The organism is Streptosporangium sp. NPDC049376, assembly GCF_044466505.1.
GTDB lineage: Bacteria > Actinomycetota > Actinomycetes > Streptosporangiales > Streptosporangiaceae > Streptosporangium.
Map to the genome: position 1 here is coordinate 448,608 of NZ_JBITMT010000003.1, position 200,225 is coordinate 648,832.

General features: G+C 69.8%; 205 protein-coding genes, 2 tRNA genes and 4 pseudogenes (1 of these 211 only partly in view). 109 read left to right on the top strand and 102 right to left on the bottom strand.

Going from position 1 to position 200,225, the window contains the following annotated elements:
• The 6 genes from ACIBVQ_RS11910 to ACIBVQ_RS11935 all read right to left on the bottom strand — a co-directional run.
• A protein-coding gene (locus ACIBVQ_RS11910) for a hypothetical protein (protein WP_399177194.1) crosses the window boundary here: on the bottom strand, positions 1–35 show its 5' portion. It extends 439 nt beyond the left edge of the window; the window shows 35 of its 474 coding nt (coding positions 1–35); its start codon is at positions 33–35; its stop codon lies off the left edge, out of view.
• A gap of 168 nt (positions 36–203) precedes the next feature.
• Positions 204–482, bottom strand: coding sequence for a hypothetical protein (locus ACIBVQ_RS11915; protein WP_399177196.1), 279 nt, complete (start codon positions 480–482; stop codon positions 204–206).
• Between the two features lies 1 nt (position 483).
• The gene (locus tag ACIBVQ_RS11920) at positions 484–1,035 is read right to left on the bottom strand and encodes a WhiB family transcriptional regulator (RefSeq protein ID WP_399177198.1); all 552 of its coding nucleotides are present in this window, start codon (positions 1,033–1,035) and stop codon (positions 484–486) included.
• Positions 1,036–1,139: 104 nt separating this feature from the next.
• Positions 1,140–1,310: a hypothetical protein gene (locus tag ACIBVQ_RS11925; protein ID WP_362774792.1), complete on the bottom strand. Its 171-nt coding sequence runs from the start codon at positions 1,308–1,310 to the stop codon at positions 1,140–1,142.
• A gap of 17 nt (positions 1,311–1,327) precedes the next feature.
• Positions 1,328–1,915 (bottom strand): hypothetical protein, encoded by a 588-nt coding sequence (locus ACIBVQ_RS11930; protein WP_399177200.1) that lies wholly within the window; start codon positions 1,913–1,915, stop codon positions 1,328–1,330.
• Positions 1,916–2,195: 280 nt separating this feature from the next.
• Positions 2,196–2,597, bottom strand: coding sequence for an ATPase (locus ACIBVQ_RS11935; RefSeq protein ID WP_399177202.1), 402 nt, complete (start codon positions 2,595–2,597; stop codon positions 2,196–2,198).
• A gap of 219 nt (positions 2,598–2,816) precedes the next feature.
• Between ACIBVQ_RS11935 and ACIBVQ_RS11940 the strand changes: the two genes are divergently transcribed.
• The 3 genes from ACIBVQ_RS11940 to ACIBVQ_RS11950 all read left to right on the top strand — a co-directional run bounded on the left by ACIBVQ_RS11940 (position 2,817) and on the right by ACIBVQ_RS11950 (position 9,504).
• On the top strand, positions 2,817–3,650 hold the full coding sequence (locus tag ACIBVQ_RS11940) for a sigma factor-like helix-turn-helix DNA-binding protein (RefSeq protein ID WP_399177204.1): 834 nt from the start codon (positions 2,817–2,819) through the stop codon (positions 3,648–3,650).
• Entirely contained in the window at positions 3,650–4,492 is an 843-nt protein-coding gene (locus ACIBVQ_RS11945; RefSeq protein ID WP_399177206.1) for an integrase, read from the top strand. The genes ACIBVQ_RS11940 and ACIBVQ_RS11945 overlap by 1 nt, the downstream gene beginning before the upstream one ends.
• A 1,163-nt stretch (positions 4,493–5,655) precedes the next feature.
• Entirely contained in the window at positions 5,656–9,504 is a 3,849-nt protein-coding gene (locus ACIBVQ_RS11950; protein ID WP_399177208.1) for an NACHT domain-containing protein, read from the top strand.
• 150 nt (positions 9,505–9,654) lie between these two features.
• Here the strand turns inward: ACIBVQ_RS11950 and ACIBVQ_RS11955 are convergent, their stop codons facing one another.
• Positions 9,655–10,185: a transposase gene (locus ACIBVQ_RS11955; RefSeq protein ID WP_399177210.1), complete on the bottom strand. Its 531-nt coding sequence runs from the start codon at positions 10,183–10,185 to the stop codon at positions 9,655–9,657.
• Between the two features lie 507 nt (positions 10,186–10,692).
• Positions 10,693–11,112: a hypothetical protein gene (locus ACIBVQ_RS11960; RefSeq protein WP_399177212.1), complete on the bottom strand. Its 420-nt coding sequence runs from the start codon at positions 11,110–11,112 to the stop codon at positions 10,693–10,695.
• 513 nt (positions 11,113–11,625) lie between these two features.
• Between ACIBVQ_RS11960 and ACIBVQ_RS11965 the strand changes: the two are divergent.
• Positions 11,626–11,838 (top strand): annotated as a pseudogene (locus ACIBVQ_RS11965) (IS5/IS1182 family transposase); the annotation flags it as partial.
• Between the two features lie 272 nt (positions 11,839–12,110).
• On the opposite strand, the gene ACIBVQ_RS11970 reads toward ACIBVQ_RS11965, so the two are convergent.
• Positions 12,111–12,422, bottom strand: a complete 312-nt coding sequence (locus ACIBVQ_RS11970; protein ID WP_386192202.1) for a DUF6355 family natural product biosynthesis protein — start codon at positions 12,420–12,422, stop codon at positions 12,111–12,113.
• A 113-nt stretch (positions 12,423–12,535) separates the two neighbouring features.
• A complete protein-coding gene (locus ACIBVQ_RS11975) occupies positions 12,536–12,820 on the bottom strand; it encodes a hypothetical protein (RefSeq protein ID WP_399177214.1) in 285 nt (94 codons plus the stop codon).
• Between ACIBVQ_RS11975 and ACIBVQ_RS11980 the strand changes: the two genes are divergently transcribed.
• A complete protein-coding gene (locus ACIBVQ_RS11980; protein ID WP_399177460.1) occupies positions 12,754–12,924 on the top strand; it encodes a hypothetical protein in 171 nt (56 codons plus the stop codon). The two genes, ACIBVQ_RS11975 and ACIBVQ_RS11980, sit on opposite strands and share 67 nt — an antisense overlap.
• Before the next feature lie 282 nt (positions 12,925–13,206).
• Positions 13,207–14,253, top strand: a complete 1,047-nt coding sequence (locus tag ACIBVQ_RS11985) for a methyltransferase (RefSeq protein ID WP_399177216.1) — start codon at positions 13,207–13,209, stop codon at positions 14,251–14,253.
• 266 nt (positions 14,254–14,519) lie between these two features.
• Here ACIBVQ_RS11985 and ACIBVQ_RS11990 read toward each other — a convergent pair whose 3' ends face one another.
• Positions 14,520–15,281, bottom strand: coding sequence for a class I SAM-dependent methyltransferase (locus tag ACIBVQ_RS11990; protein ID WP_399177218.1), 762 nt, complete (start codon positions 15,279–15,281; stop codon positions 14,520–14,522).
• Between the two features lie 114 nt (positions 15,282–15,395).
• Positions 15,396–16,091, bottom strand: a complete 696-nt coding sequence (locus ACIBVQ_RS11995) for a hypothetical protein (protein WP_399177220.1) — start codon at positions 16,089–16,091, stop codon at positions 15,396–15,398.
• A gap of 115 nt (positions 16,092–16,206) precedes the next feature.
• Between ACIBVQ_RS11995 and ACIBVQ_RS12000 the strand changes: the two are divergent.
• Positions 16,207–16,416, top strand: a pseudogene (locus tag ACIBVQ_RS12000) (transposase); the annotation flags it as partial.
• A gap of 78 nt (positions 16,417–16,494) precedes the next feature.
• Positions 16,495–16,653 carry a hypothetical protein gene (locus ACIBVQ_RS12005; protein ID WP_399177468.1) on the top strand — a complete coding sequence of 53 codons (159 nt, stop codon included), beginning with the start codon at positions 16,495–16,497 and terminating at the stop codon, positions 16,651–16,653.
• 201 nt (positions 16,654–16,854) lie between these two features.
• On the opposite strand, the gene ACIBVQ_RS12010 is transcribed toward ACIBVQ_RS12005, so the two are convergent.
• The 3 genes from ACIBVQ_RS12010 to ACIBVQ_RS12020 form a co-directional block, all read right to left on the bottom strand.
• Positions 16,855–20,001: an amidase domain-containing protein gene (locus tag ACIBVQ_RS12010; protein ID WP_399177222.1), complete on the bottom strand. Its 3,147-nt coding sequence runs from the start codon at positions 19,999–20,001 to the stop codon at positions 16,855–16,857.
• A 793-nt stretch (positions 20,002–20,794) separates the two neighbouring features.
• Positions 20,795–21,106: a hypothetical protein gene (locus tag ACIBVQ_RS12015; RefSeq protein WP_352010794.1), complete on the bottom strand. Its 312-nt coding sequence runs from the start codon at positions 21,104–21,106 to the stop codon at positions 20,795–20,797.
• Positions 21,107–21,601: 495 nt separating this feature from the next.
• On the bottom strand, positions 21,602–22,513 hold the full coding sequence (locus tag ACIBVQ_RS12020; protein ID WP_399177225.1) for a hypothetical protein: 912 nt from the start codon (positions 22,511–22,513) through the stop codon (positions 21,602–21,604).
• 146 nt (positions 22,514–22,659) lie between these two features.
• On the opposite strand from ACIBVQ_RS12020, the gene ACIBVQ_RS12025 reads away from it, so the two are divergent.
• The 4 genes from ACIBVQ_RS12025 to ACIBVQ_RS12040 all read left to right on the top strand — a co-directional run bounded on the left by ACIBVQ_RS12025 (position 22,660) and on the right by ACIBVQ_RS12040 (position 26,164).
• Positions 22,660–23,244, top strand: coding sequence for a hypothetical protein (locus tag ACIBVQ_RS12025; RefSeq protein WP_399177227.1), 585 nt, complete (start codon positions 22,660–22,662; stop codon positions 23,242–23,244).
• A gap of 140 nt (positions 23,245–23,384) precedes the next feature.
• A complete protein-coding gene (locus ACIBVQ_RS12030; protein ID WP_352010791.1) occupies positions 23,385–23,681 on the top strand; it encodes a heavy-metal-associated domain-containing protein in 297 nt (98 codons plus the stop codon).
• A 250-nt stretch (positions 23,682–23,931) separates the two neighbouring features.
• Positions 23,932–25,371: an MFS transporter gene (locus ACIBVQ_RS12035; RefSeq protein WP_399177230.1), complete on the top strand. Its 1,440-nt coding sequence runs from the start codon at positions 23,932–23,934 to the stop codon at positions 25,369–25,371.
• 133 nt (positions 25,372–25,504) lie between these two features.
• The gene (locus ACIBVQ_RS12040) at positions 25,505–26,164 is read left to right on the top strand and encodes a hypothetical protein (protein ID WP_399177232.1); all 660 of its coding nucleotides are present in this window, start codon (positions 25,505–25,507) and stop codon (positions 26,162–26,164) included.
• 12 nt (positions 26,165–26,176) lie between these two features.
• Here the strand turns inward: ACIBVQ_RS12040 and ACIBVQ_RS12045 are convergent, their stop codons facing one another.
• The gene (locus ACIBVQ_RS12045; RefSeq protein WP_352010788.1) at positions 26,177–26,542 is read right to left on the bottom strand and encodes a nuclear transport factor 2 family protein; all 366 of its coding nucleotides are present in this window, start codon (positions 26,540–26,542) and stop codon (positions 26,177–26,179) included.
• Between the two features lie 78 nt (positions 26,543–26,620).
• Positions 26,621–27,406, bottom strand: a complete 786-nt coding sequence (locus tag ACIBVQ_RS12050; protein ID WP_399177234.1) for an alpha/beta fold hydrolase — start codon at positions 27,404–27,406, stop codon at positions 26,621–26,623.
• A gap of 250 nt (positions 27,407–27,656) precedes the next feature.
• Here ACIBVQ_RS12050 and ACIBVQ_RS12055 point away from each other — a divergent pair, with 250 nt between their 5' ends.
• Both ACIBVQ_RS12055 and ACIBVQ_RS12060 read left to right on the top strand, forming a co-directional pair.
• Positions 27,657–28,601 carry a ribose-phosphate pyrophosphokinase gene (locus ACIBVQ_RS12055; RefSeq protein WP_352010786.1) on the top strand — a complete coding sequence of 315 codons (945 nt, stop codon included), beginning with the start codon at positions 27,657–27,659 and terminating at the stop codon, positions 28,599–28,601.
• A 279-nt stretch (positions 28,602–28,880) separates the two neighbouring features.
• The gene (locus ACIBVQ_RS12060) at positions 28,881–29,453 is read left to right on the top strand and encodes a YceI family protein (RefSeq protein WP_399177237.1); all 573 of its coding nucleotides are present in this window, start codon (positions 28,881–28,883) and stop codon (positions 29,451–29,453) included.
• 7 nt (positions 29,454–29,460) lie between these two features.
• Here the strand turns inward: ACIBVQ_RS12060 and ACIBVQ_RS12065 are convergent, their stop codons facing one another.
• Positions 29,461–29,772 (bottom strand): hypothetical protein, encoded by a 312-nt coding sequence (locus ACIBVQ_RS12065; protein WP_352010784.1) that lies wholly within the window; start codon positions 29,770–29,772, stop codon positions 29,461–29,463.
• 40 nt (positions 29,773–29,812) lie between these two features.
• Here ACIBVQ_RS12065 and ACIBVQ_RS12070 point away from each other — a divergent pair, with 40 nt between their 5' ends.
• Positions 29,813–33,061 (top strand): BTAD domain-containing putative transcriptional regulator, encoded by a 3,249-nt coding sequence (locus tag ACIBVQ_RS12070; protein WP_399177239.1) that lies wholly within the window; start codon positions 29,813–29,815, stop codon positions 33,059–33,061.
• 6 nt (positions 33,062–33,067) lie between these two features.
• On the opposite strand, the gene ACIBVQ_RS12075 is transcribed toward ACIBVQ_RS12070, so the two are convergent.
• The gene (locus ACIBVQ_RS12075) at positions 33,068–33,721 is read right to left on the bottom strand and encodes a hemerythrin domain-containing protein (RefSeq protein WP_399177241.1); all 654 of its coding nucleotides are present in this window, start codon (positions 33,719–33,721) and stop codon (positions 33,068–33,070) included.
• 203 nt (positions 33,722–33,924) lie between these two features.
• Here ACIBVQ_RS12075 and ACIBVQ_RS12080 point away from each other — a divergent pair.
• From ACIBVQ_RS12080 to ACIBVQ_RS12115, 8 genes are all read left to right on the top strand, one after another.
• A tRNA-Thr gene (locus ACIBVQ_RS12080) sits at positions 33,925–33,997 on the top strand.
• A 200-nt stretch (positions 33,998–34,197) separates the two neighbouring features.
• Positions 34,198–34,271, top strand: a tRNA-Met gene (locus ACIBVQ_RS12085).
• 73 nt (positions 34,272–34,344) lie between these two features.
• Positions 34,345–34,509, top strand: a complete 165-nt coding sequence (gene rpmG / locus ACIBVQ_RS12090) for a 50S ribosomal protein L33 (protein WP_036325591.1) — start codon at positions 34,345–34,347, stop codon at positions 34,507–34,509.
• Between the two features lie 231 nt (positions 34,510–34,740).
• Positions 34,741–35,187, top strand: a complete 447-nt coding sequence (locus ACIBVQ_RS12095) for a MaoC family dehydratase N-terminal domain-containing protein (protein WP_352010781.1) — start codon at positions 34,741–34,743, stop codon at positions 35,185–35,187.
• Complete coding sequence (locus tag ACIBVQ_RS12100; RefSeq protein WP_352010780.1) at positions 35,187–35,615, top strand: MaoC family dehydratase; 429 nt, start codon at positions 35,187–35,189, stop codon at positions 35,613–35,615. Before ACIBVQ_RS12095 ends, ACIBVQ_RS12100 begins: the two co-directional genes overlap by 1 nt.
• A 102-nt stretch (positions 35,616–35,717) precedes the next feature.
• On the top strand, positions 35,718–37,007 hold the full coding sequence (locus ACIBVQ_RS12105) for a hypothetical protein (protein WP_352010779.1): 1,290 nt from the start codon (positions 35,718–35,720) through the stop codon (positions 37,005–37,007).
• 52 nt (positions 37,008–37,059) lie between these two features.
• Positions 37,060–38,109: a UDP-N-acetylmuramate dehydrogenase gene (locus tag ACIBVQ_RS12110; protein WP_352010778.1), complete on the top strand. Its 1,050-nt coding sequence runs from the start codon at positions 37,060–37,062 to the stop codon at positions 38,107–38,109.
• A gap of 236 nt (positions 38,110–38,345) precedes the next feature.
• Positions 38,346–38,915 (top strand): TMEM165/GDT1 family protein, encoded by a 570-nt coding sequence (locus ACIBVQ_RS12115; protein WP_352010777.1) that lies wholly within the window; start codon positions 38,346–38,348, stop codon positions 38,913–38,915.
• Between the two features lie 8 nt (positions 38,916–38,923).
• On the opposite strand, the gene ACIBVQ_RS12120 is transcribed toward ACIBVQ_RS12115, so the two are convergent.
• Positions 38,924–39,190, bottom strand: a complete 267-nt coding sequence (locus ACIBVQ_RS12120) for a glutaredoxin domain-containing protein (protein ID WP_362912690.1) — start codon at positions 39,188–39,190, stop codon at positions 38,924–38,926.
• A 126-nt stretch (positions 39,191–39,316) separates the two neighbouring features.
• On the opposite strand from ACIBVQ_RS12120, the gene ACIBVQ_RS12125 reads away from it, so the two are divergent.
• The 7 genes from ACIBVQ_RS12125 (at position 39,317) to ACIBVQ_RS12155 (ending at position 48,033) form a co-directional block, all read left to right on the top strand.
• The gene (locus ACIBVQ_RS12125) at positions 39,317–40,936 is read left to right on the top strand and encodes an ABC transporter substrate-binding protein (RefSeq protein WP_399177245.1); all 1,620 of its coding nucleotides are present in this window, start codon (positions 39,317–39,319) and stop codon (positions 40,934–40,936) included.
• Entirely contained in the window at positions 40,933–42,849 is a 1,917-nt protein-coding gene (locus ACIBVQ_RS12130; protein WP_352010774.1) for a prolyl oligopeptidase family serine peptidase, read from the top strand. Before ACIBVQ_RS12125 ends, ACIBVQ_RS12130 begins: the two co-directional genes overlap by 4 nt.
• Complete coding sequence (locus ACIBVQ_RS12135) at positions 42,849–44,006, top strand: ABC transporter permease (protein WP_399177247.1); 1,158 nt, start codon at positions 42,849–42,851, stop codon at positions 44,004–44,006. The genes ACIBVQ_RS12130 and ACIBVQ_RS12135 overlap by 1 nt, the downstream gene beginning before the upstream one ends.
• Positions 44,003–44,890, top strand: a complete 888-nt coding sequence (locus ACIBVQ_RS12140; RefSeq protein ID WP_399177249.1) for an ABC transporter permease — start codon at positions 44,003–44,005, stop codon at positions 44,888–44,890. Before ACIBVQ_RS12135 ends, ACIBVQ_RS12140 begins: the two co-directional genes overlap by 4 nt.
• A gap of 2 nt (positions 44,891–44,892) precedes the next feature.
• Positions 44,893–46,659: an ABC transporter ATP-binding protein gene (locus ACIBVQ_RS12145; protein WP_399177251.1), complete on the top strand. Its 1,767-nt coding sequence runs from the start codon at positions 44,893–44,895 to the stop codon at positions 46,657–46,659.
• A gap of 510 nt (positions 46,660–47,169) precedes the next feature.
• A complete protein-coding gene (locus ACIBVQ_RS12150) occupies positions 47,170–47,589 on the top strand; it encodes an SRPBCC family protein (protein ID WP_362912704.1) in 420 nt (139 codons plus the stop codon).
• Between the two features lie 3 nt (positions 47,590–47,592).
• Entirely contained in the window at positions 47,593–48,033 is a 441-nt protein-coding gene (locus ACIBVQ_RS12155) for a MarR family transcriptional regulator (RefSeq protein ID WP_352010768.1), read from the top strand.
• A 132-nt stretch (positions 48,034–48,165) separates the two neighbouring features.
• Here the strand turns inward: ACIBVQ_RS12155 and ACIBVQ_RS12160 are convergent, their stop codons facing one another.
• Complete coding sequence (locus ACIBVQ_RS12160; RefSeq protein ID WP_352010767.1) at positions 48,166–48,792, bottom strand: hypothetical protein; 627 nt, start codon at positions 48,790–48,792, stop codon at positions 48,166–48,168.
• 170 nt (positions 48,793–48,962) lie between these two features.
• Positions 48,963–49,577 (bottom strand): hypothetical protein, encoded by a 615-nt coding sequence (locus tag ACIBVQ_RS12165; RefSeq protein WP_399177254.1) that lies wholly within the window; start codon positions 49,575–49,577, stop codon positions 48,963–48,965.
• A gap of 172 nt (positions 49,578–49,749) precedes the next feature.
• Between ACIBVQ_RS12165 and ACIBVQ_RS12170 the strand changes: the two genes are divergently transcribed.
• Positions 49,750–50,154 carry a RidA family protein gene (locus tag ACIBVQ_RS12170; protein ID WP_352010765.1) on the top strand — a complete coding sequence of 135 codons (405 nt, stop codon included), beginning with the start codon at positions 49,750–49,752 and terminating at the stop codon, positions 50,152–50,154.
• A gap of 109 nt (positions 50,155–50,263) precedes the next feature.
• A complete protein-coding gene (locus tag ACIBVQ_RS12175) occupies positions 50,264–51,511 on the top strand; it encodes an MFS transporter (RefSeq protein ID WP_399177257.1) in 1,248 nt (415 codons plus the stop codon).
• A gap of 7 nt (positions 51,512–51,518) precedes the next feature.
• Here ACIBVQ_RS12175 and ACIBVQ_RS12180 read toward each other — a convergent pair whose 3' ends face one another.
• From ACIBVQ_RS12180 to ACIBVQ_RS12195, 4 genes are all read right to left on the bottom strand, one after another.
• Positions 51,519–52,157 (bottom strand): XRE family transcriptional regulator, encoded by a 639-nt coding sequence (locus tag ACIBVQ_RS12180; RefSeq protein WP_352010763.1) that lies wholly within the window; start codon positions 52,155–52,157, stop codon positions 51,519–51,521.
• 47 nt (positions 52,158–52,204) lie between these two features.
• The gene (locus tag ACIBVQ_RS12185) at positions 52,205–55,129 is read right to left on the bottom strand and encodes an AAA family ATPase (protein ID WP_399177259.1); all 2,925 of its coding nucleotides are present in this window, start codon (positions 55,127–55,129) and stop codon (positions 52,205–52,207) included.
• Between the two features lie 86 nt (positions 55,130–55,215).
• On the bottom strand, positions 55,216–55,389 hold the full coding sequence (locus tag ACIBVQ_RS12190) for a hypothetical protein (RefSeq protein WP_352010761.1): 174 nt from the start codon (positions 55,387–55,389) through the stop codon (positions 55,216–55,218).
• A 186-nt stretch (positions 55,390–55,575) separates the two neighbouring features.
• Positions 55,576–56,718, bottom strand: coding sequence for an FAD-dependent monooxygenase (locus tag ACIBVQ_RS12195; RefSeq protein ID WP_399177261.1), 1,143 nt, complete (start codon positions 56,716–56,718; stop codon positions 55,576–55,578).
• A 222-nt stretch (positions 56,719–56,940) separates the two neighbouring features.
• On the opposite strand from ACIBVQ_RS12195, the gene ACIBVQ_RS12200 reads away from it, so the two are divergent.
• From ACIBVQ_RS12200 to ACIBVQ_RS12220, 5 genes are all read left to right on the top strand, one after another.
• Entirely contained in the window at positions 56,941–58,488 is a 1,548-nt protein-coding gene (locus ACIBVQ_RS12200; RefSeq protein ID WP_399177263.1) for a M4 family metallopeptidase, read from the top strand.
• A gap of 167 nt (positions 58,489–58,655) precedes the next feature.
• The gene (deoC, locus tag ACIBVQ_RS12205; RefSeq protein ID WP_352010758.1) at positions 58,656–59,594 is read left to right on the top strand and encodes a deoxyribose-phosphate aldolase; all 939 of its coding nucleotides are present in this window, start codon (positions 58,656–58,658) and stop codon (positions 59,592–59,594) included.
• Between the two features lie 3 nt (positions 59,595–59,597).
• Positions 59,598–61,025, top strand: a complete 1,428-nt coding sequence (locus ACIBVQ_RS12210; protein ID WP_352010757.1) for an aldehyde dehydrogenase family protein — start codon at positions 59,598–59,600, stop codon at positions 61,023–61,025.
• Positions 61,018–61,215 (top strand): hypothetical protein, encoded by a 198-nt coding sequence (locus ACIBVQ_RS12215; RefSeq protein ID WP_352010756.1) that lies wholly within the window; start codon positions 61,018–61,020, stop codon positions 61,213–61,215. The genes ACIBVQ_RS12210 and ACIBVQ_RS12215 overlap by 8 nt, the downstream gene beginning before the upstream one ends.
• On the top strand, positions 61,208–62,080 hold the full coding sequence (locus ACIBVQ_RS12220) for an aldehyde dehydrogenase family protein (RefSeq protein WP_362912724.1): 873 nt from the start codon (positions 61,208–61,210) through the stop codon (positions 62,078–62,080). The genes ACIBVQ_RS12215 and ACIBVQ_RS12220 overlap by 8 nt, the downstream gene beginning before the upstream one ends.
• A 48-nt stretch (positions 62,081–62,128) precedes the next feature.
• On the opposite strand, the gene ACIBVQ_RS12225 is transcribed toward ACIBVQ_RS12220, so the two are convergent.
• From ACIBVQ_RS12225 to ACIBVQ_RS12245, 5 genes are all read right to left on the bottom strand, one after another.
• Positions 62,129–63,568 carry an amidase gene (locus ACIBVQ_RS12225; RefSeq protein ID WP_399177267.1) on the bottom strand — a complete coding sequence of 480 codons (1,440 nt, stop codon included), beginning with the start codon at positions 63,566–63,568 and terminating at the stop codon, positions 62,129–62,131.
• 47 nt (positions 63,569–63,615) lie between these two features.
• Positions 63,616–63,813: a hypothetical protein gene (locus ACIBVQ_RS12230; RefSeq protein ID WP_352010753.1), complete on the bottom strand. Its 198-nt coding sequence runs from the start codon at positions 63,811–63,813 to the stop codon at positions 63,616–63,618.
• Complete coding sequence (locus ACIBVQ_RS12235) at positions 63,806–64,657, bottom strand: SPFH domain-containing protein (protein ID WP_399177269.1); 852 nt, start codon at positions 64,655–64,657, stop codon at positions 63,806–63,808. The genes ACIBVQ_RS12230 and ACIBVQ_RS12235 overlap by 8 nt, the downstream gene beginning before the upstream one ends.
• Positions 64,658–64,847: 190 nt before the next feature.
• The gene (hrpB, locus tag ACIBVQ_RS12240; protein WP_399177270.1) at positions 64,848–67,346 is read right to left on the bottom strand and encodes an ATP-dependent helicase HrpB; all 2,499 of its coding nucleotides are present in this window, start codon (positions 67,344–67,346) and stop codon (positions 64,848–64,850) included.
• 84 nt (positions 67,347–67,430) lie between these two features.
• Positions 67,431–68,270: an undecaprenyl-diphosphate phosphatase gene (locus tag ACIBVQ_RS12245; RefSeq protein ID WP_362912730.1), complete on the bottom strand. Its 840-nt coding sequence runs from the start codon at positions 68,268–68,270 to the stop codon at positions 67,431–67,433.
• Positions 68,271–68,419: 149 nt separating this feature from the next.
• On the opposite strand from ACIBVQ_RS12245, the gene ACIBVQ_RS12250 reads away from it, so the two are divergent.
• From ACIBVQ_RS12250 to ACIBVQ_RS12280, 7 genes are all read left to right on the top strand, one after another.
• Positions 68,420–68,911: a SigE family RNA polymerase sigma factor gene (locus ACIBVQ_RS12250; protein WP_352010749.1), complete on the top strand. Its 492-nt coding sequence runs from the start codon at positions 68,420–68,422 to the stop codon at positions 68,909–68,911.
• A complete protein-coding gene (locus tag ACIBVQ_RS12255) occupies positions 68,908–70,011 on the top strand; it encodes a hypothetical protein (RefSeq protein WP_399177273.1) in 1,104 nt (367 codons plus the stop codon). Before ACIBVQ_RS12250 ends, ACIBVQ_RS12255 begins: the two co-directional genes overlap by 4 nt.
• Before the next feature lie 184 nt (positions 70,012–70,195).
• A complete protein-coding gene (locus ACIBVQ_RS12260; protein WP_352010747.1) occupies positions 70,196–71,170 on the top strand; it encodes an alpha/beta hydrolase in 975 nt (324 codons plus the stop codon).
• A gap of 270 nt (positions 71,171–71,440) precedes the next feature.
• Complete coding sequence (locus tag ACIBVQ_RS12265; RefSeq protein ID WP_352010746.1) at positions 71,441–71,626, top strand: PspC domain-containing protein; 186 nt, start codon at positions 71,441–71,443, stop codon at positions 71,624–71,626.
• Positions 71,627–71,642: 16 nt separating this feature from the next.
• Positions 71,643–72,284 carry a lipoyl(octanoyl) transferase LipB gene (lipB, locus tag ACIBVQ_RS12270; protein WP_399177276.1) on the top strand — a complete coding sequence of 214 codons (642 nt, stop codon included), beginning with the start codon at positions 71,643–71,645 and terminating at the stop codon, positions 72,282–72,284.
• Positions 72,285–72,587: 303 nt separating this feature from the next.
• The gene (locus ACIBVQ_RS12275) at positions 72,588–73,409 is read left to right on the top strand and encodes an MEDS domain-containing protein (RefSeq protein WP_352010744.1); all 822 of its coding nucleotides are present in this window, start codon (positions 72,588–72,590) and stop codon (positions 73,407–73,409) included.
• The gene (locus tag ACIBVQ_RS12280) at positions 73,406–74,365 is read left to right on the top strand and encodes a sensor histidine kinase (protein ID WP_362782780.1); all 960 of its coding nucleotides are present in this window, start codon (positions 73,406–73,408) and stop codon (positions 74,363–74,365) included. Before ACIBVQ_RS12275 ends, ACIBVQ_RS12280 begins: the two co-directional genes overlap by 4 nt.
• Here ACIBVQ_RS12280 and ACIBVQ_RS12285 read toward each other — a convergent pair.
• Positions 74,362–74,721: an STAS domain-containing protein gene (locus ACIBVQ_RS12285; RefSeq protein ID WP_352015499.1), complete on the bottom strand. Its 360-nt coding sequence runs from the start codon at positions 74,719–74,721 to the stop codon at positions 74,362–74,364. The two genes, ACIBVQ_RS12280 and ACIBVQ_RS12285, sit on opposite strands and share 4 nt — an antisense overlap.
• A 170-nt stretch (positions 74,722–74,891) precedes the next feature.
• On the opposite strand from ACIBVQ_RS12285, the gene ACIBVQ_RS12290 reads away from it, so the two are divergent.
• Positions 74,892–75,599 (top strand): SDR family NAD(P)-dependent oxidoreductase, encoded by a 708-nt coding sequence (locus ACIBVQ_RS12290; protein WP_352015498.1) that lies wholly within the window; start codon positions 74,892–74,894, stop codon positions 75,597–75,599.
• Between the two features lie 382 nt (positions 75,600–75,981).
• On the opposite strand, the gene ACIBVQ_RS12295 is transcribed toward ACIBVQ_RS12290, so the two are convergent.
• On the bottom strand, positions 75,982–76,602 hold the full coding sequence (locus tag ACIBVQ_RS12295; protein WP_399177279.1) for a DJ-1/PfpI family protein: 621 nt from the start codon (positions 76,600–76,602) through the stop codon (positions 75,982–75,984).
• Between the two features lie 216 nt (positions 76,603–76,818).
• Between ACIBVQ_RS12295 and ACIBVQ_RS12300 the strand changes: the two genes are divergently transcribed.
• The gene (locus ACIBVQ_RS12300) at positions 76,819–78,276 is read left to right on the top strand and encodes an alpha/beta fold hydrolase (RefSeq protein ID WP_399177282.1); all 1,458 of its coding nucleotides are present in this window, start codon (positions 76,819–76,821) and stop codon (positions 78,274–78,276) included.
• Between the two features lie 7 nt (positions 78,277–78,283).
• On the opposite strand, the gene ACIBVQ_RS12305 is transcribed toward ACIBVQ_RS12300, so the two are convergent.
• From ACIBVQ_RS12305 to ACIBVQ_RS12315, 3 genes are all read right to left on the bottom strand, one after another.
• Positions 78,284–78,667: a hypothetical protein gene (locus tag ACIBVQ_RS12305; RefSeq protein ID WP_352015495.1), complete on the bottom strand. Its 384-nt coding sequence runs from the start codon at positions 78,665–78,667 to the stop codon at positions 78,284–78,286.
• Between the two features lie 2 nt (positions 78,668–78,669).
• Complete coding sequence (locus tag ACIBVQ_RS12310) at positions 78,670–79,293, bottom strand: TetR/AcrR family transcriptional regulator (RefSeq protein WP_399177285.1); 624 nt, start codon at positions 79,291–79,293, stop codon at positions 78,670–78,672.
• 104 nt (positions 79,294–79,397) lie between these two features.
• Positions 79,398–79,967, bottom strand: coding sequence for a DsbA family protein (locus ACIBVQ_RS12315; protein ID WP_399177286.1), 570 nt, complete (start codon positions 79,965–79,967; stop codon positions 79,398–79,400).
• A gap of 71 nt (positions 79,968–80,038) precedes the next feature.
• Here ACIBVQ_RS12315 and ACIBVQ_RS12320 point away from each other — a divergent pair, with 71 nt between their 5' ends.
• Together ACIBVQ_RS12320 and ACIBVQ_RS12325 are read left to right on the top strand one after the other, a co-directional pair.
• Positions 80,039–80,953 (top strand): LysR family transcriptional regulator, encoded by a 915-nt coding sequence (locus ACIBVQ_RS12320; protein ID WP_399177288.1) that lies wholly within the window; start codon positions 80,039–80,041, stop codon positions 80,951–80,953.
• Positions 80,954–81,021: 68 nt separating this feature from the next.
• Complete coding sequence (locus ACIBVQ_RS12325; protein ID WP_362782800.1) at positions 81,022–81,489, top strand: VOC family protein; 468 nt, start codon at positions 81,022–81,024, stop codon at positions 81,487–81,489.
• Between the two features lie 192 nt (positions 81,490–81,681).
• On the opposite strand, the gene ACIBVQ_RS12330 is transcribed toward ACIBVQ_RS12325, so the two are convergent.
• A complete protein-coding gene (locus ACIBVQ_RS12330) occupies positions 81,682–82,833 on the bottom strand; it encodes a sensor histidine kinase (protein ID WP_399177290.1) in 1,152 nt (383 codons plus the stop codon).
• Entirely contained in the window at positions 82,830–83,486 is a 657-nt protein-coding gene (locus ACIBVQ_RS12335) for a response regulator transcription factor (RefSeq protein ID WP_399177293.1), read from the bottom strand. Before ACIBVQ_RS12335 ends, ACIBVQ_RS12330 begins: the two co-directional genes overlap by 4 nt.
• A 333-nt stretch (positions 83,487–83,819) precedes the next feature.
• On the opposite strand from ACIBVQ_RS12335, the gene ACIBVQ_RS12340 reads away from it, so the two are divergent.
• The gene (locus tag ACIBVQ_RS12340) at positions 83,820–85,316 is read left to right on the top strand and encodes a hypothetical protein (protein WP_399177296.1); all 1,497 of its coding nucleotides are present in this window, start codon (positions 83,820–83,822) and stop codon (positions 85,314–85,316) included.
• Here the strand turns inward: ACIBVQ_RS12340 and ACIBVQ_RS12345 are convergent.
• Together ACIBVQ_RS12345 and ACIBVQ_RS12350 are read right to left on the bottom strand one after the other, a co-directional pair.
• Positions 85,296–85,889 (bottom strand): cysteine hydrolase family protein, encoded by a 594-nt coding sequence (locus ACIBVQ_RS12345; RefSeq protein WP_399177298.1) that lies wholly within the window; start codon positions 85,887–85,889, stop codon positions 85,296–85,298. The genes ACIBVQ_RS12340 and ACIBVQ_RS12345 overlap by 21 nt on opposite strands.
• 45 nt (positions 85,890–85,934) lie before the next feature.
• A complete protein-coding gene (locus tag ACIBVQ_RS12350; RefSeq protein ID WP_399177300.1) occupies positions 85,935–87,353 on the bottom strand; it encodes an MFS transporter in 1,419 nt (472 codons plus the stop codon).
• Between the two features lie 148 nt (positions 87,354–87,501).
• On the opposite strand from ACIBVQ_RS12350, the gene ACIBVQ_RS12355 reads away from it, so the two are divergent.
• Both ACIBVQ_RS12355 and ACIBVQ_RS12360 read left to right on the top strand, forming a co-directional pair.
• Positions 87,502–88,437, top strand: a complete 936-nt coding sequence (locus ACIBVQ_RS12355) for a LysR family transcriptional regulator (RefSeq protein ID WP_399177302.1) — start codon at positions 87,502–87,504, stop codon at positions 88,435–88,437.
• A gap of 34 nt (positions 88,438–88,471) precedes the next feature.
• Positions 88,472–88,873, top strand: a complete 402-nt coding sequence (locus ACIBVQ_RS12360; protein WP_352015484.1) for a YchJ family metal-binding protein — start codon at positions 88,472–88,474, stop codon at positions 88,871–88,873.
• Between the two features lie 4 nt (positions 88,874–88,877).
• Here the strand turns inward: ACIBVQ_RS12360 and ACIBVQ_RS12365 are convergent, their stop codons facing one another.
• Complete coding sequence (locus ACIBVQ_RS12365) at positions 88,878–89,774, bottom strand: DUF4429 domain-containing protein (protein WP_352015483.1); 897 nt, start codon at positions 89,772–89,774, stop codon at positions 88,878–88,880.
• Between the two features lie 91 nt (positions 89,775–89,865).
• On the opposite strand from ACIBVQ_RS12365, the gene ACIBVQ_RS12370 reads away from it, so the two are divergent.
• On the top strand, positions 89,866–90,402 hold the full coding sequence (locus ACIBVQ_RS12370) for a GNAT family N-acetyltransferase (RefSeq protein WP_399177304.1): 537 nt from the start codon (positions 89,866–89,868) through the stop codon (positions 90,400–90,402).
• Here the strand turns inward: ACIBVQ_RS12370 and ACIBVQ_RS12375 are convergent.
• The 3 genes from ACIBVQ_RS12375 to ACIBVQ_RS12385 form a co-directional block, all read right to left on the bottom strand.
• Positions 90,399–90,812: a VOC family protein gene (locus ACIBVQ_RS12375; protein ID WP_352015481.1), complete on the bottom strand. Its 414-nt coding sequence runs from the start codon at positions 90,810–90,812 to the stop codon at positions 90,399–90,401. The genes ACIBVQ_RS12370 and ACIBVQ_RS12375 overlap by 4 nt on opposite strands.
• A gap of 14 nt (positions 90,813–90,826) precedes the next feature.
• Positions 90,827–91,198: a helix-turn-helix transcriptional regulator gene (locus ACIBVQ_RS12380; RefSeq protein WP_352015505.1), complete on the bottom strand. Its 372-nt coding sequence runs from the start codon at positions 91,196–91,198 to the stop codon at positions 90,827–90,829.
• Positions 91,199–91,302: 104 nt separating this feature from the next.
• Positions 91,303–92,142 carry an SAM-dependent methyltransferase gene (locus ACIBVQ_RS12385; RefSeq protein ID WP_362782838.1) on the bottom strand — a complete coding sequence of 280 codons (840 nt, stop codon included), beginning with the start codon at positions 92,140–92,142 and terminating at the stop codon, positions 91,303–91,305.
• Between the two features lie 347 nt (positions 92,143–92,489).
• Here ACIBVQ_RS12385 and ACIBVQ_RS12390 point away from each other — a divergent pair, with 347 nt between their 5' ends.
• Both ACIBVQ_RS12390 and ACIBVQ_RS12395 read left to right on the top strand, forming a co-directional pair.
• Positions 92,490–93,629 (top strand): SGNH/GDSL hydrolase family protein, encoded by a 1,140-nt coding sequence (locus ACIBVQ_RS12390; protein ID WP_399177307.1) that lies wholly within the window; start codon positions 92,490–92,492, stop codon positions 93,627–93,629.
• A 133-nt stretch (positions 93,630–93,762) separates the two neighbouring features.
• Positions 93,763–94,263: a MarR family transcriptional regulator gene (locus ACIBVQ_RS12395; protein ID WP_352015478.1), complete on the top strand. Its 501-nt coding sequence runs from the start codon at positions 93,763–93,765 to the stop codon at positions 94,261–94,263.
• A gap of 100 nt (positions 94,264–94,363) precedes the next feature.
• Here ACIBVQ_RS12395 and ACIBVQ_RS12400 read toward each other — a convergent pair whose 3' ends face one another.
• The 3 genes from ACIBVQ_RS12400 to ACIBVQ_RS12410 all read right to left on the bottom strand — a co-directional run bounded on the left by ACIBVQ_RS12400 (position 94,364) and on the right by ACIBVQ_RS12410 (position 98,286).
• Entirely contained in the window at positions 94,364–95,929 is a 1,566-nt protein-coding gene (locus tag ACIBVQ_RS12400; protein ID WP_399177309.1) for a M28 family metallopeptidase, read from the bottom strand.
• Between the two features lie 165 nt (positions 95,930–96,094).
• The gene (locus ACIBVQ_RS12405; protein WP_399177311.1) at positions 96,095–97,318 is read right to left on the bottom strand and encodes a hypothetical protein; all 1,224 of its coding nucleotides are present in this window, start codon (positions 97,316–97,318) and stop codon (positions 96,095–96,097) included.
• Between the two features lie 158 nt (positions 97,319–97,476).
• On the bottom strand, positions 97,477–98,286 hold the full coding sequence (locus tag ACIBVQ_RS12410; protein ID WP_399177313.1) for an alpha/beta fold hydrolase: 810 nt from the start codon (positions 98,284–98,286) through the stop codon (positions 97,477–97,479).
• 151 nt (positions 98,287–98,437) lie between these two features.
• On the opposite strand from ACIBVQ_RS12410, the gene ACIBVQ_RS12415 reads away from it, so the two are divergent.
• Positions 98,438–99,136 carry a pentapeptide repeat-containing protein gene (locus ACIBVQ_RS12415; RefSeq protein ID WP_352015474.1) on the top strand — a complete coding sequence of 233 codons (699 nt, stop codon included), beginning with the start codon at positions 98,438–98,440 and terminating at the stop codon, positions 99,134–99,136.
• 2 nt (positions 99,137–99,138) lie between these two features.
• Here ACIBVQ_RS12415 and ACIBVQ_RS12420 read toward each other — a convergent pair whose 3' ends face one another.
• The 3 genes from ACIBVQ_RS12420 to ACIBVQ_RS12430 form a co-directional block, all read right to left on the bottom strand.
• Entirely contained in the window at positions 99,139–99,384 is a 246-nt protein-coding gene (locus ACIBVQ_RS12420) for a twin-arginine translocase TatA/TatE family subunit (RefSeq protein WP_386192363.1), read from the bottom strand.
• A 61-nt stretch (positions 99,385–99,445) separates the two neighbouring features.
• Positions 99,446–100,921 (bottom strand): FG-GAP and VCBS repeat-containing protein, encoded by a 1,476-nt coding sequence (locus tag ACIBVQ_RS12425; RefSeq protein ID WP_399177315.1) that lies wholly within the window; start codon positions 100,919–100,921, stop codon positions 99,446–99,448.
• A 104-nt stretch (positions 100,922–101,025) separates the two neighbouring features.
• Positions 101,026–101,469, bottom strand: a complete 444-nt coding sequence (locus ACIBVQ_RS12430; RefSeq protein WP_352015468.1) for a nitroreductase family deazaflavin-dependent oxidoreductase — start codon at positions 101,467–101,469, stop codon at positions 101,026–101,028.
• Positions 101,470–102,326: 857 nt separating this feature from the next.
• Between ACIBVQ_RS12430 and ACIBVQ_RS12435 the strand changes: the two genes are divergently transcribed.
• Positions 102,327–102,782 (top strand): hypothetical protein, encoded by a 456-nt coding sequence (locus tag ACIBVQ_RS12435; RefSeq protein ID WP_390039583.1) that lies wholly within the window; start codon positions 102,327–102,329, stop codon positions 102,780–102,782.
• Between the two features lie 42 nt (positions 102,783–102,824).
• Here the strand turns inward: ACIBVQ_RS12435 and ACIBVQ_RS12440 are convergent, their stop codons facing one another.
• Complete coding sequence (locus tag ACIBVQ_RS12440) at positions 102,825–103,814, bottom strand: helix-turn-helix transcriptional regulator (RefSeq protein WP_399177318.1); 990 nt, start codon at positions 103,812–103,814, stop codon at positions 102,825–102,827.
• A 65-nt stretch (positions 103,815–103,879) separates the two neighbouring features.
• On the opposite strand from ACIBVQ_RS12440, the gene ACIBVQ_RS12445 reads away from it, so the two are divergent.
• Positions 103,880–105,346: an MFS transporter gene (locus tag ACIBVQ_RS12445; RefSeq protein ID WP_399177320.1), complete on the top strand. Its 1,467-nt coding sequence runs from the start codon at positions 103,880–103,882 to the stop codon at positions 105,344–105,346.
• A 32-nt stretch (positions 105,347–105,378) separates the two neighbouring features.
• On the opposite strand, the gene ACIBVQ_RS12450 is transcribed toward ACIBVQ_RS12445, so the two are convergent.
• Positions 105,379–106,788, bottom strand: coding sequence for an FAD-dependent oxidoreductase (locus ACIBVQ_RS12450; RefSeq protein WP_399177322.1), 1,410 nt, complete (start codon positions 106,786–106,788; stop codon positions 105,379–105,381).
• Positions 106,789–106,938: 150 nt separating this feature from the next.
• A complete protein-coding gene (locus ACIBVQ_RS12455) occupies positions 106,939–108,021 on the bottom strand; it encodes a flavin-containing monooxygenase (protein ID WP_399177324.1) in 1,083 nt (360 codons plus the stop codon).
• A gap of 78 nt (positions 108,022–108,099) precedes the next feature.
• On the opposite strand from ACIBVQ_RS12455, the gene ACIBVQ_RS12460 reads away from it, so the two are divergent.
• Positions 108,100–108,459 carry an ArsR/SmtB family transcription factor gene (locus ACIBVQ_RS12460; RefSeq protein ID WP_399177326.1) on the top strand — a complete coding sequence of 120 codons (360 nt, stop codon included), beginning with the start codon at positions 108,100–108,102 and terminating at the stop codon, positions 108,457–108,459.
• A gap of 124 nt (positions 108,460–108,583) precedes the next feature.
• Here the strand turns inward: ACIBVQ_RS12460 and ACIBVQ_RS12465 are convergent, their stop codons facing one another.
• From ACIBVQ_RS12465 to ACIBVQ_RS12480, 4 genes are all read right to left on the bottom strand, one after another.
• The gene (locus ACIBVQ_RS12465; RefSeq protein WP_399177328.1) at positions 108,584–108,793 is read right to left on the bottom strand and encodes a DUF397 domain-containing protein; all 210 of its coding nucleotides are present in this window, start codon (positions 108,791–108,793) and stop codon (positions 108,584–108,586) included.
• A gap of 173 nt (positions 108,794–108,966) precedes the next feature.
• Positions 108,967–109,173 carry a DUF397 domain-containing protein gene (locus ACIBVQ_RS12470; protein WP_399177330.1) on the bottom strand — a complete coding sequence of 69 codons (207 nt, stop codon included), beginning with the start codon at positions 109,171–109,173 and terminating at the stop codon, positions 108,967–108,969.
• Positions 109,166–110,008: a helix-turn-helix domain-containing protein gene (locus ACIBVQ_RS12475; RefSeq protein ID WP_399177332.1), complete on the bottom strand. Its 843-nt coding sequence runs from the start codon at positions 110,006–110,008 to the stop codon at positions 109,166–109,168. Before ACIBVQ_RS12475 ends, ACIBVQ_RS12470 begins: the two co-directional genes overlap by 8 nt.
• A 215-nt stretch (positions 110,009–110,223) precedes the next feature.
• Positions 110,224–110,469 carry a winged helix-turn-helix domain-containing protein gene (locus ACIBVQ_RS12480; RefSeq protein ID WP_352015458.1) on the bottom strand — a complete coding sequence of 82 codons (246 nt, stop codon included), beginning with the start codon at positions 110,467–110,469 and terminating at the stop codon, positions 110,224–110,226.
• Positions 110,470–111,396: 927 nt separating this feature from the next.
• On the opposite strand from ACIBVQ_RS12480, the gene ACIBVQ_RS12485 reads away from it, so the two are divergent.
• The 6 genes from ACIBVQ_RS12485 to ACIBVQ_RS12510 all read left to right on the top strand — a co-directional run bounded on the left by ACIBVQ_RS12485 (position 111,397) and on the right by ACIBVQ_RS12510 (position 114,307).
• Entirely contained in the window at positions 111,397–111,615 is a 219-nt protein-coding gene (locus ACIBVQ_RS12485; protein ID WP_386196261.1) for a hypothetical protein, read from the top strand.
• Positions 111,612–111,992, top strand: a complete 381-nt coding sequence (locus ACIBVQ_RS12490; protein WP_399177335.1) for a hypothetical protein — start codon at positions 111,612–111,614, stop codon at positions 111,990–111,992. Before ACIBVQ_RS12485 ends, ACIBVQ_RS12490 begins: the two co-directional genes overlap by 4 nt.
• 59 nt (positions 111,993–112,051) lie before the next feature.
• Positions 112,052–112,363 (top strand): hypothetical protein, encoded by a 312-nt coding sequence (locus ACIBVQ_RS12495; RefSeq protein ID WP_399177337.1) that lies wholly within the window; start codon positions 112,052–112,054, stop codon positions 112,361–112,363.
• Positions 112,364–112,660: 297 nt separating this feature from the next.
• Positions 112,661–112,894 carry a hypothetical protein gene (locus ACIBVQ_RS12500; RefSeq protein WP_399177338.1) on the top strand — a complete coding sequence of 78 codons (234 nt, stop codon included), beginning with the start codon at positions 112,661–112,663 and terminating at the stop codon, positions 112,892–112,894.
• 18 nt (positions 112,895–112,912) lie between these two features.
• The gene (locus ACIBVQ_RS12505; protein ID WP_352015453.1) at positions 112,913–113,131 is read left to right on the top strand and encodes a BldC family transcriptional regulator; all 219 of its coding nucleotides are present in this window, start codon (positions 112,913–112,915) and stop codon (positions 113,129–113,131) included.
• Positions 113,132–113,398: 267 nt separating this feature from the next.
• On the top strand, positions 113,399–114,307 hold the full coding sequence (locus ACIBVQ_RS12510; protein WP_352015452.1) for a neutral zinc metallopeptidase: 909 nt from the start codon (positions 113,399–113,401) through the stop codon (positions 114,305–114,307).
• A gap of 6 nt (positions 114,308–114,313) precedes the next feature.
• On the opposite strand, the gene ACIBVQ_RS12515 is transcribed toward ACIBVQ_RS12510, so the two are convergent.
• On the bottom strand, positions 114,314–115,195 hold the full coding sequence (locus ACIBVQ_RS12515) for a LysR family transcriptional regulator (RefSeq protein WP_399177341.1): 882 nt from the start codon (positions 115,193–115,195) through the stop codon (positions 114,314–114,316).
• Positions 115,196–115,313: 118 nt separating this feature from the next.
• Here ACIBVQ_RS12515 and ACIBVQ_RS12520 point away from each other — a divergent pair, with 118 nt between their 5' ends.
• Positions 115,314–116,483 carry an alpha/beta hydrolase gene (locus ACIBVQ_RS12520; RefSeq protein ID WP_399177343.1) on the top strand — a complete coding sequence of 390 codons (1,170 nt, stop codon included), beginning with the start codon at positions 115,314–115,316 and terminating at the stop codon, positions 116,481–116,483.
• A gap of 83 nt (positions 116,484–116,566) precedes the next feature.
• Here the strand turns inward: ACIBVQ_RS12520 and ACIBVQ_RS12525 are convergent, their stop codons facing one another.
• The 5 genes from ACIBVQ_RS12525 to ACIBVQ_RS12545 all read right to left on the bottom strand — a co-directional run bounded on the left by ACIBVQ_RS12525 (position 116,567) and on the right by ACIBVQ_RS12545 (position 123,291).
• A complete protein-coding gene (locus tag ACIBVQ_RS12525; protein WP_362917929.1) occupies positions 116,567–118,054 on the bottom strand; it encodes an aldehyde dehydrogenase family protein in 1,488 nt (495 codons plus the stop codon).
• A gap of 162 nt (positions 118,055–118,216) precedes the next feature.
• Entirely contained in the window at positions 118,217–119,593 is a 1,377-nt protein-coding gene (locus ACIBVQ_RS12530; RefSeq protein ID WP_399177345.1) for an FAD/NAD(P)-binding protein, read from the bottom strand.
• 107 nt (positions 119,594–119,700) lie between these two features.
• Positions 119,701–120,687: a helix-turn-helix domain-containing protein gene (locus ACIBVQ_RS12535; RefSeq protein WP_362917925.1), complete on the bottom strand. Its 987-nt coding sequence runs from the start codon at positions 120,685–120,687 to the stop codon at positions 119,701–119,703.
• A gap of 499 nt (positions 120,688–121,186) precedes the next feature.
• Positions 121,187–121,672: a hypothetical protein gene (locus tag ACIBVQ_RS12540; RefSeq protein WP_399177347.1), complete on the bottom strand. Its 486-nt coding sequence runs from the start codon at positions 121,670–121,672 to the stop codon at positions 121,187–121,189.
• 164 nt (positions 121,673–121,836) lie between these two features.
• A complete protein-coding gene (locus tag ACIBVQ_RS12545) occupies positions 121,837–123,291 on the bottom strand; it encodes a S1 family peptidase (RefSeq protein ID WP_399177349.1) in 1,455 nt (484 codons plus the stop codon).
• A gap of 795 nt (positions 123,292–124,086) precedes the next feature.
• On the opposite strand from ACIBVQ_RS12545, the gene ACIBVQ_RS12550 reads away from it, so the two are divergent.
• The 3 genes from ACIBVQ_RS12550 to ACIBVQ_RS12560 all read left to right on the top strand — a co-directional run bounded on the left by ACIBVQ_RS12550 (position 124,087) and on the right by ACIBVQ_RS12560 (position 126,798).
• Complete coding sequence (locus ACIBVQ_RS12550; RefSeq protein WP_362917923.1) at positions 124,087–124,491, top strand: ribonuclease domain-containing protein; 405 nt, start codon at positions 124,087–124,089, stop codon at positions 124,489–124,491.
• A 164-nt stretch (positions 124,492–124,655) separates the two neighbouring features.
• Positions 124,656–125,183, top strand: coding sequence for a hypothetical protein (locus ACIBVQ_RS12555; protein ID WP_399177351.1), 528 nt, complete (start codon positions 124,656–124,658; stop codon positions 125,181–125,183).
• Between the two features lie 448 nt (positions 125,184–125,631).
• Entirely contained in the window at positions 125,632–126,798 is a 1,167-nt protein-coding gene (locus ACIBVQ_RS12560) for a peptidyl-alpha-hydroxyglycine alpha-amidating lyase family protein (protein WP_399177353.1), read from the top strand.
• Positions 126,799–126,937: 139 nt separating this feature from the next.
• Here ACIBVQ_RS12560 and ACIBVQ_RS12565 read toward each other — a convergent pair whose 3' ends face one another.
• On the bottom strand, positions 126,938–128,725 hold the full coding sequence (locus tag ACIBVQ_RS12565) for a PucR family transcriptional regulator (protein ID WP_399177355.1): 1,788 nt from the start codon (positions 128,723–128,725) through the stop codon (positions 126,938–126,940).
• An 84-nt stretch (positions 128,726–128,809) separates the two neighbouring features.
• Between ACIBVQ_RS12565 and ACIBVQ_RS12570 the strand changes: the two genes are divergently transcribed.
• The 3 genes from ACIBVQ_RS12570 to ACIBVQ_RS12580 are packed head-to-tail and all read left to right on the top strand — an operon-like array spanning position 128,810 to position 132,684.
• Positions 128,810–130,627 carry a penicillin acylase family protein gene (locus ACIBVQ_RS12570; RefSeq protein ID WP_399177357.1) on the top strand — a complete coding sequence of 606 codons (1,818 nt, stop codon included), beginning with the start codon at positions 128,810–128,812 and terminating at the stop codon, positions 130,625–130,627.
• A gap of 7 nt (positions 130,628–130,634) precedes the next feature.
• Complete coding sequence (locus ACIBVQ_RS12575) at positions 130,635–131,840, top strand: MFS transporter (protein ID WP_399177359.1); 1,206 nt, start codon at positions 130,635–130,637, stop codon at positions 131,838–131,840.
• Positions 131,833–132,684 (top strand): alpha/beta fold hydrolase, encoded by an 852-nt coding sequence (locus ACIBVQ_RS12580; RefSeq protein ID WP_399177361.1) that lies wholly within the window; start codon positions 131,833–131,835, stop codon positions 132,682–132,684. Before ACIBVQ_RS12575 ends, ACIBVQ_RS12580 begins: the two co-directional genes overlap by 8 nt.
• Positions 132,685–132,696: 12 nt before the next feature.
• On the opposite strand, the gene ACIBVQ_RS12585 is transcribed toward ACIBVQ_RS12580, so the two are convergent.
• A complete protein-coding gene (locus ACIBVQ_RS12585; RefSeq protein ID WP_399177462.1) occupies positions 132,697–133,125 on the bottom strand; it encodes a VOC family protein in 429 nt (142 codons plus the stop codon).
• 481 nt (positions 133,126–133,606) lie between these two features.
• Between ACIBVQ_RS12585 and ACIBVQ_RS12590 the strand changes: the two genes are divergently transcribed.
• A complete protein-coding gene (locus ACIBVQ_RS12590; RefSeq protein ID WP_399177363.1) occupies positions 133,607–134,215 on the top strand; it encodes a response regulator transcription factor in 609 nt (202 codons plus the stop codon).
• 9 nt (positions 134,216–134,224) lie between these two features.
• On the opposite strand, the gene ACIBVQ_RS12595 is transcribed toward ACIBVQ_RS12590, so the two are convergent.
• The 3 genes from ACIBVQ_RS12595 to ACIBVQ_RS12605 all read right to left on the bottom strand — a co-directional run bounded on the left by ACIBVQ_RS12595 (position 134,225) and on the right by ACIBVQ_RS12605 (position 138,684).
• Positions 134,225–136,315 carry a tetratricopeptide repeat protein gene (locus ACIBVQ_RS12595; RefSeq protein ID WP_399177365.1) on the bottom strand — a complete coding sequence of 697 codons (2,091 nt, stop codon included), beginning with the start codon at positions 136,313–136,315 and terminating at the stop codon, positions 134,225–134,227.
• 2 nt (positions 136,316–136,317) lie between these two features.
• Entirely contained in the window at positions 136,318–137,577 is a 1,260-nt protein-coding gene (locus tag ACIBVQ_RS12600; protein WP_399177367.1) for a hypothetical protein, read from the bottom strand.
• A gap of 450 nt (positions 137,578–138,027) precedes the next feature.
• Positions 138,028–138,684, bottom strand: a complete 657-nt coding sequence (locus ACIBVQ_RS12605) for a DUF998 domain-containing protein (RefSeq protein ID WP_399177369.1) — start codon at positions 138,682–138,684, stop codon at positions 138,028–138,030.
• Positions 138,685–138,824: 140 nt separating this feature from the next.
• Here ACIBVQ_RS12605 and ACIBVQ_RS12610 point away from each other — a divergent pair, with 140 nt between their 5' ends.
• Positions 138,825–139,145, top strand: a complete 321-nt coding sequence (locus ACIBVQ_RS12610; RefSeq protein ID WP_352015435.1) for a YciI family protein — start codon at positions 138,825–138,827, stop codon at positions 139,143–139,145.
• Positions 139,146–139,367: 222 nt separating this feature from the next.
• Complete coding sequence (locus ACIBVQ_RS12615; protein WP_399177371.1) at positions 139,368–140,621, top strand: oxygenase MpaB family protein; 1,254 nt, start codon at positions 139,368–139,370, stop codon at positions 140,619–140,621.
• A 4-nt stretch (positions 140,622–140,625) separates the two neighbouring features.
• Here ACIBVQ_RS12615 and ACIBVQ_RS12620 read toward each other — a convergent pair whose 3' ends face one another.
• The 3 genes from ACIBVQ_RS12620 to ACIBVQ_RS12630 all read right to left on the bottom strand — a co-directional run bounded on the left by ACIBVQ_RS12620 (position 140,626) and on the right by ACIBVQ_RS12630 (position 143,446).
• Complete coding sequence (locus ACIBVQ_RS12620) at positions 140,626–140,880, bottom strand: hypothetical protein (RefSeq protein WP_399177373.1); 255 nt, start codon at positions 140,878–140,880, stop codon at positions 140,626–140,628.
• Positions 140,881–140,924: 44 nt separating this feature from the next.
• Positions 140,925–142,304, bottom strand: a complete 1,380-nt coding sequence (locus ACIBVQ_RS12625; RefSeq protein ID WP_399177374.1) for a xylan 1,4-beta-xylosidase — start codon at positions 142,302–142,304, stop codon at positions 140,925–140,927.
• 365 nt (positions 142,305–142,669) lie between these two features.
• A complete protein-coding gene (locus tag ACIBVQ_RS12630) occupies positions 142,670–143,446 on the bottom strand; it encodes a GNAT family N-acetyltransferase (protein WP_362784203.1) in 777 nt (258 codons plus the stop codon).
• 412 nt (positions 143,447–143,858) lie between these two features.
• On the opposite strand from ACIBVQ_RS12630, the gene ACIBVQ_RS12635 reads away from it, so the two are divergent.
• Complete coding sequence (locus ACIBVQ_RS12635) at positions 143,859–144,128, top strand: GlsB/YeaQ/YmgE family stress response membrane protein (RefSeq protein WP_362917896.1); 270 nt, start codon at positions 143,859–143,861, stop codon at positions 144,126–144,128.
• Between the two features lie 157 nt (positions 144,129–144,285).
• Here ACIBVQ_RS12635 and ACIBVQ_RS12640 read toward each other — a convergent pair whose 3' ends face one another.
• The gene (locus ACIBVQ_RS12640) at positions 144,286–145,284 is read right to left on the bottom strand and encodes a sporulation protein (RefSeq protein ID WP_386196222.1); all 999 of its coding nucleotides are present in this window, start codon (positions 145,282–145,284) and stop codon (positions 144,286–144,288) included.
• A 385-nt stretch (positions 145,285–145,669) separates the two neighbouring features.
• Between ACIBVQ_RS12640 and ACIBVQ_RS12645 the strand changes: the two genes are divergently transcribed.
• Together ACIBVQ_RS12645 and ACIBVQ_RS12650 are read left to right on the top strand one after the other, a co-directional pair.
• A complete protein-coding gene (locus tag ACIBVQ_RS12645) occupies positions 145,670–146,353 on the top strand; it encodes a YoaK family protein (RefSeq protein ID WP_386196220.1) in 684 nt (227 codons plus the stop codon).
• Between the two features lie 100 nt (positions 146,354–146,453).
• A pseudogene (locus tag ACIBVQ_RS12650) lies at positions 146,454–146,831 on the top strand (SDR family NAD(P)-dependent oxidoreductase); the annotation flags it as partial.
• 72 nt (positions 146,832–146,903) lie between these two features.
• On the opposite strand, the gene ACIBVQ_RS12655 reads toward ACIBVQ_RS12650, so the two are convergent.
• Entirely contained in the window at positions 146,904–148,409 is a 1,506-nt protein-coding gene (locus tag ACIBVQ_RS12655) for an alpha/beta fold hydrolase (RefSeq protein ID WP_399177378.1), read from the bottom strand.
• A 174-nt stretch (positions 148,410–148,583) separates the two neighbouring features.
• On the opposite strand from ACIBVQ_RS12655, the gene ACIBVQ_RS12660 reads away from it, so the two are divergent.
• Positions 148,584–148,991 (top strand): hypothetical protein, encoded by a 408-nt coding sequence (locus ACIBVQ_RS12660; protein WP_386196214.1) that lies wholly within the window; start codon positions 148,584–148,586, stop codon positions 148,989–148,991.
• Positions 148,992–149,136: 145 nt separating this feature from the next.
• Here ACIBVQ_RS12660 and ACIBVQ_RS12665 read toward each other — a convergent pair whose 3' ends face one another.
• Positions 149,137–149,895 carry a class I SAM-dependent methyltransferase gene (locus ACIBVQ_RS12665; protein WP_399177380.1) on the bottom strand — a complete coding sequence of 253 codons (759 nt, stop codon included), beginning with the start codon at positions 149,893–149,895 and terminating at the stop codon, positions 149,137–149,139.
• Positions 149,896–150,049: 154 nt separating this feature from the next.
• Between ACIBVQ_RS12665 and ACIBVQ_RS12670 the strand changes: the two genes are divergently transcribed.
• Both ACIBVQ_RS12670 and ACIBVQ_RS12675 read left to right on the top strand, forming a co-directional pair.
• Entirely contained in the window at positions 150,050–150,652 is a 603-nt protein-coding gene (locus ACIBVQ_RS12670) for a TetR/AcrR family transcriptional regulator (protein WP_399177382.1), read from the top strand.
• Between the two features lie 66 nt (positions 150,653–150,718).
• A complete protein-coding gene (locus ACIBVQ_RS12675; RefSeq protein WP_399177384.1) occupies positions 150,719–151,360 on the top strand; it encodes a nucleotidyltransferase domain-containing protein in 642 nt (213 codons plus the stop codon).
• Between the two features lie 41 nt (positions 151,361–151,401).
• Here ACIBVQ_RS12675 and ACIBVQ_RS12680 read toward each other — a convergent pair whose 3' ends face one another.
• The 3 genes from ACIBVQ_RS12680 to ACIBVQ_RS12690 form a co-directional block, all read right to left on the bottom strand.
• Positions 151,402–151,614: a DUF397 domain-containing protein gene (locus ACIBVQ_RS12680; RefSeq protein ID WP_399177385.1), complete on the bottom strand. Its 213-nt coding sequence runs from the start codon at positions 151,612–151,614 to the stop codon at positions 151,402–151,404.
• Positions 151,615–151,977: 363 nt separating this feature from the next.
• The gene (locus ACIBVQ_RS12685) at positions 151,978–152,193 is read right to left on the bottom strand and encodes a DUF397 domain-containing protein (RefSeq protein ID WP_399177387.1); all 216 of its coding nucleotides are present in this window, start codon (positions 152,191–152,193) and stop codon (positions 151,978–151,980) included.
• Positions 152,181–152,996 carry a Scr1 family TA system antitoxin-like transcriptional regulator gene (locus ACIBVQ_RS12690; protein WP_399177389.1) on the bottom strand — a complete coding sequence of 272 codons (816 nt, stop codon included), beginning with the start codon at positions 152,994–152,996 and terminating at the stop codon, positions 152,181–152,183. Before ACIBVQ_RS12690 ends, ACIBVQ_RS12685 begins: the two co-directional genes overlap by 13 nt.
• A gap of 214 nt (positions 152,997–153,210) precedes the next feature.
• On the opposite strand from ACIBVQ_RS12690, the gene ACIBVQ_RS12695 reads away from it, so the two are divergent.
• Both ACIBVQ_RS12695 and ACIBVQ_RS12700 read left to right on the top strand, forming a co-directional pair.
• Positions 153,211–153,678 carry an ATP-binding protein gene (locus tag ACIBVQ_RS12695; protein WP_362784170.1) on the top strand — a complete coding sequence of 156 codons (468 nt, stop codon included), beginning with the start codon at positions 153,211–153,213 and terminating at the stop codon, positions 153,676–153,678.
• Between the two features lie 167 nt (positions 153,679–153,845).
• On the top strand, positions 153,846–154,040 hold the full coding sequence (locus ACIBVQ_RS12700; protein WP_362784167.1) for a hypothetical protein: 195 nt from the start codon (positions 153,846–153,848) through the stop codon (positions 154,038–154,040).
• Positions 154,041–154,217: 177 nt separating this feature from the next.
• Here ACIBVQ_RS12700 and ACIBVQ_RS12705 read toward each other — a convergent pair whose 3' ends face one another.
• A complete protein-coding gene (locus tag ACIBVQ_RS12705; RefSeq protein WP_399177392.1) occupies positions 154,218–154,814 on the bottom strand; it encodes a dihydrofolate reductase family protein in 597 nt (198 codons plus the stop codon).
• 170 nt (positions 154,815–154,984) lie between these two features.
• Here ACIBVQ_RS12705 and ACIBVQ_RS12710 point away from each other — a divergent pair, with 170 nt between their 5' ends.
• The 3 genes from ACIBVQ_RS12710 to ACIBVQ_RS12720 are packed head-to-tail and all read left to right on the top strand — an operon-like array spanning position 154,985 to position 156,848.
• Entirely contained in the window at positions 154,985–155,728 is a 744-nt protein-coding gene (locus ACIBVQ_RS12710; protein ID WP_399177394.1) for a CPBP family intramembrane glutamic endopeptidase, read from the top strand.
• A 14-nt stretch (positions 155,729–155,742) separates the two neighbouring features.
• Positions 155,743–156,093 carry a PadR family transcriptional regulator gene (locus ACIBVQ_RS12715; protein WP_352015415.1) on the top strand — a complete coding sequence of 117 codons (351 nt, stop codon included), beginning with the start codon at positions 155,743–155,745 and terminating at the stop codon, positions 156,091–156,093.
• On the top strand, positions 156,090–156,848 hold the full coding sequence (locus ACIBVQ_RS12720; RefSeq protein ID WP_399177396.1) for a hypothetical protein: 759 nt from the start codon (positions 156,090–156,092) through the stop codon (positions 156,846–156,848). The genes ACIBVQ_RS12715 and ACIBVQ_RS12720 overlap by 4 nt, the downstream gene beginning before the upstream one ends.
• A 6-nt stretch (positions 156,849–156,854) precedes the next feature.
• Here the strand turns inward: ACIBVQ_RS12720 and ACIBVQ_RS12725 are convergent, their stop codons facing one another.
• From ACIBVQ_RS12725 to ACIBVQ_RS12740, 4 genes are all read right to left on the bottom strand, one after another.
• The gene (locus ACIBVQ_RS12725; RefSeq protein WP_399177398.1) at positions 156,855–157,718 is read right to left on the bottom strand and encodes a class I SAM-dependent methyltransferase; all 864 of its coding nucleotides are present in this window, start codon (positions 157,716–157,718) and stop codon (positions 156,855–156,857) included.
• 311 nt (positions 157,719–158,029) lie between these two features.
• Entirely contained in the window at positions 158,030–158,215 is a 186-nt protein-coding gene (locus ACIBVQ_RS12730; protein WP_362784152.1) for a hypothetical protein, read from the bottom strand.
• Between the two features lie 344 nt (positions 158,216–158,559).
• Positions 158,560–158,757 carry a ferredoxin gene (locus ACIBVQ_RS12735; protein WP_352015502.1) on the bottom strand — a complete coding sequence of 66 codons (198 nt, stop codon included), beginning with the start codon at positions 158,755–158,757 and terminating at the stop codon, positions 158,560–158,562.
• A gap of 75 nt (positions 158,758–158,832) precedes the next feature.
• Positions 158,833–160,044 carry a cytochrome P450 gene (locus ACIBVQ_RS12740; RefSeq protein ID WP_399177400.1) on the bottom strand — a complete coding sequence of 404 codons (1,212 nt, stop codon included), beginning with the start codon at positions 160,042–160,044 and terminating at the stop codon, positions 158,833–158,835.
• 148 nt (positions 160,045–160,192) lie between these two features.
• Here ACIBVQ_RS12740 and ACIBVQ_RS12745 point away from each other — a divergent pair, with 148 nt between their 5' ends.
• Entirely contained in the window at positions 160,193–160,837 is a 645-nt protein-coding gene (locus ACIBVQ_RS12745; RefSeq protein ID WP_399177402.1) for a TetR/AcrR family transcriptional regulator, read from the top strand.
• A gap of 5 nt (positions 160,838–160,842) precedes the next feature.
• Here ACIBVQ_RS12745 and ACIBVQ_RS12750 read toward each other — a convergent pair whose 3' ends face one another.
• Positions 160,843–161,316 carry an Rrf2 family transcriptional regulator gene (locus ACIBVQ_RS12750; protein ID WP_352015409.1) on the bottom strand — a complete coding sequence of 158 codons (474 nt, stop codon included), beginning with the start codon at positions 161,314–161,316 and terminating at the stop codon, positions 160,843–160,845.
• 80 nt (positions 161,317–161,396) lie between these two features.
• Between ACIBVQ_RS12750 and ACIBVQ_RS12755 the strand changes: the two genes are divergently transcribed.
• Positions 161,397–162,158, top strand: a complete 762-nt coding sequence (locus tag ACIBVQ_RS12755) for an SDR family oxidoreductase (RefSeq protein WP_399177404.1) — start codon at positions 161,397–161,399, stop codon at positions 162,156–162,158.
• Here the strand turns inward: ACIBVQ_RS12755 and ACIBVQ_RS12760 are convergent.
• Positions 162,143–162,727 carry a hypothetical protein gene (locus tag ACIBVQ_RS12760; RefSeq protein ID WP_352015407.1) on the bottom strand — a complete coding sequence of 195 codons (585 nt, stop codon included), beginning with the start codon at positions 162,725–162,727 and terminating at the stop codon, positions 162,143–162,145. The two genes, ACIBVQ_RS12755 and ACIBVQ_RS12760, sit on opposite strands and share 16 nt — an antisense overlap.
• 435 nt (positions 162,728–163,162) lie before the next feature.
• Here ACIBVQ_RS12760 and ACIBVQ_RS12765 point away from each other — a divergent pair, with 435 nt between their 5' ends.
• On the top strand, positions 163,163–164,818 hold the full coding sequence (locus tag ACIBVQ_RS12765; protein ID WP_399177406.1) for a fibronectin type III domain-containing protein: 1,656 nt from the start codon (positions 163,163–163,165) through the stop codon (positions 164,816–164,818).
• A 384-nt stretch (positions 164,819–165,202) separates the two neighbouring features.
• Here the strand turns inward: ACIBVQ_RS12765 and ACIBVQ_RS12770 are convergent, their stop codons facing one another.
• Positions 165,203–166,273 (bottom strand): GlxA family transcriptional regulator, encoded by a 1,071-nt coding sequence (locus ACIBVQ_RS12770; RefSeq protein WP_399177408.1) that lies wholly within the window; start codon positions 166,271–166,273, stop codon positions 165,203–165,205.
• A 72-nt stretch (positions 166,274–166,345) separates the two neighbouring features.
• Between ACIBVQ_RS12770 and ACIBVQ_RS12775 the strand changes: the two genes are divergently transcribed.
• Positions 166,346–167,083 (top strand): DJ-1/PfpI family protein, encoded by a 738-nt coding sequence (locus ACIBVQ_RS12775; RefSeq protein WP_386189679.1) that lies wholly within the window; start codon positions 166,346–166,348, stop codon positions 167,081–167,083.
• A gap of 77 nt (positions 167,084–167,160) precedes the next feature.
• On the opposite strand, the gene ACIBVQ_RS12780 is transcribed toward ACIBVQ_RS12775, so the two are convergent.
• Positions 167,161–168,999 carry an SIP domain-containing protein gene (locus ACIBVQ_RS12780; protein WP_399177410.1) on the bottom strand — a complete coding sequence of 613 codons (1,839 nt, stop codon included), beginning with the start codon at positions 168,997–168,999 and terminating at the stop codon, positions 167,161–167,163.
• Positions 169,000–169,254: 255 nt separating this feature from the next.
• Here ACIBVQ_RS12780 and ACIBVQ_RS12785 point away from each other — a divergent pair, with 255 nt between their 5' ends.
• A complete protein-coding gene (locus tag ACIBVQ_RS12785) occupies positions 169,255–169,983 on the top strand; it encodes an AraC family transcriptional regulator (RefSeq protein WP_362917852.1) in 729 nt (242 codons plus the stop codon).
• 223 nt (positions 169,984–170,206) lie between these two features.
• On the opposite strand, the gene ACIBVQ_RS12790 is transcribed toward ACIBVQ_RS12785, so the two are convergent.
• Positions 170,207–171,265, bottom strand: a complete 1,059-nt coding sequence (locus tag ACIBVQ_RS12790; protein ID WP_399177412.1) for a hypothetical protein — start codon at positions 171,263–171,265, stop codon at positions 170,207–170,209.
• Positions 171,266–171,623: 358 nt separating this feature from the next.
• On the opposite strand from ACIBVQ_RS12790, the pseudogene ACIBVQ_RS12795 reads away from it, so the two are divergent.
• From ACIBVQ_RS12795 to ACIBVQ_RS12815, 5 genes and pseudogenes are all read left to right on the top strand, one after another.
• Positions 171,624–171,929, top strand: a pseudogene (locus ACIBVQ_RS12795) (GNAT family N-acetyltransferase); the annotation flags it as partial.
• 119 nt (positions 171,930–172,048) lie between these two features.
• Positions 172,049–172,636 (top strand): GNAT family N-acetyltransferase, encoded by a 588-nt coding sequence (locus tag ACIBVQ_RS12800; protein WP_399177414.1) that lies wholly within the window; start codon positions 172,049–172,051, stop codon positions 172,634–172,636.
• A 366-nt stretch (positions 172,637–173,002) separates the two neighbouring features.
• Positions 173,003–174,262, top strand: a complete 1,260-nt coding sequence (locus ACIBVQ_RS12805) for a carotenoid oxygenase family protein (RefSeq protein WP_399177417.1) — start codon at positions 173,003–173,005, stop codon at positions 174,260–174,262.
• Between the two features lie 11 nt (positions 174,263–174,273).
• Positions 174,274–175,164 carry a TetR/AcrR family transcriptional regulator C-terminal domain-containing protein gene (locus tag ACIBVQ_RS12810; protein WP_386189688.1) on the top strand — a complete coding sequence of 297 codons (891 nt, stop codon included), beginning with the start codon at positions 174,274–174,276 and terminating at the stop codon, positions 175,162–175,164.
• Between the two features lie 41 nt (positions 175,165–175,205).
• Complete coding sequence (locus tag ACIBVQ_RS12815; RefSeq protein ID WP_399177420.1) at positions 175,206–175,844, top strand: HNH endonuclease family protein; 639 nt, start codon at positions 175,206–175,208, stop codon at positions 175,842–175,844.
• Positions 175,845–175,954: 110 nt separating this feature from the next.
• Here the strand turns inward: ACIBVQ_RS12815 and ACIBVQ_RS12820 are convergent, their stop codons facing one another.
• Together ACIBVQ_RS12820 and ACIBVQ_RS12825 are read right to left on the bottom strand one after the other, a co-directional pair.
• Positions 175,955–176,257 carry a hypothetical protein gene (locus ACIBVQ_RS12820; protein WP_399177422.1) on the bottom strand — a complete coding sequence of 101 codons (303 nt, stop codon included), beginning with the start codon at positions 176,255–176,257 and terminating at the stop codon, positions 175,955–175,957.
• Positions 176,258–176,444: 187 nt separating this feature from the next.
• Positions 176,445–177,020, bottom strand: coding sequence for a hypothetical protein (locus ACIBVQ_RS12825; RefSeq protein ID WP_399177424.1), 576 nt, complete (start codon positions 177,018–177,020; stop codon positions 176,445–176,447).
• 289 nt (positions 177,021–177,309) lie between these two features.
• Between ACIBVQ_RS12825 and ACIBVQ_RS12830 the strand changes: the two genes are divergently transcribed.
• Together ACIBVQ_RS12830 and ACIBVQ_RS12835 are read left to right on the top strand one after the other, a co-directional pair.
• Positions 177,310–177,504 carry a hypothetical protein gene (locus tag ACIBVQ_RS12830; RefSeq protein WP_352015393.1) on the top strand — a complete coding sequence of 65 codons (195 nt, stop codon included), beginning with the start codon at positions 177,310–177,312 and terminating at the stop codon, positions 177,502–177,504.
• A gap of 141 nt (positions 177,505–177,645) precedes the next feature.
• Positions 177,646–178,098: a hypothetical protein gene (locus ACIBVQ_RS12835; RefSeq protein WP_362784097.1), complete on the top strand. Its 453-nt coding sequence runs from the start codon at positions 177,646–177,648 to the stop codon at positions 178,096–178,098.
• Between the two features lie 58 nt (positions 178,099–178,156).
• Here ACIBVQ_RS12835 and ACIBVQ_RS12840 read toward each other — a convergent pair whose 3' ends face one another.
• The 3 genes from ACIBVQ_RS12840 to ACIBVQ_RS12850 are packed head-to-tail and all read right to left on the bottom strand — an operon-like array spanning position 178,157 to position 180,879.
• Positions 178,157–179,311, bottom strand: a complete 1,155-nt coding sequence (locus tag ACIBVQ_RS12840; protein WP_352015391.1) for a glycosyltransferase family 4 protein — start codon at positions 179,309–179,311, stop codon at positions 178,157–178,159.
• Complete coding sequence (locus ACIBVQ_RS12845; RefSeq protein ID WP_352015390.1) at positions 179,308–180,156, bottom strand: sulfotransferase; 849 nt, start codon at positions 180,154–180,156, stop codon at positions 179,308–179,310. The genes ACIBVQ_RS12840 and ACIBVQ_RS12845 overlap by 4 nt, the downstream gene beginning before the upstream one ends.
• A gap of 60 nt (positions 180,157–180,216) precedes the next feature.
• Entirely contained in the window at positions 180,217–180,879 is a 663-nt protein-coding gene (locus ACIBVQ_RS12850) for a macro domain-containing protein (protein ID WP_362784088.1), read from the bottom strand.
• A 179-nt stretch (positions 180,880–181,058) separates the two neighbouring features.
• Between ACIBVQ_RS12850 and ACIBVQ_RS12855 the strand changes: the two genes are divergently transcribed.
• Positions 181,059–182,639 carry an ADP-ribosyltransferase domain-containing protein gene (locus ACIBVQ_RS12855; protein WP_399177427.1) on the top strand — a complete coding sequence of 527 codons (1,581 nt, stop codon included), beginning with the start codon at positions 181,059–181,061 and terminating at the stop codon, positions 182,637–182,639.
• Positions 182,640–182,653: 14 nt separating this feature from the next.
• Complete coding sequence (locus ACIBVQ_RS12860; protein ID WP_352015387.1) at positions 182,654–183,019, top strand: helix-turn-helix domain-containing protein; 366 nt, start codon at positions 182,654–182,656, stop codon at positions 183,017–183,019.
• Positions 183,020–183,103: 84 nt separating this feature from the next.
• Here the strand turns inward: ACIBVQ_RS12860 and ACIBVQ_RS12865 are convergent, their stop codons facing one another.
• Both ACIBVQ_RS12865 and ACIBVQ_RS12870 read right to left on the bottom strand, forming a co-directional pair.
• A complete protein-coding gene (locus ACIBVQ_RS12865) occupies positions 183,104–183,748 on the bottom strand; it encodes an NAD(P)-dependent oxidoreductase (RefSeq protein ID WP_399177429.1) in 645 nt (214 codons plus the stop codon).
• A 111-nt stretch (positions 183,749–183,859) separates the two neighbouring features.
• Entirely contained in the window at positions 183,860–184,891 is a 1,032-nt protein-coding gene (locus tag ACIBVQ_RS12870) for a hypothetical protein (protein ID WP_399177431.1), read from the bottom strand.
• A 131-nt stretch (positions 184,892–185,022) separates the two neighbouring features.
• On the opposite strand from ACIBVQ_RS12870, the gene ACIBVQ_RS12875 reads away from it, so the two are divergent.
• From ACIBVQ_RS12875 to ACIBVQ_RS12885, 3 genes are all read left to right on the top strand, one after another.
• Positions 185,023–186,132: a sensor histidine kinase gene (locus ACIBVQ_RS12875; protein WP_399177464.1), complete on the top strand. Its 1,110-nt coding sequence runs from the start codon at positions 185,023–185,025 to the stop codon at positions 186,130–186,132.
• Positions 186,133–186,780: a response regulator gene (locus ACIBVQ_RS12880; RefSeq protein ID WP_399177433.1), complete on the top strand. Its 648-nt coding sequence runs from the start codon at positions 186,133–186,135 to the stop codon at positions 186,778–186,780.
• 85 nt (positions 186,781–186,865) lie between these two features.
• Positions 186,866–187,267, top strand: a complete 402-nt coding sequence (locus ACIBVQ_RS12885; RefSeq protein WP_399177435.1) for a hypothetical protein — start codon at positions 186,866–186,868, stop codon at positions 187,265–187,267.
• 195 nt (positions 187,268–187,462) lie between these two features.
• On the opposite strand, the gene ACIBVQ_RS12890 is transcribed toward ACIBVQ_RS12885, so the two are convergent.
• Entirely contained in the window at positions 187,463–187,816 is a 354-nt protein-coding gene (locus ACIBVQ_RS12890; protein ID WP_399177437.1) for a hypothetical protein, read from the bottom strand.
• A gap of 164 nt (positions 187,817–187,980) precedes the next feature.
• Positions 187,981–188,778, bottom strand: a complete 798-nt coding sequence (locus ACIBVQ_RS12895; RefSeq protein WP_399177439.1) for an aminotransferase class IV family protein — start codon at positions 188,776–188,778, stop codon at positions 187,981–187,983.
• A gap of 90 nt (positions 188,779–188,868) precedes the next feature.
• On the opposite strand from ACIBVQ_RS12895, the gene ACIBVQ_RS12900 reads away from it, so the two are divergent.
• The gene (locus ACIBVQ_RS12900; RefSeq protein WP_352015383.1) at positions 188,869–189,213 is read left to right on the top strand and encodes a MerR family transcriptional regulator; all 345 of its coding nucleotides are present in this window, start codon (positions 188,869–188,871) and stop codon (positions 189,211–189,213) included.
• A 527-nt stretch (positions 189,214–189,740) separates the two neighbouring features.
• Positions 189,741–190,091, top strand: a complete 351-nt coding sequence (locus ACIBVQ_RS12905; protein WP_399177441.1) for a hypothetical protein — start codon at positions 189,741–189,743, stop codon at positions 190,089–190,091.
• 63 nt (positions 190,092–190,154) lie between these two features.
• Here ACIBVQ_RS12905 and ACIBVQ_RS12910 read toward each other — a convergent pair whose 3' ends face one another.
• On the bottom strand, positions 190,155–190,817 hold the full coding sequence (locus tag ACIBVQ_RS12910; protein ID WP_399177443.1) for a response regulator: 663 nt from the start codon (positions 190,815–190,817) through the stop codon (positions 190,155–190,157).
• Complete coding sequence (locus tag ACIBVQ_RS12915) at positions 190,805–192,031, bottom strand: sensor histidine kinase (protein WP_399177466.1); 1,227 nt, start codon at positions 192,029–192,031, stop codon at positions 190,805–190,807. The genes ACIBVQ_RS12910 and ACIBVQ_RS12915 overlap by 13 nt, the downstream gene beginning before the upstream one ends.
• Positions 192,032–192,209: 178 nt before the next feature.
• Between ACIBVQ_RS12915 and ACIBVQ_RS12920 the strand changes: the two genes are divergently transcribed.
• A complete protein-coding gene (locus ACIBVQ_RS12920) occupies positions 192,210–193,352 on the top strand; it encodes a hypothetical protein (RefSeq protein ID WP_399177445.1) in 1,143 nt (380 codons plus the stop codon).
• Between the two features lies 1 nt (position 193,353).
• On the opposite strand, the gene ACIBVQ_RS12925 is transcribed toward ACIBVQ_RS12920, so the two are convergent.
• The gene (locus tag ACIBVQ_RS12925) at positions 193,354–194,292 is read right to left on the bottom strand and encodes an MBL fold metallo-hydrolase (RefSeq protein WP_399177447.1); all 939 of its coding nucleotides are present in this window, start codon (positions 194,290–194,292) and stop codon (positions 193,354–193,356) included.
• Between the two features lie 82 nt (positions 194,293–194,374).
• Between ACIBVQ_RS12925 and ACIBVQ_RS12930 the strand changes: the two genes are divergently transcribed.
• Positions 194,375–195,235, top strand: a complete 861-nt coding sequence (locus ACIBVQ_RS12930; RefSeq protein ID WP_386189720.1) for a LysR family transcriptional regulator — start codon at positions 194,375–194,377, stop codon at positions 195,233–195,235.
• Here ACIBVQ_RS12930 and ACIBVQ_RS12935 read toward each other — a convergent pair.
• The gene (locus ACIBVQ_RS12935; RefSeq protein ID WP_362918642.1) at positions 195,214–195,819 is read right to left on the bottom strand and encodes a TetR/AcrR family transcriptional regulator; all 606 of its coding nucleotides are present in this window, start codon (positions 195,817–195,819) and stop codon (positions 195,214–195,216) included. The genes ACIBVQ_RS12930 and ACIBVQ_RS12935 overlap by 22 nt on opposite strands.
• Positions 195,820–195,903: 84 nt before the next feature.
• Here ACIBVQ_RS12935 and ACIBVQ_RS12940 point away from each other — a divergent pair, with 84 nt between their 5' ends.
• Positions 195,904–196,920 (top strand): hypothetical protein, encoded by a 1,017-nt coding sequence (locus ACIBVQ_RS12940; RefSeq protein WP_399177449.1) that lies wholly within the window; start codon positions 195,904–195,906, stop codon positions 196,918–196,920.
• On the opposite strand, the gene ACIBVQ_RS12945 is transcribed toward ACIBVQ_RS12940, so the two are convergent.
• Both ACIBVQ_RS12945 and ACIBVQ_RS12950 read right to left on the bottom strand, forming a co-directional pair.
• Entirely contained in the window at positions 196,899–197,189 is a 291-nt protein-coding gene (locus ACIBVQ_RS12945) for a hypothetical protein (protein WP_399177451.1), read from the bottom strand. The genes ACIBVQ_RS12940 and ACIBVQ_RS12945 overlap by 22 nt on opposite strands.
• A gap of 25 nt (positions 197,190–197,214) precedes the next feature.
• Positions 197,215–197,667: a carboxymuconolactone decarboxylase family protein gene (locus ACIBVQ_RS12950; protein WP_352015374.1), complete on the bottom strand. Its 453-nt coding sequence runs from the start codon at positions 197,665–197,667 to the stop codon at positions 197,215–197,217.
• A gap of 102 nt (positions 197,668–197,769) precedes the next feature.
• Between ACIBVQ_RS12950 and ACIBVQ_RS12955 the strand changes: the two genes are divergently transcribed.
• Positions 197,770–199,953 (top strand): BTAD domain-containing putative transcriptional regulator, encoded by a 2,184-nt coding sequence (locus ACIBVQ_RS12955; protein ID WP_399177453.1) that lies wholly within the window; start codon positions 197,770–197,772, stop codon positions 199,951–199,953.
• 90 nt (positions 199,954–200,043) lie between these two features.
• Positions 200,044–200,225, top strand: a 182-nt coding sequence (locus ACIBVQ_RS12960; RefSeq protein ID WP_362918650.1) for an NAD-binding protein, incomplete at its 3' end; no start/stop codon positions are given.

Consider the following 200,225-nt stretch of genomic DNA (forward strand, 5'->3'; position numbering starts at 1 on the left):
AGCCCGGCCGGGTCGGTCAGCAGGGGCAGGAACATCTCAACCCCCCGAACGGGCCAGGCCGCGGCAGGTACGGCACTGATGCAGGCGGCGGGCGCCGTGTGTGTGGCAGCGCTGGATCTGCGGGCCGGTGGTGTGGCACCGCGTGCACCCGGTCAGCGCGCTGTGGCGGCGCGAGCAGGCCGAACACTGGAAGCGGGCCATGTTCACCCCTCCTCATGGTCGCTGGCCGGGGCGGAGGTGGTGGGGGTGGGCTTGCCGGTGACCTGCTGGGCGGCCCAGTCGGGGATGGGGCCGAAGGTGGTGGCCAGGGCGGTGCCCATCGCGGTCCACAGCGCCCACGCCTCGTCGGCGTTCAGGCCGAGCCGGGCGTTACCGACGCACAGGTACACCGCGTACGAGCCGCCGGTGCGCACCGTGACGCGGGTCGTGCCGGACTTGTTCCACGGCGCCGGGGCCAGGACGGAGAAGTAGCGCTGTTCCATGTCAGGCCACCCGCTGCTTGAACTCGGCCGCCTGGTCGACCTGCTCGGGCGTACGGCCCGCCCAGATCCCGGAGGAGGGATGAACCTCGGCGGCGTACAGGCCGCACAGCAGAAGCGCGGGGCAGGTGGCGCAGACCTCGCGGGCGATCTCCTCGCGAGTGGCCTGCTCGCCGGGCGCCTCGGCGCCCTGCTCGGAGCCGGGACCGGTGTGCATCTCGGGGTCGTAGGCGCACTCGGGGACCGGCGGCTCGCCCTCGATGCGCCAAGCGGCGGCGAGCTGCTCATCCGTCATCCGGGACGGGTGCAGGGGCAGCGCGAGTCGGGCACCGTAGGCGTCGGCGTAGACACGGGCGACGGCGCCCAGGTCGGCGCCGCTGCGGTTGGTCACGTCGGTGGTGCACACCGTGCCGAACCGGCCATCGGTGCGCTCGACCACGGCCAGACGCGCGTTCGCGGGCAGGGACGGGTCCCGCAGACGAAGTCCGTCGGTGATGGGCTCAACCCCCACCATGTGGTTCGAGTCGGTGGTGTGCAGGCGAACGAGATTTGCCATGATGGCGAGAACTCCTGACTACTGAAGAGTGGAAAGGGAGACCGGGGCGGCGTGGGTCTTGGCGGATGTGCGCCGCCCCGGGTTGGTTCTGAGGGCCTGGACGGTCAGCTGGCCATCACGGTGGAGGAGTGGCCGTTGGCGCACTCGCCGGTGAACAGGCCCTTGAGATCGTCGCTGTAGCCGATGGTCGGCTGACCGCACACGCAGGTGTAGGCCATCGTGAACTGGGCGTCGTGGTTGGTCCGGTACACGGCGAAGTCGACTTTCTTGCCCATGACGTGCTCCTTCGCGGTTACGGGCGGGTGGTCTGAGCGGTGATGGTGGCGGCGATCCAGCGGGCCGCAGCTGTCCGGGAGGGCAGGCCGTGCCGGGTGACGGTGGGCGGGTCGTAGCCGACGCCCGCTCCCCACACCGTTCCGCCTCGCGGGCCGCGGCGGCGGGTGATGAACCCGGTGACGTCGGCGGCGGTGCGGGGGGTGGCGGGGGCGGTGGTGACCAGGTAGCCGACCGGGTCCGGCGGGGTGTCGATGCGGCGCAGGACGGCCGGGCCGGGGTGCAGCCACAGCCCAGCCGACCGCAGGGCGGGCTGGCCGTAGCCGGTGACCCAGGTCGCGGTCAGCCGCAGGTGTGCCTCCGACCGCATCTCGTCGACATCGGGATTGGGGTCGGTGTCGGTGTCGGGAGCGATGTGGGCGGTGAGGTCGTGGACGGTGCCACACGACCAGCACACCGCCCGCATCCCCAGCTCACTCATCCCGCCGGGCCGCTCCAGGCGCAGAGTCTGCACGTCCCAGGCGAGACGGCGGCAGCCGGGAAGGTGACCGACGGGCCGCCAGTTGAGGTAAGCGTGCCGCAGGTTGCTCACCGCTGCCTGCCGCACTGGCCGGTGCCTTCGCACACCCCGCACTTCTGGGTGGAGGTCATCCACCCCTCACCGCCGCAGCAGTGACAGGGGCCCCGGAGCGGGTTGGGCGGAGTCGTTCGATGGGACATGATTGATGTGCTCCTTGTCGAGGAGTAGGGGGGCGGCCTTGTGTCTTGGCGGATAGGGGCCGCCCCTGAGAACGGAATCGTGTGATGCGCCAGCCGGTTTGGCCGGAGCGCCCCGGTAGGGAGTCGAACCCTGCCTTACGACCATCGGGGCTAAGACCGTTGTTGATTTAGCGGTGCACCACGGGTTTGCTGAAGTCACGGTGGGCAAGAGCGACGGTCATGCCGTCCTGCTGCAGACGCCGGGTCAGGGCCGTGGCGAAGACGGGAGCGCGGTGACGGCCACCAGCGCATCCGGCAGCGATGACCACTACTCCGGAACTGGGGCCACGAGTGAACGCGGTCGCTGCAGCTACGGTGGCCTCGACCAACGCGGCGATGCCTGGCGTGGCCAAAACAGCGACATACACCGGTTCGTCGTGAGCGGTCATGTGGCGCAGTTCGGGGCTGACGTGCGGGTCCCGGAAGTGCTGACGCAGGTCGATGATCAGATGCGCCATCGGTGGCTTCTTGTGAAGGTAGCCGAACGATTCAACGCGAACTTGCACGTCGTCGAGTGAAGTTCTTGTCATGGCGGTCGTGCTCCTGTCGAGAAGTAGAGGGCAGTCCTGTGTCTTGGCGGATAGGGACTACCTCAGCGGTACGGCTTCCCTCGGGCGCAGACGGCTTAGGGGGCGCGCCTGGCCTTGTTAAGGGGGCTTGCAGTCACGAAGGTAAGACGGCTTGCTCGCCTTCGTCAAGGGGAATCGCTAGAGTTGTGCTAGCCCTCTTAACAATCCGGGTGGTGCAAGATGCTTGAGGACCTGAAGCGACTCCATGAGGTCGACGACCCCGTGGACAGGGGGAGGCGCGCGACGGCGCTTCTGACGGAGTGCCAGTCAGCGATAACTGAGCTCGCTCGCGTCCGGCGAGAAGTGATCGACGAGCTTCGTCAGCGCGGCATGACCCAGGCCGACATAGCCAAGGCGCTCGGTCTGACGCGGGCGCGCGTGAGCCAGCTCGCCAAAGCGGGGCCGCCACCGGAGCGCGCCTTCCTCGGCATCGGACCGCTCACTGTCGCCGTCGCCCTCAAGAAAGAGTCCGAGTTTGGAAGGCCGGCTGTTGCCCAGGAGACAGTCGAGGCCGCCAACCGTCTGCAGGCCTTCGCTCGCGGGATGGACCTCGACTCCTCGTTGGAGTACGTCGCTCCGCCGGGGATCTTTGATCTCAACCGGGACAACCTCGTGGTGATGCTTGGACCACGGCTTTCACCGCTGGTCGCACAGCTACTTGAGGCGGATCACGCTCTCAAGTTCCGCAAGGACGACCAGGGGTGGCATCTGGTGGATCAGCGGGCTGACAAGGTGTACCGATCACCGATGGACTCGGGGAAGAACTCCTGCGTCGGTTACCTGGCACGCCTCCCACGCCCCGACCAGCACGGAACATTCCTGTACGCCTGCGGTATTCACGCGATGGGCCTTCAAGGAGTGATCCACTTTGTGGAGAACAACCTCGCGAAGCTCTACGAAGAGGTGCGCACGCGTCGTTTCTCCATGGCCATCGAGTGTGACTTCGCTCCCGAAGGGCACCAAGTCACCGCCAGCAGAGGCTTGACTTCGCTCTACCGTCATGACGAGGCCTGATGCGCATCACGTTTGCCACAGCTCCCGGAACAGAGAGCCGTCCCAATGAAGATTTCGTGCTGGCCACGACCCGGGCTGCCCTCGTGCTCGATGGTGCTGGCGGCCCGCCCGAGCTTGGCTCAGGGTGCATCCACGGAACACCGTGGTACGTAGAAACCTTGGGAGTGCGCGTGATGGACCTTCTCATCACCAATCGAGAAATTCCGCTCGCTGACGCGCTAGCGGAAGGGATCTCTCACGTTACCGCACTTCACGCAGGAACCTGCGACCTCCAGAACCCAGGATCCCCATCAGCGACAGCCGTCCTGATCCGAGAGAACGAGCAGCGCCTCGACTACCTCGTGCTCTCTGACGCCGTTCTCGTACTTGACGGCCACGACGGTATTTGCCACCTAGCTGATCGTCGCATCGACGAGATCGGCTCCGAGACCCGCAAACGAATGAATAAATTTCGTCCCGGCACGCCAGAACACCAGGCCGAGCGGCTTCAACTCGTCGCGGAGCAGCGTAGGCTTCGCAACCGTCCAGGCGGCCATTGGGTCGCAGCCACAATGCCGGAGGCGGCATATCAGGCGCTCAATGGCTCCCTGGCTCTTCATGACTTACGGCGAGTAGCGTTGCTCAGTGATGGAGCGGCGCGCTACGTAGATTTTGCGCTCGGCGACTGGTCGGAACTCATGGTGATGCTCGCTGAACAAGGACCCGAAAGCCTCATCGCATGCGTTCGGCGGGCGGAGAATGACGATGCGAATGGCATGCGCTTCCCACGAACGAAGCGCTATGACGACGCTACCGCCCTTCTGGCAGTAACCCGAGATGCCGTGCTTGGCGAAGACACGTAAAGGTCAGGCATCCTTACCTCTCCGGCTGAATGAAAATTTATATACGGCTAATAGAGGCAGTTCTCTGCTTGATCCGTTGGAGGCACTAGCTGGCCAGCTTGCTTGTCTGCAGATCTTCAGCTCGGGCAGGCACTCACCGACCACACGCCTGGGTCTGAGCAGCAGCCGCTAGAAGGCTTCTGAAAAATATCAGATCTGTGCTCGGACGAGGTGGTGGAGCAGGGCGAATGCCATCAACTAAGTTGATGGCATTCTCGGAGGTGTAGGTGTCCGTAGTCCTTGGCTAGGCGGACGCAGCGGCCCAAGGCGAAGATATCCTCCATGACTCAGCGACGTGTGACCATGGCGAACCGGCGCACTGTCCAGGCTAGTGCGCCCACCAGCGTCCAGTGCCCGAATACCTCCATCACGTCGAACAACCACACTTGCAAATGTGCTCGACCCACTACAGGAACAAACCTCGATAGCCTGGTCCACTCAGCCGTAGGCTAAGCAGGGGGGCTGCTGAGGTTAGTCAGTGGTGACCTGCTCCCCGTAGCCCTCGTCCCATCGCGGGCGCCAGCAGAGGTAGGCCGTCTGCAGGATGGTAGATCGTGGGCAGCAGCCGTCAGGTATAGCTGCCTACAGCCAATAGGCCAGAGCGTTAACGATCTATACATCGAGAGATGCTCCCTTGGCTTGGCCAGCGGGATCAGCGGGGTCATTCGGGGCTGGACGTGTCTATGGGCATGAAGCTTCCTTCCTCGGCGCCAGCGGTCTCCGTCACCCCAGGAAAGGGAAATATGCCATCATCATGTCCAATCGCGGACTTTTCGGACACTTTCATGTGTCGCCTTCTGGCAAGCCCCCATTATCAAGGCCGAACTGTTAGACGGATCTCACATCGATACAGGTCACAGCCGCATCGAAGCGGGTTACCGGTTGGGCTGAGGCTGATCGATTTGAAAGGTCCGTAGAGCAGGAGCAAGGGTGACGGGACGCACGGAGCCTGAAGGACCGTACGCAAGTAGCTGGCGGTATAGCTACAGCTCGCGTAGCGGAGAGGGCCACACGAGAGATGGCACCATTTCTGCTTCAACTACACCACACAGGGTCACGAAATACTCTATGATAGCTCTTCCGGCAGTGTCTTCTCCGAGCCCCTCACCCCTTGGAGTGGCCTAATGAATTACGAGCTCCAGCGCCTTAGCTCGGCAGATTTCGAAGATCTAGCACAAGCTTTGGCTCTAAAGGTACTAGGAAATGGTCTAAGCATATTTGGCAGTGGTCCAGACGGGGGTAGAGAAGCAACATTTGATGGCCCGGTCCCAATTGATACTGATTCTGGCCCATGGAATGGTTATGGAATCATACAGGTTAAGGCCAAGGAGGAAATAACCACCCCAGCCGCAGACGCAAAATGGCTGATTGGTGAACTGAAAAAAGAGTTTTCGCGATGGCTAGAGAAGCCCAGCAAGTCGCGCGCGCCACAATATTACATCATTGTTACCAATGTTAAGCTAAGTGGCGTGGAAGACACGGGAGGAATGGATAAGGTAGGAAAAGAGTTAGGTCAGTTGGGTGATCAAATCAATTTAAAAGGTTTTCGGGTTTGGCATCATGAACACATCTGCCGCATGTTGGATGATGCGCACGCTATTCGCCGCAATTATCGCGCCTGGATAACTCCCGGAGACGTACTCGCTAACGTGCTCGATGAGCTCGAAGGTAAGGATAAAGACTTCATGGTAACAATGGAGTCTTATCTGGCGCGAGAGTTTTCAGAAGAGAAAAACGTTAATATGCGTGAGTCGGGATCGGCCAGCGATGACCCGACCAATCTGGCTGACGTTATGATAGATCTCCCCTTAAAGAAAGGTATGCGTGTACAGGATGATGCTACTGTGCTGCACACCTTAATTTCAGTAGCAGATGCTTGCCAAAGCGCACCATCCAGCATAGAAAGCGAAAATGTTGCAGGCGCACAGAGAAATCGATTTGTACTAGTTGGAGGACCAGGGCAAGGAAAAAGCACGGTAAGTCAGTGGCTCTGCCAGGTATATAGGTGCGCTCTATTAGAAAGCCGGCCTCCTAATGGAGCATCTGAGCTCAAAAAGCTAAGTGCCAGAGTGCGCTCCCAGGTAGCCGCGGAAAGGCTTCCGTTCCCCACCGCTAGGCGTTGGCCGTTCCGAATCAACCTTACACAGATTGCCGATGCTATATCAGAAGGAAAAGCTGTATCCGTTCTTGACTTCCTTGCACAGCGTATCAACAAGCGTATGGCCACATCTTACACAGCTTCCGACCTTCGTCGTTGGTTGGGCGAATATCCTTGGTTTGTTGTCCTGGATGGTCTTGATGAGGTCCCAGTAACTAGCAATCGAGCGGCGATCCTTAGGTGCGTAGAAGATTTTTGGATCGATGCTGCTGCTGTTAATGGTGATGTGATCTTAGTCGCGACTACAAGGCCTCAAGGATATACGGAAGAATTCTCTCCAGACTTCTATATACATCTAGAACTAAGCCCTCTAGGGCAGGACGAAGCATCGTATTATTTTCGACGCTTAATCGATAATAAGATCTCCGATCCAGATCGCCGGGAACTGGTAACACGTCGGTTCGATCGGGCCCTATCTGAACCTAATACTGCTCATCTTATGCGTTCACCACTACAGGTGACGATTATGAGCGTCCTTCTAGAGCGGATTGGCGAACCTCCGCGAGAGAGATATTCCCTTTTCAAGGAATATTACAGAGTTATTTATCAGCGAGAGCTCGAAAAAGATACGCTGGCAAGTCACGCTTTGAGAGATTATCAAACCGAAGTTGATGCGATCCATGCTTACTTCGGACTGCAACTACAGATTCGTGGTCAAGAGGACGGTGGCGCCGAATCCGTAATGTCGGAAGATGATTTCCGTAATCTCGTCCTTAAGCGTCTCGAAAGCGAAGAATACGATAATACTGAAGCCCTTGATCTCGCGAATATTCTGATTAATTCCGCATTGGAAAGACTAGTTTTTATTGTACCAGTCGGTATTGATAACTTTGGATTTGAGATCCGTTCACTTCAAGAGTTTATGGCGGCGGAAGCCATCTTGGATGGGACAGACGATGAGATTGCTGGACGCCTTCTCGATATAGGGTCCAGTTCATATTGGAGAAATGTATGCCTGTTCGCCGCGGGCAAAATACTGTCCAGCCGGCAAGCCCTGCGACCAAGGCTGCTAGAAGTTTGTGCAGAGCTGAATGCTGGCATATCTGACGAGTATGATTTTTCGCGAGTGACGTACGCGGGTTCTCGACTAGCCATAGATATTCTTAGAGATGGATCAGCAAATAGGCAACCTAGGCCGAAAAGGCTACTGACAGATCTAGCTGCTCAAGCACTGGCCCTTCCACCAAATGAAGCACAAAATTCACTTAGCTTGGCCAGGGATAATAGTGCCTTACCCTTGATAGACGCGAAAGTGCGAGAAGTTCTTGACCAGAAGGACGGGATAAGCCGACTCGGTACATGGAACTACCTAGGGTTCTGCGCTGACTCTGGCGACGAAGCGAGTTACCGAATTCTCAGCGAGGAATATAAACAACTAGATGACGTACTGCGCCTAGAGTTCGCAACTTTAGGACTCGTCACTGGATCTGTCAGTCTAGTTTTGCAAGCGCTTCCAACTATACAGTCGCAACCGCTAGAAGACGTCCTTCGTAGAATCCGCTCACCCCGTTCTAACTTTAGATCTTTCTCCTCTAGTAGTCGGAGAGATAGAAGTTCGACTCTCGAATGGTTAAAGTTCTTAACGTCGGAAGAATTAAACGATGGCCAAGATAGCAACTTTAACGTAGTAACAAGTGGTGGCCGGTTGACCAACTTTTCTTTTCGGCTATGCGCTGTAAAGGATGAATCGCAACAGCTTGAAGGCCTGATATCCGAGGGAATTCCAAATCGCTGGATTCCCTTCAGGGATGTTATTTCTTTCTCGGCTGAACCTTCATCTAAGGGGCTTGAGCATGCCCTTTCCAGACTTAAGCAGTCGAAGGACAGCTGGGAGGGATTAAAAGGATTTTTCCCTTGGGTTGTAAATCTAGGCTATTTCGAAATGCTTCAGAACCCAGACCTCACACCAGCTGAAATTGTCGAACGGCTGGGAGGTCCGACTAAATGGGAACTGTTGGAAACCAAGTGGCGTAAAGGGGTCAAGGCGGGTGACTTAATTCGACCGGACTCTTCAAAGAGCTCTATCGATTACGTGATAAATGAGGGTAAATTTCCACTAGAGGCAGTTAACGGCATCGCTTATGGCGGTGATGACGAATCCGGGAAAAAGGAGATCGGTCGAGCACTGGAGAATAATCAAATAAATAAGCATATTCTTGCGATTTCATATCTTTTCATAGCCGAGTGCAGGGCGAATGAGCTTATACCTTTGGGCTCAATAAGAAATGCGATCAAAAGCGCGGATATGGAGGAGAGTTGGAAGTTGGCCCCTGGAGGCGCCACACATCGTCTCCTCTCCGAGAAGTCGCTAGATGTGCCCGTTCTTAACGAAATAGGAAATAAGTGTAACCATTATCCACACTTTGGATCCGCCGTGAGGGCGGCAATAGACATTAGTAGGATATTTGCTGCCTGGATAGAGGCGCCCGAGCATTCCGGGTTGCTTCGCCTAGCTTTCTCGCTCTATGGTCACGGGGTGGATGCTCCCATTCCAGTCGAGCAACTCAGGGCTCACGAACAAGAAATGGGTCGTCAAGTCAGGGTCATCTCCATACTTCTTAGGCTTTTGGCAGGCGATTTATCAGCTTTTGATGACCTGGTGAGGCACATCGAAAAAGATGAAGATGACGACCTTCTAAGGTCGTTCGTCGTCAGGCTACCATTGCCAAATGGGACTGCGGGAAAAATGATATGGTGGCGGCTTTGTAATAGCCAAGCGATCTCTTGGCAGGCCAGGGCTATTCTTATGGATAGAGCTGTAGATGCTAGCTCTGCATCCATGGTCTCAAAAAATAGATTGCGTACCCTCTTATAGGGCCTCCAGCCCAGAAACCCTCTCCAGGCTCTGCCATAGCAGGCCAATCAGCCTCTTCCCCTGGCAGGGTGAAGCACCGAAGGTTTTCAGAAACCTCCTAGGGATTCTGCACTATCGGAGGTTGAGTCTGTTGGTTAACTCAGTTTGGGGTTAGGCGGCTGGGGCGGGTTTGAGCTGATTGAGGTGACTGGTTCGGGTGCGTTCGAGTGGGTGGCCGTTCCACCAGGCGTTCAGGTGGATTAGGTTGAGTGCGATGGCCGCGTAGATGTGCTGTAGGTGGACTTTTTCTTTGCCTTGGTAGCGGGCGCGGCGGATGCCGATGGTGGCGACGGCCTGGTGGATGGTGGATCCGATTCCGGAGCGGATGGCGTAGTCGTTCTTCCAGGCGGTGGTGGTTTGCCGGATGCGGGCCTGGTCGAGGATTTCCTGGATGAGGCGTGGGCGCACGCTGATCTGACGGTCGTTGTTCGTGGAGTCGGTGCACTGCTGGCGGACGGGGCAGGGCTGGCAGGTGCGTTGGTGGAATCTGATGACGGTCGCTGCCGCGTTGGGTGATGGGGGTCCAGGAGGTGCTGTGGTGGCCTTGTGGGCAGGTGGCCTGGTGGTTGTCCCAGTCGATGGTAAAGGCTTCGCGGGTGAAGCCGGCTGCTGCGCTGGCTTGGGGGAGTTGTTGGACAGCATGAGGGTGATCAGGGTAATGCCCCAAGTGGTGTGAGCTTTGGCGGGTCCTCGTCAGCTCTACGAGGGTTCGCAACACTAAGAAGTCGGGGTCGGCAACGCCAGCTGATGCCGGTCTTTGGGAAGGGCTGTGTCGTATGCGCGTCGCCGTAAGTGCTTGGCCGCTCGTCGCTGCTGCGTTTTAGCACATCAGGTGCTGTGCAGCGCCTCATTAGACAGGGCTCTGTAAAACCGTCGGCTCAGCCTACGCAGGTTCAAGTCCTGCACCTGCCACCAGCCAAAACGGCAGCTCAGAGCCCCGCGAGGGGCTCTTTTGCTTTTCCGGGACATGCAGTCGTACGCGGCCAGGAGCAGCCGTGTGTCACCGCTCCACCGACATACGTGCAATGATCTTGAAGGCGTTTCCCCAGGTGGAGCCGGGGTTTCCGGGCGCTGCGGGGACGGGAACCGGCCTCCGGAAACGCCAAGGGCCCCCGGGATCTTCGGGGTCCTGGTCGTACGGCATGCGGCTCACGCGGCCAGCGCGTCGTCTATCCGCCGGTTGGCCACGTCCTTCTGCCCGCCGAGGCACTTGGCGTAGACCCGCAGCAGGACGTCCACGCTGTGCCCGGCCCGCTCGGCCACCTCGGGAGCGGGGACACCCGCGTTGAGCCACAGCGACACCGCCGCGTGCCGCAGGTCGTACGGCCTGCGCGCCAGGGGAGAGGCCACCTGGGCAGGAGCGAGAGCAAGCTTCCTGGCCTCCTGCCAGACCTCGGTGTAGGCCGTCGAGGCGACCACCCCGCCGCGCTCACTCCGGAAGAGCCGCCCGTCCTGGCCGGTGCCGTACTCGGCGATGTGCTCCCGGAGGATCTCGACCAGCGTCGGCGGGATCGGTACCGGCCGTACGTCGTCACGCCCTCGATGCTTGAGTCCCCGCTGTCGGTCCACCGCGTGTCGACCTCGGGCCGGGAGACGTCGACCGTCAGTCGCCTCCAGCCCTTGAGCGGAAGGTGGCAGTCCTGCACTCGCAGGCCGACCGCCTCGGCCGGGCGCAGGGCCGCGTAGTACATGCACGCGAACAGCGCCATGAGCCGCCGACCCCGACCGCGACCGCCCACGTAGGTGACCATGGTCAGGAGCTCCTGAGCCTGCCGCGGATTGACCGCCACGCGAGGGTCGACGGTCTCGGTGGGTGTTTGGTTCATAAATGCGGTGAAAGATGGCGGTTCTTCGCGTTCTCGGCGCTGATGGAGTTGGAGACTCTGGGACAGATGCGCGCCACTTGAGGTGAGTGAGACGCACACGGACACCTTCTGCGCCCAGGTTCCGTTTGATCCAAACATGCCCGCCATATGCCGTTATGGCAGATGGCTGCGGCGCCTCACCTGCCTGACCTGACCGATACGCCTCTGGCCGGCAGACCCGTACGGCGCTACGCCACGGTCATGACCGAACACCGCCGCTACCCTCGGCATCGACATGCAGATCGTCCGCCGCGACCCCGGCGACCGAGGCTTCACCGTCCTGCCTCGCTGCTGGATCGTCGAGCGCACCCTGGGCTGGCTCATGCTCCACCGACGCCTGGCCCGCGACTACGAGACCCTGCCGGCCAGCTCCGAAGCCATGAGCCGCCGCCTCACCGGAGAATCCACCCCGACCTGGCGAGACACCTGAGCCCAAATCAGACGGAATCCATGGGATCAAACACCCACTGATCGTCGCCCAGAGATACGGCATCGACGTGGACAAGGCGTACGAGTGGGGCCATGCGTTCCAAGGCCGTCATCAACCGGGCAGTAAGCCTTCCCTCCGTGAAGACGACTCTCTTCTGACTCGGGCTCCGTACCTGTTTCCGGCCTTCGGTAATATCTCTCGAAGGCCGGAAGTCCGCGTCCAATAAATCCAGTCGTTCGAGCTATTTCGCTGAGATCACCTCAATGACCGGTTCAGCAAAGAACGCCCTTGTACCACGCGAACTTGATCTCGTATGTAAGGCCAAGGAAGGTTGACCCCGGACGTACGCACTGGTCGTATCCGGGCAGGTCCCAGTGCCGTTCGACACGGATAAGGACATTGACATCTGAGTTGCAGTGGGTGTAGTAGGCACTCCCGCCGACCTCGTCGTAACCGCATTCGACGAGCGCCCTCGCGCCGCCCGGGTCGCCGGCGGTCGTGATGGCGTTGGCGTATACCGGAGCAGTGGTCAGCGCCAGGGCGGCTAGCGTGCCGCCAACCGTCTTGAGGATCCGGGTAAGCATTCGTATTTCACTTCCCTTCGCGTCGTGCGTAATTTCATCCACAGTATCCAGTGGGATTTGGGTTGCTCCATCATAATTCCTGCCAAACAGTCAAGGTTTTCTGCCAAAGTCCCTCAGTCGTGTTGCGCCTGCCCTGTGAGAACTAACGTCTTCGGAGCGGTGGTTCGCTTGACGGCGCCCCAGGCAATGAGGGCGTTCACCGGGTATCGGTGCCTGTTCCCGTCTCGGCGCCAACGGCGGAGCCGTCGCCGATGTGCGGTTTGCCGGTCGGTGCTGATCTTTAAGAAGACAAACCGGTTCGGCCACTCGGTTTTGATCGCGGTGAAGAACGATTCGGTCATCGCGTTGTCGTGGCGGACGCCGGTGCGGCCGGCCGAGGGGTGGATGGTTTTGTGCATGTTCACCCGGCTACCGAGGGCGGGTGGGGTTCATGCCGAGCTTGCGGGCCGCTGAGGCGACCGTGCGGGGCCGTCCAGCATCATGCGGGCGGCTTCCTCCTTGAACTCGGGCGAGAACCGCCTGCGACGTCGCGTCACGTGCCTATCTCTTCCAGGCTCTCTGTCAGGTTATGCGCCTGACTGTCTGGAAATCGTTGAGCACCCCACGGTGACTCGCGCGACACTATGCTCACTCGCGGTGCAGCCGTATATCGCCCCCCAGGCCAATGGTTGAAGATCCGGCAGGCCCATAGGCTCGAACGAGGTCCCACACCGCAGCGTCGGCGGACGGCGTGTTCCGTCGCGCCGGCGAAGGACACGCAGATCCCACCAGGGGAGGCACCTCGATGGAAGGCCGCCACGAACAGGACAGCGCGACCGCCGACGGCCGAACGTCGGCGTCCTTCCTGATCGACGAAGCGCTCATGTTCTATTACCCGGCCGCCCTGCGGGCCGTGGCCGCGACCGGCGTGGCGGACCATCTCGCGGACGGTCCGCGTACCGTCGAAGACCTGGCCCGGCGTACGGGTGTCAACGCGCGGAGCCTGTACCGGGCCCTGCGGGTGTCGGCGACCCGCGGGATCTTCGAGGAGCTGGACGACGGCCGGTTCCGCCTCACCCCTGCGGGGGACGCGCTGCGCACGGACGCGCCCCTGTCGGCGCGGTCGGCCGTACTGATGCTCACGGACCAGTCGATGTGGCGGCCCGCCGGCGAGATGGAACGCTGCCTGCAGCGGGGCGGTCCGGCGTTCGACGACATCTTCGGCATGCCGTTCTTCGACCATTTCGCACAAGATCAGGCGACGGCGGCCGTCTTCCACCATGGGATGGCGGCCATGTCCGCCCAGGAGAACGCGCCGATCGCCGCGGCCTGCGAATTCCCCGAATCGGGAGTCGTCGTCGACGTCGGGGGTGGCCAGGGCGGGCTGCTGCGGGAGGTGCTGGGCCGGAGGGACGGCCTGCGGGGCGTGCTCTTCGACGCCGAGCACGTCCTGCGAGACCACCTGCTGGACGTGGCGGAGACCCGTGGCCGTTGGGAGCTGGCCGTGGGGGACTTCTTCACCGAGGTCCCCAAAGGGGACGTCTACCTGCTGAAGCGCATCCTGCACGACTGGGAGGACGACCAGTGCGTGGCCATTCTGCGCAACTGCCGTACGGCGATGCGGCCGGGCGGGCGGATCCTGGTCATCGACGCGGTCGTTCCCCCCGGCAACGCCCCGCACCAGGCGAAGCTCGTCGACCTTCTGCTGATGGCCTCTCTCGTCGGTCGTGAGCGCACGGCGCAGGAGTTCTCGCAGCTTTTCGAGGCGGCCGATCTGCGGCTGTCCCGCGTCGTCCCCACCGGTACCGTCCTGTCCGTCGTGGAGGCGACTCCGAAGGACCCGGACGGCTGATCCCGGCCCGCGCCGAGCCTCCGGCGAGCGGGTGAGAACTCCTGTGCGGCTGCCCGCCGCCACCGCCCCGCGGGGTCGAGCCGATCTGTCCGAGCGACGATGTCAACGGGCACCGGCGCGCGTTCAGGTGTCTCCGTCGTACGGACAGGGGGCGGTCGGTCCGTCTCCCGGATCCCGCACGTCGCGGGGAGAGGGTGGTGCTCGAAGCGCTCCGGGCCGTCCCAGGTTTCAACTCGTGCGGTCACAGGCGGCCCACCTTTGGGAGGTCACGGACGGGTGGCCACCAGTAGATCGACCACGTAGGTCTCCTCCAGGGTCTCGTCGGGGAAGACGTCGCGCAGGCGTCGACGCTCCTCGGTGAGGAAGGCGTGGGCCGTGGCCTGGTCGAGGACGAGGAACGCCGAGCGACTGCCGATGTTGGCGAGGTGCGTGTCGAAGGAGACCGTCCGCTGCCAGCGGAGCAGTCGGCGGACGACCCGTAGGCCGGTCAGACCGGTGAGCCGGATGGCCTCGCCGTCGTCGGGACGTGTCACAGGGTGCGGGGGCACTCCACAGTGATGCGCGATGCGCTCGTCCTGGGCGCGGATCCACGCAATGTCGAAGGCGTTGGTGTTCCACCACAGGGCGAGCGCGCCACCCGGGCGCAGGACACGCAGCGCTTCCGGGACGGAACGCTCGATATCGGTCCACTGCCAGGACTGCGCGTACGTGATGAGGTCGTGAGAGGAGTCGGCCAGCGGCAGGGCGTTGCCGTCGCCCCGGACGATCGGCACGTCAGGGAGCATCCGGCGGAACTCGGTGACCATCGCCTCACCGGGTTCGACGGCGATCACGTCGGCGCCCCGTTCACTCAGAAGTCTGGTCGCGATTCCAGTCCCTGCGCCGATGTCCGCGACACGGGCACCCGCCAGTGAACGGCCCAGTGATTCCTCAATGAAGTCAAAGAGCGCGGGAGGGTACGAAGGACGGCTCGCCTCGTACTGGGCGGCTGCCGCGTTGAACGAATGGGCGCGGGATCCGGCGGTCATCTCCTCGTTATCTTTATCCGGTTCATGTTGACGATCGCTTCCGGTATCGGTCGGACCGTGGACATTGGAAAGCGACGGAGAAAAGCCACTCGTCGGGAAGCCGCGGCGGCACGTTCACGACGCGCTCCCCGAACCGACGGGCACACGTCTCAGCCGGGCCGCGCCGACGGCGTTGAGACCTACGCCCCAGATGAGGAGGACGGTGCCCCATTGCAGCCATGCCAGGGGGGTCATCTGGCCGGAAAGCAGGTTCCGGGCGGTGGCGTACGGCGCCAGCCAACCTTGGACGGGACTGGCGCGCAGCACCAGCCACAGGCCCATCGGCAACACGATGGTGCCGAGGCAGGCGACCACGGGTGACCGTAGCAGCAGGCCCAGCGCCGTACCCGTCAGCTGGGCCACGACCTGTACCAGCACGCCGCCCAGGACGAGAGTCTCCACGTTGAGCCAGGGGTTCACTCCGGGGACGGCCGGAGTGAGGGTGAGGGCCAGGGCGCAGGTCAGGGCCCCGAACACGCCGAAGGCGGCGGCCAGCAGGGTCGCCGCCAGCAGGGTCGGGGCGAGCCGTGCCGTACGAGGTGTTCTTCGCAGGTCGTGGGTGAGCAGTACGCCCAGGAACGGCACCGTGATCGACATCAGGCTCTGCGCCGCTTCCGTGAGCATGGCGAACGTCCGGCCTGCGGGCGGTGCCTTACTCATGCCCACGGCCGCCGCCACGCCCGCCAGCAGGGTGATCGTGACCAGTCGGCGGCGGGTGCGTGTTCCGACGGAGCGCCGGAGCGCGTCGCCCAAACCGTTGTCAGCGTTCACCGGACATTCCCTCCAAAGTTCGCCTCGTCCACTTCTTATGGCATATGTCGCGCGATTGTTGAAGGTATCGGCATTAAGACCGTGTCCTATGCGGTGATGGCTTGTTGGTTGGGGCATGGGGCGGGGTACGTGGAGTTGGATTGTTCCGGACGGGTTGTGGGAGATCGCGAAGCCGCTGATCCCGCCGGACCGGGTGCGGCTGCAGGACGGTGGGACGCGGAAAACGCCCGATGAGCCGCTGTTCGCGGCGATCGTTCACGTGCTGGTCAGCGGGTGCGCATGGCGTGCGTCGCCGCCCTGCTTCGGGGTCTCCAAGCCCACCGTTCACCGCCGCCTCCTCATCGAAGGCCGGTGTCTGGGGTCGGCACGCAACCGGTCCAGGGCCGGGCCCAGGTGCTCGACTGTGGTCGCTTCGGCGTCGGCCCGGTCGGGGAAGCGCACTCGCACGTCGTCCCCGCCCAACGGGACGGACGCCCCCCTGATCAACTTCCTGTTCGACGGCGGCGTGCTCAGCCCGGCCGAGGCCGCTCTCGCCTCCCGGCCGCCGCGCGGCGAGAGGTGAAGGGCTTCGTCGGCCCCGTCCCGGCTGTCCCGGTGATCCTCTACGCCGCTGCTGGCCCTGGAGAGGGTTCTCCGCCGCGCGTCGGCCGATTCGCCGTCGAACGCCACGCGAGCGACGTCCGGCGGCGAATCCTTGCACTCAAGTTCGTCCGACGAGCCACCGCGGAGGCCGCCGGTGAAGCTTGAGTAGTACCTCAGACCATCACCAATGGGGTCGGAGGATTATGTACTGGACGCCGCTGTCGGGCCTTTTCAAAGGGATGTCCCGCCCCTTGGTGTGGCCGTGCTGGGTGATGAAGACACCTCCCCAGGCGACATTGGGGCTCCCCTTTTTGGTGACAACGGCCGCGTGACGCCATGGGTCCTGGCCTGCGGACTTCTTGTGATGGTTGAACCAATAGATGATGTCACCGACCCGGACCTCGGGCCAGGTACCGTAAAGGCGGACTTCGGTGGCTCTTCTCCGCTTGCTGTAGAAGTGGTCAAAGTTATGCCGTACCGCCGCCCAGGAGTATGAATCGTGATCGAACCGTTCGTACCAGAGCCTGTTGTTTTTCCGATGCTTCCAGCCATCCCATTTGCCGAACATCCGTAGCCCTCCGCCGTGGTTGAGGACACGGGAAACGAAGTTGGTGCAGTCCTGGCCGTATTCCCAACGGTCATAGGCGTGCTTGTGGGCCCAACGAACCATTCCTCCGGTGTTCACGGCGCTCTGGGACACCACGCCGGCACGGGGTGTCCGGGCCTCTGAGACAGTGCTCACCGGCGGTTCGGGGATCTCCTCCCCGTCTGTCAGGCCGTTAAGTTCGAACGAGGAGGGTTCGACCTTGGCATCGACGTGGTCACCGCCGAGCTGCCGGGTCATCTCATAGCCCGATGTCTGCGCGGCCTGGGCCCGGAGGTGCAAGGACGCCGCCGGCGTTCGCTGCTCGAAGACGTAGTCGGTGGTCTCCTCCCAGTCACCACCGGTGGGTGTGTCCGCGTCCTGCGCGGGATAGACCAGGTCGGCGCTCACGGTCGCGCGAACAGTGATCTTGCCGGCCGAGGTGACCGACACGAGCGTGTCGCTCAGCCGGATGTTCCTCGTGGTCTGGCTGTTCTCCTGCGCGGGTGGGGGGATGTCGTCGGCCACCGTGCTCAGCACGGCGTTCACCGCCTCACCTTGCGGGCTCTCGGCCAGGGCGTCGTCAGCGGTCGTGTACTGACCGTCGGCGATCCCGGCACGCGCCTGGACGTAGGCGCGCACCGCATCGAGGTACTGCCCGGGGCCCCCGGGGACGGCGGCCGGGGTGGCCACCTCGCTGGTGACCCACGGCCCACTGCCGAACGTGGTCCGTGCGCGTACCCGGAAGCGATAGGCGGTGCCGTTGGTCAGTTCGCCGACCACGACGCGCTGCCCTTCGCTGTCGACGGTGCGTACGACACCGCCGTCCGCTCCGATCACCTGCAGGTCGTAGCCGTCGACAGGAACGGCCGCGCCGACGTCGTCGGGCTGGGACCAGTTCAGGAGCACCCCGCCGTCGCCGGGCCGGGTGTCGATCCTCGTGATCGCTCCCGGTGCCGTGGGCGCCACATACCGGATCTGGACGGTGGCGTTCTCCCCCAGCGAGGCCGCGGGCACGCCGTCATCCGCGATGAGGACCAGGCCAGGGTCACGGAACTCCGAGTCGGCCGGTGCCGCGTGCCAGTCCTGGACGAAGGGCGTGACGTCGAGCGCGGCATCGCCGAATCCGTACTCGGCCTCGGGTTCTTCCACCAGTCGCTGGACGACGTCGGCGCCTGTCGCGTTCTCGGGAAGTTGCTGCTTGAGCGCGTGGAGCTTGAGCTTCGCGTCGGCGGGGCACCCGGCGGCGCAGTGCGCGCTCCCCACGTTCACCGTGGCGGAGGTGATCTGCGCACCTGCGGGAATCGACGCCGGATCGATGGTGACCAGGGTCAGCTTCCGGGAGGCGCCCCCACCGCCCAGTTGCGCGTCATCCGTCACCGCCAGCTGACACGCCGCGCCGCCGCACGCGTCCGGCGCCGAATGCGCCACCCGGAAGGTGATCGTTTGCCTGCCCAGCGTCACGGTCCGCTCGGCCGGTGACTCCGGTTGCCGAGGCACGGTGAAGTCGATCGCACCGGAACGCGCGCTGCACGCGCCTCCGTCGGCGCATGACTCCATCTGCCAGCGGTAGGCGCCCCCTTGCTCGACAAGGCCCTCGGGGACGCGAAGGCTGACACGCCGGCCGCCTTCGGCCGTGGCCACGCCGAGCGGCGAGGCGCCGACAGGCTTGCCGTCGACGTCGAAGAGGTAGAACCGAGCGGTCATGGATCGGGTGGACACCCTGCTGACGACACCGGACAGCACCGGGCTGGTCGGTTCTTCAAGGCCTGTGGCAAGGTCAGTGGGCACGTTCGCGGCATCGGTGGTGAACTTGCGCCGGACGGACCAGAGACTGACGTCGCTGCCGGTGCTCACCTTCACCTTGAAGTCGTAAGACTTCGCATTCTCAAGGACACCCGCGGGGACCGTCCATGACGACGTGCCCCCTGAGGGAACGTCCGGAACGTCCCCACTGGCCACGACGTCGCTCCCGCCCTTGGGCATGACCACGAACGAGTGCTTCAGCGGACGCCCGTGAGGATCGACGGCCTTGGCGGTGAGCGTGGGAGTGGTGGTAGCGACGACATCCGCCCACGAGGTGTTCGACACGGCCGGTGTGGCCCTGAGGTCACCAGCCGGATCCGGGGTGGTTTCCTTGTCGACGGCGAAGAACACCGCGTCGAGCGAGCCGCGATACTGGTCGGCCGCCGAGTTCGGTATGCCGCCCAATGTCGGTCGGCCACTGCCGAGCTGGTCGACGAGACCGCCCGGAACAGGTTTGCTGCCCTTCAGCACGTTGCCGATGTAGAGGGCTAGGGTCGTGCCGGTCTTCCGGCATTCGACGTCGTGCCAGGCCGTGTCCACGATGGTCCCTGCCTGGACCCGGACTTCGGCACCACCGTCGATCTTGACGACGCAGCTGGCCACTCCGTCGTCGACGTCCAGCTTCCACTGGTCGGAGGCGCTGGGGAAACCCTGCTGGATCACAGTGTGCTTCCCCGCCACCGGCGCGGAGCCGAACCGGATCCTTGCCCCGAAGCGGAAGGTTCTCGCCCCGGCGGCAGGGACGGCGGCGCCGCCTACTTCGATGAGCGCCGAACCGGTGGACGGGAACTGGACGGCGAGCCGACCGTTTTCGCCTGGGACGAGCTGAAGCACGGTGGTGTCGGGTTTGACGGTGCCGTGGTGCTTCTGGCCGGTGACGTCGATTACGGGGGCGAGTTTACCGTCATTGAAGTCGTAGCGGAAAACCTCGTTCAGCATTTCGTTGGACGCTGCCGCCGGGACGGCGGGCACCATAATGACCAATGAAGCAAGTACATTGAATGCGAACGCCGTCGCCAAGACTCTTCGCCACACGGGACCACCTGTCGAAAGGTTGAATAGTGAATCGGGAGAAAACACCGAAGCATGTAAATTGGAATACCTTCGCCAAGAGTCTTCGCCGCACGAAACAAATTGTCAAGAGAGCGAATAAGGCCGGATAGGCACATCGATGACGGAGGCATGCCGCCCCGGCAGGTGGAGGCAGGATTCCACGCCTCCAGAGTGTGGTGAGACAGGATTTTTACCGACGGTTATCTTTCGTCCACATCCGCATGGGTCCTGAGGGGGATCCTCCGGCTGTGCATCGGCCGATGCTCCCTCAACCTCACCGCTCCGACGATTTTCACCCTGACCGGGCAGGACACAGTGACCGGATCGGCCGCCGTCCGCGCCGCCGGGCTGACCAAGGCGTACGCCCCGGGAAGACAGAGGCGATCGCGCTCGCCGGCGTCCATGTGGAGTCCCCGTGCGAGCACTTCTCCGCGATCACGAGCCCGCCGGATCGAAGGAGTCAACGCTGCCCTGCCGTCCTCCCCGGAGACGACCGGCGAGCAGCACACCAAGCCGGCCCAGTTGCGCGCGGACCGGATGGAGGCTTCAAGGCCGCTCAACGGCGACGAGTGGGGGCCGGCGCAGGCCAGCCGGGAGAAGGCGTTGAAGGAGGCGGCACGGGAGGAAGGCTGACAGGGAGGCGTGCCCCGCGCTGGTGGCCGGGGCGCGCCTGTCAGGTTCAGGGGATGTATATGAGGAAGTAGAAGCCCGCCCGGCGGTACTGGTCACCGGCGTAGTAGCGGCAGCCGGCCAGCCCGGTGAAATCGCCGTGCTCGGCGGCATCCTGCCAGCCGGCCCGGCAGTCGTCCATCGTCGCGTACCACTTGGACCAATACCAGTCCGGAGGCAGCGGAGCGAAGGCGTGGCTTCCGGCGCTCCCGACCGAGGCGGTCTGGTAGTTGACGGATGCGGATGCGGATGCGGCGCCGGCCAGAACGGCGGCGCCCAGCGCCGTCGCGAGTAACGCGGCAGGTAATCGGCGGATCTTCACGGTGACTCTCCTCGGTCGGGTGGGTGGGAGAACACCTTCAGATGAGCACCGATCGACGAGGTCGGGGAACTCTCGGATTTCCATATTTCGGCTGCATGGTCCCGCTTCGGCGCCTGCCGGCTCGGACCCGAATCAGCTGCTCGCCTGGTCGGCTGTCACGCCGCCCCTCATGCCCGGCCTCGGCGGCTTTCGGCACCGCCTGGGGCACCTGCTCGACGGTCCGGTCTTCGAGCTGGATGGGCGAACCGGCCAGGACATGCCATTACTGCATCCGCACCAGGGCCTGGTCACCGTCGGCTTCGGTGACCACCGTGACATCCCCCGTGATCACGCCCGCCTCATCGGTCGTCAGCCGCCCGGCCCTACGACTACTTCGTCCTCGTACTGTGCCGTCTCGCCCATCTCGCTCCTGCTTCCTGGCCGACCTGTCTACAGGTGTCCCGCATCTCAGTCAGTGCCGTCCGCTTGTCCGCCACCGCCGTCTCACCAAATGAGTCAGGTCTGATCCGGATAGCCCAGATCGAAGGCGGCGTCGGTCAGGTGGGCCGTTCTCACCTCCGGGTCGTCGAGGAGCTCGCGGAGGGCGGCGAGTTTCCAGCGGTCGAGGAGGAGGGCGTGCACGACGCCTTCCTCGGCGGCTCCGGTCAGCTGGTACGGGGTCAGCCCGAATTCTTGGAAGTCGTCCGTTTCGTGGAGCAGCCCGGTCCATCGGCGGAACTCGGCCAGTGCCGTCGCGGGTTCGGCCTCGCACTGGTAGGTGGGGCTGTTGCCGGGGAGCATGCCGCGGTTCCAGACGATCGCGTTCGTCCGGGGAACGAAGGAGGAGTCGTCGTAGAAGGACGGGTCGTAGACGTAGGAGACGTCCGCTTCCGCGCAGATCCGGTGTTTCCGGTTGAAGGCGATGAGCTGTTCGGTGGTCATCGCGTGGGTGAACTCCACGACCGCGACGGTTTCGAGCGCCTTCGGGAGGGCGTCCACGGTCTTGCGGGTCTTCTCGGCGAGCGCGTCGTCGGCACCGGGATTCGTCTCCACGGCGGTGATCGCGTCTCCCAGGGCGCCGGAGGGGCCGGAGAGGGAGGGGGCTCGTATGGTGCCGAACAGGTTCTCCGTGATCTCGTACTCCTGTTGGGGCTGGTCATGACCGGCCCGGCGCGGTTCCCCGGTCAACGTGTAGGTCGCACCCAGCAGCCTTCCACCGTCGCTGTAGCCGTCCGACAGGCGTTTGTCGGGGTTCGCGACGCGGGCGACCGTGCCGTACACCTGGGCCAGTCGTTCGTCGTCGAGGTCGACGTATCTCGCCAGGAGTCCTTCGGCCGCGTTGAGCGCCAGGAACAGCAGGACGCTGACGCTCAGGACCTTGAGGAGGGACTTGGCCGCGTACGCCCAGTCGGGCTCTCTCGTGTTCATCGCCACGCTCCGGTGATCTAGATCAAGGAGCACCATAGCCACCCAGGTATGGAAATATGGTGAAATTTCGGCGAAAGGTGCTCGTAACAGAGAGCCTCCGGCTGGAGCGGGAGATTTTCCGATCGGCACCTGGCCATGATTGTGGGATGAATTCCCTCAGGACCGTTGTCGCGGTTGTCATGGCCGGGGCGTTTCTCACCTCCTGTGGTTCGGCGCCGACCTTCTCCGCGCAGGTGAAGAGCGGTGCGACGGCCACGCCGACGGGAGGCGCCGGAGGCGAAGGCCTTTATCCCTCCGGTTTCGATCCCGGTGCCTACACGCCGCCGGACGACTGGCAGGAGGCCTGCAAAAAGAACTACACCGCTTTCACCGTCCCCCTGCTCGCCGGATGGAACGCGATCCGGGGACTTGTCGAGAATTCGGAGTATTCCTCCTACCACTCCGGATCACTCAAGGTGATCCACGAAATGCTCACCGAGCCCGCGCAGCAGAAGGTGCTGAAAGCCTGCCTGCGGGCCGATCCGGTGGTCGGGGGCCGGTTCGAGAACGGTGTGGCGGTCCTCGGGGAGGTCGTGGACATCGTCTGCCGGGGGGAGGAGGCGCGGTCGTGCGGGAGGTGGGAGCTGACGGCGGACGAGCGGGTCGTGCTGGGCAGGAGCATCCCGCAGGTGCTCGCCGCGCTCCCCCCGAAACGCCAGGAGGGAAGCGCGAGCGTCTCCGGGCAGAGCTGAGGCGACCGGGACCGCCGGTGCGCCCCGATCGGGTTCCGTCGCCCGGAAGATTTGTCGCCGCACTTGGAAATAGAACCCCTGGGGGGTATGTTGATGCCACACGACGACATACCCCCCGTGGGTAATGAGAGGAGAGGTTCATGTGCACTGCGTGTGCGTGCGGCACCCAGAACGGCGACTCCGCGCAGGCGGTGACCGGTGGCGCCGGGGCGGCTGAGGCGAACGTCTACACGGTCAGCGGCATGACCTGCGGCCACTGCGTCTCGTCGGTCTCCGCCGAGATCGGCAAGGTCGGCGGCGTGACCGACGTCCGGGTCGACCTGTCCAGTGGCGCGGTCACCGTCAGCGGAGCGGGCTTCTCCGACGAGGAGATCCGTGTGGCGGTCGAGCAGGCGGGTTACACGCTGGCCACCGCCTCGCCCGCCGGCGCCGCCTAGGCGATGCCCCCCGGGGGTAGCGAACGCGACCTGTGGGCGGTGCCGTACAGGGGGCGGCGTTCTCCCGGAAACAAGGTGCCGCCCAGGAACAGGCCGCCCAAGGACAAGAACCAGAACAAGCTGCCCGACAACAGGTGGTGGGCGTGCATTGGCGTGCACGCCCACCGCGGGGCCGGTCGAGTCGAATCACACCCAATCCCCACCCCCATCCTGCCTCGTCGGCAGGAATGCGAGAAATCAGGAGTGCGGCATGAATGCCGTCAATCCACGCAGGTGGCAGGCACTCGTCGTGCTCGCCGCCGCGCAGTTCATGGTCATCATGGACACCTCGATCATCGGTGTCGCCCTGCCCGACATGCAGCGCGACCTTGGCTTCTCCCCGGGCGGTCTGCAGTGGGTCTTCAACGCCTACGTCATCGCCTTCGGCGGTCTGCTGCTCCTCGGCGGGCGGCTGTCCGACCTGCTCGGCGCCCGTAAGGTCTTCACCACCGGCTGGGTCATCCTGATCGCCGGATCGGTCGTCGCCGCGGCGGCGAGCACCGCCTGGGTCGAGATCCTCGGCCGTGGCATCCAGGGAGTCGGCGGAGCGCTCATCGCCCCCGCCTCGATGACCCTGCTCATGATGCTCTTCGGGCACAACCCCCGCGAGCTGGGAAAGGCCATGGCCCTGTACGGCGCGGCCGCCCCGGCGGGAGGCACCGCAGGGGTGTTCCTCGGCGGCGTCATCACCGAGTACCTGAGCTGGCCGTGGGTCTTCATCGTCTACGTGCCCATCGGCCTGGCCACCCTGGCGGCCGTACCCGCGCTGCTTCCCTCCGTCCAGGGCAGGCGCGGTTCGGTCGACGTGCTGGGCGCGGTCTCCGTGACCGCGGGAATCGCCCTGGCGGTCTACGCCATCGTGCGGGCCCCTGAGCAGGGCTGGACCTCGGCGGCGACGGTGCTTGAGTTCGCCGGAGCGCTCGCGCTGCTGGCGCTGTTCCTGGTGGTCCAGCGCACCGTTCGCGAACCCCTCATGCCGCTCGCCGTCTGGCGCACCCCGGGCCTGGCCACCGCGAACCTCGCGATGACGCTGCTCGGCGCGGCCTGGATCCCGATGTGGTACTTCCTCAACCTCTACCTCCAGCAGGTCCTCGGCTACGGCGCGTTCCCCAGTGGCGCCGCGCTGCTGCCGATGACCGTAGCGATCATGATCTTCATGATCGGCATCACCGCCCGGCTGCTCGGCCGGTTCGGCGCCAAGCCGCTCATCGTCATCGGCCTCGCGGTCATGGCGGCGGGTGTCGGAGGCCTGTCCCTCGCCCGGCCGGACGGCGTGTTCGCCGTGGACGTCCTGCCCGCCTCCCTGATCGCGGCCGTGGGAATGTCCCTGGCGTACATCCCGGCGATGATGTCGGCCATGTCAGGGGTGGGGCCGCAGGAGAGCGGACTGGCCTCGGGCATCGTCAACACCACCTACCAGATCGGTTCGGCGATCGGCCTGGCGGCCATGACCGCGATCGCCACCTCCCGGCCGGTCGAACCGGGTGACCTCGCCGGTCTCACCGACGGTTTCCAGGGCGCCTTCGTCGGCGCGGGAACGGTGGCCGTCGTGGGAGCCGTCCTCGCCCTGCTGCTCATCCGCAGACCGAAGCGGGCGGCCGAGAGCACGGGTGGGGAAACAGATGGGGAAAAGGAGACGGCCCACGCGTGAGACGGTTTCGGGGGTCCGCTTCGGCGGGCCCCCGGATCGTCGGTTCAGCCGTGGACCGGTATTCCAGTGGATGATCCGGCATGTCAGGCCATATGCGGTAGAAGTAAGAAGCATGACCGCAGAACATTCGCCCGTGAGACTCGTGAAGCTCGGAGCGAGCGTCCGGATCGGGGTGCTGTTCGGGGCGGTTTTCGGGGCGGCGACCTCTCTGGTCAACGCGACCTCCAACCACTACGCGGACCTCGAAAGCCGGGTCGCCACGACCAGTGGGGCGTCGGCCATCGAGATCGTGAGCGTGATGATCGACTCCGGCTGGGCCTGGGCGGGGTTGGCGGTCGCCATGGGATGGCTGATGGCCCGCACCATGGGGGGCGACCCAGGGGAGAGGACTTCCAGGCCGCTCGTCCGGGGGGCCGTCGCCGGGGCCGCGGCGCTGCTCGCGGCCACGGCGGCCTACGCCTTCGTGGACACCGTCTGGAGAGGCGAACCGCTGCTCTCCTGGTATCTCTCCGAATCGCCCATATGGTGGGTGGCCGGTGTCGTCCTCGGGGCGCCCCTGGGGGCCGTGGGCGCCTGTGCCGTACGGCCGGGAGCGATCGGTCTTCTCGCGAGGATGGTCGTGCCGGTCGGCGCGGCCGTACAGATGGTCGTGCTTCCTCCGGGCAGGAACGAACGGATCACGACCATCGGTCAGACGGTCGTGTGGACGCTCGCCGCCCTGTTCGTCGGCTTCGTCGGCGCCCGCTTCCTCAGCGGACGCCGTTCCGCACCACCGGTCCCGGAGCCCGAGTGAACACCGAGGGCGTCACCGCCCCAGCAGGTCGGGCTGGTCGATCGTCCACAGCCACGTGCCGTCACTCTGACGACGAGCCACCTCGACGGTGACACCGCCGTCGGGCAGGAGCACAGAGGTGAGCGCCAGGTCGCCGTTGCGCAGCGCGGGCAGCCTCCGTCCGGGGGTGAAGACGGGCCGGTCGCCGACCAGCCGCGTGTAGGCCTGGCGGATCTCGTCGGCCCCCCGGGCGAGCAGGCCGCCGGGCAGCGCCAGCACCGCGTCCGGCTCGTAGAGCGCCACCAGCCCCTCGACGTCGCCCGCGTTGAGGCGCTCCACGACGAACCGGCTGAGATCCTCCGGTTGGACGGCACGCTCTCGGACATCGTCAACGCTCATCGCCCATGCTCCCCTCGAACGCGGCATGTCGCCTCGGACGACAGGGATCATGCCAGGGAGGTCCGACAGAACCGGGACTCAGCGAAGGAACTCCAGGAGCACCGGGGTGATGGCCTCGGGGGCGGGGCCGTGGCCCTGGCCGGGAAGGACGCGGCGGGTCGCGTTGGGCAGGGCCGCGGCCACCGCGTCGGCGGCCTCGGGAAGGCCGGGGAAGGTCTGGTCACCGGAGTAGACCACCGTCGGCACGGTGACCGAGGACCAGCGACCGGCCCAGTCGGGGTCGACGTTGATCTCGTGGACGCCGGCGAGGTCGTAGACGAGCGTCGGGGCGACGGAGACCATCTCCGCCCAGCCGGTAGACTGGGCCATCCCGTCGACGACCTCGGCCGGAACCCCGATGACCGAGGTCAGGTTGTAACGCATCGCCTCGTCGTTCTCGCCCTTGGCCAGCAGGGCGCGCAGCGCGGCCAGGTGCTCGGTGTGGTCGGCACCGGCGAACAGCGGCGGTTCGTAGAGCGCCAGTGCGGTGACGCCGATCCCGGCCTCCGCGGCGGCCAGGGCCACGGTGGCCCCTGAGGAACTGCTGTAGAGGGTGGCGGTCCCTCCGACGGCCTTGACCAGCGCGGCGAGATCCTCGACCTCGCGCTCAAGCGCCCACGGCGCGGTGTCGCCGGAGCGCCCACGGCCGCGCCGGTCGTAGTCGACGGCGGTGAAGCCCTCGGCGGCGAGCAGTCGCGCGACCTGGCCGGTGTTGTGGTCGATGGCACGGTGCTGGGTGGCGCCGCCGACGAAGACGACGGCGGGTCCGTCACCGTATCGGTCGTAGTCGACGACCGTGCCGTCCTGGGAGATGACTGTGCTCAAGATCCTGTCTCGATTCGTGAGGTCGGGTGAGGGACGCGTGGGCGCGCCGCCGTCGCGGCCAAGGGTAGGTCGCGGCCAAGGGTAGGGAGGGGGACCGACACTTTCGGTCCCTTCTTCGGCGATCAGGTCGACATCCGGGCGTTTCCACCTGGTGAAGGCGCCAACGGAGTGGGGGTAAGTCCGATTTGAGGGCACATGTAACATGCGTCTCGCCTGACCGATTCAGCACCAGTCCGAGCGAGGAGCGGCTGTGCGAGACATCACCGTGTTCAGTGGAAGCGCCCACCCTGAACTGGCGGAGGAGATCTGCTCCCACCTGGGGACACCGCTGCATCCGGTAAGGATCAAACGGTTCGCCAACGACTGTCTTGAGGTGCAGTTGCAGGCCAACTGCCGGGAACGGGACGTGTTCCTGATCCAGCCGCTCGTCCCGCCGGTTCAGGAGAACCTGGTCGAGCTGCTGCTGATGCTGGACGCCGCGCGAGGGGCGTCGGCGGCCAGGACGACCGTGGTGATGCCGCACTTCTCCTACGCGCGCTCCGACAAGAAGGACGCCCCGCGCATCTCGATCGGGGCGCGGCTGGTCGCCGACATCCTGGCGACCGCGGGCGCCGACCGGGTGCTCACCATGACCCTGCACTCCCCGCAGGTGCACGGCTTCTTCAGCGTGCCGGTCGACCACCTGCACGCCCTGCGCGAGCTGGCCGCCCACTTCCGGCAGTACGACCTGTCCAACACCGTCGTCGTCTCCCCCGACCTGGGCAACGCCAAGGAGGCCGCGGCCTTCGCCCGGTTGCTGGGCACCGAGGTCGCGATGGGGGCCAAACAGCGCTTCAGCGACGACCGGGTCACGATCGGCTCGGTGATCGGCGACGTCACCGGCAAGGACGTCATCGTCCTGGACGACGAGATCGCCAAGGGCACGACCGTGATCGAACTGCTCGACCGGCTCCGCGAGCGGGACGTCAGATCGGTGCGGATCGCCTGCACCCACGGGGTGTTCGCCGCAGGGGCCCTCGACAGGCTGGGGGAGCAGCCGGACGTCGAGGAGATCGTCTGCACCAACACCGTCCCGCTTCCCGATCTCAAGCCGGACTCCAAGCTCCGCGTCCTGTCGATCGCCCCCGTGCTCGCCGAGGCCATGCGCCGCATCCACGACGGCGAGTCGGTCAGCGCCCTGTTCGACGCCTCCTGAAACCCGGCACCGCCGTACGGGAAATCCGCCGTACGGAAATGCGCCGTACGGGAAAGGTGTCTTTCCCGTACGGGGAACCACTTCGAGAATGCGGTCTTTCCGATTTCCGGGCTTCTCAAAAACGGTTTTCACGAAGGGGCCGGAAAACAGAAAGCCCACGAAGGGCTCCATGGTCGTCTCCGGGTCACAGATTGGCGCCGAAGTGCGTTCTTGTGTCCTTCCTCCCGGCATTCCAGGATGAGGTCATGTAGCTCATCCGGCATACCAGAAGAGGCGACAGTGACACAGACCGTGGAAATTCCGGGATATGTGGCGGGGACGTGGACGATAGATCCGGCCCATTCCGAGGTCGGTTTCGTCGTACGGCACCTGCTGATCAGCAAGGTGCGCGGGCGGTTCACCGCGTTCGAGGGGCGGATCGTCACCGGGGCCGACCCGCTGGAGTCGAGCGTCACCGCGCGGGTCGACCTGGCCTCGGTGGACACCGGAAACCCGCAGCGGGACGACCACCTGCGCTCGGCGGACTTCCTGGAGATCGACAGGTATCCGACCCTGACCTACCACGCCGACGCGTTGCGGCGTGAGGGGGAGGAGTTCGTCCTGGACGGCGAACTCACGCTCAAGGGGGTCACCCGCCCGGTCCCGCTGAGGGTCGAGATCAACGGCTTCGGCCCCGACCCCTATCTTCCGGACCCCAGGGCCGGTGCCCGGGTCGGTTTCTCGGCGCGCGGCGAGATCGACCGCACGGATTTCGGGGTCAGTTTCAACAGCCCCATTCCCGGCGGTGAGGGACTGGCACTGGGGGAGAAGGTGCAGATCTTCCTGGAGATCCAGGCGGCGCTCGTCGTGTGAGAGGGGATCACCCGCCGAGCGCGTCCCACAGGGTGGCGAACTCCTCCTCGGTCAGCGGGTTCAGGCCGAAGTCGTCGGGATAGAGCGGGCCCTCGGCCAGGAAACCGTGTTCGTCGGAGATGTGCCGCCACGAGTACCGGCGGGCGACGCCGTCGGCGCCGAGTTCGGCGTGCCTGACGGGCCAGTACTCGCCGCCGTCGTCGATGACGGCCTCGAACAGCCACACGTGGCCGTCGCCGTCCCTGCCGTACCAGTACCAGTGCCGCCGGTCGCTCTCGTCGAGCGCCCGGATCGCCGCCCTGCGTGGTTCCTGGGACATCGCGCTCCTTTGCGTAATGTGAAATACGCTACTTTCCGTTATGTTGCGTGTTCTTGGTCCGCTCCAGGCGGAGGTCAACGGTCGTCCTGCGGACCTGGGCGCCTTCCGGCAGCGGGCCGTACTGGCCCGGCTGGTCGCCGCGGGCGGCCACATGGTCTCGACAGATCGTTTCATCGACGACCTCTGGCGTGGACAACCCCCGCCCAAGGCGCTGGCCGCGCTCCAGGTGTACGTGTCCAACCTGCGGCGGACCCTCGAACCCGACCGGCGGCCCCGTACCCCCGCGACCGTGCTGGTCAGCGCCGCGCCCGGCTACCGGCTGCGACTCGACCCCGAACTGGTCGACGCCTGGGCCTTCGCCGCGACGGTCGAGGAGGCCGCCACGGCGCTCGCCGGGGACGGGGCGGCGCGGGCGCTCGACCTGCTGGACCGGGCGCTGGCGCTGTGGCAGGGGCAGGCCTACGCCGAGTTCGCCGACCAGGAATGGGCCGTAGCCGAGGCCGCGCGCCTCGACGACCTGCGGCTGGCCGCCGTCGAACACCGCGCCGAGGCGCTGCTCGCCCTCGGCCGCAACGCCGAGGTACGGCTCGAACAGCACGTCCGCGCCCACCCGCTCAGGGAGAACGCCGTACGGCTGCTCGCCCTGGCCCACTACCGGGCGGGACGGCAGGCGGACGCGCTGGCCGCGATCAGGAGGGCCCGCGAGACCCTCGCCGAGGAGCTCGGCGTCGATCCCGGCCCCGAACTGCGCGCCCTGGAGAGCGACATCCTCACCCACGCGGCCCGGCTGCGCTCGGCCGTACCGGAACGTCCCCTGCCGTCCCCACGCCCGATGCCGTCCGAGGAACCGGCCGTCGAGATGGTCGGCCGTACGGCGGAGCTGGCCGCGCTCGACGCCGTCGCCGACGGCCGTGGGCCGCGCACGGTCTGGCTGGGCGGGGAGGCGGGCGCGGGCAAGAGCACGCTCGCCAACGCCTTCGCCCGGCGCCTGGCGGGGAGGGGATGGCTGACCGTCACCGGACGGTGCCCGGAGACCGACGGCGGGGCGCCGCCGGCCTGGGCGTGGAGCGAGGCCCTGCGCGCCCTGGCCGCCGTCCGCCCGCCCCAGGAGGGCCTCGCCGTACGGCTCGCGCCCCTGCTGGCCGACGAGACCCCGGCGACCGGCCGGTTCCGGCTCGCCATGGCGGCCGAGGACTACCTGACGCGCGTCGTGACCGGCGGGACCCGGCTGCTGGTCGTGCTTGAGGACGTCCACCGCGCCGACGCCGAGACACTGCGCCTGCTGCGCCACCTGGCCGTACGGCTCGCGACCGTGGAGATCATGGTGCTGGCCACCTACCGGAGCGCCGAGACGACCGACGACCTTGAGGCGACCTGGGCCGCCCTGGCCGGGCGGGAGACCCACCGGCTCGCCCTGGGCGGCCTGGACGTCGCGGACGTGGCCACACTGCTGCGGGAACGCTCGGGACACGACGTCGATCCGGAGACCGTCCGCGCGGTCGCCGAACGGACCGGGGGCAACCCGCTCTTCGTCTCCGAGACGGCCAGGCTGATCAGCACGGACGGCACGGGAGCCGCCCTGGCCCTGCCACCCGGGGTGCGGGACCTGATCAGGCGCAGGATCGCCAGGCTGCCCGCGACCGCGCGGACCACGCTGCGGGACGCGGCGGTCGTCGGCAGGGACGTGGACGTGGACGTGCTGCTCGCGCTCGAAGGGTGCGACGAGGACACCGTGCTCGAAGGGCTTGAGGCGGGCGTGATGACGGGGCTGCTGACCGAGCCGGCCCCCGGGCGGGTGCGCTTCGCCCACGTCCTGGTCCGCGAGACCCTCTACGAGGACACGCCGGGGCTGCGCCGTACCCGGTTGCACGGCAGGGTCCTCGGGGCGCTCGAACGGGCCAGGCCGGGTGACGTCCTGGCCCTGGGACACCACGCGCTGGCCGCCGCGACCCCGGCCACGGCCGGGCGGGCGGTGCCGTACGTGGTGGCGGCGGCGCGGCGGGCGGCGGACCTGCACGCCCACCGGGAGGCGGGGGCCCTCTACCGGGGCGCGCTCGGCCTCGTCGAGGACGACAGGGAACGACTCGACCTGCTGTGCGGCCTGGTGGGCGCCGAGGCGCACGTGGGCGACGTGCTGGCCGCCAGGGCGGACCGGCGGCGGGCCATCGAGGTGGCGCGGCGGCTCGGAACGGGGCTCACCCGGGCGCTGACCGCCTACGACGCCCCGGTGACCTGGTCCATCCAGCCGGCCCGGCGGGTGGACGAGGAGTTCGTCGCCGCCGTCGAGGAGGCCCTGACCGGCGAGAACGACGACGAGACCCGCTGCAGGCTGCTGGCCACGCTCACCTTCGAGCTCGAAGGGCACCGGGAGGAGGAGTGCGAGGTCCACAGCGCCGAGGCGCTGCGCCTGGCCAGGGAGTCGGGCCGCGCCGAACTGGTCTGCCTGGCGCTCAACGCGCGCTACTTCGTCCTGCTGACGCCGCACCGGCGGGCCGAGCTCGAAGCGGTGGGGCGGGAGCTGGTCGAGCTCGGCGGGCGCGCCGGGCTGCCCGGATACCGGATGCAGGGCCACCACGCGCTCTTCATGGTGAGCCTGGGCCGCAACGACCTGGCCGCCGCCCGTCACCACGCCGACCGGGCGCTCGAACACTCGACCACCGGCCAGCTGGGGCTGGCGCTGAGCGTGCTGGCGATGCTGGACGCCCTGGTCCTGCTGGTCAGGGGCGACTTCGCCGCCGCCGAGCGCTCCTACACGCGTACGGCGGAGCGGATGGCGGCGGCCGGGGGGCCGCAGGCCCTGGCCGTCGGTGTCTTCGGCCGGTTCGTGACCCGCCTGGCCGGTGGGCTGCCCCAGGACGTCGAGGAGATCAGGGACGTCTACGAGCTGCTCCCGCCCGACACCTCGGAACTGCTGGTCGCGGCGCTGGCCGCCGAGGGGAGGCACGAGGAGGCCAGGGCGGTCTGGGAGCCGTACTGGCGGGCCAGGCAGGACTACTACTGGCTGATCCGGCTGACGCTGCGGGCCCGTAACGCCGTGACCCTGGGCGATCGGGAGGTCGCCCAGCGGTGTTACGAGGACCTGCTGCCGTGGGACGACGAGCTGGCCGGGCTGTCGTCGGGCTCGGTGACCCTGGGGCCGGTCGCACACGTCCTCGGGGACCTCGCGGAGCTCCTCGGCGAGGACGGGGCAGGCCATTACGCCAGGGCCGTACGGGTCGCGGAACGGATCGGTTCCCCGCACTGGGCGCGTGAGGCGGCCCGAGCCCTGGCCTCGGCGCGCGAGACCTGAGAGCGCTCAGCCGTCCGCGAGGGGGCCGTAGATCATCCGCCTGCGGCGGCGGTGGCCGCCGCGCAGCAGGGAGAGCAGCACCGTCAGCACGGGACCCGCCATCCTGCGCAGCCGGACCAGCTCCTCGGGCCTGGCGTACTCCTCGATCCTGGGCAGCTCGGTCCTGATGTCACCGCCCTTGCGGACGGCCTTCTCGACCTTCGCCCAGTCGGCGACGGACACGTACTTCATGATGATCGGGAAGAGCAGCCGTTCCTCCTCCTCGATGTGCTCGTCGAGCATGTCGGCGAGCCTGGTGAGCAGGGCCGCGAGGCGGGAGGCGTTCCCGGTAGAGACGGTCGAGGCGAAGGCGGCGGCCTGGCCGACGACCTCCGCGAGCAGCGGGTCGAGTTCCGAGTGGTCGTCGCTCAGGTCCCGAAGGTCGACCTCGGCCCCCGCGGACCGTTCGATGACGGGCCAGAGCACCTCGTCCTCCGACACGTGATGGTGGTGGATGCCCGCGCACAGCCGGGTGACGTAGGCGCCGACGGCCGCCGCGCGGGCCACGTCGGCCGTCTGCCTTCCCTCGGCCAGCTCGGTGGCGAGTACGGCCAGGCGGCGGGTCTCCCCTCGCATGGCGCGATGGGTGATCTGGAAACCCAGAAGTTCGGGGGTCGTCACGGCTCTCTCCTCGGTGGTGTGTCTCGTGGTGAGACCACGATGCGAGAGGCCGCTTATGTGGCACTTGGTGACCACTTGGCGTGGGCGCGGGCCCCGGTCCCGTGATGATCCGGATTGATTTCGCATCACGCCGCCGAGCCGTGTATGGTTACACCTGTCCGCAGCGACAAGGCGAAGAAAAGACGCCAAGTCAGAGCGGGCAGGCCCCTTTAGCTCAGTCGGCAGAGCGTCTCCATGGTAAGGAGAAGGTCTACGGTTCGATTCCGTAAAGGGGCTCGACAGCCTCCAGGCCCTGACCAATCGGTTGGGGCTTTCGGCTTGGGTGGACGTTGAGGCCCACCGCAAGACGCTCAAGGACCCGGCGAGTGGACGGGGCATAACCGGGGGAACCCGGAAGATGGCCCTGACCTGCGCAAGTACGCAGTCAGTCCACAGGTCGGGTATCCTTGCGGGGGCCGTCACTCAGATGGCTCCAAGGCGGAGTAGCTCAGTCAGGCAGAGCAAACGGCTCATAATCGTTGTGTCGCCGGTTCAAGTCCGGCCTCCGCTACTACCCTCCCGGTCTCCCTTACGGGGCACCGGTGCGGGTTGTCCCAGTCCCGAACGTAGAAAGGCACTCCCAAGTGGCTGCCACCGACGTTAGGCCGAAGATCACGCTGGCCTGCCAGGAGTGCAAGCACCGCAACTACATCACGCGGAAGAACCGGCGCAACGACCCGGATCGGCTTGAGCTGAAGAAGTACTGCCCCAACTGCAAGACGCACCGGGCGCACCGCGAGACCCGCTAGTTCTCGCGAGGACTCCCGCATCTCTTCGGGAGACGGCTGCCTCGGTAGCACCCGCAAACTCAACGCGAACCGGCGTCCTCTTCGAGAGGGCGCCGGTTTGTCGCGTTCGCACAGCTTTCCTGTCCGGGTGTTGACCATGACCGACAGCCGCGCGGGGGCCGGGGAGGGCTACGGTTTCCTGGTGGCCGTACCGGCGGCCCCCAACCAGCTCGATATCCGTAAAGGAGCACGATGGCTCTGAACCGCGATTTCGTCGGGCGGGCGTCCACGCCCTCTCCGCCCTACGAGGTCAGCCGTGTGAAGATCAGGGAGTTCGCGGCGGCGATCGGGGACGACAACCCGGTCTACCGGGACGCCGAGGCCGCGCGGGCCGTCGGTCACCCGGACGTGATCGCCCCTCCGACCTTCCCCATCGTGTTCAGCCTGGCGGGCGGCTCGATCCTGGCCGACCCGGAGCTGGGGCTCAACTTCGCCATGGTCGTCCACGGTGAGCAGCGTTTCGAGTACCAGCGGCCGATCCACGCCGGCGACGAGCTGGTCACCGTCTCGACGGTGACCGACATCCGCAGCGTGGGCCGCAACGAGCTCATCACCGTCAGGAGCGACGTCTCCACGGTCGAGGGCGAGCCCGTCTGCACGACCTACAACACCATCGTCGAGCGCGGGGGGGCGGGCTGATGGCCGCGACGGTCAAGTACGACGACGTCGAGACGGGGCAGGAGATCCCCGCGGTCGACTACCCGGTCCGCCGCGTCAACCTGGTGATGTACGCCGGGGCCTCCGGCGACTTCAACCCCATCCACTGGAACGAGCGCTTCGCCAAGGCCGTCGGCCTGCCCGACGTCATCGCGCACGGCATGTTCACCATGGCCCAGGGCGGCCGGTTCGTCACCGACTGGGCGGGCGACCCCGGAGCCGTCGTCGACTACGGCGTGCGCTTCTCCTCCATGGTGGTCGTCCCGGACGACGAGCAGGGGGCGGTCATCACGGTCAGCGGCCTCATCGAGCAGAAGCTTGAGGACAAGCGCGTGGTGGTCGCGCTGACCGCCCGTTCCGCCGACTCCAGGGTGCTCTCCAAGGCCCGCGCGGTGGTCCAGCTGGCCTGACGGTACGGCCTCCCCGGGCCCCGGGGTCCGGGGGCGGAGTGTCGTGCCCGGCGGGATTTGTTTCGCCTGATTTCTCCTTCCGTGCGTGGGTAGCGTCCTGGAATGAGCGAAGTACCACCTCACGTGACCGCTCTCGCCGAGCGGTGGGTCAGGGCCAGGACCGGTGACGATCTCGCGGGGGCGGAGACGCTGCGCGGGGAGATCGAGGCCGAGGGCTGGCTCGTCCGCGCGCTCGGCGAGGGTTTCGACCTGGTTCCCCGGCCGTCTTTCGAGGTGTGGCCGACGGTCAGCGCCGTACCAGTACCCGAAAAGCCGATAAATCCGGAGAATGCCGAGGGATCGGTGAAAGCGGGCCGGGTGACCGGCACCGTACCGCTTGAGGAGGGCACCTCGGAGGCCGAGCGGGTGCGGGAGGCCGCGGCACCCGGCGCCCGCCCGGAACGGCTCGGTGACCTGGAGGCCGAACGGGTCGCCGGGACCGAGGCCGCTCCCGCCCAGGAGCCCGAGGGCGTCGAACTCACCGGCAGAGCCGGGAAGAACCGTGGGCCGGGGAACGCCTCCGGAGCCGGTGGCCGCGACAGGACCGGGGAGGACCGTGGGGACCCCGAGCGGATGATCGAATCCCAGCTGCTGTGGGACGCCAGCCTGTCGGTCTCCCGGCTGGACGAGGAGGTCACCCCGGTCGAGCCCGAGGAGCCGGTCGCGCCGCCGAGCGTGACGGTCGCGCTCGTGGTGGACGGCTGGCCGGAGGACCTGCTTGAGTGCGTCAGGGCCGTGGTCGCCCGCACCGAGGCCAGGATCATCGCCCTCGACCTGGGCAACGTCGACGGGGCAGGCGAGGTCCTTGAGGAACTGGTCAAGGAGTACCCCCACCGGGTCGAGGCCTGGCATGTGGCCGAGATCGCGCACTGGCGGGGAGGCACGGCGGGGTGGGGCGAGAGCCGTACGAAACTGCTGAAGCTCGACGGCGCGGACGTGCACGTGGTGATGGAGACCTCCACCATCCTGGACGGCGACGCGATCACCCCCCTGATCAAGGTGCTTGAGGACGACGTGGTCGCGGCAGGCTGGAAGGGCGTCGACCCGGGGGAGGACGGCCACGACTGGCACGAGGCGGGGCCCGGGGAGGTCAAGGGGGTGCTCGGCCACCTGTTCGCCGTACGCCGCGACGCCGCGCTCGCGGCGGGCGGTTTCTCCCGTGACGCGCGTTACTACCGCAACGCCGACCTGGAGTTCTCCCTGCTGCTGCCCGGCACGGTCGTCGCCCTCGACCGGGACCTGCCCGTCCACCAGGAACGGCACCGCGGCTACCACGACGTCGACCCCGCCTACCGGGACAGGGAGTCGCGCAGGACCTACGACCGGGTGCTCGGCCTGCTCCGCTCCACATAGCGGCTCCCCGTAGGCTGGTCGCCGGATTGTCGCACCGGGCGTGGGGAAGCGCATGACTGAGCGGGTCGCAGGGGTACGGCTGGCGCCGTACACGACGTTGGGGCTGGGCGGGGCCGCGAGGGCGTTCGCCGAGGCCGGGTCGGCGGAGGAGATCGTCGAGCTGGTCGCGGCGGCGGACGCGGCGGGGGAGCCGGTGCTCGTGCTCGGCGGTGGCAGCAACCTGGTGGTGGCCGACGAGGGCTTCGACGGCCTGGTGGTGCGGGTGGCGTCCAGGGGTGTGCGGACCGAGACCGAGGGTGGGAGGGTCCGGGTCACCGCGCAGGCGGGGGAGGACTGGGACGCCCTGGTCGCCCTGACCGTCGCCGAGGGGTGGTCCGGAGTGGAGTGCCTGTCCGGCATCCCCGGGCTGGTCGGCTCGACGCCGATCCAGAACGTCGGCGCCTACGGGCAGGACGTGTCACAGACGATCACCGGGGTGCGGGTCTACGACCGCGGGACGGGCGAGGTCAGGGACATGGACGCGGCGGAGTGCGGCTTCGCCTACCGCGACAGCGCGTTCAAGGAGGAACTCGGCAGGCACGTCGTGCTCTCGGTCACCTACGAGCTGGCCGCCGACGACCTGTCCGGGCCGGTCGCCTACAAGGAGCTGGCCCTCAGGCTGGGTGTCGAGCTGGGGGAGCGGGTGCCGCTCGGGCGGGCCCGTGAGGCCGTGCTCGCCCTGCGCGCGGGCAAGGGCATGGTGCTCGACCCGGCGGACCCGGACACCCACAGCGCGGGCTCGTTCTTCACCAACCCGGTCCTCAGCGCGGCCGAGGCGGCCGAACTCGACCTGCGCGTGCCCGGTTTCCCCCGCTGGGACATGCCCGGGGGCTCCGTCAAGGTCCCCGCGGCCTGGCTGATCGAGAACGCGGGCTTCCCCAAGGGCTACCGGCGCGGCCCGGCGCGCATCTCGACCAAGCACACCCTGGCCATGACCAACCCCGAGCTTTCTGCGACCACCGAGGAACTGCTCGACCTGGCCCGCGAGGTGCGTGACGGCGTGCTGGAGAAGTTCGGGGTCACGCTGGTCAACGAGCCCGTGATGGTCGGAACCGGCCTGTGAGGGCATTTGCGGGCGCCTGTTATCGTGGACCGGTAACACCCGAGGGGGAGTAGTCCCAATCGCGTGATCGACATACTGGCGCCATGGCGCCCGGTCGCGCGGGCCTTGAGGCGGAGACGCCGAGGCGGACGAGACCTTCGGCCTGGCAGGCATACATCGATGCCGCCGGGCCGAAGTCGTGCCCGAGACTCCCCGGGTGCCCCTTCCGGCCCGGCCGCGCGCGGAAGGGCAGCTCGTTGGAAGCATTCTGGATCAGTCTCGCCGTGATCTTCGTCGCCGAACTCGGCGACAAGAGCCAGCTCATGGCGATGACCTTCGCGACCAGGTTCAAACCGTGGCCGGTCCTGGCCGGTATCACCCTGGCCACCGCGGTCGTCCACCTCGTCAGCGTCGGCCTGGGCAGGCTGGCCGGTGACCTGATCCCCACCACGGCCATCACGATCGTGGCGGGCCTGGCGTTCCTGGGGTTCGCCGTGTGGACGCTGCGCGGGGACGAGCTGACCGACGAGGAGGAGCAGAAGGCCAGCCGTACGACCAGGTCGGCGATCGTGGCGGTGACCGTGGCGTTCTTCCTCGCCGAACTCGGCGACAAGACCATGCTGGCCACCATCACGCTGGCCACGCAGTACGGCTGGTTCGGCACCTGGCTCGGCTCGACGGTCGGCATGGTCGCCGCGGACGCGCTGGCCATCCTGGTCGGCCGCATGCTCGGCAAGCACCTGCCGGAGAAGGTCATCAAGTACGGCGCCGCCGCCGCGTTCGCCGTCTTCGGCGTCGTGCTGCTGGTCGAGCCGCTGTTCGCCTGAGCCGGGGCTCACGGGGCGGCCGGTGCCCCGCCTTCTGCTGACCCGAGCCGTTCGCGGATCTCCCGCAGGCTCGGGTTGACCAGGCCGGTGCCGTCGGGCATGACCACGGTCGGGATGAGCCAGGAGCCACCGCCGATCTCGGTGATGCGCTCGATCGCCCCTGGGGTGTGGTCGACGTCCACCTCCGTGAAGGGGATGCCGGCCCGGGTGAGCTGGGACTTCAGGCGTTGGCAGTGGCCGCACCAGGGGGCGCTGTAAACGGTGAGGGAGTCCATGCATTTCCCATTCGGAAGGTGGGTTTGACCGGGGTGCCGTCGGGCGAATACTCTCCAGAGCCAAGTGGATAGTAATGGTAGACGCAGCAGCTAGACAGGCTGGCTGGTCGCAGAAAGTAGGTCTCCGTGACCGGTCTCCCCGACGTCGCCCTCACCCGGCGTTCCCTCCTGAGATCCCTCGCCATCGTGGGCGGCCTGGCCGCGGTCCCCGGTCTCGCCGCCTGCGGCTCGACCCCTCCCTCTCCCGCCGCCGGGAAGACCGACCTGCTCAGGGTCGCGCTGCCCTCCTCGATCGGCTCACTCGACGCGAGCAAGGAGGCGGGCATCATGAACTACGTCGTCGCCCTCCTCTGCCAGGAGGCGCTCGTCGGCGTCGGGCAGGACGGCGGCCTCCAGCCCGCCCTCGCCGAGTCGTGGGAGCGCAAGGACCCGAAGACCTACCTCTACCGGATCCGCTCCGGGGTGACCTTCACCGACGGCACCCCGCTGACCGCCGACGACGTCGTGGCCAGCCTCGACCTGCACGCCAGGAAGGGCTCCACCTCGGCCTACGCCTACGCCTACGCCAACGTGGACGAGATCAAGGCCGACGGCTCCACCGTCACGATCACCCTGAAGGAGCCGGACGCCTCCTTCGCCTGGACGCCCTCCCCGGGCACCCTGCAGATCACGAGCAGGAAGTTCGTCGAGACGACCGGCGAGAACATCGGCACCCCGGCCGGGAAGATCCTCGGCACCGGGCCGTACAAGGTGACCGAGTTCGCGCCCGACTCGCACGTGACGCTGGAGCGCAACGACGCCTGGTGGGGCGGCAAGGTCCCCTACCGGCAGATCAGGCTGGACTTCGTCCCCGAGGAGTCGACCCGGCTGCTGGCCATGCGCGGCGGCTCCGTCGACGTCGCGCTGAACGTCCCCGCCGAGCAGATCGACCAGTGGAAGGCGATCTCCGGCGTCGAGGTCCGCACGGCCAGCGACCGGTCCCTGGTCACCCTGGCCTTCAACACCGCCAAGAAGCCCTGGAACGACGTCCACGTCCGTAAGGCGGTCGCCCACGCCGTGGACCGCGAGGGCATCGTGCGCAGCGTGCTGCGCGGCCACGGCCAGGTCGCGACGACCGTCCCCGACCCGGCCCAGTGGGGCGGCGTGCTCGACGAGGCCCAGGTCAAGGACCTCTACGCGCGCATCCCGCAGTACGGCTTCGACCTCGCCAAGGCCAAGGAGGAGCTGGCTCTCTCCTCGGTGCCGGGTGGCTTCTCCGACGTGCTGACCTACCCAAGCAGCGGCCCCCAGCTCGGCAGGGCGGCCCTCACCCTCGCCGAGAACCTCAAGACCATCGGCATCACGCTGGAGGTCAAGGAGATCCCCCTCGAACAGTGGATCTCCGAGCTGGGCAAGCACGACTCCGGCGTCTACCTCGGGTGGTACTTCGCCACGACCGGTGACCCCTCCGAGTACGTCCAGCAGCTGCTCAACGACGCCTACGCCGGGGAGAACGGCTCCAACATCGCCGAGTACGCCAACGCCGAGGTGACCGGGCTGCTCGACGACGCCAAGAAGAGCACCGACGACGCCGCCAGGGGCAAGCTGCTGGGCGACGCGCTGGTCAGGGCCGCGGCCGACGTTCCCTACCAGCCGCTGTGGTGGGGAGAGGCGGCCACCGCGTTCGGGCCGAAGATCGGCGCCGGGGAGTTCGGCCCCTACTTCTTCGTCGGCCCCTGGGCCGCCAAGCTCACCACCCGCCCATGACCGTCGTGGACCTCTCGCGGGACGCGGGACTGCGGGCGCACGCGGCCCTGGCGACCCTCCGGGTGCCCGACGCCGTCGCGCTGCACCCCGAGGGCACCCGCGTCGCCTGCGTCCTGCCCCCGTCCGAGGCCGAACCCGTCGCCCACGTGCTCGACCTCACCCGTGCGGACGCCGTCCCCACCCCGGTTCCCGAGGTCGCGGGACGCGGGCACGCGCTGACCCGCTGGCTGCCCGACGGGCGGCTGCTGCTCGCCTCGGGCGACGGGCAGGCCCTCGACCACGTCGAGGTTCGCGCGGGCGACGACCTCGTCACCGTCTGGCGGGCCGGGGTCGGCGGGGAGATCGAGGACCTGGTCGCCGACGCCGACGGCACCGTCCTCGTACGGCTCGCCGACCCCGGAAGCGAACGTGACGGCAGCCACCTCGGGCTCCGGGTGGCCGACCCGGCCGCCGACCCCTTCGTCAGGACCCCGGGCGGACGGCTGCGGCGGCTCGCCCTGCTCAGGGTCGGGGACCCGGCCCCGCGGCCCGTCCCCACCCCCGGCCTGACCGTCTGGGAGGCCGACTGGCGCGACGGCCTCGCCCTGGCCGTGACCTCGGCGGATGAGACCCCCGGCGGGTACTACCGGCCCGGCCTCGTCCTGATCGACCCGGCAACCGGGGGGACCCGGACCCTGCTGACCACCTCCTGGCAGCTCAGCCGCCCCAGGCTGGCCCCCGGTGGACGCGCCGCCGTCGTGGTCGAGGGACTGTCCATCGTCTCTGGACGGGTCGTCCACCTCGACCTGGAGAGCGGTACGGTGACCCGGCTGACCACCGTGGACGACGTCACCGACCTGGGCTGGCTCGACGAGCACACCCTGTGGTTCACCGGGTGGTCGGGAACCGGCACGCACGGCGGCACCATGACCGCCGAAGGGCGGGTGCTGAGCCGCTGGACGGCCTGGGGCACCCTCGGCGGGCGCGACGGTCAGCCGTCGCTGTCGCCGGACCGCACCGGCACCCGTGCCGCCGCCGTCTGGGAGACGGCCGGGCGACCGCCGGAGATCGCGCTCGCCGTCCTCACCGAGGGTGAGTGGCATCAGGTCACCGCCCTCAACACCGACCTCGCGCGGCTGGCCGTACGGCAGGAGGAGGTGAGCTGGACCGGGCCCGACGGGCTCACGGTCCAGGGGCTGCTGCTGACCTCGGGGGAGGCGCCGGGGCCGAGGCCGCTGGTGGTGATCGCGCACGGCGGGCCGACCTGGCTGTGGTCGAGCGCCTTCGCCCCCGCCGAGTCCAACCAGCTCGCGCTGCCGCTGGCGCACGCGGGCGCCGCCGTACTGCTGCCCAACCCCCGGGGCAGCAGCGGACGCGGGCAGGACTACGCCCGCCGGGTCATCGGGCACGTCGGCGAGGAGGACCTCGGGGACGTGCTCGCCGGGACCGACCACCTCGTGGCGGCCGGGATCGCCGACCCCGGGCGGATGGCGGTGCTCGGGCTGAGCTACGGCGGCTATCTCAGCGCGTGGGCGGTGACGCGGACCAGGAGGTTCAGGGCGGCGGTCGTGATGTCCGGCGTCGCCGACTGGCTCAGCTTCACCACCGCGAGCAACCTCGCGGGCGGCTACGACCCGCTGTACCACCGGGGCGCCGACGCGACCACCCCGGAGGGCAGGGAGTTCCTCGCCGCGCGTTCCCCGGTCTGTCACGCCGGAGCCGTGACCACCCCGACGCTGATCCTGCACGGCGCCGAGGACAGAACCACCCCCGCCGGGCAGGCGGACCAGCTCTATCGTGCCTGGTCAGCGGCCGGAGTGAGGACTCAGCTCGTCGTCTACCCTCGGGAGGGCCACGAGCTGACCGAGCCGGGACACCGTCACGACGCGGCCGGCCGCGTGCTCGCCTGGCTGACGGAGAACGGGGTGCTGTGATGGACGGGCGGAGCCGGGACGGCCTCCCGCCGGACGGGGACGACGGCTCTCACGGGGACGTCCGGGAGGACGCCGTGGGAGGCGGCGCTTACGAGGGCGTCCGGGAGAACGGCTCGCGCGAGGACGCCACGGGGGACGGCTCTCACGGGGGCGTCCGGGAGGCCGCTCCTGGAGAGGGCGGTCACCGTGTCCGGCGTGCCGGGCGGGGCTGGGGCGCCTTTCTGGCGCGCAGGCTGGCGGGGACCGCCGTCGTCGTCGCGCTGGTCTCCGTCGGGGTGTTCGGCCTGCTCTACCTCGCCCCGGGCTCGGTCCAGCAGACCCTGCTCGGCACCCGTCCCGCCACGCCGGAGACCATCGCCGCCATCCAGGCCCGCTACCACCTCGACGACCCGCTGCCGGTGCGGTACCTCACCTGGCTCGGCGGCGCCCTGCGCGGCGACCTCGGCGTCTCCATCAGGACCGGCTCCCCGGTCGCGGACATGATCGGCGAACGGCTGCCGCTCACCCTGGCGCTCACCGGGTACGGCACGCTGCTCGCGGTGCTCGTCGGCGTCCCCCTCGGCGTCGCGGGAGCCGTACGGCGGGGCAGGGCGACCGACCGGTTCACGGTCACCGCCGGGGTGGTCGGGCTGAGCGCCCCGCCGTTCGCCGTGGGACTGCTGCTGCTCGTGGTCTTCGCCGCCTGGCTCGGCTGGTTCCCCGTGTACGGCACCGGCGAGGGCCTGGCCGACCGGATCTGGCACCTGACGCTGCCCGCCGCCGCGCTGGCCGTGGGCGCCGTGGGCATGCTCGTCCGTTTCAGCAGGGCCGCGCTCATCCGCGAACTCGACCAGGACTACGTGGTCTTCGCCAGGGCACGCGGCCTGGGCGGCGCCGGGGTCCTGGCCTACGCGCTGCGCAACTCGCTCGTGCCGATCCTCACCGCCGCCGGGCTGGTCGTGACCGGCATGCTGGCCGGGACCGTACTGGTCGAGGTGACCTTCGCGCTGCCCGGCCTCGGCTCCCTGCTGGTCGACTCGGTCACCTTCAAGGACGTGCCCGTGGTCCAGGCGCTCGCGTTGCTGCTCACCCTGCTCATCGCCGCCGTCAACCTCCTGGTCGACGTCGGCTACTCCCTGGCCGACCCCAGGGTCAGATTCGGCGGGAGGGCCTCGTGAGGCGCCCGTTCACCGGCCGTCGTCCGCGGGAGGCCGTGGAGGTCCGCAGGAGAGGCGCGACGCGGCCCGCGTGGCTGCGCGCCCCGGTGAGTGTGGCCGTCGCGCTCCTGGTGCTTGTCCTGGCGGCCGTCGCCGCCGCCTTCTCCCCCTGGATCGTGCCGGACGCCACCGCCCAGGACCTGATGCTGGGCATCAGCGGCCCCGGCCCCGGCCACCCGCTCGGCACCGACGACCTGGGCCGCGACGTGCTGGACCTGCTGATCGCCGGAGCCCGTACGGCCGTGCCGGGGGCACTGTGCGTGGCCCTCGGCTCGATGGTCGTCGGCAACCTGGCCGGGCTGCCCGCCGGATACCTCGGCGGCTGGGTGGACGCGCTGGTCATGCGCTGGGCCGACCTGGTGTTCTCGCTGCCCGCCCTGCTGGTCGCCATCGTCGTGGCGGGCGTGCTCGGCGGCGGGTACGGCCTGGCCATCGCCGTACTGGTCGTGCTGTTCTCGCCGACCGACACACGGGTGGTGCGCGGAGCCGTACTCGAACAGCGGCACCGTCCCTACGTCGAGGCCGCCCGGATGAAGAACCTCTCCTCCTGGCGGATCATGACGCGGCACGTGTGGCCGAACATCGCGCCCGTCGCGCTGGCCAACGTGTTCCTCAACTTCGCCTACGCCCTGGTCTCGCTGGCCTCGCTGTCCTTCCTCGGTCTCGGCGTCGCGGCGGGCTCACCCGACTGGGGGCGGACGCTGTCGGACAACCGCACCCAGTTCCTGGCCAACCCCTGGACGGTGATCGCCCCCGGCCTGGCGATCATCGCCGTCGCCGCCGCGCTCAACATCGTGGGTGACTGGCTCTACGAACGCGTGGACGCGCGGGGAAGGGCGCGCTGAGGATGGCACAAGAGGGCGGGATCACGGTCGAGGGGCTGACCGTACGGCAGCCCGCGACCGGCAGGACCCTGCTGTCCGAGGTCTCCTTCGACGTCGCGCCGGGGGAGTCCCTCGCGATCGTCGGTGAGTCCGGCTCCGGCAAGTCGCTCACGGTCAGGGCGACGCTCGGCCTGCTGCCCAGGGGACTCGACGCCTCCGGCCGGGTGAGCGTCGACGGCGTGCGGGTCGACGACGACCCCCGAACCCGCGCCCGGCAGCGCGGCGGCGTGGTCTCCCTTCTCATGCAGGACCCGTTCACGCTGCTCAACCCGCTGCGCCGGGTGGGGAGGCAGATCGCCGACGGGCTGCCGAAGGGGGCCGACGCAGCGACCGAGGTGCCCAGGCTGCTGGCCGAGGTCGGGCTGCCCGGGGACGTGGCCGGGCGCTACCCGTTCCAGCTGTCCGGCGGCATGCGGCAGCGTGTCGGCCTGGCCGCCGCGCTCGCGGGCGGGCCCCGCGTGCTGGTCGCCGACGAGCCGACGACCGCGCTCGACGCGACCACCCAGCGTGAGGTGCTCGCCCTGGTCCGGCGCATCCAGCGGGACCGGGGCATGGCGTTCGTGCTCATCACCCACGACCTGCGGCTGGCCTTCTCCACCTGCGACCGGGTCATGGTGATGTACGCCGGGCGGATCATGGAGAGCGGTGGGGCGGCGGCCGTACGGGACGAGCAGCTCCACCCCTACACCCGGGCCCTGCTGGCGGCCGAACCGCCCGCCGATCGGCGTCTGGCCGTCATCCCGGCCGTCCCCGGCTCCGTGCCGGCTCACGACGCGGTCGCCGACCGGTGTGCCTTCGCCGCCCGCTGCTCCCTGGCCGTGCCCGGGTGCCTGGCCGTACGGCCCTCGGCTCTGCCGGTACGGCCTGGCCGGGAGTCGGCCTGCCTGCGCGCCGCCGAGCTGCCCGCCAGGCCCGCGCCCGCACCGGGGGTCGCGCCTGGCGCCCCGGTCACGGCCGCCCCGGTGCTCGATCTGCGTGACCTGCGCAGAACCTTCGCCGGGGCCGCCCGGCCCGCCCTCGCCGGGGTGAGCCTCACCGTCGCGCCCGGCGAGGTGGTCGGCGTGGTCGGTGAGTCGGGGTCGGGCAAGACCACGCTCGCCCGCTGCGTCGCCGGGCTGGAACGCCCTGACGCGGGCACGGTCCTGCTCGACGGGATCGACTGCTCCGACTACGGCAGGCTGAGCCGTACGGCGGTGCGCCAGGCCCGGCGCACCGCGCAGATGATCTTCCAGGACCCCTATTCGACGCTCAACCCCGCCCGCACGATCGGGGCGACCCTGGCCGAGGCCCTGCGCGCCGACGGCCGCCCGGCCACCCCGGGAGACGTCGCCCGGCTGCTCGAATCGGTCGGCCTGAGCCGCGACACGGCCGGGACGCGCCCCGCCGGGCTGTCCGGCGGCGAACGTCAGCGGGTCGCGATCGCCCGTGCGGTGGCGGGTGAGCCCCGGCTGCTGATCTGCGACGAACCGGTCTCCGCGCTCGACGTCTCGGTGCAGGCGCAGATCCTCGCCCTCCTGGCCGAACTGCGGGAACGGCTGTCCATGGCGATGCTGTTCATCACCCATGACCTGGCGGTCGTCCGTCAGGTCGCCGACCGGCTCTACGTGCTTGAGGCGGGCCGGTGCGTGGAGACGGGCCCCGTCGACCAGGTCCTCGACGCCCCCTCCCACCCCTACACGCGGACGTTGCTGGCCAGCGTCCCCGACGGCTCCCCGGGCTGGCTCGGTTAACGCCGCAGTGGCCTGCCCGGGTCACCCGGGGGTCAGGGCGGCCTCCGCCTCGGCGAACTCCCTCGCCGGGTCCACCATCCTGGTCAGCAGCTCAAGGTCGTCCGGGTCGTAGCGCCGCCCTGACCTCGCGCCGGCGTTCGGCGGCGACGCGCAGCGGCGGCACCGCCTCGGCGTACGCGCCGCGCTGGGCCTTCAGCCTGCCCGCGAACATCGCGGACGGGCCCCCGCCGCTCCCGGCCGAACGCAGGTACCGGCGTTCTGACTTCTGCCAGTCCTTGTGGTGGCCGAGTTCGGCGTCGTGTCGGCGCCGTGTCGGTGCCGGTGGTCATGGGCCGCCCTCGGCGGGAACGGCCTGGTGGTGGTCCGTCGGGCCGTGGGTGAGGACGGGCCCGTTGGCCGGGTTCTCGACATCCCTGCACGTGGACGTCGCCTGACGGGTTCGGGAGGGTTTGACGGGTTAGGCGCCGCGAAGATAGTCTGCGCGCATCCTAAATGTCAAAGGGGAGACCCATGTGGGAGTACGAGCACAGCGTCGAGACCACCGCCGCTCCTGAGGCGCTGTGGCGTCGCTGGTCCGACATGGAGACGTGGCCACAGTGGAACGACGGGATCGAGAAGATCGAGGTCGACGGCCCGTTCGCCGTGGGCACGGCGTTCAGGATGACCCCGCCGGGGGAGGACCCCGTCGAGTTGCGCCTGGTGGAGATCGTGCCGGGTGAGGTGTTCACCGACGAGATGGACGCCGGTGGGTTCGTCGTGCGCACCGTGCACCGGCTGGAGCGGCTCGACGCGGGACGGACCCGGGTGACCTACCGTACGGAGATCGTCGGACAGGCCGCGGACGAGGTCGGGCCCCAGCTCGGTCCGGCGATCACCGCGGACTTCCCCGACGTGGTGGCCGCGCTGGTGAAGCGGGCGGAGGAGGGTTAGGCCGTGGTCGCCCATCCGGACGAGAGCCCGGGGTTCCTGCTGTGGCACGTCACGCTGCGCTGGCAGCGGGAGATCGTCGCCGCCCTCGCCCCGCTGGACCTCACCCACGTGCAGTTCGTGCTGCTGGCGACCGCCTGGTGGATGAACTCCCACGGCGAGAGTCCCAACCAGCTCAGCCTGGCCAGGCGCGCGGGCACCGACGTGAAGATGACCTCGCAGGTGCTGCGCAGGCTGGAGGACAAGGGCCTCCTCAGGCGGGAGGTCGATCCGGCGGACACCCGGGCCAAGTTGCTGAGGACCACCGACGAGGGCGCCGAACTGGCACGGCGGGCCATCGGCGTCGTGGAGGCCGCCGACGCGGCCTTCTTCGGAGCCACTCCCGACCTGTCCACCCTGCAGGCCCTGATGCGCCCTCTCGCCGACCGCCCTCTCGCCGACCCCTGAGCCGGGCCGGGTCGAGGGAGCCGCCGGTCCTGGCCGTGTGTTTCCTGGGACCGGCGGCGTTCTCGGTGTTCTTCGCCGGGTGACCGGTGGTCGTGTGGGCGCCGGAGGCGGCCGGGCCCGCGTGACGGGTGGTCAGGACCAGTAGGAGCGGGCCCGTTCCGCGGCGGTGGTGAGGGCCTCGCCGTCGATCTTGGTGAAGGTCAGCGGCACGTCGAACGCGGGCCACTGGACCACGAACTCGAACGGCTCCGGCGGCGGCAGCGGCCACATCCACAGGTTCCAGTGGCCGGTGGCCAGGCGGCCTCCACCGCCCCCGCCGCCTCCGCCGCCCTGACGCAGGACGGGTCCCTTGGGACGCGGCGGCGGCCACTCGTCGGAGTTCGTCCTGCCGTCCACGGTCGTCGCCTTGGAGCCGTCGGGCAGGCGCACGCCGAAGCGCAGGACCTCGTCCTCAAGGAGGCGGCTGGGGCGGGTCCGGTTGCGGCGTCCCTCGAACATCAGGCCACGCCGTTCCCACCAGCTGTCCTCGTCCTCGTCGAGGAGTCGTCGTGCCGCCAGCCGTACGTGGAACTTCACGTTCTCGGGGAAGGCGACGGCACTGGCGAGGACGATCGTGATCGAGTCGCTCTGGAACAGCGTCTGCTCGACGGCCACGGTGCCGCCGAGCAGATCCTTCGGGGGGCCTGCCCACGGGGGCTGATCTCTCTCCTCCGAGGCCAGGTCCCGGCCGAGTCGTGGAGGGGGGGTGAAGAAATCCATGCGGTCAAAGTACGCAACCCCACGGCCCGTCCGGGTGTTTTTTCACCACATAGCACCCCATAAGTGCGGTGTCCCGATCGATACGGCGCACCCATATAGACGGATTTATCCGGAAAAATCCTTTTTCTGTACGGCTGGCGCACCCGCGCGGTTCGCCGGCCAGGGGAGGGTCAGGGCCAGTAGGAGTGCGCGCGCCTCGCGGCGGCGACGAGCGGTGCGCCGTCGATCTCGGTGAACGTCAGCGGCACCTCGAAGGCGGGCCACTCGACGGCGACCTCGAACGGCTCCGGAGGCGGCAACGGCCACAACCACAACGGCCAGTGCCCGGTGGCGAAGTCGTCGCTCCCCGATCTGTTGCCCGACCGTCGGCAGTGCAGGACCGGACCGTCCGGACGAGGGGGAGGCCGTTCCTCGGCGTCCAGTGCGCCGTCCACGGTCGTCGCCTTCGACCCGTCGGAGAAACGGACACCGAGCCGCATGACCTCATCCGAGAGGCGGGAGCCGTGATGGCCGTGAAAATCGAACAGCCGGTCGTGGCGGTCCCACCAGACGTCGTCGTTGACTCCCTCCAGCCGGCGGAACGCCATTCGCACGTTGAGCGTCACCCCTTCGGGAAAGGCGAGGGCGTCGGTGAGCACGATGGCCAGTGTCTCCGTGCGGAACAGCGTTCGGTCGACGGGCACGACGGCGCCGACGAAATCCTCGGGAGGGCCGAGCCAGGGTGGTCTCTTTTCCCGCTTCATCGGTTTCCGCTCGGGAGGCGGTGGCGCGGTGAAGAAATCCATATGGCCACGCTACACAAATCCCATTTCCATGGCCGGGCGGAAAGAATTCCACTTCTCCGGTCCCGGGTCGGCGGATACGGAGGCCCTCACGCCCCGACCCCGTGGTCGTGTGAACGGGAGGGCCTGGCAGAGTTTCGGGTGTTACGGGTGACACAGCACAAGGAACGGGACCATGACATCCATCGAGTTCGGAACGCCCTCGACCCTGCCGCCGACCAACGGCTACAGCCACGTGGCGAGCATTCCCCCTGGTAGCAGGATCGTGTGGACCTCGGGGCAGGTCCCGATCGACGCCGAGGGGACGGTCGCGACGGCGGGTGACTGGGAGGCGCAGACCCGCCAGGTCATGCGGAACGTGGGAGCCGCCCTCGAAGCGGGCGGGGCGACCTGGGACGACGTCTTCAAGCTGACGATCTTCGTGGTGGACACCTCGGCGCTGGCGACCGTGCGGGCCGTACGGGACGAGTTCATCAACCTGGAGCGTCCTCCGACAAGCTCCCTCGTCCAGGTCGCGGGCCTGTTCCGGCCTGACATCCTCATCGAGATCGAAGCCGTGGCCGCCATTTCCGAATCGTAGGGAAAGCGCGGTAGGCCGTCTCCGGCGGAAGAAAATCCCTTAGTAAGAAGATTGTTTTTCGATAGCATCGGGACCGCCTCGTTCAGTTTCCATGACACGGAGGTGGACGATGGCGGACGCCCGGGCCGACGGCGCCACCGAGGGAAATCCGCCGGTGGGCGTGCGGACTCCGCGGTTCCGGCGGCTCTGGTGGTCGTGGACGATCTCGTTGTGCGGGGACGGGGTGCGGTTTCTGGCCCTTCCCCTCTATGTCGCGCTGCGCAGCAGGGATCCGCTGGCGACGAGCGCGGTGGCCTTCGCGGAGACGTTGCCGTGGCTGCTGGGCGCGTTGCCCGCCGGGGCCGTCGTGGACCGGTCGCCGCCGCGGACCGTGCTGGTCGCCGCGCACGGGGTGCGGGCCGTACTGACGGCCGTGCTGGTGACGGCCATGGCGGCGGGCGCGGACTCGGTGGCGTTGCTGTGCGTCTTCGCCTTCCTGCTGACGCTCGCCGAGACCTTCGCCGACCCCGCCTCCCAGGTCATGATGGTGCATCTGGCCGGACCGGATGATCTTCAGGAGGCGAACTCCCGCTTCTACGCCGTCAACACGGTGGCCATGACCGTCATCGGTCCCCTCGCCGGTGGCCTGGTGATCGCCGTCAACCCCGTGTTGGCCTTCACCGTCGACGGGCTCAGCTTCGTGGCGGCCGCGCTGCTCGTGGCCACCCTCCCCGCCTTCCCCGCCGACGCCGGGGCGACGGGTACCCGGCTGGTGGCGGGGGTCGGGGAGAGCGTCCGTCTCCTGCTGGGACACCCCGGGCTGCGCACGCTCGCCACCATGGTGATGGTCGCCGGTGTCGCCTCGACCGCCTTCGACACCCTGCTGCCGCTCTACGCCGTCGACAGCCTGGGCATGGGCCCCCGTACGGTCGGGTCGCTGGTCATGGCGTTCGGCGTCGCCACCCTGGCGGGAACCTGGCTGGCCCCGCGCCTGGCCAGGCGGGTCTCCGACGGCCCGGTGATGATCACGGGGATGGTCGTTTCCGGCGGCGGGATCACGCTGGTCGGCCTGGTGGGCACCGTCGCCGCGGCCTGGACGGGTGTGGCGATGATGGGCGCGGGCGTGGGGCTGTGGAACGTGCTCTCCGCGACGCGCCGCCAGCGCCTCACCCCGCCGGGCGCGATGGGCCGCGTCTCTGGCGCCTACCGGATGATGGCCTGGGGCCTCATGCCCGTGGGCAGCGGGCTGGCGGGAGTGCTGGCCGCCGCCACCACGTTGCGGGTTCCCATACTGGTGGCCGGGCTGGCCACGATCCTGACCGTCGCCCTGCTCGCCGTTCCCCTGCTCAGGACGGGTCCCGCGCGGGAGATCCCCTGAACGGGGCTCAGTCCTCGGAGAAGGAGATCAGGGTCAGGACGCGGCAGGGGAGGGCGCCGGTGACGTAGAGGTGGTCGGACTCGGAGGCGAACCGCAGGGCGTCCCCCGCGGCCAGGGTGACCGACCACTCCGCCGTCTCGACCGTCACCTCCCCGGAGACCACGTAGGCGTGCTCGACCGACCCCCGGCCGTGTGAGCTCTTGGCACTGCGGGTCCCGGCCGGGATGTCACCCTCGGCCAGTTCGAAACGGCGGCGGTCGGGGGCGGCGAACAGGGTGCGGACCGCGCTGTCACCGACCAGCAGGGGGGCGTTCTCCCCACGCCGGACGACCTCGGGCCCCACCAGGTTGACGCGGGTCAGCTCGCCGAAGGTCAGTTCGAGGGCGGTGGCCAGCCGGGAGAGCACCTCGACCGTGGGGTTGGCGACGCCCCGCTCGACCTGGGAGATCAACGCCTTGCTCACCCCGGTCAGCTCGGCCAGCTCACGGACGCTGAGACCGCGTGCCAGGCGGACACGGCGCAGGTTGGCGGCGATCGCCTCACGCACCCCGGCCGCCTCGGCGGGGGCGTCACGTACGGCGGGAGCCGCGAAGGAGGCCGCGAGAGAACCGGTCACGTCGAAGGCGGCGCCGTTCTCGCTCCGCATGGCTCCCCCTCACATGGCTGCCCGTACGCATCACATGATGCAGGACGTCAGCCGATGAGGGCGAGGCGGTGGGCCGCGGCGGCGGCCTCGCCCCTGGTGGAGACACCGAGCTTGCCCAGGATGTTGGAGACGTGCACGCTGACGGTCTTGGCCGAGATGAACAGCTCGGCCGCGATGTCGCGGTTCGACCGTCCCTGGGCGACCAGACGGAGCACCTCCTGCTCACGAGGGGTCAGCGGCGCCGTCGCGGAAGCCGTTGCCGGCGCCGTCGCGGCCGGGACGCCCTCCCCGGTGAGGGAAACCCCGATCCTGCGGGCCAGCGCCTCGATCTCCGCCTGCAGGGGCCGGGCCGACAGCGCGACGGCGATGGGGTGCGCCGTGCGCAGCCGTACGGCGGCGCCCTCACGATCACCCGCGCCCGCCGCCGCCCGCCCCGCGTGGAGCAGCGACTTGGCACGGGGGTGGGGCCGGTCGAGCCGTTCCCAGGTGATGGCGGCGGCGTCGTGGTCACCGTTGACGCTGAGCCGGTAGGCCTCGGCGACCGGGCTGTGCACGCCCATCGTGGCCCCGACCCCCTGGATCTGGGCGCGCAGCGCCGTCGCGCGCTCAGGAGCGATGGGCTCGGCGGCCTCGGCGACCGCGGCCAGCAGGGAGAGCACCCGCCAGCCGAGCATGGGCTTGCTGGTGATCTGCGCCTCCCCGACCACCCGTTCGGCGACGTCGAGCGCGGCCAGGGGTTCGCCGTCCAGCAGGTGCAGGCCGATCCTGAGCCGGGAGTTGGCCGAACGCTCCTGGGTGAACTCGTCCAGGACGGTGAACGCCTCGACCTCGTTCAGCACGGACCTGACCACCTCGGTCTCACCCCGGGCGACCGCCACGTCGGCCCTGATGCGGCGCAGGTGGTGGCGGGTGCGCAGGGTGGGGTCCATGGTGAGCGCCTGCTCGGCGAGCTGGGCGGCCTCCTCGAACCGGCCGAGCGACTCAAGGGCCTCGGCCCGGTTGTTGGCCAGGAACGTCCCCGAGACGCGGTAACGGCCGTACTTCCTGGCCAGTTGCTCGCCTTCGAGCGCCAGCTCGACCGCCTCGGCGGAGCGGCCCATGTTGTTGAGGGCGTCCACGGTGTTGCTGAGCGCCCGCAGGACGATACGGCCGGAGGCCTTGCGCAGGCCGATGGCCTGGGCGGTCTCGTTGATGGCGACCGTCTCCTCAAGCCGGCCTTCGATGGAGGGACCGAGGGCCAGGTTGAGCAGCAGGTCGGCTTCGAGGCACTCGTCGTTGTGCTCGCGGGCGATGCGCAGCGCCTCCTCGGTGAGCGCGGTCCCCTCCGTCACCTCACCGCTGAAGATCAGGTAGGACCCCAGCTTGGACAGCACCACGGCGCGTTCCGGACTCGGGTCGGGGACCAGGCGCGCCGCGTAGCGGAAGTGGTCGAGAGCTCCCGGCCTGCGCTTCGACATCTTGAACTGGGCAAGCCGTACGAGGAGCTCGGCGACCCGGCCTGGCTGGGTCTGCTCGTCGAGTTCGTCCAGCGCGGCCTTGACGAACTTCATGCCGCGGTCGATCTCACCGCAGGAGTGGGCGGCCTCGGAGGCCTCTTCGAGGACCGTCGTGTGGTCGACGCCGATGCGCGAGGAGGCGTCGGGAACCTTGTTCCACAGCGTGAGCACCCGTTCGAGCAGCTGCATCTTCTCGTTGTAGGCGAAGGTCCTGGACGCCTTGGCCGCGGCCTCCCAGGCCGAGATGAGGGCCCACAGGTCGTCACGGGCGGAGTACCAGTGGTGGGCGATCTCGATGGCGGCCCGGCCCATGGGGACCAGGGTGCGGTCCCTGCCGATCTCCTCGGCGAATCGGGCGTGCAGCCGTACGTGCTCGCCGGGCAGCAGCTCGTCGTGTACGGCTTCGCGGATCAGGGCGTGCCGGAAGGCGTAGGCGCGGCCGTCGGCGACCTGGAGCACGTTGGCCGCGATGGCGGGCCGCAGGGTGTCCTCAAGATCGACGTCGGACAGGCCGCTGACGGCGGCCAGCAGGTCGTGGCCGACCCGGATGCCGCCCGCGGCGGCGATGCGCAGCAGCCGCTGGGTCTCGTCGGGCAGCTGTTCGACGGCGCCGAGGATCAGGTCGTGCAGGGAGTCGGGGTAGGAGGAGTCGACGCCGCATTCGAGCAGCGCCTCGACGAACAGGGGGATGCCCTCGCTGCGTTCGAAGACCTGCCCGACCTGGGAGAACTCCGGGGTCGTGCCGAGGATGCCGGCCATCTGGGCGGCGACCTCGTCACGGGTGAGCCTGGGCAGCTCCAGCCGGGCGACCCCCTCGACCCGGCCGAGCTCGGCCAGGACGGGACGGAGCGGGTGCTGGCGGTGTAACTCGTCCGAGCGGTAGGTCATGACCATCAGGACCGGGGCGGTACGGAGGTTCCGGCTGAGGAAGGCGATCAGGTCACGGCTCGACCGGTCGGCCCAGTGGATGTCCTCGATGACCAGGATCACCGGGTTGCGCTCGGCCAGCCGTTCCAGAAGGGTGAGGATCTGCTCGAAGAGCCGCCCCCTCGCGGTGTCGGTCTCGACCTCACCGCTCGGCTCGCCGAACTCGGGCAGCAGTCTGGCGAGGTCGCGCGCCCCGCCGACCGGCAGCAGCGCCGCGACCTCCTCGGCACTCGTCTCACGCACGAGCTGGCGGATCGCCGCGGTGAACGGCGCGTAGGCCAGGCCCTCCGTCGACAGTTCGACGCAGCCGCCGATGAGCACGTGAGCCCCCCGGCTCGCGGCGCGCTCGGCGAAGAACCCGATCAACCGTGACTTGCCGACCCCCGCCTCGCCCCCGAGCAGCACCGTCGCGGCCGCGGTGCTCCGGGCCTGCTCAAACGACTCGGACAAAGCGGCGAGTTCTATCTCCCGCCCTACGAAGACGGGGCTTGCCGCCCGACCCACCATGTCTTCCAGCATGTCATGCCTTATACGAACTCTTCTTCCCATTTATCTCTCGGCGGAAGAGGTGGCGACCTACGGGGGGTGGAGGGCCCGGCCGGGTGAATACCGGTGGCCGGGCCCTCGTGGCGTGGTCATGCGGAAGCGGGCTTGCGGAACAGACCCCTGCGGCGCTCACCGGAGGACTGTCGCTTCTGCTCCGCCTCCTGCCGCCGGGTGGCCTCACGGGCGCGGCGGTACTCGACGGCCTCTCTGCGAAGGTCGGCGGCGCGCTGCTCGATCAGCTGGTGGTGGAACTCGGGAGCCATTTCGGCTTCCTCCTCACGGGGCGACTGCCCCCGGTGGTGCGATTTCCTTACACCTTCGAGACTCCTCCTAAGGCCCCCGTCGCCACATCGGACGGATGCCTTATCTCCACGGCCCCGGCGGTCGGGGGCATACCTAGGCCGGGGCGGGGCCGCCTTAGGCCCCCACGGGTTCGGCCCCGCAGAGGCCTACCCCGCGCGCAGGGAGCGCTTCAGCCGGGCGGCGGCGGCCACGGCGGGCCACAGGCGGGTGGCGAGGTTCCGCGCCAGGATGCCGCCCCGCGTCGCGGGCACCATGAGCGCCGACGCCTGCCCGACGGCCCGCTGCCTGGGCTCGACCAGGCGCCGGTGGGTGGCCTCGTACCGGCGGAAGGCCGCCTGGGGGTCGTCCGGACTCGCGGCGAGCTTCTCGGCGAGGGTGAACGCCCCGGCCATGGCCATGGTGGAGCCGTCTCCGAACAGGGAGACGCAGGACGCGGCGTCACCGAGGAGGACGACCCGGCCGTTCCACCAGCGCGGCAGGCTCACCCGGCTCACCGAGTCGAAGTAGAGGTCGTCGGCGGCGCGCACCCGCTCCAGGAGTTCGGGCACGCGCCAGGAGACGTCCGCGTACGCGCGTGTCAGCAGCCGCTTGTGCTGCTCGACGTCGCGGTGGTCGAAGCCGGGTTCCGCCGGGCTGCGGTACAGGAAGAACGCGCCGCTGGGCGTGGAGCTGACGGCGACCGCCTTGCCGGGGACGTTGTGCATGAGGATGTCCCGGTCAGGCCCGGACCGGCCGGGGAACGGCAGCGTCGCGACGTAGAGACCCATGTGGCGCATGAGTCCGTCCCCCGTGCCGAACGTCAGCCGACGGGTCAGCGAATGCAGGCCGTCGGCGCCGATCACCACGTCGAAGCGGCGGGGCCCGGCGCGCTCGAAGGTGACCTCGACCCCGCGTCCGTCACGGTCGAGGGTCACGACGGAGTCGTCGAAGAGGAACTCGGCGTGGTCGCGGCTCGCCTCGTACAGGATCGCCGCGAGATCGCCGCGCGGTACCTCGACCTCGTCCGGCTGCTGGAAGGCGCGCATGTCCATCCGGCCGACCCGCCTGCCCGCCGCGTCGACGAAGGTGAGGCCCGTCGTGCCGGTGGCGGCCTCGCGCAGCCGGGACAGGACGCCCATCCGTTCCGCGACGCGTACGGCGGGGCCTCTGACGTCCACCGGGTTCCCGCTGGAGCGCGGCGTCCCGGCGCGTTCGACGACGGTGACCTGGAAGCCGTGCCTGGCCAGCCAGTAGGCCGCCGTCGGCCCACCGACCCCGGCTCCGGAGATCAGGACTGTCCGCTTGGTCATGGCACCTCACTAACCGGATGAAACTCCTCCGCCTAACCGGTCGTGCATGGAAATCGATGTCAGCATCGCCGTTCCGGGATTTCCGATCAAGAGCGAGGCTTCCTGAGAAAGCATCCATACGTTGGAAATATGGATGTTTATGGGGTTCTTACGGGTTGTTTCCGGTGTCATGTTTGAGGCAGCCCGGCCGGCTGTGGCTCCTGACCGAAGGAGTCTTCAAGGATGAACCCCAGAACGAAGTTGGGCGCCGTCGTGGCCGTGGCCGTGATGGGGGTGTCCGGGCTGACGGGAAGCGCCGGAGCCTCCCCGGGAACACCGGACCAGCGCGCGGTCGCCGGCGCGGACAGGAGCATCCGCGAGCACGCGGAGGAACTCCGTCTCGCGCCGGGAGACGCCCTCACCCCTCCCACGATCACCTCGGGGCCGGGCGGCCTGCGTTACCTGCTCTACCGGCGGACCCACCACGGGCTGCCGGTGCACGGCGGTGAGGTGATCGTCGCCACCGACAGGACGGGCACCGTGGTCAACGCCGTCGTCACCGGCCAGCGGGCCACGCTGAACCTCGGCGCGGCGGGCGTGACGCCACGGGTGAGCGCCGCGGAGGCCGCCGCCAAGGCCCTCGGCGAGACCGCGGGGACAGGGGAGAAGGCCGGCACGCCCAGGCTGCTGATCCATGCGACGACCGACCACCCCAGGCTGACCTGGGAGGTCGTCGTCACAGGAGGGACGGAGGCGGCTCCCGTCTCACGGCGTGTCTTCGTGGACGCCCTCGACGGGACCGTTGTCGAGTCCGTCGACCAGATCGCCCACGGCATCGGCAACAGCCGCTTCAACGGCAACCCGGTGACCATCCGGACCGCGACGTCCGGGGGGCGCTACTCCATGATCGACCCCGACCGCCCCTATCTGCAGTGCGGGGGCATGTCGGGCGCCGCCTACACCAAGTCGACCGACAACTGGGGCAACGGGCAGGGCACCAACCTGGAGACGGCCTGTGTCGACGTCCTGTTCGGAGCGCAGAAGTTCTCGGACATGCTCAAACAGTGGCTGAACCGCAACGGTGTCAACGGCGCGGGAAATAGCTATCCGGCACGGGTCGGGATGAGCGATGTCGACAACTACTGGAACGGCAGCACAGTCTATTTCGGCCACAACATGGCGAAAAGCGAGCAACTCGTCTCGCTGGACATGGTCGCCCACGAGTACGGCCACGCCGTCTTCGAGACCGTGGGAGTCGGCGGACCCCCAATAGACGACGAGGAGAAGGCGCTGGCCGAGTCGACCGGGGACATCTTCGGCGCGCTGAACGAGCACTACGTCAACCACCCGGTCGCCCTGGACGGGCCGGACTACCTGGTCGGTGAGGAGGTGAACATGGCCGGCACCGGCCCGATCCGTTACATGTTCAACCCGTCCCTCGCGGGCGACCCGAACTGCTACCCGGTGTCCTGGAACGTCGATCCGCACAGGGCGGCGGGGCCGCAGAACCACTGGTTCTACCTGCTGGCCGAGGGCACCACCCCGGTGGGCAAGCCGACGAGCCCGGTCTGCGGGGGTCCCCCGACGCTGACCGGCATCGGGATCGTCAAGGCCGGGCAGATCTTCTACTCGGGGCTGAGGCTCAGGACATACCCCTGGACGCACGGCAGGAGCAGACAGGCCACCGTTTACGCGGCCAAGATGCTCTTCGGCTGCGCGGAGGTGACCGCGACCAAGGCGGCGTGGACCGCCGTCAACGTCGGCCCGCAGCCCGGTGAGGCCACCTGCTGACCCCTGGGCGGACGGGGGTTTTTTCAGCCCCGCCCGCCCCCTCAGGGGGAAGATCCATCCGATTTCCCGAAGGAATCGGCGAATGTTGACGAAAACCGGTGCCGTGACTGGCCGACACCCGGTTTGGAACTGAAGACACCAGTCGGCATGCTGGAGAGGTGTCGACTATGACTCCTTCGCTCGCCGACGTGGCCTCGTCCAACGTCGCGTTGCGAAACCTCCTCCACGGCCTACCCGGTGTCGACCGTGTGGGCGCCGACCAGCGAGCCGCGACGCTCGGCACCCGATCGATCAAGACCACGTCCAAGGCGCTGGCCATCGACCTCGCCATCCGCATGGTGGACCTGACCACCCTCGAAGGGGCCGACACGCCGGGCAAGGTGCGCGCGATGTGCGCCAAGGCGGTCCGCCCCGATCCCGGTGACCCCTCGGTGCCGAAGGTGGCCGCGGTGTGCGTCTACCCCGACCTGGTCCCCCGCGCGGTCGAGGCGCTCGCCGGTTCCGGGGTGCGGGTCGCCAGCGTCGCCACCGCCTTCCCCAGCGGCCGTTCCTCCCTGGACGTCAAGGTCGCCGAGACGGCCTTCGCGGTCGCGGCGGGCGCCGACGAGATCGACATGGTGATCGACAGAGGCGCCTTCCTGTCCGGCGACTACCTCAAGGTCTTCGAGGAGATAGCCGCGGTCAAGGCGGCGTGCGGTACGGCGCACCTGAAGGTGATCCTGGAGACCGGCGAGCTGGTGACCTACGACAACGTACGGCGCGCGGCCTGGCTGGCCATGCTGGCCGGAGGCGACTTCGTCAAGACCTCGACGGGCAAGGTGCAGCCCGCCGCGACCCTGCCGGTGACGCTGGTGATGCTTGAGGCGGTCCGCGACTTCCTGGCCGTCACGGGCCGCAAGGTCGGGGTGAAGCCCGCGGGCGGCATCAAGACCACCAAGGACGCGATCAAGATGCTGGTGCTTGTCAACGAGACCGTCGGCGACGGCTGGCTCGACCCCGCCTGGTTCCGGCTCGGCGCCTCAAGCGTGCTCAACGACCTGCTGATGCAGCGTCAGAAGCTGGCCACGGGCCGCTACGCCGGTCCCGACTACTTCACCCTGGACTGATCGATGTTCGAATACGCACCGGCCCCCGAATCCCGCGCCGTCGTCGACATCAGGCCCTCCTACCGGCTGTTCGTCGGCGGCGAGTGGGTCGACTCCCAGGGCGGCACCGCGCACAAGACCGTCAACCCCGCCTCCGAAGAGGTCCTGTCCGAGGTCGTGTGGGCCACCGAGGCCGACGTGGACAGGGCGGTCGGCGCCGCACGCAAGGCCTTCGGCGCCTGGTCGGCGATGCCGGGCTCCGAACGGGCAAAGTACCTGTTCAGGATCGCCCGCATCATCCAGGAACGCTCGCGTGAGCTGGCCGTACTGGAGACGCTCGACAACGGCAAGCCGATCCGCGAGTCCCGTGACGTGGACCTGCCGCTGGTGGCGGCGCACTTCTTCTACTACGCGGGCTGGGCCGACAAGCTCGGGCACGCGGGGTACGGTCCCGACCCCAGGCCGCTGGGCGTCGCGGGCCAGATCATCCCGTGGAACTTCCCGCTGCTCATGCTGGCCTGGAAGATCGCGCCCGCGCTGGCCTGCGGGAACACGGTCGTGCTGAAGCCCGCCGAGACGACCCCGCTGACCGCGCTGCTGTTCGCCGAGATCTGTCAGCAGGCCGACCTGCCGCCGGGCGTGGTCAACATCGTGACCGGCGCGGGCGAGACCGGCGCGGCCCTGGTCGACCACCCCGACGTGAACAAGATCGCCTTCACCGGCTCGACCGAGGTGGGGCGCCGGATCGCCAGGTCCGCCGCGAGCTCCGGCAAACGGCTCACCCTTGAGCTCGGAGGCAAGGCCGCCAACATCGTCTTCGACGACGCCGCGCTGGACCAGGCCGTCGAGGGCGTCGTCAACGGCATCTTCTTCAACCAGGGGCACGTGTGCTGCGCGGGCTCCCGCCTGCTGGTCCAGGAGTCGGTCGCCGAGGAGCTGCTCACGGCACTGAAGCGGCGCCTGAGCACACTGCGCCTGGGCGACCCGCTGGACAAGAACACCGACATCGGCGCGATCAACTCCGCCGCCCAGCTCGCCAGGATCCGTGAGCTGTCCGACGCCGGGGAGGCCGAGGGGGCCGAACGCTGGTCCCCGGTGTGCCCGCTGCCGGAACGGGGCTTCTGGTTCCCGCCGACGATCTTCACCGGGGTGGCGCAGTCGCACCGGATCGCGCGAGAGGAGGTCTTCGGGCCTGTGCTGTCCGTGCTGACCTTCCGTACGCCCGCCGAGGCCGTGGAGAAGGCGAACAACACCCCCTACGGCCTGTCCGCGGGGGTGTGGACCGAGAAGGGCTCACGCATCCTGTGGATGGCGGACCGGCTGCGCGCCGGCGTCGTGTGGGCCAACACCTTCAACCGGTTCGACCCGACCTCGCCGTTCGGCGGTTACAAGGAGTCGGGATACGGCAGAGAGGGCGGACGACACGGGCTGGAGGCGTATCTCGATGTGTGACCACCGCGAGTCCGGGCGCCGTCGCCGCCGTGGCCAGGCGACCAGGGGACACGGCTTCGCCAGGGCGGGCCGTCCCGCGCTGCGCGGCTGGTTCGCCCACCGGTGCGGGGTGAGCCGCTGCGGTCAGGTCTTCGTGCCCGCCCGGCTCTCCCAGCAGGAGAGCACGTGGAGAGGGCGGGGCGATGAGTAAGACCGATCCCGTACGGCTGGCCGTACGCAAGACCTACAAGCTGTACATCGGCGGGGCGTTCCCACGCTCGGAGAGCGGAAGGTCCTATCCGGTGACCTCCTCCAAGGGCGACTTCCTGGCCAACGCCGCGAAGGCGTCCCGCAAGGACGCCCGGGACGCGGTCTCGGCGGCCCGTAAGGCCTTCCCCGGCTGGTCGGGCGCGACGCCGTACAACCGGGGTCAGATCCTGTACCGGGTGGCCGAGATGCTCGAAGGGCGCCGGGCGCAGTTCGTCGCGGAGCTGGTCGCGGCGGGCGCGGGCCGGGCCGAGGCGGGCAGGAACGTGGACGCGGCCGTCGACCGGCTGGTCTGGTACGCCGGATGGTCCGACAAGATCACCGCGGTGGCGGGGGCGGCCAACCCGGTCGCCGGGCCGTACTTCAACCTCTCCACGCCCGAGCCGACCGGGGTCGTCGCGGTCGTCGCGCCCGAGGACCCGCTGCTCGGCCTCGTCTCGGTCGTCGCCCCGGTGATCGTCACCGGCAACACCTGCGTCGTGGTCGCCGGTGAGCGGGCGCCGCTGCCCGCCGTCACGCTGGCGGAGGTGCTGGCCACCTCCGACCTGCCCGGCGGGGTGGTCAACGTGCTGACCGGCTCGACGGCGGAGATCGCGCCCTGGCTGGCCTCGCACATGGACGTCAACGCCCTCGACCTCACCGGCGTCGCGGACGCGGAGCTGGCGGTCACGTGCGAGGAGGCCGCGGCGGAGAACCTCAAGCGGGTCCTGCGCCCGGTGCCCGTGACCGACTGGTACGCCGACCCAGGAACCCGGCGGATGACCACCTTCCTGGAGACCAAGACGGTCTGGCACCCGACCGGCGTGTGACCGCCCCGGTCCGTGGCGGAACCCTCCGCCACGGACCGGCGGACCTCTTCACGAAGGGGCGTGGCGGAGCCAGGGGTGGGCGGCCTCCAACTGCTGGGCCAGGCCGAGCAGGCGGGCCTCACCTCCCGGCGGGGCGACGAGCTGCACGCCGATGGGCATGCCCGTCGAGTGCCAGCCGTACGGCACGCTCATGGCGGGCCAGCCGGCCATGTTCCAGGCGCCGGTCGCCGGGGCGTAGGTCAGGTTGACGCGGGTGTTGTCCAGCAGCCCCCGGCGGCCCCAGCGTTCGGCGGGGGGAGGGGAGGCGGCGAGCGTCGGGGTGATGAGCACGTCGGCCTTGCCGAACCAGTGGTCGGCGCCCCGGGCGCGCCAGCGTTCCCTGCCCCGCGAACCGTCCTTGCCGATCCTGGCCAGCAGCCTGCCCGCCCTGGCCAGTGCCCGGGTACGGCGCTCAAGCCTGCGGGCGTCGAGTCCCCGGGTCTCGCGCAGGGCACAGGCGAACCAGGCGGCGATCGTGGCGCTGCCCAGCCAGCTCGGCAGCCGCGTCTCGTGCTCGACCACGGTGTGCCCGGCGGCGGCCAGGGTGTGGCCCGCCTCGACGACCGCCCGCTGCAGCTCGGGGTCGATCGCGAAGCCCGGCGGCACCGGCAGGCGGGCCACGCCGATCCGCAGTCCCGAGGGGCGCGGCGGGATCGGCGCGCCACGTCCTCCGTCGCTCCACAGCGCCCCGTCGTCGCCAGAGGAGCCGGGAGAGCCGGGGGAGCCGGACGTGCGGTGGGAGGTGGTCGGCAGGGCCAGGGACATGTCGCCCGCCATCACCGCCAGCGCCAGCGCCAGGTCGGTCACGGTCGTGGCCAGCGGGCCGTTCTCCGCCATGCCGTACCAGTCGTGCTCCGGGGGCGGGACGACCTTCTGGCCGGGCTTGATGGCGACGATCCCGCAGCAGGCGGCGGGGACGCGCAGGGAGCCGAGGCCGTCGGTTCCGTGGGCCAGCGGGACCATCCCGGCGGCGACCGCCGCGGCGCTGCCGCCGGAGGAGCCGCCGGGGGTCCGCCGGGGGTCCCACGGGTTGCGGGTGACGGCGTAGACGCTGTCGCAGAAACCGGCCAGGGACAGTTCGGGCACGTTGGTGATCCCGACGACCACCGCCCCCGCCGCCCTGAGCCTGGCCACCACCGGGTGGTCCTCGGCCGCCGCGACGGAGGAGGTGGCCGCGGAGCCGTTCCGCATGGACTCGCCCCTGACCGCGACGACGTCCTTGATCGCGACGGGCACGCCCGCGAGCGGCAGCGTGGCCAGGTCCTCGCGTTCCTGCAGGGCCCGCGCCTCGGCGAGCGCCCGTTCCGTGCGGACCCTGCGGAAGGCCCCGATCCGTCCGTCGCGTTCGGCGATCACCCGGAGGTGGTCCTCGACGATCGAGGGGGCGGTGACCTCCCCCTGGCGTACGGCCTCGGCTATCTCGGCTGCGGACCTTCCCACCCAGGACATGAACCGAGTGTTATCCGGCAAGTGCGCCAGGGGAAGCGCATCACATCTCAATCAGATGACTTGTCCGGCTCATCGGCGTTATCCGCCCCGGCGCGCCGCAGATCGCGGCCCGCCCCCTTGAGCGCCAGGCGCAGCGCGTACTCCAGTTGGGCGTTGACGCTCCGCAGATCGTCGGCCGCCCACTTGGCGATCGCCTCGTAGACGGCCGGATCGAGTCTGAGCAGGACTTTTTTCCGCTCAGGCATACAGGCTGCCGGCGTTGACCACCGGCTGGGTAGCCCGGTCGCCGCACAGGACGACCAGGAGGTTGGACACCATCTGGGCCTTTCGCTCCTCGTCGAGCTCCACGACGCCCTCCTCGGCCAGCCGGTTGAGTGCAAGCTGGACCATACCAACGGCGCCGGAGACGATGTGCGTGCGAGCCGCGACCACCTGGGCGGCCTGCTGGCGGACCAGCATGGCCTGGGCGATCTCGGGGGCGTAGGCCAGGTGGGTGATGCGGGCCTCAAGCACCTCGACCCCGGCCAGCTCGGTGCGGTCGACCAGTTCGGTGGTCAGCTCGGCGGCCACCTCGGCGCCGTCGCGCAGGCTGGTGCCGCTGCCCTCGTGGGAGTCGTAGGGGTGGCTGGTGGCCAGGTGCCGCACGGCCGCCTCCGACTGGATCGCGATGTACTCCTCGTAGTCGTCCACGGAGAAGGCCGCCTTGGCGGTGTCGGTCACCCGGTAGACGACGACGGCCGCGATCTCGACGGGGCTGCCGTCGGCGTCGTTCACCTTGAGCTTGGCCGTCTCGAAGTTGCGCACCCGCAGGGTGATGCGGCGCCTGGTGGTGAAGGGAAGCACCCACTGCAGGCCCGCGTCGTTGACCGAGCCGACGTAGCGGCCGAGGAACTGCACGACCTGGGCCTCGTTGGGGTTGACCACGACGAAGCCGCTGCCCAGGACGACCAGGGTCAGCACCGCCACGACCCCGGCCACGATCTTGACGACGTCGTCGCCGGAGAACGCGATCCCGGCCAGGACGGCGAGGAGGACCAGAAGTCCGAGGAGAACGGCGAAACCGTTGATCCGGAAGGCACGTCGTTCCATGTGCTCCACCTTTGCTATCGGAGTGATATCACTAAGATAGCGCGTGATCATCGATGTGTGAACCGGAATTCGGCACGCTCGGTGACAGAGAGGACGACCAGGGACCCTTCGCCCGGCGCTGAGGGGCCGGGGCGAGGGTTCGCGTTGACGACCCGCGGTGGGGATCTGTGGTGAGGGCCGTGGTGAGGGGTCAGCGCCGGGGGTTGGTTCGGCGGGTGGCCGTCGCGGACAGCGGGTCCTCGGGCCACGGATGCCGGGGATAGCGCCCGCGCAGCTCCGCCCTGACCGAGCGGTAGCCGTCGCCGCGCCAGAACGAGGCCAGGTCGTCGGTGACCGCGGCGGGCCGCCCGGCGGGGGAGAGCAGGTGGACGACCGGCGCGACCCCCGCGATCCTGGGCGCCTCGTCCCAGCCGAACAACTCCTGGAGCTTGACGGCCAGCACCGGCCGCTCACCCGAGTAGTCGACCCTGATCCGCGACCCGCTGGGCACCTCGATCCGCTCGGGGGCGGTCTCGTCGAGACGCGCGCTCCACGGAACCAGCCGGCCCAGGGAGCCCGCCACGTCCAGCCGTTCGAGGTCGGCCCTGCGGCGGGCCCGCGACAGTTCGGGCTCAAGCCACAGATCGACCGCGTCGAGCAGGGCGTCGTCGTCCACCGCGGGCCACGGCTCACCCAGCGCCCGGTGGCAGAAGGCCAGCCGTTCCCGCAGGGCGACGGCCTCGGGGGTCCAGCGCAGGATCGACAGACCCTCGGCGCGCAGGCCGGACAGGAGGGCGGGCCTGACGTCGGCGTCGGGCAACGGGACCGAGGACAGCTCGACGGCGCCAAGGCGTTCGACCCGGCGGGCCGAGACGTCACCGCGCCGCTCGCCCGGCGGGACCCGCCACACCACCTCCTCCGCACGGTCGTACAGAGGGGCGGCGGCCAGCCTGGCGGTCTCCTCGTCGATCACCACGGCCTGTCTGACCCGGGCGGCGGCCGACCCCGCGGGCCGGTCGGCGACCGCGACCGCGAGCCACGGCGCGCTCCCCAGCCGCGACCCGGAGGGCAGTTCGGCGGCCGTCCCCGAGGCCATCAGATAGGAGCCGCCCCGGCGCCTGGCCACCCGCTCCGGATAGGCCAGCGCCACCACCAGCCCGGCCACCGCGTCGTCCCCCATGCCCGAAGGGGAGGCGCGGCCCGCGTCGCGGGCCAGCCGCCGCGCCTCCTGACGCCAGCGGGCGGCGAAACCGTCCCCGCCCCGCCGTACGGCACGCCAGAACGCCACCAGGTCGTCCCCCGCGTCCCCCGGCAGCCGCTCGGACAGCAGCGCCACCACCTCGGCCGCCTCCGGCCCCACGTCCAGCAGGGCCCTGGCCAGGCGGGGATGGACCCCCACCCCGGCCATCTCCCGGCCCCTCGGCGTGACACGACCCCCGGGGGAGTCGAGGGCGCCGAGCGCGTGCAGGGTACGGCGGGCCGCCTCCATCGCGGCGGCCGGAGGGGGATCCAGCAACGCCAGACCGCTCGCGGAAGGGTCCCCCCAGCAGGCCGCCTGCAGGGCGAAACCCGTCAGATCGGCCAGTGCGATCTCGGGCGCGGAGTGCTCGGGCAGCCGCTCGTGCTCGACCGGCGACCAGCACCGGTAGACCACCCCGGGGGCCTCGCGCCCCGCCCGGCCCGCGCGCTGGGTCGCCGAGGCCCGGGAGAGCCGCACGGTGGTCAGCGAGCCGAGCCCCCTGGCGTGGTCGGTCCTCGGCTCCCTGGCCAGCCCGGAGTCCACGACGATCCGGACCCCGGGAACGGTCAGGCTCGACTCGGCGACCGAGGTGGCCAGCACCACCCGCCTGCGCGTGCCCGGCGAGAGCACGGCCTCCTGGACCCGGGCCGGGGCCTGGCCGTGCACCTGGAGCACCTCGACGTCCCCGAGGGGATGCGCGGCCACCCTGGCGATCTCCCCGACCCCCGGCAGGAAGCACAGCACGTCCCCCTCGTGCTCGGCCAGCGCCCGCCGTACGACGGCGGCGACATGGGCCAGGAAGGCCGGATCGACCCGCAGGCCGTGCGGGGGAGCGACCGTGGCGGGGGCGGGCGCCCAGACCGGGGTGACCGGGTGCGCGACGCCCTCGGCCCGCACGACCGGCGCGGGCGGCCCGTCCTGGCCGAGCAGCGCCGCCAGCGGAGCCGCGTCCGCCGTCGCCGAGGCCGCCACGATCCGCAGGTCGGGCCTGAGCGCGGACCTGACGTCCAGCAGGAAGGCCAGGGCGGTGTCGGCGTCCAGGTGGCGTTCGTGACACTCGTCGAGCAGCACCACGTCCACACCGCCGAGCTCGGGGTCACGCTGGAGCCGCCGCAGCAGCACACCCGTGGTGACGACCTCGACGACCGTCTCGGGCCCCGCCCGCCGCTCCCCCCGTACGGCGAAGCCGACCGGCCCGCCGACCTCGGACCCGAGCAGCCACGCCATCCGCCGCGCCGCGGCCCGCACCGCCATCCTGCGCGGCTCCGCCACGATCACCCTGCGCGGCTCCGCCATGACGAACGGCCGGACCGGCGGGTCACCGACCAGCCCGGCCAGCGCGAGCGGGACGAGCGTGGTCTTCCCTGTCCCCGGCGGCGCGGTCAGCACGGCCGTGCCGTACTCGTCGAGGGCGGCGGACAGCTCGGGCAGGGCGTGTCGGACGGGGAGGGCGGACCAGCCGGGGCGCACGGGGAACTACCGGGATCTCACGGGGTTCTCGTGAGGCTCCGCCGGGGACCTCACGAAGGGCTTTGCCGGGGTTCTCACGGGGCCTCAGGACATGGGGTCGAGGACGCCCGTGCTCACCAGGGCGATGATGACCAGGCCCAGGATGATCCGGTAGATCACGAAGCCGGTGAACCTGTGGGTGCTGATGTACTTCAGGAACCACGCGACCGCCGCGTAGCCGACGACGAACGAGATCACGGTGGCCAGGATCGTCGGCCCCCAGTCGGGGCTGTCGGCCTCACCGATCTTGAACAGTTCCAGCACGCCCGCGCCGAGCACCGCCGGGATGGCCAGCAGGAAGGAGTACTTCGCGGCCTCCTCCCTGCGGTAGTCGAGCAGCAGACCCGCGCTGACCGTGCCGCCGGAGCGGGAGACGCCGGGGATGAGGGCCAGCGACTGGGCGAAGCCGTAGATCAGGGCGTGCGGGAAGCTGAGGTGGCGCTGCAGGGTCAGCTTGTTGCGGGCCGTACGGTCGGCGAACCAGAGGATCACGGCGAAGACGATCAGGGTCGTGGCGATCAGCCGCAGGTCGCGGAAGACGGTCTCGATGCTGTCCTTGAACAGCAGGCCGAGCACGACGATCGGCAGCGTGCCGACGATGATGTACCAGCCCATCCTGGCGGCGTGGTGGGAGCGCAGGTCAGGCGTCCACAGGGACCTGACCCAGGTGGAGATGATCTCCCAGATCTCCTTGCGGAAGTAGATGACGACCGCCGCCTCGGTACCGATCTGGATCACGGCGGTGAACGCCGCGCCGGGATCGGTCCAACCGAACAACGCGGAGACGACTCTGATGTGGGCGCTTGAGGAGATCGGCAGAAACTCCGTCAACCCCTGAACGAGGCCGAGGACCACCGCTTCGAACCAGCCGATCAACTTGGGCACCTTCCGTCCCGGAGTACGTGCGTGACGTAGGCGAGGCTAGCGGAGCCGGGCACCTGACGTGACCCGGTCATTCGGCCGATACGCCGGTGTCATCCGAATCCGTGGGCCAACCGGTAGTCCTCCATGAGGACGTCACTCTGGAGGACAAGATGACCGAGTTCACGGAGTACGTCGCGCAACGTCATGAACGGTTGCGAAGAACGGCGTACCTCCTCACCAGAGACTGGGCGATCGCCGAGGACCTGGTGCAGACGGCGCTGGCCAGGGCATGGCTCGCCTGGCGCCGGATCGACGGCGACCCCGATCCGTACGTGTACCGGATCATCGCCAACACCCATGCCTCCTGGTGGCGGCGACGCTGGCGGGGCGAGGTCCCGACGGAGGTGATGCCCGACCGGGACGACGGACGGGACTTCACCCGGGAGATCGGCGACCGGGACGCGCTGTGGACGGCGATCGGCACGCTGTCGGGGCGTCAGCGCGCCGTGGTCGTCCTGCACTACTTCGAGGAGATGACCCTGGCCCAGGTCGCCGGCGTGCTCGGCTGCTCGGTCGGGGCGGTCAAGAGCCAACTCGGCAGGGCACTCGCCCGGCTGCGGGTCGACCAGGGGGTTCGGACGATGACGGGAGCACAGCGATGAGCCACACCGAGCACGACCTGAGGGAACTGCTCGCCGAACGCAGCACGGGCGGCCACGGGGGCGGCGCCCGGCTTGAGGACATCCTCACCGAGGGCAGGAGGATCAGACGGCGCAGGTGGGCCGCGGTGGGAACGGTCGCCGCCGTGACCGCCGCCGCGCTCGTCCTGACGCCGACCCTGCTGTCCGGCGGCACGCGGGGCGGCGGCAGCATCATGGCCCAGGTGGGCGAACCGATCAAACAGGTGGGCGAAGAGGGAGTACGGCTGGCGGGCGTCCGCTCGGAGGAGACGGGGAAGGCGGAGCGGCTCTCGTTCGTCCCGAAGAGCGACAAGACCTCCTACCGCGTCAACTGCGCCCACGCGAGCCGGGTGTTCGTGCGCTACGGCGACCGGGTGGACGTGGGCACCTGCGGGGAGAACGAGCGGGGACAGGAGTGGACGGCGTTCGGCAGCCTCGACGGGCTCACCGCCGGGGTCTCCGTCACGGTCGAGGTGTTCACCGTTCCCACCACGATCGAGGACACCCCCAAGGATCCGTCTCCCGAGGAGCAGTCTCCCAAGGGGTACGACCGGGCGCTCGCGGACGCCGTTCGTGGCCCCGCCCTGTGGGAGATCGCGATCCACGACCAGGGGGTCTCCAGTGCCTCCTGTTCGCCGGACATCTGCCTGGACAACGGAGCCCGCCTCGCGACCCAGGGCGAGTTCAACCTCGGGGGCCTGCCCAACAGCCACCAGGTCGCGGGCGGTCACCTCACCCAGATCAACGAGAAGCACGCCTTCCAGGGCACGGTGGAGGGCAAGGGCCGGGTGTACGTCCGCTGCGAGGGAGAGGATCTGCACGCTCTCATCTGGGCGGACAAGGCCGACAGGACCGGGGTCCTCGCCAGGTCCGCACCCTGCGGCGCCAAGCCCGTCATGTGGGAGTTCTTCGGCAACGGTTCGGCGGAGGTCACGGTCGCCGTCGTACGGCGCGACCGGCTGCCGCGCGGGGGTGACCTCGGCTCCGACCTGCAGGCCGCCTCGGGGGAGGCCGACCGCCTGCTGTCCGGGCTCAGGCCCGAGGCGGGGTCCTGGCACGTCGCCCTGCAGCAGCTGGACTAGCCGGCGTCGAAGTGGGCGTTCGACGGCCGGGCGCTCCGGTCCCTGTCCGCCTTCCAGAGGCGGACAGGGGCCGGACCAGGAAATCGTATATAAAAATCGTATATCGAAGAGGGGCCAGGTGAAGGGGGAGAAAAGGGCGATTTAGGCTGTCCCTGCCTGCCGTTCCACAACGACCGAGGTCCCCATGACGACTGTCTCCCCCGTCCCCTTCGACCCCGAGCTCGGACAACTGCTCGCCGCGATGCGCGGCGACAGCCCGCCCCAGCCGTTGAACGCCGAGACGCTGGCCGCCTCCCGGGCCGGACTTGAGGCCATGGCCCAGCCCGCCGCGGTGGTCATCGGCGACAGGCCCGTCGAGGCCGAGGAACGCACGATCCCGGGCAGGCCGGGAGCCCCCGACCTGGCCGTCACCATCCTGCGGCCCAAGGAGCGCGTGCCCGGCGCGCCGGGCCTGTACAACATGCACGGTGGCGGCCTGGTCATGGGCGACCGGCACATGGACACCCCCCGCCTGGTCGACATGGTGGTCGAGTTCGGCTTCGTCGTGGTCAACGTCGAGTACCGCCTCGCCCCGGAGAACCCCGGAACCGGACCCGCCGAGGACTGCTACGCCGGCCTGCTCTGGACGGCCGACCACGCCGAGGAACTCGGCTACGACCCGGAGCGCCTGATCGTCATGGGCGGCAGCGCCGGAGGCAACCTGGCCGCCGCCATGTCGCTGATGGCCCGCGACCGCAAGGGCCCCAAGCTGGCCGGGCAGCTGCTGCTGGTCCCCATGCTCGACGACCGCAACGAGTCCGTCTCGACCCACCAGTACGACGGGATCGGCACCTGGGACAGGGCCGCCAACCTCTTCGCCTGGAAGTCGGTCCTCGGCGACGGGGTAGGCGGCCCCGACGTCTCGCCGTACGCCGCTCCCGCCAGGGCGACGGACCTGTCCGGCCTGCCCCCGGCGTACATCGAGCTGGGGTCGGCCGAGCTGTTCCGCGACGAGTCGGTCGAGTACGCCAGCCGTATCTGGGCGGCGGGCGGCGAGGCCGAACTGCACGTGTGGAACGGCGGCTTCCACGGCTTCGAGATGTACTTCCCGGACAGCGGGCTCGGCCGTGACGCGCTGCGGACCCGCGACACCTGGGTACGCAGGATCCTCGGCCGCTGAGGTTCCCACCCGGACGTGACCCACAAGGGCCGTGACCCACAAGGGCCGTGACCCACGAGGGCCGTGATCCACGCGGGCCGTGACCCGCCTGGGTCACGGCCCGTCCATGTCGCCGCTCCGCCTGAGCCGTCGGTCCGGTCTGGGGCGTCGGTTCGCCTTGGGTGCCCGCCCGTCGAACCCTGTCAGGGTTTTCTCAGGGTCGGCGAGGGAACGGGGGTTCTCCCGCCACTCGTTGAACCAGACGAACAGACCACGACACGGGGAGAAGAAGTGCACCGTTCGAGAAACCACAAGATCATCGCTGGAGTCTGCGGCGGCATCGCGGAGAGCCTCGGCTGGTCACCCACCGTCGTACGGATCCTCTGGCTGCTGCTCTCCCTGCTGCCCGGCCCCATGTGGGTCGCCTACGTCCTGATGTGGATCTTCCTCCCCAAGGCACCGGCGACTCGCTACTGACAACTAATCTGGGGGCATGAGGGAACGGCCGCTGACACTGCTGCAGGACGACCTGGTCGACTACGAGAAGGCGATGGAACGGATGACCGACCTGGTCGGTCAGCGGCAGCGCGACGAGCGCTCCGACACGCTCTGGTTGCTCAGCCACCCGCAGGTCTACACCGCGGGCAGACGAACCCTGCAGCAGCATCTGCCCGACCCCTCCCACGGCATTCCCGTCGTCAACACGGGCAGGGGCGGCCAGCTCACCTACCACGGCCCCGGACAGCTCGTCGGCTACCTGATCGTCAAGCTGGGCGACGACGAGGGGATCGTCGACTACGTCCGTGAGGTGGAGCTCAGGCTGGTGCGGGCGCTCGACGCGCTCGACGTCCCGGCCGAGCGCCGCGACACCCCGCCCGGCTCGCCACTGCTCACCGGCGTCTGGACGAAGCGAACCGGGCGGAAGATCGTCTCGATCGGCATGCGGCAGAGCCGTGGCGTGACCAGCCACGGCTTCGCCCTCAACGTCGACGGCGACCTGACCCCGTGGGGCTGGGCGGTGGCCTGCGGCATGCCCGAGGTGGACATGACCTCCCTGGACAGGGAGATCACCTCGGCGACGGGCGTCATGGACCGGGTCAGGGCCGCGGTCGCGGCGGCCTTCGAGGCGACCTGACCCCTTCCCCCGGCCTTCACGACCGCCTGGCCGTACGGCCCACCGGGCTTCGGAACGACTGCCTGGCCGTACGGCTCGCCCGGTTTCGGAACGACTGCCTGGCCGTACGGCTCGCCCGGTTTCGGAACGACCGCCTGGCTTGTACGGTCACCCGGGTTCGGGACGGCTGCCTGGTCGTACGGCCCACGGGGCTTCTGGGCGGTCGGCTGGCCGTACGGTTCCGGCGGGCTTCGTGGGGCAGTCGGCTGATCCAGGCGCAGTAGGCTACGCCGGGGTGACGCGGCGAGAGCGGGGTGGTTCGCGGTGCGGAAGTCAGGCACTACGCCGACACTCGACCTGGTCGACGTCGGCGAGCACGTGTGCTGGATCGTCGAGCCCCACCAGGGATACGCGGCCGTGACCTCGGCCTTCCTGGCCGACGGTGAGCTGTTCGGCGACAAGGTCGTCATCGTCGGCTCGCCCCTCGACCCCATCGCCTCCGCGGAGGTCCCCAGGGACGCCACCCTCGTCGACCCCCGCTCCGTCCTGGGCGACGGCCCGACCCCCGACCTCGGCCCGATGCTCGGTCTCGTACGGCGCGAGGCCGACATGGCGGGACGACAGGGATATCGAGCCCTGCGCGTACTGGCCGTGATGGATCAGCTCGTCCCACCCGAGATCGGGATCGAGGCGCTGATCGACCACGAACTGCGCCTCGACCGGTTGGTGGCCGACCACGAGGCCATCATGGTCTGCGCGTACGGCCACGACAGCTTCGGCGCCGCGACCCTTGACCATGTGGCGTGTGTGCACCCCAGCGAACTGGGTACCGGACGCGCGGGACCGTCGTTTCGGATGTTCAGCTCGGGGCCCGGAGACTGGGCCGTGTGCGGAGTCGTCGACTCCGACGGAGCCGCGGCGTTCGGTGCCGCCCTGGCCGCCGCGACGGCGCTCTCACCGACATTACGGCTCCATCTCGACGAGCTGGAGCTGATGGACGCCGCCGGAATGCGCGCGCTCGTCGAGGCCGCCGCCGACACCTCGGTCCACCGGATCACGATCGAGGGCGCGAATCCGACAGTGAGGTCGTGCTGGGAGATGCTCGGCTACGGCAACTGCGAGATACGCGTGGAGCTGACGCCATGACTACCGAGACCACCGGTGTGATGGACACGGCGGGCCTGCGCCACGAGCTCTACACCTACTCCGGGGAGGAGCAGTTCCTCGCCGGGGTCCGCTCCTTCATCGACGACGCCCTGGCGGCAGGGGAGATCGTCCTGATCTCCGTACCCGAGGACCGCGAACGGATGCTGCGCGAGGAGTTGCCCGGCACCGACCCCGGCGTGGTGTTCATGGACACCGAGGCGCTCGGCCGCAATCCTGCCAGGCTGATCCCCGCCTGGCAGCGCTGGATCGGCGAACGGACGGCGGAGGGCAGACCGGTGCGCGGCATCGGCGAGACCGACTGGCACGGCCGGGGCGGCGCGGAGATCGAGGAGCTTCGCTACCACGAATGGCTGCTGAACCTCGCCTTCACCGGTTCCCCCGCCTGGTGGCTGCTGTGCCCCTACGACACCGCGACGATCGACCCCGAGACGATGCGGGCGATCAGCCGCTGTCATCCGTACACGTTGACGGACGACGGTTCGCGGCCCTCCTCCGACTACGTCAGGGAACCGTTCTCCTGGGCGGAGCTCGAACCCGCCTGCGACCCGTACGAGGAGTTCCCCTACGCCAGGGGGGACCTCGCGGCCGTCAGGGAGAAGGTGATCGCCTGCGCCGCGCCGCACGGGCTGACGGGAGACCGGCTGCGGGAGACCCTCGTCGCGGTGACCGAGGTCGCGGGCAACAGCATCGCGCACGGCGGCGGCCACGGGACTCTGCGCACGTGGGTGCAGCAGGGGTCGCTGATCTGCGAGTTCCGTGACGCGGGGGTGATGAGCGACCCCATGATCGGCCGCATGGCGCCCTCCCCGCGTTCGCTGCGCGGCCGGGGCATGTGGCTGGTGCACCAGATCTGCGACCTGGTGCAGGTCCGCTCGGCCCCGGAGACGGGCACGATCATCCGCCTGCACGTCACCCTTCCCGGTGTCCTCCCTTAGCGTCCCTCCAGGGCGTCCTCGACCGAGTCGGCCAGCTCGAAGAACGTCAGCAGTCCCGTGACGGCCAGCATGTGGCGCAGGGTACGGTTCGCACCGGCCAGGACGAGCCGGGTCTTCGCCTCCCTGCTGCGCTGGAGCACCCACAACAGCTCGGCCAGCCCGGTCGAGTCGCAGAAGGTGAGCCCGCTGAGATCGATGACGAGACAGGGGGCGGGGGAGGTGCCCCAGAGCTCGGCGAGCTGCCGCCGGAACACCGGCGCGTAGTCGTAGTCGAGATCGCCGACCGCGCGGACCACCACGGCGTCCCCGTGGGAGCCCGACGATACGGACAGTGCGCTCGTGCTCTCCGGTGACATCGGAACTCCTCTTAGGCCCGCTGCTCACAGGCGGACGTTCCCCCTGTCCTACCAGGTATTCGGAACCACCGCCTCCACGGACCCCGCCCAAGCCCGGACTTCCCGGGATCGGCGGTCCCTGGACGAGGAGTCCACTGGTCGACCGTACAGCGGGGCCCGAGCATGGGGGCATGACGACAACGCTGATCACCGGAGCGAACAAGGGACTCGGCCTGGAGACCGCACGCCGGCTCGTCGCGGCAGGTCACACCGTCTACATCGGCAGCCGGGACGCAGGACGAGGACGCCGGGCCGCGGAGGAACTGGGTGCGCGGACGGTTCTCATCGACGTCACCGACGAGGCGTCCGTCACGGCCGCGGCGAAGGTCGTCGAGGCCGAGGGCGGGCTGGACGTACTGGTCAACAACGCCGGTGTCGAAGGGCGGTTGCCGGACGGTGGCGTGGTCGGCACCGCGGACACCACCGGCGACATGACACGGACGGTGTTCGAGACGAACGTCTTCGGCGTGGTGCGGGTCACTCACGCGTTCCTGCCGTCGCTGCGGCGTTCGTCCGCCCCGGTCGTGGTCAACGTCAGCAGCGGCCTGGCCTCGCTGAGCGGCGTCGCCACCCCGGGCACACCGCTGTACGCCTACCCGGGACTCGCCTACCCGGCCTCGAAGGCCGCGGTCAACATGATCACTGTGCAGTTCGCGAAGGCGTTCCCCTGGATGCGGGTCAACGCGGTCGAACCGGGCTACACCGCGACCGACCTGAACGGACGCACCGGCCACCAGACCGTCGAGGAGGGGGCCGAGATCATCGTCCGCATGGCCCAGGTGGGCCCCGAGGGACCGACCGGCGGCTACTTCGACATCGACGGCCCCCTGCCCTGGTGACGCGCGCCCGGCGTCACGTCCGGCGGGGCCGGTGACCGGGGTCTCGGGGATGCCCCGGTCACCGGCCCGCCGTAAGCCGCCGCCACGGCAGGAGCCACCGTGATGACGGGGGCCGCTGTCGCGGCGGTGAGAGCGAACAGAGCGAGTCCACGGGAAGGCGTCATCGCTTTTCCTTTCGTCCCCCGGAATGTCTTCGTCACCGGAATGGACGTGTCAGGAAAACGAAAAGTTGCGTTGCGGGTGAACGACACGCCATCGAGAAACCGAAACGGTGGATTTGTTCTGGTGCTTTTCCGGTGTCCTTCCGTTTCTTCCGGGGCCGCAGAAGGTTCTCCCGGACCGGTGGGACGCTTTCCCGGCCCGGGAAACAAACAGGGAGCGGTCAGCGCAGGGTGTGGGCCCGTTCGAGGACCTCGGCCGGGGCCTTGGCCACAGAACCGGTGTCGAAGGGCGGCTGCGGGTCGTACTCGGTGTAGAGCTGGATCGCCTGGGCGGTCACCTCGTCGGAGAGCAGGGCGGCCAGCCGTACGGCCATGTCGATGCCGGAGGAGACCCCGGCTGAGGTGATCACCCGGCCCTGCCTGACCACCCGTTCGGAGGTGTAGGTCGCGCCGTACAACTCCAGGGCGGCGGTCGCGGCCCAGTGGGTGGTGGCGGTCAGGCCGTCGAGCAGGCCCGCCGCGCCGAGCACCAGGGCGCCGGTGCAGACAGAGGTGGTGAAGCGGGTCCCGGCGTGGATCCGGCGCACCCAGTCGAGGAAGGCGGCGTCGGCCACCATGGCCTGGAAGCTTCCCCCGCCCGGAACCAGCAGGACGTCGCAGCGCTCGACCTCGGCGTATCCGGTCGGGACGTGCACCGGGAGGGATCCCAGCACGTCCCGCACCAGCCCCGGTTCCGCCGTGACGAACCGCACGGTCGCGCCGGGCACGTAAGCGAGGATTTCATACGGTCCAATCGCGTCGAGCGGCTCGAAGCCGTCGAAAAGCGGGATCACGATGTCCATGCGCCGCAGCATAGCCATCACCCGCTCGGGCATTTCCCCGGGGCCGGGTGGCGCAGCCGTAAAAAATCGTTTTTTCGCGGTACGGCGGGAAAGAGAGCGCGGGCCGGGCCGGAATCCAAGCGCGGTATGACAGGGCCGGAGTGTCAACTTTCGTTAGCGGAAACGTCCACTTTCTCGGGCAGACCGGGTGGGACGGCGTCCCTAGCGTGGGGCGGCATGATCACACGATGGATGTCCGGCGCCACGGTCGCGCTGACGATCGCCACGGCACTCCCGGCCTCGACGGCACTTCCCGCGGCGGCCTCGGCGGTGCTTTCGGAGACGCTCCCGACGGCGGCCTCGGCGCGTGGGGCCGCTCTTGAATGGCGGCCCTGCCCCGGTGAGAAGAGCGAACTGGAGTGCGCCGACCTCGCGGTCCCCCTCGACTGGGACAAACCCGACGGGCGCAAGATCACGCTACGGCTCGGCCGCCTGCCCGCGACCGGCACCGCCGAAGGTTCGGTCCTCATCGCGTACGGCGGGCCCGGTGGCCCCGGCATCGCCACGACCCAGGCCCACGCGGAGATCTGGGCGAACCTGCGCACCCGCATGAACGTCGTCACCTGGGACACCCGGGGGTACGGCGAGCAGTTCGGCGGCCGGAGCGACGGCCTGCCGTGCGTCTGGACCCGCGTTCCCTACCCGGAGTTCCCGGCCGACGACGCCGACTTCGGCAGGCTCTCCGACACCAACCGTGGATACGCCCAGGCCTGCCGCCACGGCGACCCGGAGTTCTTCGCCCACATGAGCTCGGCCGACCACGCCCGTGACATGGAGGCGATCAGGCAGGCCCTCGGCGAGGAGGGACTCAACTTCTACGGCGCCTCCTACGCCGGGCTGTACGCCCAGGCCTACGCCCGCCTCTTCCCCGCCCGGGTACGCACGATGGTGCTCGACGGCACCGTGAACCACAGCGAAGCCGACTGGCTGAAGGAGGTCGGCGAGTCCGCCCGCGACAACCAGGCGGCGATGCGGCGCTTCTTCGACTGGTGCGACGACGAGGACACCTGCCCCCTGGGTGACGCGGCCCGCGACTGGCGCAGACTGCTCGCGAAGGCGGAGCGCGCGCCGATCGCGGCCCGCCGGGTCGAGGCGTCCTACGACGCCCAGGACCTGCGGAGCTTCGCGCTCGGCCTCGCCAGGGCGGGGGAGGAGCAGTGGCCCGCGCTCGGCAGGGCCGTCCAGGACGCTCTCAGGGGTGACGCCTCGGGTTTCGCCCCGCCGCGGGGCGCCCGCTATCCGGACCTCACGACCCCCGTCACCGAATGTCTCGACTGGCCACGCTTCCGCGACCGCGCGGAGACGGCGGCGGCGCTGACCAGGTTGCGCCGGATCGCACCGGACACCGGGGCCGCCTTCACCCTGGCGGCGGGGGCGCTGGCCTGCGTCGGCTGGCCGGTGGAAACGACCAACCCGCCGAAGCCCCTGCCGAGTGGCCTGCCGCCGCTGCTGGGCGCGGGCGCGTGGGTGGAGTCCGCCATGACCGCCCGGGTCGTACGGCAGGTGCCGGGCAGCGTCACCATCCGCCACGAGGGACCGGGACACACGCTCTACCCCTTCAACCCCTGCGCCCGCGACCACATCGACCGCTACCTCACAGACCGCAGGACGCCCCCGCGGAACACGGTCTGCTGACCTCCTTTCACGGTCCGTTCGCCGGAACCGGGGAGGCACGGAAGGCGAGCACCGCCGCCACGAGCAGCAACACCCCGCACACGGCCTGCTCCACGACCATCCAGGCCGGCAGCGCCAGGAACAGCACGACCCCGCCCAGGGCGACGAGGATCACGACGAGCACGATCCGCAGGCGCAGGAGCGCCCGGCCACCCCCCTGCTGGGCGCGACGGGCGAACACGAAGGTGAGGACCGACGTCGCCGCCACGATGACACCGCGCACCCACGCCTGCGGTGTGACGAGGGACGGGGCCACGGAGGAGAGGACGGCGATCGCCGCGACGGTCAGCACGCTCAACACGGCGTAGGCGACGACCAGGAACTTGGCCGTGCGCAGCGGGGAGACAGGCATGGTCATTCCTCCGAATCGGCGGTGGGAGCGGCCGGAACCGGCCTGACAGACCGCAGGAAGAGCGCGACGATCTCGCTGATGTGGTGATCGAGGTCCAACTCGGGACGCGCGAGGAAGTAGAACGCCGCCCCGTCGATGACGGTGCGGATCGACAGGGCGGTGACCTCGGCGTCGAACACGGTGAACTCGCCACTGGCCTGGCCGGACTCCAGCAGCCGCCGAAGCGGGGCGGCGGCGTCCTCGACCTGGACGACCTGGACGGCGCCGGAGTTCTCGATGATCCGCTGGGTCGCTCCGACGTGCGCGGGATTGAGCGTGATGAAGCGCAGGTTGGTCTCGATGTAGGTGCGGAGCTTCTCGGTCGGGGTCTTCGCGGCCCGCAGCCGCTCCGCCATGAACGCCGCTCCGTCCTCGAACAGCGTCGTGACGACCGCCTGGTAGAGCTCCTCCTTCGAGGCGAAGTGATACAGCGCGGTGCCCTTGCTGGTCCCCGCCTCCCGCGCGATCCGCTCCAACGAGGCGGCCGGGTAACCGTCCTGGCTGATCACCCGGACGGCGGCGGCGATCAGATCCTCCCGCCGGGCCCGCCGCGTGCGAGAAGGACTCCCGGATTCTTTCGACCTCATGGTCCAAAGTTAGACCGAATGGTCGAAAAAACCAACACGGGTCGGGAAGGAGATCCGAGACGTACTGTCGGCGGGAGCGGCACGGCCCCACCGGTTCCTTCGAGCTAGAGGATGGCCAGCTGGCCGTACAGGATCTCCTCCGACAGGGTGCCGCCGTTGAGCGCGGGCTTGCCGTCGAAGCGGAACACCGGCACGGCGGTGACGTCACGAGCCCAGAGCACGGGGACCGTCTCGTCCCATCGCACACCGAGTTCGGTCGCCAGTGCGCGCAGGACGCCGAGGTCGCCGATGTGGGCTCCGTCCACGAAGTGGGCCTGGAACAGCCGAGCGGTCACGACCTCGGCCAGGCCCTGGTCGGCGGCCATGGCGATCAGGTGGTGGGCGTGGCGGGTGTCGGCCGTCACCGCCTTGGCGAAGGCCAGCGGGACGCCCTCGGCCGCGGCCAGGGCGTTGACCCGGGCCACCCCGCTCTCACCGAATCGGTCCAGGCTCTGGTCGAGCTTGGACCGGCCGCCCACGGCCCCCGGCTCCACCTGCCAGGAACGGATCGTCAGATCGACGTGCCCGCCCTCCGCGCGGAAGCGGGCGGCGGCTCGCCGGTACCGGGTGAAGGCCAGGTAGGACCAGATGCAGATGACGTCGAGGGTGATGTCCACCCGTGCCGTGTTCTTCATGGTGTTCAGCCTTGTCACTGCCCTGACCTGCGACAACGACGGCTTTCGCAACGATCGCTAACCTGTGGGTTATGGAACGGCGTGACATCGAGATCTTCCTGACCCTGGCCGAGGAACTGCACTTCGCCCGTACGGCCGAGCGGCTGGGCGTCAGCGGTGCCCGGGTGAGTCAGACGATCAAGCAGCTGGAGCGCCGGTTCGGCGTCGCGCTGTTCCAGCGGACCAGCCGTCAGGTGGCGCTCACCCCGGTCGGCAACGCGCTGCGAGAGGACGTGCAGGCCGGATACCAACGCATTCAGGAGGGCATCGCCAAGGCGGTCGCCGCCGGGCGTGGCTTCACCGGCACCCTGCGGATCGGCTTCTCCAGTCCCCTGGTCGGGGAGGCCATCATGGCCGCCGGGGAGGCGTTCCGCGCCCGCCATCCGGACTGCGAGGTGCGCATCCGCGAGGTGCACCTGTCGGAGGCGTTCCGCGCGCTGCGCGACGACGAACTCGACCTGCAGATCACCGAGCTGCCCGTCCAGGAGAACGACCTGTCCAGCGGGCCCGCGCTGCTGCGCGACCCCCGCATGCTGGCCGTCTCCGCCAGGCACCCCTTCGCCCGCCGCGACAGCGTCACCGTGGAGGACCTCGCCAGGGACACCGTGCTCGTGCCCGCCGACGCCCCCGCCTATCTGCTGGACACGCTCATCCCGCCGCAGACCCCCGGCGGGCGTCCGATCCAGCGCGAGAAGGTGCTGACCTCACGGCAGGAACTGCTGACGCTGGTCAGCGGCGGTGCGGGAATGGCCGTCGTGGGCGGCCAGGCCACGCGGTACCACGCCCGGCCCGACATCGTCTACGTGCCCATCGTCGACATGCCGCCGATCGAGTACGGGCCCGTCTGGCCGGTCGGCGGCCAGACCAGCAGGGTGCGGTCCTTCCTCGCACTCCTCCTGGCCGAACTCGATCGCCAATCGTTTCTCCTGGCCGGGCTCGATCGATAACCCAGGGGTTAGCGACCGTTTCGGATCTCGTCGTTGTCGCAGGTCGGCGCGGTGCCAAGGATGGAGTCATGACAACGACGAAGCAGAACCCCATCCCCGAGGAGTACAGGGGCGGCGTCCCCTACCTCAACGTGCACGACGCCAAGGCGGCGATCGCCTTCTACAAGGAGGCCTTCGACGCCGACGTGCGCATCGAGATCCCCCGCCAGGGCGACAAGGTCGCCCACGCCGAGTTCCGGATCGGCGACGCGGTCTTCATGCTGCGTGACGAATACCCCGAATACCGCTTCCGCAGCCCGAAGACGATCGGTGGCACCCCGATCAATCTGATGGTCTTCGTGACGGACGTCGAGACGTTCGCCGAACGGGCCGTCGCCGCAGGCGCACGCGTCATCCGGCCGGTGGAGATGCAGTTCCACGGCGACCTGCAGGTCGAACTTGAGGACCCCTTCGGTCACTCCTGGTTCTTCACCAGCAGGGTCGCGCACATGGACGAGACGGAACTGAAGGAGACCGCCTCGGCGGTGAACCTCTGAACGGGCCGGGTACGGCGCGCGACACGCGGTGGGACCGCGAAGGCCACGTCACAGGGGCCACCAGAGCGTCGGCAGCGGACCGGGGACCATCCCCGCGCGGGGATGGTCCCCCCTTTCCGGCGATGGCCAGGATCACGGCGAGGTGCTCCCCGCGCATGCGGGAATGGGGTTCGGGGTGCCGGTGGTGGAGTGTCACGTCGGGCTGGGGAGTTCGGTGGTTATGGTCAGGCCGCCTTCCTCTCTGGGGCGGGCTGTCACGGTGCCGTCGTGGGCGTCGGCTATGGCGCGGACGATGGACAGGCCGAGGCCGCTGCCGCGTTCGGAGCGTAGCCGGTCACCGTGCAGCCTGCGGAAGGGCTCGAAGATCGTCTCGATCTCGTACGGCGGGACCGGCAGGCCCGTGTTCGCCACGACCAGTTCGGCCACGTCCTGACGCTGGCGGGTGGTCACCCACACCTCGCCGCCCTCGTGGTTGTGCCGGATGGCGTTCTCGACGAGGTTCTGCACGAGCCGTTCCAGCAGCACCGGGTCTCCCGCGGTCGGTACGGAGTCCAGCAGCCGGTGCACGGTCACCGAGCGTTCCCCCGCCTCGGCTCCCGCCTGGTCGAGGACGTGCTCGACCACGTCCGACAGGTCGAAGGGACGCCGGTCGAGTACGGACTGCTCACCTTCGGCGAGGGCGAGGAGGCCGTCGATCAGCCGTTCGTGTCGGGTGTTGACCAGCAGCAGGGACTCACCGAGCCGTTTGAGGTCGTCGGTCGCGTCGGGTCGTCTGACGGCCACGTCGACCAGTGTCCTGTTGATGGTCAGCGGGGTGCGCAGTTCGTGTGAGGCGTTGGCGACGAAGCGGCGCTGGCCGTCGAAGGCGCGGGCGAGACGGGTGAGCATGGTGTCGAAGACGTCGGCCAGTTCGGCGACCTCGTCGCGTGGCCCGGTGTAGGCGATGCGTTCGGTCAGGTTGTGGCTCTGGGCGACCCGTCTGGCGGTCTCGGTCACCTGCTGGACGGGGCGCAGCGCCCAGCCGCCCACCCACCAGCCGTACCAGACGGCTATCGCGCTGGAGACGACGAGTCCGGCGCCTCCCACGGTGAGGAGGGTGTTCAGCGTGTCGCGCTGGTAGATACGCCGGACCTGTTCGGTCCGTCTGACGGCCACCTGGTACTCGCGGTTGTTCGCGTCGTAGGGCCCCTCGGCCATCGTGATGTACTTGGGTTTGCCCAGGCCGTCACGGGGTTCCAGGCTGTTGCGCACCAGGAGGTAGACCCCGGTGAGCAGCAGGGTGCCGATGACGAGGAAAACCGCGCCGCAGGCCACCGCGAGCCGCATTCTGGCGGTCGGCTTCATGGGACGCGGTACCCGACGCCGGGGACGGTCTCGATGACGGGTGGGTCGCCGAGTTTGCGGCGCAGCTTCATCATCGTGGTCCGCACGGTGTTGGTGAACGGGTCGATGTGCTCGTCCCACACCTTCTCCAGCAGGTCCTCGGACGAGACGACCGCCCCGTCGGCCCGCAGCAGTTCGGCGAGCACACCGAACTCCTTGCGGGCCAGCGGCACGTAACGGCCCTCGCGGTAGACCTGCCGGTGGGCGCGGTCGAGCCGTACGCCGGCGCGTTCGAGCATCGGCGGGTCGGCGGGCCTGGCGCGGCGGCCGAGGGCGTGCACCCGGGCGAGCAGTTCCTCGAAGGCGAACGGCTTGGGCAGGTAGTCGTCGGCGCCGAGGGAGAGTCCGGCCACCCGGGAGCGGACGTCGGCCGCCGCGGTCAGCATCAGGATCCTGACCAGGGCACCCGAGTCGACCACGGTCCTGCAGACGTCGTCGCCGTGCACTCCGGGCAGGTCGCGGTCCAGGACCAGAACGTCGTAGTCGTGGACGCCGAGCCGTTCGAGGGCGGATTCGCCGTCGTAGGCGATGTCGACGGCCAGTGCCTCCGCGCGCAGGCCCTCGGCGATCGAGTCCGCGAGCATGCGCTCGTCCTCGGCGATCAGAACGCGCAACGATCCTCCCCTGAATCCCCGGCGCGCACGGAACACATGCTCCGTGAGGTTCGCGGGAACGCGCACCTCGTCCGGTCGAATCCCCCGGCGGGTACGGAACGCGCGCCCGGACAGCATCCCGGAACACGCATAACGCCGCCATAACCAAATTTGGTGACGTTCAGGTTATCGATCACCGGGTCTACTCCACCACCGACGCGGAAGCCGTCCCGCGCGGGAACAGGAGAGCGATCGATGCCGAACCCACGGTCCGCACCCCCGGAGTTCCAGTCCGGATATTCCCTACCTTCAGATGCCGAATCACCAGATTCGCCAGTTCAACTGGACACGCCGGTGGACGCTCCACGGGTCGGGCGGCGGAGAGAAAACGGGCACAGCCCGACCACCGGGGCACCCGGGCCGCTCCGGCGCCGACGCATCCGGCTCCCGGGCGGGCCGTACGGCCCGGCGTTGCGGCGGCACCGGCTGTTCGTGCTGGTCCTCGTGGGCGCGGGGGCGCTACGAGGGCTGGTCATGCTCGGCTACCGGCCCGCCCAGCTCTACTGGTACGACTCGTTCACCTATCTCGACACGGCCATGCACATGAGGCCGTCCGCGCAGTTCCATCCGGCCGGGTACCCCTTCCTGCTGTGGCTGCTGCGGCCCTTCCACAGCGTGGTGGTGATCGCGGGCGTCCAGCACGTCATGGGGCTGGGCATCGCGCTGATGGTCTACGCGACGCTGCGTCGCCGGTCGCTGCCCGGCTGGGGGGCGACCCTGGCCGCGCTGCCGGTCCTGTTCGACCCCGGGTTCCTACGGCTTGAGCACGCCGTCCTCTCCGACACCCAGTTGATCTTTCTGGTGGTGGCCGCGCTCACGGTTCTGCTGTGGCGGCGGGTGCCGACGGTCCCGGCGGCCGCCTGCGCGGGCCTGTTGACGGCGTTCGCCGGGCTGACCAGGACCGTCGCGGTGCCGTTGCTCGGCCTGCTGTTGCTCCACCTTCTCGTACGGCGGGCGGGATGGCGTCCCGTGGTGGCGCTGGCGCTGGCCGGGGTCGTGCCGCTGACGGCCTACGCGGGCTGGTACGCCGCCAACCACGGCAGATTCGCGCTCAGCGGTTCGGACGGGGTGGCGTTGTGGGCGCGCACCATGACCTTCGCCGACTGTTCGGTCATCAGGCCTCCGGCGCGGGAGGCCGTGCTGTGCCCGAACGGCACGGTCGTCGACGCGGCCTCCGAGTACGTCTGGGCGGCGGACGCCTCCCTCAACCGGCTGCCCGGGGACCGGTTCTCCCACAACGACCTGGCCCGGTCGTTCGCGTTGCGTGCCATCGCCGCCCAGCCGTTCGACTATCTCCGCGACGTCGCCGCGGACACCTCGCTCGCCTTCGCCTGGGCTCCGGTCGCCCATCCCAAGCGGGTCGGTTCGGCCCTCTCCTTCCCTCAGGGAAGCTGGCCGCTGCCCGACTTCCCGCTGATCGACAAGGTTCGCCAGGAGTACGACCCGGGCATCCGGGGGCTGTCCTCCGTCGAGCCGTACGCGGGGTTGCTGGCGGCCTACTCCTATCCGTCCTTCCTGCACGGTCCGTTGCTGGGGGCGGTTCTGCTGCTGGGCGGACTCGGGATGCTGCGGCGGCGCCGTACGGCCCTGCTGCCGTGGGTGGTGGCGCTGTTCCTGCTGGTGGCGCCGGTCGCGGCGCTCGACTTCGACAACCGCTACGTCCTGCCCGCCTTCCCGGTCGCCTGTATGGCCACCGCCCTGGCCCTCCGTCCGGGCAGGGACGCCTCGGGGAAGAGGGTCCTGGGGAAAGGCTTTCCGGGAAGGGGACGGTCACTTCGTGTGCAGGAGTGAGCGGAGTTCCGCGGTGTCGATGATGTGGGCCACCCTCGGGAAGACACCGGTCATCAGGGCCCGGTGAACCTGTGGGTCGGGGTCGGCGACGCAGTCGGAGAGGACGTGGAGCCGGTAGTCGCGGTCGGCGGCGTCGGTGACGGTGGACAGCACGACGCCGCCGGTGGTGACGCCCGCGATGACCAGGGTGGTGACTCCGCGATCCCGCAGCCGCCGGTCCAGGTCCGTCGTGGACAGCGCGCCGAAGCGGGTCTTGCGGACGACGATGTCGCCGGGCTCGGGAGCGAGCCGGGGGTGGATGTCCGTCGCGGCGTCCGCGTGGTGCATGAGGCGTTGCCGTCCGAGGAAGGAGAAAGGTTTGTTGGTCGGCGGGATCGCCGCCCAGTCGGCCTCGGTGAACCCGACCCGCACGTAGGCGACGGCGGCGCCGTACGCCCGCATGTCGGCGATGGCGTCGGCCGTCCGTGACAGCAGCGACTGGGGGTCGGGGAGCGCGTCCAGGATTCCCCGCTGGTAGTCCATGACGAGCAGCGCGGTGGTCCTGGAGTCCAGCGTCGGGGTCGTGTCGGTCATCTTCTCTCCTGGGCGGGCGATCCGGTGGGTGCTTCGGCGGGGGATTCAGCGGGTGATTTCGGGGGGCGTTCGGGTGGGTGCTTCGACGGGCGCCTCGGCAGGTGTTCCGGTGGGCTTTTCCGTGGGCTTTTCGGTGAGCGACGGGGGCGGTTCGGCGCGGGGCGTCGTGAGGCGACGGGGGAGGAACAGGGGGGTCACCAGCAGGAGCGCGCCGGCCAGGCCGATGGCCGTGCGCGGGCCGAGCAGGCTGCCGAGTACGCCCCAGATCGCCGTCAGGAGCGCCGTCGAGGCCTTGGTCGTCACCGCCCAGGCGGACAGCGTGCGGGTGATCCGGTCGTTCGCGGTGCGTTCGAGGCGGTAGGTGGCGTAGACGGGGTTGAAGACCCCGCAGCAGAGGATGAGCCCGAGTTCGACGCCCATCACCAGCAGCAGTCCTCCGGTGCCCGGCCCGAGGAGGACGAGCCCGACGGGCCAGAACGCGCGTAGTGTCCCGGCCACCACCAGGACGCGGTGCTGCCCGAACCGGGTGACGAGGGGCCGGGCCAGTCGCGAGCCGACCAGCCCGCCGATCGCGGGTACGGCGAAGGCGAGGCCGTACTGCCACGGGGTGAACCCGAGCGGGCCGAGCATCAGGACGGCCAGCAACGCGTCGGCGGCCATCACCAGGCCGTTGAACAGGGCGGTGTTGAGGAACAGCGGCCGCAGCGCCGGGTCGGCGAGGATGTACCGCCAGCCGTCGAGCACGTCCCCGGCCCGTGAGACCTCCCGGCGTCCGGGCCGTGGCTCCCGACCGTCCGTCGTACGGTCACCCGAAGCGGAGGGGCGGTCGTCTGGGGTGTCAAGGCGGCGGTCCATGGTGGAGGAACGACTGCTCAGGAAGGACAGGCGGCTCGGGGTTGAGAGGCGGATGCCCAGGGCTGAGAGGAGGTAGCTGATCGCGTCGGCCAGTACCGTCGCCACCGGGCCGAGGAGGCCGATCGCGGCACCGCCGAGCGGGGGTCCGACGATCGTGGTCGTCCAGGTCGTGGACTCGAACCGGGCGTTGGCGACGAGCAGGTCCTCGGCGGGCAGCAGCGTCTTCAGGTAGGCACCGGAGGCGGCGCGGAAGGTGATGTCGGCCGCCGCGACGACGACCGAGACCAGCAGGAGCTGGACGAAGGTGAGCACGCCGAGCACGAACGCGGCGGGGATCGTCAGCAGCGCCGCGAACCGCGCCAGGTCCATCCCGATCAGCACCGGCCGTTTGCGGCGGAACTCGACCCATGGGCCGAGCGGCACCGCCACGGCCGCGCCGACCGCCGCCCCCACGGAGGACAGCGCCGCGACCTCGGCGGGTCCGGCGTGCAACACCTGGACGGCGATCAGCGGGAACGCGCCGAAGGCGAGCCAGGTGCCGAGCGCGCTGGTGCCGTACGCCCCCCAGAGCCACCCGAACGACCGTCCCAGCCGGTGTCTGTCTCTCAAGGCCATCCGAACCGCCGCCCGTCTCTCATGGTCGCCGTCACACAACCGTTCGGCGATCGGGAGTATCAAAGCGAGAGTCACACCCTGCGATCAAACAACCGGAAGGCCATCAGGCCACAACCGATGGTTGTGTCGCTAGGGTGTCGGCATGGATCTAGAAGTCGTCCGGACCTTTGTCGCCGCCGCGGAGGCGGGGCGGTTCCAGGAGGCCGCGGCAGAGCTCGCGGTCACCCAGCAGGCCGTCTCCAAGCGCGTCGCCACGCTGGAGCGCGACCTCGGCGTTCGGCTGTTCACCCGCACGCCGCGTGGTGCCGAGCTCACCATCGACGGGCAGGCGTTCCTGCCCCACGCGCGGGAGCTGCTCAGGGTCGCCGAGCGCGCGGTCGCGTCCGTGCGCCCCGGCGGCCGTCCGCTGCGCGTCGACGTGATCGCCTCACGGGGTGCGACGTCGGGCCTGATGCGCGGCTTCCACCAGGCTCATCCCGAGATCGAACTCGACGTGGTGATGCTGTTCGACATCGAGCAGGCCGTCGCGGCGATCAGGTCCGGTGTGATCGACGCGTCCTTCCGCGCCGTCGCCATGCCCGGCCGACCCCTTCCCGAGGACGTCGAGTCCGTCCGGGTGCTCGACGAGCCGCTCCAGCTTCTCACCGGCCCCGCCCACGCGCTGGCGGGCGCCCGTTCGGTGACCATGGCCCAGCTCGTCGGGCACCGGATCTGGATGCCCGGCATCGTCCCCGGTACCGAGTGGGGCGCCTACTACGACGACCTCGTCGCCGAGTTCGGCCTCACCATCGAGGCGACCGGCCCGAACTTCGGCTCCGACGTGCTCATCGACACCGTCGCCGACACCCCGGCCCTGGCCACCTTCATGAGCGAGCGGACCCGCCTCGTCTGGCCCGCCGACCACGGTCTTCGCCGCATCCCGGTGACCGATCCCACGCCCGTCTACCCGCACTCGCTCCTGTGGCGCCGTGACAACCCCCACCCCGCGCTGGCGGCCCTCCGCGCGTATCTCGCCGCCACGGCGGCCGGTCACGAAGCCGCCGGAACCTGGGTGCCGGACTGGACGATCCGGCGCTGAACCACACGCGGAATCGGCCAGGCACAATGAGGGAATGTCACGTCGCACCCAGCTTCGCCCCTCCGCCACCTCGTGTCCCTGCGGGGCGGCCGTGCCGTACCGCGACCACTGTGGTCCGCTGCACCGGGGGGAGGCGGCGGCGAGTACGGCGGAGGCGCTGATGCGCTCCCGGTTCAGCGCCTTCAGCGTGGGGGACGCCGGTTACCTGCTGCGCACCTGGCACCCGAGCACCCGTCCCGGGCACCTCGACCTCGGCGGCGGGACGCGCTGGGTGCGCCTGGAGATCCTGGAGACCACCGGCGGCAGCGCCGTGCACACCGAGGGGACGGTGCGCTTCCGCGCCCACTACCTGGAGCGGGGCGTGCCGGGGGAGATGGAGGAGAACAGCCGGTTCGTCAGGCACGGCGGCGCCTGGGTCTACCTCGGAGCGCTCTGAGGGGTCACTCCTCGTTGAGGCGGGCCAGCAGGGCCTGTTTGGCGTAGGTGAACTCGTCCTCGGTGAGCACGCCGGAACGGCGCAGCTCGCCGAGTTCGCCCAGGCGGCGCAGGATGGCGTCGTGGTTCTCCAGCTCGGCCACCCGGCGCACCAGCTTCTCCCGCTCGTCCTTCGGGTCGAGGGCCGGCGTGGGCGCGACGGCCGTACGGCGTGGCAGCCGGGCGAGCACGGCTGCGGCGACCAGGACGGTCGAGCCGCCGTAGCGCTGCACCCCCCACGAGATGCAGTTGGGGTCCTCCTCCGGGGACTTCCCCGAGGGGACGCCGCTGAGGTGGAAGCGGAGTCGTCCGTAGCCGATGCCCGACTGCGGGGCCCATTCGACGCCGGTCACCTCCCGCAGCGGGAACATCCGGGACCCGGCGGACTGCTTGGCCGTCTTGGCGAAGCCGGTCCAGTCGAGCCAGACGGTGTGGCCGTCGAAGTTCACCGTGCCGTCGCCCGCGGTCGCGGAGATCGGTACGGCGGGCCCGGGCAGCAGGAACCCCTCGGGAAGCGCCTCCGGGGTCCGTCCGACCTCCAGGTAGGCGCGCACCTCGTCGGCGAAGTAGCCCGCGGCCCCGGTGCGGTCCTTGGGGATCGACAGCCGGTAGGGGTCGGCGGGGTCGGTGAGCCGTCCGGCGGCGACGTCGGTGAGCGGGTCGGTGCCCGGCCGCAGCCGGAGCTGCAGGTTGCCGCCCTTGCGTGCGGGCTCGAAGGAGACGCTGCTGATCGCGGCGAGCGGTATGGTCAGCTCGCCGACGAGTTTGCGCAGCTCATGGATGTTCTTGTCGCCACCCGGGACGATCCTCAGGGTCTCGCCGTCGAATGTCCACGACCCGTCCGGGACGAAGATCTCCGCCATGCGGCCAGCCTAGTGCCCTGCGGATGGCCACCCGAAATCGATCACTTTTATTGGTTTGCCGCATATTGGGCTGGTCGGGTAGGAAACTCGCATGCTAAGGGGAAGCAAGGTAGGGCTCAGGGCTCGGCACGAGGACGACATTCCGGTCCTGGAGGCCGAACTCCACGGAGACGTGGTCAACACCTCGCGGGCCATGGGCCATCCGTGGCGGCCGATCACGCCCGGCTCGAAGGACTCACAGTTCGTGGTGGACGACACCAACCAGCAGAACGTCCATTTCTCCGTGGTGGAGCTGGACGGCGGCGCGCTGGCCGGCTCCGCGGTGCTGTGGGGCATCGACACCCACAACCGGTCCGCGCACGTCGGGCTCGGGCTGCTGCCGTCCTCCCGGGGCAGGGGTTACGGCACCGACGTGGTCGCGGTGCTGTGTCACTACGGGTTCGTCGTGCGCGGCCTGCAACGGCTGCAGGTCGAGACGCTGGCGGACAACGTCGCGATGTTGCGCTCGGCCGAGCGCAACGGCTTCGTCCGCGAGGGCGTGGCGCGCTCCTCGGCCTGGGTGATGGGCGAGTTCCTGGACCAGGTGCTGCTCGGTCTCCTGGCCCAGGAGTGGAGGCCGGGACTCTAGGACCGGCGAAGCTGCGGTCCGGAGAAACGGATCATGTTGCCGGAGGGGTCGCGGAAGGCGCAGTCGCGGACGCCGTACGGCTGGTCGATGGGCTCCTGGAGCACCTCGACCCCGGACACGCGGATCTTCTCGAAGGTGGCGTCGACGTCGTCGGCCTTGAAGAAGACGCCGTTCAGCACCCCCTTGGCCAGCAGGGCTTCGAGCTGCTCGCGGTCGGTCGGGTAGACCGTGCCGACCTGGTTCAGGACGATCTCGACGTCGGGCTGGGAGGGGGTGGTGAGGGTGAGCCAGCGGTACCCCTCGATCACGACGTCGGACTTGACCTCCAGGCCGAGAACGTCCCGGTAGAAGGCGAGGGCCTCGTCCTGGTCGCGGACTTCGAGAAAGACGTGGGAGAGCATGAGTGCCATGGGGGAAACCGTACTCAGGCGTCCTCAACGGGGGCTTCTCGGATTCTGCTCGGCCGGGTGATGATCCTGGCGTAGCAGCCGGGCATGGCGGCGTTCCCGCTGTGGTCGCGTGCCCGGTAGGCGCTGGGGCTCTCGCCGACCAGTTCGGTGAAGCGCGAGCTGAACGAGCCGAGGGAGGTACAGCCGACCTCGACGCAGACCTCGGTCACCGACAGGTCGCCCCGGCGCAGCAGCGCCTTGGCCCGCTCGATGCGGCGCGTCATGAGGTAGTTGTACGGTGTCTCGCCGTAGGCGGCCTTGAAGCTGCGGGAGAAGTGGCCGGGCGACATGAACGCGGCGCGGGCGAGCGCGGGAACGTCGAGAGGGCGGGCGTACTCACGGTCCATGAGGTCACGGGCCCGGCGCAGGTGGGCGAGGTCCTCGGGTGTCACCCGGCCAGCATGCCACGACACGGGCCGCCCCACCCGGGGAGGGCGGGGCGACCGGGGGCTCAGCGTTTGACGCCGATGCCGCCGTACATCGAGACCTCGTCGTCCCTGAGGGAGCGCGCCTCGTCGTCGGGGTGCCAGTGGTGCACGGGGACGAGGCCGGGGGGCACGATGTCCAGGCCCTCGAAGAAGAGGTCGACCTCGGCCCTGGTGCGGGTCTTGGAGGCGATGCCGCGGTCGTTGAAGGCCTTGACCGCCGACGTGACGCGCTCGGGGGCGGCGTCGATCGCGATGGTCGACAGGGCCAGGGCGCTGCCGGACGGCAGGGGCCGCATGAGCTGCCTGACGATCTCGTGCGCCTCGTTCTCGTCGGGGATGAAGTGCAGGATGGCGATCAGGCAGAGGGCGACGGGCTTGCTCAGGTCGAGGGTGTCCTGGGTCTCGGCCGCGTTGAGGATGCCCTGCGGGTCGTGGATGTCGGCGTCGATGTAGGTGGTCCTGCCGGTCGGGGTACCGACGAGCAGGGCGCGGGCGTGCTGCAGCACGATGGGGTCGTTGTCGATGTAGACGATCCGGGCGTCGGGGTTGACCTGCTGCACGACCTCGTGGAGGTTCGGCGAGGTCGGCAACCCGGTGCCGATGTCCAGGAACTGGGTGATGCCCAGGTCCGAGGCGAGGTGGCGGGCGACGCGGATCATGAAGTTCCGGTTCGCCCGTACGGATGTCCGCAGGTAGGGCGACAGGGCCATGACCTCCTCGGCGACCTTGCGGTCGGCCGCGAAGTTGTCCTTGCCCCCCAGCATGTAGTCGTAGACCCGGGCGGAGTGCGGCTGGTTGGTGCGCAGGTCGACAGGCTTCGCGCTGTCAGGCGTGAGTCTGGACCAGTCCAAGTTTCCCGACAAGGATGATCCTCCGGTCTTTGGCTCGACATCGAGTCATATAGCTATAGAGCCTGTCGATCATATGCCGACTTCACGCAAAGGGGGCGGAGAGGAGATTGCGGGATGAGAACATTTCATGCCTGTAGGGAAGGGTTCATCTCGCCCGCCATCCCCGGCGGGGACGGGGCTCCGGCTTGTCGCAGATCAGTTCGAATACCCCGCCGGGGGCGGGTCTCCGGTAAATCCGGGGGCGTCGGAATTCACCTGACGGGCGAATGCCGGACGGAAATCAATTCACCTTTCCAGGGCTCGGCGACGCACGGCCTCCTGGATGGAATATGGCTGTTTGACCATGGGTTGGGACGACTGTGACCACGACATGGGTGGCGGCCTTCAGGTCCGCGGTGATCGACCCCTCGCAGCTCTCGTTCAACCAGCCGCTCTCCTTCACGGGCATGACCCTGCGGCAGATCCTCCACCTCGACGGCGGGGGAACCACCCTGCGCGTACGGCTCAGCAACCGGTACGGCACCGACCCGCTCAGCGTCGCCGCCGCCCGCGTCGCCGTACGGCCCGCGGGTGGGCGGGGCGGGGAGATCGACCCCGAGACCGACACCGGGCTCCGCTTCGACGGGCGGGACGGCACGACGGTCCCGGCGGGCGGCGAGGTCGTGAGCGACCCGGTCGAGCTGGCGGTCGAGGCGGGAACCGACCTGGTGCTGAGCCTGTACCTCCCCGAGGAGACGGGCCTGGCCACCTTCTCCCACCAGCCCGCCGAGACCGGGTACGTGGTCGAGGGCGACGCCGTCTCGGCGACGACGCTTCCCGGCGCGCGGGAGGTCGGCGCGCGTTTCTACGTCACCGGGGTCGACGTGCTCGCCCCCGAGGGCACCACGGTCGCCGTCGCCTTCGGTGACTCCTGGTTCGAGGGGGTCGGCACGACCACGGGGGCCAACCGGCGCTCCCCGAACCTGCTGAACCGGCGGCTGGAACGGGGCTGGGCGGTCAACCAGGGCATCGCGGGCAACCGCCTGCTGGCCGACGGGATCGGCGAACACGCCTTGGCCCGCTTCGAGCGCGACGTGCTCCAGGTGCCGGGTGTGAGCCACGTGCTGGTCAACTTCGGCATCAACGACCTGGGTCTGCCCGGCATGTGGGGGCAGCCGCCCGTGACGGCCGGGGAACTCGTCGCCGGGTTCACCGAACTGGCCCGCAGGAGCCACGAGGCGGGCCTGCGGATCCTCGTGGCGACCATCGGCCCGTTCGCCGACTCGACCTACCCCGGGCTGGACTCGCCCGAGGTGCGGGAGATCCGGCGGACGGTCAACGAGTGGATCCGCGGCACGGACGTCTTCGACGGGGTGTTCGACGTGGCGGCGGCCGTGCAGGATCCGGAGCGGCCCGACCACCTGCGTGCCGAGTTCGACAGCGGCGACCACACGCACCTCAACGACGCGGGCGCCCAGGCGATGGCCGAGACCGTGGACCTCGGCCTGCTCAAGCTCTAGCCTCAGGCCGCCTCCCGGCCCCTCCGGCACGACCTGTCACGATGTGATCCGGTGGCGCGCACCGGTACGGCCCCTCGCCGCTACCCTTGCCGACGGGAAGACATGGGCCGTGGCGCTCTGGCCGGGAGGTGCGATGGGTGACGCGGTGGACGCGTTGCTGGCCCAGTGGGAGCGGGAACGGCCGACCCTTGACGTGTGGCCGATGGGGATCGTCGGCCGGATTTCGCGCCTTTCCCGGCTGTTCGAGCGCGAGCTGAAGGAGTTCTTCGCCGCACACGGGCTTGAGCACTGGGAGTTCGACGTGCTGGCCACGCTGCGCAGGGCGGGCCCGCCGTACGAGTTGACGGCGGTGGCGTTGCTGCGGGCGGCGATGGTCACCTCGGGGGCGATCACCAACAGGATCGACAGGCTTGAGGCCAGGGGCCTGGTCGAGCGGGTCAGGGACGTCAGGGACCGCCGCCTGGTGCCCGTACGGCTCACGCCCAGGGGATGGGAGATCGTCGAGGAACTGGTCGGGCTGCACGTGGCCAACGAGGCACGGCTGCTGGCCGCACTGGACCTCGACGATCGTGAACGGCTCGCCGGGACGCTCCGCGTGCTGCTGGAGTCCCTGGGGGACGTCTCGGTCGAGTGAGACGGCGAAGCGGGTGCGGCCGGTCCGGGCCGTGACGCGGGACGGCCCCCGGTCGGGTGACCGGGGGCCGTCAGGAGTCTCGCCGGGGGCGTGCCCGTCGTCAGCCGCTGACGCGACCGTCGGCGGACACGGCGGCCAGGGACTTCTTCTGGGGGGCGGCCGCGGCCGGAGCCCCGGAACCGGGCAGGTTCCTGCTGAAGCCGTACACCACGGCGGCGGTGGCGATCGCGCCGGTGTTCAGCGCGAGGGCCTTGTCGCTGATGTTGGCGATGGTGTCACAGGCCTGGTGGTAGCACCCGTCGTACGGCTGGCCCGCGACGCCGCCGAACAGCGCGGCCTCCTCGGCCGTCTTGATGCCCTCGGCGCCGGTGAACAGGCCACCGGAGGGGATGCCGACCTCGATGAACGGTCCGTAGTCGGAGCGGCCGTCGAAGTCGGTGCCGTTGTGGGGCTGGCGCAGGGTGTCGAAGTACTTCTCGAAGAGCTTCTCGATCTCGGCGGAACCGGCGGGACCGGCGGGCGAGCCCGTCTGGTCGGAGTCGTCACCGTCGTAGATCTTCAGCGCGTAGTTGGGGGAGGCGACCATGTCGAAGTTGAGGTACAGCTTGACCTTCGCGCGCTGGTCGGCGGGCAGGTTGTCGACGTAGTACTGGGAGCCGAGCAGGCCGAGCTCCTCCGCGCTCCACCAGGCGAAGCGGAGCCTGTTGGTCGTGGGGATCCTGCCGAGCGCCTCGGCGACGGTGAGGTCGGCCGCGCTGCCCGAGCCGTTGTCGTTGATGCCGGGGCCGTCGACGACCGAGTCGAGGTGCGAGCCGATCATGACGACCTTGTTCGGGTCGCCCCAGCGCGAGTCGGCGATCACGTTGTGGGTGAGGCGGTTCTCGCTGGTGGTGTCGGTCTTGATGTGCACGACCGTGCCGGCGGGGGAGGCCAGGTCCTCGCCGACGGCGAAGCTGGCTCCCAGCACGGGGATGGTCACACCGGGGCCGGCGAGCCGTCCCAGAACGGTGTTGGTACGGCCGGGCTGACCCTCGTTGAAGATGATGACCGCCGAGGCGCCCGCGGCCAGGGCGTTGCGCGCCTTGACCTCGAAGTCGCAGGTGCCGCGCTGGACCAGCGCGACGTTGCCCCTGGTGAATCCGGCGAAGTCCGACGCCTCACAGCCCGAGGTCGAGCTGGGGGCCGGGGACGGCGGCAGCGTCAGGTCCACGGCCTGCACGGTCCCGGTGACGTCGCCGGAGGCGGAGTAGGTCATGGTCGAGAAGTCGCCGAGGGTGGAGCTGCCCGGCTCGGTCGGGGTGTACGTCCTGGGGTCGGGGGAGATCTGGGCCAGTGTCGCGGCCGAGTTCTCCGTGAAGTAGCCGAACTCGAACGGTTGGAGCGTGACACGCCAACCGGCCTTGCGCAGCTTCGCCGCGACGTACTCGGCGGAGGCGTCGTGCCCCTTCGTCCCCGCGGCGCGGGTCCCGTTGTTGGCGTTCGCGATGTTCTGCAGCGCCCGCAGGTGGTTCTTGACCAGGGGCGCCGTCACAGATTTGACCAGCTGACTCTGTACGGCGCTCACCCCGGGATCGGCCTGGGCCGGTGGGACCAATGCGAGAGGCAGGCCGAAAGCCGAAGCCACGGCGACGAGCCGGATCGCGTTTCTGCGCAGATTTGTGCGCATCTGGACTCCTCCACTGCTCAGAATTACGGAGAAATCTCCTGACGTGTCACCGGTGAGAATCGCGACGTGACACTGAATGGAAACCTAACCGTCTGACGGCATTTGGGAAAGAGTCTTTTTTTCTGAAAGGCGAACGCGGCTTTTCCCCGCAGGTCCGCAGGTCCGTCAGTCGTCGTGGAAGTCGCCGGGGTTGCAGTAGTCGACCTGGTTCGTCGTGGTGAACGGACCATTGATGATCTTCCTGACGAACCGCCCGGTCTCCAGGATCTCCTCGGCGGAGGCCTCGTAGGTGAACTCCTGCCCCGCCTGCAGCCGCCGGTCGCCGACCAGGATCGGCTTGTTCGCCCGGTAGATCGGCGCCCACGGGCAGCAGTAGTAGTGCTGGCTCAGCACCGAGACGTCACCGCGCTCGATCCCGTCGTTGATGTCCTCCTGGAAACGCAACGTCTGGGCCGGGTTGGGGTCGTGCCGCCACAGCTCGGTGATCGACTCGCGGGCGCGCGCGTCCTTCGCCCACCGGTTCAGCGTCTTGGGGTCGGTCAGGCACCACGGGTCGAAGCCGGGCTGGCCGGGACGCGGCAGCTTCCTGCGCTGCTGCTGCGGGGGCGCGGGAGCGGTCGGGGCCGTGGGGGTGCCGCTCTGGCCGTACGTCCTGAGCAGGGTGGGCATCGCCACCAGTTGTCCCAGGTGGTGGTAGGTCTCCAGGGCGCCGCGCAGCCGTTCCTCGATCAGCTCGTGCAGTTGCGTGTCCGCGGTGGGGGAGTACATGTTGATCGCGTAGTCCGCGGCGGTCGCGGCCCGCGCGGCGACCTGCCGCAGCCGGTCGCGGTCGGCGAGCCGTTCTTCGGGGACGCCCGCCTGTTCGAGCAGGCCGAGCGCCAGCTCCGCGTGCTCCTTGATCGCGGCGGCGGCGGCGATCATCGCCTCCAGGTGGGCGCGCGGGCAGGGCTGGACCTCGACCCAGCCGGGCAGGTCGGCGGGCAGCTCACGCGGGTCGGCGATCTTGAACCCGGGGTTGGCCGCGGCCTGGCGGGCCAGCGAGAGCCATCCCTCGACCTGGCCGAAGAAGGCCCACACCTGCTCGGCGGTGACCTGTGGCAGGTAGCCGACCGTCTTGGCGTCGGCGCGGTAGTCCGCCTCGATCATCTTGTCGCCGAGTGTCTGCAGCACGAACGCGTTCCACGAGTACAGCTGCTGCGCGGCGACCGCCTCGGAGGCGCTCCACGGGTCGACTCCCTCGACCGCCATGCCCCTGCGCAGGACCTCGACCTCGTCGAGTACCTGGTAGACGCCTATCCCCGCCTTCTGTAACGCCTCCAGGGTGGTCGCGGGCACCTCACCCTTGAATCCCGCGATGACACGTGTCAACAACCCCGGCTTTTCGGGCATTTGTCTCCTATCGTCTCTCCCCGCGATAACAGACGCGTGAACGGTGGGAAAGGTTCCTGTCTGGAGAGAAATAGGACGAGATTTCGGTCATTTCATTCTATTGCTGCACTTCGTGGGAATTCCGGCAGTCCGGTATCCGTGGTTTCGGCGTCCCCGGGTCACACGGCGACCCGGGCGTGCACCCGGGCGAGGAAGGGCAGCAGGGAGCCGGCGAGCACCTCGGGGAACTCGGCGTGCGGGTAGTGGCCCGCCCCCTCGACCAGCGTGAGCGGGGCGTTCATCCTGGCCGCCTGGAGTTCGGCGACGGCCACGGGGTCGGCGAAGTCGGGGTCGGCGGTGCCCATGACGACCAGCGCCGGGCAGGTGACCCGGTCAAGCCAGGCCTCGCTCATCGGGGGCGCGGAGACGTAGGCGCGGGTGGCGTTCCTGCGGGTGCGCAGGGCGGCGACCGACCGGGCGCGGTAGCCGGCGAGGTCGGCGGGCGGCGCGCTGGGGTAGGCGGACCTGAGGTAGGCGCCCCAGACCGAGGGGAAGGCCACGAGGGCCTTGCCGACCAGCGCCAGCAGCGCCCTCTTGACCGGCCCCGTCGGCAGGTTGGGGACGAAGCTCGCGATCGGCACCACCCCGGCGACCAGGGCGGGGGTCTCGGCGGCGGCGCACATGATGGACCCTGCGGAGTAGGAGTTGCCGACCAGTACGGCGGGCCCGGCGTCCAGGTGCCCGACCAGGGCGGCGATGTCGCGGCCCTGGGCCTCGTAGGAGTAATCGGCCCACTCGGCCGAGGACTCCCCGCAGCCGCGGATGTCCATGGTCGCCACGCGGTATCCGGCCCGCACGAGCAGCGGGCGCAGGAACCGGTAGGACTCACGGCTGTCGAGCATGCCGGGGATCATGACCACCAGCGGGCCGTCACCCTCGACGTCGTAGGCGATCCGGCCACCGTCGACCTGCAGGAACCGGGTTTCCATGTCTCCTCCGTGAGCACTCGTTGTTTTCGAGAGCGGCGCTCTCGATGGGTCAATCGTGCTCCCTTGCGGAGTGGAAGTCAAGAGCAGTGCTCTCTTTTTGCTCTGGCGATCTCGTCAAGGGTCGGCTGAGGCTCTGGTTGGATGTCTACGCATGGACGTCACGGAGTTGCTCGCGACCCAGCGGGACGTGGAGGGGCTGGACCTCTCGGAGATGGCGCTGACCGACGTGCTGGCGGCCGAGCCGTACAGGTTCGTCAACTGTGACCTGCGGCGGGCCGACCTGAGCGAGGCCGTCCTCGTGGGGTGTGTGTTCGACCGGTGCGCGCTCGACGGCGCCGACTTCCGGGGCGCCGACCTCGACGGCGCCAGGTTCGACGGCGGGGGAGGGGCCGACCTCAGGTTCCTCAACGCGGAGCTGACCGACGCGGTCTTCGTCAACGCCGACCTGTCGAGTGCCCGGTTCGGCAACGCCCTGTTGACCGACGTGAGCTTCACCGGCTGCCGGATGATCGGCGCGACCCTCACCGGGACCCGGGGGACCCCGTTCACCCTCTCGCGCTCCAACCTCACCCTGGCCGACGTGTCCGGCTGCTCCTTCAGGAAGCAGGAGATCGAGGGCGTACGGTTCGACGAGGCCAACCTGTCCGGCTGCGACTTCACCGACGCCGTCCTCACCGACTGCCGGATCATCAGGGCACGGCTGGTGAACACCACGTTCACCAGGACCGACCTGCGGGGAACCGACCTCGGTCAGCCCGACGACCGCGACCTGCGCTCCCTCGCCGGGGCCGTCATCACCTCGGGGCAGGCGGCGGCCATCCTCACCGACCGGGGGCTGACGGTCCTGTGACCCTAGGCCTTCGAGGCCTGGGCGCGCAGGCGGGCGGCCTGCTCCTCAAGCAGGCGCGCCTGCTCCTCAAGCGAGGCGGCCGGGACGGGCCGGGACTCGTCGTCCGCGTGCGGCCTGGCGGTCTCCGCCTTGAACACGCGCAGCGACCGGCCGACGGACCTGGCCATGTCGGGCAGCTTCCTCGATCCGAAGAGGACCACCAGGACGAGGGCGATGATGAGGATCTCGCCGGTTCCCAGACCAGCCATGACACATCCTTACTGGAAACGGGTGCTTCGCCTTCGATCGTACGCACGCCCCCGAGTGCTCTCACGGCAGGAGGGCGTAGCCGTACAGCGACCCGGCGGGACCGGACCCGTGCGGGCGCAGCCGCCGGGCGGACAGCCCCGGATACGAGCCCTTGCGTGCGGCACCGCCGATGAGGACCACCGTGCCGTGGTCGGGGGAGCCCACGAGGAGATCGTCGGGGGAGCCGTCCGCCCGCCTGACCGGGGCCAGGGAGGCGCCGAAACCGTCGCGTCCACGCGGGATGAGGACGTTGTGGTGCCTGGTCAGCCCACCGGAGCGGGTCCCTGCCAGGACCTGGACCGCGCTCTCACCGGGAACGCCGATCGCCAGGTCGTCGTCCCCGTCCCCGTTGAAGTCACCGGCCGCGAGCGCGGTGCCGAACCGGTCGGCGTAGCGGGCCCTGCCCACGACGCCCCGGGTGTTCTGGGTCCACATCTCGCTGCCGAGCGCGCTCAGCCCCCGGCGTGAGCCGTACAGCACGTGGACCGCGCCCGCGCCGTAGTCCAGGGCACGCACGTTCGCGTCGAGATCCTCGCCCGGCACGCCGATCGCCAGGTCGTCGCGGCCGTCGGCGTCGAAGTCCCCCACGGCGAGGGCGGCGCCGAAGTAGTCCCACTTCTCCGCCGAGCCCTTCACGTTCGGGCTCTCCTGGGTGTAGGCCCCCGCCTGCCGCGCGGCCAGGTCCAGGATCGTCACCGAACCGGCCCCCGAACGCTGCCCGCCGTCCCCCGGCGCGCCGACCGCCACCTCGTCGCGGCCGTCGCCGTCGAAGTCACCGGCCGCCACCGTCGCCCCGAACTCGTCGGTGCTCAGCGCGTCCTGGGCGATCCACGGGGTCTCCTTGGTGAGCGTGTACGGCCGGTGCCCCTTGACGCCGTAGACGCCGATCCCGCCCCCGACGCCGAGTCCGGGGACCCCGATGACCAGTTCGTCGGCCCTGTCGCCGTCGAGCTGCCCGACCGTGAGCGCGGCGCCGAACCGGTCACCCGTCGCGCGCCGCCCGAACCCCGTGACGTCCAGCGCCTTCCCCGGGCGCAGTCCCCGAGGCGAGCCGTGGAACAGGTACACCACCCCGTCACCGTCCTCCCCGGGCCTCCTGGCGTCGAGGAACTCCTCCGACGCCCCCACGGCGAGGTCGGCGCACCCGTCCCCGTCGAAGTCACCGGCCGCGACGGCCGAGCCGAACGAGTCACCGGTCTCCGCGGCGCCGGGCGCGCCCCGGCTCCCCTGGGCCAGCCGTTCGGTCCTGCCGGTGCCGTACCTGACGGTCACCTCACCGGCGCGGAAAACCCCGCCGACCGTGGCGTACGGCGCGGCGACCACGGTGTCGGGACGGCCGTCGGCGTCGAAGTCGGAGGCGACCCCCGAGCACTCCCCGGCGGCGCCCGTGACGGCGTCCGTGGAGGGGCTCGTGACGGCGTTGGCGGGAGGGCTCGTGACGGTGTTGGCGGGGGAGAGGAGGGAGGTGAGCAGAGCGGAGGCGAGGAGGGCGCTCATAGGTCGAACGGTCCCCGCCCAGGACCACGAGCGCGTGAAATCCGCGTGTCCGGCTCACGTAGGGAACATGCCGACCTGGGAAAACGGGACACGCCCACCCGGTGTCAGGTACCCGGTTCCAGCACGAAGACGGGGATCACCCGGTCTGTCTTCTCCTGGTACTCCGCGTATGCCGGGTACGCGGCGACCGCGCGCTCCCACCACTCGGCCCGCTCGTCCCCGGTGACCTCACGGGCCGTCATGTCCTGGCGTACGGCGCCGTCCCGGAGTTCCACGCGTGGGTCGGACCTGACGTTGAAGTACCAGTCCGGATGACGCGGGAAGCCGCCCTTGGAGGCCACGGCCGCGTACCGTCCCTCGTGCTCCACGCGCATCAGCGGGATCTTACGAAGCTTGCCGCTTCGCGCGCCGCGCGTCGTGAGGATGACGACGGGCAGTCCCGTGTCCCAGAGCGTCGTCCCCCGCGTGCCGTCCGAACTCTCGTACAGCTCGACCTGTTCGCGTATCCACTGAGCCGGACTCGGCCCGTACTCGCCCTCAAGAGGCATGATGGCCACCCTGTCGTCGCCTACGGATGATGCCGCGCGGTCCAACTGTCGCATCGCGGACGGTCCGGTTCGAGTACCCGGCCCCAAGTGGCGACGACCGGATCGGCCGGGACGCCGCCTCGGTCCACCTTCGCGCGGTCGGCGTGTCCTGAGGAGGCGCCTGGACCGCGCGTCGTATGCGGGCGCCGGGAAGGACACGCCTTCACCGCCCATGAATGGCGGGTCGCGGACGGGCGCGGGACAACGCCCTTCACCGGTGAACTCGGCAGTCGGGACCGGAGTCGGTCCCGGTGAACGACAAGGGCGATTAGCCGAGCCTCGGGGCGGTATTCGACCGTGGAATACACCCACGATGTGCCCGGCCCGTTCCGGGGGTATTCCGTTGTTCACTTAGCCCAATCCAATTCATGATCTTAAAGGCCCGTGATTCGGGTTCCCGCGCGGATCGGGATCAGTTGTTTCCGGGCCTCTCGGTCCTGTCGTTCCTGGAAAGTCGTAGGCCGGTGAACGTCGGTCTTCCTGGCCCTTCTCGCAGCGGATCGATTTTCGGACGGGCCTTTGCCGTCATGGGCCGGATGTCAGGATGGACCGGCGGATAACGGAGATGTAGAACGAGGGTGCTCCGGCCCGGAGCCGGACGAAAATCGCCCCGGTGCGCGTGAGGAAAACGCACCCGGCACCCCCCAGGAGGATCAGTGAAACGTAGCCGGTGGGCGGCTTGTCTGCTCGCTCTTCTCGTATCCCTGTTATCGGTTCAGGGAGTCACCAGTACGTCTGCCTCGGCCAAAAACCTCAGGAACTGCACGCAGATCGAATGGTGGGGCAGAATCCTGGACTGCCTGGAGATCCCTGTTCTGGTGAACAGGTGGTGCCCTGGATGCCCGCCCCCGCCCTGCCTGACGACCTGCCCGCCGGAGTGGGCGATCGCCTTCCGTACGAGCCGGGTGCTGCCGGTGAGCCAGGAGTTCCAGTACGTCGGAGATCTGACCCGGGGGTTCGCCACTCTGCACGAGGCGAGGGGGACCAGCAACTCCAGGCTTCGCGCCGAGGCGCTGGAATACTTCCGATCCGCCGTACGGGCGCTCTACGGCGCGTCGGTGACCGTGAAGCAGGTCGGACAGCTCGATCGGGCCAACGGTGTCCTCCAGCCCGTCTCCGCGCCGTGGCTGACGGCCGCCGCCATCGACGTCACCGACGGCCTGCGTGAGCTGGCCGGAGGCGGTGGCCAGGTACCGCCGTCGCCTTCGGCGGCGATGGCGCAGTTCGACGAGGCGTACCGGGAGTTCGTGCTCCAGGTTCCCATAGGTAACTGAGGTGTGTCCCGGGCTCCGGCGCCGCCGACGCCGGAGCCCGCCTCACCGCCCTGGCGAAGGTGGCGTGGTGGGTTCGAGCCCCCTGCTGATCCGGGCGCGCAGGGAGTGCAGGGCCTGCCGGAGTTCGGCCGGTTCGATGTCCGTGATGTCGGCGTCGAAGGTGAGGAGCAGTCCCGCCAGCCCCGGCCATGACCACGCGCCGAGGGTGAGCCGGCACGTGGCCTCGGTGTCGTACTCGACCGTCGATCCACCGGGGGCGAACCTGGCGACGGTCGAGGCGGGCAGGGCGAGGACGGCCGAGCCACGGCACTGCCATTCGGCGGCGGCGTCCCCGCGGTCGTGCGCGGTCATGACGAAGGCGACGGGATCGCCGTGCGGGATGTCACGCCGGACGAAGGGGGTGTGCGTGGGCGTGTGCGGCGTGAAGCGGTCCACGCGCATCGCGCGCCATCGGTCGGCGTCCGGGTCGAAGGCGACCAGGTACCAGCGCGCGGCCCAGACCACGAGGTCGTGCGGCTCCAGTGTGAGCGTGACGGGTTCGCCGTCGCCGGTGTAGTCCACGCGGACGAGGTGCCGCCGGTTGATCGCGCTGCCGACGGCGCGGACGATCTCGGCGTCGATCGGTGGCGCGGGGAACTCCCAGTAGTTGCGGGCCGAGGAGACGGTGAACGCCTCCGCGTGCAGGCGGCTGCGCGCGGGCATCGCCTGGTGCAGCGTGGCGAGGGCACGGGCCGCGTTCTCGCGGATGCCGGACAGGACCGTCGGCACGGTCTGGAGCGCGACGGCCACGGCGACGGCCTGGTCCTCGTCGAAGACGACCGGTGGCAGGCGGGTGGCGTGGCCGAGCCGGTACCCGCCGCCCGCTCCGCGGACGGCCTCGATCTCGTACCCGAGGTCCCGGAGCGTGTCGATGTCGCGGCGCACGGTTCTCACCGACGCCCCGAGCCGGGCGGCGAGTTCCTCGGCGGTCAGGGTCGCGCCGATCCCGAAGATCGACAGCAGCTTGAGCGCCCGCGCGGAGGTGGTGGCCATGATTCTTCGATTCTCCCCCCGATAGCGGCCACTCGATGGCAACTACGCCGACGACGGTGGTCGACATGACCCATTCCCCGAGCCCCCGAAAGGGCATTCGCACCATCGGGGCCGTTCCGGCACCCGTCTCCGGCGCCGCGCTGCTGGTGGTGCTCTTCGGTTCCTTCATGGACCTTCTCGACGCGACGATCGTCACCGTCGCGGCCCCGGCGATCGCCGAGGACCTGGGTGCCGGCGACGCCCAGATCCAGTGGACGATCGCCGCCTACGCCCTCGCCCTGGGCGCGGGCCTGATCACCGGTGGACGGCTCGGTGACCGGTACGGCCGCAGGCGGCTGTTCATGATCGGACTGGCCGGGTTCATGGTCACCTCGGCGCTGTGCGCGCTGGCCGCCGATCCGGGGGCGCTCATCGGCATGCGGGCCGGGCAGGGACTGACCGCCGGGATCATGGTCCCGCAGGTGTTCGGGATCATCCGGGCGTCGTTCGCCCCGGCTGAGCGTGCCAAGGCGTTCGGCGCCTACGGAGCGGTCCAGGGCCTCGCCTCGGTCGCCGGCCCGCTGCTGGGCGGGCTGCTCGTCGACGCCGACCTGTTCGGCCTGGGCTGGCGCACGATCTTCTGGATCAACGTGCCCGTCTCGATCCTGGCGCTCGTCGTCGGCGCGAAGGTCCTGCCGGAGTCCCGCTCCGCCTCGACCGCCCGGCTGGACCTCCCCGGCGCGCTCCTGGCGGCCACGGGCATCCTTCTCCTGCTGCTGCCGATCGTCCAGACCGAGGCATGGGGATGGACCTGGGGCAGCTACGCCCTCCTGGCGGCCGGAGCCATCGTGCTCGCGATCTTCCTCGTCCACGAGCGCCGCCTCACCGGACGCGGAGACGAACCCGTCTTCGACCCGGCTCTGCTGCGAATCCGGGCCTTCACGGTCGGCCTGGCCGCTTCGGTGCTCTTCTTCGGCGGCATCGGGTCGTACTTCCTCACCCTCTCGGTCTACCTCCAGAACGGAACCGGCCGGACCGCGTGGGAGACCGGCCTGGTGATCCTTCCGTACGCGCTCGGTTCGATCGTCACCTCCGGCCTCGGCGTCGCCCTCGCCGCCAGGGCGGGCAGAACGCTCCTGGTCACCGGCTCGCTCACCGTCGCGGCCTCCCAGCTCGTCCTGTGGTCCTTCGTCAGGGACGGAGACGATCCCGGGTACTGGCTGCTCGCCCTCGCGCTCCTCATCGGTGGCCTCGGGCTCGGTCTCGCCGCGCCCATTCTCGTCAACGTCGTCCTCGCGGGAGTCCCCGGACGCGACGCGGGCGCGGCGGGCGGGGTGCTGTCCACCGTCAACCAGATCGGCGGCGCCGTCGGCATCGCCGTACTCGGCACGGTCTTCTTCACCTCCGTCACCGGTTCGGCCACCGGAGCACCGGGGTTGCCCGAGTACGGCCACGCGCTCGGCGTCGTCCTGATCGTCTCCGCCGCGCTCTACCTGGTCACGGCACTCGTGATGCTCGCCCTCCCGAAAACCACGGTCGAGCACGCCGAGTAGGAAGCCCACGCGGGACGTTCGGGGCGCTCGGGTCAGCCGCAGCAGCCGCCGCCCTGGGAGGTCCCGGCGGTCGCGCTCACGGTGGCGAGGGGAAGCGGGGTGGACAGCAGGCCGCCGCTGATCCCGGTGGCCAGGCCGACCCGCTGTTCCTGGGCCTCGGCCAGGCCGGAGGAGCACACGCCGGTCTCGGGCAGGTCGAGCTGGACGTCCCGGGCGGCCTGCCAGTCGCCGGCCAGCGCCGCGACCACCGAGCGGGCCTGCTCGTAGCCGGTGGCCAGCAGGAAGGTCGGGGCACGGCCGTAGCTCTTGACCCCCACGGCGTAGTAGCCGTCCTCCGGGTGGGCCAGCTCGTCGGCGCCGTGCGGGGGCACCGTGCCGCAGGAGTGCGCGTTCGGGTCGATCAGCGGCGCGAGGGCCCGGGTGGAGCCGAGGACCGGGTCCAGGTCGAGGCGCAGCTCACCGGCGATGGTGTGGTCGGGGCGGTAACCGGTCGCGCTGACGATCCGGTCCACCGTGACGCTCCGCTCGTGGCCGGACGGGTCACGGCTGATCACCCGCACCCGCTCACCGTCGCGTTCGACGGCGTGGGTGAAGAAGCCGGTCACCAGGCGGATGCGGCCGCTTTCGACGTGGGCGTGCAGGCGGGTGCCGAGCGCCCCCCGCGCGGGCAGCGCGTCCGCCTCGCCGCCGCCGTACGCGCGGGTGGCGTCGCCCGCGCGGATCGCCCAGGTGATCGGGGTGTCCTCCAGCTGGGCGAGGGCGAGCAGTGTGGTGGCGGCCGAGTGACCGGCGCCGACGACCAGGACGTGCCTACCGGCGTAGCGGTCGCGGTCGGCGCCGAGCACGTCGGGCAGCGCGTGGTCGACCAGGTCGGCCGCGTCGGCCTCGCCGTGCGCGGGCAGGCCGGACGCGCCGAGCACGTTCGGGGTGACGTAGGTGCCGGAGGCGTCCACGACGGCGCGGGCGTGCAGTTCGCCGCCGTCGGCCAGGCGGACCAGGAACGGCGCCCGCTCACGACCGGCGGTGTGGACCCGGTCGTAGCCGAGCCTGCTGATCGCCGTCACCTTCGCGCCGGTACGGACTCGGTCACCGAACAGCTCGGCCAGCGGTGCCAGGTAGTCCTCGATCAGCTCGGCCCCGGTCGGCAGCCACTCCGGGTCGGGGGCGTTCCAGCCGTCGGCCTCCAGCAGACGGCGTGCGGCCGAATCGATGTCGTACTTCCACGGGCTGAACACCCGGACGTGACCCCACCGGGCCACCGACGCGCCCACCCGCTCGCCCGCCTCCAGCACCACGAAGTCCAGGCCCCGCTCGGCCAGGTGAGCCGCCGCGGCCAGCCCGACCGGCCCCGCGCCGATGACCACGACGGGCAGGTCATCGAGCCGTACGGCCTGGCGACTGGCCTCCAACTCGACGGTGGCGGGACCGCAGCATCCACTCATGGCGCCTCTCCTCATCGTTCACACGGGCCGTACCGGTCCGCGCTGTTTCGAAGGATGTCTAAGTAGCTTCGTCGGCAGGATGCCCCACGACTTAGAAGTATGTCAAATTAGAGGTGTGTCTAATCAGAAGGCGCGTGAAGGCGGTGCCATTCAACCCCGGGTGCGCGGATGGCGGGTGAGCGCGGCGACGACCCGGCGGGCGTCGGAGCCGACTCCGCGCAGGGTGTTGGAGGAAGGGGTGCGCTGCCACTCCAGGCCCAGGTAACCGAGGCCGGGGTGGGTCAGGGACCGGCCGTGGCGCTGGCGCGGGTGTCCGTCGGCGGTCAACGCGCCCAGATCGGCGAGGTAGGACAGGTTCGGCCGGTAGCCGGTGGCCAGCAGCACCGCATCGACGCGCTCGCGCCCGCCGTCGGGCCAGACCACGTGATCGCCGTCCAGCCGGGTGAACATCGTCCGCCGCGCGTAGCGGCCCTCGCGCAGTGCCCGGCGGTAGCGGCCGTCGTCGAGTACCGGTGAGGCGGGCGGAGCCTCCGCGCGGGCCAGCGGCAGCCGGTCGAACCCGGTCGCCCGGAACCAGAAGTGCAGGTCCCGGCCCAGTGGGCGCTGCTCGACGAAGCGGATCGGCGCTCGGCCGGCCAGCGTCACCCGGCGCTCGGCGGCAAGCTCGTGGGCGACCTGGACCGCCGAGTTGCCCGCCCCCACCACGACGACGCGCTCGCCGGGCAGCGACGCCGGGCGGCGGTAGTCGGCGACGTGCAGCACCGGGCCGGTGAAGGTGTCCAGGCCGGGCAGGACGGGGCGGTGCGGGCGGTCGAAGGAGCCGGTGGCCGCGATCAGGGCCGGGGCGGTCAACTCGCGGCCGTCGGTCAGGCGCACGAGGAAGCCGCGCTCGCCGTGCTCGTTGGAGGGGCGGACGGCCTCGACGCGGGCTCCGGTGCGCAACTCGGCGCCGCGCTCGGCCAGGGCGGCGGCGTAGCGCTCCAGGTAGGCGACGACCTCGTCGCGGCGCGGGTAGCGCTCAGGGTCGCCGTCGAAGGCCATTCCGGGCAGGCTGCTGTAGCGGGCGGGCGAGAACAGGGCGAGGCTGTCGTAGTAGCGCGGCCAGGATCCGGCCGCCCGGTCCGAGGACTCCAGCAACACGGGCCGCAGCCCCTGCTCCAGGGCGGCGTGTGCGGCGGCCAGGCCGGACTGCCCGGCCCCGACGATCAGAACGTGGTCGTTGTCGACAGGCATGCCGCAGAACGTACCGTCATTTCATAATATGTCAATAAGTGGGTATGAGGGTAGGGTGCGGGACAGGAGGGAGCAGGAATGGCCGAGACCACGACATCACCAGCCACACCGACGGACGCGACGGCAGGGGAGGAGGCGGGGGAGACGTGCGCGCCGCAGCTGCCGCAGGCCGCCCAGGATTTCGTCAAGGCCCTGGCCAACCCCGGCCGCCAGCAGATCATGCTGCTGTTCGCCCAAGGCGCCGAGCTGTCGGTCAACCAGGTCGCCGAACGCGCTGGCGTCAGCCAGTCCGCCGCCTCCCAGCAACTGGCCCTGCTGCGTCGCGGTGGCATCGTCACCTCCCGCCGCGACGGCAAGGAGGTGCTGTATCGAGGCGATCGCGACGGTGTCGCCCGCATCCTCGGCGACCTGCAGAACTACCTGAAATTCTGCTGCTGACCGCCCGTCGTCGGCGGCGAGCTCATCCGGCCGGGCCGGTCTGGAAGGGCACGGTCGACAGCCCCATCACGCGTGCAAGACTCCGGCGCCGTGTGGGTGCCGGGGTCTCCAGGAGTGAAGACGTTCAGGCGTCGAAGGCGCCGGTGTTCACGCGGCCGACGAACGAGCGCCACTGGGCGGGGGTGAAGGCCAGGGCGGGGCCGGAGGGGTCTTTGCTGTCGCGGACGGCGTGTCCGCCTTCGGGCAGTGAGGCCACCTCGACGCAATCGCCTCCATCTGCGCTGCTCAAGGAGGACTTGCGCCAGGTGAGGTTCTGGGTCTGGGTGCGATCCACGGTTTTCCTCACTTCAGTTGTTCGGCCAGATTCATCATGCGCGCCATCGAGGCTTCCGCTGATATGGCGCTCCCTCGTACGTGTTGGGTTCCTGGTCCTCACTGTGCGAGCGGCCCATCGCACGTGCAAGACCCCGGCGCCGTGGGTGCCGGGGTCTCCAGGAGTGAAGATGCTCAGGCGTCGAAGGCGCCGGTGTTCACGTGGCTGATGAATGAACGCCACTGGGCGGGGGTGAAGGCGAGGGCTGGGCCGGAGGGGTCTTTGCTGTCGCGGACGGCGACCAGGCCGGGGAGGTTGGTGGCGACCTCAACGCAGTTGTCGTCGGCGCCGCTGAGGCTGGACTTGCGGAATCGGGCATCTGCCAGACGAGGGTCAGTCATAGTCACTCCTCACCGCGGCGATAAGGTCCGCGGACTGCTCGGGGGACAGCGCCATCGCAGTGAGGCGCTCGAACGTCAGCATAAGACGATTCACCGAGGCGGCAGCTTCGAGGAACAAGTCCCCACCCGGTGAGCCGGTGTAGCCGACGTTGGGGTCCTCCGGGTCGAAGCTGAGCACCGAGAAGGAGCCTTGCAGCCCGAGATACAGTCCAGCCGAGGCAGGTACCACCTGGATCGTGACATTAGGTCGGTCCGTGATCTGGAGAAGCTCGTCGAGCTGGACGGCCATGAGTTCTGCCGGGTTGGCTTGGCGGCGGATGGCGCCTTCGTCGATCAGCGCATGGAACGTCGGGGCATTCGCTCCCAACAAGGTGATCTTCCGTGTCATGCGAGCGGCCACACGACGCTCCAGTTCGTCCTTTTCCAGTGTTGGCCGACCTCCATGGATGATGGTGCGGGCATACCCCTCGCTCTGGAGAAGCCCGGGGATCAGTAGTGGCTCCCACGTGCGGATGGCCGTGGCTTCTGCTTCTAACACCACGTAGCTTCCGGCCAGGACGTCGGAGTACGCCGTCCACCAGCCACGCTGGCCCGCATCCTTGCAGAGCTGGACAAGCCCGGCTTTTGTCGTGGAATCGGTGCCGTACAAATCGCATATAGCCGCGACGTCCGTTGTGCTCGGCATGGTTCGGGCGTTCTCCAGCCGATTGAGTTTCTGTCTGCTCCACCCGAGCTGTTTCGCTGCGGTCTCCGGCAAAAGCCCCGTCTCTTCGCGGAGTTTTCGCAGCTCGCGGCCTAGTCTGCGGTGTCTCACCGTAGGGGACTTGAGAACCATGGCGCCAAGTGTGGTGTGCCCTTGAGAAAAAATCCAGTGAGCAGCACTTGCTTGCGTGCGCTGCTCACGTCATTATTGCCTCGTGAGATCCACCACAGTGAGTGAGGTCATCATGACAGAAACGCACGGATCGCCCCTCGCTAACCGTGCGTCAGGGGCGGCAGGCGTTCTCCCCTGACGGAGGAAAGTCGGCCGTCAGGGGAGACAAGCACACCTCAGTCGCTCTTCCGGCCGGGGTAGCTGACGAAGGTTCCGATCTGGGGGACCGTGTAGACCAACCCCTGATCGCGAAGGTAGGCCACCACCTTGCGGGCCGTGGTCCTGGCGATGCCGAACTCCTGCACCATCTGCGCCTCCGATGGGACCAGGTGTCGAGGCTGGTACTCCCCGCTGTGGATCCTGCTCTCCAGGATCTCGACCACCTGGATCCAGATCGGGCGATCGGGCTCGTAGTCATGCACGAGACGAACGTAGAGATGTATCTACGCGCCATCTCATGTGACTACGGCTACTGACGGATCTACATGAGTAGATACGAGTGCAGACAAGAATCCGAACCTACAAGCGATAAAAAACATCCGAAGCGTAAAAAACGGACCTGCCCGGCGTTGCGCCGCCGGAACAGGTCCTTGATCAGGAAGGTGTCTCCTGACGTGAGTAAGAGTAGTGCTCCGGCTCCCGGCCGGAACACGTGCGACTGTTTCGCCGGTGCCGTGCCGCTGCCCATGGGGTGTGCTCGGTGCGGGCATTCCCCCTACGCCCACGGCTGTTCCGCCCAGGACGGGCATGAGTACGTGCAGCCGTCCGGGGTGTTGATGGACGCCCGGCTGCAGGCTCGGCGTGCGTACGGCCCGCAGGTTCTTCCGGCGCCTCGGCCTCCGGTGGAGGTCGCGCCGGGGGAGGTGGTTCCGCTGGTGCCCGGTCAGTGTCGTCCCGATCCTGATCCTGAACCGGGGGCGCCCGCGATGGTTCCGGCCGCGAACGCCGTACCGGCTGGTCCTGCGGAGGCGGCCGACGGGACGCCGGTGTCCCCAGGCGATCTCGTCGCCGTTCCGGAGCGGGTTCCGAACGTGGATAAGCCGGTCGTCACTCCGGAGCGGGGGCCGGAGGCCGCGTTCATCGCGCCTGCCCGGCCGTCGCCGCCTCGACGAATCCGGCATCCCGCCCCCGGCGTTCCCCGGGCGGGGATCTCCTGGGCGAGGGTGCGCCAGCCCGGCCACTCCGGCGGTGTACGGCCCGCGAGCGGCAGGCCGTACCGGGGCGGAGACCGATGTCCCGTTTCCCGCGCTCGTGTTCGGGTTCCGGCTGTTTCTTGTCCCGCAGGGCAGGCCCGTCTGGCGATCACCCCGCCCAGGCACGCCTCTGATCGGATCACGGAGGTCCAGATCATGCAGCACACCCCCGACCGTCCGGTGATCCCGGGCTGGCGGTTGCTCATCAGCAGCGCGGGCCGGTTCTGGGCCTTCCGCGACCGGCCCTTCCCCCGCCTCGCCGTACGGGCCGGAGCGGAGTCGGCCGTGGACGCCGACACCTTCGAGGAGGTCCAGGCCGTCATCGCCGCGCAGGAGGAGAAGGCCCGCACCGTTGTTGAGGGGGTGCCCTCGTGACCGGACGGCACCGCGACGGCCAGCCGTACGAGCCGGTGTACCGGAGAGTGTGGGACGGCCCGGCGAAGGCGGAGGCCGAGCGGATCGACCAGGCGTGGGCCGACTGGACCGTCCTCTACAGCCTGGGACGGCGCAGCTTCTACGCGGTCGCCGCCTGGGGCGGTTCTCGGCCGGTCATCGTCGAGGACCCCACCGGCGACGGGTTGGAGGAGCGGATGCGGGAGGCCGAGATGATCCGGGCGACGAGACCTGCTCCGGCGCCGGTTCGGCGCAGGAGGGGTGGGGCCGGTCGTCCGTCTTCCGGGGCACGGAACGAGGAGCCCGGTGGGGAGACGGTGCCCGCCGGAGGACGTTCGCCGGACGGGAGGGCCGCGTGATGCCGACGGCCCGGGTGCCTCGTCAAGGGGCCGAGTTCTCCGATCGAGCCTGTGACACCGTGCAACAGGCTCATCCCGGCTGGCTGGTCTTCCACAGCTCGCGGTCCGGCCTGTGGAGCGCCTACCGGGGCGCCCTGCCCGGCAGGCCGTGTCCCGGAGACGTGCTGTTGGTGCGGGCGGAGTCGGCCGAGGAGTTGGACCGCAAGCTGGCCGCCCAGGCGTCTCCGGCGGTGCCGCCGAGCATCCGGGCCGTCGCCGTCGCCCGTGCTCTCCAGAGCGCTCGGGCCAGGCAGTCCGCCCGGATCTCCCGGGCCGTTCAGGCCGTTGGGCCAGGCCGGTCCACGGCGTTGCGCGGGTTGCTGCGCTCCTGAAGCCGGTACGGCGGGCGGAGGAACCTCATCCGCCGTACCCCATGAACGTGCGGCTCAGGTAGGAGGGACCTGGGCCGCACACCCTCGCAAGACGGCTCCCACACACGCCGAGCGTGTTGGGGAAGGGGGAGCCGTCTGGCGCACCGGCCCCATCCGTGGGGCCGGTCCTCCTCCAGGGTGCCCGGCCGCATGCTCCCCGGCTCGGGGCCGGGCACCCGCCCCGCGAAAAGGGTCGAAGCCCTGACCTCACGGCCCGAACGACGTGTGTTCCCTGCCCGCCTCCGAACCGGGACGACCATGACCGACTACGAACGGCGCCTGATCGACCTGCTCATCAGCACCCACCCCGCCTGGCGGTACGAGGAACACGACCTGCCCGGCCTGCCCCGGTGGTGGGCCGTCCGCTACCACCCCCTGCGGCCCGACCAGCGCAGAGCCGGAGCCAGGGACGTGCTCGGCCGTACCACCCTGCACCGGCTGGCCAGAGCGCTGGCACGCCACGACCAGATCCTGCACACCCTCCGCTACTGAGACCCCCAGGAGTTCCCCATGGCCGCCCTCAAGGCCGTCGCCCCCGACGGCACCTTCACCACCGGACCGGACACCGTCGAACGACTCCTCACCCCCGGCGAGGTCGCCCGCATCTTCGGCGTCGACCCCAAGACCGTCAACCGGTGGGCCCTGACCGGCCGCATCCCCTCGGTGCGAACCCCCAGCGGCCAACGCCGCTACCGCCAGAGCGACATCGGCGCGCTGCTGAACGGGTAGGCCCGCCGTACCACCAGGTCACGTTGAGGCTCCGCGACCCCGACGACCGTGGTGCGGGGGATCCGGGCATCGTGGAGCAGTCGAGCACGCCGAGTGGAGGACCCGTCCACGCACGGCTGACCGGTCGGCGAGTCCGTTTTGTCGCGCTGTCCGAGCACCGTCCCAAGCCCAATGCGGGCAGGCCGTGACGACCCGGCGGACTTCCTCGACACGGAGATCGGGGAGACAATGGGGCCGCGCAGATCTCGTCCAGAGAAAGCGGCTCCGATGGACTTTCGCGACGACGTGGACCTCGACGCCTCCCAGGTCGAGGACGTCGGTGGCGGTGGCGGCGGGTTCCCCGGCGGGGGGCTCATGGTCGGCGGCGGTGTCGTCGGTGTGATCGTGCTGGTGGTGGCGGCGCTGTTCTTCGGGATCGACCCGGCGGCGCTGCTCGGTGGCGGTGACGGTGGTGCCGGTGGCGACGGAGGGGCCCGGCGCCCCGCGACCTCCGGCTCCGACCTGGGCGCCGAGTGCCGCAAGGGCAGCGACGCCGACCAGTCGGACAGGTGCCGGGTGGTCGGCGTGGTCAACAGCGTGCAGGCCTACTGGCGTGAGGCGTTCACCGAACGCGGCAAGGGCGCCTACCGCAACGCCAGGACCATCCTGTTCACCGGGGGAGTGAACACCGGCTGCGGCCAGGCCAGTTCGGCGGTCGGCCCGTTCTACTGCCCGGCCGACAGCCGCGTCTATCTCGACCTGGGCTTCTTCGGCGACCTTGAGAGCCGTTTCGGCGCCAGGGGAGGTCCGTTCGCCCAGGCGTATGTGATCGCCCACGAGTACGGTCACCACGTGCAGAACCTGATCGGCACCTCACGACGGGTCGGCGACGACCGCAGGGGGGCCGAGAGCGCCTCGGTCAGGCTGGAGCTCCAGGCGGACTGCTACGCGGGGGTGTGGGCCAAGCACGCCGTCGAGACCGGCTTCTACACCGGCCCGTTCACCGCCGCCGACATCCAGGAGGCGCTGGACGCCGCGGCGGCCGTCGGTGACGACAGGATCCAGCGGCGCACCCAGGGCAGGGTCGATCCCGAGGGCTGGACACACGGCAGCGCCGAACAACGGATGAAGTGGTTCACCACCGGCTACCGAACGGGAGCCCCCGCCGACTGCGACACTTTCTCCGGCGCCCTCTGAGAGCCGTCACTCCACCGGTCGCAGGGCGTCGGCGGCGGCTCTGACGAACGCGCGAACGAGCGGAGTCTCGTCCGAGGTACGCCAGACGAAGGCCCACCGGGAGCGGGGGGCGTCCCGGATGGGGACGAAGGCCAGGCTGGGCCATGGGTAGAAGTCGACCGCCTCGGCGGTGACCCCGGCGGTGGCCTGGCCCGAGGAGACGACACTGAGTGCCTCCTGCCAGGTGGTGACCTTGGGGCCGCGGCGGACGGGGCGGCCGGAAGGGGTGTGCCGAGGGTTGAAGACCTCCTCCATGTGGAGGGGGATCGACTGGCCCTCGACCACGACGCAGTCGCCGAGATCCTCAAGACAGATGCTGTCCCGTCCCGCGTAGGGATGGTCGGCGGAGACCATCAGCATCACCTCGGAGGTGTGCGAGACCGGTCCGACGGTCAGCTCGGGCTCGCGGATCGGCAGCCACAGGTAGGCCACGTCCAGCTCGCCCGACTTGATCAGGTCCAGGGGGGAGGCCGGCTGGATCTCGCGGTGCTGGAGGCGGGCGTCCGGGTGGCGGGCCAGGAACAGGTCGAGAACGTTCTTGATCCGCAGGGAGTACGGGCCGGTGGTGCCGAGGGTCAGTGTTCCCGCGGTGCCGTCGGCGGCGGCCTGAGCGGCCGCGATCCCCTGCTCGATCTGCCGGTGGCCGCTCTTGAGCGCCTGGTACAGCTGCTCGCCGAGCGGGGACAGGCGCACGACTCGGGTGGTGCGGTCGAACAGGGGCGCGCCGATACGCCGTTCCTGCTTTTTGATCGTCTGGCTGACGCGGGCCGGGCTGATGCCCAGCCGCTCGGCCGTACGGCTGAAGTGCAGCTCCTCGGCCGCCACCAGAAAGACCTCGATCTCTCGCATCTCCACGGGCGGCCTCCGGGTTATTTAGTTCAGGGTTAAAAGACGTTATCGGATCCGTCGTTGATGCGACGCTGACGGGTCGGGGAGGCTGGGGTGCGCGGAAAGGCTTGGAGGTTCGGTGCCCGTCGGCTATCTGTTCCCGGTGACGCTCGTCGCGGTCGGCACGCTGTTCGCGCTGCGGCCCGTGCCGTTCTCACGTCCGCTCGGCCGGGTGAGCTACTACTTCGGCCTGGCCGCCAACGAACTGCCGTTCGCGGCCTTCTTCTGGCTCCTGCTGCTCCCGACGGCGCTGGCGTTCGCCGAAGGCGACATCGACTCGGCAGGCGGGTGGGCGGTCGTCGCCCTGGCCGCCGTGACCACGCTCGGGCTCGCGGTCGTCGCCCGTCGCGCGCTCGGGGAACGGGCACGGGTGGAACACGCCCTGGACCAGGGGCTGGGCACCGGATGGCGTGCCGCCCTCGACGCCGACCTCGCCGAAGGGCTGCGGCGCCGTCCCCCGCTGGCGCGCGTCCTGTTCCTGCCCGTCTTCCGGCGCCGCCTGGACGTCCGGCGCGTGGCCAACCTCTCGTACGGCGACGCCGGTCGGCGCAACCTGCTCGACGTCTACCACCACCGTTCGCGCCCGCAGGGCGCACCGGTCATGATCCACCTGCACGGCGGCACCTACTCCGGCGGACGCAAGAACAGCCAGTCGCTTCCCCTGCTCCACCACCTGGCCGGTCAGGGATGGGTGTGCGTCAGCGCCACCTACCGGCTGCGGCCCCAGGCTCAGCACCCGGATCACCTGATCGACCTCAAGAAGGTCATCGCGTGGGTGCGCGAGCACGCCCACGAGTACGGCGCCGACCCGTCGACGCTGTTCGTCGCGGGCAGTTCGGCGGGCGGGCACATGGCGGCGCTGGCCGCTCTCACCCAGAACGACCCCGCCTTCCAGCCGGGCTTCGAGGACGCCGACACCTCCGTGTCCGGCGCCGTCTACCTGAACGGCTGGTACGGCACCTACTTCGGCCAGGGGCCCGAGTCCTCGCCGCTGGCCCACATCACCGCCGACGCGCCGCCGTTCCTCGTGGCCCATGGTGATCTTGACCCGATCGTGCCCGTCTCCGAAGCCCGGCACTTCGCCGGCCGCCTGCGCGAGACCTCGGCCGCCCCCGTCGTCTACGTCGAGTTGCACGGCGGGAACCACGCCTTCGACCTGTACCACTCCTTCCGCTTCGAGGCGGTCGTCGACGCCATCGAGGCCTTCACCGCCCTGGTGAGATCGCGGGAGAGGGCATCCCGGCCCTGAAGCCTGTCGCGAAGGGAGACATGTGCTCCGTGAGGAGTGCCCGGCGCGCCCGGACCTGCGCGGCGGGCGCGCCGGGGTGGGGGTCAGATGTGGAGCTGGGTGCAGACCGACTTGACCTCGGTGTAGGCGTCGAGGACCTGGTGGCCCATCTCGCGGCCCCAGCCCGACTGCTTGTAGCCGCCGAACGGCAGGGCGGCGTCGAAGACGTTGTAGCAGTTGATCCAGACCGTGCCCGCGCGGATCCGGCCTGCCAGGGCGTGCGCCTTGGAGATGTCACGGGTCCAGATGCCCGCCCCGAGCCCGTAGACGGTGTCGTTGGCCTGGGCGGCGATCTCGTCCAGGTCGGAGAAGGGCGAGGCGACCACGACGGGCCCGAAGATCTCCTCACGGACGAGCCGCATCTCCGGCCGCACGTCGGTGATCACGGTCGGCTGGACGAAGTAGCCCTGGTCGCCGTGCCGGTCGCCGCCGGTCACGGTCCTGGCGCCCTCCTGGCGGCCCGAGTCCAGGTAGCCGGTCACCCGGCGCAGCTGCTCGTCGGAGACCAGCGGCCCCATCTGCGTGTCCGCGTCGAGACCGGGGCCGAGCCTGATGCCGCGGGCGATCTCGGCGACCCCCTCCACGACCTCGTCGAACCGGCTGCGGTGCACGAAGAGCCGGGACCCGGCGATGCAGCACTGACCGTGGTTGAAGAAGATCGCGTTCGCCGCGCCCCGGACGGCGAGGGCGGGGTCGGCGTCGTCGAAGACGACGTTGGGGCTCTTGCCGCCGAGCTCCAGGGTGACCTTCTTCAGGTTGCCCGCCGCGGCGTGGACGATCAGCCTGCCGACCTCGGTCGAGCCGGTGAAGGCGACCTTGTCCACGCCGTCGTGGGCGGCCAGCGCCGCTCCTGCGGTCTCGCCGTACCCGGGCAGGACGTTGACCACGCCGTCCGGCACCCCCGCCTCGGCGATCAGCTCGGCCAGTCGCAGGGCCGAGAGCGGGGTCTGCTCGGCGGGCTTGAGGATCACCACGTTCCCGGTGGCCAGGGCGGGGCCGAGCTTCCAGGCGGCCATCAGCAGCGGGAAGTTCCACGGGATGATCTGGGCGACCACACCGACCGGCTCGCGCAGGGTGTAGGCGTGGAAGGTCGAACCCGGCACCGAAAGGGCGATCGTGTTTCCCTCGATCTTGGTGGCCCAGCCCGCCATGTAGTGGAACAGGTCGGCGGCCAGCGGGACGTCCGCGACCCGCGCGACGGACAGGGGCTTGCCGTTGTCCAGGGATTCGAGCTGGGCCAGCTCCTCGGCGTGCTCCAGGATCAGGTCGCCGATCCGCCAGATGATCCGTCCCCGTTCGGAGGCGGTCATCCTGGACCACGGGCCGTGCTCGAAGGCCCTGCGGGCCGCGCGTACCGCCCGGTCGACGTCCTCGGCGTCGGCCTCGGCGACGTGCGCGAGGGTCTGGCCGGTCGCGGGGTCCGGGGTGGCGAAGGTCCTGCCGGACGCGGCGTCGACCCATTGGCCGTCGATGAACAGTTGGTGGGGGCTGGTGATGAAGTCCTCGACGCTCTTGTCCAGGGCCACCGTCATTGGCGTTGGCTCCCTTCCTGTTCGAAGGCGCTCCGCCGGGCCGTGCGTCCGCCCGTGCCGATGAGCGTCCCGGTCCTTGGGAGGGCGGCCCGTTGGACGAGTAGCCTTCATGACACTATGCGTGAGGAAAGTGCACAAGGTGTGCTTTGGGTGGCCTGAGGGTCACCGTGGATGAACGGCCAGGGCCAGAGCGTCGGCGATGCGAGGGGCCAGGGCCGCGGCCTGGGCACGGATCTCCGCGATGGCCGTCGTCTCGTAGAGGGTTCCGCGCAGCGTCGGCCCCAGCGTGAAGATCCGGTCGCTCGGCCGGCCCGTCGCGTCGAGGACGGCGCCGCGGGGATCGGCGTCGATCCCGAGCCGCAGCGCGTCCTGCCGTACCACGCCGTCGGCGACCAGTCGGGACAGGAAGGGATCACCGGCGACGCCGCTTCCCGGGCCGGTCGCATTGACCAGCCAGCCGACGTCGAGCCGCCTGGTGGTGCCGTCGGCGCTCACCCGGGCGCTGATCCCCTCGGGGCCGGTCGTGGCCCGGACCAGCCGGCCGCGGAGCACCCGCAGCCTGCCGTTCGCCCGCAACTCACCGATCCTGGCGGCCGTCGCGGGAGGGATGCGATGCCGGTGGACCTCCCAGTGGCGCGCGACCATGTCGAGGAAGCGCCGCCGGTCGTCCGGGCTCAGGTTCGCCCACAGCCGCTGGGTCCGCGGGCGCAGGCCGTCGACCACTGCGGGCCAGTCACCCCCGTTGTCCCGTACGGCCAGCCGTACGGCGCGCAGCAGGGCGGCCAGGCCGAGCGGTCCCTCGGGGATCGCCGCCTGGACCGGGGGCGGCACGGGGCAGGGATGGGGCAGGGGCAGCAGGGCGTGCCGCGACAGCGCGTGCACCACCGTGCCCGGGTGCGCGGAGGTCACCGTGAGGGCCACGTCCACCATGGTCAGCCCGGTCCCCACCACGAGGACCGGCGCGCCGTCACGGATCCTGGCCAGGGCGCCGGGGGCCCACGGGTCGGCGACGTAGCGGCGGCTGCCCGCGTCCACGACCCTCGGCCAGGGGGCCTGGGGGCGGTTGCCCAGCGCGAGCACGGCGGCGTCGGCACCGATCCGACCGCCTCCGGAGAGCTGGACCCGCACGTCGGGGCCCTCGTCGGGGCACTGCAGGAGGGCGGTCGCCGTGGCGGTCACCCGGCGCACCACCCGGACGGGCCGGTCCTCGGCGGCGGCCAGCAGGCCACGCAGGTAGCGCCCGTAGGCCTGCCGGGGCAGGTAGCCGGAGCCGTCGACGTCGAGCCCGTTGTCCCGGGCCCAGCGCAGCAGGTGCCCCGGGTCGTCGTCCAGCCCGCTCATCCTGTCGGTCGCGGCGTTGAGCAGGTGCCGGGGGTCGGTGGTCGAGTAGGCCTGGCCCTGCGCGTGCCTGCCGTACTGGTCGATCAACATGATCTCCAGTGGCATGGCACGCGCCCGCGCCAGACGGAGGAGATGGACCGCGGCCAAGGTGCCGCTCGCGCCACCACCCACGATGACGACAGATGGAGATCCTGACACGGCGTCCATCATACCCACTATCCTGGTAGGATATATGGGATGTACTGCATGGGCCCCTGGTAGGCGGGGGTTCTGCCGCCATCGACCCCCGCCCTGTCAGGTGGTTCTCAGCCGGCCGCCATGGAGGGGTAACTCGGTTCGGGGCTGCGGCTGTAGCGCTGGCGGTGGGCACGGGGTGACAGGCCCCGCCGTTTGGCGAACTGCTCGCGGAAGACCGCGACGGAGTTGTATCCGACGAGCCGGGCGATCTCCTCGATCCGCAGTTCGGTGGTTTCGAGAAGCTCCTCGGCGCGGCTGAGCCGCTGGGCCAGCAGCCAGGAGTGCGGCGTCGTGCCCATGGCGGCCCGGAACTTGCGGGCGAAGGTGCGCGGGCTCATCAGGGCCTGGGCGGCCAGGTCGTTGACGAGCAGGGGTCTGTCCAGGTTGTTGCGGGCCCAGTGGATGACCCCGGCGAACAGCGCGTCCTCGTCGCCGGGCACCGAGCGGGTGATGACCTGGGCCTGGTCGCCGTCCCGGTGCGGCGCGGCGACCAACGCGCGGGCGACGACGTTGGCCACGGCGGCGCCGTGTTCGCGGCGTAGCAGGTGCAGGCACATGTCGATGCCCGCGATGATCCCGGCGCCGGTGATCACCAGCCCCTCGTCGATGTAGAGGGTGTCGGCGGTCACGGTGACGTTGGGATAGACCTGGGCGAAGTCATCCAGGAGGTGCCAGTGGGTGCTCGCGCGCAGTCCGTCGAGCAACCCGGTCGCGGCCAGCAGGTGGGTGCCGGTGCAGAAGGCGGCGATGATCGCGCCGCGCCGGTTGGCCGCGCGCAGTCCGGCGACCAACTCGGGGGTGGGTTCGGGGCGGGTGTCGTACCCCGGCATCAGGATGATCAGTTCGGCCTTGTCGAGGCGTTCGATACCGTGCTCGACGTGCATCGACAGGCCCAGGTCGGTGCGGAGCGGACCGGGCCGCTCTGCGCACACCGTGAAGTCGAACGGCGGAAGCTCGGCTTCGAGGCGGTCGGCGAAGATCGCGCCTATCCCCCCGATGTCGAACGTGCTCACGCCATCCGTGGCGAAGACAACCACCGATCGGAAAGCGGACATCCGGTCAGCCGACCGACAGTGTGACGGTGGACAGTTCTACAACCGTCTGACTATTTCTCATGGAACAAGTGAACCCTAGAAACCACGGTTTGGAACGTCACTTCGATTAATGTTCATGGATTTCGCCTCCGGTGGTGGTCCGGGTGTGGCCTGAGGGACGGAAGTGGCGCCGGAGCGCGGACCGTGGGCGGTGCGGTACGAGGAGTGGTCGATCCGGTGAGGCGGAAACCCCCTTTCTCGGCGGGTGACCGAAAGGCGCGGCGGACACCTGGAATTTGGGACGGGCGGAGAGACTTCACACGGGCATCCGGAAACTGCGGCGGGGAATCTCCAGTCACCTCGCCTTCGCGAGCGTCGTCCTTATCGTGCGGTCCCGTGGTGATCCCGGCGGCTTGTGAGGAGGTCCCGTGAACGCCTCGATGCGGAGCACCTCGTGGAACGCGTGTGCGGCACGCCTTCCACCCTCGGAGACTTACGGCACCGCCCGTCACGCCTCCTGTCAGGATCGTTCGACCTTGGTGACCTTGCTGATGATCATCACCGTGCCATCCGGGCCGTCCGGCAGGCAACCGTCGGGAATCTTGATGCCTGCCGGTGGGTTTTTGCGCCAAGTGGAAGCGCCACCACCACCGGTGATTTTGTCGCCTTCCAATACAGGACCCATGCCGGGCACGTCCACGCCACGCCTCTTGCCGTCGATGACGGGCTGGGTTCCATCGGGCCATACGGGTGTCGCCTGCGGATCTCCAGGACCGGGCATCACCAGTCTGAGACATTTACTTTCGGCGTCGTACCTCAGTGTGCCCATGATTATGGCCGTCATGGAAATCGAGGAGCGGTGGACGATGGTGAGAGGGTCTTTTCCCTCTATGCTCAATCCACTGCTGGAGCATCCGGTGGTAAGCGTTGGAAGGGCCGCTAATGCGACGAGCCATGCGTATCTTCTTGCCTGATCACCCGTGTGCATCACATCATTGAACCACATGTGGGGTCAGGGCCCCGGCGAGTTTGTGATTCGGCCGACCCGATCCATTCGGTCCGGTCTTGAATAGATCGAGGACGCGCCGACGGTCGTAGACGCGGCGGCCCGCCCTCGCGCAGCAGTGACCTCGTTAAAAGTGTTCTACTTGCTCACGGATGGCATCGGCCTCAGCATGTGGGGCATGTCCAGACGTTCCAGTTGCTGCCCAGCCCGGTCGAGTCGTTGACGCGATCCGTGGCCACGAAGTACGCCGATGTGTCGAACACGGAGTAGCTTTCCGCGGAGGTGATTCCCCAGGCCCTGTTCCCGTAGTACAGCGGCCCCCCGCTGTCTCCCGGGTCCACCATGTCGTCGGTGACGATGTTTCCCTTGTACGTCTTGCCGTCGGTGATCCAGTCCTCGTCACTGATGTCGACGTTCGTGTCGGTGATGTTGTCGCAGGTGGCGCCTGTGGTCCTGCCGAACTTACAGACCGGTTGTCCGACGACGGGAGACGTCCCCACATCGTGGGCGTATCTGGGGAGGTTCCAGTCATAGTAGAACGTGCGGGTCTGCGTCATGCTCGTTGTGCTGCTGCTGTCGTATCTGGCCAGATCGTAATCCTGCGCGCGGAACCATCGCGACAGAGTCGTGGTGTCGGTGTCGTAATTAGAGTGGTTGCGGTATGTGTAGTATTGACTGCCGTCAGCACAGTGCCTTGCGGTGAGGCTGCCTTTGGCGCCGGTGGACGAAATAACGTTGAATCCGTTCGTGCAATTATTCGACCCGTTGAGCAGCCCGCCGCCGCGGATATACTTGTCGGTCCTCCGCAGCAGTAGATTGTCGTCAAGCTGAATGTTGATTTTGATGGCGGGGTTGTCCGGGGCGGAAGGCTGGATTGACGTAACCGCGCGTGAACGCGCCGCATCGTCGGACGGTTTTTCCTTCAGCCTCACGGTGATGTTCACCTCGCCGGTTTCGGCGTTGTACCTGCCTACCGTCGAGGCGACCTTCCCGCTTCGGTGGAGACTGAGGAGCGCGGCTTCCCGCGCCGCCTGTAACTCCGCCTCGGAGAATCCGCGTCCAGGGAACAGCCTTACTTCCACCGGCAGGGTTTTCGCGAGTTCGAGTGCCTTGGCCGGCACCTCGCCCTTGAAGCCGATACGGACTCCACGGCCCTCGTCCACTATGGCGATGTCGGCGATCACCTCGGCAAACTCCGAGCGCAGCCGGGAGGCCAGGGGGTTGATCGCCGGACTCCAGGCGTAGCGATCGATGGCCTCCTCGAAGGAGATCTTTTCTGACTGCGCGTACCGATTGAGGTCGATGAGCTCGGAGAACGGGATGCCGTCAACCTTGATGGTTGGGTCGGGGACGGGGCCGTCAGGCATGTCGCCCTGTACCGAAGGGTTGTTCTTCAACTCCTTGGCGGCATACTTATCAAGAGCCTGCTTCAGGGATATGCCCTGCGCCTTGGCCTCCTTGGAGAGTCTGTTCAGCGTGGGACGGTCGGCCTTGGGCTGCTGGTCCCGTGACAGGGTGATCGGTTCCTTGGCGGCGGAGCCTGGCTGCGCCATGGCGAGACCGGGAATCAGTGGGATCGCAATCGTGAGGGCTGCTGCAAATGCGAGTCCGCTCTTCATTAAGACCCTTCTTCTGATGTCAGGCGTCAGGTGCCACAGAAGCGTTGGCCATGTTGGGGGCGAAATGGTGAGGTGTATCCATGCTGAACATCGCAACGTTCCGCTGCGACAGCCTCGCCTGAGCAATTGGATTTTACTGGATCATCATCAGAAAATTTCAGACATTTGTCAATGGACAGTTTGCATGACCCCGGTGCTCCAGTAGTACTTATCGATCCTTGTTGTGTTGTCGCTGGTAATGGGCTTTTCGAGCGCGCGGTGGCGTAACCGCCAGGCCGACCAGTGCCGGATACGCTGCCCGTCGATGGGCGGCGGGTTAACAACGCGAACAGGCGACGAACCTCATTGGCAGAGATCGTCGGCGGTCCCGCCAAGCCCGCGCCTCTTTTCTCGGACGCTTTCGGCTCATCCCCATCCGGGTCGCCCGTTCACAGCGCCGGACCCCTTTGGCACCGGGGCCGCGGGAGTGCCACTGCCAGGCGCTCGTGGGGAGCCTTGCCGCAACGGCTCGGGGCACGGACCTTGCCTGCTCCGGTGGTGATCTGGCGGGGCGGAAAGCCATTTCTCGGCGGGTGACCGAAAGGCGCGGCGGACACCTGGAATTTGGGATGGACGGAGAGACTTCACACGGGCATCCGGAAACTGTGGCGGGGAATCGCGGTTCCTGGCAGGGAAACGCATGTCCTCTCCGGGCCACGAAGAGTTCATCCCGCCTTCGGCGGGCGTCGTCCTCGTCGCGCGATCCCCCGGTGATCCTGGCGGTGTCCGCCCCTTCGTGGTCTGTGAGGAGGCCCCGTGAACGCCCCCCGTCGTCTCCGGTCCGTTCCGCTCGCCGTCACGCTCGCCGTGATGACGTTCCTGACCGGCCTGGTCGCCGTCACCCCCGCCGACGCCGCCGTCTACTCGACCTGCACCGTCTCCCGGTGCTCCGACGCCCGCTCGGCCGCCTCGACCTGGGCGGCCAAGGGATACCCGACGAGCAGCGGGTGGTACTCCTGGCCGGATGGCCGGTACAACTACACCGGCGGTCAGTTCTACAACCGTGAGGGGCAACTGCCCTCGGGTGCCACCTACTACGAGTACGACGTGTACTCCCGGGCCAGGGGCGCGGCACGTGACGCCTACCGCATCGTCGTCAACCGCTCCACCGGCGTCGTCTGGTTCTCCCCCAACCACTACACCGACTTCTACCGGCTCTGACCCCACCGGTACGGCAGTGTGGCCGTCACCTCGCCGTTGTTGTGTCTGTCGCGCACCCTCCAAATCGTGAGAAAGTCCCGCTGTCGGAGAGGGTCGGCTCCCGCACCGGCCCCTCCGTGACGTCACTTCGCCACGCCCTGACGGGGGGTCCTATGAAGCGTTGGGTGGCCGTCGTCGGTCTGCTGCTCTGCATTTCGCTTGTGGGAGACGACCTCGGCCTCACCTCACCGAACGTTCCCCGATCGTCGGCCCCGGATCCCCTGCTTCTCACAATTGGATACACCGGCATACCCTTCTTTCTTTTCATGCTGGTCATAGGCCCTCGAATCAGAGGGCCGCACAGAAGGGCCATCAAAGAGAACCGCCGGATCCTGGCCAGCGCACACAAGATCGGTGACAGTGCCGGAGTCGCTTACGCGCTCCGAAACCTGGGAATCATCCACACGGATATCAAGGATCTGTCGATCGGTTTCGACTACGCCACCAAGAGCTTCACCCTTCATCGGCAGCTGGGAGTTGACGTCACTCCCGACCTGCATCTTCTGGCTCGTCAACGTGAGCTGATGGGTGATTCCAAATTCCTCAAGAAGATTCATGAGGCGCTTGACGAGGCGGCCTCAGACGACCTCGTTCGGCTACTCGGAGAATCCGAAACCCGCAAATACCCGCAGGAGCCCCCGAACGGGGTGTGACATTCCCGTCGTGCGATGGTCGTCCACGCCGTTCTGGCTCACCCGGAGACCGGCGCGGCGGAATCATCCGCCCGGTCGTCGGCGTCTTCGGCGCCTCGATTTCCTCAAAATCGCCGGTTCCGACCATCGTGCGCTGGGAGGTTCTCCGCCGCGCACATCGGGACCTCCCTGACCGGATGATCGGGGAGGTCCCCGATGGCGGTTCCCCGGTGACGGGGCCGACACTGGGCGCACACGTGACCCGGTCCGTGTGCGCCCCGCCACGGCCGGGGCGCCCGTACCCCCCGGAGCGAGCCCCATGGCTATGCGCGACGCCACCCCCCAGAACGCCTCTCCTCAGAACGACGCCGCCCCTCAGAACGCCTCCCTTCAGAACGACGCCGCCCCTCAGAATGCCTCCCAGGGCGGTACGGCCTCCCGAAGCGGTGGCCCCTCCTGCCGGAACGGCATGGTCCCTCAGAGCGGCACGACCTTCCAGAACGGCGCGGCCTCGCGAAGCGACGGCCTTTCCCCTCGGGACGGTGCCACCTCCCGAGGTGGCGACCCCTCCCGGGGAGGGCGGGTTCGCAGGCGGGTCCTGCTGGCCGCCGTACCGCTGCTCGCCGCCGGGGCCGCCGGGCTGTTCCTGCGCGGGAACCCGCCCCGGGGGGCCGTGGTCTCCGAGGCCGTCGACCGTACGGTTCCACCGGGCTCGACGCTGACGCCGTGGGGACGGGCGCCCGCCGAGGTCACGATCGGGTCCGGGGTCGCGGTGACCGGAACGGGTGAGGTGTTGCTGCTGCACCGGGGCGGCGGGGCGTTCGCGGCGGACCGGATGATGGACGTCGATCCGGTCGTCGTCCTCGACGCGGGCACCGGGGAGGTCACGCGATCCTGGGGAGCGGGGATGTTCGCCTCCCCGCACGGCGTCTCGGTCGACGGGAAGGGCCGGGTGTGGGTCACGGACGTGACGACCAACCACGTCACGGTGTTCACCGGGGACGGGCGGCTCGAACGGACGATCGGGCATGACTACGGCTTCGGCCTCGACACCTGCCTGGCCGTACGGAACACGCTGACGAACCTGCGCTGCACCGGGGACCCCTACATCTTCGCCAGGCCGACCGACGTGGTGGCCGGAGGGAACGGACGGGCCTTCGTCTCCGACGGCTACCGCAACTCCAGGGTGGGGGTGTTCGACGCCGACGGGCGGTTCGCCGGGGCGTGGGGCGAGCTGGGAGATCGTGACGGCGCCTTCTCCATCCCGCACGGGATCGCGCTGCGGGGCAACGGTGACGTCGTGGTCGCCGACCGGCGCAACGCGCGGGTGCAGGTCTTCTCCGCCGACGGCCGGCACCTGGCCACCCACTCCTCGGCCGCGATCGGCAGGCCGTACGACGTGGCGGTCGGTCCCGGTGACGTGCTGTACGTGCTCGACGGGGGTGACGCCCTGGACGAGGAGGGCGGGCGGCACCGCGGCTACGTCGTCGCCCTCGCCGGGGACGGGTCGGTGACGCGGCGCTGGGCGCTGGCGGACCAGGACGCCGACCCCCACCAGCTCGCGGTCGGCCCGGCGGGCGAGATCTACGTCGCCGCCCTCAACGGCCCGCCACTGTGGCGCTGGGCTCCCCGCTGAACGCCCAGACCGGTTGAACCTTCGCGTAGCCGCCCCAGGCGGCTGGGCCCTGGCACAGTCGTCCCAGGCCGGTTGGATCTTCGCACAGCCGTTCCGGACCGGCTGGATCCCGGCACGGTCGTCGCAGGAAGCGCGACCGTCACAGGAGGCGCAGGCGCAGCCAGGTGACCAGGCGGGTCTGGGGGTCGGACAGGTCGAGGCCGTCGGCGGCGAGTTTGCGGACGCGGTAGCGGAGCGTGTTGGGGTGCACGCCAAGCCGCCGGGCGGCGGCCCGGACGTCCCCGTGGCTCTCGATCCAGGCCAACGCCGACTCGGCCGTCTCCGACAGCGCTCCCGAAGACCGTGCTCCCGAAAGGGCCCCCGACGACGGTGCTCCTGAGGACGGTGCTCCTGAGGACGGGGTTCCCGAGGAGGGCGTCCCGGTGGGCAGGGCGGGGTCCGCCTCGTGCAGGAGCAGGCCGGGATGGTCCTCCAGGAGCGCGCGCAGCTCGATGAGCGTCGCCGCCGCGCGAACCTCGTCGATCGTGCCGACCGCCGAACCCGGGCCGCCGGCCGTACCTGATCCGACCGCCGTACCCGATCCGACCGCCGTACCCGATCCGACCGCCGTACCCGATCCGGCCGCCGTGCCCGCCGTACCCGATCCGGCCGTCGCACCCGGGTCGGCGGCCGAGGCGCGTAGGGCGGCGAGTGCGAGGTCGGCCTCGCGGCGGGAACGCGGCAGCGCCTCAGCCGGGACCCGCCCGCCGATCGCGGCGACCAGCCGCCCGCGCCTGCCGAGCTGCCGGACCAGGTCGGCGGCGATCTCCCTGAGCGCCGTCAGGTCCGGCGTCGGGACCAGGCAGTAGACGGTCTCGGCGCGCAGCACGCAGGCCGCCGAACGCCGGTAGGCGTCGAAGTAGGTGGCGACCCCGTCGAGCAGGTGTTCCCCGGGCGGGTCGTCGGCGCCGAGGGAGAGCCCGGCCACGGCCAGCACCGCGATCCCCGCGTCCGGGTCGAGACCGAGGCGACGGCAGGCGGTCCGCGGGTTGGTGCCGTCCAGGGCCTGTCCGACCAGTTCGCCGTGGCGTTCCCGGTCGGCCGTCCTGGCCGTGCGCGCCCGCAGCAGGTGCGCCGCCGCCAGCCGGGCGAACTCCTCGACCAGGACGAGCCTGTCGTCGGGAAGCTGGTCACGTCCTTCGAGGACCCACAGCATGCCGAGGGGTTCCTGGCCACCGCGGATACCCGCCCCGACCCGCCAGATCGTGTGGTCGGCGGTGTCGTAGGGCGCGTTGGTGAGGAAACGCAGCGCGCGGCCGGTGGTCAGCAGCAGCCGCCTGGTCTCCCGTGGGGCGTTGCGCTCGGGCACGACCCGGTTCAGGATGACGTCGCGTTGCAGGTCGTCGTTGACCTGGCCGGGTACGGCCGAGTAGGCCAGCAGCCGCCACTGGGTGTCCACGATCCCCACCGGCCGGTCGAGGGTCTCGGCGATCAGGTTGACCAGCGTGTTCAGGTCGCCGACCGGGACGCTGCCCAGGTCGCCGCCCGGCGCCGCGACCAGGTTCTCGCCGAGCAGGACGGTCTCCTCGACCAGCGTGTGCAGGTGGCTCCAGGACATGGCCGACTCCAGCGCGACCAGCGCGACCCCCGCCTGGGCGGCGGCCTCGGCCAGCGGCGCGGCGTCCCGCGCGTCGGCCCGCAGCACGGCGGCCGTGGCCCCGCCGAGTCCGCGCAGTGTCGCGGCGGCCTCGGGGGACCCGGCGGTCAGCCCGACCAGCAGCACCATCGACCCGGGGCGGGGCGGTACGGAACTCAGCGGATCGTGGATCGCGGGCCCGGAGACCGGGACCTCGACTCCACGCGGGGCGCCGACGACCGTCACGTAGCGGGTGCCGATCCGCTCGACCACCTGGGCGAGTGACGGTTCGAGGTACTCGACCTGGTTCATCCGTGCAGTATCGGCCAACACCCGGGGTGATTCCTCGTCCGATCGGCCAAGGAATTCCGGACATTCTTCACCCATGGTTAACGCATGGACAATTCCTGGGGCTCAGTGCGGGTTCTCCGGGACGCGTACGGCACGCCGCTGATCGACGCCTCCACCGAGCCCGCCGCCTACTTCGGGCTCGGGTACGCGCAGGCGCGGGACGATCTGCACGGCGTGCTCAGGCAGTACCTCCTCGTCCGCGGCGAACTCGGCGAGCCGGAGCGCGACGCCGTGCACCGGCGCTGGCAGGTGCTCGAAGAGGCGAGGCGGGGACTTGAGTCCATGCCCGGTGACCTGCGGACCTGCTACGAGGCGTTCGTGGCCGGGATCGGCGCGTGGATGGAGGAGCACCCCGAGCGGGTCCCCGACTGGGCCCCGCCGCTTGAGGCCGCCCTGCCCATCGGCGTCAACCGGATGGTGATGCTGTTCTGGATCATCACCGACGGCGTCGAGGCGCTGCGCGCCGCCGGGGTGCTCTCGAACGAACCGGCCTCGGAGAAGGACGTCGGCTACGCCCCGCTCGGCTCGAACGCCTGGGTGGTACGGCCCTGGCGGACCGCGACCGGTGAGACGTTCGTGGTCAGCGACCCGCACCTGCCCTTCGGCGGCGCGTTCGCCATGCACGAGGCCGTCGTCAGGGCCGGTGACCTGCACTACGCGGGCTTCTGCTTCCTGGGGGCCATGCTGCCGCCGCTGGCCCACAACCGGACCTGCGCCTGGGGGCTGACCACCGGGGGTCCGAGGGTCTCCGACGCCTACCGGATCGTCGTCCAGGGCGACCGTTACCTCCACGACGGGGAGCCCAGGGAGGTCCTGCGGCACGAGGGCCACGAGTACGTCGTGCACAACGGCGTGGTCGCGCCCGTCCTGGCCAGGGACGCCGAGGCGGTCTACGTGGTGTGCACGCCGTACATGGGGCTGGCCGGGGAGACGGAGCGGCAGTTCGCGGCCATGGTGCGGGCCCGCGACGTGGGGGAACTGAGCGCGGCGCTCGACGCGTGCGCCTTCCCGCCGCAGAACGTGCTGGCAGCCGACGCCTCGGGCGACTGCCTCTACCAGCGCACCGGGCGGGTGCCGCTCAGGCCCCCGGGGCAGGGCGGGGGAGTGCTCGACGGCAACACCTCGGCCACCGCCTGGCTCGGCGTCAGGCCCGCCGCCGACCTGGTGCGGATCGTCAACCCGGCCTCCGGCTACCTGCAGAACTGCAACACGGCCCCCGACACCGTCACCCCCGACCCGGCCCTGGCGCCGGAGCGCTGGCACCCGGACGTCTTCAACGACGAGCCGGGCCGCGACACCAGCCGGGGCAGGCGACTGGCCGAACTGCTGCCCAGGGCCTTCTCCGTGAGCCTGGAGGAGGTGACCGCGTGGGCGCTCGACGACAGGTGGCCGGACACCGGGGTCTGGCAGGCCAGGCTCCGCGAGGCCGCCGCCGCCGAGTTCGGCCGGGTCGGCGCCTGGCCCGCCGAGCACCGGAGGCTGCTGCACCGGCTGCTCGCCTTCGACGGCCACGCCGCCCCGGACTCGGCGGACGCCACGGCCTGGGTCGCCTGGCGGGAACGGATCTCCGACGACGAGGACCTCCTCGGCGCCGTCGAACGGGCCGCCTCCCGGACGTACGAGGTCTACGGGGAGGGGCACCGGCTGCCGACCGGGGCGCCGGGCCGGGGCGGGGCGCTCGGGCTCGACGTCTCCCTGCGCTCGACCTACTACGCGGGCGGTACGGCCTTCGCCGGCGGCCCCTGCCTGCGGATCGTCGCCCTGGGCGGGGACGGCATGCGCTCCTGGAGCGTCGCGATGCCGGGCCAGGCCGCGCTGTACAGCCGGGGTGAGGTCAAGCCGATCGTCTTCGACCCGTCATGAGGCCCGCATGAGGCTCTATCCCGTCTTCGCCGTCGGCATGCTGGCGATCACCGACGCGTTCGTGAACCAGGCCCTCAGCGTGCTCGCCCCGGACATCACGAGCTCGTTCGGCGTCTCGACCGGCACCCTCACCTCCCTGCTCGCGATCCAGCTGCTGGCCGTCGGGGTGGCGCCGTTCCTGATGTCGGCCGTGGTCAGGGGTCGTCCGATCCGCGCCCTGGTCTCCATCGTCACCGGCCTCGTCTGGAGCGGGTCGACCTTCGCGATCTCCTTCGCCGGGGACATCTGGACTCTGGGCGCGTTGCTGCTGGTCAGCGGGCTGGCCAACGGCAGCCAGATCGCGCTGCACTCCCCGCTGCTGGCCGACGTCTACCCGCCCGCCGTACGGGGAAGGGTCCTGGCCCTGTACGGCGCCGCGATGCCCGCCGGGGCGATCCTGAGCCCGTTGACGGTCTCCGCGCTGTCCGGCTGGTTCGGCCTGGACTGGCGGGCGGTCTACGCGGTGCTCGGCGTGCTGTCGATGCTCGGCTGCCTGTCGGCGCTGCGGCTGCGGGACCCGGGGATCGGGCGGCGCGAGGAGATGACGCCGGACGGGAGCCCGCTGCGCTCGCCGACGCTGCGCAGGGTCTTCGCCGCCTTCGTCGCCTACGGCATGCTCCTGGTCCCGGCGGCGACGTTCCTGTCGGTCCACCTCAAGGAACGCTGGGGCATGGAGACCGACGTGCGGGGCCTGTTCACGGCGGTCTCCTCGGCCGGGGCCGTCGTCGCGCTGGTCTCCTTCGGGAGGCGGCTCGACGCGATCTTCCAGGCCGACCCCGGGAGGGTGCCGGTCGTCGCCGCCCGGATCATCGCCTGCTCCGCGCTGGCCTTCGCGGCGGGCGCGGCGGCCCCGGTCCTGCCCCTGACGCTACTGGCCTTCTTCACCGGCCTGGTCCTGACGCCGATGATCGTCCCGATGGTCACGTTGATCATGATCGCGGTCACCGGTCCGGCCAGGCGCAGCTACATGGCCAGCCTGTTCGGGGTGGGCCTGGCGATCGGCGGCCTGGCCGGGGCCGCGCTGCTGAACACCGTGGAGAGGACGTACGGCACGGCGGGGGCGGTCGCCTCGATCGCCCTGCCCGGCCTGCTCGCCGGGGTCCTCATCGCCTCGACGGCCCGTACCATCCGTGCTGAGCTGGTTCCCGTCCGGGAGGAGAACGTCAATGTCTAGTGTCTTCGGAGAGCAGGGGTACGCGACCCTGCCGGACGGACGGCGGCTGCACCACGTCAGTCAGGGGCAGGGGCGGCCCGTCGTCGTCCTCGAATCGGGGCTCGGCGCCTCCCGGGTCGAGTGGGGGCTGGTCATGCCCCTGGTCGCCGAACGCACCAGGGTCGTCGCCTACGACCGGGCCGGGTTCGGCCGCAGCGACCGCGACGCGCACCGCCGTGACCTGGACCGCATGGTCGAGGACCTGGGGCACCTGCTGGACGCCCTGGGCGAGGAGCGCTACATCCTGGCCGGGCACAGTCTGGGCGGCCCGATCATCCGTTCCTACGCCGCCGCCAACCCCGGCCGGGTCGCCGGGCTCGTGCTCGTCGACCAGGCCGTCGAGGACCTCGACTTCTACTACTGGCGAAGCGTGCGGGCCATGACCATGGCCATGCAGTCCGTCGTGATCGGCCTGGCGCGCCTCGGCGTCAAGGTCGTCCCGGCGGAGCTGCGCCGCGTCCTCGCGCTGTTCCCCCGGGAGATGCGGCAGGAGGCGTTGGCCGAGATGACCAGCGTGGCCGAGCTGCGCACCACCCGCGCCGAGTACGCCGCGCTCGCCGGCGGCCTCGCCCGCCTGCGCGACTCGGGGGCGGCGCTGCCGCCGGTCCCGGTCACGGCGATCAGCGGCGCGCTCTCCCCGAGCAAGGTGGAGAGGCGTTTCCGCCCCGCGCTGGTCGCCGCCCACAGGAAACTCGCCGAGGCCCAGCCCCTGGGCCGTCACGTCCTGGCCGAACGCTCCGGCCACATGGTCCCCCAGGACGAGCCCGGCCTGGTCGCCGAGGAGATCCTCAAACTGGTCGGCTGACCCCTCGGGAGATCAGCCGATCTGTTCGGCCAGGGCGACGATGATGCCCGACGGGCCACGGAGGTAGCAGAGCAGGTAGCTGTCCTCGAAGCGCGTCACCTCGCCGACGAGTTCGGCGCCGTGGGCGCGCAGCCGGTCGAGGGTGTCGTTGATGTCCGTGACGGCGAACATGACACGGTGCGTCCCCAGCGTGTTCACCGGCGCCCTTTCCGGCTCCGGGCGGATTTCCGCCGGGGTGTGGTACTTCGCCAGCTCAAGCCTGCCGTGGCCGCCGGGGACGCGCATCATCGCGATCTCGGACCGCATGCCGTCGTCGAGCCCGACGACACGGGCCGCCCAGGCCCCCTCGATCAGCATCCTGCCCTCAAGTTCCATGCCGAGTTCGGTGAAGAACGCGATGGCGGCGTCGAGGTCCTCGACGACGATGCCGACGTTGTCCATCCGTTCGATCACGGTGGTCCTCCTTCGTCGCGGCCGTCTGCCCCGGGGACGGCGGGCTTTCCACCGTCAGGACAGTAACAGGACCCCCGCCGTCAGCAGGGCCACGACCTTGACGGACTCCAGGGCGATGTAGGCGTGGTGGGCGTGCGAACGAGGGCGTCAACCCCGGCCGGCGCCATGCCGAGCCAGACATACGTCACCGCCGTCGCGACCGCGTGACCCATCGCGAACGCCCCACCGGTTTCTCTAGAAACCAGGTCAGCCGGGAGAGGGGAAAATCCCCTGGGCAGGGCCCGTTTTTCCGGAAAACGCGACGCCGGGACCGGGTCAAACCCCTTTCACGGAAGGTGGAATAAACGCGGCCCCCATTTGGCCCCCAAATCAACCCGCGATATGGCCGGGGGGCCCGAACTGGGTTAGTAGTGGAATCGCACCGGGGGCATTCACCAAGGGCACATTCATCAGGCAAGGAGGAGAACGGGTGCATCGAATCGTCTCGATGTTGCTCGCCATGCTCGCCGCGACGATGACGGTGAACGAGTCAGCGCTCGCGCGGACGGAGACCGGCGACCCCGGACAACCAGGGCAGGGAGATCCCGTCCCGGCCGACACGCTGCGTCTGCTGTGGGCCGCCTCCCACGGCGGGCAGGACCTGGCGCGCGAGCTGGCCGGGAGCGGGCCGAAGCTGGGGGTGTTCACCCGGCAGGAGGACCTGTGGTGCTGGGACGTCACCCCCGACTCGGCGGGAGAGTGGCTGGCCGGGGTGATCGGCTCAGGCGGCACCGCGCTGGGCGAGGCCCGGCTTGAGGCGCTGGAGACGCTGGTCAGGCCGTACACGGCGATCACCAGGGCGGCGGACCCGGCCGCCGACGTACGGCTCACCCCCCGGGAGCACGACGTGCTGCGTCTGCTCTGCGCGGGCCTGAGCGCCGTGGCCATCGCCCGCAGGCTGGGGTTGTCGCCGCGCACGGTGACCAAGCACCAGGAGCGGCTCTACCGCAAGCTCGGGGTGTGCGACCGGGTCAACGCCGTGCTGCTCGCCCAGCGCCTCGGCATCGTCGCCTCCTTCGAACGAGGGACGGGCAGGTGAACGCACGGGTCACACACCGGCCAGCCGCCGTCTGCACCGCTTCCGTACGGGTTCCAGCTCGGCCACGTCGGCACCGGGCAGCCCGAGCGCGGTCTCGACGTCCCGCAGCGCCAGGTCGGCGCTGCCCGCGGCCTCGTGCGCCAGGCCACGGTTGAGCAGCACGTCGGGGTCGGGGCCGAGCAGGTCGAGCACCCGGGTCAGGTCCTCGACGGAGGAGGCGGGACGGCCCAGCTCGAAGGACGCGACCGCCCGGTTGACCAGCGCCGCCGCGTATCCGGGGTCGCCGTCGAGTGCGGCGTCCAGCCACCGGGCGGCCTGCTCGGCGTCGCCGTACTCCAGGGCGATCGTGCCCCGCATGCACAGCAGCTCCGGGTCGGCGGGCCGCAGTTCGAGGCCCGCGACGACATCGGCCTCGGCCGCCTCGAAGTCCCCGAGGCCGAGGAGCAGCTCGGCGCGCCGCATCCGGGTGGCCACGTCGTCCGGCTCCATCTCCAGCACGTAGCCGAAGTCGGCCAGCGCGCCGTCGGCGTCCCCCGCCTCGGCGCGGGCGGTGCCCCGGTTGTAGAACAGCTCGGGGAAGGGCGGGGCCATGGAGACCGCCCGGTCGTAGTCGGCGAGCGCCGCGTCGAGGTCTCCCCGCCTGCGTGAGATCTTGGCCCGTTCGCACAGGTAGTCGGTGTAGTACGGGTCCATCTCGATCAGCACGGTGAAGTCGGCGTAGGCCTCGTCCGTCCGGCCGAGCGCGGCCAGCAGCCGGGTCCTGTTGTAGAGCAGCTGCGAGCGGTGCACCACCCACTCGTCGGGTTCCAGCATGGCGTCGAGCCGTTCGATGCCCACCCGGATGAGTTCGAGGCCGTGCTCCAGGTTGCCCCGGTGCATCTCGATGAGCGCGAGGGCGTTGTCGTTGAACACCTGGCGCAGGGTGCGCTCCCTGGCGTCGGGGAGCAGGGCGGCGATGGCCACCGCGTTGTTCTGCCAGGCCAGCGCCGTCTCGTGGTCGCGGGGCGAGAAGAACCGGGTGTACAGCATGGCGATGCCGTAGCTGGAGATCATGTGCGCGTTCGGGTCGGTGTACCGCCTGCGCAGGTCCATGTAGAGGTCGAACGACTCGTCGAGGCGATGCAGCGGCACCAGCGCGTTGGCCGCCAGCGCCGTGAACCGGCGGAAGTCGTCGGCGTTGGCGACCGGGTCGGTCACCGCCCTGCCGCGCAGCCCCATGTCCAGGGTCATCGCGGAGAAGCCGATCTCCGCGCTGATCCGCAGCCCCTCGGTGAGGGCCTCCCTGCCCAGTCCGCCGGGGTCGGCGCCGCGCTCGCGGTGGTACGGGAGCGCGCCCATCCTGGTCCCCAGGTCCGCGTCCGGGGTCAGTTCCTCGGCGCGCAGGTCGTGCAGCCGCCGGACGAACTCCGGGTCGGCCGCCTCGTAGGCGGCGATCTCGGCCGGGTCGTCGCTGATGCCGTCCGCCATGACGTACGCCCTGACCAGCTCCTCAACGGACCGCCCGTCGGGGGAGGGCTCGCCGGGCACGGCCTGGACGGTCTCCGCGTGGCGGGCCAGCGCCCCTTCGAGCTCCCCGGTCAGGGAGGCCACGGGAACGGCGGAGACGACGACCCTCAGCCTGCCGGGGTCGGACCTGCGCAGCAGCAGCGCGATGAGCTCCTGGGTGGACGGCTCGGCGGCGTGCGCGTCCTCGAACACCAGGAGCGGCGCCGGGTCGCCCGCCTCGGCGAGCCGCCGCGCGTGCTCGTTGAGGAACGTCACGATGCCCTGGTTCATGCACCGGATCATCTGGGAGCCGTAGAAGCGGGTGCGCTCCTCGAACGGCCCCTTGAACGCGAGCTGCTGCGGCGCCTCCCCGACCAGCTCCGCCAGCTCGGGGACGCCGTAGAGCAGCTCGACCCGGTGCCGGTCGACCAGTTCGGGCCAGCGGGCGTACGCCTCGGGCAGCACGGCCCGCAGCAGCGTGTCGACGCCCGTGTAGGGACCGCGCAGCCGCTGGTGGCACACGGCGACGACGGCGCGCCCGCCGTCCGGCTCCTCGGTGGCCCGGCGCAGCCGGTCGGTACGACGGTCGCCGACGATCCTCAGGTGGGCAGGCATCTCTAGTTCACTCCCTTGGTGGTTGCCGGCTCGGCGACCGCCCGTGGCCGGTCCTGGCGGGCTTGCCTGCGCTTGCGCCGGGCGAGGTAGGCCGGTGTGACGAACCAGTTCACGAGGATGAGCAGCCCCAGCGCCCCGTCCCAGAAGGCCGGGGTCGTCACGCCACCCTCCATGCTCCTCAGCGCGGTCTGGACGTACTGCACGGCCACGGGCAGCGACCCGAACACGGTGATGAGCAGCATGGCCAGGACGCCGAGGCTGATGAAGGGGCCGTACCACCGGCCGACCCTGCGGTCGTACTCGGTCCACTGCTCCTCGTCCACGAGCCGTTCCGGGCGCCGCAGCAGCCGCCAGATCCGGTTGCGCAGCAGCGCCGTACTGGCGTTGTGCAGGTCGTGGCAGTTGAGCGCGGTCGCGAACACGTAGTAGAGGTCGGTGCGCAGGTAGAGCTGGAACTGCCAGGCGAAGCGCATCAGGACCGTGAAGGCCAGCGCGAGACAGACCCGCCCGGTCAGTGAGAAGGCGCCGTCGGCGGTCCTGGTGAGGTGCGCGGCCAGGCCGAGCAGGCTGAAGACGACGACGTCGCACACCATCCCCACCAGGAACGGCAGGTAGCGTTTCCCGCGTTCGACGCTGAGCAGGCCGTTCATCTGCGTCTCGAAGACGATGTACAGATAGCGGTTGCTGACGCTGAGCCTGCTGCGCAGCCCGAGCCGCCGCCCGGCGAGCATGTGGAAGGCCTCGTGCAGGAAGACCAGCGGCAACTGCCCGAAGATGATCCCGAACTGGACGACGAGCAGCGAGTCGGTGAAGAAGATGTGGTGGGGGCTGGGCAGGATGCCGGTGTCACGCAGGGCGGTGAACAGCCACACGCAGAACACGGCGCCGTAGAGCACCCACGCGAGGGGGGAGAAGGCGGCCTCCCCCAGCCTGCGGAACGGCAGCCGCCTGTCAGCCGTGCTCTCCTCGGGGCCACCGTCGGGGCCACCGTCGGGGCCGTCGCCGGAGTCACCGCCGGAGCGGACGAACCCCAGCTCGTGCAGTGTCTCAAGGAACTCGTCGATGTCGACCTGCTCGCCGTAGGTGGCCTCGTACCACCGCGCGGCGTGTTCCGGCGGCATGCCCCGGGTCATCTCCCTGAGCAGGGCGGCGCCGTCGCTGGGCAGCACCGCGTACGAGTCCGCGTCCACCCTGCCGACCACCACGTCGTCCCCCTCGGAGACGAAGCTCAGCTCGTGGAAAGCGATCCTGACGTCGTCCACGCCCTTCAAACCCTTCCGCCGTCGTTCCGGTCCCTGAGAGGCCGGATGGCTGTGCGCACGGATCGGTGCGCACAGCCTCGTTCCGTTACCCGGCGGCTACTAGTTGGCCTGGGGGTAAGGGCAGGAGCACGTGGCGCTGGTCAGACGGACGTCGCCGGCGCGACGGACAGTGATCTTCTTCATCTTCGTGGTCGGCTTCATGTCTCCTCCTCCAAGAGAACGTCCCGGGGCCGGAGCCACGGGCGTCACCGGTTTTTTCGGCGACACGACAAAGGATGCATGGCAGAAACAGCTGTCGATATCAGGAGAAATGCGTATACGTAGGAATTCTTTTCGCAGGTAGATTCGCAATGCGCCACGGGGGCGGCGAGAGGCGAGCCGCCCGGGGATATGCGGGAAACCGCGGTTCGTGTCTTCCCGCACGGACCGCGGTTTTCTTCCCGAGAGTCCTCACCGGTGGCGGATAGCGACCACGGAGATCCAGAGCATCGCCGTGATCGCGCCGACGGCCAGCGTCAGGGAGCCGGCCGTACCGCCGGTCATGGCCCACAGGTCACCGGCCAGCAGGGCGGTGCCCGCGACGCGGGAGGCGACGGCGAGCCCACGCTCCCCGGTACGGCCGAAGCGGTGGCCCAGGACGTAGCAGGCGGCGATCAGGGTGCCGAAGGCGAGCGTGCCCGCCGCCATGTGGCCGTAGGCGTGCCAGCTCAGCGCCTGCGGCATGCCGTACGGCGTGCCGGCCGGGAAGCCGTCGCCCGGGTCCATGACGAGGAGACCGGCGGCGACCATGCCGACGCCGTAGGCCAGGACCAGGCGCGGCGCCCACCGCCCGCCGGGGCCGCCCTCAAGGGCCCGGCGCAGACCGCTCGCCCCGGCGACGGTCAGGAGCCCGGCGAGGACGAAGTTGGCGATCTGCAGCCAGCCGAGGGAGCCGTTGCTCAGCGCGCTCAGCGGGTGGCGGAGCAGGTCGAAGCCCTCGCGGGTCGCGGCCTGGGCCAGCGAGACGGCCGCCCACAGCGGAGCGGCGACGGCCAGGCAGGTCAGCGAGGCGCGGGAGGTGACGGGAGCGGTGGTGGAGGTGGTGCGGGGGAGCTGGACGGCGGTCATGTCGTTGGCCTTTCTGCGCCGGGTTCTTCGCTGACACGTCGAACGAGCGATGTGGCAGGGAACGCCATCGTTCCCTGTCACATCGCTCGATCGACGTAGGGGCGGAGAATGGAACAGCACACCGAGAAAGAGGAACCACCATGCGCTACCTGATGACCACCAAGCCCTCCGAGACCGCCCCCGACGAGCGGCTGTACGCCGAGATGGCGGCCTTCGTCGAGGAACTGACGGCGGCCGGCGTCCTGCTGGCCACCGGCGGCCTGGAGCCCGCGGGCGTACGGCTGGTCTCCTCCGGTGGGGAGATCACCGTGACGGACGGCCCGTTCGCGGAGGCCAAGGAGGCCGTGGCCGGGTTCGCCCTGGTCGAGGTGCGCTCCAAGGAGGAGGCGGTCGAGTTGGCCCGCCGTTTCCGCAGGATCGTCGGCGACGGCGAGAGCGTCATCCAGCAGGTCTTCTCCTGACCTTCACCCGACCAGGGCCTCCCCGTCACCGCGGGAAGGCCCTGGTCGTGTCCGGCCCCCGGATCAAGGACGTGCGGGCCGTACGGAACCGGTTCGGCGGAGCGAAGGCTCTCCCGACGAGCCGGTCGCCACGACACCGTGGTCCGGCATTGTCCCTGCTGAGGCGCATTCCGGGCATATGCGGATTGGATGCGGGTGATTTATCGCGTTATCAATGTGGATATGACCCCCGTTGTCACCGAGCGCCACCCCACTCGCTTCCGAGAGGCCGAACAGCGCGGCCGGGACATCTCCCGTCCGATGCTCCGGCTCACCCGCGTCGGCGCCGAGGTCGACGAGTCGTTCATGGAACGGCTCCGCGCCGCCCTGCTGGAGCGTGACGAACTCGGAGCCGACCTGGCCGGGGCGATGAGCCTTCCCCCCGGCGACCCCGGCCGTGTCACGCACCGCCAGGTGGCCGCCGCCCTCCGCGACGCGCCCCACCGGGCGGACGACCTGCCGCCCGCGCTCAGGCGGTTCATGGACGAACTCGTCGAGGTGCCCGAATGGGTCGACTGGGATCGGGTCGAGCGGGGCGCCGTGGCCTTCCGCTACCTCGGCCGCAACGCGAACGACGTGCTTCTGGACCTGTCGCTGATCGGGGGCTACCGTTTCGGCGGACCGGCCGACCTCCTCGTCCTCACCGAGGGACTCGGCGGCGACAACACGCTCAGGCGCCTCGCCGAGACCCAGAAGTGGACGCACGAGGTCACCCGGCCCGGCGGCATGCGACCCGGCGCCGAAGGGTGGCGGCTGACCGTCCACGTGCGCGCGATGCACGCCCTGGTCAACTCACGGTTCGAGCCGCGGTGGGACAGCGGGCGCTGGGGGCTGCCGGTCAACCAGGCCGACCAGGCGGGAACGCTGGGCCTGTTCGACGCCGCCGTGATCCTGGGCTGCCTCGCGCTGGGGGTGCCCCTCAGCCGCAGGCAACGCGACGACCTCATGCACCTGTGGCGCTACGTCGGATGGCTGATGGGCGTCGCCCCCGACTTCCTCACGGACGAGGAGAACGTGCGGCACCGGATGAACTACCACATCCTGCTGTCCGCGGGGGAACAGTCCCAGGCGGGCAGGGACCTGGCCCGCGTGACCGTCGACGCCCAGCGCATGCGCGCCTTCGGCCACGGGAACGCCCTGGTCGAGCGTATGCACCAGCGCTACGAGCGGGCCCGCGCCCTGAGCATGCTCACCGCGTTCGTCGGTCTGTCCGGCATGCGTGACCTCGGACTTCCGGCCCGCCTGCCGTGGGCGCCCGTCCTCGCGATCGTGGGCAACACCTTCCGTTACCGCGTGCTCGGCGCCCTTCCCGGCGGACGCCGCCGCGTCGAGGAGTGGGGCGCCCGCGCCCAGGAACGCGTCCTCGCCTCCACCTTCCGCGACCAACCGGCCCAGGTGGGCGGGCTGCCCGAGGCGCACGGCGACCACCGCGCGTAGCGGCCTACCTTCCCCGCACGGCCAGGGCCGGGCGGGCACGGAACCCGAGTACGGCGACCACCAGCAGCCCGACGAGCGTCAGCACCATGACCAGCTGTAGCCGTCCCGAGACCCGCAGCCCCGCCGCGTTGGCCGCCAGCGCCCCCGCGAGCAGTGCTCCCGCGACCACGCCCGCGAGGCCGGAGGCGCCCGTTCCGGTGACGTCGAGGCTCGCCGCCACGTACTGGCCGCCGATGAGCGCCCCGGCCAGTGTGCCCATGGGCACCGCTCCACACCCCGCCGACCCGTCTCGAATGACCCGGGTCAGCGGGCGCTCCACTTGACCTCGTAGGGCTGGAGGGTGACCTTCCTGCCGTCCACGGTCGCGTCGACCTTCTCCTCGGTGGTGTTGACCATCACCAGCTGCCGGGGCTGGGCCAGCACCCGGACGGCGGGGTCGGAGGAGGTGACGTCCTGGAGCTTGGCGTCGGCGGGGAACCACCTGGCGAAGTCGTTCACCAGATTGCCGGTCGGCAGCAGGGCGCCGGACTTCGGGTCCCACATGCAGCCGTCGCAGGGGTCGTTTTTGGCCTGCGGGTTCCAGTACAGCGCGGTCGCCGCGCCGCTCCTGGCGAACTCGATCATCGAGGCCGCCTGTACGGCAAGCCGCTTGGGCAGGGGCCACGAGGTGCCGTCCTCGGGGACGAAGTACCACTCCGACCACCAGATCGGCATGTCCCCGGTCTTCTTCCGCAGCCAGGAGGTGACCGCGCTGAACTTGCCCAGCGCGCCGAAGGCGTCGGGCAGCATCTCGTGGGCGTCGGTCAGCGAGGCGCCGTCCACCACGACGAAGTCGGCGCCCTTCTTGTTCTTGTACCAGTAGTCGAAGGCGTCCAGGACGTTCTGGTTGACGACCCCCCACGGCCCCCGCAGCTCGGAGTCGCCCTCACGGTTGGTGTCGAAGCCGATGTACGGCCCGCCGATGTTGGCGTCGGGCCTGACCTTCTTCACCGCGTCGTAGACCTTGTTGTACAGCTCGGTGTAGCCCTTGTAGTCGGCGGGCTTGGAGTGGTCCTTCCAGAACCCCTTGAGCTCGTTCCAGACCATGAAGTACTTGACGTCGCGGTACCTCGCGGCGACGGCCGCGCTCAGTTCGGCGAAGTCGTCGAAGTGCTCGGGGTAGGGGGCGTCCTCCAGGTGCTCCTTCCAGGCGGACTCCTCCGTCGGTCCCTGGGGGCCGCCCTTCATCCAGTCGGGCGCGCAGCAGAGCGTGATGACGGGGGTGCCGCCGGACTGCCGCATGAGGTTCATCCGGCTGTCGAGGTCCTCCCAGTAGTAGTCCCCGGGGTGGGGCTCGGGGTTGAGCGCGCCGAAGCCCATGATGTGCTGGTTCTGCAGGAGCGGGGTCGGGGCGAGCGCCCGGCTCACGTCCCGTTCGAACCGTTCGGTGATGTTGTTGGCGCTGACCCCGGTGTGGGTGAAGCCCCAGCGGGGCCATCCGGGGTCGACCGACGGAGGCTTGGCGATCTTGACGGGTGAGGCCTCGGGCGGGGCGCTGAACCGCTGCGCGTCGGGGGTCGCCGGGCCTTCCTCCCCGCCGGTCGAGCAGGCCGCCGCGACCAGCGTCACAGCGACGATCGCGGCGGCCGAGGCGATCGCCCGGCCGCGGAGACGCCACGTCGATCCCGCGTTACCCGATGACACCTTGGTCTCCATCCGACACTCACTGTTCGCTTTGTCCAGAGCGTTCCATGGTCGTGGGTTAAGCGGAGAAAGCGGGAGATGGTTCACAGGCAAGCGTTATGCCGGTCCCGGTGATCGCCGCCGTGCCGTACGGCCTGACCTGGGGTTGGACCTCATGGATAACGTGAGGAGTGAGGAAAGTCACCGCACGCCGTCCTGGCGCACGAAACCCTTAGAAGAACCTGACGGAGGCGGGAGCAGCGTACGTGCCCCCGGCGGGGAGGGGCGAACCGCCCTGCTCGCCGACGACGGCGACCACCCGGCCGCGACCGGGCACCGGCTGACCGCCCACGAGGCGCTCTCGGCGATCTCCCGCCGACCGGGCGTCAGGGAGCCCAGACGTAGGGGGTGGTCGTGGTGACGGCGTGGAAGCCGAGCCGGGCCAGGATCGGCCTGCTGTCGTCGGAGGCGTCGACCTGGAGATAACGCACCCCGCGTGAGGCCGCCCTGCGCGCCCGCTCGGCGACCAGCGCCCGGTAGATGCCCCTGCCGCGCCAGGAGGCCAGCGTCGAACCGCCCCAGAGCGAGGCGAACTCCGTACCCGGCCGGTAGACCAGCCACGCCGCGGAGACCACCCGCCCGTCGGCCTCGGCGACCAGCACGGTCATGTCGTCCGGCGCGGTGGTCAGCCGCGCCGAGAGGTCGTCGACCAGCCACCCCATGTCGGTGTCCCACACCTCGGACTCCATCGCGGCGATGCGCCGCAGGTCGGCCAGGTCGTGGACCTCCCGCAGGACGACCCCGGCGGGCAGGACCGGCTCGGCCGCCGTCTCGGACACCAGGCCGATCATGACCGTCTCGGTCTCCTCGGCGTGGAAACCGGCCTTCACCAGCCGTTCCACGATGTCCTCGGGGTGGTCGTGCCCCCGGGTCTTCCACTCGACCGCCTCACCGCGCGCCGCGAAGTAGTCGCGCTGCCTGGCGATCAGTGTGTCCAGAGCCGCGCCCTCGATCCCCAGGTCACGGGGCCCGGTCACCAGCCCCCGGTGTTCGCCGACGACCCGCAGCACCGGACCGTCCTGCTCGTGGGAGACACCGGAAGGGGGTCTGAGAGGGACACCGCGCATCTGCTGGTCATAGACGTTCAAAAGGTCGCGGATCATACCCCGAGCGTACCGGTGAGGGGCGGAGCACACGCGGGGCCCGGGAAATCGCTCTCAGGAGACGGCCACGGACGGGAGGGAACCCGGTGTGGCTTTGCATGACGTTGCCCCCGAACCCCGGGCGCATCGGGCAGAGTAGGAGGGGGGCCGCGATCGAGGGAGAGAACATCGTGGTTCTGTCTGGCGGGGGTGGTCTCTGGTGGAGACGCGCCCGGTTTCCCGCCGTCGCTCTGTGGATCCTGATGACGTTGCTGAACGTCTACGAGTTCCTGATGACCTTCTGAGCGCCGCCGCCTCACGGGGCGGCGCTCAGAACTCCGGGAACCGCGACGGGGCGCCCGGTCGTTGACGCGACGTCAGGTTGACCGCCTCCACCCCCCGGTCGGAGGCAGCTCACAGGAGTGTGCGCACCATGGCAGTGACCGGCATCATCTCCGCAATCGTCGTCGGTCTTGTGATCGGCGTCCTCGGACGACTCGTCGTTCCCGGCCGTCAGAACATCCCGGTCTGGCTCACCGTCGTGATCGGCGTCGTCGCCGCGCTGATCGGCACGGCGATCGCGACCGTGCTCGGCGTGGCCAGCACCCGCGGGGTCGACTGGATCGAGCTCGTCATCCAGATCGCCCTGGCCGCGGTCGGCGTCGCCTTCGCCGCAGGCCAGTACGGCAGGCGCCGGTCGTAGCCGCCCCTTCCACGAGAACAGATGTGGCCCCCGCCCGTGTCAGGGCGGGGGCCACATCACCTCTCACCACCTGGATCCGAGGCCGTACGGCCGGGCGTATCCGAAGCCGGACGAGGTCGTTCGAGGCCGTACCGCCCGTCCAGGCCGGGCGGCGGTCCTACCAGTCGCCTTCGCCCTCGTCGTCGCCCTCGAAGATCTCCTCGACGACCTCGCCCGCGACGAAACCACCGACCAGACCGGCCGCTCCGGCCGCCGCGACCGTGCCCCAGCCGGGACCCCCACCGTGGTGGCCGCCGTGGTGACCGCCATGATGGCCGCCGTGGTACTCGTCGTGGTGCCCGCCGTGGGCGTAGGGGTCGTGATGGCCGGAGAAGCCACCGTGACCGCCGTGGGACAGGGCGGCGAGCCAGTTGTTGATCTCACCGGCCCAGTCGCGGTGCGGCGCCCCGTGGTGGTCGCTCTGCCAGTGGGCGAAGGAGTCTCCGCCGTGGCTGTGGCCGCCCGAACGCTTGTCGGCCTCCAGGATGAGGTCGAACCCGCCCGGGTTGGTGACGAAGGTCAGCTCGACCTCGTTGATCCGCCCCGAGTATGCGGGCGGCGGATAGAACTCGATCTCCTGGTAGAACGGCAGCTGCTGGTGGACGCCACGGATGTGGCCGGTCTCCAGGTCGGCGCTCTTGAAGTGGAACCCGAGCTGGGAGAAGGCCCGCAGCACCGCCTCCTGGGAGGCCAGCGGCTCGATCGCCAGCGGGTCCATGTCGCCCTTGTCGACGGCGGCGGCGATGGACAGCTCGGTGCGCACCCCCAGGGCCATGCCGTGCAGGTGCTGCCCGCCGATCTCCGAGAGCGGAGACTCCCACGGGACGGTGATCTGGAAGGGGATCACCCTGTCCTGACCGGTGCGCAGGGAGAACGGCCCGGAGACCGAGACGTTGTGGAACTCCACCAGCCCCACGTACTCTCCGTCGCCGTGCTCGGACTCGGTCCTGGCGACCAGGCCGAGCGAGACATACTCGATCTCGGCGTCGAAGTCACCACCCTTGATGCGCACCTCGCCGTGCAGTGTCCCGCCCGGCTGTACACGCGGGGTGGCCAGAACCGTGTCCACCGAGGGACCTCCGACACCGAAGGCTCCCAGCATCCGTTTGAAGATCACGGCTTCCTCTCCTGCTACCGATGCCTGTGAGATGTGATCATTCGGCCAAACGGCCGCGTCACCACCGGAGTTCCCGGAGACCGGATCAGGCCACCTCGGCCGTGCCCCGGAGGCGGGGTCGGGCGGTCGCCGACGAGGACGGCGCGGTGGTCCTCAGGGTCGTGGCCGGTCAGGGATCCCTGACGAAGCGGCGCGGTGGTCCTCAGGGTCGTGGCCGGTACGGCGAGCCGGTCGGGCGGTTTCCGACGACGGTTGCGCGGGCGGCGTCTCCTCGCGTTGGGTCCGGGTGCCTTCGCGGGTAGGAACCGTCTCACGTCGGCACGGCGATGGGGAGTTCGGGGATGAACGGCGTCGTGGGGGCGCGGAGCCGTACGCGGGGACGGTCGTGAGGGGCGGGCTGCGGCGGGTCTCCGACCTGCTGTTCGTTCCCGGGGCGAACCGGCACGGGGTGCTGCCCGCCCTGCTGGTCGTGCTGACCGTCACGACCGGACTCGTGGACGCGCTCAGCTTCCTCGGGCTGAGCCGGGTCTTCGTCGCCAACATGACCGGCAACGTGGCCTTCCTCGGTTTCGCCCTGGCCGGTGACCCGCAGCTGTCGGTCTGGGCGCCGCCCCTGGCCGTGGCGGTCTTCACCGCAGGGGCCTGGAGCACCGGACGCCTGGCCCGGTGGATGCCGCGGGCGCGGCGGGAGTTCACGGTCCTCACGGCCGTGCACGCCCTCCTGGTCGCGGCGGCCCTCGTGGTCGCCCTGCTGGCGGACCACCGTACGGCCGGCGTCCGGGCGGCGCTGATCGCCCTGCTGGGGTACGGCATGGGCCTGCAGAACGCCGCGGCACGTCGTCTCGCGGTGCCCGACCTGGTCACCATCACCGTCCTGACCAGCACCCTCACCCTCCTGGCCGCCGACCCACCGGAACGGGCCGGGCTACGCCGTTCGGTTTCGATAACCGCCCTGTTCACCGGCGCCCTGACCGGCGCGGTCCTCTTCCTGAACCTCGGCCCGGTCCCGGTCCTGGCCGTCGCCCTGGTCCTCCTCACCGCCGTGACCTTGGCCTCCCGCCCCCGGTAGACCGGCCGTCGGACGTTTCCGGGTACGGGCCGCTCAGCCGTACGGGTTCAGGCGTGGTTGGGGTCGTCGGCCACCCCCAACACCGCCTCAAACAGTCCGGGGGTTCGCCCAGGCCGGTGCCGACGTGCTCGGCGTCGCCCGCCGCGGTCAGTCACGGGAGGAGACCGCCGCCGGTCATCCGGGGATCGCCGTGCACGTCGCCGACCTGCGCGACCCGCACGCGCCCCAGAAGGTCGTCGACGCCTCCGTCAGCCTGTGGGGAGGGGCGGACGTCCTGGTCAACAACGCCGGAGCCACCATGGTGACGCCCCTGGGCGAGGTCACCGCCGAAGTCATCACGGACCTGTTCGCCCTCAACGTCACCGCGCCCAGCCTGCTCGCCGGGGCCGCCCTGCCGTACCTGCGTCTGGCCGATCCCGACACGACCTGGCTGACCGGCCAGGTCCTCACCGTCAACGGCGGCCTGGACCTCATCTAGGAGTTGTTCGGGGTCTGAGGGGTCTCAGCCACGTGATCGGGCCTCGAATCCCCTGACCGAACGGCGTCGGAGCTATGGAGTGACGGGTTCGACCTTGAGGGGCGGGATCAGAGCGGAGCATGCCGTGGAACCGGGGTCGCCGGTGCGGACGAACCGGGAGACAAGACCCGTGACGCAGCCGCTGCGTTCGAAGTCCACCAGATGGCCGAGGTTGGGCAGCACGATCTGGCGGGTGCGGGTGAATGATCGGGCGACCTGCGCCGCCTGCGTGGCGGGTGTGTTGGCGTCCAGATCGCCGGAGAGCAGCAGCACCGGTGCGTCCGGCGCGGTGCCCGACGGCCTGTACGGGCGTACGCCCTTCACCTTCGGCCACTGCAGGCAGAAGTCACCGAAGCCGTAGCGGGCCGAACCGGTCGCCTCGGGGCTGAAGGGCCCGGTCCGGCCGGGTGCCGTGCGCGCCAGCGCTCTGCCGTACTGTCGTGCGCGTTGCGTCAACGGTGCGTTGGGCCGCCACAGCACGGGGAAGTCGTTGCAGCCCATGGCGGAGGCCGTCGATTCGTTGATGTCGCCGCCACGCCCGGGCCACAGGCGCTGGGCCAAGGCGGTGAGCCGTCCGTAGTCACCGCGTACGGCATCGTGCAGCATGGCGGGAAAGCGGCCCATCACCCCGATGGTGGCAGGGTTTCCGCGGCTGCTGCTGGCGGCGTTCTGCAGGGCCAGGCCGGCCAGCATGCCCTCGGTGAAGGTCACCGTACGGCTGGCACCGCCACCGGGGTCGGGCACGACGAGCGTGACCGGACGCGCGCGGAGGCGGGTGGCGAACGTGCGCAGATCGGCTACGGCGGTGTCGGCGTCGCACGCTCCGGCGCTGCGTTCGCAGACGGTGCGCAGCATGCCGGGGAAGGCGCGGGCGCCCGGTCCCTGGAGCGGGTCGGCGTCGACCGGTAGGACTCCGGACAGAACGATGGACGCGACGCGGCTGGGGTGGCGGCGGGCGTAGACCTGCATGAGGTAGGTGCCGTAGGACTGCCCGATGAGATGGAGGCGTTCGACGCCGATGCGTGCGCGGACGGCGTCGATGTCGTCACTGACGGCGGTGGCGGTGTAGCCGCGGCTTCGAGGGCCGAGTACGGCACCGCAGCGTGCGACGGCGCTTTGGACCGCGGCCCGTCCGGCCAGGGTGTCGAGGGTGAGGCCGCAGTTCAGGGCGCCGGAGGCGTTCGTGCCCCGCGGATCGACCAGGAGAAGGTCGTGGTCGGTGAGAAGCGGTTCGAGCAGGGCGGTGTAGAAGCCGGTGAGGGGGATGGGCGCGTTACCGGGCCCGCCGGGGTTGACGGCGATGGTGCCGGCGGCCGGGGCCGAGGCGGCGGACCGGCGGATGAGGGCGTAGGCGACGTCGACGGTACCGAGCGCCGGGTCGGCTTGGACGAGCGGGCGGCTGACGGTGTCGCATTCGACCTGGTGACCGGGGACCGTGGGACACCAGGTCGGAGCGGCCGAGGCGGCGTGGGCGGGGAGTCCGGGAAGCATGGCCAGCCCTGCGATGGCGGTGGCAAGCCAGCGGTGTGCGTGCAACATGGTCCTGACGCTAGAAGTCCCGATCGTGGCGCGGCATGGGACCAACGGATGAACTTCTCCCCCGCCGCGCGGCGGATGATGATGGCCCCCGGTTCGGAGGTGATACCAGCACCACCCTCAAGTGGGAACGCAGCACCATCGTTCGCCGGGGCCGCGAGTTCCTACCTTTGAGGCATGAAGAAGATCCTCGGAGTCACCACCTTGCTGGCCGCCGCCGCGATCGCCGGGGGCGCGGTACTGATCCACAGCAACAGCCGCGAGCCGATCGTGCCCGCTTCGGAGACCACCCGCACCACGTACCGGCTGACCGGAGACGAGATGGAGGTCGACTCCAGCGGCCCGGTGACGATCACCGTGGTCACCGGGCCTGCGGGCGAGGTCGTGGTCGACCGCAGGCTGCGCTGGACCGGCCCCAAGCGCCACACCGAGTCGTGGCGCGAGGACCGCATGGCCATCGACTACGAATGCGGGGGCGGCGACTGCGGCGCCGACTACCGGCTGAGCGTGCCTGGCGGTACCCGGGTCAGGTTCGGCGGCGTGAAGGCCAACTGCCCGCCCGAGATCGCATGCGAGGAGGCCTAGGCCCGACGCCGTTCGGTCAGCGCCGGGACGGCGGTGCCAAGGACCGGCGGGCTCCGGAAAACCACAAGGCCGGACTCCGCCTTCGCGGCTCGACCACGACCACATGATCCGAACCCCGAACGGCTCCTGGGCGGTTGGATACGGCTCAGGGGGACAGGGACGCGGTGACGGCCATCGTGGTGTAGGTCATCGTGAAGCCGCCTCCGATGTCGTCGATGGCGGCTCCGACGTCCTGAAGGATCTCGGCCAGCCTGTCCGGGGGGAGCCGGGTGAGCACGCCGGTGGTGGGGAGCAGGTCGAGCCAGTCGGCACGGCTGTAGTGGTGCTCCCAGTCGAACCGCAGCTGTTCCGGCTCGCCGAACACGGCCGCCTTCCTGATGCCGTCGGCGAACGTCGTGAACATCGTCCGGTAGACGTCCCTGGCCGGTTTCGGTGACGCGGCGCCGAGCGGCGAGTCGGGCACGGCCTTCCCGAAGGCCGTGGCGAACGCCTCGGCGACAGGGGGCGGCGCGTCGTAGGCGTGGGCGAACACCGCGAGCAGGCCACCGGGACGCAGCACCCGCGCCGCCTTGGCCGCGCCCACGGCCGGATCGACCCAGTGCCAGGACTGCCCCGCGACGACCGCGTCGAAGGTACGGCCCGCCGCGTCCCAGTCCTCGAAGGTCGCGACCTCGACCTCGACCCCGGTACGGCGGGCGAACTCGGCCATCCGCGCGTCCGGCTCGACCCCCAGCACCTCACACCCGGCCGCCAGGAACTGACGGGCCTCGATGCCGGTGCCGCAGCCGACGTCGAGGATGTGGGGGCCGGGGCTGTCGGCGATGATCCGCCGCACCAGGGCGTCGGGGTAGGCGGGCCGGGCACGGTCGTAGCGTTCGGCGTCGACGCCGAACGACTCGGCCATCTGCCTGGCCTTATGGGCTTCGTTCCGCTGGGGCTCCGGTTGCTCTCGCATTAGAGTGGGCATGCGCCCACCATAGTGGGCACATGCCCACTCGACAATCGGGTTACGGTTCGCGGTAAGCGAAGAAGGGTTCGAGGAGAGGGAGGGGCCGGAGATGCCGACCGGGGTGGCCCTTCGGGACGTACGGCAGCAGCTGTTCGACGCCGCCGAACGAGTCCTGCTCCAGGACGGGGCGAACGGCCTGACCAGCCGGGCCGTCACGACGGAGGCGGGTGTCGCCAAGGGGGTCCTGCACCGGCACTTCGAGGACTTCGACGCCTTCCTCGCCGACCTCGTCCGGGACCGCGTCACCCGGCTTGAGGGTCAGGCCGCGACCCTGCGCGACTCGGCCGGGACCGGAGACGTCGCGGGCAACCTGACCGGGGCGTTGGTCGACCTGTTCGACCCGGTCGCCGTGGGGATCGTCGGCCTCGTCATCTTCCGCGACGAACTACGCGCCCGGCTGCGTCAGGACCGACCGGATCCCGGCGTCCCGGTCCTGACGGACGCCGCGGTCATGGTCGCCGGCTACCTGAGGGAGGAACGCGAGATGGGCCGCATCGCGGTGGACGCCGACGCGGACGCGCTCGCGCTCTCCCTGGTCGGCGCCGGGCACCTGCTGTTCGCCGACCGGGGGAGAACAGCCCCGGGACCCGGCGAAGTCGGCAGGATCGTGAACGCCGTCCTCGCCGACGTCATACAGAGACGCCTGCTGTGAACCGGCGACCGGCGTTCGCCTGGTTCATGGGCCTCGCCCTCGACTCCCGTTGTTAGGCTCCTTCCGGTGAGTGAGCAACCGCTCGACGGTGGTGTGAAGCTGACATCCGCCGAGATCGAAGCCCTCGATGCCAGGTGGGCGTCCTGTTGGACACCTGATGAGGTGGCGCGGTGGCTGGTCGGGGTTTCCGCGACCTGGTGTGTGGCCGCGGGCTGGGCGCTGGACCTGTTCCGTGGCACGCGGACGCGCGAGCATGGGGACATCGAGATCGCGGTTCCCGCCGCCGACTTTCCCGAGGTCCGTGCCCGCTTTCCCGGGTACGCCCTTGACGCGGTCAGCAGCGGCACTCTCTGGGAGAACGCCACGGCGGACGTCCTGGCCGCCACACATCAGACCTGGCTTCGTGAGCCGTCCACCGGCGACTATCTGCTCGACGTCTTCCGGGAACCACATGACGGGAACACCTGGATCTGCCGCCACGACGAGACGGTCCGGCTTCCCTACGAGGACATCGTCGACCACAGTCCGGACGGGATTCCGTACCTGGTGCCCGAACTGGTGCTGCTGTTCAAGGCCAAGCACGCTCGCCCCAAGGACCACCGGGACTTCCACGGCACCGTCCCGCACATGACCCCGGCCCAACGCCGAAAACTGGCCGAACTCCTCGCCCACACCTACCCGGGACACCCCTGGCTCGGGAGCCTGTAGCCCGCCTCACGCGGCTTCAACCGTGATCCGCGAGGTGGGAGTTAGAAGTCGAACTCGCCGTTTTTGGCGCCGTGGATGAAGGCGTGCCAGACGGCGGCGCGTACGACGTAGGGGGCCTGGTCGGGGGCTTCGGCGTCGCGGATGGCGACGCGACCCCCGGAGAGGGGGACGACCTCAAGGCATTCGCCGCCGTCCTCGCCACTCTTGGTGGCCTTGCGCCAGTGGGCGTTTCTCAGCTCTTCGCTCAGGTTCATTTTCAGGAACCTCCCCTGACTCCGGATCGGCTCACTGCTGAGGCGTCCAGTGCTACGGGCGTTCGTCGAGCTTCTTCATCCTGGATCCGCAGATCAGAACGGTCAACAGGTCGTGGAGAACGCGCGAGTCGGCACCGAGTGGACTGCCGGGCGTTTCAGCTCGGTCCGGGCAGTCCTGCGCCGACCGCCTTGGAGCACCTGGTGCGGAGGGTGAGAAAAGGCTCGTTGTTTGGTGAGCGAATGGGTTTCCGGTGGGGGCGCCGTCCGGGGGTGGGCGGTGCCCCCTTTTGTGTTCGCTGTACGGCTCGCGGTTGTTTCGGGATGCCCTGTGGGTGATGGGAACCGTGGCCCGCGAGGTGGGGGTCAGAAGTCGAACTCGCCGTTTTTGGCGCCGTGGATGAAGGCGTGCCAGACGGCGGCGCGTACGACGTAGGGGGGTTGGTCGGGGGCTTCGGTGTCGCGGATGGCGACGCGGCCTCCGGAGAGCGGGGCGACCTCAAGGCATTCGCCTCCGTCTTCACCGCTCTTGGTGGCCTTGCGCCACGGGGCGTCGAGGAGTTCCCTGGTCAGGTCGTCCATTTCCGTATCATCTCCTTGATCATGTTGAGGGATTCCTGCCGGGGCAGGGCGTCCGACCGGATGGTCTCGTATTTCTCGGTCACGTCCCGAACGACCTGATTCCGATCCGTGACGTGGCCCGTGTTCGCCGACTGTAGGTAGGCCATTTCCGGCTTGTTCGGCAACTGGGCTATGGAGAAGGCTCCGAGAAGGCCGGTGGTGGACGCACGACCCAGAGGGGCGATCTGGACGCTGATGCGGGGAGACTCTACAGCCTCCAAAAGGTGTTCCAATTGCTGCCGCATCACCTCCGCACCACCGACGGGGCGTATGAGAACACACTCATCCAGAACTATCCAAAGCATAGGAGGCGTAGTCTTCTGGAGCACTTGCTGTCTGGCCATACGGAGCGAGGTGAGCTCCGTGATCCTGTCCTGGGTGATTCCGGGCAGCCCGCCGATGATCGAACGCGCGTAGTCCTCGGTCTGGAGCAGGCCGGGCACGATCAGCGGCCCCCACAACCTGATCGAGGTGGCCTCCTGCTCGACCTCCAACCAGGACCGGAACCAGCGGACCGTCGAGTCGCTGGGCAGAAGCCGCAGCAGCTCACCTTCGAGGCCGAGCGCCTTCTCGCACCGTTCGACGAAGTCCCGTGAAGGCCGCCGAGTGGCACGCTCCACCTGGCCCGCATAGCTGGGGCTGAACCTGATCTTCTTGGCCAGCTGCTCCTGGGACCATCCTTTGTTTTCTCGGAGTTTTCGTAGCTCATATCCGAAATAGGCCAATGGGCCTGCGTCGGGGTTCAGCTCCTTGGGGGCAGGCACGGTAACTCCTAACGGCGAGGTCGCGCAGAGGTCGCACACATTGTGCAGATCAGAGCATCGCCCTGCCTCACAAGTGTGCTTGTGAACTCCCTGAGAAATTAGCTTGTTGAAGGCACTGTGGGAACTGCCCAAGAGGGCAGGCGTGGGTTCCGTCGCACAGTCCGATGCGAATTTGCGCTATCACCGGGCAAGACGGAAAGAGTGGGTGATTCCTATGGCAAACGGACAATGCTGGCGGGAAAAGACCCTGGGGGATTTCGTGCTGGAAAGGGACCCGGCGTCGGTTCCGGCTGCCAGGGAAAGGGCTCTGAAGATTATCGGGGAGGACTGTTCCGTACGGGACGACGTTCTCCTTGTGGTCTCCGAGCTGGTGACCAACGCGATCCGGCACCCGGAGCTGACCGGGCGGGTCCACGTCACCCTGACGGCGGGCATGGGGCTGCTCATCGTGGAGGTTCGCGACCCCGGCACCTGGTACGAGGCGCCCAGGGTCGTGCCACCGTACGACCCGCTCGCCGTCGGGGGCAGGGGGTTGCTCCTGGTCGCGCTGCTGTGCGGGGGGCGGTGGGGGACCTACGTCATCGGAGGTGGTGAGCGAATCGTGTGGGCCGCCGTACCCGTGACGGCGTGGGCCCCGCGCGCGCAGGAAGTGATCGCCGCCCGCAGGCGGCTGGTGGCCTGAGACCGGCCACCTCTCAGAACGACCCCGCTGGGGGTGCCTGCGGGCCGGGCCGGGCCCGCCTGGCTCCGCGTCGCGGAGCCCCTCCCACCGGGGTCCCATCCCTCTCCGGAAAACCAGAAGCCGGAGAAACCAGAAGAGCCAGAAGAGCCGGAGAAACCGGAGGGTCCATGTCCTCGAAGACCAAGAGCCTGATCGAGTTCGCCGCCGCCGTCGTGTTCGTCGTCGGGCTGCTGGCCTTTTCCATCTGGGCCGTTTCTGAGCCGGCCGCGATTTCCGTGCCGCTCCTTTTTCTCCTGGCGGTGCTGAGCGTTTCCGCGCTCATCGCGGTCCTCAAGCCGCCGAGTCGCGGGCGGCGCTGGTAAGAACTCCCCGGTAGGGCCTCTGGCCGACCTTCCCCCGGGGTCACGGTCCATTCCGCGAACCGTGGCGCCCTATCGGGGCAAAAACACAGCAGCCCTCTCCGACGGCATCCGGAGGGGGCTGCTGTGTTTCGTCATTCTCGGTGAAACCGGTTTCCCCCGATCACACCGAGCACCCGGTCACGCGGGTACGGCGGGGCGGTAGACGCACACCTGCGCTCCCGTGGTTGCGGTGACCAGGGAGACCAGGTCGAAGGCGCGCAGCGCGCCGTCGCCGGGGAAGATCGTCTTGCCGCCGCCGAGGATCACCGGCATGACGACGAGTCTGAGCTCGTCGACCAGGCCCTCACCGATGAGGGTGCGCGCCAGAGTGGGGCTGCCCATGACGAGCAGGTCGCCCCCGTCCTGCTCACGCAGCTTCCGGATGTGGGCCACGGCCTCCTCGCCGGGCAGGAGGCTGGTGTTCTCCCAGGTCAGCTCGTCGTCGCGGAGGGTGCGCGAGACCACGTACTTCTGGATGGAGTTCATCCGGTCGGCGAACGGGTCGCCGCCGCGCTCCGGCCAGGCCGCGGCCATCGTCTGCCAGGTGCGACGCCCGAACAGCAACGCCTGTGCCGCGGACAGCCCTTCGTCGAAGAAGCCGCCGACGACCTTGGGGTCGAAGAACGGGTGTGACCAGCCGCCGTGGGTGAAGCCGCCGTCGGTGTCCTCCTCGGGGCCGCCCGGTGCCTGCACGACGCCGTCCAGGCTCATGAACTCGCTGATCACGATGCGCATGGGTCTCGCTCCTTCGATGTGCTCTCGTCCCGCCACAGGCTATTGCCGACGATTTGGACTGTCAAGACAACTCAATTTGTCGGTAGAAAGTGGCCATCGCAACCTAGGTTGTATTCCTAACTAGGTTGCTCTACCGTTTAGGTAGCGAAGCACTTAGCGGAGGTTTCCCCATGTCGTTCACCCCTCTGGCCTTTGGGCTGTCGGCCGTACTGGTCGTCTATCTGGCCGTCGTCAGCCCTCTGACGGGCAAGCACACCTACGACCGGCTGGGCCGTACCCGTGACGAGGACCCCGGCGTCTACCGCAGGATGCTCACGATCTGGAGCGCCGAACTGTGGGCGGTGGCCGCCGTGGCGCTGGTGATCGTCGCGATCGAGCCGAACCTCGACCTGGCGGACATCGGCCTGGTGGTCAACAGGCCGCCGGACACCACCCTGGGGATGGTCGTCGGTGCCGTGTTCACCATGACGGTCGTCTCGATCGCCCGCAGGTGGGCGGCGGCCAGGGGGGTCAAGACGTCCAAGGCGGCTCAGGCCGCCCTCCAGCAGAAGGCCGTCAGCCACCTGCTGCCGCGCACGAGGACCGAGCGCTGGTACGCCGCGGGGCTCTCGGTGACCGCGGGCGTCACCGAGGAGATCGTCTTCCGGGGGCTGCTCATCGCCGTCGGCACGGAGGCCTTCGGCCTCAGCCGGGAGGTCGCGGCGGGGCTCGCGCTCGCGGTGTTCGTCGCGGGCCACCTCTACCAGGGCTGGCGCGGCATGGTCCCGGTCGCCGTGGCCGGCCTCAGCCTGACCTTCCTCTACTTCAGGACCGGCGACCTGCTCCTGCCGATCCTGGTCCACGCGATGATCGACCTGTTCGCCCTCACGTTCTCCAGGCGGCAGCGGACCGAGCTGGTCAGGGAAGCGGCATAGGTAGGATCGCGACCGTGACGAGCGACCGACGTGCGAGCTGGCTCAAGGGCGTTCTCGACCTGCTGGTCCTGGCCAGCCTGACGTCCGGGGAGAACTACGGCTACGAGATCGCCAAGGACCTGGCCGAGTCGGGCCTGGGCCAGATCAAGGGCGGCACCCTCTACCCGGTGCTCAACCGGCTTGAGGAGGCGGGGCTGGTCACCGCCGAGTTCCGGGTCACCGAGCGCGGGCCGGGACGCCGCTACTACCGGCTCACCGACCAGGGCAGGCGGACGCTCGCCGAGCAGAGCGGTCTCTGGCTGAGTTTCGACGAGTCCGTGCGCGCCGTACTCGGCAGGGGCGGTGCGGAGGAGGTGTCACGATGAACGGTTACTTCGAGCGGCTCACCGCCGCGATGACCGAGGCGGGCATGCCCGCGGACCGGGTCGAGGCGACCGTCGCCGACCTGCGGGCCTACCTCGCCGAGAGCGGTGGCGACCCCGAGGAGGAGTTCGGCCCGGCGGACGAGCTGGCCGCCGAACTGACCGGCGCCTCGGCCCCGCCCGTCGAGGGCGCCCAGACCTGGCGCTGGACCGCCGACCTGTTCCACGACGTCAAGATGCTCAACGAGTACGGCGCGCAGGGCTGGGAGGTCGAGAAGGTCGACGTCAAGGGCATGTTCGTCAGTGTTCGCGACCCCGAGCACCCCCAGCAGTGGGAGTACCGCAGGGAGACGCGCCGCCCCGGCCTCGTCGAGTCGCTCGCCCCCGACGGCTGGGAGCCGTGCGGGACGTGGGTGTGGTTCGAGTACTTCAAGCGTCCCAGGGCCGCCAGTCTGGGACCGGCCGCCGAGCTGAGCGCCCCGCCACGGGGGCCGGGGCGGGGCTTCTTCCTCAGCCCGAGGTTCTACGCCCTGGTCGGCGTCCTTCTGGCGGCCGAGGTCGTGTTCACGGTGTTGTTGCTGGTCGTCGGAAAGGATGAGATTGAGGAGTTCGACGGCCTCGACACCCTGTTCGGCCTGTTCACCGGCGCGACCCTGGGGGTGGTCGCCGTGGTGGCGGTGCTGTGGCTGTTCAGCAGGTCGCGCGGCGGGGGCCGCGACGAGCGCGGCGGCGACGGCGGGAGCCGGCGGGCGCCGTAGGAGGGGTCACGCGGCGGGGGCCGGGACCACCGAGCGGACCAGGCGGCAGTTCTCCGGCGGCAGCAGCCTCTCGTTGCTCAGCCAGCTCTCCGGATCGGCGACCTCCCGCTGGCCGACGTGCTCGGCGACCGTCAGGCCGTGCTTCGCGAGCGTGGCGGACAGTTCCTCGGGGGTGAAGAAGCTCAGCCAGGGCTCGCCGCGTTCCGCCGCCGCGGCCATGGCCATCTGGCCGAAGGCGGTCGCGGTCTCGTCGCACAGGGCGGGTGGCAGGGTGTACTCCATGACCAGTTCGCTGCCGGGAGCCAGCCGGGCGACCGCCGTGAGAGTGGTGCCGACGGCCTGAGCGGTGAGGTACATGCTGACGCCGAGCCAGCTGACCAGGGCGGGTGCCGCCGGGTCGAACCCCTGGGCGACGAGCCGCTCGACGAGGTCGTCGGCCTCGAAGTCGGTCTCCACGAAGACCGGCCCGTCCTGCGGGGCGAGGCCCGCCGCCGCGAGCAGGCCGCGCTTCCAGCGCTGGGTGGCGGGGTGGTCGACCTCGAAGACCGTCACCTCGCGGGCCAGCGGTGAACGGTTGGCGAAGGTGTCCAGCCCCGCGCCGAGGATCACGTACTGCCTCATCCCGAGCCCGGCCAGTTCCGCCAGCCGAAGCTCGGTGTACCGACTACGGGTGGTGACCTGCGCGCGGACACCGGACAGGATGAGGTGCTCTCCGTAGGCGCGGTGGTAGCCGATCAGCTCCTCGGCCCGGTCGCCCAGCAGAGCCTCGGCGAGGGTGTCCTCGAAAATGAAGGGTGCTCGGTCGACCACCAGATGGGCGGCGCGGGCCGCCGCCGCCATGAGCGCGGTCTGGCTGTGCTCGTCGTTCATCGGCTGTTTCCTTTCGCGGTTTCCAAGCCGTTGAACGACGATGCTAGGCGCGTGTCCGGGTGATTGTTTCCATCATATCAGTTGAAAATTAATTTAATGTAACGGCCGGATGATGATACGGGATCACTGTTTTTTATTCGCCGGTCGGTGCCCAGGGGGAGGGTGTCCGTCCGTGCACCGGGCGTGCCGTCCCCGCGGAGGTCTCCCGAGCACGAAAAACGGGGCCGCCCGGTTGGGCGGCCCCGCGGGGGGCTTGCCGTACGGCTGTGACCTCTAGGTGTTCTTCGAGGTCACAGCCATGTTGTCAAGGCTTAGAGGAAGTAGTAGACGTCGACTCTGCCGTCGGAACGGTTGGAGAAGACGGCTTCGCCTGCCTGCTGAGCAGGGGCCCTGTTGACGAACGCGACCGCCGCCGCAGGGTTCGCCTGGATGGTGTGCCGCCAGATCTTCGGGGCTGCTGCGAGGGCTTCCTTGCTGGCGACCTCGGAGTCACTCATTTTGTTCTGCCTTTCTGTCGATAGGCGGTCGTGGAGAGGTGGTGCAGCTCATGTATCGCACGACAGGAAAGGCGGTGTGTATGGCCCCAGGGTATGTATTGCATTTCTTTTCGGCCGGTTCGCTGATTGCCAGAAAGGGCAAATTGTTTTATGTGTGTCTTTGTGTGGAAATGGTGCTCCGGTCATTTGTTGTCATTGGCGGTATATGCGGCCTCGGTGGGGTGTGACATGGCATTGGTGCGGAGACAGAAGAATGGCTACCAAGAGTAATCGATTATTAACCCTGAGTCGTGAAATGGCTCGCGGACCGAAAGCCCCGGGGCAACGGCCCCGGGGCGGGGATCTCAGTCCTCGTGGACCGTGATCGTCGAGGTCGGGCAGACGGCGGCGGCCTCACGGACCGCCCTGTGCAGCTCCTCGGCGGGCGCGGGTTCGAGCAGCACGACGATGCCGTCCTCCTCGCGCTGGTCGAAGACCTCGGGCACGGTCAGCACGCACTGTCCGGCGCCGCAGCACCTCGTCTGGTCAACGCTCACTCTCAAACTCATGCCGGCTCCTCCTTCACCGTCACGGACGTCGACGCCATGGACGTCGCGTAACAAATGCCGCCACGGTCCTCACCACCGGACCGGCAGCTCGTTCAGCCCGCCGACGGCCAGTCCCTCGACCCGCCGCAGCTCCTCCTGGGGTACGGCCAGCTCCAGGGTGGGCAGCTTGCGCAGCAGTACCTCAAGGACCACCTGGAGTTCGGTACGGGCCAGGGCCTGACCGAGGCAGGAGTGGATCCCGGAGCCGAAGGCCAGGTGCGGGTTGGGGGAGCGGGTCATGTCCATCTCGGCCGCCGCGTCGAAGACGCCCTCGTCCCGGTTGGCCGAGGCCATGCTGCAGATCACGGTGGTGCCCCGGGGCAGGGTCGTGCCGCTGACCTCGATCTCCTCGCGCAGGTAACGCGGCAGGCCGATGCCCGCGTTGGCGTCGAGGCGCAGCGCCTCCTCGACCGCGGTGCGCACCAGCGAGGGGTCGGCCAGCAGCCGCTCCCACCGGCTCCGGTCGCTCAGTAGCATGGCGACCATCTTGCCGATCATGTTGGCGGTGGTCTCGTGCCCGGCGACCAGCAGTCCCATGCCGGTGACCACGATCTGGAGGTCGGACAGGCCGCCCTCCTCGGGAGGGCCGACCGCGATCAGCTCGCTGAGCAGGTCGTCGCCCGGCTCGGCGCGCTTGGCGGTGACGTGCTCCGACATGTACTGGAAGAACTCAAGCTGGGAGGCCTCGGTCTCCGCCTTGGTGTAGCGGGTGAGGTTGAGCAGCGCGTCCGACCAGTGGGAGAAGCGGTCCCGGTCCTCGGCGGGCACGCCGAGCATGTCGCAGATCACGTAGACCGGCAGCGGGAAGCCCAGGGCGGCCCGCAGGTCGCCGGGGGCGCCACCGGCGACCATGTCGTCGACGAGCCGCTCGGCGATCTCGGTCATCTTGGGCCGCAGCGCGATCATCCGTTTGGCGGTGAACCACTTGGCGACCAGGCGGCGCCAGTGCTGGTGGCCCTCACCCGTGTCGGGGACGATCTTCGTCATCTCCCCGCTGAACACCCCGTCGCCCTCCGCCGAGAGCCGGGCCGCGTCGGGCGCGTCGAGTCGTCGGGTGAAGCGGGGGTCGGCCAGCACCCGCTTGACGTCGTCGTACTTGGTGAGCAGTGTGGCCTGGTCGCCACTGGGCAGCCTCACATGGGCCACGGGACACTGCTCACGCAACCGCTCCCACTCGGCGGGCGGCTCAAGCGCCGTCTCACCGGGGAACGGGTAGTTCAGAAGCTGCTCGTCGGTAGTCACGCGGGCCTCTCCTCCGAACGGAACGGTCGATGGGGGCGCTCGCTTCGGGCGACGATGCCCGATCTTCCTCCCGTACGCCCCCTGTCATCGAACTTAACCTACATATGGAGGAAAACCTACATGTGTAGGTAGAAGGTAGATTTATCCCGTGACCACGAACAGAGACGGCAGAGCTCCCCTGGGTGATCGGCGGGTGCGCCGTACGCAGAAGGCGTTGCAGGGTGCGCTGATCGAGCTCGTCGAGGAGCGGGACCTGTCCCGCCTCAGCGTCGCCGACGTCGCGGGACGGGCGGGGGTGAGCCGTTCCACCTTCTACGACCACTACCGGGACGTCCACGAGCTGGCCGAGGCCGCCTGCACCGTGATGATCGACGAGCTGATCGGGGCCGTGCCCGGTCCCGGCGCGGTCTCGGAGGACCCGGCGCGGGACGCCCCCCAGAAGCTGCTGGCCTTCTTCACCACGCTGGCCGAGCACGCCGGGCTCTACCGCGCCCTGCTCGGGCCGAGCGGGAGCGCGCGGGTGATCGACCACATCCGCCGCCGTGCCACCGCGGCGGGATACGCCGGGGCACGTCAGGCCAGGGGCAAGGCCACAGCGGAAATCACAGCGAAAGCCGCAGGGGAGGCCGTACGGCAGGGCGACGGAGACCCGCACGACGTGCCCGCGGCCTTCGCCGCCGGGGCGCTGGTCGGGGTGGCCGCGGACTGGCTGCAGCGCGGCTGCCCGCGCACGCCCGCCGAGATGGCCGACCTGACCTGGCCGCTGTTCACCGCCCTCTACCGCCGGGACTGAGCCCGTCAGGGCTGGGTGAGCAGCCGTGACCGGGTGCGGGCGGGAGCCGTACCGGGCAGGGTGTCCAGGACGTCGGCGAGGGAGACCCCGGCGAGACTGCTCCGCCACGCCTCGTGCGCCTCGGCCATCTTCCTGGCCAGCACGCAGGTGTCCTGGCACTGCTCGGGGGGCAGCGCCCCGCGCCCCTGCATGCGGATCTCCCGGCACTCGTACGGCGAGGCCGCTCCGCCGACCGCCTCGACGATCTGCAGGAGCGTCACCTCGGAGGCGGGCCGCGCGAGCCTGAACCCACCTCTCGGGCCCGTCGTCGCGGCCAGCACCCCCGCCTTGACGAGCAGCTGCAACTGCTTGGCGAGATAGGGCGCGGGCAGGTCGTAGTACTGAGCGAGCTGAGCCGCCGACGCGATCTCCCCCGGGAGGAGCTGCGCCAGTGACGCGGCGCAGTGCAGGACCCATTCGGTGCTCACGGGCAACTTCATGCCATGAGTCTATCTAAGACATTGCGGATCTTTTTAGTCCGAGATACCGTGCAAGTGACACCATGGGAGGAAGGGTCATCATGCGGATCGCAGTCGCCGGTGCCACCGGCAACATCGGAGCCCTCACCGTCGCCGCCCTCGAAGGCCAGGGGCACGAGGTCGTGCGCGTCAGCCGTTCACTCGGCGTCGACCTGACGACAGGAGAGGGGCTCGACGCGGTCCTGACCGGGGTGGACGCCGTGGTCGACGTCACCAACGGGGGCGAAGGAGACCGGGCGGAGGCGATCGCCTACTTCGGCGCCACGACGCGCAACCTGCTGGCGGCCGAGGAACGGGCGGGCGTCCGGCACCACGTGCTGCTGTCGATCGTCGGCATCCACAAGATCGAGGGCAACGCCCACTACGCGGGCAAGCGGGAGCAGGAACGGCTCGTGTCCGAGGGGCCGGTGCCGTGGACGATCGTGCCCGCCACGCAGTTCCACGACTTCGCCGCCATGGTGGCGAGCTGGACGGAGCGGGACGGCGTCGCCACCGTCGCGCCGCTGCTGGTGCAGCCGATCGCGCCCGCCGACGTGGCCGCCGTCCTCGCCGAGGTCGTCACGGGTGAGCCCCAGGGCCGTCACCCCGACGTGGCCGGGCCGCACACGGAGGACCTGGTGGACATGGCCAGGCGCACCAACGAGGTGCTCGGCCGTAAGGTGCGGCTGGTGCCGACGTGGAAGGAGCTGTTCGGCGTCGAGATGGCCGGCGAGGTGCTGCTGCCCGGCGAGGGCGCCCGCATCGCGCCGACCACCTTCGAGGAGTGGCTTGAGCGTCTGCCGGAGGATCAGGGGAAGAGGTAGGCGATGTCGGCCCGGTCGTTGCCCGAGCCGAGGGCGTCCGCCTTGTACCACGCGCGGGAGCGGTTCAGGGTCGTCGCGTCGTCGTAGATCGCCCCGCCCGCGCGGTCGGACTGGTTGTTCTCCAGGGCGCTGGTGATGTCCTGCCAGCCGAAGTCGGCCAGCTGGTGGAGGCCGTACTCGTAGAAGGCGATCATGGCGCCGCCCTCGCGGTCCCACAGGGCGTGCTGGTACAGGCAGTAGTCGCCGTAGCCGCAGGCGATCCTGGCGTAGGCGGTGCGCGCGGTGGCCTTCACCGGGGTGGGGAAGGTCATGACGGCGCCCTTGTCGCTCCAGACGATCTGGTTGGCGCCCCTGCGCTGCCCGCCGTACCTGGCGATGTGCTTGTCGATCTTGCCGGTCAGGTCGGCGTCGTCGACCGAGGCGAAGTTCGTCTCCTCGGCCCGCGCGGCGGAGACGGAGGTGGTCGGGGAGGGGTCCGGTGTCGGGACGGCGGCACCGGCGGGCGCCTGGACCGTGACGGTGAGCGCGACCGCCGCGGCGGTGAGCGACAAGGCTCCTCTGGCCTTCATGTGTCCCCCTTTTGTCGGTGAGTTTTCCCCAGTGCGATTGTGCGCCGCGTCCAGGAGGAACCGACAGCTGGGAACGCGCCAAAAAGCACGGATTCCCTGCCACCGTCGCGCTCGTCGACGGCCTTCATTGTCAGGAGTGCTTTACCGGAGTCCTTGCAGGGTCGTCAGGGCGACGTTACAATCCGAATCTATTAGGAAAGTTTCCTAATGGAAAAACGGTGAAGAGGTGTTCACCTGTCTCTTCACGCTTAACGGGTCGCTTCGGCGTCCGCGCTGAACGTGACCCTGTCCCGTTACACATGCCGGCCAGGCAGTGCCGACGTGAAATCTCGGTACGGCCCGCCCGGTGAAAGACGCACTCCGCCCACGGCCGTCCCCACTTTGCGGGACAGCGGCGGGCATGCCAGAACACCCCCCATCCTCTGGAAGTGTGACGTGAGATTTCGTGTCGTCATCCTCGCGCTCTTAGCCGCCGGCATGACGGGTCTGGGCGCCCCCGCGCTGGCCGACGCCGGCGCGGTACAGGCGAGTGTCCAGGCCGTCGCCGCGGCCTGGGCTCCCTACACCTCCTACACGGCGGGCACCGTCGTCACCCACAACGGCGTCGACTACCAGTGCCTGCAGAGCCACACCTCGCTGCCCGGCTGGGAGCCCGACCGGGTTCCGGCCCTGTGGAAGGTCAGCACGGGTGGTCCCAGTGACCCGACGCCCCCCTCGACCCCGGGCAACCTGCGTGTCACCGGCACCTCGTCGAGCACCGTCTCGCTGGCCTGGGACGCCTCGACCGACAACGTCGGCGTGACCGGCTACGAGGTCTACCGGGGCACGACCCTGGTGACCACCGCCACCGGCACCACCTACACCGACTCGAACCTGAGCCCGTCGAGCACCTACACCTACACCGTGCGCGCCCGTGACGCCGCGGGCAACCGCTCGCCGGAGAGCTCCCCGGTCAGCGCGACCACGCAGGGCGACAACGGCGCCCCCGGTCAGCCCGGTACGGCCTCGGCGACTTCGACCGCGACCAGCATCACCCTGACCTGGGGCGCCTCCAGCGGCACCGTGACCGGCTACCGCGTCTACGAGGGCGCCACGCAGAAGGCGCAGGTCACCGCGACCACCGCGACCATCTCGGGCCTCGGCGCCTGCCAGGCGCACACCTACACGATCAAGGCCTACAACGCCAACGGCGAGTCGGCGGGCCGCGACGTGACCGCCAGCACCTCCGGCTGCCCCCAGTCGCCCAGGCTGCCCGGCGCCCCGTACCTGTACATGGGCTGGGGCAACCCCCCCAACCCGGGCACGGTGATGGACGCGACCGGCGTCAAGGCCTTCACGATGGCCTTCATCCTGGCCCAGAACGGCTGTAACCCGGCGTGGGACGGCCAGCGTCCGCTGACCGGCGGCTCCGACCAGAACGCGATCAACACGATCAAGTCCAAGGGCGGCAGCGTCGAGATCTCCTTCGGTGGCTGGAGCGGCAACAAGCTCGGCCCGAACTGCTCCACCCCCGAGGCCTTCGCCGGCGCCGTGCAGAAGGTCATCGACGCGCTCGGCCCGGCCGTGGTCGACTTCGACATCGAGAACACCGACGAGTTCGAGAACTACACCGTCCAGGACCGGATCCTCAACGGTCTGAAGATCGTCCGGCAGAAGAACCCGAACGTGAAGATCGTCGTCACCATCCCCACGTTCAAGACGGCCCTGAGCGCGGCGGGCGTCCGGCTGGTCAACCAGGCCAAGGCGCTGGGCGCTCCGATCGACAACTACACGATCATGCCGTTCAACTTCAGCGGCACCGAGATGTACCAGGACACGGTCAACGCCTCCGAGGGGCTGAAGAGCTCGCTGAAGAGCGCGTTCGGCTGGAGCGACTCCGAGGCCTACGCGCACATGGGCATCTCCGGCATGAACGGTAAGTCCGACAACAACGAGACGACCACCCCGGCCCAGTGGACCAAGATCCGTGACTGGGCCATCTCCAAGGGCCTGACCAGGTTCTCCTTCTGGGCGGTCAACCGTGACCGGGTCAACGGCGGCGGCGTTCCGCAGGCCGAGTGGGAGTTCACCAAGATCACCGCGGGCTTCTGACCTTCGGCAATGATCTGACCTGAAGTTCGGAAAGGGGACGGGGCGCCACCCGTCCCCTTTTCTTCTGCTTATTCACGATTTTTCGGGATGTGTCCGGGAGTTCTGCCGGTCGTTTCTCCGAGGCCCCCTTTCGGCCGTTCCCCCGAACGTCCCGAATGCCTCCTCGAACGTCCTGAACGCCCCTGGTTCGCTCCCTGGGACGGGCCTCCAGCGTCCTGAACGCCCTCTCATCCGACCCCCGGGACGTCCCCGTACGGCTCCCGGATGTCCTGAACGTCCCCCGCCCACCCCTGGGACACGTCCCCTGGCGCCCGAACACCCCTCGTCCGGCCCCGAGACGTTCCTCACGCGGCCCCCGGATGCCCCGGGACGGCCGGGGGACGTTCAGGGGGCGTCCTGGATGTTTCCCCGGGCGTTCTCCCGGAAGCGGAAGGCGGCGCGGTAGGCGCTGGGGCTGACCCCGGCCCGTTGGGCGAAGCGGGCGCGGAAGGACGCGGGCGAGCCGAAGCCGCAGCGCTCGGCGACCCGCTCGACCGGCAGGTTCGTGCTCTCCAGCAGTTCCCGCGCCCGGTCGACCCGGGCCCGCAGCAGCCACCGCAGCGGTGTCGTCCCCACCTGGTCCTGGAAGCGGCGGTTGAGGTTGCGGACGCTGGTGTTCGCCTGGCGGGCGATGTCGGCGAGCGTCAGCGGCAGGTGCATGTGCTCGCGCGCCCAGCGCAGCGTCGGCCCCAGATCGGCCCCGCCGGGTGCGGGCGACGGGTGGCGGACGAACTGGGCCTGCCCGCCCTCGCGCTCCGGGGCCATCACGACGCCCCTGGCGACGTTCGCGGCGACCGCGGGCCCGTGGTCGTTCAGCACCACGTGCACGCACAGGTCGAGCCCGGCCGCGACACCCGCCGAGGTGAGGATCTGCCCGGTGTCGACGTACAGGGCCTTCGCCTCGACCTCGACCAGCGGGTAGGCGCGGGCCAGCTCCCCGGTCATCCGCCAGTGCGTGGTGGCCCTGCGCCCGTCGAGCAGCCCGGCGGCGGCGAGCACGAACGCGCCGGTGCAGATGGACAGGACACGGGCACCACGCCGCGCCGCCGTACGGAGGACGTCGAGCACCTCTGGCGTCACCTCGGGCGCGCCCCGCGTCAGGCCGGGCACCACGACGGTGTCGGCGGAGGCGGCGTCCGCGAGCGGGTGCCCCGGGCTGAGCCGGAAACACGCGACGCCCACGGCGGTGGCCGTCACCTCGCCGGGGCCGCAGACCAGGACCCGGTAGAGCGGCGTCCCGCCGGGCGAGTACGCGCTGGCGAACACCTGGCAGGGCACACCCAGGTCGAACGCCACGACCCCGGGCAGCGCCAGCACGGCGACGGTGTGCACAGGGGCGGACACCGCCTCGGACGCACCACCGGACACGGCGTCGGGCACGGGAGCGGACACGCCGATGGGCACGGGGGTGGGCACGGCCAGAACCTAGCGCACCACGGCACTCACGCCACTGGTCCGTCCCGGCCGCCGACCGCAGACTCGTGGCTCATGGAACGCAGAACCCTTCTCCAGAGCGCCGCCGCCGTCACCACCGGCGCGCTCCTGCCGACCGCGGTGAGCACCGGTACGGCCACGGCGACGACCACGGCGACGACCACGACGCCGGGGTCGTCCCTGCGGCGGGTGCACATCGTCCTCTTCGACGGCGTCGAGGAGCTGGACTTCGCCGCCCCGCTGGAGACACTGGACATCGCGAGCAAGTTCGGCGCGCCCATCGAGACGACACTCGTCACCTGCGACGGGCCGAGAACGATCGTCGCGAGCTGCGGCACCAGGATCCAGGTCACCGCCCCCTGGCAGCCGGAGAACGCGGACGTGATCCTGGTGCCGGGCGGCTACGCGCGCGACCCCGACCGGCCGGGCGTGGCCAGGGAGATCAAGCGGGGGGTGATCCCCGCCGCCCTGCGGGCCGCCCGCCGTACGCGCCCTGTCATGGCGTCGGTCTGCGTCGGCGCCCTGCTGCTGGGGGCGGCGGGCCTGGTCAGGGGACGACCCTGCACGACCCACCACATGAGCAAGGACAAACTGGCCGAGCAGGGCGGCAAGGTCGTCGACGCCCGGGTGGTGGACGACGGCGACCTCGTCACCTCGGCAGGGGTCACCAGCGGCCTCGAACTGGCCCTGTGGCTCGTCCAGCGCGGTCACGGCATCGACGTCTCCCTCAACGTCGAACGGGTCCTGGAGTACGAACGCCGGGGCGCCGTCTACCGGACCGGCCGAGACTGACCCGGACAGACCTCAGCGCGCGGCCTCGGACACGCGCCCGGCCCGGTGGACGGCAGGTTCGGGACCACGAGCGGACCTCAGCGCGCGGCCTCCAACACCCACAGCCGGTGGTCCCAGCCGATGTTCCTGGAGAACCTGACGCGCAGCCCGGCCTGGGCGGCGAGCCCCTCGATCCGCTCGGCGGGACGCAGCCCGGAGCCGAAGGCGCACTTGAGCCGCAGGTGGTAGAGCATGTCCTCGGCGTCGTGGAAGTCGTCCGGCACGCACGGCTCGACCATGACCAGGTCGGCGCCGTCGGGCAGGCCGTTCGCGGTCTCGGTGAGCACCTGTACGGCGTCGCCGTCGGGCAGCCAGGTCAGCAGGTGCGCCAGCAGGTAGGTGCCGTCCCCGCCGGGCGGCACCGCGCTCGCGGAGGCGACCAGCTCGACCTTCGGCAGGACGTCGGTGTCGAGCACGCTCTCCCTGAGCACACCCAGCGCCGACGGCATGGCCGCGATCCGCACCTTCAGCGTGGGGAAGGCCTTGACCAGGGCGTTGACGACGCTGCCCGTCCCGCTGCCCGCCGCGGTCAGCGAGCTCACCTTCTCCCAGTCGTAGGCGCCGACGACGCCGGGCACGACCCACAGCGCGGTCTCCTCGACGATGGAACGGGCGGAGCCCCCCAGCGTCTCGTCGGTCCGTACGGCGACGCCCAGCGTCTGTCCCGCCGCGGTGCGGTAACCGCTCCGGCCGGTGCGGAGCGTGTGCACCAGCCCGGACAGCGAGAGGTCGAGGGCGGCATGAGCCCCGTCGAGGTGATACTCCTCCGCCGAGTGGTCGTCCTCGATCAGCTCGTCGCTGATGGGGGTGAGCCGGTAGCCGCCGTCCTCGTCGCGTGCGAACACCTCGATCGACACCAGGTAGGACATCAGCACGCCGAGGGTCTCCGGGTCCGTGGCGGAACGCCGGGCCAGCTCGGGCAGGTCACGCACCCCGGAGTGGACCAGGTCGACCAGGCCGAGCGTGATCGCGGCCCTGACGGCGAAGCCGGGCGCCAGGTCGGTCATCGTGTGCAGCCGCTCGTGGGCGTCGTCGTCCTCCTCCTCGTGCGCCTCGGCGGCGGGGGAGGGCGCGGTGTAGCGCCAGTAGCCGGTGAGGTGCATCCACTCGCGGGGCACCTCCCGTTCGGTGACGAGGTGCCGCCGTACCTCCTTGAGGGCACCCGCCTCTCCGGCCGCCCAGACGAACACGGTCCCGGGCAGCCACTCCAGCTCCCGTACGGCGCGCGCGAGCAGATCGGTCGTCCCGGCGGGGGCGCCGTCCCGCGACAGCCAGACGACGTCGGCGTCGGCCCTGGTCGGCAGCTCCTGCCGGTGGGAGGGGTCGCCGATCTCGATGAGGACCTTGGCCCTGGTGCCCTCGGGCATCTCCTCAAGCCAGCGGCCGATGGCGGGCAGCGCGGTCTCGTCGCCGATGACCAGGAGCCAGTCGGCGCCCTCCGGGTGGCTGTGGGACATCTTCGGCCCGGCGATCCAGGCGACCTGTCCGGGGGCCGCCTGGTCGGCCCACGACGAGGCCACGCCGCCTTCGTGCCGTACGAAGTCGAAGTCGATCTCACCGGCCTCGGGGTCGAAGCGGCGCGGGGTGTAGTCCTTGGCGAGCGGCCGTTCGTCGACCGGCCAGTCGAGGCTGCTGACGTTCTGCGCGGGCAGCACGGGCGGCTCGTCCCCGACGCCGAAGAAGAACTTCACGTGGTCGTCGAAGCCCTCGGAACGCAGTTCGGGCAGGTCGAGCCCGTCTCGGGTGAAGGCCCGCAACTGCTCGCCGCCGAAGGTGACCCGCCGCATTCCCGGCGTGACGTCCGAGACACGCAGAACGGTCAGCTCTCTCAGCACGATGGGAAAGGTGACGGCCGCACGGGGATTGCGGGTGGGCATCTGCGCTGCTCCTTGGTAGAGGGCGACGGGCTCAGGAAACTGACCATAGGACGAACAGGGCGAAACAAATCCAACCGGGCGGCCAAACCGTGTGTCCGTCCGTGCCATTCAGGCGCTCACGGCGGCCGTACCCCTGCTTCTTAAGCTGATAAATGGCTACTTAGGTTACCCTTACCTTATTTTGGTCGATCCAACGTGGAGGGCGGCCGCTCACACTCAGGGGTCACGTACCCCTGACCGTCAGGAGGTCGGACCGTGATCGGAGAGGTACCTGGGCCGGAGATCATGGCGGACGACGAGTTCGTCGCGGACTGGGGGCATCCGCCGCACGCGCACACCTACCACCAGTTCCTGTTCGTCCCGCTCGGGTGGATCACGGTGACCGCGCAGGGCAGGGAACACCGCCTGTCGGCGTCGGTCGCCCTGTGGATCCCGGCGGGGATCACGCACAGCGCCAGGTTCGGCGAGGACTCGATGATCGTCTCCGAGTCGTTCGACGCCGAGCGGTACCGCCTGCCGTACACCGAGGTCACCGGGGTGAACGTCACCGACGCGCAGCGCAGGCTCTTGCTGAGCAGGACCCGCAGGTCCGTGCTCTCCGACGACGCGTTCGCGTTCGCCTCGCTGTCGGCGGCGACGCGGGCGAGCCTCCCCCTGCCGCAGCCGAGCAGCCCGCTGGCCGCGACCGTCGCCAGGGAACTGGGCCGCAGGCCCGACGATCCGCGCACGGTCACCGAGTGGGCGCTGAGCCTGCACACGAGCTCGACGAGCCTGCGCCGGGCGTTCCGGGCCGAGACGGGCCTGGCCTTCTCCGAGTGGCGGACCAGGCTGCGGCTCAACCACTCCCTCGACCTGCTCCAGCGCGGCCACCTGGTCGGCGCGGTGGCCGCCATGGTCGGCTTCAGCAGCGTGAACGGCTACATCATGGCGTTCCGACGGCATTTCGGGCAGACGCCGGGGGCGTACGCGAGGAAATCGGCCTGAAGGGGGAGTCGCGATGGAACCGTCCCAATGGCGGTCCGGTCCCGGAAGTTGTCAATTCACCTGAGGTGACCGGCTGATCACTGATAGACACGTCATCGGTGGGCGCGGTGCTGGAGGAGGAACCGGGCCCACCCGAGGAAGGGACGGGACCATGGCCGCCGCCGCACGCCAACCCCACCCCGTCCGTCCCCGGCCGCTTCCGGGCACGCCGTACGGCCGGGCCTCAGCCGTGGTCGGCGGGAGAGTCACCGGCCGGCGGCTCAACGGGAGCCGGGGCCTCGATCAGCCCGATGGGCAGCGCGCCGTCGGTGTTCCACGGGGGCTGGGTGAGCTGCTCGGAGGCGCCGTCGAACTTCCTGGCGGCCTTGGGGTGGCCGTTCGAGGCGGCGCGGTTGAACCAGCTGGCCGCGGCCCAGTCTTCTCCCTTGCTCTGGTGGATCATCGCCAGCCGGTAGGCCGCGTCCGCCTGACCGTGGTTGCCGGCCAGGCGGTAGAAGAACATCGCGACACTGAGCTGCTCCGGCCCCGCCCGCTGGTAGTGGCGGCCGTACCGGTAGGCCAGCTCGGCGGCGGCCCGCGACTGCTGCGGGTCGTTGAACAGCGCGGGCGCGTCGGCGTGCCCGGCGTCACCGGCCTGGCGCAGCCACTGGCGCCCCTCCTCGGGCCAGCCCTTCAGCAGGGCGATGACGGCCAGGCGCATGCAGTCGTCGCCGTTGCCGACGTCGCTGTGGTGCAGTAGCCGGGCACCGGTCCTGCCGTAGACCTGCAGGAGGTGCTGGGTGGCCTCGGGCAGCGGGGGCTCGCTCGGGGCGGTGGGCCGCTGCCGCGTCCTGCGGGGGGCCTCCTGGGGCCCGGACTGCTCCTGAGGCCGTACGGCGGGCCGGGTGAACGGCGAGGACGCCGGGGGCGTCGGGGCCTGAGCCGTCTCGGCCGGCGCGGGTTCCTGGACGGTGGGGGTGCCGAGATGGGCGACGCGCCAACGCCGGTGCCAGGCGTCCGTGTCTCCCAGGGCGCTCACGTCGAGCCCGGTCAGCTCGGCGGCCGTCGTGCAGGCGCTCACGAAGGAGGACACCCACGGCCAGCCGGGGACACGCTTGCGTTTCCCGCTGAGGATGTCGTGGGTGGTGCTCTCGGTCAGCTCTCTCGCCAGGCCCGGGGTCTTCCCCGACGGCCGTGAGAGCCTGCGCAGCTCGGACAGCGTGGGGGAACCGGCCAGCTCACGCAGCTCGTTGAGCTGCGCGATGAAGGCGCGTAGCGTCGCGACGTGGTGTGAGTGAGCCATCGCCCCCAGCCGGAAAATGAGTGATCTGTGATCTACGGGTAGTAGTTGGAGTCATATTGGCATCAACCGAGGGTCAAGCAGGGGGAGATCTCATATCCCGCCTCGTCCGGGGCCGATCGGGGGTTGACCTGGTCAGGCGCACCCGGATGAGACAGAACAAGGTCGAAACGATCCGGATGACTCCGGATAGGTCCGGACGAAATCGGATGCCCTCGTAGCTCTGGAAAGCCCGAAGAACGACGAGCCCAACCCCATTCTTCCGTCACCCGCCCCGCCGTGACAGGTGATCCGCTCCAGACACCGGTCTCCGCGGAAGTCCTCTGGCGTCCCGCGAAAAAGGGCATGTCACAGTGTCGAAATGATCTCTGCGACCGTGGAGTCCTTCGTGCCATGCCACGCGACCGAGGTCGATCTCACCGCCTGGTGCGAGGTGTTCGGCGACGGGCAGCGGGAGGCCTCCGGAGACTCGCCCTCCGTGACCGCGCTGGCCGGACGGCTGCTCGCCGAGGAGGCGCCCGCCGTACCGCGCTGGGTCGCCCGGGGCGACGACGCCCGGCCGGTCGCCGGCGTGGCCGAACTCCGGCCACAGTCGCGCGATCCACGCGTCGGCTTCCTCCGCCTGTTCGTGGCCCCGTCGGCCCGGCGTGCCGGTGTGGGTTCCGCCCTGCTGACCCGGATCGCGGAGGACGCCCGCCGGGCCGGACTGGAGCGGATCCAGGCGACGGCGCCGGCCGGGGAACCGGGGAGGCGTTCGCCCGCACCTGGCGCGGAGCGCGGGAACTGTTGCGCCTTGAGCGTCGGGAACAGTCGCTCGACGAGACGGTGCTGCGCCGCTGCCGTGATCTCGCCGCCTGCCCGGACCCCGCTCGATACCGGCCGGTGTACTGGCACGGCCCGGTTCCCGAGCCGCTGGTCCTCACCTTCGGTCAGGCCATGGGCCACGTGCTGGACGCGCCGGGCGCCGCGCTGCAGATGGCGTCCCGGCAGGGGTGGGACCGGGAGGCGGTGCGCGCCTGGGAGGCGCAGCTGGCCGCCGGTGGCGAGCATGTGATGGTGCACGCGGCGCTGTGGCGCGACACCGGCCAGGTCGTCGCCGCGACGGTGATCACCGTGGCGGGGGACGACGCTCGGGACGCGGCACAGCACGACACGGTGGTGCTTCCCCAGCACCGGCGGCGTGGCCTGGCCCGCTGGATGAAGGCCCGGCACACCCTGCTGCTGCACGAACGCTTCCCGTGCGTGCGGACCGTCGGCACGACCGTCAACCAGCGGAACCTGCCGATGATCGCGGTGAACCGGACGGTGGGCTACCACACGGTGCACGAGCGACTCCTGGTGGAACTGCCCCTCGCGGACGGTGCGCGCCGATGAGAAGGCCGGTCAGGCGTCGCCCACGGTCGTCCCGGTTCGGTGCCGGGCACCGGCGCGCTCGGCTGAGGCGGGGGCAGGAAGACGTCTCACCGCCCGCCGCCATCCCGTCCCACGGGTCCTGCCGGGCCAGGAACGCCTGCCGTACGGTCATTGAGATGGCGTAGACCTCGCGAAGATGTGTTCCTTGTTGCTGGAGTGGTGGTGGAACGCGCCACGTGTCACGTCGGCCCTGGCACAGCTCTCGTCAACCGCGGTGGCGGAGAAACCGTCGCCGTCGAAGGGCGCCCCACTCGTTGCACTAGTGCAGAATGCGGCTCTTTCCGCTGTTGCAAAAGGGATGGTCGTACTCCTGCGTACGGTGTCCACATGAAGTACCTGGAAGGGCCCTTCGCGCCCGTCGCCGAGGAAGTCACCGCCTACGACCTGCCTGTCACCGGACGCGTCCCGGCCGAGCTCAACGGCCGCTACCTTCGCAACGGGCCCAACCCGCTGGGCGTCGAAGACCCCGTCGTGCACATCTGGGGCATGGGCCAGGGCATGGTGCACGGGGTGCGGCTGCGTGACGGCCGGGCCGAGTGGTACCGCAACCGTTTCGTGCGCGCACCGGGTTTCGCCCCCATGGTGCACGTGATCGAGCACGCCCGGCGCACCTTCGCCATGGCGGAGGGCGGCCTGCCGCCCGCCGAACTGGACGAGGAGCTGAACACCGTGGGCGTGTGCGAGCTGGGGGGGACCGCGGAAGGATTCACGGCGGGGGCGCACGCCAAGCACGACCCGCTCACCGGCGAGCTGCACTCGCTGTCGTACATGGTGGGCCGCGACTTCGTCCAGCACATCGTGACCGACGCCGGGGGGACCGTCGTCCAGACCACCGGCATCCCCATGACGCGGACACCGTTCATGCACGACTTCGCGCTCACCGAGAACCACGTGGTGGTGTGGGACACGCCGCTGGGCTTCGACGGGTTCGACTGCCGGTGGCTGCCGGAGCACCCGACGCGGGTGGGCGTCATGCCGCGGACGGGCGGCGACGTACGGTGGCTGGACATCGACCCGGTCCACGTCAGCCACACGCTCAACGCCTACGACGACGGCGACTCGATCGTGGTCGACCTGGTCACGGCCGAGGGGCCGTTCGATCCCGCCGACCCCGGGGCGATCCGGCCCACGCTGGACCGCTGGACGATCACGCCGGACGGGCTCCACCGGCGGCGCGTCGACGACCGGCCGCAGGACTTCCCGCGGGTGAACCAGGCGCGCGCCACCCGCCCGTACCGCTACGGCTACTCGGCCGCGACCGCCCTGTACGGGATCCCGTTCGCCCCCGAGGGCATGCCACCGGACGACGCCTTCACCAACGCCCTGGTCAAGCATGACCTGGAACGGGGGACGACCGAGGTGCACGGGTTCGGCAAGGACGAGGCGGTCGGGGAGGCGGTGTTCGCCGCCGCGGGGCAAGGCGAGGACGAGGGATACCTGCTCACGTACGTGCACGATCCCCTCCGGAACGCGAGCGACCTGGTGATCCTCTCGGCCCAGGACTTCACCGGTGAGCCCGTCGCGCGCGTCCACCTCCCTGTCAGGGTGCCGCTCGGCCTGCACGGCAACTGGATGCCTGACCGCTGAGGCGTGGCAGCATGGCCGATGTGAGCGCTCCGCAGCCGCCGTACCTCCGGATCGTCGCCGACCTTGAGCGGCGCATCGCCGACGGAGAGCTGCGGCCGGGTGACCCGGTCCCCACCACCCGGGCGATCATGCGCGAGTGGGGGGTCGCGATGGCGACGGCCAGCAAGGCGCTCGCCGCGCTCAAGCAGGCGGGTGCCATCGAGTCGACGTCGCGGGTCGGCGCCGTGGTCGCCGGCCGGAGACTGCCCTCGCGTTCGGCCGGAGGCCTCGAACGTGGCCACGTCGTCCGCGTGGCCATGGAGATCGCCGACGCCGACGGCTTGGCCGCGTTGTCCATGCGGGCGGTGGCGGCCGACCTCGGGGTCGCCACCATGGCCCTCTACCGGCATCTGGAGGGCAAGACCGAGCTCACCCAGCTGATCGCCGACGCCGCGTTCGCCGAGATCGAATATCCGGAGCCGCCGCCGGGATGGCGTTCCCACCTGCGGGTGGCCGCGCGGCTGCAATGGGCGGCCTACCAGCGTCATCCCTGGTTGCCGCGGCTGGTGTCCATCACCCGGCCGGTGACGCCGCCGGGGCAGCTGGCGTACGGACTGTGGACCCTGCGCGCCCTCGACGGCCTCGGCCTGGACCCGGACACCCGGCTGCACATCTACGCCACGGTGGTCAACTACGTGCGCGGGACGGCGATCAACATCGAGAGCGAGGCAGCCGCCGAGCTGGACACGGGGATGACCAGCAAACAGTGGGGCAGGGCCAAGCTGTCCGCCGACGGGCCGCTGGTCGCCCAGGTCGCGGAGCCGGGCACGGAGCTCGACCTGGAATCACTGTTCGCCTTCGGCCTCGAACGCCTGCTCGACGGCCTGACCACCGTCATCGCCCCCCGGGAGACCCGCCGGTGACCGGTCGACATAGCCGGATCTTGGTGGGTATGGGGAAAGTCATGATTTTTCCGAGGCGGGCAGTCCTCGTCGCCGTACTGACCCTCACGCTCATTCCCCTCACCACCCCACAGGCGGAAGCGGAACCACGTAAGCAGTCACAGGCCGTGAGCGCGGCCCTCGCCCGGCACATGCTGGCCCGGCTCAAGGTCGCCAGGCCCCTGAGCATCCGCGGCTACAGCCGCGAGCGGTTCCAACCCTGGGAACGCCGCGCGGGAAGATGCGACACGCGGGAAACGGTTCTGGCCCGCGACGGGCGGCACGTACGCCGCGACGCGGCCTGCCGTCCGGTCAAGGGACTCTGGTACAGCCCGTACGACGGCAAACGGCTCAGGAGTGAGAAGCAGGCGGACGTCGATCACGTGGTGCCGCTCGCCTACGCGTGGCGCTCGGGCGCCAAACGGTGGAGTCAGGCCAAGCGGCGCGCGTTCGCCAACGACCTCATCCGCCCCGAGCTGCTCACCGTCAGCCACTCCGCCAACATCGCCAAGGGCGGGCGGGGTCCGCAGGGCTGGCGCCCGCAACGCCGTGCCCACTGGTGCCGGTACGCGACCTCGTGGATCACCGTGAAACACCACTACCGGCTCTTCGTGACCCGCAAGGAGAAGGCGGCCCTGCTCAACATGCTCCGGACCTGCTGACGCCGGCCTTCCCGGCGGCCTCCAGTGGTCAGGCGTCGTTTCGGCGGAGGGGCGCGCCGGGGCCCAGGCGGGCGTCGGTCACGTGGCCGCGGCGGAAGGCCGGGCCGTTCTCACGACGCCTCTTTCGCTCCGCTCCCGGTCACCGAGCAGGAGTGGGCGCCCAGGGTGCCGTTCCAGGGGAAACCCCAGCCGCAGTGGTAGGTGCCCGCCGCCGCCCCGGATCTGACGGTGACCGTGAAGTCGACGTAGCCGGTGCCGTCGCAGCTCCACGCGTCCAGCGCGTAGCCGCCCTGCTCCTGCTGCCGCTGTCCGAACCAGCAGTCGAAGGAGCCGTCGGCGTGCGCGGGAGGAGTTACCAGCAACGGAACGGCCAGGACCACCACGGCGCCGAGGACGAGCCCGATCGGTTTCATGGTCCTCCCTCATACGCGTATCTGGCGTTTCCCTTCGGACGGTATACAGCCGCACCGAACGTGTCGACGGTAATAACTCAGCGGTTCTATGTGGATTTCTCCCATCGGCGTCACGGGGCCGAACAAACCCGTCGGCACAGAATTCCCGCAGGCCGGACCACAGGGCTAAACACCGAGCATGAAGAAGCTAGAAGGACTCGACCCAGAGATACCAGGGGCCGTAGTAGTGCTCGACATGGGGTTCGTATTCCTCCTCTTCCGGCAACGGGGGTTCCCCGTACGGGCTCCATATGAGGCCGTGGGCGTGGATGACGTCGCCGCCACCGGCCAGCGCGAAGCGCACGGTGTTTCCATGCCGTTCAGCCCAGGAGATGTCGAACGACCCCAGCGTTCCGGACCTCGTCTTCCAGTCGGCGTCCCCCGCCACCGCCGACCGGGCGACCCTTTCGAAGGCCTGCTCGGACAGGGCGAACCTGGATTTCGCCGGCTCCCCCGCCACGACCAGGGCGAGGACCAGGAGCCCGATGGCCGGCGGCGCCGCCCAGCGCGGCAGGTTCCGCCTGACGTCCGGCCGGGTCACCGGGTTGAGAAGCCTGGCGACGAGGCGGCCGAACCAGATCACTCCGAGCACGAGGGCCACCAGGAGAACGGGAAGCACCCAGAGGGAGACACCGCCGGGGTAGCTCGCCCCGTACAGGAGCAGAAGGGCGACGACCGCCAGCGAACCGATCAGGGGAAACCCCGGCGCGCCGATCGAACTCATCGAAGACCGTTCTTTCAGGGCCACAGTGACTCCAACCGGTGCGGATTCCGACCCTTCATGATCTACGAAGCCTGTTCGTGGGATCCAGTGCGCGAGGGTGCGGGAAACGTGGATTCTTCGCGGGTTCGGAGACCGTGGAAGGAGTCAGCCGGCTGTGGAACGACGGCCGCCTGATATGGAGGAGGAGCTTTCCGGATCCGTCCGGAGACGTTTGGAGTGGTGGCGGCCGGGCTTCGGGGGGCGGAGGGTTGGGGGAACCCTCCCGCCTACCCCTCATGGAGGCGAGTCCATGTCGCGCGTAGACATCTCCCATACCTTCGTGCGCACCCCCGGCCGGGACCCCGAGGACGACCGGCTGCTGGCGCTGCTGGTGACGACGTGGGTCCTGGTGACCGGACGGGTTCCTCCCGACCGTCCCTTCGACGAGTTGAGCGCCGACGAGCTGTTCGACTTCTGGGCCGACGACCAGACGGCGGAGGTGTGACCACAGGCCGATGAGCCGCCGGAGTCCGGCCCGTGGACACCGCGGTTCCGTGTCCGCCGAATCCTCTGGGATGCTGGGCGGAGAACCGCGCCCCTGCTGCGCCAGGACCGGTGCCAGGTTTTCCTGGCGGAGAGGACCAGCATGCCCATCGCCTTCCACTACGCCGACGACACCGAACGCGGGCACGCCGAGAAGCTCGCCGCGACACGCCACAGACTCCTCAACGAGGGGACGTCCCACCCGGCGTGGGAGGAGCTGACCGACGGCGAACGCGAACGGGCCGCGACGGAGGCGGCCTGGTATCTCCGGGCGGGGCGCCGGGCCGGGCTGTACGACCGCAACGTGGCCCCGCCGGTCACCTCCATGGCCCGTGGCGCCGACGGCAGACCGATCTCCCGGGACGACCACGAGGCCCAGCTGCGCGCCTGGATCGAGAAGAACGGCACCGGGGAACGGCTCGCGCTGCTGGACAGGGCGGAGCTTTCGGTCGTGACGGCGCTGCTGAACGAGTTGTGCGGCGCCCTGCCCAAGGAACGGCTCGGCCAGTTCGCCCGCGAGATGGCGGTGAAACTGAACGACCGGGGAGGCGTGTGACCTGCCCGTGGTGACGGCCCCGTGCTCCGGGTACGGCCCGGACGCGGGAAAGCCGGGCTCAGTGCCGGGCGGGGCCCAGGAGTTCGGCGAACAGCCGCTCCCACATCGGCGTCACGACCTCCGGGGAGTAGTCCCGGGAGGTCCGTACGGCCGCGGCCCCCATCCGCAGCCGTAGTTCGCGGTCGCCGATCAGCCGCAGCAGTCCCCCGGCCAGGGCGTCCACGTCCCCCGGAGGTACGAGCAGCCCGTCGACCTCGTCGGTGAGGACGTCACGCGGACCGGTCGGGCAGTCGAAGGCGACGACCGGCAGGGCGTGGGCCATGGCCTCGATCATCACCATCGGCAGTCCCTCGAAGCGGGAGCTGAGCGCGTAGACCGACGCCTGGGCCAGCTCCCGGTCGAGGCGGTCACTGCGTCCCATCAGGGTGACGTTGTCGCCGACCCGGTGCTCCCTGACGAGCGCGCGCAACGCGGCCTTCCCCTGGCCGGTGCCGTACAGGCGCAGCCGCCAGTCGGGGCGGTGCCGTACGACCTGGGCGAAGGCCGGGACGAGCAGGTCGAAGCCCTTCTGCGGGACGAGCCGCCCGGCGGCCACCACCAGGCGGTCGTCCTGCCGGGACGGCGCCCGGTCGAGGGGGTGGATCGCGTTGGGGATCCGCACGACCGGGGTGTCCGGCAGCAGCGCCTGGTAGTCCGCGCGGTCGGTCCCGGTGAGCGTCGCGACCGCGTCCAGCCTGCCGTAGTGGCGGGCGATCTGCCGCCGGACGGTCTCCGGGTGGGTGGCCAGGTTGATGTGCTCCTGCGCGACCCGGACCACACTCCTGGGGGTACGGCGGGCGGAGATGAGGTTCAGCGCGGGACGGGTGGTCACCAGGACGCCGTCCCGCAGGGAGGAGACGTAGTCGGCGACGGCCCTCTCGACCCGTTCGGTGAAGTAGGCCGCCGCGAACTCGCCGGGCGGCACGACCTTCCCGCGAACCCTCCGCCAGGCCCTGCGGCCCAGTGAGTCCTGGGGTATCCCGGCGCGCTGGTCGGCCAGGACGGTGACCGGCACCCGGGGGTCGATGGGGAAGCGGGGGGCGTCGCGGCGCCGTACGACGCTGACGATCTCCACCTCGTGCCCGGCCCGCGCCATCGCGTTGGCCTGGTTGACGACGGTGCGGATCGTGCCGCCCATCCCGTAGGCGTGCAGGAGCAGGTAGCGGACTCTCACGGAGCCGCCAGGTAGTCCCAGGTGACGGCCATCGGGCGCAGCGCCTCGGGGACCTCGTCGGGGGCCGGGAGGGCACGCCCCGGCTGCACGCTTCCGGAGCGGATCTTGTCCTTCCAGTCGCCGAGGCCCTTCTGGAGCACCTCCTGCTCCCCGTATTCGAGCATCCCGGTCTCCCAGGGGACGCCGAGGAAGTCGCACAGACGCCGGGTCTCCCGCCTCGGGTTCTCGGTCAGGTCCTCGTAGCGCACGGTCAGGCCGTCGAGCGCCCGCCGCGCCCGCTGCACGGCCTTCATGTAGCGCAGGGCGTCGAGCGCGGCCTCCTGCGGCGTACGGCGCTCGGGGCTGGCCTCGTGCCAGGATTTCGCGATGGAGGCCGGGTGCCGCAGCAGGAAGACGAAGCGGGCGTCGGGCCAGCAGGTGGCGATGCGTTCGAAGGCGAAGGCGTTGGCGGGCGTCTTGTCGACGATGAAGGACTTGCCGCTGCGGACCAGCTCCCGGTGCAGGACCCGGTCCCACAGCAGGTGTTCCAGGTCGGCGCCGTTGTGGCCGAGGGCCTCCATCGCCCGCTTCGACAGTGAGGTGCCGAAGTCCACGCTCAGTCTGCGAACGTGCAGCTCGTGCGGGGCGTGCAGCATGGAGTGGGCGTTGAGCAGCGCCCGCAGCAGCGTGGAGCCCGACCTGACGGGGGACAGGACGAAGATCGGCGCGGTCAGCAGCCGGTCGGTCACCGGGTCGGCGGGAGGCCGTATCGGCTCCCGCTCCTCCTCAGGGGCGTCCCTCACCCGGTTGAGCTGGAATCCGGTGACCCTGACCAGGGCCTTGCTGACCGTGCGCTGCCAGTTCATGGCGAGGCACGTTACCCAGCCTTCCTGGCATTTCTCTGTGTACGGCCCGGCACCTCGGCGTCAGCGGCGCCCGGGCGGGACGATCCGTACCCGCTCCTCGGGGCGTTCGTCGATGCCGTCGAGCTGCTTGACGACCGTCTCGCGCAGGTCGTCGTAGTCCTGGAAGGAGTGGTCGTTGAACAGGGTGTAGCCGGTCCACATCAGGTTGGCGCAGACCCGGGCGGGGACCTGGCCGGTGGCCGCGCCCATGCCGACCAGCGCGACCGAGGTGATGGCGCCGGGCTCGTTCCTGTTGTGCATGTGGACGGCCTGGAAGGCGGCGGCGCACGCCAGTGCGACGTTCAGCGTCTCGCTCACGTCCTGCGCCGAACGGGTCATCGTCGGCGTCGAGATGAGGAACTTCGGGGTGACCGCCCCGGAGCGCACGCACACGGCGCTGCCGACCGGGAGCGTCCCGCCGAACTCGTCCTTGATGGCCCGCTGGACCCGGAGCTGGATGCCCGCCCCGAGGTGCCGCTTGATGACCGCGTCTACTCCGCCGTCCATCCGGCCCTTGGAGTTGGTCGGGGTGACCCAGGCGTCGACGTTCTGGTCGAGGATCGACCCCCTGGTGATGTCGATCTCGGGGGTGTCGGCGAACGCCGCCAGCCACGACTGCACCACCTCGGTGTTGACGTCCGTCAGCACGACCCTGAGTGGTGACTTCACGTGTTCGACAGCCATGGATGTGCTCCAGTCGCAGGAGGTTCTTCCGACATATCCGAAAATATCCTGCCGGACTGACAATTTGGATCATGCTTGGTGAGGCCGTCCCGGAGATCGCGCCCAGGGCTTCCAGACGGCACAATTCCCCCGATCCGCCCCATCCGTTGTCCGTACGGCACGCTGACCAGGAGCTCACGATGAGTGACGGCAAGACCCCGCCCGACCCGAACGACCCGCTGGCCCTGGCCGAGCTCTTCGCCGGGGGCGAGGCCTGGCTGCCGCTCCTGAAGCCGGTCATCGAGCAGCAACCCGGGCGTGACCGGTTCATCGGCCCCAACCGTGACCCGCAGATCGTGCCCGTGCGGGAACTGACCTTCCAGGCCCTCAAGCCCAACTCGCCGCACAGGTGGAAGGTCGTCGTCTTCGGCCAGAACCCCTACCCCAGGGCCGAGAGCGCCACCGGCATCGCCATGTTCGACAACACCTTCCACGACTGGAACGACAGCCAGTTCGGCAAGGTCGTGAGCATCCGCTGCATCATCAAGGCGGCGGCCATGTGGAAGTACGGCATCCCCAAGAAGACACCGATCGCCGACATCCGCGCGCTGCTCAAGGAGCACGAGACCGTGCAGCCGCCGGAGTGGTTCCAGGCGATGCTCACCCAGGGCGTGCTGCTGCTCAACGCCGCCCTGACCGTCAGCGGCGACGGGGCGATGGGCACCGCCAAACACACCGGGTTCTGGAAGCCCGTCGTCGAGACGATCGTCGAGGAGATCCTCAAGGCCAAGCGGGACGCCGAGGACGAGGAGGACCGCGGCATCGTCTTCGCCTGGTGGGGAGCGCACGCCCGCAACCTGAAGGCGATCGTCCAGCGCCTGGAGAGGAAGTATCCCGAGGTCACGGTCTGGCACATCGACCACCCCAACCCGGCGGCCCAGGGCGACATCTTCTGCGACGGCGACCACTTCGGCGCGGTGAACAACGCCCTCAGGGCACTCGGCACCGACGAGATCGACTGGCTGCCCAGCAAGGGGTGGAACACGGCCGCCGGAGGTGAGACCGCCGGCCGCATGGGGGAGTTCATCGCCTCGACGATGGAACTCCACCAGCTCTATCTGGAGCGGCTCGCCAGCGTCAAGGACGAGGGCCTGCTCCTGCCCGCGATCACCGGCGTCTTCGACACCCCGCTCATGGACTTCCTCAAGGCCGTCGAGCCCGTCGAACGACTGCTGTCCGGCCTCGGCGGGCACGTACGGCGGGCGCACGAGTTCGGCGCGCGGAAGGCGGGCGTCCTGTCCGCGGAGGAGGCCGCCGCGCTGTACCTCTACACCTGCGAGTCGGACTTCTACCGGCGGATCAACGCCACCCTGCGCGACCCCGACCGCACCCGGATCGTCCCCTACCTGCCGTACCTGCGCCTGCTGTTCGCGGCCGTCTCCAACCTGCCGGCCCACCGGCAACCGCTGTGGCGCGGCGTCTCGCTCGACCTGCGGGCCCAGTATCCGCTCGGCCGTACGGTGACATGGTGGGGCGTCTCCTCCTGCACCTCCGAGCTGGACGTCGCCAGGGGCTTCCTGGGCAGCCGGGGCAAGCGGACGCTCTTCGAGGTGCGTCCCACCCGGGCCGTGGGCATCCGGGCGTTCTCCGCGTTCACCGGCGAGGAGGAGTTCATCCTCACCCCCGGCACCCAGCTCAAGGTGACCGACGTGAGGACCGAACGCGGTGGGCTGTGCACCGTGCAACTGACCGAGCTGGACGAGCAGAGCATGGTGGCCTGAGTAGTGTGACGGACATGAGCGAACCACTTGATCCGGACATGTTCGCCGGCTGCCGGAACATCGTCCCGCCGATGAGGATGCACAACAAGTGGGCGCTCAAGATCATGGTCTGTCTGGAGCCGGGGCGGCGGCGCTTCTCCGAACTCCAGGTCCCGCTGCGGGGCATCACCCCGAAGGTCCTCACGGAGTCGCTGCGGGCGATGGAGCGTGACGGCTTCGTCACCCGCACCGCCTACCCCGGCGTCCCGCCCCGGGTCGAGTACGAACTGACCGACCTGGGACGGTCCCTGCTCGGGCCGATGGACGCCTGGTGCCGGTGGTCCGAGGAGCACCTGACGGAGCTTGAGGCGGCCCGCGAGGCCTACGACGCCGCCGTCTGACCCTCCCGTCCTTCGGGCCTCCCGTCCTTCGGGCCTTCCGGGTGCTTCGGGCTCTCGGGGTTCCGGGTGCTTCGGGCTTTCGGGTCAGGCGACCGCGACCACCGCGCGGGTGTGCCGCCTCTCGGTCGCCTCGTCGACGAGCGCGACCGCGAGGTCGGCGTAGGAGAACGCCGGGGCGCCCTCCTCGGCGGGCAGTACGGCGCCGCCTCCGGCGCGGTAGACCCCGGTGCGCTCGGCCTGGGCGTCGAGGAAGACCGGGGGAGGGGTCACCACGACCCAGTCCAGCCCGCTCCCGGCGAGGATCGCGATCTCCGACGAGTGCCCGACGGAGAAACGCCGGTACTCCTCGGGGAAGTCCGGCGTGTCGTGCATCGCCACCCCGGGCGCCACCTCAAGGGCGGTGCCGACCCCGACCGTGACCAGCCGCTCCACACCCGCCCGGGAAAGACCCGCGACCAGCGCGTCGGCGGCCGAGGTGTAGAACTCGTCCGCGGGCACGTCCGCCCGGTAGACCGTGGAGATCACGGCGTCGTGCCCGGCCGCCACGGCCGCCACGCTCTCCGCCCGGGTCACGTCCCCCGCGACGAGCGTGACACCGTGACCCCGTACCCCCTCGTGCCTGCCGGGGTCCCGCACCACCGCCGTCACCGCGTGCCCCCGGGAAACCGCCTCGGCGACGACCCTCCTGCCCGCGTTGCCTCCGGCCCCGAACACCACGATCCTGCTCATCGCACATCCCTTTCGCCTGGTCTCGCTGGACGTGTCCAGACGCTAACCCCGCCTCCCTCGGTTACCGCAACGATAGGAAGGCCGCCGTCCGGCCCCCATCTCCCGGACGGCTCACCGGCCCCCGGCGGCGTCGAGAGCACCCGCCATGGCCGTGGTCCTCGCGTCGCCCTCGCGGCGCGGGTCGTTTCTGCGGCGCAGGTGGTAGGAGACGGTGGCGACGCCCAGCGCGGCACCCCAGATCGGCCAGAAGCACTCCGGCAGCCACGCGGCCCACAGCTCCATGGTGAAGACACCCGTGCCCGCGAGCCGGAGGTAGGTCAGTCCCGCCACGGTGATGATGATCGACACGGTTGAGGCCGGGATGACCGCCAGCATGGGCGGCACCCGCCTGCCGCGCAGGAAGGGAATCCACCGAGGGAAGATCTCCCCCCACCGCTGGACGAGGCCGAGGGTGAGCACGCCACCGAGCGCGCCGAAGGTCGCCAGGTAGGCGCCGACCAGCCACAGGGCCTTCGGGCTGCCGCGCAGGAACTTCGAGGTCACCCCGAGCGGGATGTCCAGCGCCCACGCCCACCGGGTGACGCAGTAGAACAGGGGCACCGCGACGGCCACGTACACGGCCGTGCGTCCCCGGCGCGGCGTGAACCAGCTCTTCATGACCTGGCGGCGGTCGTAGGCCAGCGCCGCGGCGGCCAGCAGCAGCCCGCACAGTAGGGGAAGGAGCTGGTTCACGACGGGCCACGGCCAGACGTCGGCGATGGTCCTGCCGTCCAGATCCCCGCCGAAGAGCGGCAGGGCCAGCATCAACGGTGTGTACGCCACACCCATCATCAGCCGTGAGTCGGGCACCACCAGGATCAGGATCACGGCGATCGGCCAGGCCAGGAACAACGGCACCCGGCTGTCGCCCCCACGGGCGAGCGCCAGCGCCGTCCCTGCGGCGACCAGGAAGAACGCGGCGATCCACCAGCCGAACTGGGGTGTCGTGCCGCCCAGGGCGGACATCGGCCTGTTCTGACTCGGATCGCCGGTACCCCAGGGATAACCGGGTAGTCCAAGCACCCACGCCGCCGCGAGCACGCCGTAGGCCAGCGCGCACAGCGCGGCCGTGTAACCCCGCCAGGCGGGAGCAACGGATCTCATGTGGCCAAGCCTCGCCGTGCGGCACCCCGCGGGCCCAGATGCCGTTCGGCACCTTCAACCGGGAGGAAGGGTGCCGAACGGCACCTGGAATCGGGCGAAACGGGACACGTATCGTGGTCGCGGTGAGCTTGATGTTGATCGCCGTCTCGCTGTCGCCACTGGCCTCGCTGGCGGCCGTCGCGGTCGCGGCGGCGACGACGGTGCTGTCGCGGCCTTCGCCGGGACGCCTGCCCGCCCTGACGCTGGTGGCGGCGGCCGTCTCGCTGGCCGTCACGTCGGCCCACGTCATCGCGGGCGTACGGCCCGAGCCGGTCGCCGCGCTGCTGGAACTGGCCGAGAACCTGGCGCTCATGGCGCTGGTCGGCCTGGTCGTCCGGTACGCGCCGGTGCGAAGGGCGGTGCCCGCCGCGTTGACGGCCGGTGTGGCCACGGCCGTCTGGTCGCTGCGTTTCCTGACCCCCGTCTCGCTGCTTGAGGCGGTCGGCGCGTGCGCGTTCTGGGGGGTGGGGTCGCTCCTGGCCGCCGGGGCCGGCGGCTACCTGCGCTTCCTCGACGTACGGCAGGCCCGCGCCGTGGTCGACGCCCGCACCGTGCTGCGGCTTCGGCTGGCCAGAGACCTGCACGACTTCGTCGCCCACGACATCAGCGAGATGGTGGCGCACGCCCAGGCGGGCGGGGTCACGGGCGATCCGCTACGGGCGCTCGAACGTGTCGAGGCGGCGGGCCAGCGGGCCATGTCGATGCTGGACCGCACCCTCGACATGCTGCACAACGACCGGCCCGTCACCTTCACCGGGGGGCTCGGCGACATCCGCGAGGCGGCCGACCGCTTCTCGGCCGCGGGCCCGGCGACGGTCCACCTGCGCCTGGACCAGCGGGCGGAGGTTCCGGTGGAGGTCGCGGCCCTGGCCTACCGGATCGTGGTCGAAGGGCTGACCAACGTCCGGCGGCACGCCCCCCAGGCCGGACGGGTCGACCTGGACGTCGTCGCCGGGCCGTCCGGCACGCTGGAGGTCATGATGACCAACGACGGCGTGACACGGACGCGGAGCGGCAGGCGCAGCGGGCTGGGCCTGCCCGGTCTGGCCGGACTCGTCCGGGAACAGGGCGGCGAACTGCGCACCCGATCCGTACCGGGCGGGTGGTCGCTGACCGCGTCCCTGCCCTTCCCAGGGCCAGGCCTGCCCTCCACGACGCCGCTCCCTTCGGGGAACGGAGGGGCCGCTGGCACAATCACCTGAGTGTCCATCCGCATCCTCGTCGCCGACGACCAGGAAGGCATCAGAAGCGCCTTCCGAATGATCCTCGACGCCCAGCCCGACATGACCGTCGTGGCCGAGGCCGCCGACGGCCGTACCGCGATCGACACCGCCAGGGCGATCGAACCCGACGTCGTGCTCGCCGACATCCGGATGCCCGGCGCCGACGGCATCGAGGTGGTCCGGGCCCTCGCCGACACCACCGTCCACGTGGTGGTCGTCACGACCTTCGGTCACGACGAGTACGTCCACGCGGCGCTGCGGCACGGCGCCGCCGGGTTCGTCCTCAAACGCTCCGGCCCGACGCTACTCGTCGAGGCCGTCAGGGCCGCGATGAACGGCGACATGCTCATCAGCCCGCAGCTCACCGTCCAGCTGCTGCGCGACCACGGTCTGCCCCGTGACGCACCGGACCGCGGCAGGCCCGCCGTCGCCCTCACCGAACGGGAGGACGACATCGTCAAACTCCTCGCGGACGGCAGGACCAACGCCGAGATCGCCGCCGAGCTCTTCCTCTCCCCGGGCACGGTGAAGAACCACATCGCCACCATCCAACGCAAAACCGGCGCCAGAAACCGCGTCGCCATCGCAGCCTGGGCTTGGGCGACAGGCAGAGCGGAACCGGCGTGAACGCCCCTCCGGGTCTCCGTCCCGATCCGCCGTCGCATGCCGACCACAATTGATCTTGCTGTGACGCGCGTGGGACCCTGCTCCGATGAAGGCTTCCGAGTTCGGCGCCGTGAAGCAGCGTGTGATGCGCGAGTCGTTTCCCAGCGCCGGGCACGACCTCGACGGCATGATGGTCGATTTCGACATCTACCTCAGGCAGTCACCTTTGATGAAGAAGGTGAGGGTCCGCGGAACCGACGACCCGGGCGGCCTGGTCGTGGCCACGTGCCGGAGTGCGTCTGGGCGTTCGGCAGAGGAGATCGCGGCGGAGCTGGAACGGATCTGGCATGAGGATCTCAAATACTGCCACTTCGACGCCCACACGCTCACGTTGGGGGACGGGGAGGTTCGTCTCAACGGCGTGACGCAGATCAGCCCGGACGGGTTCTACGTCACGGCCGCCATCGTCGTCACGATGAGTCGGCGGCCCGCTCGGATCGGCGGCTGAGGTCCCGCCGAGCCGGCCGCCATGGACGGACGTGTCGCCGGTCGGTACGGCCGGGGCGTCCTCTCCACTGACCTGACGCGTTCCCGGCCACCCGGCCGGGATGATTCCCTTGGTTGGGTAACCCGTCGTCCGGACGTGACCCCGTACCGCCGCGGCCGCCCTGTGCCCCGGGACACCGCTCACGGCGTGCCCCGCTCAGGCGGGCCAGATGCGGGTGAAGATCACACCGGTCCGAGTACGGCCCGCCTCACGCAGATCGAGGATGAGCCGTCCCCCGCGCCAGGTTCCCCGCGCCTCGACGGCTCCGTCCAGGAAGTGGCTTCGCGTGGTGAAGGAGACGACCCCGTCGCGCAGGTCGTAGCGGGCGACATGGACGCCCCCGAGCGGGGCGTCCCGGTTGAGCCACGTCGCGATCGCCCGCCCCTCCTCGGGGCCGGGAGCGGGCTTCACCAGCACGTCGAGCACGACGCCGTCCGGGAAGAACCGGAACACCTGCTCCCCGGCGGCGTGGATCTCCGCAGGCCGCCGCGGCGCGCGGGCCTTTCTCACCTCTCCGGTCCGACGGTCGGCGGTTGGGTGACCCTGGCGGCGCGCGGCCGGTGCGGATCGGCCGGAGCCACCGGCAGCCGGTCCCCCTGAGTCGCCAAATGCCGCCCCTTTCCGTCACACGCCATTATTTCCTGACACGACAGGAGCATGCCGGGGACACAACCTCAGGGTGCCGTGAGGGGTTCCGAACGGTAGGCCCGATGGAGTGTCTCGACGAAGTCAGGTGCCTCCGGCAGGGGGGCGGGGCCGATCCGGTGTACCGCGATCCCCGGTGACCAGGAGTTCATGACCACGGCCCCCGCCAACGCGGGCAGGTCGTCGAGCGTGATCTCCTGGACGCGCTGGGGCACACCGAGGCGTTCAAGGCGGCGCCGTACGATCCCCATCGTGATCCCGCCCAGCTTCTCGGCGTCGGGCCACACCACGGTGGCACCGTCCCAGAAGGCCAGGTTCCAGATCGACGCCTCGCTGAGCCGTCCCCGGCGGTCGACGAAGGCGGCGTCGTCGAAGCCCCGCTCAACGGCCTGACGGAGGAAGTACGTCTTGGCGACCTCGCCGACGTGCTTCACGGCCGGGAGCACCCGTTCGTACTCGACCGCCGTCAGGGCGAGCGGTCCGCGCGGGGCGGTCGCGGGAGGACCGGTGCGCACCAGCAGCGAGGGCTCCGCCTCCGCCCGCGTGAACTCGCCTACGGGGGAGTAGACCGTGGCCGTCAGCGACAGGTCGGCCGGACCGGCCCGGAGTGCCGTCCGCAGACCCGCCAGCACCCGGTCGTCGGGCAGGGCCCGGCCGTACAGTTCCATCGAGGCGACCCTCAGCCGCTCCAGGTGGAGGTCGAGGCCCCGGACCCGTCCTTCGCGCACCTGCATGGCGGTGAAGTGGGCGTAGCCCGCGAAGGCGAGTGGCGCCAGCTCCTCGGCGCTCGCCTCGTGGCCGTCACGGTGAACAACGAAAGAGGACATGTGTCGCTCCAGACGTGTGTGGAATGTCCGTTCCTGGGGCGACGTTAGGGCTTCACACCAGTGGAAGGGTCAACCCGCCGGGAGGGGCACATGCTGATCGGGGAGCTGTCCCGCAGAACCGGGGCCAGCCCGCGCTCGCTGCGCTACTACGAGGAGCAGGGGCTGCTCGACACCGGCCGGGGGACGAACGGCTACCGCCACTACGACGAGGACTCCGTGGTCACGGTGCGCCAGATCCGCGCTCTGCTGAAGGCCGGTCTGTCCACCGAGGTGATCCGTTCCGTGCTGCCGTGCGCGCGGGGTGAACGCCCGGACTTCGACTGGTGCGCGGAGCTGTGGGACATCCTGAACGGCGAACTGGCCGCCATGGACGAACGCATCGACGGCCTCCAACGCAACCGGGGCACCCTGGCCTCCTACCTGACACCCCCCTGACCGGTCGTAGCCCCTCGGCGAGAACTCCCAGCCGCCAACGTCGCTACCGAGAAAGCGACATCAAGGCCCTCCTCAACGCCGGACGAACCCAACCGGCCTCCAGGGGGTTCTCCCGTTCCGCCACCCGGCCACATCACAAGGAACCCGGCCTGAACACACCACCCCCCAGGAAAAGGGTTTGGGGTACCGGTGCCGTGCATGAGGAGTGTCGGCTTGGGCGCGTCGGTGTCTGGACTGAGGAACGCAGGAGCGCAGCGACGGAGTGACGAGGGAAGACACCGACCCGAAGCGCCCGAGCCCGCGACGCCGAAGGCGTCGCAAAGAGACACGGCTTGGGCGCGTCGGCGCTTGGACTGAGGAGCGAAGGAGCGCAGCGACGGAGTGACGAGGGAAAGCGCCGACTCAGGGCGCCCAAGCCCGCGACGCCGCCAGGCGGAGCAAAGAGACACAGTGACGAGGGAAAGCGCCGACTCGGAAGCGCCCAAGCCCGCGACGCCGAAGGCGTCGCAAAAGAATAAAGTGCTCTGATGCCTTTGGTTGAGGTCACCCATCGACCGGACATCGCCGAGACGAAGCTTCGTGAGCTCGGGGAGGTGTTGCCGCACCTGGTGTCCGTGGCCGTCGAGTGTCCTGAGGAGCCGTACGACGGCGACCTGCAGCCGGGCGACGTCGAGATCCGTTTCCGGGCGCTGGGGCCGTTTGACCGCTGTGGCCTGGACGTGGTGATCGAGATCAGGTCCAAGTGGTTCGAGAGCAGGGCGGCCGACCGGCAGGAGCGGGTGGACGGCCTCCACGAGGCCATCAGCGCCGCGACCGGCCTGACCGACTTCGGCGTCTACCTCTCCCTCCCGGTCGCCGCCTGGGCCCAGGGCGACTGAGACAGCGGTTTCCAGCGCGGAGTCACGAGGTCATGGCTACGCCCCGGGGAAGGGGAGCGTGCTCTAGCGAGGGGCGTCGTGGGCTATGAGGGCGAGTTGGATGCGGTTGTCCAGGTTGGTCTTGGTGAGGATGCGGGAGATGTAGCCCTTGACCGTGCCGACGCTCATGTGGAGTTCGGCGGCGATGTCCCCGTTGGACAGGCCCCGGCCGACCGCGGCGGCGACCTCGCGTTCGCGGCCGCTGAGTCTGGACAGCAGCCGGTCGGCGTCGTCACGGCGGCGGTCGTCCGTCTCCGGCGCCAGGTGGGCGATCAGGCGCCGGGTCACGCTGGGGGACAGGATCGGCTCCCCGGCCACGACCCTGCGGATCGCGTCCACGATGCCCTCCGGCGGGGTGTCCTTGAGCAGGAACCCGTCGGCCCCGGCGCGCAGGGCGCCGAAGACGTGCTCGTCGGCGTCGAACGTGGTCAGCATGATGACGTACGGCGGGGCGGGCCGCCGCCGGAGCAGCCGGGTGGCGTCGATCCCGTCCAGGCCCGGCATCCGGATGTCCATGAGCACCACGTCGGGCGTGTGGGCGTCGACCGCGGACCCGACGTCGGCGCCGTCGGCCACCCCGCCGACCACGACCAGTTCGTCGGCGCCCCTGAGCATCAGTGTCAGCCCCGCCCTGACGAGCGGGTCGTCGTCCACGACCAGTACGCGTATGGCCGTCATGCCGGCCATGGTAGCCAGACCGTCAGGTGGAATTCCCCGCCCTCGACTCCGGCGTGCTCGACCCGGCCGCCCGCCAGCTCGGCCCGCTCCCGTACCCCGGCCAGCCCGGCACCCTCGCCGGAAGCACCAGGTGAACCAGGTGAACCGGGGAAGCCAGGGAAGCGAGAAGGGCCGGGAAAGTCGTGAAAGGCATCTGCGCCGGGCAAGGACCTCTCGTCGTGGAAGCCGGGGAAGGGGCCGGACGCTTCGACGGGGTTGCGGACCTCGACGGTCAGTCCCCGGCCGGGGGCGCCGTCGAGACGGAGGGCCACCGGCCGTCCCGGCGCGTGTTTGAGGGCGTTGGTGAGGCCCTCCTGGACGATCCGGTAGGCGGCCCGCGCCGTGGCGCCCGGCAGGTCGGGCAGCCGTATTCCGCCGTCGTGCGACTCGACCCGGGCGCCCGCCCGCCGTACCTCCTCGACCAGGGACCGCAGGTCCAGTTCGGCCAGGACGGGGGCCTCGCGCAGCACCGAGATGACCTGGCGCAGCTCCTGCAACGCCTGGTGCGCGTTGGCGCGCACCACCGAGGCCGCCTCGACCACCTCGGCCGGGTCGGCCTTCGCGTTGAACTCAAGCGCCCCGGCGTGCAGCGCCAGCAGCGAGAGGCGGTGCGCCAGCACGTCGTGCATCTCACGGGCGATGACCAGGCGTTCGGCGTGGCGGGCCTGTTCGGCGCGGCGTCGCTGCTCCTCCTCGGCTCTGCGGGCCCGTTCGACCAGCGAGAGCACGAGCTGACGGCGGGCCCGCGCCAGCATCCCCCACCCGGTCAGCGCCACCCCGAACAGCACCGCGACCAGGGCCCACACCGGGTACGGCGCCAGCCCCGGCGGCCGGATCCAGAAGCGCGTCAGCGTCGCGGCCGTCCAGGCGGCACCGACTCCGACCGCGACGGCCGAACGCCGGTACAGGGCCGCCATCAGCGTCGCGACCCCCGCCGCGACCGACGCCGAGGCGGCGGGCACCGAGATGGCCACGGCAACCAGCGCCATGGTGGCGGGCCTGCGGCGTGCCAGCCACAGCGCGGCGCACGCCACCACGCCACCGGCCACGTCGACGGGGAGCCAGGTGCCGCCGAGCTCGCCCCACACGACCGCGACCGCCGAGGCCAGCGCGCAGACCAGGCCGCCCACCCGCGTCGCCCGGTCCCAGGTGGTCCTGGCGGGGCCGGGCCGTACGTCTGCCATCACGGGCGTTCAGCGTAATCGGGGGGATCGGCCGTGGGCAGCAACCAAAGTCGCCGCCACTCTCTTACCTGGGTTGCCACGGGTGGGTCCGAGGTCGCCGCCGACTCCTCACCCGGGTTGCCACGGACAGGCCCGGAGGCACAGGCCCCGGAGGGGAGGCGCGGAACACGATCGCCGTATGACAGCGAACCGGAAAGGCGGCCGCCGGGCCGCGTTGCTGCTCGCGGTGGTCACACCGCTCGTGGCCGAGTTCACCCTCGGCAACCCGCCGCTCCGCATGGCGTGGATCCTGCCGCTGTGGATCCCGATCTACGGCGCGGGCACCGTTTTGGTGCGCGAGCTGGTACGGCGGGCCGGGACGGGCTGGGCCGGGGTGCTGCTGCTCGGCCCAGCCTACGGCGTCGTCGAGGAGGGCCTGGCCCTGCAGGCGCTGAGCAGCCCCACGATGTACGGCGCCGCCGGGTGGGCGCCCCGAATCCTGGGCCTGAACAGCGCCTACGCCGAGCTGCAGATCCCCTACCACGCGGTCTTCAGCGCCGTGATCCCGATCCTGCTGACCGACCTGGTCTTCCCCTCGCTGCGTGAGCGGCCCTATCTGGGCAGGCTGGGCCTCTGGTCGGCCGGGACGGTCTTCGTCCTGGGCGCGCTGCTGCTGCGGGTGACCGTGGTGACGAGCATCGACCCCGGTTACCGGGCTCCGGCGGCGGTCCTGGCCGGATGCGCGGCCGTGGTCGCCCTGCTGACGGCGGCGGGCCTGCGGCTGCGGTTCCCCACAGGCGTCTCCCCGACCGAACCGACCGAACCGACCAGACCAACCGAACCGACCGGCCCGGTCGGAGCGACCGGACTGACCGAACCGGTCGGGCTGACCGAATCGGCCGAACCAGCCGGACGGACCGGACTGGCCGGTCCGGCAAAGCCGACCGGACCGGCTGGACCGCCTGGGCCCGTTGTGGCCGGGGGGTTCGGTGTGGTCGTGGTCTTCGGGTACCTGGCGCTGCTGTTCCCCTTCGGGGGTGCGACCCGGCCCTTCTTCACCCATGGCGGGTGGGTCGCGGCGCCCATGACGGCCGCCGCCGTACTGGCCGTGGGGGCCGGGTGGCTGCTGCGCCGCTGGACGGCCGGGGGGCTGTGGACCGACGGGCACAGCCTGGCCCTGGCGGCCGGGGCCCTGGTCGCCCACACGGCCTTCGGGCTGGTCTCCAACACCGACACGGTGGCCGACCGGATCAGCCTGGCGGCCGTCGGCGTGGTCATGGCCGCCCTGCTGGCCCTGCTCGGCCGCCGGGTCCGCTCCTCCCGGAGGTTCACGGCCCGATAGGTCACCCGGCGTGCGCCGAGGACCCCGTGTGTTCCGTGTGCCCGGCGTGCTCGGCGTGTTCGGCGCACAGGCAGCCGACGCCCCGTTCGATCCACTCGTGGCCGGTCCACTCGGGGTGCCGTTCGACGAGCAGGGCCCTGACCTCGGCGACGATCTCGGCCTCGTCGGCCGCCGAGTCGCGTCGCAGCCAGGTCTCCGCACGCAGTTCGCGCAGGTAGTCGCGGACGCCGGTGAGCACCTCGGGGCCGCCGAGGTCGCCGTGGCCGGGGACCACGGTCCTGTGGCCCGCGGCGGCCAGCCGGTCCAGCACCGCCAGCCAGCCCACACCGGAGACGTCGGTGTCGTACGGCGGGAACCAGGGGAAGATGGCGAACTGCCCGGTCTCGGCGAGGTCCCCGGTGAACAGCACACCGGCGTCCGGCACCTCGACCACCTGGTCGCCCCTCGTGTGGCCCCGGCCGGTCGGGCGCAGCCGTACGGTGCGACCACCGAGGTCCAGGTCGTGGGCGTCGTCGTAGACCAGGTCCGGGACGGGCACCGTGACGCCGTCTAGGCGGCGGGCGACGGTCTCGCCCAGGCCGCGGAACATCTCCAGGTAGCCCTGTCCCTTGGTCCTGAGGTCGTCGGCCTGGGCGCGGTTGACCAGGTAGGTGGCCTCGCCGGAGAACACCTGCGCGCCGAAGGCGTGCTCGGGGTGGAAGTGCGTCGTGGTCAGGTACAGCCTGCGGCCCGCCGCCACCTCCGAGGCGAAGGCGAGGACCTGCTCGGCGTTGGCGGTGCCGATGCCCGTCTCGACGACCAGTACGGCTCGCGTGCCGCCGATGACGCCGATGTTGGGTACGAGCCCGGCCCGGTGGTTCGGGATCACCAGCAGGCCGGGGGCGATCTCCTGGGCGCCGGAGACCTGGACGACGGGGTCGGGTATGGGTTCGTGGGTCATGTCCTGATTGCAGCGCTGTGAGGCCTTCGCGGTCCAAGTCCTGTTGGGTGGCGGCGATGCCCTGCGGGTATCGTCGCCGGTCATGGAGCTACGCACGCTGCGGTATTTCGTGGCCGTCGCCGAGGAACTCCACTTCGGCCGGGCGGCCGCCCGGCTGCACATGAGCCAGCCGCCGCTGAGCCGGGCGATCAGGCGGCTTGAGACCGACGTCGGCGCCGTCCTGTTCCACCGTTCCCCCTCGGGGGTCCGGCTCACTCCGGCCGGGGCGGTGCTGTTCGACGAGGCGCGCGTCCTGCTCGAACAGGCGGAGCGGGTACGGGTGCGGGTGGCCGCCGCGGCGGGGGCCGCGACCGTCACCGTCGGCATCCTGGGCGACGGCACCGACCGGGGCGCGACCCGGCTGGCCGCCGCGTACCGCCGCAGGCACCCGGACGTCGAGATCCGGGTCCGGGAGACCGACCTGACCGATCCGACCTGCGGGTTGCGCGCCGGGCTGGTCGATGTGGCCCTGACGCGCGGGCCGTTCGACGAGACCGGTCTGACGGTGCGTGAGCTGCGGGCCGACCCGGTCGGCGCGGTGCTGCGCGCCGACGACCCGCTGGCCCGCCGCGACCGGCTGAGCCTGGCCGACCTGGCGGGGCGGCGCTGGTTCCAGTTCCCCGACGGTGTCGATCCGCTCTGGCGGACCTACTGGAACGGCGGCGAGCCCCGGGAGGGTCCGGTGGTGCGCGCCGTACAGGAGTGCCTGCAGGCCGTGCTCTGGAACGGCACGGTCGGGATGTCCCCGCTCGGGCACACCCCGCCGGAGGAGCTGACCGTGGTGCCGCTGGCCGACATGGCGCCCAGCCGTGTGGTCGTGGCCTGGCGGACGGGCGACGCGAACCCGCTGGTCAGGTCGTTCGTCCGGATCGCGACGGCCGTCTACCGCGCCTGGGAGACCTGAGGAAGGGGCTGGGAGAGGGCGCTCACGATCAGGTCGGTCAGCGCGGTGACGGCGTCGTCGAGGGTCGTCCGCCCGTGGTTGAGTTCGGCGGCGATCGCGTCGGCCGCGCCGAGCACGCCGACACAGCGCAGCCGGAGCGCCCGGACGCCGAGGGCGGAGTGCGGGGCGAGCGCGGTGGCCATCAGGTCGGTGTAGTCGTCGAGCATCTCGCGCTGGATCACCTCCATCTCCGGGTTTCCCTTCAGGGCGGCGGTGACGGCGTTGAACTCCGGCATGGCGGTGGCACACGCGAAGTAGGCCGCGCTCATGACGCGGGCGACCTCGGGGCCGGTCGGCGGGGACTCGCCCAGCGCGCGGGTCAGCGCGGCCCGGTGCTGCTCGTCGAGCCGCCGGTGGAGCGCGGTCAGCAGGCCGTTCCTGGTGCCGAAGTGGTCGTAGACGATCGGCCTGCTCACCTCGGCGGCCTCGGCCAGGGTGGGCAGGGTCAGGCCGTCGGCGCCCTGGACGCGCACGACCGCCAGAGCGGTCTCCAGCAACTGCTCCCGTCTCTCCTGCTTGGACAGGCGGGTCGGTGATGTGGCCATCGTCCTCCTCTTGCGTCGCGGTCCCAGCTTAAGCTACAACGTGTAGCCTACAAAACGTAGCTTAGCCGTACGAGAGGAAACCCGATGGAACCGGTACTGATCATGGGCGGCTCCGGGCAGGCGGGCGCGGGCACCGCGGCCGTTCTCCGGCGGTGGTACCCGGCGCTGCCGCTGGTCGTCGCGGGCCGCGATCCCGGCCGCGCGCGGCGGGTCGCCGACGAACTCGGCACCGCCACGGCCGTCCCCCTCGACCTGCGGCGCGACGACCTCGGCCTGCCGGACGGCCAGGAGTGCTCGGCGGTGGTCGCGACGGTGTGGGACTCCCACCTCAACGGGCTGCGTTACGCGCAGGAACGCGGGCTGCCGTACCTCAGCATCTCCAACGGCCTGGTGGACCTCACGCCGGAGGTCTTCGCCGGTGCCCAGCGGGCGTCGGCCGCGCCGATCCTGCTGGCCAGCCACGGCTGTGCCGGACTCGTCGTCCTCGCGGCGCTGGAGCTGGCCCGCGAGTTCCACCGGCTCCACACCGTCAGGGTCGCGCTGGTGCTGGACGAACTGGACGGGGGCGGTCCGGCCGCCGTCGAGGACATGGAACGCCTGATGGCCGCGACCTCGGCGGGGCTGGTGCGCCGTGACGGTGTCTTCACCTGGGTGGACGGCCAGGAGGCCCAGGTGGAGGTGCTCACCGCCGACGGCACCGTACTGCCCGGCCAGGCGGTCGCCATCCCCGACGTGCCGAGCCTGGCGCTGGCGACGGGCGCGCCGAACGTCCGCTTCGACTTCGTGGTCGGCGAGTCCTCGGGCAGGCGACGCGGCGGACCGGCCTCCGTCGAGGTCAGGATCGACCTGGAGGGGACCGGCCCCGAGGGGACGCCGCTCGACGTGACCCACCACATCACGCACCCCATGGGGCAGCGGCCGCTGACCGCGCTCGGCGTCGCCCTCGGCGTCGAACGGCTGCTCGGCCTGCGCGGAGACCCCGTGGCGCCGGGCCTGTACACCCCGGAGGCGTTGATCGACCCGGCCCTCGCGGTCGAGCGGATGGTCGAGGAGGGGACGCTCCTCACCCGGAGCCGGGTTCAGCGCTCGTCGACGACCTGACCGTTCAAGGCGGTGGCGTCCGAGGTGAGGGCCATGGTCAGCGGGGCCTCGGTGATGGTGGGCAGGGAGGCGAACGCGGCGCCCATCTGCGCACCGCTCTCCCAGTGCCAGGTGTCGGTGTAGACGCCGTCCTCAAGCCGGATCAGCACGGCGTGGGTGAGGCCGGGGTGCCCCTGCCTGACGGCCTCGATCAGCGCGCCCCTGCGGGCGAGGAACTCCTCAAGGTCACCGTCGGCGACGTGGTAGCGGTGCGAGCGGACCACGGACATGTCTGTTCTCCTTCGGAAGTGGGGGTTACCAGCTGCCCGCGACCTGGCGGATCGGGGCGTTCAGCCGGTTGAAGAGGTTGGTCACGGCGATCATCAGCAGGATCGAGGCCAGCTGCTTCTCGTCGAAGTGGTCGGCGGCGTTGTCCCAGACCTCGTCGGGGACGGCGTCGGAGTGGTCGGCCAGCCGGGTCGAGGCCTCGGCCAGCTCCAGCGCGGCCCGCTCGGCGTCGGTGTAGTACGGCGCCTCACGCCAGGCCACGACCAGGCCGATGCGGTCCTCGTTCTCCCCGAGCTTGCGCAGGTTCTTCAGACCGGCGTCCACACAGAAGCTGCAGCCGTTGATCTGGCTGACCCTCAGGTGGATCATCTCCATGAGCTCCTGGGGGAGGCCCTGCGACTGGGCGGCCTGGATCAGCTCCTGGATCGGCTTGATGACGCCGGGGATGATCGAGGCGGGGTTCTTCATACGGGCTTCCATGGTGTTCCTCGTTCCTTCCGTTGCGGTTGGTGTGAGATCAGGATGGATGTCCGTATTGATAGATTCGCTATGCACTCGCGATGTGGAGGTGATGGGGGGACGATGCTGCGCTTCACCCTGCTCGGTCCCGTTCGGATGACCGTCGACGGCGCCCCGCTGCCGGACATCGCCCCACGTCACCGGGCCGTGCTGGCCTATCTCCTGCTCAACGCCGACCGGGTGATCAGCATCGAGCGGCTGATCGACGCGATGTGGGGCCACGACCGGCCCGACACCGCCAGGTCGCAGATCCACGCCTCGATCACCGTGATCCGCAAGGCGCTGCGCGCCGCCGGAGCCGTACAGCTGCTGGAGACGCGGGCGGGCGGCTATGTCGCGCGGCCCGAGCCGGGGCAGGTCGACACGGGGGAGTTCACCGAGCTGGTGGCCGCGGGCGCGCTGCGCGAGGCCCTGGACCTGTGGCACGGCGAGGCGCTTGAGGACGTGCACGCGCACTACGTCTCCGGCGTCAGGGAGCTGTGGAACGACCGGCGGCTCTCCGCCTACGAGCGCCTGGCCGAGGAGGGGCTGGCCGCGGGGCGGCACGACGACCTGCTCGACGAGCTGGCCGCCCAGGTGAGCGCCAACTCGCTGCGCGAGAGGCTCAACGGCCATCTCGTCCTCGCCCTGCACCGGTCGGGACGGCAGGCCGACGCCCTGGCCGCCGCGCGCGCCTACCGTACGGCTCTCGCGGAGGAACAGGGGCTCGACCCCGGGCACGCCTTCGTCGAACTGGAGCGGGCGGTTCTGGCGGACGATCCGTCTCTTCGCCCGGCTGCCGAGGCCTCGGCTCCGGCCCGTCGGTCGACCTTCCTGCCCTACGACATTCCCGATTTCTCCGATCTTTCCGGACGGGTCGCTGAGGTGGAGCGGCTCGTGGGGGAACGCCGTGGAGCGGCGGTCGTCACGATCGACGGCATGGCCGGGATCGGCAAGACCACGCTCGCCGTCCACGCGGCCCACCGGATGGCCGGACGCTACCCGGACGGACAGCTCTTCATCGACCTGGGGGCACACACCGCGGGCCGGGAACCGGTCGACGCCGCCGCCGCGCTTGAGGCCCTGCTGCGCCAGCTCGGGGTGCCCGCGGAGAGCATCCCGGTCACCCCGGCGGAGCGCGGCGCCCTCTGGCGTGCCGAACTGGCCGGTCGCCGCGTGCTCGCCGTACTGGACGACGCCGCGGACGCCGAGCACGTACGGCCCCTGCTGCCGGGACACTCCGACACCCTCGTCCTGGTCACCAGCAGGCGGCGGCTCGTCGAACTGGACGGCGCCCACGCGCTCTCCGTCGAGGTGCTCGACGAGGAGGAGGCCACCGAACTGTTCGGGCGGATCGTGGGGGAACGCGCCCGGCGCGAGCCGGAGGCCGTAGGCGAGACGCTGCGCCTGTGCGGGTACCTCCCGCTCGCCATCCGCATCGCCGCCGCCCGCCTCCAGCACCGCCCGCGCTGGACGGTCGCCTACCTGGCCGAACGGCTGCGCGACCACCGCAGGCTCCTGGACGGCGTCTCGGCCGCCTTCGCCCTCTCCTACGAGCAGCTGGACGAGCGGGAACGGCACATGTTCCGCCTGCTCGGACTGGTGCCCGGCCGTGACATCGACGCGTACGGCGCGGCGGCGCTGGCCGGGATCCCGGAGGAGGAGGCCGAGGACCTCCTTGAGAGCCTCCTCGACGCCCACATGCTCCTGCAGCTCGAACCCGGCCGGTACACCTTCCACGACCTGCTCCGTGAGCACGCGCGTTCGATCGCCGAGGACGACGGCGCCGTCATGCGGCTGCTCGCCTACTACCTGCACCGCTCCCGCGCGGCCATGGACCGGCTCTTCCCGTACGGCGTCGCCGAGCGGGAGGGCGTCCCACGGCCCGCCACCCCGGTCCCGCCCGTCCGCGACGCCGTCGAGGCGCTCGCCTGGCTCGACGCCGAGCGCGCCAACATCATCGCCACGGCCGTCCACGGTCCCGAGATCTGCCTCAGCCTGCTGTCCATGGTGATACGGCCCTATCTCGACCGGTACGCGTACCACGACGACGCGCTCACCCTGTACACCCTGGTGCTCCAGCGCAGCCGTACGCTCGGCGACCGCGAGGTCCAGGCGCGGGCGCTGGCCGACCTGGCGTGGACCCACTGGCGGCTCGGCGACCACGACCAGGTGGACGAGCACGGACGACTGGCGCTGGCCCTCTACGAGGAACTCGGCGTTCCCGAGGCGGGTGAGCTCCGGGTCCTCCTGGAGTACGCGGGATAGAGCCGACGTCCGGTCTCCTCGTCATCGGTGCCACGCTTGTCCTGTAGGAACGCGCCCGTCGGCACGGGCTTCCCGAGGAGCGGATCATCGTTGACTGACAGGAGAGACGACCCGGTGGTGGTGATCGGGCTGGGCAGGTTCGGCACCTCGCTCGCCCTTGAGCTCGTCCGCCAGGGCACGGAGGTGCTGGCGATCGACCACCGGCCCAAGGTCGTGCAGAGTCTCGCCGGGCGGATCCCGCACGTCGTCACCGCCGACTCCACCGATCCCCA

Excerpts from the sequence above, each read along its gene's own strand:
- ACIBVQ_RS12935 (WP_362918642.1), bottom strand. The coding sequence starts at position 195,819 with ATGGCCACATCACCGACCCGCCTGTCCAAGCAGGAGAGACGGGAGCAG.
- ACIBVQ_RS12670 (WP_399177382.1), top strand. The coding sequence starts at position 150,050 with ATGCCGACCGGGGTGGCCCTTCGGGACGTACGGCAGCAGCTGTTCGAC.
- ACIBVQ_RS12615 (WP_399177371.1), top strand. The coding sequence starts at position 139,368 with ATGACCCCCGTTGTCACCGAGCGCCACCCCACTCGCTTCCGAGAGGCC.
- ACIBVQ_RS12410 (WP_399177313.1), bottom strand. The coding sequence starts at position 98,286 with ATGGAAACCCGGTTCCTGCAGGTCGACGGTGGCCGGATCGCCTACGAC.
- ACIBVQ_RS12065 (WP_352010784.1), bottom strand. The coding sequence starts at position 29,772 with ATGTCCCAGGAACCACGCAGGGCGGCGATCCGGGCGCTCGACGAGAGC.
- ACIBVQ_RS12570 (WP_399177357.1), top strand. The coding sequence starts at position 128,810 with ATGGACAATTCCTGGGGCTCAGTGCGGGTTCTCCGGGACGCGTACGGC.
- ACIBVQ_RS12420 (WP_386192363.1), bottom strand. The coding sequence starts at position 99,384 with ATGGCTGGTCTGGGAACCGGCGAGATCCTCATCATCGCCCTCGTCCTG.
- ACIBVQ_RS12560 (WP_399177353.1), top strand. The coding sequence starts at position 125,632 with ATGGTCCCTCAGAGCGGCACGACCTTCCAGAACGGCGCGGCCTCGCGA.
- ACIBVQ_RS11935 (WP_399177202.1), bottom strand. The coding sequence starts at position 2,597 with ATGACAAGAACTTCACTCGACGACGTGCAAGTTCGCGTTGAATCGTTC.
- ACIBVQ_RS12325 (WP_362782800.1), top strand. The coding sequence starts at position 81,022 with ATGACAACGACGAAGCAGAACCCCATCCCCGAGGAGTACAGGGGCGGC.
- ACIBVQ_RS12280 (WP_362782780.1), top strand. The coding sequence starts at position 73,406 with ATGACTACCGAGACCACCGGTGTGATGGACACGGCGGGCCTGCGCCAC.
- ACIBVQ_RS12700 (WP_362784167.1), top strand. The coding sequence starts at position 153,846 with ATGTCCTCGAAGACCAAGAGCCTGATCGAGTTCGCCGCCGCCGTCGTG.
- ACIBVQ_RS12545 (WP_399177349.1), bottom strand. The coding sequence starts at position 123,291 with ATGAAGAGCGGACTCGCATTTGCAGCAGCCCTCACGATTGCGATCCCA.
- ACIBVQ_RS12905 (WP_399177441.1), top strand. The coding sequence starts at position 189,741 with ATGCCTTTGGTTGAGGTCACCCATCGACCGGACATCGCCGAGACGAAG.
- ACIBVQ_RS12805 (WP_399177417.1), top strand. The coding sequence starts at position 173,003 with ATGAAGTACCTGGAAGGGCCCTTCGCGCCCGTCGCCGAGGAAGTCACC.
- ACIBVQ_RS12405 (WP_399177311.1), bottom strand. The coding sequence starts at position 97,318 with ATGCCCGAAAAGCCGGGGTTGTTGACACGTGTCATCGCGGGATTCAAG.
- ACIBVQ_RS12425 (WP_399177315.1), bottom strand. The coding sequence starts at position 100,921 with ATGAGCGCCCTCCTCGCCTCCGCTCTGCTCACCTCCCTCCTCTCCCCC.
- ACIBVQ_RS12025 (WP_399177227.1), top strand. The coding sequence starts at position 22,660 with ATGAATTCCCTCAGGACCGTTGTCGCGGTTGTCATGGCCGGGGCGTTT.
- ACIBVQ_RS12395 (WP_352015478.1), top strand. The coding sequence starts at position 93,763 with ATGGGTGACGCGGTGGACGCGTTGCTGGCCCAGTGGGAGCGGGAACGG.
- ACIBVQ_RS11915 (WP_399177196.1), bottom strand. The coding sequence starts at position 482 with ATGGAACAGCGCTACTTCTCCGTCCTGGCCCCGGCGCCGTGGAACAAG.
- ACIBVQ_RS12895 (WP_399177439.1), bottom strand. The coding sequence starts at position 188,778 with ATGTCCTCTTTCGTTGTTCACCGTGACGGCCACGAGGCGAGCGCCGAG.
- ACIBVQ_RS12220 (WP_362912724.1), top strand. The coding sequence starts at position 61,208 with ATGAGTAAGACCGATCCCGTACGGCTGGCCGTACGCAAGACCTACAAG.
- ACIBVQ_RS12320 (WP_399177288.1), top strand. The coding sequence starts at position 80,039 with ATGGAACGGCGTGACATCGAGATCTTCCTGACCCTGGCCGAGGAACTG.
- ACIBVQ_RS11925 (WP_362774792.1), bottom strand. The coding sequence starts at position 1,310 with ATGGGCAAGAAAGTCGACTTCGCCGTGTACCGGACCAACCACGACGCC.
- ACIBVQ_RS12145 (WP_399177251.1), top strand. The coding sequence starts at position 44,893 with ATGGCACAAGAGGGCGGGATCACGGTCGAGGGGCTGACCGTACGGCAG.
- ACIBVQ_RS12500 (WP_399177338.1), top strand. The coding sequence starts at position 112,661 with ATGACCGACTACGAACGGCGCCTGATCGACCTGCTCATCAGCACCCAC.
- ACIBVQ_RS12185 (WP_399177259.1), bottom strand. The coding sequence starts at position 55,129 with ATGGGAAGAAGAGTTCGTATAAGGCATGACATGCTGGAAGACATGGTG.
- ACIBVQ_RS12135 (WP_399177247.1), top strand. The coding sequence starts at position 42,849 with ATGGACGGGCGGAGCCGGGACGGCCTCCCGCCGGACGGGGACGACGGC.
- ACIBVQ_RS12365 (WP_352015483.1), bottom strand. The coding sequence starts at position 89,774 with ATGGCGGAGATCTTCGTCCCGGACGGGTCGTGGACATTCGACGGCGAG.
- ACIBVQ_RS12610 (WP_352015435.1), top strand. The coding sequence starts at position 138,825 with ATGCGCTACCTGATGACCACCAAGCCCTCCGAGACCGCCCCCGACGAG.
- ACIBVQ_RS12375 (WP_352015481.1), bottom strand. The coding sequence starts at position 90,812 with ATGGCACTCATGCTCTCCCACGTCTTTCTCGAAGTCCGCGACCAGGAC.
- ACIBVQ_RS12830 (WP_352015393.1), top strand. The coding sequence starts at position 177,310 with ATGTCGCGCGTAGACATCTCCCATACCTTCGTGCGCACCCCCGGCCGG.
- ACIBVQ_RS12635 (WP_362917896.1), top strand. The coding sequence starts at position 143,859 with ATGGCAGTGACCGGCATCATCTCCGCAATCGTCGTCGGTCTTGTGATC.
- ACIBVQ_RS11975 (WP_399177214.1), bottom strand. The coding sequence starts at position 12,820 with ATGCACAAAACCATCCACCCCTCGGCCGGCCGCACCGGCGTCCGCCAC.
- ACIBVQ_RS11945 (WP_399177206.1), top strand. The coding sequence starts at position 3,650 with ATGCGCATCACGTTTGCCACAGCTCCCGGAACAGAGAGCCGTCCCAAT.
- ACIBVQ_RS12010 (WP_399177222.1), bottom strand. The coding sequence starts at position 20,001 with ATGCTGAACGAGGTTTTCCGCTACGACTTCAATGACGGTAAACTCGCC.
- ACIBVQ_RS12885 (WP_399177435.1), top strand. The coding sequence starts at position 186,866 with ATGAAGGCTTCCGAGTTCGGCGCCGTGAAGCAGCGTGTGATGCGCGAG.
- ACIBVQ_RS11950 (WP_399177208.1), top strand. The coding sequence starts at position 5,656 with ATGAATTACGAGCTCCAGCGCCTTAGCTCGGCAGATTTCGAAGATCTA.
- ACIBVQ_RS12345 (WP_399177298.1), bottom strand. The coding sequence starts at position 85,889 with ATGACCGACACGACCCCGACGCTGGACTCCAGGACCACCGCGCTGCTC.
- ACIBVQ_RS12445 (WP_399177320.1), top strand. The coding sequence starts at position 103,880 with ATGACCCATTCCCCGAGCCCCCGAAAGGGCATTCGCACCATCGGGGCC.
- ACIBVQ_RS12190 (WP_352010761.1), bottom strand. The coding sequence starts at position 55,389 with ATGGCTCCCGAGTTCCACCACCAGCTGATCGAGCAGCGCGCCGCCGAC.
- ACIBVQ_RS12160 (WP_352010767.1), bottom strand. The coding sequence starts at position 48,792 with ATGGATTTCTTCACCCCCCCTCCACGACTCGGCCGGGACCTGGCCTCG.
- ACIBVQ_RS12455 (WP_399177324.1), bottom strand. The coding sequence starts at position 108,021 with ATGCCTGTCGACAACGACCACGTTCTGATCGTCGGGGCCGGGCAGTCC.
- ACIBVQ_RS12150 (WP_362912704.1), top strand. The coding sequence starts at position 47,170 with ATGTGGGAGTACGAGCACAGCGTCGAGACCACCGCCGCTCCTGAGGCG.
- ACIBVQ_RS12655 (WP_399177378.1), bottom strand. The coding sequence starts at position 148,409 with ATGTTGCACGCACACCGCTGGCTTGCCACCGCCATCGCAGGGCTGGCC.
- ACIBVQ_RS12310 (WP_399177285.1), bottom strand. The coding sequence starts at position 79,293 with ATGAGGTCGAAAGAATCCGGGAGTCCTTCTCGCACGCGGCGGGCCCGG.
- ACIBVQ_RS12760 (WP_352015407.1), bottom strand. The coding sequence starts at position 162,727 with ATGAAGGCCAGAGGAGCCTTGTCGCTCACCGCCGCGGCGGTCGCGCTC.
- ACIBVQ_RS12360 (WP_352015484.1), top strand. The coding sequence starts at position 88,472 with ATGTCACGTCGCACCCAGCTTCGCCCCTCCGCCACCTCGTGTCCCTGC.
- ACIBVQ_RS12285 (WP_352015499.1), bottom strand. The coding sequence starts at position 74,721 with ATGTCACCGGAGAGCACGAGCGCACTGTCCGTATCGTCGGGCTCCCAC.
- ACIBVQ_RS12595 (WP_399177365.1), bottom strand. The coding sequence starts at position 136,315 with ATGCCTGCCCACCTGAGGATCGTCGGCGACCGTCGTACCGACCGGCTG.
- ACIBVQ_RS12210 (WP_352010757.1), top strand. The coding sequence starts at position 59,598 with ATGTTCGAATACGCACCGGCCCCCGAATCCCGCGCCGTCGTCGACATC.
- ACIBVQ_RS12045 (WP_352010788.1), bottom strand. The coding sequence starts at position 26,542 with ATGAGCGTTGACGATGTCCGAGAGCGTGCCGTCCAACCGGAGGATCTC.
- ACIBVQ_RS12505 (WP_352015453.1), top strand. The coding sequence starts at position 112,913 with ATGGCCGCCCTCAAGGCCGTCGCCCCCGACGGCACCTTCACCACCGGA.
- ACIBVQ_RS12095 (WP_352010781.1), top strand. The coding sequence starts at position 34,741 with ATGGCTCTGAACCGCGATTTCGTCGGGCGGGCGTCCACGCCCTCTCCG.
- ACIBVQ_RS12370 (WP_399177304.1), top strand. The coding sequence starts at position 89,866 with ATGCTAAGGGGAAGCAAGGTAGGGCTCAGGGCTCGGCACGAGGACGAC.
- ACIBVQ_RS12100 (WP_352010780.1), top strand. The coding sequence starts at position 35,187 with ATGGCCGCGACGGTCAAGTACGACGACGTCGAGACGGGGCAGGAGATC.
- ACIBVQ_RS12295 (WP_399177279.1), bottom strand. The coding sequence starts at position 76,602 with ATGGACATCGTGATCCCGCTTTTCGACGGCTTCGAGCCGCTCGACGCG.
- ACIBVQ_RS12110 (WP_352010778.1), top strand. The coding sequence starts at position 37,060 with ATGACTGAGCGGGTCGCAGGGGTACGGCTGGCGCCGTACACGACGTTG.
- ACIBVQ_RS12180 (WP_352010763.1), bottom strand. The coding sequence starts at position 52,157 with ATGCGGAGCGAGAACGGCGCCGCCTTCGACGTGACCGGTTCTCTCGCG.
- ACIBVQ_RS12915 (WP_399177466.1), bottom strand. The coding sequence starts at position 192,031 with ATGGCAGACGTACGGCCCGGCCCCGCCAGGACCACCTGGGACCGGGCG.
- ACIBVQ_RS12585 (WP_399177462.1), bottom strand. The coding sequence starts at position 133,125 with ATGGACAACGTCGGCATCGTCGTCGAGGACCTCGACGCCGCCATCGCG.
- ACIBVQ_RS12315 (WP_399177286.1), bottom strand. The coding sequence starts at position 79,967 with ATGAAGAACACGGCACGGGTGGACATCACCCTCGACGTCATCTGCATC.
- ACIBVQ_RS12355 (WP_399177302.1), top strand. The coding sequence starts at position 87,502 with ATGGATCTAGAAGTCGTCCGGACCTTTGTCGCCGCCGCGGAGGCGGGG.
- ACIBVQ_RS12130 (WP_352010774.1), top strand. The coding sequence starts at position 40,933 with ATGACCGTCGTGGACCTCTCGCGGGACGCGGGACTGCGGGCGCACGCG.
- ACIBVQ_RS12620 (WP_399177373.1), bottom strand. The coding sequence starts at position 140,880 with ATGGGCACACTGGCCGGGGCGCTCATCGGCGGCCAGTACGTGGCGGCG.
- ACIBVQ_RS12925 (WP_399177447.1), bottom strand. The coding sequence starts at position 194,292 with ATGACCCACGAACCCATACCCGACCCCGTCGTCCAGGTCTCCGGCGCC.
- ACIBVQ_RS12250 (WP_352010749.1), top strand. The coding sequence starts at position 68,420 with ATGACCGAGTTCACGGAGTACGTCGCGCAACGTCATGAACGGTTGCGA.
- ACIBVQ_RS12860 (WP_352015387.1), top strand. The coding sequence starts at position 182,654 with ATGAGCGAACCACTTGATCCGGACATGTTCGCCGGCTGCCGGAACATC.
- ACIBVQ_RS12230 (WP_352010753.1), bottom strand. The coding sequence starts at position 63,813 with ATGCCTGAGCGGAAAAAAGTCCTGCTCAGACTCGATCCGGCCGTCTAC.
- ACIBVQ_RS12940 (WP_399177449.1), top strand. The coding sequence starts at position 195,904 with ATGGAACCGGTACTGATCATGGGCGGCTCCGGGCAGGCGGGCGCGGGC.
- ACIBVQ_RS12720 (WP_399177396.1), top strand. The coding sequence starts at position 156,090 with ATGAACGGTTACTTCGAGCGGCTCACCGCCGCGATGACCGAGGCGGGC.
- ACIBVQ_RS12035 (WP_399177230.1), top strand. The coding sequence starts at position 23,932 with ATGAATGCCGTCAATCCACGCAGGTGGCAGGCACTCGTCGTGCTCGCC.
- ACIBVQ_RS12260 (WP_352010747.1), top strand. The coding sequence starts at position 70,196 with ATGACGACTGTCTCCCCCGTCCCCTTCGACCCCGAGCTCGGACAACTG.
- ACIBVQ_RS12525 (WP_362917929.1), bottom strand. The coding sequence starts at position 118,054 with ATGACGGTGGCCCTGGACAAGAGCGTCGAGGACTTCATCACCAGCCCC.
- ACIBVQ_RS12440 (WP_399177318.1), bottom strand. The coding sequence starts at position 103,814 with ATGGCCACCACCTCCGCGCGGGCGCTCAAGCTGCTGTCGATCTTCGGG.
- ACIBVQ_RS12565 (WP_399177355.1), bottom strand. The coding sequence starts at position 128,725 with ATGAACCAGGTCGAGTACCTCGAACCGTCACTCGCCCAGGTGGTCGAG.
- ACIBVQ_RS12950 (WP_352015374.1), bottom strand. The coding sequence starts at position 197,667 with ATGGAAGCCCGTATGAAGAACCCCGCCTCGATCATCCCCGGCGTCATC.
- ACIBVQ_RS12945 (WP_399177451.1), bottom strand. The coding sequence starts at position 197,189 with ATGTCCGTGGTCCGCTCGCACCGCTACCACGTCGCCGACGGTGACCTT.
- ACIBVQ_RS12730 (WP_362784152.1), bottom strand. The coding sequence starts at position 158,215 with ATGAGTGACTCCGAGGTCGCCAGCAAGGAAGCCCTCGCAGCAGCCCCG.
- ACIBVQ_RS11955 (WP_399177210.1), bottom strand. The coding sequence starts at position 10,185 with ATGCTGTCCAACAACTCCCCCAAGCCAGCGCAGCAGCCGGCTTCACCC.
- ACIBVQ_RS12105 (WP_352010779.1), top strand. The coding sequence starts at position 35,718 with ATGAGCGAAGTACCACCTCACGTGACCGCTCTCGCCGAGCGGTGGGTC.
- ACIBVQ_RS12195 (WP_399177261.1), bottom strand. The coding sequence starts at position 56,718 with ATGACCAAGCGGACAGTCCTGATCTCCGGAGCCGGGGTCGGTGGGCCG.
- ACIBVQ_RS12850 (WP_362784088.1), bottom strand. The coding sequence starts at position 180,879 with ATGGCTGTCGAACACGTGAAGTCACCACTCAGGGTCGTGCTGACGGAC.
- ACIBVQ_RS12605 (WP_399177369.1), bottom strand. The coding sequence starts at position 138,684 with ATGACCGCCGTCCAGCTCCCCCGCACCACCTCCACCACCGCTCCCGTC.
- ACIBVQ_RS12215 (WP_352010756.1), top strand. The coding sequence starts at position 61,018 with ATGTGTGACCACCGCGAGTCCGGGCGCCGTCGCCGCCGTGGCCAGGCG.
- ACIBVQ_RS12305 (WP_352015495.1), bottom strand. The coding sequence starts at position 78,667 with ATGCCTGTCTCCCCGCTGCGCACGGCCAAGTTCCTGGTCGTCGCCTAC.
- ACIBVQ_RS12450 (WP_399177322.1), bottom strand. The coding sequence starts at position 106,788 with ATGAGTGGATGCTGCGGTCCCGCCACCGTCGAGTTGGAGGCCAGTCGC.
- ACIBVQ_RS12845 (WP_352015390.1), bottom strand. The coding sequence starts at position 180,156 with ATGAACTGGCAGCGCACGGTCAGCAAGGCCCTGGTCAGGGTCACCGGA.
- ACIBVQ_RS12685 (WP_399177387.1), bottom strand. The coding sequence starts at position 152,193 with ATGGACGACCTGACCAGGGAACTCCTCGACGCCCCGTGGCGCAAGGCC.
- ACIBVQ_RS12930 (WP_386189720.1), top strand. The coding sequence starts at position 194,375 with ATGGAGCTACGCACGCTGCGGTATTTCGTGGCCGTCGCCGAGGAACTC.
- ACIBVQ_RS12165 (WP_399177254.1), bottom strand. The coding sequence starts at position 49,577 with ATGGATTTCTTCACCGCGCCACCGCCTCCCGAGCGGAAACCGATGAAG.
- ACIBVQ_RS12680 (WP_399177385.1), bottom strand. The coding sequence starts at position 151,614 with ATGAACCTGAGCGAAGAGCTGAGAAACGCCCACTGGCGCAAGGCCACC.
- ACIBVQ_RS12660 (WP_386196214.1), top strand. The coding sequence starts at position 148,584 with ATGAAGAAGATCCTCGGAGTCACCACCTTGCTGGCCGCCGCCGCGATC.
- ACIBVQ_RS12170 (WP_352010765.1), top strand. The coding sequence starts at position 49,750 with ATGACATCCATCGAGTTCGGAACGCCCTCGACCCTGCCGCCGACCAAC.
- ACIBVQ_RS12200 (WP_399177263.1), top strand. The coding sequence starts at position 56,941 with ATGAACCCCAGAACGAAGTTGGGCGCCGTCGTGGCCGTGGCCGTGATG.
- ACIBVQ_RS12750 (WP_352015409.1), bottom strand. The coding sequence starts at position 161,316 with ATGAAGTTGCCCGTGAGCACCGAATGGGTCCTGCACTGCGCCGCGTCA.
- ACIBVQ_RS12705 (WP_399177392.1), bottom strand. The coding sequence starts at position 154,814 with ATGCGCATCGTGATCAGCGAGTTCATGAGCCTGGACGGCGTCGTGCAG.
- lipB (WP_399177276.1), top strand. The coding sequence starts at position 71,643 with ATGAGGGAACGGCCGCTGACACTGCTGCAGGACGACCTGGTCGACTAC.
- deoC (WP_352010758.1), top strand. The coding sequence starts at position 58,656 with ATGACTCCTTCGCTCGCCGACGTGGCCTCGTCCAACGTCGCGTTGCGA.
- ACIBVQ_RS12120 (WP_362912690.1), bottom strand. The coding sequence starts at position 39,190 with ATGGACTCCCTCACCGTTTACAGCGCCCCCTGGTGCGGCCACTGCCAA.
- ACIBVQ_RS12920 (WP_399177445.1), top strand. The coding sequence starts at position 192,210 with ATGACAGCGAACCGGAAAGGCGGCCGCCGGGCCGCGTTGCTGCTCGCG.
- ACIBVQ_RS12400 (WP_399177309.1), bottom strand. The coding sequence starts at position 95,929 with ATGCGCACAAATCTGCGCAGAAACGCGATCCGGCTCGTCGCCGTGGCT.
- ACIBVQ_RS12540 (WP_399177347.1), bottom strand. The coding sequence starts at position 121,672 with ATGTGGTTCAATGATGTGATGCACACGGGTGATCAGGCAAGAAGATAC.
- ACIBVQ_RS12835 (WP_362784097.1), top strand. The coding sequence starts at position 177,646 with ATGCCCATCGCCTTCCACTACGCCGACGACACCGAACGCGGGCACGCC.
- ACIBVQ_RS12870 (WP_399177431.1), bottom strand. The coding sequence starts at position 184,891 with ATGAGATCCGTTGCTCCCGCCTGGCGGGGTTACACGGCCGCGCTGTGC.
- ACIBVQ_RS12030 (WP_352010791.1), top strand. The coding sequence starts at position 23,385 with ATGTGCACTGCGTGTGCGTGCGGCACCCAGAACGGCGACTCCGCGCAG.
- ACIBVQ_RS12255 (WP_399177273.1), top strand. The coding sequence starts at position 68,908 with ATGAGCCACACCGAGCACGACCTGAGGGAACTGCTCGCCGAACGCAGC.
- ACIBVQ_RS12070 (WP_399177239.1), top strand. The coding sequence starts at position 29,813 with ATGTTGCGTGTTCTTGGTCCGCTCCAGGCGGAGGTCAACGGTCGTCCT.
- ACIBVQ_RS12535 (WP_362917925.1), bottom strand. The coding sequence starts at position 120,687 with ATGTCCGCTTTCCGATCGGTGGTTGTCTTCGCCACGGATGGCGTGAGC.
- ACIBVQ_RS12780 (WP_399177410.1), bottom strand. The coding sequence starts at position 168,999 with ATGCCCACCCGCAATCCCCGTGCGGCCGTCACCTTTCCCATCGTGCTG.
- ACIBVQ_RS12665 (WP_399177380.1), bottom strand. The coding sequence starts at position 149,895 with ATGGCCGAGTCGTTCGGCGTCGACGCCGAACGCTACGACCGTGCCCGG.
- ACIBVQ_RS12460 (WP_399177326.1), top strand. The coding sequence starts at position 108,100 with ATGGCCGAGACCACGACATCACCAGCCACACCGACGGACGCGACGGCA.
- ACIBVQ_RS11920 (WP_399177198.1), bottom strand. The coding sequence starts at position 1,035 with ATGGCAAATCTCGTTCGCCTGCACACCACCGACTCGAACCACATGGTG.
- ACIBVQ_RS12515 (WP_399177341.1), bottom strand. The coding sequence starts at position 115,195 with ATGCGAGAGATCGAGGTCTTTCTGGTGGCGGCCGAGGAGCTGCACTTC.
- ACIBVQ_RS12485 (WP_386196261.1), top strand. The coding sequence starts at position 111,397 with ATGCAGCACACCCCCGACCGTCCGGTGATCCCGGGCTGGCGGTTGCTC.
- ACIBVQ_RS12470 (WP_399177330.1), bottom strand. The coding sequence starts at position 109,173 with ATGACTGACCCTCGTCTGGCAGATGCCCGATTCCGCAAGTCCAGCCTC.
- ACIBVQ_RS12630 (WP_362784203.1), bottom strand. The coding sequence starts at position 143,446 with ATGATCCGCGACCTTTTGAACGTCTATGACCAGCAGATGCGCGGTGTC.
- ACIBVQ_RS12225 (WP_399177267.1), bottom strand. The coding sequence starts at position 63,568 with ATGTCCTGGGTGGGAAGGTCCGCAGCCGAGATAGCCGAGGCCGTACGC.
- ACIBVQ_RS12725 (WP_399177398.1), bottom strand. The coding sequence starts at position 157,718 with ATGAACGACGAGCACAGCCAGACCGCGCTCATGGCGGCGGCGGCCCGC.
- ACIBVQ_RS12430 (WP_352015468.1), bottom strand. The coding sequence starts at position 101,469 with ATGCCTCTTGAGGGCGAGTACGGGCCGAGTCCGGCTCAGTGGATACGC.
- ACIBVQ_RS11940 (WP_399177204.1), top strand. The coding sequence starts at position 2,817 with ATGCTTGAGGACCTGAAGCGACTCCATGAGGTCGACGACCCCGTGGAC.
- ACIBVQ_RS12580 (WP_399177361.1), top strand. The coding sequence starts at position 131,833 with ATGTCTAGTGTCTTCGGAGAGCAGGGGTACGCGACCCTGCCGGACGGA.
- ACIBVQ_RS12710 (WP_399177394.1), top strand. The coding sequence starts at position 154,985 with ATGTCGTTCACCCCTCTGGCCTTTGGGCTGTCGGCCGTACTGGTCGTC.
- ACIBVQ_RS12825 (WP_399177424.1), bottom strand. The coding sequence starts at position 177,020 with ATGAGTTCGATCGGCGCGCCGGGGTTTCCCCTGATCGGTTCGCTGGCG.
- ACIBVQ_RS12855 (WP_399177427.1), top strand. The coding sequence starts at position 181,059 with ATGAGTGACGGCAAGACCCCGCCCGACCCGAACGACCCGCTGGCCCTG.
- ACIBVQ_RS12790 (WP_399177412.1), bottom strand. The coding sequence starts at position 171,265 with ATGGCTCACTCACACCACGTCGCGACGCTACGCGCCTTCATCGCGCAG.
- ACIBVQ_RS12910 (WP_399177443.1), bottom strand. The coding sequence starts at position 190,817 with ATGGCCGGCATGACGGCCATACGCGTACTGGTCGTGGACGACGACCCG.
- ACIBVQ_RS12810 (WP_386189688.1), top strand. The coding sequence starts at position 174,274 with ATGGCCGATGTGAGCGCTCCGCAGCCGCCGTACCTCCGGATCGTCGCC.
- ACIBVQ_RS12820 (WP_399177422.1), bottom strand. The coding sequence starts at position 176,257 with ATGAAACCGATCGGGCTCGTCCTCGGCGCCGTGGTGGTCCTGGCCGTT.
- ACIBVQ_RS11990 (WP_399177218.1), bottom strand. The coding sequence starts at position 15,281 with ATGACCGCCGGATCCCGCGCCCATTCGTTCAACGCGGCAGCCGCCCAG.
- ACIBVQ_RS12380 (WP_352015505.1), bottom strand. The coding sequence starts at position 91,198 with ATGGACCGTGAGTACGCCCGCCCTCTCGACGTTCCCGCGCTCGCCCGC.
- ACIBVQ_RS12575 (WP_399177359.1), top strand. The coding sequence starts at position 130,635 with ATGAGGCTCTATCCCGTCTTCGCCGTCGGCATGCTGGCGATCACCGAC.
- ACIBVQ_RS12415 (WP_352015474.1), top strand. The coding sequence starts at position 98,438 with ATGGACGTCACGGAGTTGCTCGCGACCCAGCGGGACGTGGAGGGGCTG.
- ACIBVQ_RS12510 (WP_352015452.1), top strand. The coding sequence starts at position 113,399 with ATGGACTTTCGCGACGACGTGGACCTCGACGCCTCCCAGGTCGAGGAC.
- ACIBVQ_RS12695 (WP_362784170.1), top strand. The coding sequence starts at position 153,211 with ATGGCAAACGGACAATGCTGGCGGGAAAAGACCCTGGGGGATTTCGTG.
- ACIBVQ_RS12875 (WP_399177464.1), top strand. The coding sequence starts at position 185,023 with ATGTTGATCGCCGTCTCGCTGTCGCCACTGGCCTCGCTGGCGGCCGTC.
- ACIBVQ_RS12955 (WP_399177453.1), top strand. The coding sequence starts at position 197,770 with ATGCTGCGCTTCACCCTGCTCGGTCCCGTTCGGATGACCGTCGACGGC.
- ACIBVQ_RS12475 (WP_399177332.1), bottom strand. The coding sequence starts at position 110,008 with ATGGTTCTCAAGTCCCCTACGGTGAGACACCGCAGACTAGGCCGCGAG.
- ACIBVQ_RS12235 (WP_399177269.1), bottom strand. The coding sequence starts at position 64,657 with ATGGAACGACGTGCCTTCCGGATCAACGGTTTCGCCGTTCTCCTCGGA.
- ACIBVQ_RS12175 (WP_399177257.1), top strand. The coding sequence starts at position 50,264 with ATGGCGGACGCCCGGGCCGACGGCGCCACCGAGGGAAATCCGCCGGTG.
- ACIBVQ_RS12330 (WP_399177290.1), bottom strand. The coding sequence starts at position 82,833 with ATGAAGCCGACCGCCAGAATGCGGCTCGCGGTGGCCTGCGGCGCGGTT.
- ACIBVQ_RS12020 (WP_399177225.1), bottom strand. The coding sequence starts at position 22,513 with ATGAACACGAGAGAGCCCGACTGGGCGTACGCGGCCAAGTCCCTCCTC.
- ACIBVQ_RS12290 (WP_352015498.1), top strand. The coding sequence starts at position 74,892 with ATGACGACAACGCTGATCACCGGAGCGAACAAGGGACTCGGCCTGGAG.
- ACIBVQ_RS12900 (WP_352015383.1), top strand. The coding sequence starts at position 188,869 with ATGCTGATCGGGGAGCTGTCCCGCAGAACCGGGGCCAGCCCGCGCTCG.
- ACIBVQ_RS11970 (WP_386192202.1), bottom strand. The coding sequence starts at position 12,422 with ATGCTTACCCGGATCCTCAAGACGGTTGGCGGCACGCTAGCCGCCCTG.
- ACIBVQ_RS12755 (WP_399177404.1), top strand. The coding sequence starts at position 161,397 with ATGCGGATCGCAGTCGCCGGTGCCACCGGCAACATCGGAGCCCTCACC.
- ACIBVQ_RS12775 (WP_386189679.1), top strand. The coding sequence starts at position 166,346 with ATGGAACGCAGAACCCTTCTCCAGAGCGCCGCCGCCGTCACCACCGGC.
- ACIBVQ_RS12865 (WP_399177429.1), bottom strand. The coding sequence starts at position 183,748 with ATGAGCAGGATCGTGGTGTTCGGGGCCGGAGGCAACGCGGGCAGGAGG.
- ACIBVQ_RS11985 (WP_399177216.1), top strand. The coding sequence starts at position 13,207 with ATGGAAGGCCGCCACGAACAGGACAGCGCGACCGCCGACGGCCGAACG.
- ACIBVQ_RS12300 (WP_399177282.1), top strand. The coding sequence starts at position 76,819 with ATGATCACACGATGGATGTCCGGCGCCACGGTCGCGCTGACGATCGCC.
- ACIBVQ_RS12815 (WP_399177420.1), top strand. The coding sequence starts at position 175,206 with ATGATTTTTCCGAGGCGGGCAGTCCTCGTCGCCGTACTGACCCTCACG.